Origin of the sequence: Micromonospora saelicesensis, assembly GCF_900091575.1 — a bacterium.
GTDB classification, from domain to species: Bacteria; Actinomycetota; Actinomycetes; order Mycobacteriales; family Micromonosporaceae; genus Micromonospora; species Micromonospora saelicesensis.
The window spans coordinates 971,859-1,140,740 of sequence record NZ_FMCR01000002.1 but is presented as its reverse complement, the minus strand read 5'-3'; the positions used below and the strand labels follow the sequence as shown (position 1 = coordinate 1,140,740).

General features: G+C 69.7%; 161 protein-coding genes (1 of these 161 cut by a window edge). 85 read left to right on the top strand and 76 right to left on the bottom strand.

The window, feature by feature from the left end; all coding sequences use genetic code 11:
* Both GA0070561_RS13045 and GA0070561_RS13040 read right to left on the bottom strand, forming a co-directional pair.
* The coding region (locus GA0070561_RS13045) for a glutamine synthetase beta-grasp domain-containing protein (protein ID WP_208603752.1) at positions 1-665 on the bottom strand (665 nt) is incomplete at its 3' end.
* Between the two features lie 189 nt (positions 666-854).
* Positions 855-1,703 carry a right-handed parallel beta-helix repeat-containing protein gene (locus tag GA0070561_RS13040; protein WP_244166188.1) on the bottom strand — a complete coding sequence of 283 codons (849 nt, stop codon included), beginning with the start codon at positions 1,701-1,703 and terminating at the stop codon, positions 855-857.
* Positions 1,704-1,880: 177 nt separating this feature from the next.
* On the opposite strand from GA0070561_RS13040, the gene GA0070561_RS13035 reads away from it, so the two are divergent.
* The 6 genes from GA0070561_RS13035 to GA0070561_RS13010 all read left to right on the top strand — a co-directional run bounded on the left by GA0070561_RS13035 (position 1,881) and on the right by GA0070561_RS13010 (position 6,418).
* Positions 1,881-2,642, top strand: coding sequence for a cyclase family protein (locus tag GA0070561_RS13035; protein ID WP_091400013.1), 762 nt, complete (start codon positions 1,881-1,883; stop codon positions 2,640-2,642).
* A gap of 12 nt (positions 2,643-2,654) precedes the next feature.
* A complete protein-coding gene (locus GA0070561_RS13030) occupies positions 2,655-4,301 on the top strand; it encodes a thiamine pyrophosphate-binding protein (protein WP_091400011.1) in 1,647 nt (548 codons plus the stop codon).
* 108 nt (positions 4,302-4,409) lie between these two features.
* Positions 4,410-4,793: a VOC family protein gene (locus GA0070561_RS13025; RefSeq protein ID WP_091400264.1), complete on the top strand. Its 384-nt coding sequence runs from the start codon at positions 4,410-4,412 to the stop codon at positions 4,791-4,793.
* 302 nt (positions 4,794-5,095) lie between these two features.
* Complete coding sequence (locus GA0070561_RS13020; RefSeq protein WP_091400009.1) at positions 5,096-5,809, top strand: GAF and ANTAR domain-containing protein; 714 nt, start codon at positions 5,096-5,098, stop codon at positions 5,807-5,809.
* 120 nt (positions 5,810-5,929) lie between these two features.
* Complete coding sequence (locus GA0070561_RS13015; RefSeq protein WP_091400262.1) at positions 5,930-6,112, top strand: ribonuclease; 183 nt, start codon at positions 5,930-5,932, stop codon at positions 6,110-6,112.
* A 69-nt stretch (positions 6,113-6,181) separates the two neighbouring features.
* Positions 6,182-6,418, top strand: a complete 237-nt coding sequence (locus tag GA0070561_RS13010) for a hypothetical protein (RefSeq protein WP_091400008.1) — start codon at positions 6,182-6,184, stop codon at positions 6,416-6,418.
* A gap of 164 nt (positions 6,419-6,582) precedes the next feature.
* Here GA0070561_RS13010 and GA0070561_RS13005 read toward each other — a convergent pair whose 3' ends face one another.
* The 5 genes from GA0070561_RS13005 to GA0070561_RS12985 form a co-directional block, all read right to left on the bottom strand.
* Positions 6,583-6,990, bottom strand: a complete 408-nt coding sequence (locus GA0070561_RS13005) for a four-helix bundle copper-binding protein (RefSeq protein ID WP_091400006.1) — start codon at positions 6,988-6,990, stop codon at positions 6,583-6,585.
* 125 nt (positions 6,991-7,115) lie between these two features.
* Positions 7,116-7,574 carry a hypothetical protein gene (locus GA0070561_RS13000; protein ID WP_091400004.1) on the bottom strand — a complete coding sequence of 153 codons (459 nt, stop codon included), beginning with the start codon at positions 7,572-7,574 and terminating at the stop codon, positions 7,116-7,118.
* A 3-nt stretch (positions 7,575-7,577) separates the two neighbouring features.
* Positions 7,578-10,013, bottom strand: coding sequence for a molybdopterin oxidoreductase family protein (locus GA0070561_RS12995; protein WP_091400002.1), 2,436 nt, complete (start codon positions 10,011-10,013; stop codon positions 7,578-7,580).
* A complete protein-coding gene (locus GA0070561_RS12990; RefSeq protein WP_091400000.1) occupies positions 9,982-10,539 on the bottom strand; it encodes an HPP family protein in 558 nt (185 codons plus the stop codon). The genes GA0070561_RS12995 and GA0070561_RS12990 overlap by 32 nt, the downstream gene beginning before the upstream one ends.
* An 82-nt stretch (positions 10,540-10,621) precedes the next feature.
* Positions 10,622-12,448 carry a thiamine pyrophosphate-requiring protein gene (locus GA0070561_RS12985; protein ID WP_091399998.1) on the bottom strand — a complete coding sequence of 609 codons (1,827 nt, stop codon included), beginning with the start codon at positions 12,446-12,448 and terminating at the stop codon, positions 10,622-10,624.
* A gap of 317 nt (positions 12,449-12,765) precedes the next feature.
* Between GA0070561_RS12985 and GA0070561_RS12980 the strand changes: the two genes are divergently transcribed.
* The 3 genes from GA0070561_RS12980 (at position 12,766) to GA0070561_RS12970 (ending at position 15,324) form a co-directional block, all read left to right on the top strand.
* Positions 12,766-13,086 carry an STAS domain-containing protein gene (locus GA0070561_RS12980; protein WP_167362389.1) on the top strand — a complete coding sequence of 107 codons (321 nt, stop codon included), beginning with the start codon at positions 12,766-12,768 and terminating at the stop codon, positions 13,084-13,086.
* A 175-nt stretch (positions 13,087-13,261) separates the two neighbouring features.
* Positions 13,262-14,068, top strand: coding sequence for an alpha/beta fold hydrolase (locus tag GA0070561_RS12975; RefSeq protein WP_091400260.1), 807 nt, complete (start codon positions 13,262-13,264; stop codon positions 14,066-14,068).
* Entirely contained in the window at positions 14,065-15,324 is a 1,260-nt protein-coding gene (locus GA0070561_RS12970) for a PP2C family protein-serine/threonine phosphatase (protein ID WP_091399995.1), read from the top strand. The genes GA0070561_RS12975 and GA0070561_RS12970 overlap by 4 nt, the downstream gene beginning before the upstream one ends.
* Before the next feature lie 78 nt (positions 15,325-15,402).
* On the opposite strand, the gene GA0070561_RS12965 is transcribed toward GA0070561_RS12970, so the two are convergent.
* The 9 genes from GA0070561_RS12965 to GA0070561_RS12925 all read right to left on the bottom strand — a co-directional run bounded on the left by GA0070561_RS12965 (position 15,403) and on the right by GA0070561_RS12925 (position 23,713).
* Entirely contained in the window at positions 15,403-16,740 is a 1,338-nt protein-coding gene (locus tag GA0070561_RS12965; RefSeq protein WP_244166186.1) for a ricin-type beta-trefoil lectin domain protein, read from the bottom strand.
* A 68-nt stretch (positions 16,741-16,808) separates the two neighbouring features.
* On the bottom strand, positions 16,809-18,158 hold the full coding sequence (locus GA0070561_RS12960; protein ID WP_091399992.1) for an RICIN domain-containing protein: 1,350 nt from the start codon (positions 18,156-18,158) through the stop codon (positions 16,809-16,811).
* 370 nt (positions 18,159-18,528) lie between these two features.
* Positions 18,529-19,113, bottom strand: a complete 585-nt coding sequence (locus GA0070561_RS12955; protein WP_373861521.1) for a DM13 domain-containing protein — start codon at positions 19,111-19,113, stop codon at positions 18,529-18,531.
* A 66-nt stretch (positions 19,114-19,179) separates the two neighbouring features.
* The gene (locus GA0070561_RS12950) at positions 19,180-20,019 is read right to left on the bottom strand and encodes an S-methyl-5'-thioadenosine phosphorylase (protein WP_244166184.1); all 840 of its coding nucleotides are present in this window, start codon (positions 20,017-20,019) and stop codon (positions 19,180-19,182) included.
* Between the two features lie 44 nt (positions 20,020-20,063).
* Positions 20,064-20,489 carry a hypothetical protein gene (locus GA0070561_RS12945; RefSeq protein ID WP_091399990.1) on the bottom strand — a complete coding sequence of 142 codons (426 nt, stop codon included), beginning with the start codon at positions 20,487-20,489 and terminating at the stop codon, positions 20,064-20,066.
* On the bottom strand, positions 20,486-21,652 hold the full coding sequence (locus GA0070561_RS12940) for a molybdopterin-dependent oxidoreductase (RefSeq protein WP_091399988.1): 1,167 nt from the start codon (positions 21,650-21,652) through the stop codon (positions 20,486-20,488). The genes GA0070561_RS12945 and GA0070561_RS12940 overlap by 4 nt, the downstream gene beginning before the upstream one ends.
* Positions 21,649-22,362 (bottom strand): class I SAM-dependent methyltransferase, encoded by a 714-nt coding sequence (locus GA0070561_RS12935; RefSeq protein WP_425255894.1) that lies wholly within the window; start codon positions 22,360-22,362, stop codon positions 21,649-21,651. The genes GA0070561_RS12940 and GA0070561_RS12935 overlap by 4 nt, the downstream gene beginning before the upstream one ends.
* Positions 22,359-23,039, bottom strand: coding sequence for a TIGR04282 family arsenosugar biosynthesis glycosyltransferase (locus GA0070561_RS12930; protein ID WP_091399986.1), 681 nt, complete (start codon positions 23,037-23,039; stop codon positions 22,359-22,361). The genes GA0070561_RS12935 and GA0070561_RS12930 overlap by 4 nt, the downstream gene beginning before the upstream one ends.
* Positions 23,036-23,713 carry a glycosyltransferase family 2 protein gene (locus GA0070561_RS12925; protein WP_091399984.1) on the bottom strand — a complete coding sequence of 226 codons (678 nt, stop codon included), beginning with the start codon at positions 23,711-23,713 and terminating at the stop codon, positions 23,036-23,038. The genes GA0070561_RS12930 and GA0070561_RS12925 overlap by 4 nt, the downstream gene beginning before the upstream one ends.
* 463 nt (positions 23,714-24,176) lie before the next feature.
* Between GA0070561_RS12925 and GA0070561_RS34235 the strand changes: the two genes are divergently transcribed.
* Positions 24,177-24,722, top strand: a complete 546-nt coding sequence (locus GA0070561_RS34235; RefSeq protein ID WP_244166183.1) for a hypothetical protein — start codon at positions 24,177-24,179, stop codon at positions 24,720-24,722.
* Between the two features lie 78 nt (positions 24,723-24,800).
* Here the strand turns inward: GA0070561_RS34235 and GA0070561_RS33930 are convergent, their stop codons facing one another.
* Positions 24,801-25,745 carry a CU044_5270 family protein gene (locus GA0070561_RS33930; RefSeq protein ID WP_208603750.1) on the bottom strand — a complete coding sequence of 315 codons (945 nt, stop codon included), beginning with the start codon at positions 25,743-25,745 and terminating at the stop codon, positions 24,801-24,803.
* Positions 25,742-26,341, bottom strand: coding sequence for an RNA polymerase sigma factor (locus tag GA0070561_RS12910; protein WP_091399980.1), 600 nt, complete (start codon positions 26,339-26,341; stop codon positions 25,742-25,744). Before GA0070561_RS12910 ends, GA0070561_RS33930 begins: the two co-directional genes overlap by 4 nt.
* A gap of 470 nt (positions 26,342-26,811) precedes the next feature.
* Here GA0070561_RS12910 and GA0070561_RS12905 point away from each other — a divergent pair, with 470 nt between their 5' ends.
* Entirely contained in the window at positions 26,812-28,176 is a 1,365-nt protein-coding gene (locus tag GA0070561_RS12905; protein ID WP_091399978.1) for a hypothetical protein, read from the top strand.
* On the opposite strand, the gene GA0070561_RS12900 is transcribed toward GA0070561_RS12905, so the two are convergent.
* Positions 28,148-29,227: an NAD-dependent epimerase/dehydratase family protein gene (locus GA0070561_RS12900; protein ID WP_091399976.1), complete on the bottom strand. Its 1,080-nt coding sequence runs from the start codon at positions 29,225-29,227 to the stop codon at positions 28,148-28,150. The genes GA0070561_RS12905 and GA0070561_RS12900 overlap by 29 nt on opposite strands.
* A gap of 160 nt (positions 29,228-29,387) precedes the next feature.
* Between GA0070561_RS12900 and GA0070561_RS12895 the strand changes: the two genes are divergently transcribed.
* Both GA0070561_RS12895 and GA0070561_RS12890 read left to right on the top strand, forming a co-directional pair.
* Entirely contained in the window at positions 29,388-30,083 is a 696-nt protein-coding gene (locus tag GA0070561_RS12895; RefSeq protein WP_091399974.1) for a response regulator transcription factor, read from the top strand.
* A complete protein-coding gene (locus tag GA0070561_RS12890) occupies positions 30,076-31,092 on the top strand; it encodes a sensor histidine kinase (protein ID WP_091399972.1) in 1,017 nt (338 codons plus the stop codon). Before GA0070561_RS12895 ends, GA0070561_RS12890 begins: the two co-directional genes overlap by 8 nt.
* A gap of 75 nt (positions 31,093-31,167) precedes the next feature.
* On the opposite strand, the gene GA0070561_RS12885 is transcribed toward GA0070561_RS12890, so the two are convergent.
* Positions 31,168-31,635: a VOC family protein gene (locus GA0070561_RS12885; protein ID WP_091399971.1), complete on the bottom strand. Its 468-nt coding sequence runs from the start codon at positions 31,633-31,635 to the stop codon at positions 31,168-31,170.
* Between the two features lie 111 nt (positions 31,636-31,746).
* Between GA0070561_RS12885 and GA0070561_RS12880 the strand changes: the two genes are divergently transcribed.
* From GA0070561_RS12880 to GA0070561_RS12845, 8 genes are all read left to right on the top strand, one after another.
* Entirely contained in the window at positions 31,747-32,730 is a 984-nt protein-coding gene (locus GA0070561_RS12880) for a helix-turn-helix transcriptional regulator (protein WP_091399969.1), read from the top strand.
* Between the two features lie 58 nt (positions 32,731-32,788).
* Positions 32,789-33,256, top strand: coding sequence for an SAM-dependent methyltransferase (locus GA0070561_RS12875; protein WP_091399967.1), 468 nt, complete (start codon positions 32,789-32,791; stop codon positions 33,254-33,256).
* Positions 33,257-33,445: 189 nt separating this feature from the next.
* A complete protein-coding gene (locus tag GA0070561_RS12870; protein ID WP_091399965.1) occupies positions 33,446-33,868 on the top strand; it encodes a YbaB/EbfC family nucleoid-associated protein in 423 nt (140 codons plus the stop codon).
* On the top strand, positions 33,865-34,188 hold the full coding sequence (locus GA0070561_RS12865; RefSeq protein WP_091399963.1) for a hypothetical protein: 324 nt from the start codon (positions 33,865-33,867) through the stop codon (positions 34,186-34,188). Before GA0070561_RS12870 ends, GA0070561_RS12865 begins: the two co-directional genes overlap by 4 nt.
* Positions 34,189-34,192: 4 nt before the next feature.
* A complete protein-coding gene (locus GA0070561_RS12860) occupies positions 34,193-34,687 on the top strand; it encodes a WXG100-like domain-containing protein (RefSeq protein ID WP_091399960.1) in 495 nt (164 codons plus the stop codon).
* Positions 34,680-35,210, top strand: coding sequence for an endonuclease (locus GA0070561_RS12855; RefSeq protein WP_091399958.1), 531 nt, complete (start codon positions 34,680-34,682; stop codon positions 35,208-35,210). Before GA0070561_RS12860 ends, GA0070561_RS12855 begins: the two co-directional genes overlap by 8 nt.
* Positions 35,211-35,218: 8 nt before the next feature.
* Positions 35,219-35,749 (top strand): SUKH-4 family immunity protein, encoded by a 531-nt coding sequence (locus GA0070561_RS12850; protein ID WP_244166181.1) that lies wholly within the window; start codon positions 35,219-35,221, stop codon positions 35,747-35,749.
* Positions 35,746-36,285 (top strand): SUKH-4 family immunity protein, encoded by a 540-nt coding sequence (locus tag GA0070561_RS12845; RefSeq protein WP_091399954.1) that lies wholly within the window; start codon positions 35,746-35,748, stop codon positions 36,283-36,285. The genes GA0070561_RS12850 and GA0070561_RS12845 overlap by 4 nt, the downstream gene beginning before the upstream one ends.
* A 59-nt stretch (positions 36,286-36,344) precedes the next feature.
* Here the strand turns inward: GA0070561_RS12845 and GA0070561_RS12840 are convergent, their stop codons facing one another.
* Positions 36,345-36,947 (bottom strand): GNAT family N-acetyltransferase, encoded by a 603-nt coding sequence (locus GA0070561_RS12840; protein ID WP_091399952.1) that lies wholly within the window; start codon positions 36,945-36,947, stop codon positions 36,345-36,347.
* 75 nt (positions 36,948-37,022) lie between these two features.
* Positions 37,023-38,045, bottom strand: coding sequence for an NADPH:quinone reductase (locus GA0070561_RS12835; protein ID WP_091399950.1), 1,023 nt, complete (start codon positions 38,043-38,045; stop codon positions 37,023-37,025).
* 98 nt (positions 38,046-38,143) lie between these two features.
* Here GA0070561_RS12835 and GA0070561_RS12830 point away from each other — a divergent pair, with 98 nt between their 5' ends.
* Positions 38,144-38,497 (top strand): ArsR/SmtB family transcription factor, encoded by a 354-nt coding sequence (locus GA0070561_RS12830; protein ID WP_244166179.1) that lies wholly within the window; start codon positions 38,144-38,146, stop codon positions 38,495-38,497.
* A 200-nt stretch (positions 38,498-38,697) separates the two neighbouring features.
* On the opposite strand, the gene GA0070561_RS12825 is transcribed toward GA0070561_RS12830, so the two are convergent.
* The 3 genes from GA0070561_RS12825 to GA0070561_RS12815 all read right to left on the bottom strand — a co-directional run bounded on the left by GA0070561_RS12825 (position 38,698) and on the right by GA0070561_RS12815 (position 40,429).
* Positions 38,698-39,222, bottom strand: a complete 525-nt coding sequence (locus GA0070561_RS12825) for a polyketide cyclase (protein ID WP_244166178.1) — start codon at positions 39,220-39,222, stop codon at positions 38,698-38,700.
* A 105-nt stretch (positions 39,223-39,327) separates the two neighbouring features.
* On the bottom strand, positions 39,328-39,858 hold the full coding sequence (locus GA0070561_RS12820) for a GNAT family N-acetyltransferase (RefSeq protein ID WP_091399946.1): 531 nt from the start codon (positions 39,856-39,858) through the stop codon (positions 39,328-39,330).
* 43 nt (positions 39,859-39,901) lie between these two features.
* Complete coding sequence (locus GA0070561_RS12815; RefSeq protein ID WP_091399944.1) at positions 39,902-40,429, bottom strand: MarR family winged helix-turn-helix transcriptional regulator; 528 nt, start codon at positions 40,427-40,429, stop codon at positions 39,902-39,904.
* Between the two features lie 72 nt (positions 40,430-40,501).
* Here GA0070561_RS12815 and GA0070561_RS12810 point away from each other — a divergent pair, with 72 nt between their 5' ends.
* From GA0070561_RS12810 to GA0070561_RS12800, 3 genes are all read left to right on the top strand, one after another.
* Complete coding sequence (locus GA0070561_RS12810) at positions 40,502-41,095, top strand: mycothiol-dependent nitroreductase Rv2466c family protein (protein ID WP_425255893.1); 594 nt, start codon at positions 40,502-40,504, stop codon at positions 41,093-41,095.
* A gap of 152 nt (positions 41,096-41,247) precedes the next feature.
* The gene (locus tag GA0070561_RS12805; RefSeq protein WP_091399941.1) at positions 41,248-42,123 is read left to right on the top strand and encodes an endonuclease/exonuclease/phosphatase family protein; all 876 of its coding nucleotides are present in this window, start codon (positions 41,248-41,250) and stop codon (positions 42,121-42,123) included.
* Positions 42,124-42,231: 108 nt separating this feature from the next.
* Positions 42,232-42,636 (top strand): hypothetical protein, encoded by a 405-nt coding sequence (locus GA0070561_RS12800; protein ID WP_091399939.1) that lies wholly within the window; start codon positions 42,232-42,234, stop codon positions 42,634-42,636.
* A 46-nt stretch (positions 42,637-42,682) separates the two neighbouring features.
* Here the strand turns inward: GA0070561_RS12800 and GA0070561_RS12795 are convergent, their stop codons facing one another.
* Entirely contained in the window at positions 42,683-43,276 is a 594-nt protein-coding gene (locus GA0070561_RS12795) for a GNAT family N-acetyltransferase (protein WP_091399937.1), read from the bottom strand.
* Between the two features lie 61 nt (positions 43,277-43,337).
* Here GA0070561_RS12795 and GA0070561_RS12790 point away from each other — a divergent pair, with 61 nt between their 5' ends.
* On the top strand, positions 43,338-44,063 hold the full coding sequence (locus GA0070561_RS12790) for an ATP-grasp domain-containing protein (RefSeq protein WP_091399935.1): 726 nt from the start codon (positions 43,338-43,340) through the stop codon (positions 44,061-44,063).
* Here GA0070561_RS12790 and GA0070561_RS12785 read toward each other — a convergent pair.
* The gene (locus tag GA0070561_RS12785; RefSeq protein WP_091399933.1) at positions 44,040-44,225 is read right to left on the bottom strand and encodes an adenylyltransferase/cytidyltransferase family protein; all 186 of its coding nucleotides are present in this window, start codon (positions 44,223-44,225) and stop codon (positions 44,040-44,042) included. The genes GA0070561_RS12790 and GA0070561_RS12785 overlap by 24 nt on opposite strands.
* A complete protein-coding gene (locus GA0070561_RS12780) occupies positions 44,222-44,755 on the bottom strand; it encodes a DUF6817 domain-containing protein (RefSeq protein WP_091399931.1) in 534 nt (177 codons plus the stop codon). The genes GA0070561_RS12785 and GA0070561_RS12780 overlap by 4 nt, the downstream gene beginning before the upstream one ends.
* A gap of 159 nt (positions 44,756-44,914) precedes the next feature.
* Between GA0070561_RS12780 and GA0070561_RS12775 the strand changes: the two genes are divergently transcribed.
* From GA0070561_RS12775 to GA0070561_RS12740, 8 genes are all read left to right on the top strand, one after another.
* On the top strand, positions 44,915-45,499 hold the full coding sequence (locus tag GA0070561_RS12775) for an NADAR family protein (RefSeq protein WP_091399929.1): 585 nt from the start codon (positions 44,915-44,917) through the stop codon (positions 45,497-45,499).
* Positions 45,496-46,023: an HAD domain-containing protein gene (locus GA0070561_RS12770; RefSeq protein ID WP_244166177.1), complete on the top strand. Its 528-nt coding sequence runs from the start codon at positions 45,496-45,498 to the stop codon at positions 46,021-46,023. The genes GA0070561_RS12775 and GA0070561_RS12770 overlap by 4 nt, the downstream gene beginning before the upstream one ends.
* A 312-nt stretch (positions 46,024-46,335) precedes the next feature.
* A complete protein-coding gene (locus tag GA0070561_RS12765) occupies positions 46,336-47,712 on the top strand; it encodes a family 43 glycosylhydrolase (RefSeq protein WP_208603749.1) in 1,377 nt (458 codons plus the stop codon).
* 33 nt (positions 47,713-47,745) lie between these two features.
* On the top strand, positions 47,746-49,185 hold the full coding sequence (locus GA0070561_RS12760) for a glycoside hydrolase family 43 protein (RefSeq protein ID WP_091399928.1): 1,440 nt from the start codon (positions 47,746-47,748) through the stop codon (positions 49,183-49,185).
* Between the two features lie 29 nt (positions 49,186-49,214).
* Positions 49,215-50,690: an RICIN domain-containing protein gene (locus GA0070561_RS12755; protein WP_244166175.1), complete on the top strand. Its 1,476-nt coding sequence runs from the start codon at positions 49,215-49,217 to the stop codon at positions 50,688-50,690.
* 125 nt (positions 50,691-50,815) lie between these two features.
* Positions 50,816-51,109 (top strand): hypothetical protein, encoded by a 294-nt coding sequence (locus GA0070561_RS34230; RefSeq protein ID WP_244166174.1) that lies wholly within the window; start codon positions 50,816-50,818, stop codon positions 51,107-51,109.
* Positions 51,110-51,963: 854 nt separating this feature from the next.
* Entirely contained in the window at positions 51,964-52,674 is a 711-nt protein-coding gene (locus tag GA0070561_RS12745; protein WP_091399926.1) for a ThuA domain-containing protein, read from the top strand.
* The gene (locus GA0070561_RS12740) at positions 52,644-53,759 is read left to right on the top strand and encodes a Gfo/Idh/MocA family protein (protein ID WP_091399924.1); all 1,116 of its coding nucleotides are present in this window, start codon (positions 52,644-52,646) and stop codon (positions 53,757-53,759) included. Before GA0070561_RS12745 ends, GA0070561_RS12740 begins: the two co-directional genes overlap by 31 nt.
* A gap of 28 nt (positions 53,760-53,787) precedes the next feature.
* Here the strand turns inward: GA0070561_RS12740 and GA0070561_RS12735 are convergent, their stop codons facing one another.
* From GA0070561_RS12735 to GA0070561_RS12725, 3 genes are all read right to left on the bottom strand, one after another.
* Entirely contained in the window at positions 53,788-55,287 is a 1,500-nt protein-coding gene (locus tag GA0070561_RS12735) for an FAD-dependent monooxygenase (protein WP_091399922.1), read from the bottom strand.
* 140 nt (positions 55,288-55,427) lie between these two features.
* Positions 55,428-56,048, bottom strand: coding sequence for a TetR/AcrR family transcriptional regulator (locus GA0070561_RS12730; RefSeq protein WP_091399920.1), 621 nt, complete (start codon positions 56,046-56,048; stop codon positions 55,428-55,430).
* Positions 56,049-56,144: 96 nt separating this feature from the next.
* Positions 56,145-57,086 carry a phosphotransferase gene (locus tag GA0070561_RS12725; RefSeq protein ID WP_091399918.1) on the bottom strand — a complete coding sequence of 314 codons (942 nt, stop codon included), beginning with the start codon at positions 57,084-57,086 and terminating at the stop codon, positions 56,145-56,147.
* 140 nt (positions 57,087-57,226) lie between these two features.
* Between GA0070561_RS12725 and GA0070561_RS12720 the strand changes: the two genes are divergently transcribed.
* Together GA0070561_RS12720 and GA0070561_RS12715 are read left to right on the top strand one after the other, a co-directional pair.
* Positions 57,227-57,586, top strand: coding sequence for a DNA polymerase ligase N-terminal domain-containing protein (locus GA0070561_RS12720; RefSeq protein ID WP_091399917.1), 360 nt, complete (start codon positions 57,227-57,229; stop codon positions 57,584-57,586).
* Positions 57,587-57,645: 59 nt separating this feature from the next.
* Positions 57,646-58,380, top strand: a complete 735-nt coding sequence (locus tag GA0070561_RS12715) for a VOC family protein (protein ID WP_091399915.1) — start codon at positions 57,646-57,648, stop codon at positions 58,378-58,380.
* Between the two features lie 33 nt (positions 58,381-58,413).
* Here GA0070561_RS12715 and GA0070561_RS12710 read toward each other — a convergent pair whose 3' ends face one another.
* On the bottom strand, positions 58,414-60,486 hold the full coding sequence (locus GA0070561_RS12710; protein ID WP_091399914.1) for an amylo-alpha-1,6-glucosidase: 2,073 nt from the start codon (positions 60,484-60,486) through the stop codon (positions 58,414-58,416).
* 206 nt (positions 60,487-60,692) lie between these two features.
* On the opposite strand from GA0070561_RS12710, the gene GA0070561_RS34705 reads away from it, so the two are divergent.
* The gene (locus GA0070561_RS34705; RefSeq protein WP_425255892.1) at positions 60,693-61,298 is read left to right on the top strand and encodes a TraR/DksA family transcriptional regulator; all 606 of its coding nucleotides are present in this window, start codon (positions 60,693-60,695) and stop codon (positions 61,296-61,298) included.
* 74 nt (positions 61,299-61,372) lie between these two features.
* Here the strand turns inward: GA0070561_RS34705 and GA0070561_RS12700 are convergent, their stop codons facing one another.
* The 3 genes from GA0070561_RS12700 to GA0070561_RS12690 all read right to left on the bottom strand — a co-directional run bounded on the left by GA0070561_RS12700 (position 61,373) and on the right by GA0070561_RS12690 (position 63,935).
* Positions 61,373-62,038 carry a DUF2306 domain-containing protein gene (locus GA0070561_RS12700; RefSeq protein WP_091399910.1) on the bottom strand — a complete coding sequence of 222 codons (666 nt, stop codon included), beginning with the start codon at positions 62,036-62,038 and terminating at the stop codon, positions 61,373-61,375.
* 98 nt (positions 62,039-62,136) lie between these two features.
* Positions 62,137-62,799 (bottom strand): response regulator, encoded by a 663-nt coding sequence (locus GA0070561_RS12695; RefSeq protein WP_091399909.1) that lies wholly within the window; start codon positions 62,797-62,799, stop codon positions 62,137-62,139.
* Positions 62,796-63,935, bottom strand: a complete 1,140-nt coding sequence (locus tag GA0070561_RS12690) for a sensor histidine kinase (protein ID WP_091399907.1) — start codon at positions 63,933-63,935, stop codon at positions 62,796-62,798. Before GA0070561_RS12690 ends, GA0070561_RS12695 begins: the two co-directional genes overlap by 4 nt.
* A 159-nt stretch (positions 63,936-64,094) precedes the next feature.
* Here GA0070561_RS12690 and GA0070561_RS12685 point away from each other — a divergent pair, with 159 nt between their 5' ends.
* Positions 64,095-65,360 (top strand): prolyl oligopeptidase family serine peptidase, encoded by a 1,266-nt coding sequence (locus tag GA0070561_RS12685; protein ID WP_091399905.1) that lies wholly within the window; start codon positions 64,095-64,097, stop codon positions 65,358-65,360.
* Between the two features lie 70 nt (positions 65,361-65,430).
* On the opposite strand, the gene xynC is transcribed toward GA0070561_RS12685, so the two are convergent.
* The 4 genes from xynC to GA0070561_RS12665 form a co-directional block, all read right to left on the bottom strand.
* Positions 65,431-67,098, bottom strand: a complete 1,668-nt coding sequence (gene xynC, locus GA0070561_RS34700) for a glucuronoarabinoxylan endo-1,4-beta-xylanase XynC (RefSeq protein ID WP_482194119.1) — start codon at positions 67,096-67,098, stop codon at positions 65,431-65,433.
* A gap of 251 nt (positions 67,099-67,349) precedes the next feature.
* Positions 67,350-67,874, bottom strand: coding sequence for a hypothetical protein (locus GA0070561_RS12675; RefSeq protein WP_091399901.1), 525 nt, complete (start codon positions 67,872-67,874; stop codon positions 67,350-67,352).
* 114 nt (positions 67,875-67,988) lie between these two features.
* Complete coding sequence (locus GA0070561_RS12670) at positions 67,989-69,635, bottom strand: RICIN domain-containing protein (RefSeq protein ID WP_091399899.1); 1,647 nt, start codon at positions 69,633-69,635, stop codon at positions 67,989-67,991.
* Between the two features lie 63 nt (positions 69,636-69,698).
* Positions 69,699-71,108, bottom strand: a complete 1,410-nt coding sequence (locus tag GA0070561_RS12665; RefSeq protein WP_244166173.1) for a family 43 glycosylhydrolase — start codon at positions 71,106-71,108, stop codon at positions 69,699-69,701.
* A 363-nt stretch (positions 71,109-71,471) separates the two neighbouring features.
* On the opposite strand from GA0070561_RS12665, the gene GA0070561_RS12660 reads away from it, so the two are divergent.
* The gene (locus tag GA0070561_RS12660; RefSeq protein ID WP_091399895.1) at positions 71,472-71,906 is read left to right on the top strand and encodes a glutaredoxin domain-containing protein; all 435 of its coding nucleotides are present in this window, start codon (positions 71,472-71,474) and stop codon (positions 71,904-71,906) included.
* A gap of 13 nt (positions 71,907-71,919) precedes the next feature.
* Here GA0070561_RS12660 and GA0070561_RS12655 read toward each other — a convergent pair whose 3' ends face one another.
* Positions 71,920-73,107 (bottom strand): metal-dependent hydrolase family protein, encoded by a 1,188-nt coding sequence (locus GA0070561_RS12655; RefSeq protein ID WP_091400244.1) that lies wholly within the window; start codon positions 73,105-73,107, stop codon positions 71,920-71,922.
* Positions 73,108-73,493: 386 nt separating this feature from the next.
* Here GA0070561_RS12655 and GA0070561_RS12650 point away from each other — a divergent pair, with 386 nt between their 5' ends.
* Positions 73,494-74,384 carry a DUF1963 domain-containing protein gene (locus tag GA0070561_RS12650; protein WP_091399893.1) on the top strand — a complete coding sequence of 297 codons (891 nt, stop codon included), beginning with the start codon at positions 73,494-73,496 and terminating at the stop codon, positions 74,382-74,384.
* Between the two features lie 105 nt (positions 74,385-74,489).
* Positions 74,490-75,443 (top strand): cyclase family protein, encoded by a 954-nt coding sequence (locus GA0070561_RS12645; RefSeq protein ID WP_244166172.1) that lies wholly within the window; start codon positions 74,490-74,492, stop codon positions 75,441-75,443.
* Here GA0070561_RS12645 and GA0070561_RS12640 read toward each other — a convergent pair.
* The 5 genes from GA0070561_RS12640 to GA0070561_RS12620 form a co-directional block, all read right to left on the bottom strand.
* Positions 75,421-76,272, bottom strand: coding sequence for a CPCC family cysteine-rich protein (locus GA0070561_RS12640; RefSeq protein WP_091399889.1), 852 nt, complete (start codon positions 76,270-76,272; stop codon positions 75,421-75,423). The two genes, GA0070561_RS12645 and GA0070561_RS12640, sit on opposite strands and share 23 nt — an antisense overlap.
* 98 nt (positions 76,273-76,370) lie before the next feature.
* Complete coding sequence (locus tag GA0070561_RS12635) at positions 76,371-77,318, bottom strand: hypothetical protein (protein ID WP_091399887.1); 948 nt, start codon at positions 77,316-77,318, stop codon at positions 76,371-76,373.
* 47 nt (positions 77,319-77,365) lie between these two features.
* Entirely contained in the window at positions 77,366-77,905 is a 540-nt protein-coding gene (locus tag GA0070561_RS12630; protein WP_141710368.1) for a hypothetical protein, read from the bottom strand.
* Positions 77,902-78,429, bottom strand: a complete 528-nt coding sequence (locus tag GA0070561_RS12625) for a hypothetical protein (RefSeq protein WP_091399882.1) — start codon at positions 78,427-78,429, stop codon at positions 77,902-77,904. The genes GA0070561_RS12630 and GA0070561_RS12625 overlap by 4 nt, the downstream gene beginning before the upstream one ends.
* Complete coding sequence (locus tag GA0070561_RS12620) at positions 78,416-79,444, bottom strand: hypothetical protein (RefSeq protein WP_141710367.1); 1,029 nt, start codon at positions 79,442-79,444, stop codon at positions 78,416-78,418. Before GA0070561_RS12620 ends, GA0070561_RS12625 begins: the two co-directional genes overlap by 14 nt.
* A 232-nt stretch (positions 79,445-79,676) precedes the next feature.
* Between GA0070561_RS12620 and GA0070561_RS12615 the strand changes: the two genes are divergently transcribed.
* Positions 79,677-82,157 carry a M14 family zinc carboxypeptidase gene (locus GA0070561_RS12615; RefSeq protein ID WP_091399878.1) on the top strand — a complete coding sequence of 827 codons (2,481 nt, stop codon included), beginning with the start codon at positions 79,677-79,679 and terminating at the stop codon, positions 82,155-82,157.
* 81 nt (positions 82,158-82,238) lie between these two features.
* Here GA0070561_RS12615 and GA0070561_RS12610 read toward each other — a convergent pair whose 3' ends face one another.
* A complete protein-coding gene (locus GA0070561_RS12610) occupies positions 82,239-82,706 on the bottom strand; it encodes a cupin domain-containing protein (protein ID WP_091399875.1) in 468 nt (155 codons plus the stop codon).
* Between the two features lie 116 nt (positions 82,707-82,822).
* Between GA0070561_RS12610 and GA0070561_RS12605 the strand changes: the two genes are divergently transcribed.
* Positions 82,823-83,293: an RrF2 family transcriptional regulator gene (locus GA0070561_RS12605; protein WP_091399873.1), complete on the top strand. Its 471-nt coding sequence runs from the start codon at positions 82,823-82,825 to the stop codon at positions 83,291-83,293.
* Positions 83,294-83,312: 19 nt separating this feature from the next.
* On the opposite strand, the gene GA0070561_RS34610 is transcribed toward GA0070561_RS12605, so the two are convergent.
* From GA0070561_RS34610 to GA0070561_RS12580, 5 genes are all read right to left on the bottom strand, one after another.
* Positions 83,313-85,442: a ThuA domain-containing protein gene (locus GA0070561_RS34610; protein WP_091399871.1), complete on the bottom strand. Its 2,130-nt coding sequence runs from the start codon at positions 85,440-85,442 to the stop codon at positions 83,313-83,315.
* A 189-nt stretch (positions 85,443-85,631) separates the two neighbouring features.
* The gene (locus GA0070561_RS12595) at positions 85,632-85,985 is read right to left on the bottom strand and encodes a VOC family protein (protein WP_091399869.1); all 354 of its coding nucleotides are present in this window, start codon (positions 85,983-85,985) and stop codon (positions 85,632-85,634) included.
* Between the two features lie 186 nt (positions 85,986-86,171).
* Complete coding sequence (locus GA0070561_RS12590) at positions 86,172-87,386, bottom strand: RNA polymerase sigma factor (RefSeq protein ID WP_091399867.1); 1,215 nt, start codon at positions 87,384-87,386, stop codon at positions 86,172-86,174.
* Positions 87,386-87,772, bottom strand: a complete 387-nt coding sequence (locus GA0070561_RS12585) for a YciI family protein (protein ID WP_091399865.1) — start codon at positions 87,770-87,772, stop codon at positions 87,386-87,388. The genes GA0070561_RS12590 and GA0070561_RS12585 overlap by 1 nt, the downstream gene beginning before the upstream one ends.
* Positions 87,773-87,885: 113 nt before the next feature.
* Entirely contained in the window at positions 87,886-88,485 is a 600-nt protein-coding gene (locus tag GA0070561_RS12580; protein ID WP_091399863.1) for a hypothetical protein, read from the bottom strand.
* Between the two features lie 411 nt (positions 88,486-88,896).
* On the opposite strand from GA0070561_RS12580, the gene GA0070561_RS12575 reads away from it, so the two are divergent.
* From GA0070561_RS12575 to GA0070561_RS12545, 8 genes are all read left to right on the top strand, one after another.
* Positions 88,897-90,111, top strand: a complete 1,215-nt coding sequence (locus tag GA0070561_RS12575) for a cellulose-binding domain-containing protein (protein ID WP_091399861.1) — start codon at positions 88,897-88,899, stop codon at positions 90,109-90,111.
* A 201-nt stretch (positions 90,112-90,312) separates the two neighbouring features.
* The gene (locus GA0070561_RS12570) at positions 90,313-91,317 is read left to right on the top strand and encodes an ABC transporter substrate-binding protein (RefSeq protein WP_167362387.1); all 1,005 of its coding nucleotides are present in this window, start codon (positions 90,313-90,315) and stop codon (positions 91,315-91,317) included.
* The gene (locus tag GA0070561_RS12565) at positions 91,314-92,102 is read left to right on the top strand and encodes a class I SAM-dependent methyltransferase (protein ID WP_091399856.1); all 789 of its coding nucleotides are present in this window, start codon (positions 91,314-91,316) and stop codon (positions 92,100-92,102) included. The genes GA0070561_RS12570 and GA0070561_RS12565 overlap by 4 nt, the downstream gene beginning before the upstream one ends.
* A 110-nt stretch (positions 92,103-92,212) precedes the next feature.
* Positions 92,213-93,202: a FecCD family ABC transporter permease gene (locus tag GA0070561_RS12560; protein ID WP_244166171.1), complete on the top strand. Its 990-nt coding sequence runs from the start codon at positions 92,213-92,215 to the stop codon at positions 93,200-93,202.
* Positions 93,199-94,032, top strand: coding sequence for an ABC transporter ATP-binding protein (locus GA0070561_RS12555; RefSeq protein ID WP_244166170.1), 834 nt, complete (start codon positions 93,199-93,201; stop codon positions 94,030-94,032). The genes GA0070561_RS12560 and GA0070561_RS12555 overlap by 4 nt, the downstream gene beginning before the upstream one ends.
* A gap of 171 nt (positions 94,033-94,203) precedes the next feature.
* Positions 94,204-94,845 (top strand): GNAT family N-acetyltransferase, encoded by a 642-nt coding sequence (locus tag GA0070561_RS12550; RefSeq protein ID WP_091399852.1) that lies wholly within the window; start codon positions 94,204-94,206, stop codon positions 94,843-94,845.
* Positions 94,846-94,977: 132 nt separating this feature from the next.
* The gene (locus tag GA0070561_RS33580; RefSeq protein ID WP_167362386.1) at positions 94,978-95,124 is read left to right on the top strand and encodes a hypothetical protein; all 147 of its coding nucleotides are present in this window, start codon (positions 94,978-94,980) and stop codon (positions 95,122-95,124) included.
* A 180-nt stretch (positions 95,125-95,304) separates the two neighbouring features.
* Complete coding sequence (locus GA0070561_RS12545; protein ID WP_091400240.1) at positions 95,305-97,338, top strand: hypothetical protein; 2,034 nt, start codon at positions 95,305-95,307, stop codon at positions 97,336-97,338.
* Between the two features lie 72 nt (positions 97,339-97,410).
* Here GA0070561_RS12545 and GA0070561_RS12540 read toward each other — a convergent pair whose 3' ends face one another.
* On the bottom strand, positions 97,411-97,827 hold the full coding sequence (locus tag GA0070561_RS12540) for a hypothetical protein (RefSeq protein WP_091399850.1): 417 nt from the start codon (positions 97,825-97,827) through the stop codon (positions 97,411-97,413).
* A gap of 137 nt (positions 97,828-97,964) precedes the next feature.
* Here GA0070561_RS12540 and GA0070561_RS12535 point away from each other — a divergent pair, with 137 nt between their 5' ends.
* The 4 genes from GA0070561_RS12535 to GA0070561_RS12520 all read left to right on the top strand — a co-directional run bounded on the left by GA0070561_RS12535 (position 97,965) and on the right by GA0070561_RS12520 (position 101,913).
* Positions 97,965-98,993 (top strand): NBR1-Ig-like domain-containing protein, encoded by a 1,029-nt coding sequence (locus tag GA0070561_RS12535; protein ID WP_091399848.1) that lies wholly within the window; start codon positions 97,965-97,967, stop codon positions 98,991-98,993.
* Positions 98,994-99,336: 343 nt separating this feature from the next.
* Positions 99,337-100,065 (top strand): peptidoglycan-binding domain-containing protein, encoded by a 729-nt coding sequence (locus GA0070561_RS12530; RefSeq protein WP_244166169.1) that lies wholly within the window; start codon positions 99,337-99,339, stop codon positions 100,063-100,065.
* Positions 100,066-100,098: 33 nt separating this feature from the next.
* Complete coding sequence (locus GA0070561_RS12525) at positions 100,099-100,983, top strand: peptidase inhibitor family I36 protein (RefSeq protein ID WP_091399844.1); 885 nt, start codon at positions 100,099-100,101, stop codon at positions 100,981-100,983.
* Between the two features lie 6 nt (positions 100,984-100,989).
* Complete coding sequence (locus tag GA0070561_RS12520; protein ID WP_091399842.1) at positions 100,990-101,913, top strand: peptidase inhibitor family I36 protein; 924 nt, start codon at positions 100,990-100,992, stop codon at positions 101,911-101,913.
* A gap of 69 nt (positions 101,914-101,982) precedes the next feature.
* Here the strand turns inward: GA0070561_RS12520 and GA0070561_RS12515 are convergent, their stop codons facing one another.
* The 3 genes from GA0070561_RS12515 to GA0070561_RS12505 are packed head-to-tail and all read right to left on the bottom strand — an operon-like array spanning position 101,983 to position 107,654.
* The gene (locus GA0070561_RS12515; protein ID WP_091399839.1) at positions 101,983-104,856 is read right to left on the bottom strand and encodes an FAD-binding and (Fe-S)-binding domain-containing protein; all 2,874 of its coding nucleotides are present in this window, start codon (positions 104,854-104,856) and stop codon (positions 101,983-101,985) included.
* Positions 104,857-104,880: 24 nt separating this feature from the next.
* Positions 104,881-106,077, bottom strand: a complete 1,197-nt coding sequence (locus GA0070561_RS12510; RefSeq protein WP_091400238.1) for an anhydro-N-acetylmuramic acid kinase — start codon at positions 106,075-106,077, stop codon at positions 104,881-104,883.
* 11 nt (positions 106,078-106,088) lie between these two features.
* Positions 106,089-107,654: a sodium:solute symporter gene (locus GA0070561_RS12505; protein ID WP_091399836.1), complete on the bottom strand. Its 1,566-nt coding sequence runs from the start codon at positions 107,652-107,654 to the stop codon at positions 106,089-106,091.
* 195 nt (positions 107,655-107,849) lie between these two features.
* Between GA0070561_RS12505 and murQ the strand changes: the two genes are divergently transcribed.
* A complete protein-coding gene (gene murQ / locus GA0070561_RS12500) occupies positions 107,850-108,743 on the top strand; it encodes an N-acetylmuramic acid 6-phosphate etherase (protein WP_091399834.1) in 894 nt (297 codons plus the stop codon).
* 231 nt (positions 108,744-108,974) lie between these two features.
* On the opposite strand, the gene GA0070561_RS33575 is transcribed toward murQ, so the two are convergent.
* The 4 genes from GA0070561_RS33575 to GA0070561_RS12485 form a co-directional block, all read right to left on the bottom strand.
* Complete coding sequence (locus tag GA0070561_RS33575; protein ID WP_167362385.1) at positions 108,975-109,151, bottom strand: hypothetical protein; 177 nt, start codon at positions 109,149-109,151, stop codon at positions 108,975-108,977.
* 121 nt (positions 109,152-109,272) lie between these two features.
* Entirely contained in the window at positions 109,273-110,049 is a 777-nt protein-coding gene (locus tag GA0070561_RS12495) for a hypothetical protein (protein ID WP_091399832.1), read from the bottom strand.
* A 227-nt stretch (positions 110,050-110,276) separates the two neighbouring features.
* Entirely contained in the window at positions 110,277-111,515 is a 1,239-nt protein-coding gene (locus GA0070561_RS12490; RefSeq protein ID WP_091399830.1) for an MFS transporter, read from the bottom strand.
* A gap of 75 nt (positions 111,516-111,590) precedes the next feature.
* On the bottom strand, positions 111,591-112,256 hold the full coding sequence (locus GA0070561_RS12485; RefSeq protein WP_091400236.1) for a DNA alkylation repair protein: 666 nt from the start codon (positions 112,254-112,256) through the stop codon (positions 111,591-111,593).
* 111 nt (positions 112,257-112,367) lie between these two features.
* Here GA0070561_RS12485 and GA0070561_RS12480 point away from each other — a divergent pair, with 111 nt between their 5' ends.
* Complete coding sequence (locus tag GA0070561_RS12480) at positions 112,368-113,081, top strand: alpha/beta fold hydrolase (protein ID WP_091399828.1); 714 nt, start codon at positions 112,368-112,370, stop codon at positions 113,079-113,081.
* A 66-nt stretch (positions 113,082-113,147) separates the two neighbouring features.
* On the opposite strand, the gene GA0070561_RS12475 is transcribed toward GA0070561_RS12480, so the two are convergent.
* Positions 113,148-114,911, bottom strand: a complete 1,764-nt coding sequence (locus GA0070561_RS12475) for an alpha/beta hydrolase-fold protein (protein WP_167362384.1) — start codon at positions 114,909-114,911, stop codon at positions 113,148-113,150.
* 346 nt (positions 114,912-115,257) lie between these two features.
* On the opposite strand from GA0070561_RS12475, the gene GA0070561_RS12470 reads away from it, so the two are divergent.
* Positions 115,258-115,650: a YybH family protein gene (locus GA0070561_RS12470; protein ID WP_091400235.1), complete on the top strand. Its 393-nt coding sequence runs from the start codon at positions 115,258-115,260 to the stop codon at positions 115,648-115,650.
* 120 nt (positions 115,651-115,770) lie between these two features.
* On the opposite strand, the gene GA0070561_RS12465 is transcribed toward GA0070561_RS12470, so the two are convergent.
* Both GA0070561_RS12465 and GA0070561_RS12460 read right to left on the bottom strand, forming a co-directional pair.
* A complete protein-coding gene (locus GA0070561_RS12465) occupies positions 115,771-117,336 on the bottom strand; it encodes an alpha/beta hydrolase (RefSeq protein ID WP_167362383.1) in 1,566 nt (521 codons plus the stop codon).
* 69 nt (positions 117,337-117,405) lie between these two features.
* Positions 117,406-120,234: an AfsR/SARP family transcriptional regulator gene (locus GA0070561_RS12460; protein WP_167362382.1), complete on the bottom strand. Its 2,829-nt coding sequence runs from the start codon at positions 120,232-120,234 to the stop codon at positions 117,406-117,408.
* 184 nt (positions 120,235-120,418) lie between these two features.
* Here GA0070561_RS12460 and wrbA point away from each other — a divergent pair, with 184 nt between their 5' ends.
* The gene (wrbA, locus tag GA0070561_RS12455; protein ID WP_091399821.1) at positions 120,419-121,027 is read left to right on the top strand and encodes an NAD(P)H:quinone oxidoreductase; all 609 of its coding nucleotides are present in this window, start codon (positions 120,419-120,421) and stop codon (positions 121,025-121,027) included.
* 92 nt (positions 121,028-121,119) lie between these two features.
* Here the strand turns inward: wrbA and GA0070561_RS12450 are convergent, their stop codons facing one another.
* The gene (locus tag GA0070561_RS12450; protein ID WP_091399819.1) at positions 121,120-121,722 is read right to left on the bottom strand and encodes a class I SAM-dependent methyltransferase; all 603 of its coding nucleotides are present in this window, start codon (positions 121,720-121,722) and stop codon (positions 121,120-121,122) included.
* A 185-nt stretch (positions 121,723-121,907) separates the two neighbouring features.
* Here GA0070561_RS12450 and GA0070561_RS12445 point away from each other — a divergent pair, with 185 nt between their 5' ends.
* From GA0070561_RS12445 to GA0070561_RS12430, 4 genes are all read left to right on the top strand, one after another.
* Positions 121,908-122,555 carry a hypothetical protein gene (locus tag GA0070561_RS12445; protein WP_141710366.1) on the top strand — a complete coding sequence of 216 codons (648 nt, stop codon included), beginning with the start codon at positions 121,908-121,910 and terminating at the stop codon, positions 122,553-122,555.
* A gap of 76 nt (positions 122,556-122,631) precedes the next feature.
* Positions 122,632-123,468 carry an alpha/beta fold hydrolase gene (locus GA0070561_RS12440; RefSeq protein ID WP_091399816.1) on the top strand — a complete coding sequence of 279 codons (837 nt, stop codon included), beginning with the start codon at positions 122,632-122,634 and terminating at the stop codon, positions 123,466-123,468.
* Positions 123,461-124,051: a TetR/AcrR family transcriptional regulator gene (locus tag GA0070561_RS12435; protein WP_091399814.1), complete on the top strand. Its 591-nt coding sequence runs from the start codon at positions 123,461-123,463 to the stop codon at positions 124,049-124,051. Before GA0070561_RS12440 ends, GA0070561_RS12435 begins: the two co-directional genes overlap by 8 nt.
* A 116-nt stretch (positions 124,052-124,167) precedes the next feature.
* A complete protein-coding gene (locus tag GA0070561_RS12430) occupies positions 124,168-124,482 on the top strand; it encodes a chorismate mutase (RefSeq protein ID WP_091399812.1) in 315 nt (104 codons plus the stop codon).
* Positions 124,483-124,501: 19 nt separating this feature from the next.
* Here the strand turns inward: GA0070561_RS12430 and GA0070561_RS12425 are convergent, their stop codons facing one another.
* Complete coding sequence (locus GA0070561_RS12425; RefSeq protein ID WP_091399810.1) at positions 124,502-125,344, bottom strand: IclR family transcriptional regulator; 843 nt, start codon at positions 125,342-125,344, stop codon at positions 124,502-124,504.
* A gap of 111 nt (positions 125,345-125,455) precedes the next feature.
* Between GA0070561_RS12425 and GA0070561_RS12420 the strand changes: the two genes are divergently transcribed.
* The 7 genes from GA0070561_RS12420 (at position 125,456) to GA0070561_RS12390 (ending at position 134,367) form a co-directional block, all read left to right on the top strand.
* A complete protein-coding gene (locus tag GA0070561_RS12420; protein ID WP_167362381.1) occupies positions 125,456-126,703 on the top strand; it encodes an ABC transporter substrate-binding protein in 1,248 nt (415 codons plus the stop codon).
* A 76-nt stretch (positions 126,704-126,779) separates the two neighbouring features.
* Positions 126,780-127,733 (top strand): carbohydrate ABC transporter permease, encoded by a 954-nt coding sequence (locus GA0070561_RS12415; protein WP_091399807.1) that lies wholly within the window; start codon positions 126,780-126,782, stop codon positions 127,731-127,733.
* On the top strand, positions 127,730-128,560 hold the full coding sequence (locus GA0070561_RS12410; RefSeq protein ID WP_091399805.1) for a carbohydrate ABC transporter permease: 831 nt from the start codon (positions 127,730-127,732) through the stop codon (positions 128,558-128,560). The genes GA0070561_RS12415 and GA0070561_RS12410 overlap by 4 nt, the downstream gene beginning before the upstream one ends.
* A gap of 8 nt (positions 128,561-128,568) precedes the next feature.
* Positions 128,569-129,750 carry a mandelate racemase/muconate lactonizing enzyme family protein gene (locus GA0070561_RS12405; protein WP_091399803.1) on the top strand — a complete coding sequence of 394 codons (1,182 nt, stop codon included), beginning with the start codon at positions 128,569-128,571 and terminating at the stop codon, positions 129,748-129,750.
* Positions 129,747-130,955: a fumarylacetoacetate hydrolase family protein gene (locus GA0070561_RS12400; protein WP_091399802.1), complete on the top strand. Its 1,209-nt coding sequence runs from the start codon at positions 129,747-129,749 to the stop codon at positions 130,953-130,955. Before GA0070561_RS12405 ends, GA0070561_RS12400 begins: the two co-directional genes overlap by 4 nt.
* Positions 130,952-132,469 carry an aldehyde dehydrogenase family protein gene (locus GA0070561_RS12395; protein ID WP_091399800.1) on the top strand — a complete coding sequence of 506 codons (1,518 nt, stop codon included), beginning with the start codon at positions 130,952-130,954 and terminating at the stop codon, positions 132,467-132,469. Before GA0070561_RS12400 ends, GA0070561_RS12395 begins: the two co-directional genes overlap by 4 nt.
* Positions 132,470-132,819: 350 nt before the next feature.
* A complete protein-coding gene (locus GA0070561_RS12390; protein WP_167362380.1) occupies positions 132,820-134,367 on the top strand; it encodes an alpha/beta hydrolase-fold protein in 1,548 nt (515 codons plus the stop codon).
* A gap of 109 nt (positions 134,368-134,476) precedes the next feature.
* Here the strand turns inward: GA0070561_RS12390 and arfA are convergent, their stop codons facing one another.
* Positions 134,477-136,000 (bottom strand): arabinosylfuranosidase ArfA, encoded by a 1,524-nt coding sequence (arfA, locus tag GA0070561_RS12385; protein WP_091399796.1) that lies wholly within the window; start codon positions 135,998-136,000, stop codon positions 134,477-134,479.
* Between the two features lie 383 nt (positions 136,001-136,383).
* Between arfA and GA0070561_RS12380 the strand changes: the two genes are divergently transcribed.
* The 8 genes from GA0070561_RS12380 (at position 136,384) to GA0070561_RS12345 (ending at position 148,682) form a co-directional block, all read left to right on the top strand.
* Positions 136,384-138,756 (top strand): glycoside hydrolase family 3 N-terminal domain-containing protein, encoded by a 2,373-nt coding sequence (locus tag GA0070561_RS12380; protein WP_091399794.1) that lies wholly within the window; start codon positions 136,384-136,386, stop codon positions 138,754-138,756.
* A 290-nt stretch (positions 138,757-139,046) separates the two neighbouring features.
* The gene (locus GA0070561_RS12375) at positions 139,047-140,069 is read left to right on the top strand and encodes a LacI family DNA-binding transcriptional regulator (protein WP_091399792.1); all 1,023 of its coding nucleotides are present in this window, start codon (positions 139,047-139,049) and stop codon (positions 140,067-140,069) included.
* Positions 140,070-140,240: 171 nt separating this feature from the next.
* A complete protein-coding gene (locus tag GA0070561_RS12370; protein ID WP_091399790.1) occupies positions 140,241-142,424 on the top strand; it encodes an alpha/beta hydrolase-fold protein in 2,184 nt (727 codons plus the stop codon).
* 104 nt (positions 142,425-142,528) lie between these two features.
* Positions 142,529-143,869: an ABC transporter substrate-binding protein gene (locus tag GA0070561_RS12365; RefSeq protein ID WP_091399789.1), complete on the top strand. Its 1,341-nt coding sequence runs from the start codon at positions 142,529-142,531 to the stop codon at positions 143,867-143,869.
* Between the two features lie 72 nt (positions 143,870-143,941).
* Positions 143,942-144,883, top strand: coding sequence for a carbohydrate ABC transporter permease (locus GA0070561_RS12360; protein WP_091399787.1), 942 nt, complete (start codon positions 143,942-143,944; stop codon positions 144,881-144,883).
* Entirely contained in the window at positions 144,884-145,768 is an 885-nt protein-coding gene (locus tag GA0070561_RS12355) for a carbohydrate ABC transporter permease (RefSeq protein WP_091399786.1), read from the top strand.
* A gap of 87 nt (positions 145,769-145,855) precedes the next feature.
* Entirely contained in the window at positions 145,856-147,583 is a 1,728-nt protein-coding gene (locus GA0070561_RS12350; protein ID WP_091400233.1) for an IlvD/Edd family dehydratase, read from the top strand.
* A 112-nt stretch (positions 147,584-147,695) separates the two neighbouring features.
* A complete protein-coding gene (locus tag GA0070561_RS12345; RefSeq protein WP_091400230.1) occupies positions 147,696-148,682 on the top strand; it encodes a LacI family DNA-binding transcriptional regulator in 987 nt (328 codons plus the stop codon).
* A 100-nt stretch (positions 148,683-148,782) separates the two neighbouring features.
* Here the strand turns inward: GA0070561_RS12345 and GA0070561_RS12340 are convergent, their stop codons facing one another.
* From GA0070561_RS12340 to GA0070561_RS34695, 3 genes are all read right to left on the bottom strand, one after another.
* Positions 148,783-150,480 (bottom strand): cellulose binding domain-containing protein, encoded by a 1,698-nt coding sequence (locus GA0070561_RS12340; RefSeq protein ID WP_091399784.1) that lies wholly within the window; start codon positions 150,478-150,480, stop codon positions 148,783-148,785.
* A gap of 177 nt (positions 150,481-150,657) precedes the next feature.
* A complete protein-coding gene (locus GA0070561_RS12335) occupies positions 150,658-151,593 on the bottom strand; it encodes a hypothetical protein (protein WP_141710365.1) in 936 nt (311 codons plus the stop codon).
* Positions 151,594-151,707: 114 nt separating this feature from the next.
* Positions 151,708-152,223: a DivIVA domain-containing protein gene (locus GA0070561_RS34695; RefSeq protein WP_091399781.1), complete on the bottom strand. Its 516-nt coding sequence runs from the start codon at positions 152,221-152,223 to the stop codon at positions 151,708-151,710.
* A gap of 135 nt (positions 152,224-152,358) precedes the next feature.
* Here GA0070561_RS34695 and GA0070561_RS12325 point away from each other — a divergent pair, with 135 nt between their 5' ends.
* Positions 152,359-153,261: an SAM-dependent methyltransferase gene (locus GA0070561_RS12325; protein WP_244166167.1), complete on the top strand. Its 903-nt coding sequence runs from the start codon at positions 152,359-152,361 to the stop codon at positions 153,259-153,261.
* 63 nt (positions 153,262-153,324) lie between these two features.
* Here the strand turns inward: GA0070561_RS12325 and GA0070561_RS12320 are convergent, their stop codons facing one another.
* Entirely contained in the window at positions 153,325-153,849 is a 525-nt protein-coding gene (locus tag GA0070561_RS12320; RefSeq protein WP_091399779.1) for a MarR family winged helix-turn-helix transcriptional regulator, read from the bottom strand.
* A gap of 144 nt (positions 153,850-153,993) precedes the next feature.
* Here GA0070561_RS12320 and GA0070561_RS12315 point away from each other — a divergent pair, with 144 nt between their 5' ends.
* Complete coding sequence (locus GA0070561_RS12315) at positions 153,994-156,273, top strand: LLM class flavin-dependent oxidoreductase (RefSeq protein WP_091399777.1); 2,280 nt, start codon at positions 153,994-153,996, stop codon at positions 156,271-156,273.
* On the opposite strand, the gene GA0070561_RS12310 is transcribed toward GA0070561_RS12315, so the two are convergent.
* Genes GA0070561_RS12310 through GA0070561_RS12295 form a run of 4 tightly spaced genes read right to left on the bottom strand, consistent with a single transcriptional unit; the run spans position 156,270 to position 161,529 of the window.
* Positions 156,270-156,980 carry a DNA alkylation repair protein gene (locus GA0070561_RS12310; protein ID WP_091399775.1) on the bottom strand — a complete coding sequence of 237 codons (711 nt, stop codon included), beginning with the start codon at positions 156,978-156,980 and terminating at the stop codon, positions 156,270-156,272. The genes GA0070561_RS12315 and GA0070561_RS12310 overlap by 4 nt on opposite strands.
* Before the next feature lie 21 nt (positions 156,981-157,001).
* Positions 157,002-157,994, bottom strand: a complete 993-nt coding sequence (locus GA0070561_RS12305) for an alpha/beta hydrolase (protein ID WP_091399773.1) — start codon at positions 157,992-157,994, stop codon at positions 157,002-157,004.
* Positions 157,995-158,009: 15 nt separating this feature from the next.
* Positions 158,010-160,067 carry an N-acetylmuramoyl-L-alanine amidase gene (locus tag GA0070561_RS12300; protein ID WP_091399772.1) on the bottom strand — a complete coding sequence of 686 codons (2,058 nt, stop codon included), beginning with the start codon at positions 160,065-160,067 and terminating at the stop codon, positions 158,010-158,012.
* Between the two features lie 19 nt (positions 160,068-160,086).
* Complete coding sequence (locus GA0070561_RS12295; protein WP_091399770.1) at positions 160,087-161,529, bottom strand: FG-GAP repeat domain-containing protein; 1,443 nt, start codon at positions 161,527-161,529, stop codon at positions 160,087-160,089.
* Between the two features lie 246 nt (positions 161,530-161,775).
* Between GA0070561_RS12295 and GA0070561_RS12290 the strand changes: the two genes are divergently transcribed.
* Together GA0070561_RS12290 and GA0070561_RS12285 are read left to right on the top strand one after the other, a co-directional pair.
* The gene (locus GA0070561_RS12290) at positions 161,776-162,903 is read left to right on the top strand and encodes a DUF4185 domain-containing protein (protein ID WP_091399768.1); all 1,128 of its coding nucleotides are present in this window, start codon (positions 161,776-161,778) and stop codon (positions 162,901-162,903) included.
* A 236-nt stretch (positions 162,904-163,139) separates the two neighbouring features.
* Positions 163,140-163,853, top strand: coding sequence for a GAF and ANTAR domain-containing protein (locus GA0070561_RS12285; protein WP_091399766.1), 714 nt, complete (start codon positions 163,140-163,142; stop codon positions 163,851-163,853).
* Positions 163,854-163,956: 103 nt separating this feature from the next.
* Here the strand turns inward: GA0070561_RS12285 and GA0070561_RS12280 are convergent, their stop codons facing one another.
* Both GA0070561_RS12280 and GA0070561_RS12275 read right to left on the bottom strand, forming a co-directional pair.
* The gene (locus GA0070561_RS12280) at positions 163,957-164,538 is read right to left on the bottom strand and encodes a hemerythrin domain-containing protein (protein ID WP_091399764.1); all 582 of its coding nucleotides are present in this window, start codon (positions 164,536-164,538) and stop codon (positions 163,957-163,959) included.
* Positions 164,531-165,745 (bottom strand): hypothetical protein, encoded by a 1,215-nt coding sequence (locus GA0070561_RS12275; RefSeq protein WP_091399762.1) that lies wholly within the window; start codon positions 165,743-165,745, stop codon positions 164,531-164,533. The genes GA0070561_RS12280 and GA0070561_RS12275 overlap by 8 nt, the downstream gene beginning before the upstream one ends.
* 256 nt (positions 165,746-166,001) lie before the next feature.
* Between GA0070561_RS12275 and GA0070561_RS12270 the strand changes: the two genes are divergently transcribed.
* Together GA0070561_RS12270 and GA0070561_RS12265 are read left to right on the top strand one after the other, a co-directional pair.
* Positions 166,002-166,535, top strand: coding sequence for a hypothetical protein (locus GA0070561_RS12270; protein ID WP_091399759.1), 534 nt, complete (start codon positions 166,002-166,004; stop codon positions 166,533-166,535).
* Between the two features lie 63 nt (positions 166,536-166,598).
* Positions 166,599-167,483, top strand: a complete 885-nt coding sequence (locus GA0070561_RS12265) for a pyridoxal-phosphate dependent enzyme (protein WP_091399757.1) — start codon at positions 166,599-166,601, stop codon at positions 167,481-167,483.
* 77 nt (positions 167,484-167,560) lie between these two features.
* Here the strand turns inward: GA0070561_RS12265 and GA0070561_RS12260 are convergent, their stop codons facing one another.
* Positions 167,561-168,406: an NAD(P)H-binding protein gene (locus GA0070561_RS12260; RefSeq protein ID WP_208603747.1), complete on the bottom strand. Its 846-nt coding sequence runs from the start codon at positions 168,404-168,406 to the stop codon at positions 167,561-167,563.
* Between the two features lie 85 nt (positions 168,407-168,491).
* Here GA0070561_RS12260 and GA0070561_RS12255 point away from each other — a divergent pair, with 85 nt between their 5' ends.
* Positions 168,492-168,882 carry the 5' portion of a MarR family winged helix-turn-helix transcriptional regulator gene (locus GA0070561_RS12255; protein WP_244166166.1) on the top strand. 89 nt of this gene lie beyond the right edge of the window, so 391 of the gene's 480 nt are visible here — the first part of the coding sequence; the start codon lies at positions 168,492-168,494; the stop codon falls past the right edge of the window.

Below are 168,882 nucleotides of genomic sequence, written 5' to 3'. Positions count from 1 at the left end.
GACTGGCCGGCGGTGCCGACCTCGTGGTGTGAGCGTTCGACGTTGAAGCCGGTGTCGACGAGGCGGCGCACGATCGAGTCACGCAGGTCGGCGTAGTGGTCGACCGGGGGGACGGGGAAGTAGCCGCCCTTGTACGCGGTCTTGTAGCCGCGGTTGCCGCCGGGCTCTTCGCGGCCGGTGTTCCAGGCGCCCTCGATCGAGTCGATGTAGTAGAACGACTGGTGCGCCGAGGTTTCGTGGCGGATCGAGTCGAAGATGTAGAACTCCGCCTCGGCGCCGAAGTAGGCGGTGTCGGCGATGCCGCTGGCGGCGAGGTACGCCTCGGCCTTCTTCGCCACGTTGCGCGGGTCGCGGCTGTAGGCCTCGCGGGTGAACGGGTCGTGGATGAAGAAGTTCAGCGCGAGCGTCTTCTGCGCGCGGAACGGGTCGATGAACGCGGTGGCGACATCCGGGAGCAGGAGCATGTCCGACTCGTGGATCGCCTGGAAACCGCGGATCGACGAACCGTCGAACGCGAGGCCGTCGGTGAAGAGGTCGTCGTTGACGGACTCGACCGGCAGATTGAAGTGCTGCATCACGCCGGGCAGGTCACAGAAACGAACGTCGACGAACTTCACGTCCTCGTTCTTGAGGTATCGCAGCAGTTCCTCGGGATTGGCGAACATCAGTCCCCCGAAAGGCGTGATCCGATCATGGCCTGGTGCGGTGGGCGTGCCCGACCCGGTCGGCACACCCCGCCTCGACCGTAAACGGCGGCGGCGGCGCGCGCCGCCGTTTGTTCGGCTTGCCCGTTGGCGTCCCGTCAGCGGGATTCGGCGGCCTTGTTCAGGGTGCCGCCCGGGCCGATCTTCAGATCACTGGTCTCCGTGGTTGCCCTCCCAGTGGCCACCCCCTGGGGGAGTGTCGGTCTGGATGGCGAACCGGTTGCCGTCGAGGTCGTTCTCCACGACGCGGCAGTTGACGCAGTCACCCCGATCGGTGATCAGGATTCCGTGGGTCTGGGTGTGGGACCTGGTGTCGCGGATCAGGTTGCCCCGGATGGTGACCGAGTCGGCGGCGGCATTGATCATGATGCCGGCCCGGCTGGTGGGAGCGGCCGGCAGTTCGTACGGTGTTCCGGGCGGCGGTGTGTCGGCGCTCCAACTGTTGGCGCTGCCAGGGCGGATCGGGGTGAGGGTGAGGGTGGTGGCGTCGTTGGCGGCCACGACGGCGTACCGGTGGTCGACGCGGAGCACCTTGCCGCGGTGGCCGTCGGCAGGCCAGCTCGCACGCTGGTCGACCAGGGTGTTCTGGCTGTAGCGGACCGATTCGCCACCTCCCTCGGCGGCCTCGGCGCACTGGCGACCGTTGTTACGGATCCGATTGTTGATGATGACGGCGTCGGTCAGTGGGCGGTCGAAGCGGATCCCGTCGAGACTGTTGCCCCAGATGTCGTTGCTTTCGATGACGATCTCCTCGGCGGCGGCCTGATCGCCGGCACCGAGGTCCTGGTGGTGGTAGCCGTAGCGGCCGTTACCGGTGATCCGGTTGCCCCGCAAGAACCGCACCGCGTCGGGCCCACGGAGCGCCAGTCCGCGCTGACCCAGCACTCGGGCCTGCACGGCGCATCCGCCTCCACGTCTCAACAGCCCGGGCAGCCAGGCGTAGCCGTTGAGCACCGCCCCGAGGGTGTCGTCCAGGTGTGGTCCGCGCTGGTCGGTCATGAGCGGGCAGTGCCCACAAAGCCCGGCGCGAAACCCCGCCCGACCGACGCGATGGCCCATCGCCGGGCGACGATTAGCGGCAGAGCTGCGGGCGCCATGTCGCCGCGGAGGGCAACGCGCCAAGTGGCACCGTTCCGACGATCCACCGTGGAGGAAAGGCCGGTGTACCGTCGCCGCATGACGGTGCTGCAGGAGTTTGTCGCCGCTCTTTCCAGCGGCCGGATCCAGGTTGTCGACCTCACCGCTCCGCTCTCGGACCAGACCCCGATCCTGGGTCTGCCCGAGCAGTTCGGCCAGACCTGGCCGTTCCAGCTCAGCGAGATCAGCCGGTACGACGACCGGGGTCCGGCCTGGTACTGGAACAACTTCTCCACCGGCGAGCACACCGGCACCCACTTCGACGCCCCGGTGCACTGGGTCACCGGTCAACAGGGTGCCGACGTGTCGCAGGTCCCGGTGAGTCAGCTGATCGCCCCGGCGGTGGTGATCGACCACGCCGCCGACGTCGCCGACAACAGTGACTTCCTGCTGGAGGTCGAGCACGTCAAGGCATGGGAGGCGGAACATGGCGCCCTGCCCACCGGTGGCTGGCTGCTCTACCGCACCGGTTGGGACGCGTACGGCGACGACCCGGAGCGGTACGCCAACGCCGGGCGCACCCCGGGCATCTCCGTGGAGTGCGCCCGCTGGCTGGCCGAGGAGTCGCCGATCCAGGGCGTCGGGGTGGAGACGGTCGGGACCGACGCGGGGGCCGCGCACTCGTTCGACCCGCCGTTCCCGTGCCACTCGTTCCTGCTCGGCCAGGACAAGTACGGCCTGACCCAGCTCCGTAACCTGGCGCAGTTGCCGGCGACCGGCGCGGTGGTGATCGCCGGGCCGCTGCCGATCGTCTCCGGGTCCGGCAGCCCGTGCCGGGTCCTCGCGCTCGTCGAACGGTAGGCCGGGCCACCGATGCGGGTAGCCGAGGTGGTCGGGCGGGTCCTGTACGGACACGGCGCGCGGCACGTCTTCGGGGTGGTCGGCAGTGGCAACTTCCATGTCACGAACGCGCTCGTCGCGGCCGGCGCCCGGTTCGTGGCGGCGGCCCACGAGGGCGGCGCGGCGAGCATGGCCGACGGGTACGCCCGCACCGCCGGGACGGTGGGCCTGCTCTCGGTGCACCAGGGTCCGGGCGTCACCAACGCGCTGACCGGCCTCACCGAGGCCGCTAAGAGCCGTACCCCGATGGTGGTCCTGGCCCCGGAGGCGACCGCGCCGCGGTCGAACTTCTTCATCGACCTGCCGGCGCTCGCCGCCGCGGTCGGGGCCGACTTTTACCGGGTACGCGCGACGCACGCGGCCGAGGACACGGGCGCGGCGTACCGTGCCGCCGCCCGGGGCGCGACGGTGGTGCTGGGCCTCCCGTTGGAGGTGCAGCAAGCGGTGATCGAAGCGTGGTCCGGCCCGGTCCCGGCGGTCGCGCCAACCCCGGTCACCGCCCCGCAGGTCAAGCCGTTGCTGGCCGCGCTCCAGGCCGCCCGTCGACCGGTCTTCATCGCCGGTCGGGGCGCCCGGTCGGCCCGGGAACCGCTGACCCGGCTCGCCGACGCGTGCGGCGCGCTGCTCGCGGTCTCGGCCGCAGCGAAGGGACTGTTCGCCGGGAACCCGTGGAACCTCGACGTGGCCGGTGGCTTCGCCACCCCGCTCACCGCCGAGCTGATCGGCGCCGCGGATCTGGTCGTCGCGTGGGGCAGCACGTTGAACATGTGGACCACCCGGCACGGCGAACTGATCCCGCCCTCCGCCGTCGTCGTCCAGGTGGACCACGACCCGGCCGCGTTCGGAGTGAACCGCCCGGTCGACCTGACGGTGGCCGGTGAGGTGACGGCGGTCGCCGAGGCGGTGCTCGCTCGGCTGGGCGTCGGCTCCACCGGGCCTGTGGGCGCCGGGACCGGCGGGTGGCGTACGCCGGAGCTGGCACAGCGGATCCGCGACCACGGCCGGTGGCGGTCGGTTCCATACCAGGATGAGGGCGGCGGTGCCTCGGCGACGATCGACCCGAGGACGCTCTCGACCGCCCTGGACGACCTGCTGCCGGCCGACCGGACGGTGGTGGTCGACTCGGGCAACTTCATGGGCTACCCGTCGATGTGGCTCGACGTACCGGACGTGGCCGGGTTCTGTTTCACCCAGGCGTTCCAGTCGGTCGGGCTCGGTCTGGCCAGTGCGCTCGGCGCGGCGGTCGCCCGCCCGGACCGGCTCACCGTCGCCGCGGTCGGCGACGGCGGCTTCGTCATGTCCGCGACCGAACTGGTCACCGCCGTCCGGCTGGCGCTACCCCTGCTCGTGGTGATCTACGACGACGCGGCGTACGGGGCCGAGGTGCACCACTTCGGCCCGGACGGGTACCCGCTGGAGACGGTCACCTTCCCCGAGACCGACCTGGCCGCGATCGCCCGTGGTTACGGCTGCGACGGATTGACCGTCCGGACCGTCGACGATCTCGAACCGGTACGCCGCTGGCTCGCTGGTCCCCGTACCCGGCCGCTGGTGATCGACGCCAAGGTCAGCGCCGCGCGCGGCTCCTGGTGGTTGGAGGAGGCGTTCCGTGGCCACTGAGCCACCACCGCCGTGCCTGAGGCAGGGCCCCAGCGCTCCCGGGCGTCAGCCGGGGAACGCCCGATCAGGTCGATGACAGGAGTGTCACAGCTGACGTACGTTGGCGCGGTGGCCACTCATTGGACCCTGGGATGCGATGCCGACGATCCCCAGCGGATCGCTGCCTTCTGGGCGTTGGCCCTCGGCTATGTCAAGGAGCCCGGGTTCGACGAGCCCGACAACGCGTCCATCGTCGATCCGGACGGCAGGGGTCCTGCCATCAGCTTCCTCAAGGTCCCTGAGGGAAAGTCCGCCAAGAACCGGATGCACATCGACATCCGGGTGGCAGGCCCAGGCTCCGGGGACATGGCCGAGCGCGTCCGGTTGATCCGGCAGAAGGTGCCCGAACTGGTTGCCGCCGGCGCGACTGTGGTCCGCGAGGAGTGGTACGGCGATGTCCTCGGGCACGTCGTCATGCATGACCCCGAGGGCAACGAGTTCTGCGTCGCTTGATGCCACGATCAGGGCCGATGTCGAAGCGGGAGATTGAGCGACTACCGTCCAGCGGTTTCGGAGGTGCGCTCCACCATGGCTTGAGCGACCTCGCGGACGGTGCGGTTGGTCGGACGTGGATGACCGCCGACATTCCGGTATGGGTAGGCTGGAGACCTGTGGCGCGGCGCCTTCGATGGGCGTCGTCGAGACCAGCGTCAAGAAGCGGCGCGGATCCCGGACTCCGCCTGCGGAGTCCTGCAGCGATCCGCGCAACCCACCCCAGGCACCTGGTGGTACGCGCCCTCGTTAAGGACGCTTTGATGACGCACGTCGACCCCATGGACCCGCACGAGGCGTTCGCCGAGCTCGGCCGTATTCGACTCGCCGACGTTGACCTCGACGCCCTGCTGGACAAGATCGCGCAGCTGGCCAAGCGCACGATCCCCGGGGCCAGTGAGGTCAGTGTCACCCTGCTGCACGGCAACAAGCCGCAGACCGCCGCGTTCACTGGCGCCCTCGCCCTCGCCCTCGACGAGAAGCAGTACGAACGTGGCTACGGCCCGTGCCTGCAGGCCGCCGAGAGCATCTCCAGCCTGATCGTGCCGGACACCGGCACCGAGCAGCGGTGGCCCGGCTGGGCCGAGACCGCCGCCCAGGCCGGCGCGCACAGCTCCCTGACGGTCGGGCTGCCTGTGCACGAGCACGTCACCGGTGCGCTGAACATCTACGCCACCACACCGGACGCCTTCGACGACGACGCGATCGCCATCGCTCAGACGTTCGCCGGGTTCGCCGCCGTCGGCCTGGCCAACGCCCACCTGTACGAAACCCAGGCCACCCTGGCCGGGCACATGCAGAAGGCGATGGAGAACCGCGCCGTCATCGAACAGGCCAAAGGCATCATCATGGGCGAGCGTCGTTGCACCCCCGAGCAGGCCTTCGCCATCCTGAGCAAAATGTCGCAGGACAGCAACCGCAAGGTGCGCGACGTCGCCTCGGCGATGGTCGAGCACGCACGCCGCCTACAGCCGTAGCAGACCGTTGACGCTGCATTCGATACGTGGGGCCCACCGTCCGGGAGGCCAGCGGGCTTCAACCAACAGCAGCACCGGCGGGACCGTTTGCTGGTGGAGCCGGAGGGTAGGTGGGAATTCATGACTACGCCTGAGCAGAGTCAGCAGGAGAGAGCCCTCGAGACCGGCGCGGTGTATCAGGACGCCGAGGGGCGCCGAACGACGGATCCCGGCTCCGGGGCCGCGCACGCCGACAGCGAGGCCGACCGCAACGCGGAGCACCTGAAGCGGGGCGAGGTCGGGCCGCGCGTCCCGGAGGAGTAGCGGGCCCAGGTGTGTGGAAGCCACCCGGGGTTAGCGGTAGAGGCGAGTAAAACCCCCGAGGAGGACGAGATGACCGATCCCAGGTACGTACCGGTCGGACTGGCCGCCGCCGGACGGCTGATCGACGACGACGGCGCGGACGCCGGTCCCGCCGGGGAGATCGTCGGCGCGGACGACGCGAAGGCGGACGCCGCCCGGACCGGTGCCGACGTGGACCTGTCCCACGCGGCCCGTGACGGCGACGGCACCCCGACCGGCGCGGCGGATGCCGAAGCCGACCGCGACAGAGCCGCCGGCGGCGAGTGACCCGACGAGGCGCCAGTTGGCCCGCCCCGCCGCCTCTCGGCGGCGGGGCGGCTCGCGTTCCAGACCGATCAACCGGCGTGGGTACCGGCTGACTGCCCGCACCGGCCGCAGCGCGTCGAGGTGCTGCGGCAACCCCCGGGTTGCCGGCACCCCCTGCCTGTTGCTCAGCTCATGGTGGCCAGCAGGTCCCGGCAGGCCCGCTCGCACGCCCGACACGCCTCGGCGCAGACCCGGCAGTGTTCGTGCTTGTCGGCGTGAGCGGCGCACTCGTCCCCACACGACTTGCAGGCGGTGGCGCACGCCTCCAGCAGACTGCGGCTGATGTTCGCGTCGTAGCCGGTGTGTCGGGACAGCACCCGAGCGGTGGTGGTGCAGATGTCGGCGCAGTCCAGGTTCGTGCGAATGCACTTGGTCAGCTCGGCAACCATGTCCTCGCTCAGGCAGGCGTCCGCGCACGCGGTGCAGGCCTGGGCGCAGTCGTTGAGCGCGTCGATCGCCGCAGCCAGTTTCGCGCGGTCCAGGTTGATCGATCTGGGGTACGTCTCCAGCATTGCCATGGTGGTGTTCGGCATCAGGAATTCCTCCCTTTCGGTTCCTGATGCCCTACCCGAGGAGCCCCGGGGCACACCGGGTGGACGCCGGCGGCCCGACCGGAGGACCGGCGGACCGAAGCGGCCGCCCGCCCCGGTCGGCGCCGTCAGTCGGCGACGACGAGCGCCTGGGGCGCGGCGGCCTTCATCCGGGTACGCAGCCACTTGAGCTGGATCGCCGTTTCTCCCTCGCAGCGTCGTACGACCGCGAGCAGTTCTTTGTCGCGGGCACCGTAGGCGGCCTGGCCGACGACCGTCCAGGTGATGTCGCACTCGGCGGCCATCAGGTAGAGGTCCTGGAGGTCCCGCAGGAGGCCGATGCCGCCGGTGCGGGTGCCGGTGAACAGTTGTGAGTGCAGCCGGTCGGGTTCGTCGGGGGCGTCCTCGGAGTAGCGGGCCACGAACGGATGCAGCTGTTCAGCGTGTGCGTCGCAGCGCTTCGCCTGCTGCTGGCAGAGGTGCTCGATGTCCGGTTCCTCGGCGTGCGCGTCGGCGACCTGCCGGAACGCGTCGGCCAGGTTGACCTGCGCGCGGTGCAGGAGACCGAGGTAGTGGGCGAGGTGCACGGCTCACTCCTTCCCGCTGGTGGCCTCGGCCGCCGGCCCACCAACGGTGGGCGGCACGTCAGCGTCCGCTGGTGGTGCGCTGCCGCCGACGGTCGGTGCCGGCGAGGGTACGCCCCGCCCGTCGGCGAGTTTCGCCACCGCGACGGCAGCGACCTTGAAGAGGGGCTGCTTGGACACCGGATCCCAGGCGGTGATGGTCAGCTCGTTCGCCGCCCGCGGGGTGCGGTCGGTGGGGTCCTGGTCGAAGTAGCCGTAGTGGAACGGCAGGAAGACCACGCCGGGGCGAATGCCGCAGAGCCGGGCGCGGGCCTGGATGGCGCCGCGGGCCGAGGAGACGCCGACCAGATCGCCTTCGACGATGCCGAACCGGGCCGCGTCGGCGGGGTTCAGCTCCACCCACACGTCCGGTGCCGCCTGGTTGAGTTGTGGGGCACGGCCGGTCTTGGTGCGGGTGTGGAACTGGTAGACGGTGCGGCCGGTGGTGAGGAGCAGCGGATGCTGGTCGTCGGGCACCTCGGGTGAGGGTTGGTAGTCGACGGTGTGCAGGAACGCGCGCCCCTTCGGTTCCTTGGCCCGGTATTCCGCCTCGGTGAACTCCGCGCCGGTGGCCAGGTCATGACCGTACGTCTCGCAGTAGTCGGGGTCGGTGTGGAAATGTCCGTCGGTGTAGAGGCGCTCGGTGCCGTCGGGATGTTCGTCGGTGCAGGGCCACTGGATGCCGGAGCCGCCGCGCAGCTTCTCGTAGGTGATGCCGGTGTAGTCGCACGGCCGGCCCCGCGAACACTCCTTCCACGCCTCGAACACCTCCTCCGGCCCGCTCCAGTCGATCAGCGGCTGGCCGTCGCGGTCGCGGAAGTCCATCCGGCGGGCGTAGTCGAGGAAGATGTCCAGGTCCGGGCGAGCCTCCCCGGGCGGGTCGACGGCCTTGTCGGAGATGTGCACGGTCCGGTCGACGCTGGTGAACGTGCCGGTCTTCTCGCCCCAGGTGGCGGCGGGCAGCACGACGTCGGCCAGCTCGGCGGTCTCGGTGAGGAAGAGGTCCTGGACCACCACGAACAGCTCCGGCCGGGTCAGGATCTGCCGGATCCGGTGCAGCTCCGGCAGTGAGACGGCCGGGTTGGTGGCGGAGATCCAGAGCAGTTTGATCGAGCCCTGCTCGGCGTACCGGAAGATCTGCATGGCGTGCGTCGGCGGCGCCCAGTGCGGAATGGTGTCCACGTCCACGTTCCACAGCCGGGCCAACTCCTCGACGTGCCGCTGGTTGTCCCAGTTGCGCAGGCCGGGCAGGTCGCCGTCGGCGCCGGTCTCCCGGGTGTTCTGGGCGGTGGGCTGGCCGTTCATCTGGTAGATCCCGGCGCCCGGCCGTCCGATCATGCCGCGAACCAGGTGCAGGTTGTTGACGCCGCAGGCGGCGGCGGTCGCCTGGTTCGACTGGTAGAAGCCCTGCAACACTGTCGACAGCAACCGCTGAGAGGCGCCGAGCAGTTCTGCGGCGCGCTCCACATCGGCGGCCGGTACGTCGCAGATGTCGGCGACCCGCGACGGCGGGTAGCCGTCGACGATCCGGCACAGCTCGTCGAAACCCAGCATGTGCGCCTCGACGTAGTCGTGGTCGTACCAGCCGCGCCGGATGATCTCCCGAAGCAGGCCGTTCATCAGGGCCACGTTCGTGCCGTTGCGCACCGCCAGGTGCAGATCGGCCTCCCGGGCGACCGGGGTGGCGCGCGGGTCCACCGCCAGCATCGCCGGCGGGTTGGGGCCACGGCGTCGGTCCAGCATCCGCATCCACAGCACCGTCTGCGTCTCGGCGACGTTGTGACCCCACAGCGCGATCGCGTCGCAGTGGTCCACGTCGGTGTACGAGCCGGGCTGCCCGTCGGTGCCGAAGCTCGCCTTCATCGCCGCCGCCGCGGTGGCCGTGCACAACCGGGTGTTGCCGTCCATGTGCGGGGTGCCCAGTCCGGCCTTACCGATCACACCAAGCGTGTAGTACTCCTCCAGGAACAGTTGCCCGCTGGTGTAGAAGCCGAAGTGCCCCCACCCACCCGGCCCGTCGAGGAGCTCCTTCGACCGGGCCACGATTCGACCCATCGCCGTGTCCCAGTCCGTCTCGACCAGGCGATCGCCGTCTCGGACCAGCGGTCGGGTCAACCGGTCCGGGCTGTGGTTGGCCTGCCAGCCGTACAGGTCCTTCGGGTCGACCCGACCCCGGTTGATCCGGTCCACAGCCCGCCCGCGCACCCCGACGATCCGCCCCTCGGCGACGCCGATGTCCAGCGCGTCGCCGTTGGAGTGCAGCACCGACGCCGACTGCACCCACCGGTCCACGTCGGCGTCGCTCCGGCCGTCGGCGAGGTACCGGTCCACCCGCACCGGCCACTGCTGTCCCGGCCCGTACGGGGTCCGCTCACCCCACGGGTCGGCGATCCGGTCCACCACGATGTCCTCCTTCCGGTGACGGCGCGGGCGCCGCCCACAGCGGCATCGGTCGGCCCGACACCCGTCCGTACAGCCAGTCGACGACCGTGACCAGCACCACCGCACCGGCCACGACGAGCAACTGCGTCGGGGTACGGAGCAGGCCCAGGCTCACGATCAGTGTCGTCGCACCCGCCGGGGCGTGCGACGCCTTCAGCAAGACCAGCAACGATGCGGTCACCGCCAGCGACCCGGCCACCGCCACGATCCTCAACCCGGTCACTCCCTCCTGGAGCGCCGAGGGTTCGTCGGCAAGCCCGCAGGCCACCAGGAACAGGTACCCGGCCAGCAGGGCCACCCCGTGCCCGATGAACGTGTTGCGCGGAGAGGACTCGGGCGATTCCGGCTTCTCCAGTTGCAACATCACCGCCGGCCCCAGACTGGGGAACAGCCAGGGCTGATGCGTGACGAGGGCGACCAGCCCGGTGAGCACCACCGCCAGCGCGCCGCCCGCGAAGGCGTGCGCGGAGCGCCCAGCTCGGCCCATCACGTTCCCCCTGTCGCTCGTGCCGCTCCGCGTCTGCTCAGGGATACTTCTCCCGAATCTTGTTCGTCATGCCTGCCTGGTCTCACCGCGGGTCGTCGAAGCCTTCGGTGGCCCGTTCCCGGCGCAGATGCGCCAGCGCCCGCCGGCCCAGCTCGGTGTCCTCCCGACCGAGCGCCTCGTACATGGTGGCGACCTTCTCGTAGGGCTGCGCGGGCGGCAGCAGCGGGATCGCGGGGTCCACGATCGCTTCGATCAGCGTCGGCCGGTCCGCCGACAGGGCCTCGTCCCAGGCGGTGTCGACCTCGGTCGGGGTGGTGACCCGAACGCCGCGCAGACCCAGCAACTCGGCCCAGCGGGCGTACGGCGCGTCGGGCAGGCGCTGGGAGTCGACGAAGCGGGGATCGCCCTCCATCTCCCGCTGCTCCCAGCTCACCTCGGCCAGGTCGCGGTTGTGCAGCACCAGCACCACGAACCGGGGGTCCGCCCAGTCCCGCCAGCGGTGCGCCACCGTGAGCAACTCGGCCAGCCCGTTCATCTGCATCGCACCGTCCCCGGCCAGCGCCACCACCGGCCGGTGCGGGGTGGCGAGCTTCGCGGCCAGCCCGTACGGCAGCGCCGAACCCATCGAGGCCAGGGTGCTGGACAGGTGCGCGTCCACACCGACGGGCAACCGCAGGTGTCGGGCGTACCAGTAGGTCACCGACCCGACATCCACCGCCACCTGCGCGTCCGCGGGTAGCCGGTCGGTGAGAGCGTGCAGGACGTACTGCGGGTTCACCGGCTCTGCCGTGGCCGTCGCCCGCTCCCGGGCGATGTCTCGCCAGCGGGTGACCTCGCCCTCGACGCGCTGACGCCAACTCCGGTCGGACCGCGCGGTGAGCAGCGGCAGCAGCGCCCGGATGGTCTCGGCGGCGTCGCCGAGCAGCGGCACCTCCACGGGGTAGCGCATCCCCAGGCGTCGACCGTCGATGTCGATCTGCACCGCCCGGGCCTGCCCCGGTGCCGGGTAGAACTCCGACCAGGGATCGTTGCTGCCGACGATCAGCAGGGTGTCGCACTCGTTCATCAGCATGCTGCTGGCGGTGCTGCCCAGGTGGCCCATCACGCCGGTGTGAAAGGGCAGCGCCTCGTCCAGCACCGGCTTGCCCAGCAGCGACGCCGTCACGCCGGCGCCGAGGGCCTCGGCCAGCTCGACCACCTCGCCGGCGGCGGCTCGGGCACCCTGCCCCACCAGGATCGCCACCCGCTCCCCGGCGTCGAGCAGGTCCGCGGCTGCCCGCAGATCACCGGCGCGGGGCCGCAGCTCGGGCACCGGCAACCCGGGGTTGGTCACCATGATCCCGTGCTCCTGTGCGCCGAGGTCCGGGGCCGGGGCGGTCTGCACGTCGTGCGGCAGGATCACACAGGTCGGGCTGCGGGTCGCCAGGGCGGTGCGGATCGCCCGATCGAGCAGCATCGGCAGCTGCTCCGGGGTGTACGCGGTCTGCACGAACTGTGCGCACACATCGCCGTAGAGGCGTACCAGGTCGATTTCCTGCTGGTAGCCGCTGCCCAGCACGGACGTCACCTGCTGGCCGACCAGGGCGAGTACCGGCTGAGAGTCCAGCCGGGCGTCGTAGAGGCCGTTGAGCAGATGTACCGCGCCCGGTCCCTGGGTCGACAGGCACACCCCCAGCCCGCCGGTGTACTTGGCGTGCCCGCAGGCCATGAACGCCGCCGTCTCCTCGTGCCGGGCCTGCACGAACTCCGGCCGACCGGACCGACGCAGGGCCCCCATCACCCCGTCGATACCGTCCCCGGAGTAGCCGAAGACCCGGTCCACGCCCCAGTCGGCCAACCGAGCCACCACCAGGTCCGCCACCGTCGCGTCCGCCACCGTCGCCTCCTCGCCTCGACCGCCCTTCAGCATGTGCCCTACCCCTGGCCGGCGGACCAAACCGGACGAGCGGCACCTCTTCGGGGATTCTCGCCAGCACTGCCGGATCGAGGCTCGTCCACCGCGCGAATGGTGTCAGCGGCCAAATCGTGGGTAGGGTGGTCCGTGGGTCAAGACATGCGCCCAGGTCCGCCGCCCGCGCCTCGTCGCTGCGGGAGGGTCCGACTCACCGATGCACCAGATCGGGAGGCGCCATGTCCATCCTCGAACAACCCACTCGGCGGTACGCACAGCCCCCTCGGCCGCACGCACAACCCACTCGGCCGCACGCGCAACCCGCCAAACCGATCATGACGCTCGACCTGCACAATGATCGGCATGCGCCACTGATCGTCGTTTCCGGCGAGGTCGACATGAGCACCGCTCATCTCATCAGTGAGCTGGCCGAACACGTGATCACCCGGCGACCCGCACGTCTGGTGCTCGATCTCTCCGGGGTGACCTTCTTCAGCGCCCACGGCATCAGCGCCCTGCTGCGAACACAGCGCGCGGCGGAGTCCGCCGAGGTCACGTTGGCTCTGCGCGCCGCCGCTCCGTGCGTCACCTACCTGCTGGCGGTGACCAGCGCCGGGATAAACCTGGATATCCCGGTGGCCAACGCGAGTCGGTGATCCCATTCGGCTGGGAAGCGCCGACCGGAGGAGGTCGATGCCGCCCCGGCGGTCGCCGTCGACCAGGTTCTCCGCCGTCAGGCGCTCGCGGGTGCCCGGCGGTCGTTCTTGCGACGACGTTCGCCCAGGTGAACCAACATTTGGTACGGGGATGGGGGTGATGGAAGATAGGCGAATGCTTGTGCGGAATCGCAACAACGTGGTGGTGACCGGTCGTGAGGGCGGCCCTACCGTTGTGCTCGCGCACGGCTTTGGCTGCGATCAGCAGATGTGGCGCCATGTGGCCGCCGAAATCGGACAATGGGCCCGGCTGGTGTTGTTTGATCACGTCGGATCAGGCCAGGCTGATCCGACGGCCTGGGACGCTGACCGGTACGCCTCCCTGGACGGCTACGCCGACGACGTGCTGAGTATCTGCCAGGACCTCGACCTCCAGCAGCCGATCTTCGTGGGGCATTCGGTCAGTTCGAGCATCGGGGTCCTCGCGGCGAACCGGGAGCCGGACCGCTTCTCCGCGCTTGTCCTGGTCACCCCCTCACCGTGCTACATCGATGACGAAAACTACCGAGGCGGTTTCACTCGCGACGACATCGACGACCTGCTCGGTTCACTCGAGAGCAACTACCTCGGCTGGTCGTCGAGCATGGCACCTCTGATCATGGGCAACCCGGAGCGCCCGGAGCTGGGTGAAGAGCTGACGGCGAGCTTCTGCCGGACGGATCCCGCGATGGCGCAGGTGTTCGCCCGTGCGACGTTCCTGTCCGACAACCGGGCGGATCTCGCCGCGGTGAGGGTTCCCACGTTGATCCTGCAATGTGCTCAGGACGCCATTGCGCCGCCCGAAGTCGGCGCGTTCGTGCATGCACAGATCGCCGGAAGTCGGCTCGTCACCTTGGACGCGACCGGGCATTGCCCGCAGTTGAGCGCGCCGGAAGCCACGGCTGCGGCGATCACGTCGTTTGTCAGGGCCGCCTACCGATGACCGCCACTGCGGGGCATGACCCTCACGGCCAAGGTCCAGGCGATCACAGGAGTGCCCGGCCGAGTGAGGCCGGGTTCCCTGCCCTGCTGGAAGACAACCTCGAAGACCTGTACGAGAACGCGCCCTGCGGGTACCTGTCCACCCTCCTGGACGGCACCATCGCCAAAATCAACGGCACCCTGCTGGCCTGGCTCGGCTACCGCCGCGAGGAACTCGTCGGTCGGCGCCGCTTCAGCGATCTCCTCACCGGTGGCGGGCGGATCTACCATGAGACCCACTTCGCGCCGATGCTGGCCATGCAGGGCGAGATCGGCGGTGTGTCCCTCGAACTTCGCACCAGGGACGGCTCCCGGATACCGGTCCTCGTCACGTCGATCGTCAAGGCCGGCAGCGAGGGGCAACCCCAACTCATCCGGACAGCGATCTTCGACGCCAAGATGCGCCGTGCCTACGAACGAGAGCTGCTCGATGCCCGCAAGGCCGCAGAACGCGAGGACGAACGGCTACGGCATCTCGTCGGCAAGCTACAGCGCAGTCTCCTTCCCGCCGTGCTGCAGACTCCGCCCGGACTGGACAGCGCCGCGTACTACCGGGCGGCCTCCACCGACCAGGTGGGCGGCGACTTCTACGACCTCTTCCCCCTCGTCGACGGCCGCTGGGGGTTCTTCCTGGGCGACGTCAGCGGCAAGGGCGTCGAAGCGGCTGCCGTCACCGCCCTGGCCCGCTACACGTTGCGGGCCGCGACCGTCTACAACCCCGACCCCGCTGCCGCGCTGCACAACCTCAACACCGTGCTCTGGCAGGAATACCGCGAGGACGCCCGCTACTGCACCGTCGTGTTCGGCATCCTCACCTCCACGACCGCCGTCGGCGGCTTCACCGCGATCATCGCCAGCGGTGGGCACCCGGAGCCACTGCTGCTGCGGGCCGATGGCTCGATCCACTACCACCCCACGAAGGGCCGCATCGTGGGGGCCTTCCCGAACTCCCGATACACCAACACCACTGTGGTGGTGAACCCTGGCGACACGTTGCTCCTCTACAGCGACGGACTCACCGAGGCGCGTCCCGTCGGCAGTGAGACCGCCGACGGCCGGTACGGAGCGGCAGCCCTCGCCCGATTTGCCCGCTCTCTCGCGCCCGCGCCCGCAGCCGCCGCCGTCGCCGCCATCATCGACTTACTCGATACCTTCGGCACCGGACTCACCGACGACACCGCTGTCCTGGCCATCGGCGCACCACCTCACCGATACTGACCGCACGGTGGTGGCTCCACTGCCAGACGCACGCGCCGCCCGGGAAACGACCCGAGCGGCGCGTTGTCTGGTGCGGTACTAGGCGCGCCTGGCCCACTGCTGGTTTGCGCCGCCGTGGCAGGCCCAGAGGTGGAGTTGCGTCCCATTGGCCGTGCCGGATGCGACGGCGTCGAGGCACAGCCCCGATTGGGCGCCGGTGATGGTGCCGTTGGAGTTCAGGTTCCACTGTTGGTTGGCCTGGCCGTTGCAGTCCCAGATGAGGACCGCCGTGCCGTTGCTGCTGCCCGCCCCACTGGCGTCCAGGCACTTGTTGCCGTAGACGGTCAGGGTGCGGTTGGCGGTGTGGGTCCAGCGCTGGTTGGTGCCACCGTGACAGTCCCACAGCTGCGGGCGGGTGCCGTTGGTGGTGCTGGAGTTGGGGATGTCGATGCACCGTCCGGACTGGCTCCCTGCGATCAGCACGTTCTGCTGGCCGGGAGGCGGGGTCGTCGGCGGGGGAGTGGTGGGCGGCACGTCCGAGCCGAACTGGGTGAAGAACCGCCACACCTCCTGCTTGACCCAGCTCCGCGCGCCGCTCTCACAGCCGGCGCACCCGTCCACCGGACCCTGCTGGTGCCCGCCGTCGAACGCGGCCCAGAGCACCGGGTAGCCGGGCTGGCAGGAGTACGCGGTGGTGATGTGGGTCAGGCTGCCTGCCCTCGGCTCGGGCGGGCTCTGCGCGGCGCATCCGTTGTTGCGGACGAACCTGTCGCGCAGCGACCGTCCGCTGGGGATGTTGTCGTTGATGCCGTGAATCCCCAGGTACGCCACGGGCTGGGTGCCGCCGCTGCATCCGCTGATCGCCCCCGGGGCCGCGATTGCCGCGACCGCACGGAACACCGTCGGCCGGGAACACGCCAACGAGTAGCTCATCGCGCCGCCGTAGCTGAACCCGACCGAGAAACGTTGGGTGGTGTCGACGCAGAGAGCGTTGTCGATCACGCGGATCATGTCGTCGGTGAAGGTGACGTCCTCACCGTTGGAGTTGCCCCAGCCGTTGTTGAGGCCCTGCGGGGCGACGAAGATGGTGCTGTTGTTCGCCTGCGACTGCATGCCGTAGTAGGCCCACGCGGCTCCGTCGGAGCCGCCGCCCGCGACCTGGCTGGCGGTGCCGCCCAACCAGTGGAACCCGAAGGCCAGCCGGTGGGCGTAGGTGTTGTTGTAGTTGTCCGGCAGCCGAAGGATGAAGCTGCGGCTCTTGCCGCTGCTCTGGATGGTGTGGGTGCCGCTGTTCAGTCCAGGCGCCTTGCCGCAGCCGGCAGTGGTGGCCGCCGCCGCCGGCGCGACGGTCGTGAGGACGTACATTCCGACGGCGATCAGGACCAGCACCGCCATGGCTGCCCCCAGCCAGGGGGTGGAGAGTCTGCGAAGTGGCACGGTTGAGCCTCCTTGTGGGTGGTGGAACATCCGTTGGACCGGTCCCCTCTCCGGGAACCTCGTCGGGCTCAGCTCCGGCTCCATCGTTGGTTGGCCGCGCCGGTGCAGTCCCAGATCTGGACGCGCGTGCCGTTGGCCGTGCCGTTGCCGACCATGTCCAGGCACCGGCCCGAACCAACTCCGGTGATCGAGCCGTCGGTGTTGAGCCGCCACTTCTGGTTGGACTGGCCGTTGCAGTCCCAGATGATCACCGAGCTCCCGTTCGCGGTGCCGGCGCCGTTGACGTCGAGGCACTTGCCGCCGAAGACGCGCAGCTCCTGGGCGGCGGTCGAGGTCCAGTTCTGATTGCTCTGACCGTGGCAGTCCCAGATGATCGCCGTCGCGCCGTTGGTCTGCGAGGCGCCGTTGACGTCGAGGCACCGCCCGGAGGACGTGCTGCGCAGGGCCGACGTGCCGCTCGGTGGCGGGGTGGTCGGTGGCGGCGTCGTCGGGTCGGTGCCACCGAACTGGGTGAAGAACCTCCACACCTCGCCCTTGGTCCAGGTCCTGGCGCCGCTGTCCCCGCCGCCGTCCACCGGGCCGGGGGTGTGCCCGCCGTCGAAGGCGGCCCAGACCACCGGATAGCCGGACCGGCAGCCGGAGTAGGTGGTGGTGATGTGGGTCAGGCTGCCCGCCCTCGGTTCGGGTGGGCTCTGTGCGGTGCACCCGTTGTTCCGCACGAACGTGTCGCGCAGAGATCGTCCGGCGGAGACGTTGAGCACCGCGTCCCCGATGCCATGGATCCCCATGTACGCGACCGGCTGGGTGCCGCCGCTGCATCCACTGAGCTGCCCACCGGAGTAGACCGCGACAGCGCGGAAGACGCCTGGCCGGGAACAGGCCAGCGAGTAGCTCATGCCGCCGCCGTAGCTGAACCCGAGCGCGAAGCGTTGCGTGGTCTCGACGCAGAGATCTGCCTCGATCACCCTGATCATGTCGTCGACGAAGGTGACGTCCTGGCCGCCGGGGTTGGCCCAGCCGTTGCCGTTGCCCTGGGGGGCGACGAAAATGGTGCTGTTGTTCGCCTGCTGCCGCAGCCCGTAGTAGGACCAGGCCGCGCCGTCGGACCCACCGCCGTCGACGTCGTTGGCGGTGCCGCCGTTCCAGTGGAATCCGAAGATCAACCGGTAGGCGTGGTTCCTGTCGTAGTTGTCAGGAATCCTCAGGATGAAACTACGGTTCTGGCCGCTGCTCTGGATGGACCGTTGGCCGCTGGTCAACGTGGGCGCCTTGCCGCACCCGGCGGTCGCTGCGGCCGCTCCGATGTTCGCGGCCGACGCGGTGGTGATCGAACCACCGGCCAGTGCCCCCGCGCTCACGGTCACGACGACGGCCGCCGCCGTCGCAAGCAGTCCAAGGATGGGTCTACGTCTTGTCATGAAGGGGCTCCCGCCACTCGGCACGAACTGGTTGAAATGGGTCCACGGCAACCCGCACGCCGCCGCGACGCGCCGCTGCGGGTCACTCCGATCGACCACGTTCGCCGCGGACGAACCCCAGAAGACGCGATGTGCCGACGGCGCCCGGCCGGCTCATCGACACAGGTTTCCGCCACTGGTCTCGTCGCCCACGCAGGACCAGTCGGTCGTTGAATCGATGGTGGCCACACCGTGCGCCCGAACACCACGTGACCGTTCGACCGACGGTGCCGGAGCACCTGACTCGGCGTCGAATCGATTCGCTTCGACGCTAGATCGCGCAGTGAAAGATGTCAATGCCGTGTCCGGCGGGTTGCGACGGGTGGGCCGGTCAGGCCCTCGTGAGATCTGCCGCGCCGAAGGAGACCGCGAACCGCTTGCACCAGATGGAGACGCTGCGGAAGTCGCCTGGCTCCACCGACGCCGGTAGCTCGTACACCTGGTTGCCCTTGTTGCCCTTGAGCTTCGCCAGCTCGACCCACTCGCCGTCGTCGAACACCCGCCAGCCGGCGGTGCCCCGGATCACCGGTTGGTCGGTCAGCCACACCCGCAGGTCCGGACCGTTCGACGTGTTCAGGTCTCGGATGACGAGCTGGTGGCGCCCGTCGGCGAGCCGGTGGATCTCGGCAGTGCCGGTCGTCCGGTGCTCATGGGTGACGAACTCGCCGGCGGTCAGGATCTCGTTCGCGGCTGGGGTTGCTGCCGGGGTCGCGGGGGCCGGCGTCGAGGACTCCGGGGTCGCGGACGCCGGGATTGGCGCGGCCGATGTCGTCGCTACGCGGGGAATCGCCTCGTCGACGTAGGTGTCGGTGAACAGCTTCCACGGCTGGAACCAGTAGAGGCCCAGCATCGCCACGACGACAGCGACTGCGAGACCGGCTCGGACCACCGGCGACCGGAACACCCGTTTTCTCACCCCCGCAGCGTACGGCCGTAGCCGCCGTCGAACTGTTCGCGAACCCTTTCGGAACTCTTACGACAGTCACCGTTCGGTATCTGTCAGCGCCTGTCCGCACGGGCAGTCTCCCTGGTCCTCCGGCAACGTCTTCACCGCGTCGCCGAGCAGGAGCCGCAGGCGATCGATGTTGCGGGCGAAGACCGTGAACACCTCCTGCTGGGTCACACCCTGACCGACCTCGACGCCCGAGTCGAGGTCGGTCACCAGGGACAGCGCGGTGTAACACAGTGCCAGTTCGCGGGCCAACACCGCCTCCGGGTGGCCGGTCATGCCGACGACCGACCAGCCCTGCCGGCCGTACCACAGCGATTCGGCGCGGGTGGAGAATCGGGGCCCTTCGATGACGACCATGGTTCCGCCGTCGACCGGCTGCCAACCGGCCGCCTGGGCGGCGTCGAGGACAGTGGCCCGTCCGACCGGACAGTAGGGGTCCGCGAAGGGCACGTGAACGACCTGTGAGGGTTTCCCGTCCGCGCGTGGCTGCCCGTCGTAGTAGGTCTGCTCCCGGCCGCTGGTCCGGTCGACCAGTTGGTCCGGCACGACGAGGGTCCCCGGGCCCAGATCCGGGCGCAGGCCGCCCACGGCGCCCGGTGCGAGCACCTGACGGACGCCGAGTGCGCGCAGCGCCCACAGGTTGGCCCGGTAGTTGATGCGGTGTGGGGGGAGGGTGTGTCGACGTCCGTGCCGGGGGAGGAACACCACCGGGCGCCCGGCGACACTCCCGACGGACAGCGCGTCGCTCGGCGGTCCGTACGGTGTGTCGACGGTTTCCTCGGCGACGTCGTCGAGGAACTCGTAGAACCCCGAACCGCCGATAACGGCGATCGGCGGGCGATCGGTCGTGCTGATGTCTTCTGCTGACACGGGTACCCCTCCTGGGCGAACGGTGAAGAACGGGTGGGGTCGACTCAGGGACGGTCGGTCCGTCGGTCCGCGACGCGTCGGTCGACAGTGGCGGCGACGACCAGGACGACAGCGATCGCGGCCCAGATGACGGCCAGCCCGACAGCGAGCCCCAGCGGGTAGTCGCGGTCCGGTAGACCCGGGTTCGGAGGCGCCGAGGGTGGTCGCCACAGCAGGGGCACCGCGATCAGCAGCAACGTGGCGCTGGCCATCAGACCCGCGACGATCCAGGCCCGACGGAACCGGTTCGTCACCAGTCGACCCAGCGCCAACCCGACCAGTCCGACCAGCGGTGCCACCAGAACGTCGTGCAGCACCGGGCCGCCGATCAACCACGGCATTGCGGTGCCGAGCTGGGGGAGGAGCAACGAACCGCCGTACGCGGTGGCCGCGGCACCGACCACGAACAGGAGCAGCCGGACAGCTCTCACCGCAGCACCTCCAGCCGGGCCACCCACTTGGTCTGCAGGACGCCCGGCCGGCTCGGCGCGATGAGTCGACAGGGGTAACCGTGGTCGGGCGACAGCTGCTCGCCGTTGATCCGCAGGGCGAGCAGGGTCAGCGGATCGCGGGCATGGACCGCAGGAAGGGTGCTCGCCGCGTACAGGCCGTCGGTTTCCAGTGAGGTGACCCGAACCGGTCGGCCGGTCGGTGCGCCTGCCCGGCGGAGCAGTGCAACGACGGGCACGCCGGTCCAGTGGGCCGAGGCGCTCCAGCCCTCCACACAGGCGATCGGCAGTTCTGCCGTGCGTTGCGGCAGGGCCGCCAGGTCGGCCAGGGACAGGCTGTCCCGCCCGCCCGGCCAGACGATTTCCAGTCGCCAGTCCGGGGGAACGGCGATGCGCGCGGCAGCCGCCGTACGGTTGATCGGTACGCCCTGCGGCCCGGACGCGGAGCGCCACGCCAGCGGCGACACCCGACGTAGCCACGGCACTGTGACCCCGGCGGTGGCCAGCACGGCGATGCCGGCGACGCCCGCCGAGGTACGCAGGAACGCCCGTCGCTCGGACGAGTCCCGATCGTCAACCCCCGGTGTCGCGGCCTGCACCGCTCTCCTGCGTCGCAGTGGCGTGCTCAGCGCCGCGCGAGCGACCGGGAGCTTCACCGCGACGTGCAGCAGCATCGCCCCGACCACCAGCCAGGCGACCGCGTAGTGCGCCGTCGGGAAGAAGAACCCCCACGGGTACGACTGGGCGACGTTGAACAGGCCCGTGACCAGTTCGAAGAACGCGGCACAGACCAGCACCAGGACGGAGATCCGTTCGAGGGCGTGGGCGGACAACCGGATCGGCTGACGTACTGGCGGGCGGACGAACAGCCGGGGGTAGACGCTCCACAGCTTGGCCAGCAGCAACGGGATCGCCGCGACACCGGAGAGCACGTGAACGCCCTGGGTGACCCGGTACAGGTTGACCGGTCGGGTCGGCCAGGTGAACCAGCCCGGCGGGTGCTGGATGTAGTGACTGAGCAGCCCGGTGCCGAAACACAGCCCGAACGCCACCCCGAGCCAGAGGCCGAGCCGGGCGGTGACCAGCGGTGAGTGCGAGGGCGCGGTGAAGTCCTCGGGGGCGGGGACGCGTGGCCGGCGGATCATGAGCGTGCCAACTCGGCGAACCAGCGTGGACCGAATCGGAAGCGGTCAACGACCCGCAGGCCGGCAGCGGTGGCGGCACGGGCCACCGCCTCCGCCCCGACCCGCGCCCATCGGAACGCCGGCCCGCGCAGTTCCCGATCGCCGGACGATCCGGACAGGACGTACGCCTGCCCCTGCCACAGCCCGGCACCCGGGGGTTCCACCTCGACCACCAGCGTTCCGTCGGCCGCGATCAGGGTGCCGCACCGGCGCAGCAGGTGGACCGGGTCGCCACCGATGCCGATGTTGCCGTCGATGAGCAGGGCGTGTGCCCACCTACCCTCGCCGGGAAGGGGTTCGAAGACGTCGCGACGTAGAGCCACCACACCCCGGCCCTGGGTCAGACGTACCGCCTCGGCGGAGATGTCCACCCCCAGTGCGACGAGGCCGCGCTGGGCGAGTGCTCTGGTCAGCCGGCCGGGGCCGCAGCCGAGATCGATCGTGGGCCCCGTACAGCGTGCGGCGACGGACTCGATTTCCGGCTCGGGCGGGCCGTGCCAGCGCCGCACCGGCAACAGGTCACGTCGCCCGTCGGCGTGCACCAGCCAATGCTCGGGTTGGGTGGCGGGCCTCGGGGCGACCGGCGTGCCGTAGGCGTCCTGGTCGGCGGACCACCCGCCGAGTCTGCCCAGCACCACGCCGAAACCGTCGAGACTGATCGTCGAATTCACCGGGGGCGTCCGCTCAGCAGATGGCCGCCCACCGACGCGACGGCGTCCGCGAACCGGGTGCCGGGTAGGTCAGCCGCGACCGCCAGCGCCGACGACCAGTCGTCGACATCCCGCAGCACGGGCAGGATCGCCGGTTGTACGCCGTGCCCACGCAGTGCGGCGAGGGTGCGGCGCCCGGTGTCATCGGTCGACATGGGTACGTCGCGTAGCGCGCTCGTGTGCCTCGGATCGCGTAACCCGAGTGCCCACCAGCCGCCGTCCAGCGCCGGTCCGAACACCGCCTCGTGTTCGGCGAGCCGCTCCAGCGCCGCGGTGAGCAGGGTCGGCTGGATCTGCGGGGTGTCCATGCCGATCTGCAGCACCGGCCGGCCGGGAAATGCCACAGCGGTGTCGGCGTGGGCGTTCGCGAGGCGGTCGGCGAACGTGCCGCCGCGCTGCGGAAGCAGGTGCCAGCCCGCCAACGCGGCGGTCAGCTCAGCGCCGAACTCGGCATCGGCGAACCGACCGGTATGGGCCAGCACGGGAATGGTCGAGGCGGTGGCGCGCACCGCCGCGAGGGTGTCCAACAGCGACGCCGCCGCTATCCGGGCCGCCTGGGTGGGATCGGCGGGCGGGCAGAGGCGCGTCTTGGCCTGCCCGGGGACCGGTGCCTTCGCGACCAGCAACAGAACGTTCACCGGACACCACCCGCGTCGGCGCGCAGCACTCCGGCGAAGTCCCGGGTCGCTCGCAGCGTGCCCCGGACCGACCCGGAGACCTTCGAAACGGTGCCGGCGGCCCGGGGTGCGTACGCGACGTCCAGTTCGAGGATCCGCCAGCCAGCCCCGGCCGCTCGCAGCAGCAACTCCAGGGGGTAGCCGAACGCGCGGTCGTTGACGCCGAGGCCCAGCAGCGCCGCCCGGCGGGCCACCCGGATCGGGCTGATGTCGTACACCGGCACGCCGCGCCGCCGCAGCAGGGCCGCGACCAGCGCGTTCCCGGCGCGGGCATGCCACGGCCAGGCATCCGCCGAGACCGGGCGACGCCGCCCAACGGCGAGATCGGCCCGCCCGTCGAGCACCGCCGAGACGAGCCTTGGCAACTCGGCCGGGTCGAACGAGCCGTCCGCGTCGAGCACGCAGACCAGATCCGCCTCCGCCGCCAGCAGGCCGGCGTGCACGGCCGCGCCGTACCCGCGTCGCGGCTCGTGGACGACCCGGGCTCCGTGCTCGGCCGCGACGGCCGGCGAACCGTCGGTGGAGCCGTTGTCGACCACGATGGCGCGGTAGCCGGGTGGCAGTCCGCTCAGTACGGCAGGCAGTGCGGCCGCCTCGTCCAGACACGGCAGCACCACGTCGATCGTTGTGTGCATACCGGCGACGCTAGGCCCGCCACCGGCCGTCCGGACCGCGGTTCCTCCTTACGAATCGCTTACACGGCGGCAACGGCAACGGCAGCTCCGCAGCCGTTTCGACACCTACCAGAACGCACACCACTCCGCTCCGGCAGCAGGTCGCAGTGACCGGTCACGCTGGATAGAGGCAGGCAACGCGAAAGGGCCCCGTGGACGTCCACGGGGCCCCTCGACGGAAGTGAGGCGCCTACCGCGCGCCGCGGTCGCGGATACCGACGACTGGTGATCGCTTTGTAGAGGGCCCGGCCGCTGCGGTCACGTGTTCATGACGGCGCACGGCTATGGAGAGGTAGTCCGGGACGACCGCCGACCATCGTCACTGTCGGTAAGCGGGGCAGCGCGTTAGGTCATATGGATGTACGTTGACCTCGTCGGGGATCATGCAACTTCCACGGGAGGAATTGTGCTACGTAAGTTAGGCATGGCCGTAATCCTGGCACTGACCACCGCGCTGGCCGCGCTGTCGACCCCCGGTGCTGCGTCTGCCAGCGACATGGCATCGGGGGCTTCCGGCAACCACGTGGCATCCGCCAGCGACAAGGGCCCGGTGGTGCCGGGCGGGGGCGTCACCTATTGGGTAGAGAAGAATCCACCCCTTCCTTCGAAGAGGGCGCTCAAGCTCGCCGCCGAGATGGAAAAGTCGGTGAATCCGCTGGCAAGCGGAGGTGGCTGTGAAAACACCGCGGGTTTGGGCGTCTGCGTCAGCTGGACCAACAGCCAGCTGAAGGGTGACTTCTACGTCAACTCCTGGAACGGCGTGGGGTATTACGGCACCGCACGCGTTTTCATCGCTTACAAGAGCCAGACCATCTACAAGTACACGATCGTGACGGACCACACCGGCCACTACCCGATCGCTACCCACCCCACGTCCGGCTCCGGACTCGGCTACACGATCGTTGACACCTACAGCCAGAGCGGCTCGCTGCTTGGGGGCGGCATCAGCAAGTTTCAGTACTTCCCGTAAAGAACTGAGGTGAGCAGGGGGGTGGCCATTGCCCCGGCGGCCACCCCCCTGCTCGCTGTCGATCTTTGGCCTGCGGCGTTACGACATCTGACCGGCGCGGTCGACGACACTCACACTCAAGATCACCTCGCGTCGAGACTGCTGGACGGCGTTCTCGGTCTTCGGTACGACCTGCCAGCCACGGAACTGGTAAGTCTTCGGCTCGAAGATCAGGTCGTACCGGTCGATGTCCCCGGCGAGGGACACTGCCATGCCGGAGCGGCCCGCAGCGTCTGTCATGGTTTGTGAGGCTATTACCCCCGGGATTTTCGTGGCCGCCTCGTAGAGTGCTGCTCGTGACTGTGCGGGCAGGTACCCCTGCCGAATCAACGCTCCGACGTTGGCGAACGTCTCTTCATCACTTTGTGTGGAGCTGCCGCTCATCCGCTGCAGGTAGTTCAGCATCTTCGTGGCATCGGTCGGCAAGCCCTGGAGGTACGCCGGCGCTGGTGTGCACGGCCGGGTGGAGTTCAACAGGCTGCCGTCCGGCGCCCACTCCGCGGCCTGTCCGTTCTTGCATCCAGGGATCACCGTGGACGGCTGCCCTCCGGCGGGTGGGTCGCTGACTCGAATCAGGCTGTCGTGGGTGCCGTCGACGGACATCCAAGCGTGGGTGAGTGTCGTCGCAGGCTGGCCCTGCGCGCCGGCGGGTGCGAAGCCTTTCGTCGTGGTCAGGATGAACTGCTCGGCGCGCGGGGCGGGAGTCTGGTCGGCGCGAGCGGCATCTGCGGCTCGCTGAAGGATCTCCGCCGCTTGAGCACTGGCAGCAGTGGGTTCTCCGCCGATGCTGATCACCGAGGTGATCAGCAAAGCGAGGACGCCGGTCGTGGCCGCGGCACCGGCCGTGGCGATTCTGCGGAATCGCCACCGCGCCGGTCCCGCTGATCCAGCAATCATGCTGCTGACCTTCCCTCGCAGATACGGCGGCGGATCCGCTGGTTGCAACAGGTTCCTGACCTGGTCGATCAACTGGCGGTCGTTCACATCGTCTCCTCTACCGCCCGTGTCGGGTCGTTGCCCCCGAGCGCGCTACTGACTTTGCGTCGGGCGCGGTTGAGCCGTGACCTCACCGTTCCCACTGGAATGCCGATGGCTTGGGCAGTCTCCTCGTAGCTGAGCCCACCCCACGCGATGAGCAACAGGACGTCACGATCTCTGGCTGCTAGATCGGATAGCGCCCGGGCCAACGGTGCCCGCAGCGCATGAGCCGCCGCGCCGGCTACCGCCCGCTCTGCCGGATCGGGTGCGACTTCGCCCGGGTCGCATCGAGCCATGGCGCGGTAGTGCGCCCGTTCTCGGCGCCGGTAGTGGGAGATCTCCTTGGTGAGGATCCCGAACAGCCACGGTCGGGCGTCCACCCGAGACGTGTCGTAGCGGTGACGGCGCCGGAACGCGACCAGGAAAGTCTCAGACACCATGTCGTCAACTGCATCAGCTCCCACGCGGCCACGGGCGTACCGGTACAGGGCAGGCGCGTGCCGGTCATAGAGAACCGTGAACAGTCGGTGATTCACCAAGGAGGCATGCACGTACCACGCATCAGACTCCTGGTCGACGACGAGTTGCTGCTCAGCCAGCATCTATCGCAACCCGATCGGCTTGTCTCATCTCAGCCCGCTTCCAGACGTATTGCTCTCTTACCCATGTGTCGCCATCTCGGCCCCATCGAGTTCACGCCGGCAGGTGGATCGCCGCCACCAACCATCGAGCATGCGGTGCAGGCGAAGGTCAAAGCCACGCCGAAGCCCTGTACTACAGACCACTACGATCGTGGTAGTGCCCCCTTGCCCGCGCTCAACTTCGCGGGGCTGCGGGTGCGGGGTCGGCTTCGGACGGGAGCACCTGGGGGTTCAAGGACGAGCAGCAACCGTACGAACCTTCCCTCGCGATATTGGTCCAGGAGGACCGGCCAGCGTGAGGGCGCTAACTCAAGACTTTTGACGGCCTGTGTTCGGTCCCGTGAAGGTCCAGGTCAGTTCTTACGACTCGCTGACGTCTCCCCGTCTGGCCGTCGAATGCCTGGTGGGAGGTCGTATCGTCGGCCGTCACCATGACCATGATGACCCGGCCGGGACGAACCCGGTCCGCCGACCTGATCGTCCTCGGCGCCGAGGTGGCAGTGCTCGCCGTCGCCGTCGCCGTCGGCGCCCTGCTCAACCATCAGGGCGTACGGCTGCACGCCGACGCGGCGCCGCTCTACGCGAGTTGGCAGCCCCATCTGGGGCCCGGCACCCCCGCCGCGCTTCTCGTCGCGGCGCTGTTCGTCTGGCGGGGCGTGCGCTGGGGGACCGACACGCCGTGGCCGCGGCTGCTCGCGGTCGGCTACCTCGCCTCGCTGCTCTGGACGCTGTCGCTGGCCCTGGTGGACGGCTGGTCCACGGGGTTGACCGAGCGGCTCACAGTGCAGGCCGAGTACCTGCACGAGGTGCCCCGGGTGACGGACGTCGGCATCATGCTGTCCGGCTTCGCCGACCGGATTCTCGACTTCCAGCCCGATTCGTGGTCCACCCACGCTGCCGCTCACCCACCGGGAGCGTTGCTGTTCTTCGTCTGGCTGGAGCGGATCGGCCTGGGCGGCGGTACCGCCGCCGGGCTCGCCTGCGTGCTGCTCGGTGCCACGGTGTCGGTGTCGGTTCCGGTGACGTTGCGGGCACTCGGCGCCGAGGACGCGGCCCGGGCGGTGTGGCCGTTCCTGGTGCTCCTCCCGGGGGCGGTCTGGGTGGGCGCGTCCGCGGACGGGATCTTCGCCGCGGTGGTCGCGGCCGGGCTGGCGCTGCTGGTGGTGGGTGGTCGACCGGGGGCCGCACTGGGCGGGTTGCTACTCGGCTTCGCGCTCTACCTGTCGTACGGGTTCGTCCTGGTCGGGTTGCTCGCGGTGACCGTGGTGCTGCTCCGGGCGCGGGATCGCCTCGGCGTGCTCCTGGTCGCGGCGACGGCGGTCGCGGCCGTCGTCGCCGCGTTCACAGTCGCCGGCTTCTGGTGGCTGGACGGCTACCACCTGGTGGCGCGTCGCTACTACCAGGGCTGGGCGGCGGAACGTCCGTACGGTTACTGGGTCTGGGCGAATCTCGCCGCCCTGCTGCTCTCGGCCGGCCCGGTGGTCGGGCCGGCGCTGCGGCGGGCGCTGTCCGCCGTGTCGATCCGAGCACCGCACCCACCGCTCGCGACGGCCCTCCGGCAGCGGATCGCCAGCGCCGGACCCACCGTGTGGTTGCCCGTCGCGGCGACGGTGGCGGTACTCGCGGCGGACCTGTCCGGGCTCAGCAAGGCCGAGGTCGAGCGGATCTGGCTACCGTTCGCCGTCTGGCTGCTGGTCGCCACCGCGCACCTGCCCCACGGTCACCGACGATGGTGGTTGGCCGCCCAGGCCGCCACGGCTCTCGCCGTCAACCACCTACTGTGGACGGTGTCGTGACCGATGCCGGATCCCGCATCACCGCTGTGGTGAAGCCGGCGATGCCAGCGGCGAAGCCGACTCGGGCGGTGAAACCGAGCACCCGGGCGGCGCGCGCCGGATCGGCCACGACATGCCGTACGTCCGCCGCCCGCCCGCCTCCGACCGTGATCGGCGGTGGCCCGCCCATCGCCGACGCCAGCTCGTGAGCCAACTCGCCGACGGTGTGCGGTTCGCCCGAGCAGACGTTGATCGGGGTCAGGGGATCCGGTGCCGGTGTCGTGAGGGCCAGCAGGTTGGCCGCGGCCACGTCGGTCACGTGCACGAAGTCGCGCCGTTGCCGGCCGTCCTCCAGCACCCGGGGCGGTCGTCCGGCGGCCAGGGCCGACCGGAAGATCGACGCGACCCCCGAATACGGGGTGTCGCGGGGCATTCGCGGACCGTAGACGTTGTGATAGCGCAGGGCCCAGACCGATCCGCCGGTCTGTCGGGCCCAGGCACCGGCGAGGTGTTCCTGGGCCAACTTGGTGGCGGCGTACGTGCTGTGCGGCTCCAGCGGCGCGTCCTCGGGCACGAGACCGGGGGAGAGCGCCTGGTCGCAGCGAGGGCAGGTCGGCTCGTACTGGCCCTCGGCGAGGTCGGCGACCCGGCGGTCGGCAGGCCTGACGATCCCGTGGGTGGGGCAGTGATAGCGGCCCTCGCCGTAGACCACCATCGAGCTGGCCAGCACCAGTCGGCGCACCCCGGCGGCGTGCATCGCCGCGAGGAGGGTGGCAGTGCCGAGGTCGTTGTGCGCGGCGTACCGGGGGGCGTCGGCCGGGTCGATGCCGTGGCCGACCATGGCTGCCTGATGGCAGACCGCGTCGACCCCGGTCAGTAGCCGGGTCAGCAGTTCGCCGTCGCGTACGTCGCCGACCACCAGGTCGTGCCGCTCGGTCCACTGCGGCGCCGTCGCACCGTGCGCCTCGGGCAGGAGCGCGTCCACGGCCACCACCTCGTGCCCGTCGTCGGTGAGCAGGTCGGCGACGTGTGAGCCGATGAAGCCGGCCGCACCGGTGACAAGGATCCGCATTCCGGTCACCGTATGACCTCGCGTACGACCGAGCGGGTTTCCGCGTGCAGCCGTAAGAACCTCGCAAGGTTTGCTGGTGCGGGCGGAGTTCGCTGGGTGGCTACGCTGGGCCGATGGACATCTGGGGGGAGACGTTGACGGGGCGGAACGGGGAAGGTCGGTGACACAGCGTGTGCTGGTGGTCGACGACGACCAGACCGTGAGCGACGTCATCCGTCGTTACCTCGAGAACGACGGCTTCCAGGTGAGCCTCGCGGCGGACGGTGCGGCGGCACTGGCGGCCGTGGAGCGGCAGGCGCCACACCTGGTCGTGCTCGACCTGATGCTGCCGCTGATAAGCGGTCTGGAGGTGTGCCGGGCGCTGCGGGTACGGCCGGACGGCGTACCGATCGTCATGCTCACCGCGCGCGGTGACGAGTCCGACCGGATCCTCGGGCTGCAACTCGGCGCGGACGACTACCTGACCAAGCCCTTCTCACCCCGGGAACTGGTGCTGCGGGTCCGTTCGGTGCTGCGTCGCGCCGGCGGTGGGACGCCACCCGAGCGGCCGGAGGCGCTCACCGACGGCAACCTGGTGGTGCACACGGCCTCCCGCACCGCCCGCCTCGCCGGTGCCGAACTGGCCCTGACGTTGCGCGAATTCGACCTGCTCGTCCACCTCATGCGGCATCCGTCCCGGGTCTTCGGCCGGGCCGAACTTCTTGAGCAGGTCTGGGGCTGGAACTTCGGGGACCACTCGACCGTGACCGTGCACGTACGCCGGCTGCGAGAGAAGATCGAGGCCAACCCGGCCGATCCGCAGCGGATCGTGACCGTCTGGGGCGTCGGCTACCGCTACGAGTCGGCCCATGCGTGACGTACTCCTGATCTTCGCGATCGCCCTCGGTGCGGCACTCGGCATCGGGCTCGCTGGTGCGGTGCTGCTCCGCGCGCTTCGACGCAGCTCGATCACCGTGCACCTCAACGTGCTGCTCACCACGACTGTGGTCGCCGTCGCCGTCGGGGTGATGGCGGTCGCGGAAGCGATGTTCCTCTCCGCGCACGACCTTGAGGTGGTCCTGATCACCGTCGCGGCGGCGGCGGTGGTCAGCCTCGCCGTTGGCGGGCACTTCGGCCGGCGACTGGCCCGCGCCGCCGTCTGGCGCGACCAGGCCCGGGAGCGGGAACGGCAACTGGAGAAGGGCCGGCGCGACCTGGTCGCCTGGGTCTCCCACGACCTGCGGACCCCGCTCGCCGGGCTGAGGGCCATGGCGGAGGCGCTGGAGGACCGGGTGGTGCGTGATCCGGACACGGTCGACGAGTACCACCGGCGCATCCGACTGGAGACCGACCGGATGACCCGACTCGTCGACGACCTGTTCGAGCTGTCCCGGATCAACGCGGGAGCGTTGCGGTTGTCGTTGACGGCGGTGCCGCTCGGAGAGGTGGTCTCGGACGCGCTGGCCAGCACCATCCCGTTGGCCGACGCCCGCCGGATCAAGTTGATCGCCAGCGAGTCGGGGTGGCCGACGGTCGCCGCGAGCGAACCGGAGTTGGCCCGGGTCGTGGCGAACCTCCTGCTCAACGCGGTCCGCTACACCCCGGCCGACGGCACCGTACGCATCGAAGCCGGCCGGGAGGACGATCACGCCTGGCTGTCGGTTGCCGACACCTGTGGCGGCATTCCCCCGGCCGATCTTCCCCGGGTCTTCGACATCGCGTTCCGTGGCGAGCCGGCCCGCACGCCCGGCCCCGGTGACGGTGGGGCGTCCGGAGGGCTCGGCCTGGCCATTGTTCATGGCCTGGTGGAGGCGCACGGCGGTCGGGTCGAGGTGCGCAACACCTCCGACGGCTGCCAGTTCATGGTCCGCCTGGCGACCGCCTGAGGGAACGAACGCTCGGAGTGGCGGGATGGGGCCGTCGGGTTGCGACGGCCCCATCCCGTTGGCTGAGGGCGAGGATCAGGCGTCGGCGTGCTGGGCGGCGACGTCGAGGATCCAGGTGATGCCGAAGCGGTCGGTCAGCATCCCGAACGCCGGTGCCCACTGCGCCGGGCCGTACGCCTCGACGACAGTGGCGCCATCGGCCAGCTTCTCCCACAGCGCGCCGACCTCTTCGACACTCTCGCCGCGGACGGACAGGAAGAACGGCTCGCTGGTCAGCGTCATGCCGTTCTCACGGCGCGTGGAGGGCAACGGGGCGATCCCGGCTCCGGCCCGGCTGGGCACGTCGTAAGCCATGACGCGGAATCCGTCGTCGGTGGCGACCTGGCCCCAAACGGTCTTGCCGGCGTCGGGCAGCTCCTTCGGCATCCCGAAATCGCCGTACGTGATCACCATGATCTCGCCGCCGAACACCGAGTGGTAGAACTCCAGCGCCTCCCGGGCGTTGCCCCGGAAGTTGAGGTGGGTGGTCGTGGTGATGCTCATCGAGACTCCTGGTGAAGTTTGTTTCCGGCAACGGTGTCCGGCCGGCGTCAGCACCAAGGGTTGACGACGTAGGTGACAGGATGTGTCACCTACTGCGAATAGATTCCATTCATGCCGAAGACCTCGGGTCGACTGTTGGCCCTGTTGTCGCTCCTTCAAGCGCGCCGCGACTGGCCGGGCACGGTCCTGGCCGAGCGGCTCGACATCAGCCTGCGGACGGTGCGCCGCGACGTCGACCGGCTGCGCGAACTCGGCTACCCGATCGCGGCCGTGAAGGGTCCCGACGGTGGCTACCGGCTCAGCGCCGGCACCGAACTACCGCCTCTGCTCTTCGACGACGAGCAGGCCGTCGCCCTCACCCTCGCGCTGCAGATTGCCGCCACCACCCTGGGCGACGGCACCGGCGAAGCGGCAGCACGCGCATTGACCACGATCCGGCAGGTCATGCCGTCCCGGCTCCGGCACCGCGTCAACGCCCTCCAGGTCACCGCCGTCGAACGGCCCGTCACCCGACCGGGCGGCCCGATCGACGACGACGTGCTCCTGGCGATCAGTTCCGCCGTGCAAGCTCACGAGACCCTCCGCTTCGGCTACGGCCCCGAGGCTGTGGACAAACCCCCGCGCCGCGTCGAGCCGCACCACCTCGTCACCTGGGACGGACGCTGGTACCTCGTCGCGTGGGACCTCGACCGGTCAGCCTGGCGTACCTTCCGCGCCGACCGGATCACCCTGCGCATCCCGAACGGACCCCGCTTCACGCCGAGGGAACTGCCCGGCGACGACGTGGCCACCTTTGTCACCGGCAGGTTCCGCGGTGCCGACGACGGCGTCGTCGCCTGGCCCTGCCAGGGCACCGCGATCCTCGACCTGCCGGCCGCCACAGTGGCCCTCTACAGCCGCGACGGGACCGTCGAGGACCTTGGTTCGGGCCGCTGCCGGCTCACTCTCGGCTCCTGGTCCTGGCCCAGCCTGGCCGCTGCCATGGCCCGGTTCGACACCGAGATCGACGTTGTCGGCCCCACCGAGCTTGTCGACGCCTTCGGCCACCTGGCCCGCCGCTTCGCCAGGACCGCCGCCAGCGCAACCCTGGCCTGACTCCTTGATCGGGTGCTCGTGCATGCCGCCGGTCGCGTGCGGCAACTAGCCTCACGTCATGCTCAGCTTCGAGATCACCCCGATCGGTACGGTCCGGAATGACAGGACCGATGTCCAGCACACGGACAACTGGGGTGCCGTCCGCAGCACGATCACCATCGACGAGCGCTTCGGTGATTTGTGCCTCCAGGGCCTGGAGGGCTTCTCCCATGTGGAAGTCCTCTTTGTCTTCGACCAGTTCCCAGCACACGGTGATCACCGCGAACCCCGTCCCTACCGTGGTCGCTCCGACCTCCCGCCCGTTGGTGTATTCGCCGGCCGCGGCCCTCGCAGACCAAACCGCATCGGAGTGACGTGCTGCGCCATCGAATCCGTCCACGGCCGCGAATTGACGGTGGTGGGTCTCGACGCGGTCTCGGGCACCCCGGTTGTCGACCTGAAGCCGACGATGGTGGAGTTCGTCCCGGTGAACGTCGAGCAGCCGGAATGGGTCAGCCGCGTGATGTCGGAGTACTTCCAGCCTTGAGCGGTACTTAGCCGCTGCCAGGTGCGCCGGTCGAGGGACCTGCGTCGGGCGTACCCCCGTTGCGTGCAGCTTCGTCGATGGGCCGCACCCGTCGACGGGCGTCGATGGAACGTCCACCTCGCGGGTTCACACGGTTTGCCGGATCTGACTACGCTTCCCACTGTCTCGGAGGCGATCGATGGAGGGCGCATGTCGGTGAATGAGCCGACGAGCGGAGAGTTCGCTCGCATGCTGGACGCGACGGTTGGTGCGTTGCGCGCCGCCGGCGCTGCGCCGGAGGACGAGGAGGCCGCGCGGCTGCGTCGGGTCGGTGAGTCCGCCGAGGGGCAGGTCCGTGCCGAGTTCGGCGCCGATGGCCGGCTGGAGTCGCTGACGCTGGACCCACGGATGATGCGGCTCGGCGCGGTCGAGGTCTGCGACCACGTGATCGCGGCCGTGAACGCGGCGATCGACTCGATGCGCGGCGGCGGCCCGGCGGTGGCCTCCGGCGACCTCTCACAGCTCACCGAGCAGCTGGAGCAGGTTCGTGACACGGCCGTGCCGCGGCTCGGTGCGTTCCTGCAGGCGCTCACGGACGCGCAGGAGCGAATGGCCCGAGGAGGTTCCCGGTGAACGGCTTCGAGGTCGAGCCCGCGCTGCTGCGTTCCGGCGGCGATGAGGTCATCGGCGCCGCCGAACGCTTCATCGGGCAGTTGGAGAGCTTCGAGGCCAAGATGCAGGGGTACGGCGAGCCGTGGGGTGCCGACGACATCGGCTCGCTGATCGGCATCGCGTACACGGAGGCGTCCACCTGGGTTCTGGACTGCATCGGCGTGGCCGCCGAGGAGATCGGCTCGGCCGGCAGCGACCTGACGAAGATGGCCGACAACTTCGAGCTGGTCGAGGACGCCGCCGCGGGCGCGCTGCGGGACATCCAGGGAATGCTGGGGTGACGGCATGGGACTCCAACTCCCAGGTGAACTGATCACGGCACTCGGCTGGATCGGCTACAGCTGGCCCGAGGCCGACGAGGAAAAGCTGTTCGAGATGGGCCAGGCCTGGCTGGACTTCTCCGGCACGGTCGCCGACGCCTCCGGGGAGGCCGGTTCGGCTGCGGCGGCGATCTGGTCGCAGCACCAGGGCGAGTCGATGCAGGCGTTCCAGAAGTGGTGGGCCAACCCGGAGAGCGGTCCCGGAACGCTGCCGGACTACTCCCAGGCCGCGATGCTGATCGGGACGGGGCTGATCATCGCCGCTGCGATCGTGCTCGCGCTGAAGATCCAAGTGATCGTGCAGCTCGCGATCCTCGCCTTCGCGGTGGCTCAGGCGATCGCCACCGCCGTCGTCACGTTCGGCGCGTCGCTGGCCGAGGTCCCGATCTTCCAGATGATTACGCGAGAGATCGTCGGTCTGCTGATCGACCAGGTGATCCAGGAGCTCCTCGATGCCTAGCCGGGCGCCGAAGAGCTCGAAGAAGCGCGGTGGCGCGGGTAAGCCGAAGGTCGGCAAGGGCGTCCGCGCGGCGGTGAAGAAGGCCGCCGCCAAGCCGGTGGTGCGCAACAACGACCTGCCCGAGGTCACGATCAAGGTGCAGCGCAAGTCGTTCCACGCGCGCGGACAGTTCGACCGCAAGATGAACGCGCTGAAGAAGCTCAGCGACGAGGGCAAGCTGTTCAAACAGGCGAACCCGGTCGCTCGGGACAAGAAGATCACGGCCGACTACAAGAAGCGCATCCGGCAGAAGATCTTCGACAAGTACTGGCCCCACGACAAGAAGATGGCGAACGCCCTCGCCGCCCGACTCCGTAAGCAGCAGCCCGACCATGTGTGGGAGCTGCAACTCGGCGGCGCCGACGACGTTAGTAATCTGAAGCTCTTGGACGGTAGAACAAACTGGGATGTCGGCGGGCAAATCTGGCGTCAGATCATGAACCTGCCCGATGGCACACCGATCCGAATAGAGGTAGTGGATTGAATCCCGAGTTGCGGGAGCTCATCGTGGAGCTGCGTACCGACCTGGAAGCGGACCAGCCGGCGACGCTGGCGTGGGCACAGATCAACGAGGGCGCTCCGGCCGACCAGATCCCCGCCGAGCTGCCGCAGCCGGTCCGGGAGTTACTGGAGACCGCCAACGGCATCCTGGCCGGCGCGTTCGACCTGCCCGCAGTCGCGGACCTCGACGACATCCAGTACTACCTCGAGCAGATGCCCGAGTTCACCGGCGTCGCCGACGAACCCGCCGAGTGGCTGGTCATCGGCACGCTGAACGACGAGCCGCTGCTGATCCGACGCGACACCGGCGCGGTCTGGTACTTCCCGGCGGAGACCACCGACGAGTGGTTCATGCGTGAGATGTTCCTCGACGTCGCGCCGGACCTCGACTCGTTCCTCGGCTACTACGTCTTCGGCGCCGGGTACGGCGAAGTCGCCTTCGACGACGACGAGTGGTGGCGCTTCCTCGACGAGCACGGTCTCACCACGCCCGGTGACGATGACGAGGAGGCGGACGATTGACCGCGACACATGAGGAGCTCACGGCGCTCTGGGGTGCCGATGGGATGATCTACTTCCCGGTCGACCGGTTCGACGACGTCCTCGGCCCGCTGACGCCAGAGGTCTTCCCGCCGTTCGGGGCCATCCCGGTCGACGTGCCGATCCTGTTCACCATCGACGTCGACGTCCCCGGCATGGAGTTGTTCTCCAAGCTGAAGATCGAGATCGGCGAGGCCAGCCCGCGCATCCACATCGTCCTCGGCAGCTCACCCGAGGACCCGCAGTTGCTCTTCTGCCTCGACGCGCTGACCGGCGGCGTCGTGTTGCTGGATCTGGAGACCCCCAACTTCGAGACGGTCAACGCGACCTTCGCCGCGTTCGTCGAGTTCCTCTACCGGCTCGGGCAGCTCATCGCCACGGACCCGGGCGGTCGGGCCCGCGCCGCCCGCGCCGCCTCGATCCGCGAGGAACTGATGGGCGTCGACTCGTCCGCGTTCGCCGACCCGAAGTCCTGGTGGAGCATGGCCTTCGACCAACTGGAGTCCACCAGCGGCTAGCCTCGTCGCGGCCGGCCCGGCCGGGACAGCGCGAGCGCCGTCGACGATGCGCTGGTGGTTCACCGTGCCCGCGGCACCGGTGCGGACGCGATCGGCTGCTCCGACGGTGCTGCCTCTCCATGCCATGCGTCGGCGAGGAGGGCGTAGGTGTAGCCGTCCACCCAGCCCAGTTCGGCGTGCCAGGAATCGCCGACGCCGTGCTGCTCACGACGCATGCCGACCTTCTCGAGGATTCGCACCGAGGCGAGGTTGTCCGCGAAGCATCCGGCGGTGATTCTCCGAATGCCCAGCCGCTCGAATGCGTGCGCCACCACGGCGGTGACCGCCTCGGTCGCGTACCCATGTCCGCCGTAGGCGGGATCGAAGATGTAGCCGAGCTCGGCCTCGGTCCGTGGTGGCATGCCGGGTTGACCCATGCCGTCGACGACGTCGAGCGAGACGGTTCCGATCACCACGCCGTCGAGCGTGGCCGCCATGCTGTGGTCGTCAGGGTCTGCGGCCGCGCGTCGCCATGCCGCGCGGAAGGACGCACTGTCGACCTGCGTACGGAGTAGCCAGCGCGTGACCTGCGGCAGATTGCGGTACTCCAGGATCCGGTCGACGTCCTCGTCCCGCACTGGGCGAAGCTCGAGGCGTTCAGTGCGTACGGTGGTGTTCTCCATGAGGCGGGACGCTAGTGGACGCAGCCCGGCGAGACGCCCGATTATTGGTCCGCCCGACCCGACACATGGCGCACTTCAGGGCATGACGTCCACCAGTACCTTGCCGATCGCGCCAGCTTCTACCGCTCGGTGAGCGTCGGCGGTGCGCCGCAGTGGAAAGCGGAGCAGTGGCAGGCCGTGTGCCTCGCCGACCGGTAGGGCGCCGTCACGGATCGCGGCGGTGACGTCCTCGACGGCTGTGGCACGCGCCTGCGGCCCAGCCGTGTAGAGCACCAGGAACTGCAAGCGCGTGTTGAGCACCATGTGCTGACCCACGTTCAGCTCGACCGGATGTCCGCCCTCGTTGGCGTACGTCGCGATCGTGCCGCGGGTACGCAGCACGGCCAGGTCCAGAGCCAGGTTCGCGCCCAACGCCACCTCGGCGACGACGTCGACGCCGTCAGGGGCGATCGCACGGATGGCGGCGGCGGCTTGATCGCCCTCGCGATAGTTGACGGTGTGGTGGGCTCCGGCTGCGGTGGCCAGCGCCGCCTTCTCCGGGCCGCTGACCGTGGCGATCACGGTGGCGCCGGCCCATCGGGCGAGCTGGATCACTGCGTGCCCGACCGCGCCGGCCCCGCCGGCGGCGAGCACAACCCTGCCGTCGAGCGCCCCGGGGCGTAGGCGGCGTGGCCCGTCCTCGGCGACGGTGAGTGCGCGGTGTGCGGTGAGCGCGGGGACGCCGAGCGACGCGCCGACGTCGAAGCCGGCCTCGTCTGGCAGCGGCACCGCTTGATCGGCGGGTACGACGGTGAACTCGGCGGCGGTGCCGGTGGGCCGTCCGGCGGCGGCCATGAACAGCCACACACGCTGACCGACCCGGCCGGGGTCAACCCCTTCACCGACGGCGTCGACGACACCGGCGCCGTCGAGGTGCGGGGTGATTTCGGGGAAGAGCTTGCGGTGGGCAACGCCGGTGCGGGCCTGCCAGTCGGTCGGGTTGACCCCGGACACGGCAACCCTGACGCGCACCTCGCCGGGTTCGGGCGTGGGCCGGTCACGCTCGACGAACTGGAGAACGTCGGGGCCGCCGTGGTCGCGGTAGATGATTGCTTTCATGATCCGTCCAATGTTCGATCTGCGTCGTACCGTTCGACCTGCATCGAACAGTACGACGAAAGTCGAACTTTCCGCAAGATCTGGCTAGGCTTCATCTCGTGACCGAGGTGATCGAACCCGCCATCGAGACCGTGACGATCGATGTCGTGCTCAGCGCGCTCGCCGACCCGGTGCGGCTCACGCTCGTGCGTGCCCTCGACGAGGCTGGTGACTGGACGTGTGGCAGTGATGTCCTCAAGGAGACCGGCGTCACCATCGGCAAGTCGACGGTGTCGCACCACATCAAGGTGCTGCGCGATGCAGGCCTGATCCGCACGCGAGTCGACGGCATCCGCCGGCTGGTCACCCTCCGCTACGACGACGTGGAACAACGCTTTCCCGGGCTGCTGACCATGCTCCGCGAGGCTGCCCCTGCCCGCGCCGCCGCGCAGGCAACCACCTCATCCCCATGACGCAAACGAGCGCGAGTGTCACGAGGCGTCTTCTCGGGTCGCCGTAGACTTGGCTGCAACTGCTCCAGGAGGCGACGAGCCATCCGATGGCATCGCCTCAGGTCCAGGCCGATGCCCGCGACTTCCTGACGTACCAGGCCACACGTTCCTAGTGGCAGCACCGGCCTTCCGGTCAGCTCAACGAGGATTCATTCCAGGGCTCAATGACTCTGCCAGTCGCGCTCGGCGAGCTTCTTCAGGTTGAACAGCTGTCGTCGAGCCATGATCAGGTCGCCGACGGACAGCCCCGGTGCGGCCCAGCGGGTCGTCTGCATGACGACCTTGAGCAGCAAGCGCGTCGTGCCGTGCTCCTGAGGCACGAGGATGTAGGACATGAAGGCGCCCATGATGGTGCTCGTCAGTTGTCTGCCGGGGTCGACCGAGACGATCCTGCCCAACTTTCGTCCGCCAGCGGTCGTGAACGACTCTCCGACCTGGGGCTCGGGTAGGCCCTCCAGTTGTTGAGGTGAGCGGCGGCCGAGGTTGTCGATCCAGTCGTACGAGTACGGGGCAAGCCTCAGTTGGGCTACCCACGGCCACACCGCTGCGGCGGGCACCTCGATCCGCACTCCCCGCCACGCCTGGAGTGTGGGTGCGACGACGAAGTCGTCGCAGGGATAGGTACGCAAGGTCTCGCTGGTGGTCACGCCCCACCGGTCACCGATCACGCATCCATCGTCCGCCATGCGGCGGCCTTGGAGCGGCAGGCCGACCGGCTTCCGGCGAGCATTGTCGGGCGTCCTGGAGCCGGTCGTGTGAGACGAGTGGGGAGACTGACCCAGGAGTGGGGCTCAGTCGACCCGCTGGGCCAGCACCTGCCCCGGCCAGGTCCCGGCCAGGAAGGTTTCGGTGGGAGTGAACCCGTGGCGCTCGTAGTACGCCACCAACTCGCCACCGCTGCCCGCCCAGCAGTCGACCCGTAGCAACCGCACGCCGGCTCGCCGGGTTTCCTCGACGGCGTGTGCCAACAGGGCCGACCCGAGTTTCTGGCCGGCGAATCGTCGGTCGGAGACCAGGAGGCGGACGAACCGCTCGGGTTCTTCCGCAGGCGCGATCGGTGCCCGCGGATCGGGCCCGGAACCCAACACCAGGGCTGCGGCCGGCGTCCCGTCCACTTCCGCGATGAACGGAAGGTTCTCAGTCAGGTACCGATCGACCTGTGCGGCCCTTTCGGGTTTTTCCGAGAACGGCGTCGTGCCCCACTGCTCGGTGTTGCCGCGGTCGTTCATCCAGACCACCGCGGAGTCGAGCATGTGCAGTACGGCGGGTGCGTCGGCCGCGCCACCGCGTCTGATGCGTACGCCGCGGGTGGTGTCGTCCATGCCCGAATGGTAATCCGAGGCTCGGCCGATCATGCCCGGGGCATCACCCGTCGTGGCCCCCGCCCTCGGGTTCAAAATCTCCGGAGGCCAGGGTCCGATTCATCGCCGCCAGTAGGCGCTCAAGTGTTCTGCGGTCGCTGTCGGTCAGGCCACGAAGGATGGCCGCCTCGTTGGCCAGATGTTCCTCGATGAGCCGGTCGGTCAACGCCACGCCGGTCGACGTCAGCCCGACCACCCTGCCGCGCGCGTCGGCTGCGGAGACCGAGCGTGACACGAGGCCGCGGGCGATCAGCCGGTCCACCCGCTTGGTCACCGCTCCCGTGGTCACGAGCATCCGTTGGCTCAGCTGGCCCGCCGTGAGCGTGTAGGGCTCGCCCTCGCGGCGCAGCGCCGCGAGCACGTCGAAGTCGCCGTTGCCGAGGTCCGCCGCGGCGAACGGTGGCCGCAGGGCCACATCGAGTACGGCGGCCAACTGTTGGATGCGACCGATGATCAGCAACGGGGTGGGGTCGAGGTCTGGTCGCTCGCGACCCCACTGGCCAACGATGTCGGCGATCCGGTCGTCATCCACTGTTGCATCTTACCTTCCGGGGAAGATAAGTTGTCTTCCGTGGAAGACAATTCGCCTCGAACGTCAGCTCCGGTGGTCACGGCGTACGTGGATCCGTCCTGCCCGTTCGCCTGGATCACCTCCCGCTGGCTCATGGAGGTCGCGACGATGCGGCCGCTCACTCTGCGGTTCGAGGTGATGAGCCTCGCGGTGATCAACGAGCATCGTGACCTGGAGCCCTGGTACCGCGAATTCAACAACCGGGCGTGGGGGCCGGCCAGGGTGTGTGTGGCGGCCACCGCGCAACACGGCTCCGCCGCCCTCGCACGGCTGTACCCGGCGCTCGGCCGCCGGATCCACGACGCCGGCGACAAGGACTTCGACACCGTCGTCCCGCTGGCCCTGGCCGAGGCCGGTCTTCCCGCCGACCTGGCCGACGCGGCCCACCGCAGCGACCTCGACCCGCAGATGCGGGCGAGCACCGCCCACGCACAGCAACTGGTGGGCGAGGACCTCGGCACCCCGACGGTCATCGTCGACGACGTGGCCTTCTTCGGCCCCGTGCTGACCTCGGTCCCTCGTGGAGAGGAGGCCGTCCGCGTCTTCGACGGCGCTCGTCTGCTCGCCGGCTGCCGGGCTTTCTCCGAGCTCAAGCGCGCCCGGTCCGACGGCCTCACCTTCGCGTAGCTCCACCACCGCCGCTGGGGGAGCTGGTTACCCCCGCACTGGTCGACCCAGGTCTGTCGATGTTTCGTCACCGGACGTTCGGCGTCGCCTCGACTCGTATCGATAGTGTCCGTTGGCCGGCCACCGCCGGCGGTCCAGGCGGAGGGAAAACGATGCGCAGCACAACGGACTGGTCGGCCCGCGCCCTGGGCGCTCTCGCGGGCGCGGTCGCGCTGGTGGCGGCCCTGCTGCCGGCGGCCCCGGCGGCCGCCGCGAGCGTCGGCTTCAAGGCGGCCACGCTGAACATCTACTACGGGCTGAGCCAGGCCGACTTCGCGCACGACCTGAACCTGATCGCGTCCAAGGCTGACCTCGTCGGTCTCAACGAGGTCGGTGCCCGCAAGACGTTCCTGGCGAGCTGGGCCGCCGACAACGGCTGGTGGTTGTACGCGCCAGGCGGCACCAACCAGGCCGGCGAGGCGTTGATCGCCAAGAAGAGCATGTTCGACGTACTCGACAAGGGCTCGATCTTCGTCTGTGACACCAACGGTCCGGGCGAGGTGCCGCCCGCGCGGTACAACAACTGGGTCAAGTACCGGCACAAGGCCAGTGGCCGCAACGTGACCCACATCAACGCCCACGCGGTGGCCAGCATCGAAACCGCTGGCCGGCCGGAGGACCTGCCGCGCACCAGGTGCGCCGAGGCGCAGTTCCAGGGTCTCAAGGAACTGGCGGTCGACAAGCAGGACGAGGGCCAGGTCATCGTGAGCGGAGACCTCAACGTCGACTTCACCGCCGACCGGAGCTACGGGTACGCGAAGTTCCCGTGGCAGGTCTTCGAGGCCAACGAGCTGCCGAATCTGCGCTCCAACTACAACCTGTACGGCGAGAAGGGCACCGGAACGCACGGCAACCGGCACATCGACTACATCTACTTCTGGAAGCGGCTGCCCGAGTACCAGCTGATGTGGATGACCGACTACGACGTCGTCGGTGGCACCAGGTCCGACCACAACGGCGTCGTCTCCACCTTCTCCATCCAGAGCTGACGCGCCCGCCCTCCGCCGGGTACGGGTCCTGCGCCCGCTCCCGACTGAGGCGTTCCGTGCTGCCGGGGCAGATGCGAACCGGGTGGCACGGCAGACGACAATGCGAGCGTGACCGACACCGTTCCGGCTTCGCTGCCTGCTGTGATCGAACTCGTCGATGAGTACATGTACCGCGTGCTGAAGGGCGCAGAGGATTCGGTGCTGGTGATCGGGGAGCTGATGGGCGCACTGACCGAGCCGAATGCCGAGGTCAGCGAGGTCAGCGAGGGGAGCGTCGGCAGGCTCTACCCCCTGTTCGGGGACCTGTCGGACATCGTCGACGGCTTCCCGTTCGACTACGGCGACGGCACCGAGATGATCGCCCAACGGGAGATCCGCGACGCTGCCTGGGACTGGCTGACCACGGCGCGTAACGCCGACGGGTTGAAGGCCTACGTCGACCGCTGGATCGCGAGAAGCGCAGCCTTACCGACCATCGAGGACGGGCGGCCGTTCCGCGACATCGCAAGATAGTGGGGTGGCGGCGGGTTCGCATCGAGCGTGTGCGGGCCGGCGCCCATCATCGGCGCTCGGGGTGTCCCCGGTGCTCCGCCCACTCGGGCGCGAGGATCGACATCACCGTGGCGTCAACCCAGTCGTCGCCGTCGCGCAGGACCTGCCGCAGCACACCCTCGGCAACGAAGCCGACCTTCTCGTACACCCGCCGGGCCCGGGGGTTGAAGGCGAACACCTCCAGCGAGATGCGGTGCAGGCCGAGCCTCTCGAAACCGTGGGCGACGATCAGGCGTACCGCGTCGGTGCCCAAGCCACGGTCGCGGCCGGCGGCGGCGAGCAGCGTGCGGAAGTTGCAGTTCCGGTTGGCGGGATCCCAGTCGTTGAGGACCACCTCGCCGACGCAGGCCCCGGTGGCGCGGTCCACGACCGCCAGGTCGAGTCGGTCGGTCTGCGCGTTGCGGCTGCCGTACCAGGAACGCATCCGCTCCTCGCCGGGAGCGTCGTCGGCCGGACTGCCGGTCAGCCGGGCCACCTCGGGATCGGCCACCGCCGCGCGGAACGTGTCCAGGTCGTCGTCGACGAAGGGCCGCAGGATCACCCGCTCACCGGTGAGGGTGGGTTTGATCGAGAAGTCGGGGGTCGCCTGGTCGCTGGGCATCGACTGATCGTCGGCGTGACCCCGGCGACAGGCAACCGGTTTCCGGGGGCAGGATACGGGTGTGATCCTGATCGTTCCCGCGAACCCGCTGCGTCCACGCCGCCCGGACGAGCACTTCGTGGCCGAGGCTGAAGCGGCCCGTGCTGCGGGATTCCAGGTGGCGGTGGTCGACCACGACGCGTTGGCGCGGGGCGGTGACGTACGTCGGGCGGTGGCGTCGGTCTCGGGGACCGGTGCGGCGGTCTATCGCGGTTGGATGCTGCGCAGCGAGCGGTACGCGGCGTTCGCCGAGGCTCTCGCCGAGCGCGGTGTGGTGTTGAGAACCACTGCTGAGCAGTATCGGCGGGCACATGAGCTGCCCGGCTGGTACGCGGCGCTGGCGGCGGTCACTCCCGCGTCGGTGTGGAGCCGGGGCTCGGATCAGGCAGATCTTGACCAGGCGCGGGTCGCGCTCGGGGCGGGACCGGCGCTACTGCGGGACTACACCAAGTCGATGAAGCACTACTGGGACGACGCTGCCTTCATCCCCGAGCTCGACGACGCGGTGGCCGTCTGGACAGTGGCGAGCCGGTTTTTGGAATTGCGTGAGGACGACTTCGTGGGCGGGTTCGTGCTGCGTCGCTTCGAGCGGTTCACCTCCGCCGAGGTACGCACCTGGTGGGTCAACGGCGACTGCGTCCTGATCGGCCCTCATCCGGACAGCCCGAACGAGCGCCCTTCGGTCGAGGTCGACCTGGAGTCGCTCGCGCCGATGATCGCCGCCCTACTCGGCCCGCCACGCCCGTAGCGTGCGCACGTCGAAGAGAGCGCGTGCCCGGCTGACCACATTCACATGCCCCGGAGTGAAGGGATCGAAGCTGCCGGGGTAGACGGCTCGCGCCCGTACGCGGCCGGAGGTCCGTGCGGTCGGACGTGACGATTCGGGTGTCGCTGCACGTTCGGGTGTCACTGCCGCAGGACCCGCTGCGCATCGCTGATGACCTGCTCCGAGGCGATCGGGGCCCACGACGCGAACAGCGCCCGGAAGTACGCCCCGTGCCGGTCCGCCACCGAAGGATCGTGCTCGATGACGTCCAGCTCGTTGACGATGCTCAGGTCCACGAGCGACCGAAGTTGAGTCTCACCAGGCCTCCGCACCCGACGTGCGAAGCGGTCGAACACCTCGCCGGTCCTCGCCAGCTCCTGCCAGCTGCGTCCACGGTCGCAGGCGCCGTACAGGTAGACGAGCTCCTCGGCGTCGGCGCCGACGAGATCCCGCAGCACTGCACGATCGGCCCGATCAACCAGGGTGACGTCGAAGCCGTCGGTTCCGTAGACGGCGTGGGTGAGGCCCGCTGCTTGCACGTCACGGGCGCAGCCGAGCACGGCGAGTCGTTCGCTGACTCGACAGAGGTGGACGTACAGGTTGCCTCCGGGATGGGCGATCTGCTCAGCTCCCTGCCGGCGGAGCCAGACCCGCACGCCGTCGTCGATGGTCATGGTCCGACTGTAGGTATCGGCCGTCGGGTTCGATGGCCGCCGGACGTGGGCAATATGTCACAGCGCTGTGGGCATGCCTGGCGTCGCGACGGCCGCGAGCACGTCGTCGCGGTCGAAAATGCGGGGTACGCGCAACGCTGGTGCCGCACACTCGCCATCATGCTGGCATCGGTTCGGAGCGTCGCGGATCTGGCCGCTGCGCAGGCGCAGGGTCAGCAGGTCAAATTCCTGTTCTTCTGGGGGCACCAGCCCGAACGTGACGGTGGTGTCGGCGCAGGCTGCCTGAGTCAGTGGTGGCCGGCGCCGTTCACCGCCGACGACATGCGGTTCGCCACTGCGGAGCACTACATGATGTGGCGCAAGGCCACCCTGTTCGGCGACCGCGCGATGGCGGAACAGATCCTCGCCGCGCCGCATCCCCACGCCGCGAAGGTGCTGGGGGGACGCGTCGCGGGTTTCGATCAGCAGACCTGGAGTGAACACCGCTTCGCGATAGTGGTGGCCGGCAACCTCGCGAAATTCGATCAGCACCCCGCGCTCCGGGCGTTTCTGCTGGCCACCGGGCAGCGAGTCCTGGTGGAGGCCAGCCCGGTCGACCGGATCTGGGGCATCGGCCTGAACCGCGACGATCCGGCTGCTGGCGACCCCGCCTGGTGGCGAGGGCTCAACCTGCTGGGCTTCGCGCTCATGCAGGTGCGCGAGGTGCTTGAGGATCAAGGTCGGCAGGGGACGGTTCCGGCGTGATTCCCGGCTTCGCCGGACGTCCGGTCATCTTCCTCGATGTGGACGGACCGCTGATCCCGTTCAAGGCCCGACCGGTTGGCCAGAGACGTCCGTCGGGCGGCAGCGCCAAGCGGCAGACGGACAAGCTTGGCAACCCCCTCCTTGATCGCCTCAATCCGGACGACGGTCGTCGGTTGCTCGCCCTGGGCTGTCAGTTGGTCTGGGCAACGACGTGGATGGCTGAGGCGAACGAGATCGTCTCCCCCCGGCTCGGTCTTCCGGACCTGCCCGTCGTCGATTGGCCCGACGACGACGAGGAGACGGGGCGTGGCCTGCACTGGAAGACCCCGTTCCTGACCCAGTGGGCAGCAGGAGGACCCTTCGTGTGGCTTGACGACGAGATCACCGACGCCGACCGCCGATGGGTGAGGGCTCGCCACCCGGGGCGGGCGCTGCTGTATCGCGTTGACCCGTACACGGGCCTGACCGAGGCGGACTTCGCCGTCGTCCATCGATGGCTTCAGGAGGGTGAGGGCACGGTCTGACCGGGACTGTGGATGACGGGTGGCGTGACCGGGCTCGCGGGGGAGCGGCAGCGGTCGATCCCTTGACACTCGTAGATGCGATCGCTAACACTTGTCCGCAACGCGAACTTAACGAGCCGAACACATTGTGTCTGTGGTCGTGTGACGCGCCAGAGGCACCGCATGCGAACACTCCACCCCGTCGCTAGGGCCGCTCAAGCCTGAGCCCAGATACCGCCTGCTCTTGTTAACGCTAACATAGATGATCTTACGAGAGGGGTCGGGACGGTGATTCTGTCGGGAGCATCGACCAAGCGTCCACGTGCCCTCCTCGTGCTCTCCGCCGTGGCCGCCGCGGCTGTCGTGGCGGTGGCCGACGGGCCGGCGCATGCCGCCACGCTGCCGACCGGCGCGGTCTCGCTGGAGGCGGTCAACCAGGCCGGGCGGTACGTGCGGCACATCGACTATCTCGGTCAACTCGACCCGGTGACCTCCAGTAGCGGCAACCAGACCAAGCTCGATGCCACCTTCACCGTGGTCAACGGCCTGGCATCGCCGACCTGCTACTCGTTGCAGACCAGGACCGGCATGTTCCTGCGGCACCGCGACTACCGGCTCCGGGTCGACCCGAACACCGGTGACGCGGCGTTCCGGGCCGACGCCACCTTCTGTGCCGTGGACGGCTCGGTCAGCGGATCGGTGGCACTCGTCTCGTACAACTATCCGAACCGGCGCATCCGGCACCGCGACTTCGCGCTCTGGCTCGACGCCTACCAGGACACGGCCGCGTTCCGGGCGGACAGCTCCTTCCGCCTCGTCGCGCCCTGGGCCCCCAGGACCACCAAGGGGCCGGTGATCCCGGGTCTCTTCGCCGACCCGCACCTCGCCGTGTTCAACGGCCGCTACTACCTGTACCCGACCACCGACGGCTACGCGAGTTGGGCCGGCACCTACTACAAGGCGTTCTCCTCGACCGACCTGGTCAACTGGACCGACCACGGCGTGATCCTCGACCACGGTCCGGACGTCTCCTGGGCGGACAACTCGGCGTGGGCGCCGGCGGTGGCCAGCGCCAACGGCCGCTACTACCTGTACTTCAGCGGCGGCGCGGTCAGCGGCAACACAGCCAAACAGCTGGGCGTGGCGGTGGCCGACAGCCCTGTTGGACCGTTCCGTGACGCGCTTGGCCGGCCGCTGATCCGCAGCGACCAGTTCTCCGGCGGGCAGGCGATCGACCCCATGGTGTTCACCGACGACGACGGCCAGTCGTACCTGTACTGGGGGCAGGGCGTCGCGCGGGCGGTGCGGTTGAACGCCGACATGGTCTCCTTCGACGCGGCGCAGGCGCGGGTCGTCACCCCGTCGGGCTACAACGAGGCGCCGTTCGTGTTCAAGCGCAACGGTCTGTACTACTTCATGTGGTCGGAGAACGACACGCGCAGCGAGGACTACCGGGTCGCCTACGCCACCGGCTCCTCACCCCTCGGGCCGTGGGCAAGGCGCGGGGTGGTGCTGCAGAAGCGACTCGACGTCGGCATCAAGGGCACCGGTCACCACTCTGTGGTCCGGGCACCCGGCAGCGACACCTGGTACATCGCCTACCACCGCTTCGCCGTGCCGACCGGCAACGGCACCAACCGCGAGACCGCCATCGACCGGATGGAGTTCAACACCGACGGCACCATCCGGCCCGTCGTACCGACGCTCTAGCTGACTGCTAGCCCCTGCGCGAAGGAGAGACAGATGTCGAGAGTCCTCGCCCGGCTCTGCGCGGTTGCGGTGGCCGCGAGCCTGTTGTTCACCACCTGGTCGGCGGCGACACCGAAGGAGGCGGCCGCGCTCGACCCGACCGTCGGCTACCTGATGGCGCACTTCACCGGCGAGTCGTCGACCGACCAGCAGATCTACTTCGCCCACAGCACCGACGGCCTACGCTGGACCGACCTCAACAACGGTGGGCTCGTGCTGCGGTCCACCGTCGGCACCCGCGGCGTCCGCGACCCCGCCCTGGTGCGCTCACCGGCCGGCGACCGGTACTGGATCATCGCCACCGACCTGTGCATCGGCTGCGGTCAGGACTGGTCGACCGCGATCAACAACGGCAGCCGCAACCTCGTCGTGTGGGAGTCCACCGACCTGGTCAACTGGTCGGCGCCGTGGCTGCTGAACGTCGCCGGCGCAATTCCAGACGGACGCAACGCCTGGGCGCCGGAGGCGATCTGGAACCCGGCCACCGGCGACTACGTCCTCTACTGGGCGACGAACGTCCCACTCAACGACGCGACCAAACACCGCATCTACTCCGCGCGCACGGCGAACTTCCGCAGCGTCACCACACCGCAGGTCTACATCAACCGACCCGGTAACCAGGAGATCATCGACACCCAGATCGTCGAGGTGCCGGCCGGCGTCGGCGCCTACCGCTACGTCCGGGCCTCCCGGGACGGCCAGATCGCCATCGAAGGCAGCAACTCCATCCTCGGCACCTGGACCAGCCTCGGCAACCTCTCCGGTATCGGGCTGACCGGTGCCCAGGTCGAGGGCCCGATGTGGATGAAGTACAACAACCGTAACGAATGGGTTCTCTACCTGGACCAGTACGCCAGCGGGCGCGGCTACCTGCCGGTCCTGACCACCGATCCGTCGAGCCCGGGCAGCTACCGACTGCCGGCGTCCGGCTCGTACACGATGGGCGGCACCAAGAAACGGCACGGTTCGATCCTCAACCTGACCGCTGCCGAACAGAACCGGGTGCTCACCCGCTGGCCCGCCACCGCGGTCAACCGGATCCAGTCGTACAACTTCCAGGACCGGTACGTGCGGCACTACGACTACGACGTCCGCATCGACCCGAACGTCAGCCCTGCCCAGGACGGCCAGTGGCGGCTGGTGCCCGGCCTGGTCGGCTCCGGCACCGTCTCCATTCAGTCGGTCAACTTCCCGGGCCACTACCTGCGCCACTACGGATACGACTTCCGGCTGGAAGCCAACGACGGCACCGCCACCTTCGCCGCCGACGCCACCTTCCGGCAGGTCGCCGGCCTCGCCAACTCGTCGTGGACGTCGTTCCAGTCCTACAGCCACCCGGACCGCTACGTCCGGCACTACAGCTACCTGCTCCGACTCGACCCGGTGTCCGACGCGCAGAGCCGTGCCGACGCCACCTTCCGCGTGACCAGCTGAACCTGGTCCCTCTTCAAGGAGTTCCGACTGTGGCACTACATCGACGGGTGCTCTGCGCCCTGGTGGCCGCGTTGACGGCGATGGTTGGCGTCGTCGCCGTCGCGTCGTCGCCGGCCACCGCCGCCACCAACCAGTTCCGCGGCATGAACTGGGCCATGTTGGGTGACAACTTCAAGACCAGCCCGCTCGTCGTGCAGGGCCTGAGCATGTCCGACAGCAACGCCACCGTGCGGGCCAAGGCCAACGCCCTGTACGACGACATGGCGTCCACCATGGGGGTCAACACCATCCGACTGCCCATCAACACCCACACGGTGGGGACGGCCTGGTGGGAGGCGTACCGGGGCGCCATCGACGCAGCCACCGCCCGCGGCTTCAAGGTCATCCTCGCCTACTGGGAGGACGGCGCCGCCTCCGGCGGCAGGATCACGAACCTCGCCGCGTGGAACGCGATGTGGTCCACAGTGACCAACACGTACGGCACGAACACCAACGTCTACTTCGAGCCGATGAACGAGCCGCACGGCTACAGCTCGGCGGAGTGGCGCAACGTCGCGGCCAACTGGCTCAGCTACCACTACTCGGCGGCGCCCGGCCGGGTGCTGATCGGCGGCACGGGCTTCAGCCAGGACCTGCGCGACATCTGCAACGACAGCCGCTTCAACTCGACGCTGCTGTCCTTCCACTACTACGCCTTCTTCTACGGCGCGATGACCTACGACGCCTTCCGCAGCCACATCCAGACCCGCCTCGGCAACTGCGCCTCCCGCGCGGTCGCGACCGAGTTCGGCGCGCCGATGAACGACGGCCGCAACTACGCCGACGCGGGCAGCACCGACAACTTCGTGCGCTACATCCGGGCCATGGCCCAGGTCATGCGGGACAACCAGATGGGCGGCACCTACTGGCCCGCCCTCGGCGGCAAGACCGGCACCATCGGCTACGACTGGTACTCGATGTTCGCCCTCAGCGGCAGCGGCACCGACCTCAACCTGACCGTCCGCAACACCTCCGGCGCGGACCGGATCCGGTACGCGTGGGGCGACGCCATCGGCGGCGATCCGACGACGCCCCCGCCGTCCACGGGAACGTACTACCGGATCAACGTGCGGCACAGCGGCAAGGCCATGGACGTCCAGCAACCGAACACCGACAATGGCGCCCGCGTCGGCCAGTACACGTACGCCGGTGGTGCGTGGCAGCAGTGGCAGTTCCAGGACGCCGGCAGCGGCTACTGGCGCATCGTCAGCCGGCACAGCGGAAAGTGCCTCGACGTGGTGAGCGCGTCGACCGCCGACGGCGCCGAGCTCGTCCAGTACACCTGCGGCACCGGCACCAACCAGCAGTTCCAGATGGTCGCCAACGGCGGTTACTTCCAGCTCCGGGCACGACACAGCAACAAGTGCGTGGACGTGCCGGCCGCGGCGACCGCGGACGGAGTGGTCCTCAAGCAGTATTCGTGCAACTCCGGCACCAACCAGCAATGGTCCCGCACCACCGTCTGACGGTCGTTCCGACGTAACGACCGATCCACGGCGGCCTTCCCGAGCCGGACAACGACGGGTTGCGTGTCGGCAATCCGTCGTTGTCCGGGCGGTGGGCCGCTCCGTGGCGTCGCGACTACGGACCGATGCCCAGCGGTGACGTACATCAGACCGGACCTCTCCGGGCTCGACGCCCCCGACGGTGTCACGCCCGCCGCTGGTGGACGCATCTCACCCGGCTCGACGGCAGACTGCTCAGCGGCAACTACCCGTTCGTGGCGGAGCCGGTCGACCCGTTCGAGGTCGAGTCGCTGGAGTTCCTCGAACCCGACCACCCGGTGTACGCGCTGCGTCCGGCCGACCCGCTGGAGATCGTCTGGGGTTTCTACTCACCACGCGCATCGTTCGCCTACCCGGGCGGCGAGTCGGTACTCGACTGAGCCCGTTACCTCTGGAGGTCTGCAAGACGATCGGCGGCGTCGCGATCGGCGAGCCGGCGAGACCGTTGGACGTCTGCGCAGCTCAGCCCGCGATTCGACGGTGCGCCGCAGGGGGGCCGCAGGGGGGCCGTACCGATCTGACGGGGAGTGCGTCGCCCACTTCGGCCGGGCTGGCTTGCAATCTGTCATGGTGTGCTCACGGTGCGTGCCGAGGTGATGGCCGGCTGGCGGCAGGACTGGTCCGGCTCGAGCGGGGGAGCAATCAGCTGGGCCTGGCGTTGCGCTACCGTCAAGGCGCGCACCTCGGCGTCGATCAGTCCGCGTCCGCCGGCCGTCGACGGCCCGCAGGGCCCCACCAAATCCAAGGAGAACCCGATGCCGGAGCCTGAACCCGCCCAAGACGACCCCGCGGTGGCTGCCGACACCTCAACGCCGGCCGAGACCGAGACCGAGACCGAGCAGCCTGCCGTTCCCGCGAATCGGGCTGCCCGACGCGCGAAGGGCAAGGTCGCCTCACCTCAACCGCATGGAAAGGGTCAGCACCTCGGCGGCCGGGGCTCGGTCCAGAGCCCTCGCCAGTATGGTAACCGCCGTAGCGGTTGATCAGCAGATCCCGCTGCGACGCTCGCGATCTCGACCCGGCCGGCCCGGAACCTCTGCGCCGTTTCAGCACCTGCGTTCTTGCTGCGGCGTGAGCCGACCGTGCACAGTGGAATCCGGAAGCCGGCGTACGTCGGCTTTGTCGGGGCAACCACGGGTACGGTTTCGGTGCTCGACACGTACCGGCATCGGCGGCACGTCGTCGGGGCGGGAGCGGCCAGCCCGGTGGCGACGGACCGTGGGAGGGAGCGACGGTGGCGCAGCGGAGAGCATTGGTGGTTCGGGGCGGTTGGGAGGGACACCAGCCGGTCAAGGCGACGGAGTTGTTCCTCCCCTTCCTCGAACGTAGCGGCTACGCCGTACGGGTCGAGGAGTCGACGGAGATCTACGCCGACGCCGCCGAGATGGCCGAGACCGACCTCGTCGTGCAGTGCATGACCATGTCGCAGATCACCGCGGACCAGGTGGCGGGCCTCAGCGCGGCGGTCATCGCCGGCACGGGCTTCACCGGCTGGCACGGCGGCATCGTGGACTCGTTCCGTGCGTCATCGGAATACCTGCACCTGGTGGGCGGCCAGTTCGCGACCCATCCGGGCTTGGAGCCGTGTGAGCGTCACGGTGGCCCGGAGGACAACTTCCTGCCGCACACGGTGCGCGTCACCGACCTCGGCCGGGAGCACCCGATCACTGCGGGCATCGAGGACTTCGACCTGGTCACCGAACAGTACTGGGTGCTGCACGATGACCTGATCGACGTGCTGGCCGTGACCACCCACCCGACGCAGGCGTGGCATCCGTGGCATCGACCGGTCACCTCACCGGCGATCTGGACCCGGCAGTGGGGTGCCGGGCGCATCGTCGTGACGACCCCGGGGCACAGCCTCGACGTGCTGGAGCACGCGGACGTCCGTACCGTGATCGAGAGGGGGATGGTGTGGGCGACCCGCACCGCGTCGGCGTCGTAGGTCTCGGGGTCATCTCCCGCGCGTACCTGGACACACTCGCGGACCACCCTGAGGTCAACATCGTCGCGGTGGCCGACCTCGACGCCTCCCGGTCGGCCGAGGTCGCGGCCACCATTCCCGGAGCCGAGGCGATGAGCGTCGAGCGCCTGCTCGGCCGCCCGGACGTGCAGACGGTGCTCAACCTCACCATCCCCGCGGCGCATGCCGACATCTCGCTGGCCACGATCGACGCCGGCAAGAACGTGTACGTGGAAAAGCCGCTCGCCGTGACGTTTTCGGACGGCCGCTCGATCATCGATCGGGCCGCGTCGGCCGGCGTCCGCGTCGGGTGCGCACCGGACACCGTCCTGGGTACGGGTACGCAGACAGCGCGGGCGGCGATCGACGGCGGGCTCATCGGCCGCCCGATATCCGCGTCGGCCGTCATGGTCACTCCGGGACACGAACGCTGGCATCCCAACCCCGACTTCTACTACGCCCCAGGCGGCGGCCCGATGCTGGACATGGGGCCGTACTACATCTCGGCGCTCATCCACCTGCTCGGGCCGGTCCGGGCGGTGACCGGAGCCGCCAGCCGCCTACGCGCCGAGCGCGTCATCGGCTCGGGCCCCCGCACCGGCCAGCGGATCCCGGTGGGTGTGGACACCCACCTCACCGGCGTACTCGAGCACGCCAACGGCGCGCTCTCCACCATCACGACCAGCTTCGACGGCGTCAGGACGACGGCCGCGCCGATCGAGGTGCACGGGGAGACCGGCACGCTCGCCGTACCCGATCCGAACTACTTCGACGGTGAGGTCCGCCTCTTCCCGCTCGGCGGCACCGAATGGCGCGCTCTCGAACCGCAGGCTGGTTACGCCAAGGCTTCCCGGGGCATCGGTCTGATCGATCTTGTCAGGGCCGACGATCAGCGTCCCCCGCGCGCTGACGGCGACGTCGCACTGCACGTACTCGAAACCATGACCAGCCTGCTCCGGTCGGCGGCGGCAGGCCAGCGGATCGAGCTGACGACGGTGGCGGAGCGGCCCGTGCCGGTTCCGCTCACTCCGCTCGAGGACTGGAAGGCGTACGCCAAGACACGCTGAAGAGGGCCAGCCCGGAATGGGTTCGTGGTCATCGCGGACGGCCGAAGTGATGGGTGAGCGAGGCGCGCAGCGTGGCGGCGTCCCCGGCGGACCAGGCGATGAAGCAGTCGGGGCGTACGAGCAACGCGGCCGCTGTCGTGCCCTCCAGTGAGCCGGTGACCACGTCGACCCGGTCTCGCCATGGTGCGGCGATCCCGGCGTAGGCACCGGTGGAGTCCAGCAGCAGCGGCCGGGCGGTGCGGGTCAGCTCGGCGAGGCGTGTCGCGCCGTGGTCGGTGTGCACGACCAGGTCGGGCGCGCAGCGGCCGGCCAGAGGGTCGGCCGGATCGGCGGGGTAGCGGATGTCCGCACCGGACATCAGCGCCGCGATGTGCCCGGTCACCTCCGGCTTGCGCAGCAGTTCGGCGAAGAGTTCCCGCAATCCGCTGATCTCGTCGCCAGGGCCGATGAGCGCCGACTGCGCCTGGGTGGACATGACGACCCGTTCGGCGACGGGGCGACGCTCACTTTCGTAGGTGTCGAGCAGGCCCTTCGGTGCCCAGCCGCGCACCGTGGCGGCGAGCTTCCAACCCAGGTTGACCGCGTCCTGTAGGCCCAGATTGAGGCCGGGGCCGCCCATCGCGGGGTGCACGTGCGCGGCGTCGCCAACCAGCAGCACCCGGTCGGCGCGGTAGCGGGCGGCGATGCGGGTGTTGCGGCCGGTCAAGCGCCGCAGCAGGCCGGGGCCGTCAGGCGCGCCAAGGGGGATGTCGGCACCGAGCACCCGGGCGACGCTGGCGCGGAGTTCCGCCAGGCTCATCGGGGTCTCGTCGTTCGCTGGCGGGTCGGCCCACTCCGTCGTGCTCAGGATCGCCGGGCGGCCGGGAAACGGGGCCCAGGCGATCAGGCCACGCGCTGTGCGGGTGTGCTGGAAAGGCGGGACGACACCGTAGCCAGGGACGCGCAGGCCCCCCGTCTCAGGGTCGAGGGACGACGCAGGCACGGTCACCGTGGCGGTGCGGGAGATCGACCGGTCGTTGGTGACACCGGGGAAGTCGATACCGGCGAGGCGGCGCACCACGCTGCGGCCGCCGTCGGCGCCAACGACGAAACGACTGGTGAGCTGCGTACCGTCGGCGAGGTGGACCTCGACCGCGTCGGGGCGTTGGCGGAGGTCGACGACCTCGTGGCCGCGGCGCAGGTCGACTCCGAGCTCGGCGGCTCGGACGGCGAGACCGGCCTCGAGCTGAGCCTGCGGCACTCCGAGCACGTAGTGCGGGTTCTCCGCGAGCATCGTGAGATCCAACGGGAACGCGCCGAAGGTGAAGGCCGGTTGAGGGGTCGGCGGGGTGCTCTCACCGCTGAGCCGCGCGTAGAGGCCGCGCCGGTCGAGCAGGCGGACGACCTGTCCCACGAGGCCGTTGGCGCGAGGCTCGCCGGTGGGCGCGGCGTGGCGTTCGAGGACGACGGGGTGCACGCCGGCGAGGGCCAGCTCGCAGGCGAGCATGAGGCCGTTGGGGCCGGCTCCGACGATGACGACATCGATCATGATCGTGATCCCTTCGGGGTGCGCGTCATCGCCACGGCAGGCGCGGCACGTGGCCGGCCCGCCGCGGGAGTGGGACGCGGCTGGAGACGTGGGTGAGGTGGTGACGTGGGTGGGGTGGTGCCCTGCGAGGGGGCGGAGCTTCAGCGGGGTGGGGCCGGGAGGCCGGCGGCGACCTGGGTGAAGGCGTCGGTGATGAGGCGTTCGATCGGGGCGGGTGGGTCGGCGCTGTCGAGATAGTGCTGCATGGCGACGACGACGGCGGCGCTGGCGGCGGCCGCGACGAGCCTCGGGTACATGTCGGTGGCGAGGTCGGTGCCGGTGCGCTCGGCGACCGCGGCGGCAAGCTCGGCCTCGGCGAGGGCGGTGGCGCGCAGCCGCTCGCCCTGTAGCGCGGGCTCGGCGAGCATGGTGCGTACGCCGGCAACCCACCGGGCGTGGTCGGGGGAGGGCATCGCCTCGACCTCGGGGCCGCGCGTGAACTGATCCAGCGCGGCCTGGGTGAGCGCCACCCAGAGCGGCTCGTCGGCGGGACGTTCGCGCAGCGCGGCGGCGGTGCGCAGGCTGCGGTCGAGGTGGCGGGAGGCGATCGCCTCGGCCTTGCTGGAGAAGTAGTTGTTGAAGGTACGCGGGGAGACGCCGGCAGCCTCGGCGATGTCCTCGACGCGGACGTTGTCGTAGCCACGCTCCGCGGTGAGGTGGATCGCAGCCCAACCGAGCGCCGCCCGCGTCTCGGCCTTCTTGCGCTCCCGCAGTCCCGTCATGCCACCACGCTAGCACTAATTGCGTGACACGCAAATATGCGTGCCACGCAAAATCTTTCCCCCGCAGCGTGTGGCAGCCCATCCCGCCCCGACACGTCACACACTGTCCGGTACGCCGTTTCCAACCCACCGCCGGACCTGATCGGCGGCTTGGTCGGCCACGGCATGCCCCAGAGGGCGAGTCAGCAGGTCACTCAACGCGAACATGTCAAGGATTCGCCCCACATAGGTCCAGTTCTGCACCAGGGGCAGGTCTGCGGGCTGCTGCTCGGCGAAGCCCGCCTGGAAGCCGTCCAAGAATCCGGCGGGGTAGTCAGCGCCGAACCGGGCCATGTTCGCAGCGTCGCCATACGGGCAACCGGAATAACTGAACTCCCAGTCGAGCAGCGCATCCACTCGCCAACCGCCGCCCACACGGGAGACCAGGATGTTCTTCGGGTTGATGTCGGCATGTACGAGCCGAGTCTGACCGTCGATGCCTTCCAGCGCCGTCGCGTGGGCCGCGCACAACATCACCCAGGCACGACGCGTCTCGCCGTCGAGCCGGCCGTCGGGAACCGCAGCCATACACACCTCGGCGACCTCGACCAACTGCTGCGACCAGGGACGCTCCTCCTTGACGGTGAGCTCCCCGTCCACGAAGAAACCTCGTCGGTCGAACGTCGCACCAGCGACTCGCGCGACGGCCCGTCCGACCTCGGCCCCCAGCTCACCCGCCTCCAACCGCCCAAGATCGCCCCTAGCGAGCACACCACTCAGCAAGACGCCGTCCACATACTCGATGACCATCGCGGGGCGCACTCGCCCGTCTCCGGCGGGCATGACCAACAAGACGTCCGGGACCGGCGCATACCGGCGGGCGACGTCCATGACCCCCGCCTCAACCGTCGGGTCGGTTCCTCCGAACCGGGCAACGACCCGACGGTCAGCAAGCGTGAGAAGGCAGGTCTCGTGAGAGAAACCGCCCGCCAACACCGATGTCGTCACGACCCTGCTACCCAGAGCCGCCGCGATCCCCTCAACTTCCTCGATCCGCATCGACCCAGTCAATCAAGACACCACGACACCACGACACCCTCGGCGCTCATCCATCTGCTCAGCACTGGCAGGCGTGCCAGGCTTCCGTGAGGTGGTCGGGTTGACAGGCGGAAGGGCCGGCCGGCACCGAGAATAGGAAGGTGGCACCCGCCTTCGTCCTGCACCACCACCGTAAACCGCGACCGCACTTCGACCTGCGGCTCGAAGAGGACGGCGTGCTGCGCTCGTGGGCGGTGCCCCGCGGTCTGCCGGACAGTCCCAGCGACAACCGGCTCGCGATCGCCGTGCCCGACCACGACCTCGATCACCTCACCTACGAGGACGTCGACAAGTCGATCGCCGACATCGGCACCTGGGAGGAGCACGATCGCACCGACCGGCGGATGCTGTTCACACTGCACGGCCGCGCCGGCCGCCGGCGATACGCGCTCATCCGCACCGGCGAGGGTTGGCTGCTGCACCTGACAAAAGAGCAGCCTCCGGACGACACCCGGCGGTAACGCGGGTGGACGGCGATGACGGTCAGCGAGACGCGGGCACAAGCCCTAGCATCGCCGGCATGGCGACACGGCTTGTGCAGATCAACATGAAGGCTCGGGACGACTCCGCGTTGGGCGGGTTCTGGGCGCAGGCGCTCGGTTGGGAGGTCTCCAGCGAGGGACCCGGCGTGACCAACCTCGAACCCGAGGGCTTCGTCTACCCCGACCCCGTCGCTGTCTGCATCGACCTCGTCGTCTCCCAGGAGGCCAAGACGGTGAAGAACCGGGTGCACGTGGACCTCGCCACCACCTCGGCGGCCCACCAGGCGCAGGTGGTCGCACGCCTGAAGGATCTCGGCGCAACACCTGCCGACGTGGGCCAGGGCGACGTGCCGTGGACGGTCATGGCCGACCCGGAGGGCAACGAGTTCTGTGTGCTGGACCCCCGACCGCTCTACCGGGACACCGGACCGATCGCCGCCGTGGTGGTCGACTGCGCGGACCCGCGCGCGATGGCCCGGTTCTGGAGCGAGGCCACGGACTGGACAATGCACGAGGTGACCGACCAGATTGCGCGACTGCGCTCCGCGAAAGGCGTCGGCCCCTATCTGGAGTTCGTCCGTACACCTGACGTGAAGAGCGGATGGAACCGCGTCCACCTCGACGTCCGCCCGTACCCCGGTGACGACCCGGAGGCCGAGGCGGCCCGGCTGCGGAGTCTCGGCGCGACCCCCATCGACCTGGGCCAGGACGTCCCGTGGAGGGTGCTCGCCGACCCGGAGGGCAACGAGTTCTGCCTCCTCACCCCGAGCTGACCGTCTGTCGGGCGCCGTGGACGGTGACCCCGGTCAGCCGGATGGTCCCCAGCGCCTCGGGAACGTGGGGATCGGTGGCGAGGATCCCGTCGTTCGCATCGAGCCCGAGCATGGTCCGCAGGAACAGCAGGGGAGCGCCGCTGGCCCAGGCCTGGGGATTGCAGGCGGTGGGGTACGGCACGGGTCGTCGGCCGAGCGAACGGTCGTACCCGGAGATGGCCTCGGGCAGGCGGTGCCCGAAGTGGGCGGCGGCCTCCAGCATCGCCATCGCGATGCGGTTCGCGGCGTCGCGGTGACCGTACCGGGCGAGCCCGGCGGCGATGATCGAGTTGTCGTGTGGCCAAACGTCCCGAGGTGGTAGCCGATGGGGTTGTAACCCACGTCCTCGGTGGAGAGGGTCCGGACACCCCAGCCGGAGAACATCTGGTCGGACATCAACTGCCGGGCCACCGCGGCGGCACGGTCCGGCGGGACGATGCCACTCCACAGCAGGTGGCCCATGTTCGAGGTCATCGAGTCGATGGGGCGCTTGTCGGCGTCGAGGCCGATCGCGTAGTAGCCGCCGCGGGCAGGCAGCCAGTAGTCGCGGTTGAAGCGTTCGCGCAGCTCGGTGGCCTCGGTACGCAGCCGTCGCGCCAATGCGCGGTCGGCCCACGGGCCGTCGGCGAGTTGTGCGCCGCGCAGCTTCGCGTCATAGGTGTAGCCCTGGATCTCACAGGTCGCGACCGGCAGGGTGGGAAGGCTGCTGTCGGCGAACTGGACCCCGTCCGGTGAGTCGCGCCAGCAGTGGTTGCGCATACCTTCGGGGGAGCGGGTGGCGTACTCGACGTAGCCGTCGCCGTCGCGGTCTCCGAAGTTGTCGATCCACCGCAGAGCGGCGTCGGCGTTCGGCCGCAACCGCTGGACCAGCGCGTCGTCGCCCGTCCACCGCCAGTACTCGGAGAGCAGGATGAGCCACAGCTGGGTGGTGTCGGCCGCGCCGAAGCACGGGCCGTAAGGCATGATGCCGAGCTGCGTCAGCTCACCGGAACGGAACTCGTGGAGTATCTTTCCCGGTTCCTCGTCGCTGAAGTCGTCGACGGCGCTGCCCTGGTGCGCGGCGAGAGTGACCAGCGCGCCCCGGGCGACGTCAGGTCCGCAGCTGACGCTCTGGTAGGCGGTGATCAGAGTGTCCCGCCCGAAGACCGCCAGGAACCAGGGCATGCCGGCCGCCAGCAGAACGACCTGCTCACCCCGAATCTCCTTGGCGATCCGCATCGACACCAGATCGCTGGCCGACTTGTGGTACACGTCGCGCAACAGGTCTGATTCAGCGCTCAGGTGTGGCTTGTTGGCCCTCCACCGCCAGGCTGCGTCGTCGGCGCCCGGTTCCTGCTCTTCGCCGAAGGTGCGGCTGGCCGGCTGGTAGTCAGTGCCCCCGCAGTTCAGCAGCACCCGCAGCTCACAACCCCAGGTCTGACCTCGCCCCAGGTGCACGTCCCAGACCAGTGCGTCGCCCTCGACCCGATCGGCACGCGGCTCGGCCTCCACTGTGGTGACGGCCGACCAGTGCGAATTCTGGTAGGAGAAACGCAGCGCCGAGCCGTCCGACCGGTGGGTCCGCCGGATGTCGGCCAGCCTGCTCCGTCCCGTTCCCTTGATCTCGAACAGATCAGCGAAGTCCGCGCCGACATCCAACCGCAGACGCACGGAGATCGGCTCGGCACCAAAATATTGCACAGTGATCCGCTCGCACATGCCGTCGCCGACGAATCGTTCCCGTCGCACGCCGACCCGGTTCGCCGCCAGGCCCTCGACCTCTGGATTCGCGAGAAAGAAGGCCGCCGAGTACGGATCGACGGGGTTCGCGCTGAGGACGAGCGGAGCCTTCCCGTCGAGGGTCAACTCCCAACGGCTGAGGTAGCGGGTGTCGTCGTGCACCAGACCAGCGATGGAGTCGGCCGGCACGTCCCCGGCCGGGTTGGACAACATGAAGGTCCGGCCTTCGAATATGCCGACAGCGTCCGAACCCAACTCCGGCGGCATGTCGCGGTTGGCGCCACCGTGAGCCTTGTCGGGTTGTTGCGTCGTCGACGGGGACCCGGACGGTGTCGACTGAGAAAGCATGGCATTCTCTCCCCCCGGTAGGCAGGGTAAAAACCCCGCCACGCACCGCAGTCTAGGACTCGAAAAGATGACCTCGCTGCGATATCGAAGGGCGCCCACCGGGTTCGGGCAACGGCCCTATTGCGGCCAAAAGTGGCAGTTCGTGGCTGGAACGAGGCCCCGCCGCGAACGTTGGCATTAGGGCAACGCCGCTCTATGGTGGGGGCATGCCGCCGGTGACCTTCCGTTCGCCCGCCGCCACCGAGGTGGCGGTGGGCGGTGCTGTGCGCGTGCCGACGGCGACCCGTCCCAAGGCCGACATGCGGGTGCCGGTTGTCCGCGCGCCGCACACCGCGCCGACGCGCACAGCGTCGAGCCCGATGCGAACCGGCCGAGGCCCACCTGCGGAGTCGTTGCATACCCAGAACGACCGCCAGGGCGAAGCTATCCAGCTTCGGCCCTTTTTGTTTTCCCCACCCGTTCCCCTTGAAAGGCAGATCATGAGCGTCGATCATCGTCCTACTCTCGACCAGAGTTGGCTGGCTGACCTACGAGCGTCCCTGGCGGACGACTTCGCCACCCAGACGGCTCGGCTGCGGGAACTGACCGAGCTCAACGCGGACACCGGCGACCCCGGCGAGGCCCACAACCAGGCCGCGCTGCTGCTGGCCACCCGCCAGAACATCGAGCAGATCACCGGTGCGCTGAACCGGATCAGCGACGGCACCTACGGTGCCTGCCAGAGGTGCGGCCGGAGCATCCCGGCCGAGCGGCTCGAGATTCTCCCGCACGCTCGCTTCTGCGTGCCGTGCCAGGAGAAGCAGAGCAGGTGACGCCCGGGTGTGGCTGCCGTACCGCCGGCCACGGCAGCCACACCGTCAGGTACGTGAGGGGCCAGCGGGCCCCCTCAGCCTTTCTGCCGCTCGGGCTCAGCTCGGCGGAGGGCCGCCGCGGTGACGACCGGAGCGGGACGCCGCAGGTACCACTCGGCCACCGCAAGGTTGATCAGCCAGCCGGCGGCCACCAGGCCGGCCCGGATGTTGCCGTCGGGCTGTTCACCGGTCGCGATGAGGTACGGCGCGTGGGTGAACGCCTGGGTGCCGGCGCCGAGGCCGATCGCGTAACCGCGCGCCATCCACCGGCGGTGCTGGGCGATGTCCCGGCGTAGCACGGCGGCGAGACCGAGCAGGATCGCGCCGGCCATGGCCGAGCCGAAGACGAGTCGCATGCCGGCGAGCACGTCGTTGTCATGGGCCGGCAGGTCGTACGCGACGGCCATCCACAGGCCGGTGAAGGCGACCGTCAGTCCGCAGGGGACGAGCGCGCGGCCGGCACGGCGGTGCCAAGAGTGACGGCGCAGACGGGGCACGAACTGGAACGCGCCGAGGATCGTGTAGACCACCGCGCCGACGATGTGCAGCACCACCGGCAGCGGATCGGCGACGAAGCGGGCGTTGGCCGGGGTGATCTCCGGTCCGCTGCCCAGCTCGGTGAGGCGTCCCGCGCCGGCGAGCATCGGTATCAGGCCCAGCAGGATCAACGCGGCCGGTAGCCGCCACTCGCGCATCGTCATGCCACCGATGGTGGTCGCCGCACCCGCCCCCGCTCATCGGCACAAGGGCCGCGATCGGGTCGGCCCATGGTCGGACGCCGTCGTCGTACTTCCGCCGGTCACCAGTGCCGTCGGCGGCGGTTGGTCTCGTACGCCCACATCGCCAACTCGACCCTGTTACGCACTCCCAGCTTGGTCATCAGGCTGGTGACGTGCGACTTGACAGTGCTCAAGGTGATGTAGAGCTCGTCGGCGATCTCCTGGTTGGTGCGTCCCCGCGCGACGGCGACCAGGACCTGCTCCTCCCGGTCGGTGAGCGCCTCGATGGGCTGCGTGCGCGGTGCGGCCGGATCCGTGTCGGCGAACGCCTTCAGCAGCCGCGTGGTGACGCTCGGCGCGATCAGCGCGTCCCCGTTGGCGGCGGCGTGCACGGCCTGGCTGAGCAGGTCAGGGCCAGCCTCCTTGAGCAGGAAGCCGCGGGCGCCGGCCCGCAGCGCCGCGTACACGTACTCGTCGAGGTCGAAGGTCGTGATGACGACCACCGCGAGCGGCTCCGCGACGGTTGGCCCGGCGAGCGCCCGGGTGGCCTCGATGCCGTCCATGCCCGGCATCCGAATGTCGAACAGACACACGTCGGGGCGGAGTCGCCGGGCGAGTTCGACCGCCTGGCGGCCGTCGCCGGCACCACCGACGACCTCGATGCCGGGCTGCGTGTTCAGGATGATGGTGAGGCCGGTACGGACGATCTCCTGGTCGTCCGCCACGAGCACGCGAACCGTCACGCGCCGACCCCCTCGCGCGGAAGAACGGCTGTGACGGTCCATCCGCGGTCGGGATCGGGGCCGGCCTCGCAGGTGCCGCCGAGCAGGTCGGCGCGCTCCTTCATTCCGACCAGGCCGAAACCGGGCGGGCCGGTCGGACGGGCGGCGCCGGCCTCGCCATCGTCGCTGACACGCAGGCGCACGGACGTGTCGTCGGCCGCGACGCTGACCTCGATGCGGGTGGCGTGGCGGGCGTGGCGACGGGCGTTGGTGACCGACTCCTGGGCGAGGCGGTAGAGCGCGGAGCCGACAGTGGGCGGAAGGTCGCCGAGGTCGCCGCGCAGCTCCACGTCCACGGCGGGCCCGGTGCGGAACTGGCCGGCGAGCCGCCCGATGTCGGCGACCTGCGGGTTGGGCGCCAGGTCGGCGGGCTCGTTGCGGCGCAGGACGCGGACCATCGCGCGCATCTCGGCCAGCGCACGGGACGCCTCGGCCTCGATGGTGTGCAGCGCCTCGACGGCGGCACCCGGCTGGGTCGCCGACGCGGCGATGCCGGCCTGGGCGCGGATCGCCATCGCCGACACGTGGTGGGCCACCGTGTCGTGCAGGTCGCGGGCGAGGCGTTCACGCTCCAACAGCTTCACCCGATCGAGCTCGCGCAGCCGGGAGGCGGCGCGGAAGCGGATGGCGACACCCAGCGTGGCGGCGGCGAACATCACCGCGAAGCCGGCGACCAGTTCACCGCCGTCGACCGAGCCGACCAGGCCGGCGGCGGTCACCTTGGCCACCACGAAGAATGAACCGAGCACTGCTTCGCGGCCGGAGCCCCAGCGGAACAGCGCGTAGACCAGGAGGACCAGGAAGCTCGCCGTGAACAGCTGGCAGGGATCGCCGGGCAGCACGAACGGGGCGACCGTCGTGCAGCCGAACGCGATCACCACCATCGCGAGCGGCGCCGTACGCCGCCACAGGAGCGTGGGCAGCAGCGCGAGCGCGACGGCGATGCAGCCCACCCGCCAGGGCAGATCGGGTCGGAAGGTTCCTTCCACCACGATCGCCAGCGCGAGGGCGGCGATCACCGCCCAGTCGCGCCACGTCCGCGACGGGGCGGAGGAGACACGCGGCTCGGTCAACACCGCGTGCAGGCGAGGGTGCATGGGACTCATCGTACGAACGGTGGTGCGACTCCAGATCGTCCCAAAGTACGACCGGTGGCTACCGGGTGGCCGTGCCGGCACCGGTTGCCAGCGGATCTCCGCGGCGTTACGTTGAGGTGCCATCGATGAGCTTCTACATCGCAAGGTACGGGGGCCCGCATGTCCACGTCTGTCACTCGCCGCACCGTCCTGGCCGGTGGGGCCGGTGCCGCCATCGGCCTGGCCCTGCCCGGCGTCGCCGCCCACGCCGGTGGACACCATCCCACCAACGTGAGCTTCACCCTCGACGCGAGAACGCTCGACGGCGGTGAGCAGGTCACCTCGGTCACCCTCGACACCCGCCGGCTCGGGCCGATCGACCCGGCCGGGCTGACCCCCGGCACGTTCACCGTGCACGCCAAGGCCACCAGCCCGATCCCGATCGCTCCCGGCGATCAGATCTTCAGCGAGTACGACCTGGACCGCACGGTGACCACGGCCCGGCTCGACCGCCACGGCAACATCGTGCTGGAGTTGAGCCACGCCGAGGGCCAACCCGGTGGTGGGACCCTCGGCTACATCCTGAGCAGGGGCCGCAACGTCCGGCTGGACCTCGTCTACACCATCACCCAGAACACCCCGATCGTCCGGCGGCACGGCTCGCCGGTCACCATCAGCCGCTTCGTGCAGGCAGGGCTGTCGAACCCCGAGGTGGACGCCTTCAGCTACCACGTCTCGGGCTCGGGTATGAAGTACCGGCTGTACTCGCCCGACCACTCGCCCCGGCACGACCGACGGCCGTTGATCGTCTGGCTGCACGGTGGCGGCGAGGGTGCCTCGCTGCCGGACGGCTACTACGACAACGAGACCACGCTGCGCGCCAACCGGGGAGCGCTCGGCTTCGCCACCCCGCAGGCCCAGCGGATCTTCTCCGGCGCGTACGTCGTCGCTCCGCAGAGCACCTCCTACTGGATGGAGGACGGCCCCCGGTTCGCTCCGCTGATCCGCGAGATCGTTCAGGACCTCGTACGCCGCAAGCGTGTCGACCCGGACCGGATCTACGTGGTCGGTTGCAGCAACGGAGGCTACATGTCCCTGGAGATGACCTCGACCTACCCCGACCTGTTCGCCGCCTCGGTGCCGATCTGCGGTGTCGTTGAGCCGCTCAGCGGGGAGGGCCCGCCGCTGATCACCGACGCGGAGTTGGCGAGCATTCGGACCCCGACCTGGCTGGTCACCTCGCGCGACGACGACACCGTGCCACCCGAGACCAACACGATCCACGCCCACGACCTCATCCCGGGATCACTGATCAGCCTGTACGACCACGTCGTCTGGAACGGCTACCAGTTCCCCGGTCACTGGTCCTGGATCTACGTGGCCCGCAACGACCCGAGCCTCAACGGCACCCACATCTGGCAGTGGATGGCCCGCCGCCGTCGGTGATCTGCCGGCCGGCGAGGCGGAGGTTCGGCTCCGGGTCGGCCCTGCGAGGTCGACCCGGAGCCGTGGACGTTCAGCTGACCCGGGTCAGGCGCCAGTTGTTCCTGGTGCTGCCGTTGTCGGCGTACTGGACGGCCTGGGCGCCCCAGGTGCTGGACCCGTTGAGGATGGCGAGCACCTTGCCGCTGTTGGCGTTACGGATCCGGTAGGAGCCGTCACTGTTGGCCACCAGAGTCCAGCGATGGTCTGCGGTGCCGTTGTCGCTCCACTGCATGACGCGGGCGTTGTCGGCGGTCGACATGTTCTCGACGCCGAGGACCTTGCCGCTGTTGACGTTGCGGAACCGGAACGCGTTGCCGTCGGTGACCCGGACCCAGTTGTGGTCGGCGGTGCCGCTGTCACCCCACACCACGGCCAGACCGCCATCGGCGGTGGACATGTTCTGTACGCCGAGAACCAGGCCGGTGTCGACGTTGACCAACTTGTAGGTGTCCCCGGGGCTGGTGGCGCTCACGCTGGTCACGAAGGTCATCACGCTTCGGGCGGGAAGCGTGACGGTGAGCGAGCCGTTCGACATGCTGAGCGCGCCCTGGGGCGCGACGGTCCTGCTCCCGTCGGTCAGCCAGTTCGAGACACTGCCGGACGCGGTGGCGTTGGACAGCGTGAACTGCTGGCTCACCGACGAGGTGTTCTTGTTGATCGCGACGATGACGACGGTGTCGCCACCCCGGTACGCCGAGACGTAGACGTTCGACGCGGGGTTCGCCGTCGCGTCGATCCGTACGTACCCGGGGCGGACGAACCTGGCGAAGTGCGCCATCATGGCACCGCGCTTGCTGATCTGGCCGTCCTCCCGCATGGGACCGTAACTGCGCCGGAGATACCACCAGACGTACGCCTGGAACTCCGCGTCCACCATGGCGCGGTGGACGTGTTCCCCCACGTCGAGCGCCTCGGGCCAGGCGTCACCCGAATTGGTGTTGCTGTTGGGGTAGTAGACCTCGGTCATCCAGAGTTCCTTGCCCGCGCCCTTCTGCTTGAAGAGGGGGTAGGGGAAGTTCGCGTACGACGTGCCGTAGAGGTGTGCACCGATGATGTCCACGTTGGCGAGCGCCGCGGAGTCGTTGAGGATCGGGTCCGAGACGGACTTCACGTACTGGAAGGACTCCGGCGCGATGACCCTGGTGCTGATCGAGCCGGCGTTCTCCCGCAGGAACCGGAGCATCTCCGCGGACGTCCACCACGTCCACTCGGCCGCGTAGTCCGGCTCGTTCTGCACCGATATGCCGTACAGGTTCACCCCGTTGTTGCGCATGTGGGTGGTGAAGTCGTTCAGGTGCGTGGCGTAGGCGCCGTACGAGCTGTATCGGAGCCGCCTCGCGTTGGTCTGGTTGCCGCGGGTGAAGGTCTCGATCATGCTGGCCGGCGGGTTCCACGGCGAGGCGAACACGGTGGCCCCGAGCGCGACAGCGCGCTGCGCCGTCGCCAGGTCACGGCTCCAGTCCGCCTGGTTCTCGTTGACGGGGATCCTCAGCAGGGAGAACCCCAGCCGACCCTCGCCGGTGCCGAACGCCGTGTCCCGCTGGGCGGCTGTCAGGTCGCCGATCCAGGCCGCGTGGGCCATGGCACCGAAACCGCGGATCGTCTGCCGCGTTGCCGAGGGGTTGATGCTCGCCGGTGCGGCAACGGCTTCGGTGGCCCCCACGACCGTCGCGACCGCTGCGACCGGTACGGCCCCCATCGTCGTCAGGACGGTGCGCCGGGTCAGCAGTTTCCGTTCGCCGGTCACCTGCTCATTCTGATCTTGCGTCATGTCTTGTCCTCCTGGTGGTGGTGGTACGCGCCCTCTCGGTCCCGTCGGCCCGGTCGGCACCGGTCTGCTGCGCTGTCACGGGGTTGACCGTGCTCCCGACGATCTCTCCGGCTCTGATTGATCGTCATAACTGTTAACGCTAACAGACTTGTTTCGCCTCTGGCATCGGCTGGCGTGGATCACTGCTTGCGGCGTAGCTCCCGCAACACGCCGTGCCTGCGTACCGCCCAGGCGAGGCGCCGGACGCTCGGGTGCCGCACGAACAGCACCGCCGCCCGGCGGATCAGACCGAACCGGTCGTCGCTCAGCTGATTCTCGATCGCCTGCCAGATCAGCTCGCGCACCTTGGCGCTGGCCAGCACCGCCCGCACCTCACGCCGCACCACAGGATCTTCGGCCGCCGACGCGATGGCGGCAGCCTGATTCGGCCGGTCCGCCAGCGGCTCCACCGCGGCCGCGACGAGCGGTTTGCGCACCTCGTCGCGCTCCAGCAGCAGCAACACCGCTTCCCGAATCTCGACCGTGTCCAGGGCGGACCGCAGCAGGCTCAGCAGGCTGCGCTCCACCTCGTGGTCATGGTCCGGAACGGACAGCGTCGCCAGCAGCCCCGCAATCTCCTCGAGATCGACGACCTGTCGCACCCCGGAACGGAACTCCGGCAGCTCCCACGCGACCTGTAGAGCCTTGACGAGGTTGCGGTTCATGGGCCAACCGCTACCCGGAAGCGCCAGCCGACGAAACCCGCGACCGGTCCGGGCGACGCACCACGATCCGACTGAGAGCGGCCGCCCAGGTTCGGCGCGGCCGCTCTCACCGGGTCAACACCAGGTCAGGGTCGAGTTGACTCGGGTGACGTTGCTGATCGTGTTGTTCGCCCCACCGCAGGGGCTCTGGGTGATGTTGGTGCCGCTGACGGTCAGATTCTGGAACCGGATGCCAGAGGAGATCGGGAACTCGCTCCGGGCCGCGATCCGCACCTCGCCGCCGCCCGTCACCGTCCCGGACACCCCGGCGATGGTGACGTTGGAGCAGTTCTCCACCAGGATCGCGTTGTTGCCCGTGTTCGAGATCGTCACCCGGTCGATGACCGCGCCGCCCGACTCGGACACGCAGAAGATCCCCCGGCCACCGCCGGACGCGAGCACGGTTCCGACCCGGATGTTGGTCGGGTACGAGTTGCCCACGCGGCCGTTGCGGTTGGCCATCCGGAACGCCGCGTACCCGGTTCCGGCCCCGGCACCCTGCGCGTCGACGGTGCCCACCGTGGCGTTGATCGTGTCATTGAGCAGCAGGCCGGAGTCCCGGGTGTTCCGGGCCGTGACCGTGCCGATCGTCAGACCGTCCACGCCGTACGTCTCCACCCCGTGGGTGCCGGTCCCCGACACGTACACGTTGTCGATGCGGACGTTGCGCACCTTGACCGCTCGATCTCCACCATGGTTGTCGATGCGTACGCCCAAGCCGGCGGAGAGCCGCATGTCGATCTGCCCGAGAGTCAGGTTGTTCACGTTGCGCATGAAGATCCCGTACAACGGCGAGCCGGTCAGCGTGAGGTTCTGCACCTCGACGTCCGTGGTTCCCCGCGAGTACACCGGCGCCTGGTCACCCGAGCCCGACCCGGTCACGTTGATCGTGCCGCACACGGCCAGTGTCGTGTACGACGGCAGCGACAACCGCGAGCCCGCGCTCATCGAGCCGGAGCCGCGAACCACCACCCGCTGCTTCGACGTGCGACCCGCAGAGAGCGAGTTGACCGCCGCCTGCATCGCCGACAGCATGTCCGCGCCCGAGTAGACCGTCGACGAGCCATTGCGGGCCGTCCAGGTGCTCCCGCTCAGTACGGCCTCGGCGTTGCTCGACCCGCTGCCACAACTGGTGCCTCCGCCGCCTACCGCTACCAACTGCCACTGCTGGTTCGGGCCGTTGAGGTCGGCGTACTGACTGATCCGGCCCCCGTCGGCCGTGGACCGCTCCCAGACCTCCAGTGCCTTGGCCGAGTGGCGGTTGATCAGCCGGACGTAGCCGCCGTCGGAGTCGAGGACCTGGAACTGCTGGTTGGTGCCGTTGGCATCGGACCACTGGCGGTACTCGGCGCCGTCGGCGGTGTTCCACTCCCACAGGTCGACGACCTTGCCGCTGTGCCGGGCCTTGAGGCGGTAGTAGCCGCTGCCGGAGGAGACGAACTGGAACTGCTGCCACGCGCCGTCGTTACGGGACCACTGCTGGATCACCGCGCCGTCTGCCGTCGAGGTGTCCCGGACGTCGAGGACCTTGCCGCTGTTGCGGTTGACCAGGACGTAGTAGGCGTTAGTGTCGATGCTCGCCGCCGCTGCCGGCGGCGCGCCGACCAGAGCGGCACCGGCCGCGCCGACCAGCGCGGTGATCATGGCGAACACCAGGCCCGTACGCCGGCCGCGACGGATCGTCCCGGCGCCGGACGGTCTTCTGGTGATGGTGAAGGGCATCGCTCCTCCTGGCTGGAATGGGCTCCGGGGCGGACCTGGACGGGTATCGACGACCGCGGGCACCTACTCGAGGTGGAAGGTGGCCGAGGCGCGCTCGGCGCTCGAACTGACCGCCTCGATGTAGAGCAGTCCGTCGCGGTGGCGCACGTGGCGGCCCGGGAAGTTCTGCGACTCCAGCGAGATCCCGGCGCTGTCGGCGAGGCCGGCCTGACGACGGAAGCTCGCGTCGCCGCCGAACAGCGCCGAGCCGTCGTTCTTCTCCACGTACAGGGCGTAGCCCCGGTGGCGTAGGTAGTAACCGGGGAAGTTGGTCGACTCCAGCGACACCGATCCGCCGCCGGCGAGGCCGGTGACGATGCGGAACTGGGAGTCGGCCAGGTTGGTCACGTTCGGCTCGATCCGGGCCCGGTAGTCGTAGTGCCGGATGAAGCTGCTGGCCTGGTCATGGGACCGCAGCCGCACCGGTGTGGCCCCGTCGGGCACCGGGATGCCGAAGTTCGGGGTGCCGTCGGCGTTCCAGTACACCTTCTGTAGCCGGGTGCGTCGGTTCGGGTCGTTGAGCGGATCGCCGGTGATGTCGCGGTAGTTCCGGTCGTGGTAGACGAGGATGTCGCTCTGCCCGTCCTCGGAGACGGTGAACGAGTTGTGGCCGGGGCCGTACTGGCCGGTGGCCGCGTTGCTGGCGAACACCGGGTTGGGGCTCTTGCTCCAGGAGGCGGCGTCGAGCAGGTTCGCGCTGGCGGAGGCGCTCAGCATCCCGAGGCAGTAGTTGGCGTCCGTGGCGCTGGCCGAGTAGGTCAGGAAGATCCGGCCGTTTCGTTGGATCACCGCCGGTCCCTCGGCAACCCGGTAACCGCGGGTCTCCCAGTCGTACGTCGGCACGACGAGTCGGGTCACGGTGCCGGTGATCTGCCACGGGTTGGCACCCATCCGGGCGAGGTAGACGTTGGAGTTGTTTCCGATCGACGGCTCCTGCTGTGCCCAGGTCAGATAGCGCACCCCGTTGGCGACGAAGGTCGAGGCGTCCAGGCTGAAGGTGTCCCAGGGTGTGGTGATCCGGCCGCGTTCGGTCCACGAACCGGTCAGCGGATTCGCGTTGGCGTTCTCCAACACGTACATCCGGATCCGCCACACGTCGTCGGTCCGGCCCGCGGCGAAGTAGACGTACCACCGGTTGTTGATGAAGTGGATCTCCGGCGCCCAGATGTGGGCGCCCATCTCTCCGCTGGTGTGGCGGCTCCAGATCGTCGTCTCCGCAGCCGTTGCCAACCCTTGCAGGGTGGTCGCCCGGCGCAGCACGATCCGGTCGTACTGCGGCACGGTCGCGGTCAGGTAGTAGTAGCCGTCGGTGTGCCGGAAGATGTGCGGGTCGGCCCGCTGGTTCACCAACGGGTTGGTGTAGTTGACGGCCGGCGCGGCGTGCGCCGGCGCGGCCACGGGCAGGCCGGCCGACACGGCCAGTACCACCAGCACCGCGGCCAGAGTCGACCGTAGACGCCGAGAGACACCGTGGCCGGCAGGCCCCCGGCGGACGGCCCGACGGGTGTTCGGGTCGGTTCGAGGGAATGGCAGCGGCATGTGTCCTCCGCGGGATTGGGACGGTCATTGACCAGCACCTGTAGCACCGCGGCGATGCCGTGGCCGGTCCGGTCGACGCCACGCGGCGACGTCGGGCAGGGCCGGGGGAGAGGCGCGAAGGGCTGGGAATGTGACGGTGGCGTTGCTACCAGGTGGCGGAGTTCATGTTGGCGTTAACATCGATACATGTCAAGGCGTGATGGCCGCCGACCTGGCCGCAACAGTGGCCATCGCGTACCGGGAGGTAGGGTCCTCGGCGTGCTGCGACGGTGGGTTCTGGCGATCCTGATGGCGACGTGCGGCGTGCTGGTGGCTGCGGCACAACTGGCCGACGGTCTGCCCGTCGTCGGCGGCGTCGAGTTGTTGGTCTTCCTGGCGTTGGCGCTGCTGCTGTCGCCGTGGGCCTTTCCCCGCTCGGTGGGCGCCGCCGAGGCCCAACGGGCCAGCGCGGTCGACGGCCGGCCGATCGTGTACTGGCGTCCCGGCTGTCACTACTGCCTGCGGCTCCGGTTCTCCCTCGGCCGGCTCGCCCGGCGGGCGCACTGGGTGGACATCTGGCGCGACCCGGCCGCGGCCGCCGCCGTCCGGGCGGTGGCCGGCGGCAACGAGACAGTGCCCACCGTCGTGCTCGGCGATCAGGCTGTCGTGAACCCCGACCGGGCCTGGGTCCGCGAGCAGCTCCGCTCGTCCTGAATCCGCGACACCCTTATCTCACGAGGTCACCGGCGAGGTACACCGCGAGCGGGCGGCGCAGCACAGTGATGTCGCTCGTCGGGTCGCCGTCCACGATCAACAGGTCGGCCTCGAACCCGGGGCGGACCCGGCCCTTGCGTTGCCCCAGGCCACACACCTCGGCGCCGACCGAGGTGGCCGCGGCGAGGGCGACGGTGGCGGGAATGCCGCAGGCCACGTACTCGACGAGCGTCTCGGGCAGGATCCCGTGCGGCTTCGCGGGGCCGAGGCCCGCGTCCGAACCGGCCACCAGGCGGACCCCGGCCCGGTGCAGGGTGGCAACGCCGTCGCGCAGCGCGGCCTCGCTGAGCCCGGCCCGCGCCGCCATCTCCACCACCTCCGGTGGCGTGACCACGGCCGGGTCGGTGCCGAGCGTGGCACAGACCGCCACCCCGGACGCGGCCAGTCGGTCCGCGAGCTCAGCGGGAACACGGGCGCCGGCCGCGGTGACGCAGGTGCAGTGCTCGATGCCGTCCACACCGACGCGCAGCGCCTGCTCGACCGCGCTGAGCGCGTGCGCGTGCGCGGTCACCGGCAGGCCCAGATCGTGGGCCCGCGTCAGTGCGCCGGTCAGCTCCTCGTCGGTGAACTGCGGCTTCGTGGTGTCGGTGCCCGGCGTGAACACCCCGCCGCTGGCCATGACCTTCACCAGATCGGCACCGGCCGCCGCCCGCAGACGTACGGCCTCGCGGACGCCGTCGACACCGCTCGCCTCACCCCCCAACGACCAGCAGTGCCCGCCGACGCTGGTCAGCGGTGCGCCCGCCCCCACCACCGTCGGAAGGTCGTCCCGCACCCGCCGACCCCGCCAACGCAGCACCGCGTCACGCCGGTCGCCCAGGTCCCGGACCGTCGTGACGCCGGCCGCCAGGTGCGTACGTAGCGACGCCTCGACGACCGCGTCGAGGTCCGACTCCAGACGATCGGCGAGCCGGCCGAGCGCGTCGGGCCCGGCGTCGGCGCACAGGTGCACGTGCGCGTCGACCAGACCGGGCAGCAGCGTGCCGTTCGGCTCGTGGCGCACCGGCCAGCCGTCCGGCGCCTCGGCGCTACCCCGCTGCACCTCGGCGATGCGCCCCTCGTCGAGCAGGACCAGCACCCCACCGTCCACGAGCCGTTCGCCGTCGAACATCCGGGCCACCCGGACAGCATGCTTCGTCATCGTCACCCCAACCCGCCCCGCTCGGACACTGCCGTCACCACCGACGCCCGCGATGCGCCTGTCCGCTGGCGGCCACCGGTGATGGCCTGACCATCGCACCGCCAAGGGCGCACGGCCTCCCTCACCGGAGCGATATGCATCCCCCTGCCGGGTCGGCACCTGTTGGGACAGCCGGGGCATCACCCGCCGCAGTGGCGTTTTCGCCAACATCTGTGGGGGATACGACGCCGCCCGACTTCTCGCACTGGACGGGCGACGACAGGAGGACGCTCCAACACCCTGAGCTGCGCGTCGGGCCGGCCGGGCAACGGCGGTGATGCCGGCAGGGCGAGCCATCCGGCCGCCCGGCGTTCTCGCGTCGTACCTCGATGGCATCATGCGGGGCCATGGATCATCAAGGGCAGCTCCGCCGTGCCGCGCTCGCGTTGGGCATTCCGGACGACGAGATCAACAGGTTCACCGACCACCTGCGTCTGTCGGTCCGGTTGGGCGGGGGTTCCGGCGGTGCCCCGGTCGGGCAGTGCGGTGGGTTGCCCCGACTGCCGGTGGGCGCCGACTGGCCGACCGCCGGAGCCAGTCCGTTGCCGTTCATCTTCTCCGTCGACTGTGCGGCGCTGCCGAGAGTCGAGGGCTTCGGCCTGCCGGTGGACGGCTCGCTGCTCTTCTTCCTGGCCCATGAGGAGGACCACCTGGCCGGTGGCACCGGAGACCGGAGGTACGCGCGGGTCGTGTACGTACCGGGGGACACCGATACCGAGGTGGCGGAAGAACCCAGCATCCCGAACTTCGTCGGCGAGCAGTACGACCTCCACGCCAGGCTCGGCGTGGAGCTGCCCCCTTGGATCGCGAAGAAGGACGACGACGAGGACGACGAGGACGAGGACGACCTGTCGCCGTTCCGGCAACAGTTGGCCCGTGACCTGGAGCGCGATCTGCCTCATCTGGATGAGCTCCGTGCGCTGGCCGATGACCTCTGGCCGCCCGATGAAGGGCTTGCCAGCGCCGATATCGGCGGATACGCCGACGACGAGGTGATCAGGAGTATCGCGGAGCAGACCCTGGCCGGGCGGGAGAAGGCCGGCGAGATCGTCGTCCCGGTGACGCAGTGGTATACCCACCTGGAGAAGGAGGAGCACCGGCTGACGAACGAGTGGGTGTCGCTCGCCCGTTTTTCCCTCGCCGACGAGTTCTACTACGGCAGCTTCGTCATCCGCCACGACGACCTCGCCGCCGGTCGACTGGACGAGGCGCTCTCCGTGACCGAGTTCAGTGAGTAGAACACCAGCGCGGCCGCGCTGCCGGCGGTCCTCCGCCGATCAAGCGGCGGGCTACCCTGACCTGCGGTGCGTCGAAACCGCATGACACGAGGAGTCGATGCTGACATGACGGCAGGGCGACCGATGCCGACGCAGGACGAGGTGCTCGGGTACTTCGACACGCTGTCCAACTGGGGGCGGTGGGGCGACGACGACGAGCGCGGCACGCTGAACCACATCACCGACGACGTCCGGTTGGCGGCAGCGCGGGCCGTGCGGCACGGCAGGAGCGTGTCCTGCGCGTGGGAGGTCTCCGCACCGGCAGACATGGAGCGGTCGACGACGACGTGCCCGTGCACCGCCGACATGCCGGGCGCGGAGAACATGCCGCCCGCCTTCCACGCCGACCGGCGCTGGGGCTTCTCGTCCGAGCGGCTCGGCATCTCGTTTCACGGCAACACCCTCACCCACCTCGACTCGCCGTGCCACATCTACTGGGACGGCACGATGTACAACGGGCGGTCGCACTCGTTGGTCGATGCCGCGACGGGCTCGGCGTGGGCGGCCGTCACGGCGGCCGCGAACGGGATCGTCACGCGTGGTGTCCTGCTCGACGTCGCGGCGGCCCGGGGTGTGCCGTGGCTGGAGCCGGGGCAGGGCGTGTTTCCCCACGATCTCGAGGAGGCCGAGCGTCGCCAGGATGTGCGGGTGCGACCCGGCGATGCGGTACTCCTGCGGACCGGCTACGGGCGCTTCCGGCACGAGAACGGTGCGGCCAGCGGCTTCACGCAGGCCGGCTGGCACGCGTCCTGCCTGCCCTGGCTGCACGAACGGGGGGTGGCGCTGATCGGCGCCGACACCCCCCAGGACGTTCAGCCGTCCGGGTACGACGACGTGTTGATGCCGGTCCACGCCGTGAGCCTGGTCGCGATGGGTCTGTGGATGCTCGACAACTGCGACCTGGAGGCCTGCGCGACGACGGCTACCGAACTCGGCCAGTGGGACTTTCAGCTGGCGGTCGCACCCGTTCGCTTCTCCGGCACGTCCGGCAGCCCGGTCAACCCGATCGCCACGTTCTGAACTCGGGTGCTGCGTCTGTCGACGCATCGACGTTGTCGGACCATCGTGTGAAGATCGAAGCGGTGATGTAGTAGCCGCCTTGGCTGTTCCTGGTCGCCACGTGGAGATCCACCGAGGTCGGCGTGACCTGCAGCAGGTGGGCGTCCCAGTCCTGGTAGCGAAGGTCCCGCAGCCACACTTCTTCAAGCTCCGCTGCGACCTGCTGTGGCGTTGCGGCTTGTTCGGCGAGGCAGTGGGCGGTCAGTTGACGGGCAGGGTCAGCGCTGCTGGACACTGTCACCTGCCGGATCGATCGGCAGCGCCAGAGGTAGTGGTCGAAGTCGACCTCCATGCCGGAGAGGTTGTCAGGATCGGCAGGCGGCGTCGCGTCGGCGACAGCAAGCACGGCAGCGACGAACTCGGTGACCCGACTGTCGGCGTCGTCGCCGTAGGTGAGGGCACTGGGTGTGACGTCCTCCCACCAGGCTCTCGAGGTGCGGCGCCGCCACCAGTTCAGGATCGTCCGATCGTCGGGCCAGGGGGCGAGGCTTCCGCCGCGTGGCTCGAACCGGTCGCGGCGATCATCGATGCGCCGCCAGAGGGGATCCTGCTCGAAATCGGCTACGTCGGCGCGGGTCTGCGTGCGGCTGGAATCAGCGCTGGACGAGGGCGGAATGAAGCTTCGCTGGGCATCGAACAACGAGCGATCGTTTGCGCCGACCGCCTGATACGGCCAGCGGAGTTGGTAGACGTCGTCCTCCCACCCGCACACGGGGCAGATCTCATGAGATCCCGGTGGTTCCGACAGGGTGCGATATCCGCAGCACACACAGGGGTAGGCGGGCTCCATGCCGCCAAGCGTGCACTGGGAATCTCGTCGAGTCTCGCGCTTTTTGGGGCGCCGGCTGCGCGGACCTGCCGCTGCGAAGCGGTCAGCGGTTGGTGGACTCAGGTCAGCTCCAGGACGGGTCGGGTCAGGATCTCTTCGGCGTACCCGTCGTCAGAGGCGAGCCACTGGCCGAAATCCTTGTCCCGGTAGGCGGTGGCGAGGGCGAGCCACCCCAGGAAGAAACCGCTGCCTCCGCAGGTGGTGCTGCCGCCATCGCCGCCGCACACGATGGTGCGCTCGGTGGTCGCCTCGTGCTTGTACGGATCCTGCCCGATCGCCAACCCCCACAGGTTGGTCTCGTGGTGCATTCCGGTCTTGTAGTCGTACGGGTAACCGTCGTTGGGGCAGTCATCACCCCAGCGGAACAGAGTCGTCGCCCCCGCGCCACATGCCCACTCCCACTCATCCGCAGTCGTCGTCCGCAGGCCGCCGCTCGCGAGCTGGGCCATCGCCTCGTCATGGGACACGTCAGTGGTCGCTCGGGCCTTCGCCACCTGCCCGGTCTGGTCGAACTCGACGGTCAGCCCACCCGCAGACCGGAACTGGCTCACCCCGTCGAGCTGAGCTCCCTGCGACGCGATGAGTTTGAGCACCCGGGGGTCGTCCGGCGCCAGCGAGACCTGGCAGGGATCGAACGCTTCAACAGCGACCAGCATTGCTGGCAACTCCACGGTGCGCACCGGTGAGGTCATCGCGTCGACGTACTCGGCCAACGGTGGAAGGCCGTACTCCTCAGCGCTGTCGGCGTAGCTGGCCAGCTGGTCCGACGTGGGCCGGAAACGAGCCGCGTCGTGGCCGAGCATCGGTCGGCCGCCGGGCACCAGAGCGAACCGCATCCCGTCCCGCTCGAACAGCGCCACCCGGTGCGACCGCCCCGCGTACACCCTGTCCTGGAGGCCGACCGGCACGGTCAGACCGTGCCGGTCGGCGATCTCCTCGGCGAGCCGGTGGGCAGCGCCATCGGAGAGGTCGTTCCACTGGGCACAAGTGAGATCGGCGTACGACACCGCGCAAGGATAGGACCGGACGTGCTGCTCCCGCAGGCGCGGAGACGTCACGTGCCAAACGCGTAACCGCCGGGTCGGACCGGGTAGCGGGAAAGGTCGTACGGGGCGGTGTCGATGCAGTACCGCTTGGCGGGTCTCGTCGGATCGCCGCCGGCCTGGAGCGTCTCGATCTGGTCGGCTCGTCCCGGACCACCCTCAATGATCTTGATGACGAAGACGTGGTTGACCATTGGGCTTCCGCCGTCCGGGACCACAGCGGTTACCAGTGCGGTGTCGCCCACCACGCTGACGCATGTCACCTCGGCCTGCCCCTCGCTCACCACGTGTCCGTCGGGCAGCGCGTGCCGGAAGCGGAACACACCGTGGCCTGTCCCGTGGCGGTCGACCCAGCCCAGGACGTCGAACCGGATCTGATGACCGAGTGTCCCGGGCTCGTCGTAGACGAAGCCACCGACGCCGGCGATCCACGCACCCGGCGTGGCGGGTACCTCCGGTGGGTCCTGGTCGTCGGCCTGCGCCGACACCGGGGCACCGACGGCCGCCACGGCCCCGGCGAGCATGGCGACAAGTAACGTGCGGATTCTCATGGCTTCTCCAGTCTTCGAACGATGGCTGCGCGCCGGCGGTAGTCGGCGGCCACGGCGATGACGAGCGGGCCCCACGCGAGCATCGGGGCGTAGTAACGGAACACCTCCCAGCCAGGAGCCGGGTGCACCGGTTCGTCGTCGCCGATGCCTACCCAAACGCTCTGCACAAGGTGGAACCTCTGGTTCAGGAGGAAGTACACGCAGATGGCGACGAGCGACCAGCCGCCGATCAGCGCGACGCGCACTACCGGACGCGCCGGGATCCGACGGCCGCCGATGCGGGGCACCCGGTGCGGGACTCGCTGTCCCCACCGGTGCACCAGCCCGAGTGTCAACAGTGCCAGTCCCATCGACAGGGCGGACAGGAAGACCATGTACCACTGGGTGACGGCATCGTCGGTGAACACCAACGACAGTCGCCAGGCCGCGGACGGCAGGACGCAGAGGGGGACGGCGTAGGCGGCCCAGACCGCCCAGGGCGGCGGGGTGGCTGTCGAGACGCGGGCAGAGTCAGCGTGGTTCATGGACGCTCCGATCCTGGGAGGCGGTCATGGCGGCGTGGGTCGAGGTGGTGAGGGCGTAGCCAGTGGTGGTGACTGCCAACGACACTCCCCAGCCGAGGAAGACCAGCAGCGTGGCGGTGACGGCCCATCCGTCCCACACGTCGGACCAGTGCGTTTCACCGGTGAGCAGTCGGCCGACGAGCACCGCGATGCTCAGCACGCCGTAGGTGACCAGCGTGAGTGCGACCACGCCGGCCGGGAGCACCGCCAGCCGTCGGGGGACCTGTCGACCGTTCAGTCCCGGCACCCAGCGCGGAAACTGCTGCCCCCACCGCTGTACCAGCCCGAGAACGAGCAGGCCGGCGAGCGGCGGGACGAGCGTGATCGCCACCCCCGTCGGTGTGGAGAGGTCCCGTTCGATGTCGTTCAGTTCCCGCTCGGAGATGCCGATCGGAACGCCGAGCACCCACAACCCGTGGGGCACGGCCCAGCCGACCACGGGCAGCGCGACGGCGACGTACGCCCAGCGGCGCGTCCACAGCGGCACCGGCCGGTAGCCGACGGCGGCCGGTCCGCGCCGGGGCCCGGATGCGTTCGCGAGCCCGGCGAACAGGACGCCACCGGCCACCAGCACGAGCCGGGCTCCGAGGTCACGCCAGTCCGAGGGCCGCCCCGCCAGCGCTGCCGGGATCTCGAAGACCAGGTGCAGCGGGAACGCGGCCACGAGGAGCAGCGCGGCCGCGGCCCAGCTACCGACGGTCGCCCAGGTGCCGGCAAACCGGACCGTGCACCCGAGCATCACCGCGAGGGCGACGCCGACTCCCACCGCGCCCCACCCCGACCAGAACGGCAACGCCACGACCTGGTCCGCACCACACCCGCCCGCCGGATCGACCAGATCGGTGCGATCGCAGGCGGTGTACCCCCACCGACCACCGGCGATCCAGTACAGCCGCTGAGCCACAGCAGCGACGACGAACACGGCACACGCCAGCGCCCACGCTCTGGCGCGGTTCGGTATCTCAACGACAGCCATGGACCTACGATCGCTGGCTGCGTATCAGCTCTCCTCCCCGGCAGATGGGGAAGCGCTCCCTCTGCCGGGGGACCTGCCGTCCGGGGTACGGACGCGGGCGGTGCGGGGCCGGCGACGGTCGCCTCAAGGAATGCTCAAATTCGATCGACGTGAGCCACTGGAGCTGCGAACCCACATACGCTCACCGGACCGGTCCGCCGGCAATCACCCGTCGTAGGCAGAAGGAGGGGGAATGCGGCGATCACAACGGCGCATCGCGCTGCTCGCGCTGTCCACCCTGGTGGGTAGCATCCTCGTGACGACCGGCCCTGCGGGCGCGGATCCCACGGGGCCGTCAGCCGCCACCAGCCGATCCCAGCTTGAGGATCGTGAGTCGGTACGCCTCGTGCACATCAGGCTGACCGGTGCCGACATGCTGGACAAGGTGGCCGCAGCCGGCTTCGACCTCGAACACGGCCTCCGGCGCGTGCCGAACGGCATCGAGGGCGAAGCGGTGGTGACCGCCGAGCAGGTCACCGAACTCACGGCGATGGGCGTCGAGCTGCTCGGCGACGACGCGGGCTTCGCCTGGAGCAACGAGGCCGACGGTGGCATTGGCATCGGCGCGGCCAGCGCGCGGGCGGCCCAGCCGGCGAACCACGACGCGACGGTACGCGTGGTCCGCGCCGACTGGTTCACCACAAAGGGTCAGGGCTTCCTCTACGTCGAGGCGCGGACCACCGAGGGGCAGCAGGCGGACCCCATCGTCGGGATGCAGTTGGAGAACGACTCGGGGAAGGGCACGCCGTTCGGCTTCGCCCGGACGATGAGCCGGTTCGTCGACTCGGGGCAGTACATGTTCCACCGGAATCTCTTCAAGCTCGACGTACGCCCCAACAAGATCAAGCTGACGAGTTCCACCGGTGGCGTCGCGACCGGTGTCGTCTCCAACTGGCTCGAGGACGCCCCGCCGCCGCTGACGGCGAACCCGTCCTACAAGTCCGACTTCGTGGACGGCTACCGGCACCCGCAGCAGCTCTACAGCCGTGCCAAGGAGATCGCCCGCCAGTACCCGGACATCGCCGAGATCGTCTACCTGCCGAACGAGACGAACGGGTACCAACGCAAGGCGCAGGCCCAGATCGGCGGTACGGGGCAGGCTGCGGTGGTCGTCACCTCTGCGGCGTGGGGTCACCAGGGCGGCAACAACATCACAGTGGACTTCGTGGACCGGCCCGACGCGAACCTTCCGCTCGCGGTGGAGGTCACCGGCAAGGCGGTTCGTGTCCTGCTCGCCACGGACGCCTCGGGTGCGCCGACGAGCACGGCCGCCGAGGTGGCCGAGGCGCTGCGGGGCCGCTCCGCGGGGCTCATCGACCGGGCGCACCCGTACCGCACCAACGAGGGCACCGGCATCGTCGCTCCGACGGCCGGCCCGGTCGCGCTGACCGACTTCCTCGACCAGAAGCGCGTCGGAGCGCCGGAGGGCGAGGTGCCGCGCGGCCCCGCGACGATCCCGGTCCTGCGGATCGGCAAGCACCGTGACGGTAAGAAGCCTGGTGTCCTCATCCAGGCGCAGGACCACGCCCGCGAGTGGGTGCCGGCGACGACCAGCCTGGAGTCGGCCGAACGTCTGGTGCACAACTACCGGTCCGACCGGGAGACGAAGAAGATCGTCGAGAACACCGACGTCTTCTTCATCCTGTCCAACAACCCCGACGGGGCGAACTACAGCTTCTACAACTTCGCCTCGCAGCGTAAGAACATGACGAACCACTGCCCGGACGCGAGCGCCGATCCGGGGCAGCGGAACTCCTGGGGCGTCGACCTGAACCGGAACTACCGGGTCGGGTCGGGCCACGACGGCTACGCGGGAGGGTCGACCAACTGCGTCAGTGGCACCTACCAGGGGCCGGGAGAGCTGTCCGAGCCCGAGTCGAAGAACATCATCTGGCTGGTCGAGAAGTACAAGAACATCAAGTTCATGATGTCGGTGCACTCCAACGGCGGCCAGCTCTTCTGGCAGCCCGGCGCCTACATCGCGGACGGCCGGATCACCACGCCGCGTCCGCCGCTGGGTGACGAGGCGTTCTACTGGCAGTCCGCCGCCCGGATCCTGTCGCAGGTCAAGGCGCACCGGGAAACTGTCGTCACGCCGGAGAACGTCGGCGGCTCGTCCGACGTCCTCTACTCCTCGGCGGGCAACGTACGTGAGGACCTGTACCACACCTACGGCATCTACGCGTTCGGCTGGGAGGTCGGGGGCTCGGTCTACAACCCGGCCACCGGCGACTGGCAGGGCGGCTCGTTCCAGCCGGAGTGGGACGGGAACCCCGAGCTTGTCAGTGGCCACGCCGAGACGATGGAGTACGCCAACGGGATCATGGAGATGTTCCGGGTCGCGGCCGACTGGGGCAGGGACAAGGAGGACCCGACGTCCCAGCTGGTTCCGGGCGCCGGGCGCTACTCCGGGCCTGTCGACGTGCGCTTCGAGACCAGCGAGCCGGCCACCATCTACTACACGACCGACGGCAGCCGGCCCACGCTCGAGTCGCCCCGCTACGCGGCGACCGAGTTCCGTGAGCCGGGGCAGGTGTTCCACGTGACCGAGACGACGACGTTCAACTGGTTCTCGGTCGACAGCGCCGGCAACATCGAGAAGAACTACGACCCGACGAAGAACGACAAGCGCAACAACTACCGCACCGCGACGATCAGGATCGCCAAGAGGTAGCGCCGGTCCGACAGTCGCTGCCCCGTCGGTGCGGTCCATCCGCGCCGACGGGGCAACTTCTGCACGTAAGGGTCGCGTCGGTCAGCCTCGTCGGCCGGCCCACAACGGGCTGTCCACGTAGTGGTTGTCGTAGCGGTCCTGGGTCTCGCCGACGTCCTGCCAGGTGGCTTCGCCCCGGTGCACCTTGTCGAGCAGTCGGTAGTAGTCGAACCGGGGCTTGCCGGGGGTGATCACGACGAGGAAGTCGGCGTCCCTGCCGTCGGCGGGGGCGAAGGCGTGCGGGGTGTTCGGCGGGACGAAGAGCGCGTCTCCCTTGTGCAGTGTGTGCACCTCGTCGTCGACGAGCATCTCGAGGGCGCCGTCGAGCATGAAGAACAGCTCACCGGAGTGGGTGTGCAGGTGTGGCGGAGCACCGTCGGTGCCGTGCTTGAGCAGTGTGCGGTTGCTGGTCAGGGCGCCGCCGGTGTGCTCGGGGTCGAGGAGCAGCGTGATCACGCTGGCCGGATCGCTGTCGAGAACCTCGGCCTGGGCTGCGCGTACCAAAGTCATTGTCGGCTCCTTCGTCGTCCGTCGATTCCTAGACACTAAGTGTCCAGAATCAGCCTACGCCAGCGATCATGGCGTGCGTCACAAATTCTGGACAGGTAGAGTCCAGGATTATGCGGATGAGTCAGGGCGTCGAATGGGCCCTCCACACGTGCCTCAACCTGAGCTGGCTGGACGCCCCGGTGCCGACCGGCACCCTCGCCGCCTTCTACGAGCTGCCACCGGCGTATCTGAACAAGCAGCTCCAAGCCCTGGCCCGGGCCGGGATCCTCACGTCGACCTCGGGGCCGCGCGGCGGCTTCCAACTGGCACGGACCCCGGCGGCGATCTCTCTCCTGGACATCGTGGCCGCCATCGAGGGCCCGGAGGAGCTGTTCCAGTGCGACCAGATCCTCCGCAAGGGCCCGGGCGAGCACGCGGGCGTCGACTATCGACAGTCCTGCGCGTTCGCCCAGGCCATGCGCGGCGCCGACCTGGCCTGGCGGCGGGAGCTGGCCGGTAAGACCGTTGCCGACGTCCGGGCCGACGTCGAGCGCGGGCACCCCGAAGCACCAGCCAACACCCGGGCCAGGATCGTGGAACTGCGCTAGGGCGTTGCCCGGCCCGCGGTCAGCGGCCGTGCACCTCCAGCTCCCACAGCGAGTAGCCGTACGCGGGCAGGGCCCGCTGGGTGCCCTGGACGCGCAGGTAGCGACCGGTGGCCGAGATGGCGATGTCGTCCACACCGCCGTCGCCAGTGGTCGTGGTGTGCACCGGCGACCAGGTGATGTTGTCCGGGGAGACCTGGATCTGGTACGCCCGCGCGTACGCCGCCTCCCAGGTCAGCCGGACCCGGTCGAGGGTGCGGGACGCGCCGAGGTCCACCGAGATCCACTGCGGGTCGGCGTACGCGCTGCCCCAGCGGGTCGTCGTGTTGCCGTCCACGGCGTTGGCCGCCGTGTGCGCGCTGCCCGGCTCCACGGTGGACGCGGTGACCGGCTTGCCCCGGGAGAGCAGGGTGCCACCGGCGGCGGTGCCGTAGACGTTGAGGTCCCACAGCGAGTAGCCCCACTGGGTGGCGCGCTGGGTGCCGTACACCCGCAGGTAACGGCCGGTGCCGGTGACCGTGAGGTCGTCGACGCCGCCGTCTCCGGCGGTCGTGGTGTGCACCGGCGACCAGGTGATGTTGTCCGGTGACACCTGGACCTGGTACGCCCGCGCGTGGGCCGTCTCCCAGGCCAACCGCACCCGGTTGATCGCGTACGCGGCCCCCAGGTCGACGGTGATCCACTGCGGGTCGGCGTACGCGCTGCCCCAGCGGGTCGTCGTGTTGCCGTCCACGGCGTTGGCCGCCGCGTGCGTACTGCCCGGCTCGACGCTGGACGCTGTCACCGGCCGGCCCTGGGCCAGGTCGGTGGCGGGTGGCTCACTCGGACCGTCGGTCCTGATCCGCACGTTGCGGTAGTTGATGTCCATGCCGGCGCCGTCGTTCTGCAACCCGATGTAGCCGTTGGCGATGGCCCGGCTGCTGACGTAATCGTTGATCTTGACGCCGTTGAGCCAGATCTCGACCCGCTGGCCGTGCACGCCGATCTCGTAGGTGTTCCAGGAGCCGGGTGGGTTGAGCGCCGCCGCACGGGCGGCCTGGTTGGGTGCCTGGAAGCTGTAGACGCTGCCGGTGGTGCGCGTCGGGTCGCCGTCGGTGGCGTCGATCTGGATCTCGTGACCGGCGGCGACCGGGGCCCACGGGTCGCCCTGCGGATCGGGGAAGCCGATGAAGACCCCGCCGTTGTCGTCGCCCGGCATCATCCAGTCGACCTTGAGCGAGTAGTTGGCGAAGGTGCGCACCGGGTACCAGAGCAACCCCATGCCACCGTTCGACGTGAGGGTCCCGTCGGCCAGTGTGAACCCGCCCGGCCCCGCCTGCCGCCACTGCCCGAGGCTGGCCTGGGTGCCGTCGAACAGCGGGGTGTAGCCGGGCTCCGGCCGGCAGTCGGCCGCCACCGCCCCGGCCGCCACCTGGATGCCGCCCAGCAGCATGCGGGTGAAGTTCGGGTCGGCGTAGCTCTGCTCGGTGTGGCCGAGGCCGGTGTACCAGGAGCGCCCGCCGCCATAGCTGTGGCACCAGGTGATCGGGTGGTCACCACCCATCGACCCACCGGTGTACGACGACTCGTCGAGGTTGGCCAGCACCTTGACCGTCGAGCGGGGGTTGGTCCGGTAGTTGTACCACTCGTCGGTGCGGGTCCAGGTCGACGGCAGGTGCGCGGTCGAGGCGTTGGCCCGATCCTCGACCCGCACTGTCGCCTGCTGGGTGGCCGGGTGCGAGGCGAAGTACCCGCCGACGAGCCCGCCGTACCACTGCCAGTCGTACTCGGTGTCGGCGGCGGCGTGCACTCCGACGAAGCCGCCGCCGGCGGCCACGTACGCCTCGAAGGCGCCCTGCTGGCCGGCGTTGAGCACGTCGCCGGTGGTGCTGAGGAAGACCACCGCCTGGTACTGGGCGAGGTTGGCAGTGGTGAAGGTCGCCGCGTCCTCGGTGGCGGTGACGGTGAAGCCGTTCGCCGCGCCGAGCTGCTGGATGGCGGCGATGCCGTTGGGGATGGAGGAGTGCCGGAAGCCGGCGGTCTTGGAGAAGACCAGGACCTTGCCCAACGGTGCGGCCTCGGCCGGGGACGAGGTGACCGCCGCCGCACCGGCGGCGAGGGTGAGTCCGGTGACGACGGCGGCGGCGAGCGTGCTGATGGCGCGTCTACGCATGCGGGGCTCCTTGTGGGGAAGTGCCCGGTGTGCCCACGTCCGCCGAAACGAGGGCGATGTCGAGACGACGCGGAGCGGTGCCACCGTGCCGGGTTGACGGCAACCGGATGAACATCGATCCACATCGTTGATGTGCAGTTAACATCGGGCGTCTGTGAGGGTCAATCCCTCGGGATTGTCGGCACCGTCTCAGGAGCGGTGGGCCGCCACGTTGATGACGTTGCCGTCCGGGGCGCGGACGAAGAACCTGCGCACGCCCCACGGCTCGGTGGTCAACGGATGCACGATCTCGTAGCCGAGCCGCTGTGCCTCGGCATAGGCGCCGTCCACGTCATCTACCTGCACGCTGATGACCGAGTCCTCGGGTGCGGTCGCGTCGCCGGAGACGAGCTGCACGGCCACGTCGGGGTCGGGCGAGGTGTAGCGGGCCACCCAACCCAGGTTGAATGCCTCGGTGCTCAAACCGAGAAAGTCGGTGTAGAAGCCCTTCGCGGCGCCGACGTCAGCCACCGGAAGGTTGGGCAGAATGCGGATGACACGCATGGGACCTCCAGCTCAGGCGATTGGACCCTCCTGATTATCCGGACGGGTGCTGGCAGCGCAGACCGGCGGCACGCACGGCGCGTCCGCCATCGACCGGCACATCGAGCAGGCGAGAAGGCAGATCTGAGCCTGCGACCACGGGGCGGGCGAGCGGCCTTCGGGGTTCGGTCGGCGGTGCCGGAGCAGTCAGTTCAGCGCGGCCGCCTTGCCGAGCAGCACCGAGCGTTCGCGCTGATTGGCGCAGAGCCGGGCGGCCAGCTCCAGCTCGGCGCGCGCCTCCGGAAGCCGGCCGAGGCGGGTCAGCAGCTCGCCGCGTACCGTCGAAACGAGGTGTGACCCGGGGAGCCGGTTGGAGGCGATCAGCTCGTCCACGATGGCCAGGGCCGGCGCCGGACCCGAGGCCATGGCGACGGCGACGGCCCGGTTGAGTTCGACCACCGGCGAGGGCGCGACCCGGCCGAGCGTCTCGTAGAGCCGGACGATCCGGGCCCAGTCGGTCTCCTCGACCGAGGCTGCCGACGCGTGCGTGGCCGCGATGGTGGCCTGTAGACCGTAGGGGCCGAGGCCGCGCTGCGATGCCCTGGCCAGCGCGGCCAGCCCACGGCGGATCGCCGGGAAGTCCCACAACCGGCGGTCCTGGTCCTCAAGGAGGATCGGGGTGCCGTCCGGGCCGGTCCGGGCCGGGAAGCGCGCGGCCGTCAGCTCGCACAGGGCGAGCAGGCCGTGCACCTCCGGCTCGTCCGGCTGTAGCGCGGCGAGTGTGCGGGCCAGCCGGATCGCCTCGTACGCCACATCGGGGCGCAGCAGCCGGTCGCCCGACGTGGCCGTCGACCCCTCCGTGAAGATCACGTAGAGGACGCTGAGCACGCCGCCCAGCCGCTCCCGGCGCTCGCCGGCCGGCGGCAGCTCGAACGGCACCCCGGCCGCCGCGATCGCCTTCTTGCCCCGGGTGATGCGGGCCTGCACGGTCGGCACCGACACCAGGAACGCACGGGCGATCTCCTCGGTGGACAGCCCGCCGACCACCCGCAGGGTCAACGCCACCCGCGCCTCGCGGGAGAGCAGCGGGTGGCAGCTGACGAACATCAGCGCCAGCACATCGTCGTCGATCCGGTCGGGGTCGATCTCCTGAGCGAGCGCGGGATCGGCCGCCAACAGTGCGTATCGCTCCTGGAGGGCGACCCGGCGGCGGATGGCGTCGATCGCCCGCCGCCGGGCCGTGGCCATCAGCCACCCGGCCGGATTGGCCGGAGAGGCACGCTGCCAGGACACCAGCGCCTCGGCCACCGCCTCCTGGGCGGCGTCCTCGGCCAGCCCGAAGTCACCGGTGAACCGGGTCAGCGCGGCCACGATCCGCGCCGACTCGACCCGCCAGACGGCCTCGACGTCGGCCGTACCCATCAGACCTGGCCGTTGCTTTCGCCACCCTGCGGGACCTCGTCGGCCTCGGCCACCCGCCGGACCTCGATCTTGGACCCGCGGACCGCCGGGACCCGCCTGGCCCACTCGACCGCCTCCTGTTTCGTGGCGACGTCGAGCAGGAAGTAGCCTCCGAACAACTCCCTGGTCTCGCCGTACGGACCGTCGGTGACCACCGGTGCCTCGCCACCGAAGTCGACAACGACGCCCTGGCGCGGATCGTCCAGCCCTTCGGCCGCGACGAGAACGTCGGCCTTCATCATGTCCTCGATGAACTGGCGGGTGGTGGCCATCATCTCGTCGATGTTGGCCATCATGGCTGCGTTCGTCTCATCGGTGCCCCGCATGATCAACATGTATTTCGACATCGCGTTCTCCTCATCCGACGGGGCCGTCTCCCCGGCTCCAGCATCCCCACGTCGAACGGGCGGCCCGCGGATCGACACGGGCCCCGGAACATTCTTTCCCTGTCGCGGCGTGGTCAGGGTCGCTTGCCCTCAGGCGGCGCCGTCATTTCGGCGTGCCGCACTGTCAAGTTGCCGCGAGTCACAGTGGCGAACGCAGCCGGCGCAAGGCACGTACCGATTCGGGCCGGGCCCCATTGGCCTGCCTCGTCCTGGTCCATGCTGGCTGACCAGGTGAAGCCGACCCGGTCGCCGCCGCGCCCGCCGTCCTGCACGCTGAATCCGACCCGCTTGCCGACGAAATCAATGGCCATGTCGTCGGCGCGGGTGACGATGCCGGTCAGTGTGGCATGACCCGGGCTGGTGATCATGCAGTCCACCGATGCCTCCCACCGCACGGTGATGTTGGCTGCGGCCAGCCAGTGCGCGACTCGCACTGTCCCCGTCGCGTCCGCAGGGGTGCCGTTCTCCCCTTTCGGAATCGGCAGCGGCCGGCTGTACGGCGCCGACCGGGCGTCGAATGCGAACGATTGCACGTCGTCGTCCTGCCCGAACGGCAGCACGAACTCCGCCGATCCGGTCACCCGCGCCGGTCGGTGCTCTGCCGCCCCGGCCGGCGTCGCCGCTGCAACTGCCATGGTCACTGCGGCGATGCCCCACCCGAGTGTTCTGCGCATGGTCGTCCTCCTCATCCGGCCGCGAACACCGCGGCCCTGCGATGCCTCCAGACTCGACGAGGTGGGAGCAGGAGTGATCCCCTTCGAGGGGGGAACCGCTCCCTCGCACCTGGGATACCGGGCCTCGCTTCCGGGAGGGCGCGCCAGGCGCGGGGCCATCCGCGCGGGGGAGTGCCACGACGCTTGATTCAATAGGCAATCGTCAATAGATTGAGGGTGGGCGCCGCCGGGGTCCGGGGGACCGGGCCGTCGGCGGCTGACAGGTCCGCCCCCGAGCCGGGCATTTCGGTCGTACGCGACCGGTCGCTGTGGCGCACCGCCGCGCCACATCCAGGGCACGTTGCACGCCGCGTCCGTCCAGGACGCGCCGCCGTGCCGCCTCCGCTCAGCTCGATGGCAGAAGGACCCTTCATGAAGATCTTCCGTGCCCGCCCCGCCGCGACCCTGGTGGTCGTCGCCGCGCTGGCCGCCGCCGCGACCACAACCGGAGCGGCAGTGCTCAGCGGCCCGGCCGCAGCCGCCCAGGGTTGCCGGGTCGACTACACGCCCAATCAGTGGCCCGGCGGATTCACCGCCACCGTCAAGGTCTCCCCGGGGGACGCGGCCGTCTCCAGTTGGACCGTCACCTGGACGTACGCCGGGGACGAGCGGGTCACCAGCGGCTGGAACGCCACGGTCAGCCAGTCCGGATCGACGGTGACCGCCCGCAACGCGTCGTACAACGGCAGCATCCCGGCCGGCGGCTCCACCGAGTTCGGGTTGCAGGGCACGTACGGCTCCAGCGGTGGCGCGCCGACCGGGTTCAGCCTGAACGGCGTGCCGTGCAACGGCGCCCCGCCGCCGCCGACGACCCCGCCGCCAACGACGTCTCCGCCGACCACGCCTCCGCCAACGACGCCTCCGCCGACCACCCCGCCGCCCACCACCGAACCGCCGGCCGGGTGCGCCGGCGCGGTGCTCTGCGACGGTTTCGAGGGCCAGACCGGTTCGACGCCGTCCGGTGACTGGGCCGTGGTGAGCCCGGACTGTTCCGGCGCCGGTACCGCCACCATCGACACGGCGACCACGCACAGCGGCAGCCGGTCGGTCCGGATCAACGGCGCCGCCGGGTACTGCAACCACGTCTTCATCAGGTCCACGAAGAACCTCGGCAGCCTGGGCAACGTGCGGTACGGCCGGATCTGGGTCCGGCACACCACCGCCCAGCCCACCGAACACACCACGATGATGGCGATGGCCGACGCGGCCGACGGCAACAAGGACCTGCGGTTGGGTGGCCAGAACGGCGCCCTGCAGTGGAACCGCGCCTCCGACGACGCGACCCTGCCCGAGCAGAGCCCGGCCGGGGTGGCGCAGAGCCTGCCGTTACCCACCAACCGGTGGACCTGCGTCGAGTTCATGGTGGACGGCGCGGCCGGTCAGCTGCGTACCTGGGTGGACGGCACCGCCATCCCCGGGCTGACCGCGGACGGCGCACCGACGCACGACATCGACGGCCAGTGGTACAACCGCACGTGGCGGCCGCAGCTCACCGACCTGAAGCTGGGTTGGGAGAGCTACGGCGGCGGAGCCGACACCCTCTGGTACGACGACGTCGCGCTGGGGTCCAGCCGGATCGGCTGCTGACCCTTCGGGGTCGTGGACGGGCCCGTCAGCGCCGCCCGCAATGGTGATGAATGCGTCGAGGGTGTGACCCGGAATCTGGGTCACACCCTCGACCGCATCGGCGTGAGTGGGCGGCGGGAACGTGGGCCGGCGTCCACCGCCGGGTGGCGTACCGCACCCCGCCTGCCAGGCCGCGCAGGCGCTGTTGATATGTTCACGGCCATGAAAACCGTTTTCATTAAGGCGGGCTTGTGTCTGGTGCTGGCCGCAGCCGGCTGCTCCGATGGCGGAGCAACCGAGCCGGCCGCGCAGAGCCACCTGGCCACCCCGGTCCACCTGACCAACTGCGGACTGCCGGTCAGCGTCACCGCGCCACCCCAGCGAGCGATCGCACTGGAACAGAACGCCACCGAGATCATGCTCAGCCTCGGTCTCGCCGATCGGATGGTCGGCACCAGCTACCAGACCGACCCGGTGCTGCCCGACCTGCGCCCCGCGTACGAGAAGGTGCCGGTGCTGGCCAAGCTCTACCCCTCACGAGAGGCGGTCCGGGCGGCAGCCCCGGACTTCGTCTACTCGACCTACACCTCCGCGTACTCGCCGGACGCCGCGGGCTCGCGCGCTGACCTGGCCACGCTCGGCGTACCGGCGTACCTCTCCGAGTTCGCCTGCGAGAAGCCGGCGGACGCGACCCAGACGGTCACCTTCGACGGGATCTTCGACGAGATCCGCGACATCGCCGGCGTCTTCGGCGTCCCGGAGCGGGCCGACAAGCTGATCCGCGACCAGCAGAGTCGGTTGGACGCTGCCCGAGGTGCGGCGCCGACGACCGCGTCGAGCGCGGGCCCGTCACTCCTCTGGTACTACTCCGGAACGAGCACCCCGTACGTGGCCGGGCACGGCGGGGTTCCGGACGCGATCAGCTCGCTGCTGGGCGCGCGCAACACGTTCACCGATGCCAGCCAGAAGTGGCCGGCCGGCAACTGGGAGGAGATCGCCAAACGCAACCCGGAGGTGATCGTGTTGGCCGATCTGACCCGGGGTGGCGACGGCGACAGCGCCCAATCGAAGATCGACTTCCTGCGCCGCAACCCGGTGACGTCGAAGTTGGACGCGGTGGTCGCCGGGCGGTTCGTCACAGTGCCCGGCTCGTCGATGGATCCGTCGATCCGCAGCGTTCAGGCGGCGGAACTGGTCGGTGCCAACCTGCACGGGACCGCCCGATGACCCCGCCGGCCGGCGCCGAGGTCGCCGCGCTGGACCAGGCGGCCGCCCGCCGCCTGCTCGAACTCTGGAACGACCAGCAGTCCGCCTATGTCGCCCACCGCGACCTGCGCTTCGACGCGATGGCCGACGTGCTGCGGCTGCACTGCCCGGACGACCCCGCGATCCTCGATCTGGCCTGCGGTCCCGGTGCGATCAGCGACCGGATGCTGGCCCAATTCCCCCGCGCCACCGCCGTCGCGGTCGACTACGACCCGATCCTGCTGGAGGTCGCGCGGCGCGCCCTGGACCGGTACACCGCACGGGTCGAGGTCCACGACGTCGACCTGGTGGCCGACGGCTGGGAGGAGGTGCTGACCGGACGGCGGGTCGACGCCGTGCTCTCCTCAACGGCACTGCACTGGCTCGCGCCGGAGCAACTGCTGCGGGTCTACACCACCGCGGCGCGGTTGCTGCCCGCCGGTGGTGTGCTGCTCAACGCCGACCACCTCCGCTACGACGAATCGGCGCCCACCCTCCGCGACATCGCCGGTCGGCACGACGCACAGGTGCAGCAGCAGACATTCGCTGCCGGAGCGCTCACCTACTCCGCCTGGTACGCCGAGGCGGCCCGACACCCGGAACTGGCCGGCCTGGCAGCCCAGCGGGAACGGCGGTTCGCCGACCGACCGCCGCAGGCCCCAGCGTCACTGGAGTTCCACCTGGCTGCCCTTCGCGCGGCCGGGTTCGCCGAGGTCGGCACCGTCTGGCAGTACCTGGACGACTACGTGGTGTTCGCCCGCCGATGAACCCGCGAGTCGCACGATCCCTCGTCTCGGCGAGCGGCCCGCCCGGGTCGACGCGACGGGACTCGCCACCTGCTACCGGCATCTCGAGGAACGGTCGGTACGTCCTTCCGTTGGCCCTGCTCCTGCTGCTGGTCACCATCGCGGCGGCGGTCAGCGTGGGCTCGGCCGACCTGCCGGTCGACAGCGTTCTGCGTGCGGTGGCCGACCATGTGGGCTTCCCGGTCCAGCCCCTACCGGCGTTGCCGGACAGCATCGTGTGGGACCTCCGGTTGCCCCGGGTGCTGTTGGCCGCGTTGGTCGGTGCCGGTCTGGCGGTGTGCGGGGCGGTGCTACAGGCACTCACGCGTAACCCGCTGGCCGACCCGTTCCTGCTCGGTGTCTCGTCCGGCGCCTCCACCGGCGCGGTGGCGGTGCTGGTACTCGGCATTCGGATCGGCGCCGGCCCGGTCGACCTGACCACCGGCGCGTTCGTCGGCAGCATGGCCGCGTTCGGCGCGGTGCTGCTGCTGGCCGGCCGGCGGGCCGGCGAGCCGACCCGGATCGTTCTCGCCGGGGTGGCCGTCTCGCAGCTCTTCAGCGCGGTGACCAGCCTGATCGTGATCTCCGACGCGCACACCCAGGACACCCGTAGCGTGACGTTCTGGCTGCTCGGTTCGCTGACGGCGGCCTCCTGGCCGTCGGTGACGCTGAGCGCCGTGGTTGTCGGCGTCGGCCTGCTGGTCTGTTGGGCCAGTGCGTCGGCGCTGGACGCGTTCGCGTTCGGCACCGATACCGCCCGCTCGCTCGGCTTCTCTCCCGGGCGCACCCGGGTGCTGCTGTTCACCGTCACCGCGCTGATGGCAGCCGCGCTGGTCGCGGCGAGCGGTGCCATCGGTTTCGTCGGGTTGACCGTGCCACACGCCGTACGGTTCCTGTTCGGCTCCGGGCATCGCATGTTGCTGCCCGCCTGCGCGGTGATCGGCGCGACCTTCCTGATCTGGGCGGACACCGTGGCGCGGACGGTCTTCTCGCCACAGGAGCTGCCGGTGGGCGTGCTCACCGCGCTGCTCGGGGTGCCGGTGTTCGCGCTGGTCATGCGACGCCGGACGGGTACGCCGTGATCGCGCCGGACACCGCCGGCCGGGGAGTGGGCGGTGACCCTGTCCCGGCGGGAGCGTTGCCGGCGCGGCTGGACGCGGACGGGATCGGGTGGGGCGTGGCCGGCGTACGGATCCTGGCCGGGGTGGCGCTCACCGCCGAACCGGGCGCCACGGTCGGCCTGCTCGGGCCGAACGGCTCCGGCAAGTCGAGCCTGCTGCGGCTGCTGGCCGGGCTGGCGCGGCCGGAGTCCGGGCGGGTGCTGCTCGACGACGTCGCGGTGGACGCGATACCCCGGCGTGCGCTGGCGCGGCGGATCGCGGTTGTCACCCAACAGGTGGCCACCGACGTGGAGATGTCCGCACTGGAGGTGGTTCTGCTGGGCCGGACCCCGTACCGGCCACGCCTTGCCGGGGTCGGCGCCGCGGATCTGGAGCTGGCGCGGCGCGCGCTCGCCGAGGCCGGCCTGGCCGGGTTCGAGCAGCGGCGCTGGTCCAGCCTCTCCGGTGGTGAGCGGCAGCGGGTGGACCTGGCCCGCGCTCTGGTGCAGGAACCGGATCTGCTGCTGCTCGACGAGCCGACCAACCACCTGGACATCCGGCATCAGCTGGATTTGCTGCGGTTCCTCGCCGAGTCGGCGAGCACCGTCGTGGTGACCCTGCACGACCTCAATCTGGCCGCGCAGTACTGCGACCGGTTGGTGCTTCTGTACGGCGGGCGGGTGGTCGCGGCGGGTACGCCCGTCGAGGTTCTCACCACCAGTCGGATCGAGCAGGTCTACCAGGTGCGTACGGACGTCGACATCGCCGCTGACGGCCGGCCCCGGATCTGGTACCGCAGCCACGCGACGTAGGCGCGGACGGAGCTGACGAAGCGCGGGCCGAGACACCAGGGCACTCGGTTGCGTACTCCATGCGCGAGGATGTCTGAACACTGTCTGGTCCGCGCGGTGGCAAGGGGCGGGAGCGCATTGCCGCGTCCGCCCTCGGCAGCCGCGCGGTCGGGGAACGGGGGAGAGGCGACCATGGACCGCACGTTGGCCGACATCCTGGACGCGGCGGCGCACGGGCGCTTTCCGCCACCGGACGGCGGGACCACAGTGGTGCCACAACCGAGTCGCCGTGACGCCGGAGTCATCGCCTTCACCGGGCACTCGGTGGTGTTCACCGACGAAGACCCCCAGTGGGTACGCCGTACGCTGGCCAACCTCGACTGCGACTCCCTGGCGGCCACGATGAATCCGCGTTTCCTGGGTGCGCTGCTCGACCGCACCCGGCGCTCCATGGACACGATCGACCTGCTGACAGTGGCGAGTTGCCTTGACGGGCCACCTCCGTTGCAGCTGGCTGAGCTGGCGGACGCCGATCATCCTCGCGAGGTCAGGTCGCGTCGGCGTCGTGACGACATCAGCGTCTGGGCCGCCGAGGGTGGGGTGGTCGTGCTCGGCCGAGGGGTGGCCGGCCGTTGGGAGGCGGCGATAGAGGTCGACGACGAGCGTCGCCATCGAGGTCTGGGGCGGGCGTTGGCGACGGCCGCCCGCCATCTGGTGCCCGACGGCCAGCCGATCTGGGCCCAGCAGGCCGCCGGTAACGCGCGCAGCGTGCGCGCCTTCCAGGCGGCGGGTTTCCGACCGGTGGGCGCCGAAGCGCTTCTTCTCCAGACGTAGGCACTCCACCGGGGGAGCCGCACGTGCCACTGTGGGCCGAACCGTGATCGGCAGGAGGGTTTCCGAGATCACGCCCGGGGGCATCCCGCGGATGACGTCAGTCGCCCGCTACCCCTGATCGAGGAGAGCACCATGTCGGTCCAGGCATTTCTCTACATCGTCGCCGTCATCCTGATCGTGCTCGCTGCTCTGCCGCTGCCCACGAGGGGTGTCTCGCTCGCGCTTCTGGGTGCCGCCTGCGCCCTGCTCGCGTACGCCTGGCCGGTGATCACCGACTGACCTTTCCGTGAGTCGTCGTCATTGCGGCCGGTGGCCGGCAGCCAGAGCGTGATCGGCTGCCAGCCACCGGCCGCGAGTCTGTTGCCCTCACGAGGTCGGGGTGCGCTTGCTGAGTTTCTTTCACAAGCGTAGGAAGAACACCACCCATCGATCCGCCGTCCAGCGTCGAAGGAGATGCGTGTGACCACCTCCAGAGGGCTCCGTCTGGCCGTGTCCGTGCTGGTGACAGCAGGCGCTGTCCTGCTCGGCACGGCGGCGCCTGCCGCACCGCCGACGACTCCCGCACCGACCGGGCACCCGTCCTGCGACCCGATCGACCCGACCGCCTGCCTGCTGCCGTTCCCGAACGACCACTTCACAGTGCCGGACCGGAGCAGCCCCACCGGCAAGCGGGTACGGTTCGCCGCCGCCGCGATGCCCGCCAACGTGCAGGGAACCCCGATCGACCCGACGGAGTGGAACCGGCAGGACGGGTTCAGTCCGGGCTCACCGATCCTGGTGCGCGTACCCGGCCTCGACGCCACGGCGAGCGGGATCGCGCCGGTCACCGACATCGGCCGCTCGCTGGCGCCGAACGCGCCGATCGTGCTGCTCAACACCCGGACCGGTGAGCGCACGCCGTACTGGGCCGAGTTGGACGCGCACGCCGCCGGCCAGCCCGACAGGCAGCTGCTGATCATCCGGCCGGCGGTGGCGCTGGACGAGGGCGCCCGCTACGTCGTCGGGCTGCGCGGTCTGCGGGACGGCAACGGGGCGTTGATTCCGGCGCCGAAGGCGTTCACGGCGTACCTGACCGGTGCCGGCCTCAAGCAACGGGACGCTCGGGGGCCGCAGCTGAGGCGGATCGTCGCCGACCTGAGCCGGACCGGCGTCAAGCGGCACAGCCTCTACCTGGCCTGGGACTTCACAATCGCCAGCCGGCACGGGCTGACCGGGCGGATGTTGGCGGTCCGGGACGACGCGTTCGCCGACCTCGGCCGGGCCGCGCCACCCGTCACCGTCACCCAGGTGACCGACTATTCACCGGAGCAGGATCCGCTGATCGCCCGGCAGATCACCGGCACCATCGGCGTACCGTCCTATCTGACCGGCGACGGCGGGCCCGGCTCGCGCCTGCACTACGGGCCGGCCGGCGGAACCGGGACGCCGCCCACGCCGAACGCCCTGCCCACGCCGTCCGGCGCGACGGTGGCGGCGGACTTCGTCTGCAACATCCCGCGCAGCGCCTCGGCCGCGCGGCCGGCCCACCTCTCGCTCTACGGCCACGGACTGCTCGGCCGACCGACCGAGATCAACGCCGGCAACGTCAGGACGATGTCGAACACCCACAACTTCACCTTCTGTGCGACCAGTTGGATCGGCATGGCCGCCGCCGACGTTCCCTTTGTGGCCAACGCCTTCACCGACCTCAGTGTCTTCCCCGCGGTGGCGGACCGGTTGCAGCAGAGCTTCCTGAACTTCCTCTTCCTGGGTCGCGCGATGATCCACCCGGCTGGGTTCGCCGCCCACCCGGCGTTCCGGGACGCCACCGCCCGGCCGCTGATCAATCGCTTCGGCGGGTTGCACTACGACGGCAACAGTCAGGGCGGCATCAACGGAGGTGCCCTCACCGCCATCGCCCAGGACTGGACCCGGTCGGTGCTCGGCGTACCGGCGATGAACTACTCCACGCTGCTGCAACGCAGCGTGGACTTCGCACCGTTCCAGGCCGTGCTGGACGGCTCCTACCCGGACACTGTCGACCAGCAACTGGTCCTCGCGCTGCTGCAGATGTTGTGGGACCGGTCCGAGGCCAACGGGTACGCCCAGCACATGACCGACCGGCCACTACCGCGCACCCCGGCGCACCAGGTGCTGATGCACGTGGCCTTCGGCGACCAGCAGGTCTCGCCGGCCGCGGCGGAGGTGCAGGCACGCACCATCGGCGCGCGCCTGCACACCCCCGCGCTCGCCGACGGCTGGTCACTGGACGTGCGGCCGTACTGGGGCATCGCGCCGATCCGCCGCTACCCGTACACCGGCTCGGCGATCGTGATCTGGAACAGCGGCACGGCCTACGCGCCACCGCCGACCAATCTCGCCCCGGCCGGCCCGGAGTACGGCGACGATCCGCACGAGTTCCCCCGCGCCCAGGCCGGAGCCCAGAAACAGAAAGCGGTCTTCCTGCTCACCGGCAAGGTCGTCGACGTTTGCGGGCGGACACCCTGCCCCTGACGCGAGAATCGGGACGAAGCGGGGCGCTGGCCGTGCCAGCGCCCCGCCGGGGAAAACGTCGGCCCTGCCGCGTCAGCAGCGCACCTCGGTCTCCTTCTGCGCCACGTCCGAGATGCCACCGAGGGCCCGGGTGCACACCGACAGTGTGTTGGCGCCCAGGGACCAGACCTCCGGACCACTGGAACACTGCAGGTCGCGCAGCGTGCTTCCGGTAACGATGGAGGTGCAGACCTGGTACGAGCCGTGGCTGGCCCGGTACTGCTGCCACACGTACGTGTAGGCGTAGTTCTTGCCGCAGCCCTTGTACTGCTTGACCGATGCCGCGGTCTGACCGCCGACGGTGACGTACGCGGTGGCGCCGATCTGCACCGAGTCGGTGCAGCGCGGGTTGGTCTCGGCATGCGCGGGTGCGGCGAACGCCAGCGTCGCGGGCACAGCCAGACCGGCGGCCGCGAGGATGCGTACGCCACGGCGGGAAAGGTTCTTCATCGGTGACCTCCTTCAATGCACCGGAACCCTGGAGCCCGGTGTCGTCGATGCACCACATTGATGGCGGCCGAGGCCCGTTCGGTACCCTCTGACACGCTCTGACAACGCCTGACAACGTCGTCTGACATGGGGGAGTGATGAAGGACCAGCGTGCCGCCGCTCAGTCGATTCAGGACAGACAGGCCGCCGAGAGGTTCGCCGAACAGCTCCGGGCCCTGCGGACCGCCGCCGGTGACCCGTCGTTCCGCAAGATGGCTGGGCGGTCGGGTCGGATCTCGCACACCACGCTGCACGAGGCCGCCGCCGGGACCAGGTTCCCATCCTGGGAGACCGTGCGGGAGTTCGTCCGAGCCTGCGAGGCGGACGAGGTGCAGTGGCGGCGTCGCTGGGAGGACGCGCAGGGCCCCGGCACGGTCCACGGCATCGCGGATGGCGATGCCGTGCCGGTCGGTACCGATTCCCCGACCGACGCCGACATCCCGATCACCACGGGTGGAATGGAGCCCGACACCGGGACCGACGCCCCGGAGACCCACGGGCCCGTCGTGTCCGTCGTCGCCGTGCCGTCGCCGGAGGAGCGGGACGCGCTGCGGAGCACTGACCATCCGCCGGCTGACGAGGACGTCGCGGGTGCACGGCGGCCGCGGCTGCCATGGCTCGCCGCAGCCGCGGTGCTCCTGGTGGTGGCGATGGTCGCTGTCCTGGGCGTCGTCGTCCGCGGCCGGTCGTCACGGGACGACTCCGGCGCGGTGGCGGCGTCGTCCGCGCCGTCGGTGTCGCCGTCGGCCTCAGCGTTCTCGGACTCGCTGATCCCCGGCGACTCCAGCAAGTTCATCTCCGACGTCACCATCCCCGACGGCACCCGGGTGCGGGTGAACTCCCAGTTCGTCAAGGTGTGGGCCCTCAAGAACGTGGGGAAGGTCGCCTGGCACAACCGCTTCCTCGCCCGCACCAACCCCACCGCCGATGCCGACGGCTGCCAGGTGCCGGACCGCGTGGCGATCGGTGACACACCTCCCGACGAGCAGGTGATGATCAGTGTCGAGGTCACTGCGCCGAGCCGTCCCGGGAAGTGCTGGGTGAGCTGGAAGATGGTCGACGAGAACGGGCAGGAGTTCTTTCCCACCCGCCGGCCGGTGTACTTCATGGTCACCGTCACCGCCTGAGCGTGCTCCCCGGTCGCCCTGGCCGGTGTAAGAGTGGCGATCGCTCGGTGTCATTGCCGGGTGCCACCGAAGCTGACAACAGTACATCCATCGAGGTCAGTGATGGCCTGACGGATCTGACAGGACAGTAGGGGTACCGAACAGCAGGCCGCTTCTCGCAAGGTGATGTCCGTTCCGAACGACTCACCAACTGCGAGGAGGATCGACCTTGCGCCGTCCCTGGTTATCCGTCGGGCTCGCCGCTCTCTGCGTGGCCGTCGGGGTTCCGGCCCACGCGTGGGCCGCGACATCCGGCGCCACAGCGCAGCGAACCGTCACCACGGCAGCGCGGCCGGTCGTGGACATGGAGGCCACCGTCCTGGCCGCCCAGATCGACCCCCGCCGGGCCGACAACACCCTGACGCCGGGCGCGAAGAACTCGGTACTCGCCGTCGAACAGGCACTCCAGGCGCAGGGTCTGCTGAACGCCCAGTGGGTCGACGGTTACTTCGGCACCGTGACGGTCTCGGCGTACGCGGCGTACCAACGCTCGCTCGGCTACACCGGGCTGGCCGCGAACGGGCTGCCCGGCACGACGTCGCTGACGAAGCTCGGGCTGAACCGCTACACGGTCGGCAACACGATCGGCCCGGGCGCGAAGGTCTCGCGTGACGGGTACGTCGTCAACGCCCGTACGCAGGCCATGTTGGCCGAGGCGCAGCGTCTGCTCGGTTACACCCTGGTGCTCGACCAGGGCTCGTACAACCCCGGCGGCGACCCCACCTCTGCCGGTACGCACGACGGCGGGGGTGTGGTGGACATCGCGGTCACCGGCATGACCGCCGCCAAGCGCACCGCCGTCACCCGGGCCCTGCGTCAGGTCGGCTTCGCGGCCTGGGTCCGCAACCCGAATCAGGGCGACTGGCCGTGGCACATCCACGCCACGGCGATCAACGACACGGACCTGTCCAGTCAGGCGCAGCACCAGGTCGGTGACTACTACCTCGGCATGAACGGCCTGGCCAACCAGGGACCGGACGACGGCCCCCGAATCCCGATCAAGACCTGGGAGCAGTACCAGCGCGGGCAGTGACCCGCACCCCTTCACCGTTTCTGAAAGGACACCATGAACATCCGTAAGAGCCTCGCCGCCGTCGGCGTCGCGCTGGCCGCGACCACCTCGATCCTCAGCGCCGCATCGCCCGCGTCGGCCGCGGCCCGAGACGGGGTCTGCGACAGCGGCGAATTCTGCTACTACTACAACAGCGACAACGCGGGATCGATCTCGGACTTCACCGGTTCGCTCGACGACTACGGCACCGAGCAGCCCTCGTGCTACGACTTCAAGGGCGCTGGCGCTGGCAAGGGCCTGTGCATCAAGAACGAGGCCGCCTCGGTCTGGAACCGCAGCACCAAGACCGTACGCGTCTACTACAACAGCGGCTACGCCGGTTCTTACCAGGACTTCGCGGCCGGCGCCAAGGGCAATCTCAACGCCACGCTGAAGAACAACAACGCCTCGCACCAGTTCTCGCCGTCGACCCGCACGAACCTGTCGTACGCCCTGTACCAGGCCAGCGGCGGCACTGTCACGTGCGCTTTCGACGGTTACACCACGACGCCCGGCCGGCACGAGGGCATCGACATCGCCCGCAGCGTCGGCTCGGACGTACGCGCCCTGGTCTCCGGAACGGTCATCTACGTCGCGCGGGGCGCCACCGGCAGCGGCGGCCTGTCCACGATCTCCGTCTACAACTCCTCACTCAACAAGTCGGTGATCTACCTGCACACCGCGCCGAGATCCGGGGTGAGCGTGGGCGACGCCATCAGCAAGGGCGAGATCATCGGCGATGAGTCGTGGCACGGGGTGTCCTCCAGCTCGGGCGCACACACCCACGTCGAGGTCCGGGCCGGCCGGCAGACCCACGCGGCCGTCAGCGTTGGCGACCCCACCCTGGACAACGCCGACCCGACCGCGTTCTGGAACTCCCAGGGCTACAACGAGAAGTAGGACGCCATGAACATCCGCAAGGGCCTCGCCATCGTCGGCGCCGTCCTCGCCATGTCCACCTCCATCCTGAGTGTCGCGTCGCCGGCAGCGGCGGCCGAACGGGACGGAACCTGCGACAGCGGCGAGTTCTGCTACTACTACAACAGCAACCAGGCCGGCTCGGTCTCCGACTTCACCGACTCACTGGACGACTACGGTACGACCCAACCGACCTGCTACGACTTCAAGGGCACGGGCAGCGGCAAGGGCCTGTGCGTGAAGAACAACGCCGCGTCGGTGTGGAACCGCACCGGCAAGACTGTGCGGGTCTACTTCAACAGCAACTTCGCCGGTGCGACCCAGGACTTCGCGGCCGGAGTGAAGGGCAACCTCAACGCCACGCTGAAGAACAACAACGCCTCGCACGAGTTGGTGAGCGGGCCGACGGGCTGTAGCACCGACGGCACCAACAGCAAGCTGCCGAGCACCATCCTCGTCTACCGGGTCAGTCTCGGCCGCGTCGACCGGGTCGACTTCAAGACGTACGTCAAGAACGTCCTCCCGAACGAGTGGGTGACGAGCTGGCCGGCCGCCTCGCTGGATGCCGGTGCGATGGCCGTCAAGAGCTACGGCTGGTACTGGGCGCTGCACTCGACCCGGAAGACGTCCGGCGGACAGTGCTACGACGTTCGAGACGACACCGGCGACCAGGTCTACCGGCCGTCGTCGGCAGTCTCGTCCACGTCCGCCGCGGTGGACCGGACGTGGTCGGCCCGGATGACCCGCAGCGGCAACATCCTGCGGGCGCACTACTGCGCGACGACGACCGCGTGCGGTGGCTGGGTGGACGGGGACTGGATGTCGCAGTACGGCTCGCGTGACCTCGCCAACGAGGGCAGGAACTACCAGGCGATCCTGCGCTACTACTACCGCGACATCGCGCTCTCCTGAGGTACCGCACCAACCGCGCCGCCCGTCGCAGCTCTGCGGCGGGCGGCGCGCTCATGGGTACGGCACCGGCTACGCCGGCGGCTCGACCGCCTCGACGAGCACCTCGAGCACATGCCGGTACGGCTGGCCGGTGGCCCGGCTCATGCCCATCTCACAGGTGCGGTTGCAGGAGGCGTACGCGTCGTGGTCGCGCTGATTGATCTCGGCGGCCTGCACCGCGGTGGCGCCGGCCGTGACCTCGGGGTGCAGCAGCCCCCGGTCACCGGCGAAGGCGCAGCACCCCCAACTGTCCGGCACGGTGACGGTGTCGGCGACCGCCCCGGCCACCGCGCGCAGGTCGTCGATGCCGCCCAGGTGCACTGTGGAGCAGGTGGGGTGCAGCGCCAGCGAGCCCAGTCGCCGGGGCTGCGGCAGCGCCGGCAGAAGGTGCTCGGCGGTGAAGGTCACGCTGTCGACGAAGCGCAGCGCGCCGTACCGCGCCCGGTCCTCCTCGGCCAGCGCGGCGGTCAGCTGCGTCAGCCCGTGCGTGCACGATGACGCGTCGCACACGACCGGCAGGCGACCCTCGTCGCTGGCCACCCAGAGCGCGGCCAGCGTCCGCTCGGCCATCTCACGGTGACCGGCGGGGTAACCCTTGGACTGCCACGGGGTTCCGCAGCACAGGCCCGCCGTGCCGATCGGTACGACGAGCGGCACCCCCGCCAGTTCGCAGAGGCGCAGGAACGCCGCAGCCGAACCGCCGGACGAGCCGTCCTCGGGTGCGAAGAGGCTGCCGACGCAGGCCGCGAAGAACACCGCCCGGGCGTCCGGCGCGCTGCGCGGGGCGGGGCGGGGCGCGCCGGCGCGCGGCATGTCGTCGCTCCACAGCGGCACGAGTTCGGTGGCGCCGAACCCACGGATCACCCCGGTGGCGGCGCGGGTCACCGGCGTCGGCACGGCGTGTGCGGCGGTCAGCCCCACCCGGACACCCGTCACGGCGCCCTTCCAGTGCCGCGCGGCAGTGCGGGCGGTGCGCTGGGCGCGAGGGCTGTGCCGCTCGGCGCGCAGCCGTTTCATCGCCGCCCCGGTGTCGATGCCGACCGGGCAGGCGGTGACGCAGAGGCTGTCCGCGGCGCAACTGTCCACCGCGGCGTACTCGTAGTCGGCGGTCAACTCCCGCCGGCGCTCCTCGTCGCCGGCGGCGGTGGCGAGGGCGATCTGCCGTTGCAGCACGATGCGCTGCCGGGGCGTGGTGGTGACGTCGGCCGTGGGGCAGACCGGCTCGCAGTAACCGCACTCGACGCAGGCGTCCAGCTCGGGGTCGACCGTCGGGACGGCCTTGAGCTGCCGCAGGTGCACGGTCGGGTCGTCGTTGAGCAGCACACCGGGGTTGAGCAGCCCGCTCGGGTCGCACAACCGCTTGAGTTCGCGCATCACGTCGTACAGTTCGTCGCCGTACTGCCGGCGGACGAAGGGTGCCATGGCCCGACCGGTGCCGTGCTCCGCCTTGAGTGTCCCGCCCTCGGCCAGCACCAGGTCGACCATGTCGTCGGTGAACCGGGCGTAGCGGTCGATCTCGGCCGGGGTGTCGAAGGACTGGGTCAGCATGAAGTGCAGGTTGCCGTCCCGGGCGTGTCCGAAGATCACCGCGTCCGGGTAGCCGTGCCGGTCGAACAGGCGGATCAGCCCGTCGCAGGTGCCGGTCAGGCGCGGCATCGGCACCGCGACGTCCTCCAGCAGGGCCGTGGTACCGGGCGGGCGGGCCCCGGCGACGGCGGTGTAGAGGCCCTTGCGCAAATGCCAGAGGTTGGCCCGTTCGCGCGGGTCGCGGGTCAGCTCGGTGCCGGTGACGGCCCGCAGCCGGTCGAGTACGGGCCGGGCGTCGGCCAGCGTCGCGGCCAACTGCTCCGCGCTGTCCTCGGCGAACTCCACCAGCAGCGCGGCGTGGCCGATGACAGTCAGCCCGCGCAGGGCCGGGCTCGCACCCGGGTCGCGCTGACTGACCCGCAGCGCGGCCGCGTCGAGCAGTTCGGCGGTACGGGCGCCAGCGGCGAGCAGAGCCGGCAGCGCGTCGGTGGCATCGGTGAGACCGGGCAGGATCAGCAGGCCGGTGGCGGCGTGGTCGTGGATCTCGACGGTACGGAAGACTGCCTCGGCCACGAAGCCGAGCGTGCCCTCGCTGCCGATCATCAGGTGGGCGAGCATCTCGACCGGGGTGCTGTGGTCGAGCAGCGAGTTCAGCCCGTACCCCATGGTGTTCTTCATCGCGAACAGCCGCTCGATGGTGGCGCGCGAACCCGGCGTCGATCGCACCCGGTCGCGCAGGCGCAGCAGCCCGGCGTGCAGCTCGGGCTCGTCGGCCCGCAGCCGGTCGTCGGCGTCGCGGGCGCCGGAGTCGACGACGGTGCCGGACGGGAGCACGAAGCGCAGCGACTCCATGGTCCGGTACGCGTTGTCGGTGGTGCCGCAGGTCATCCCGCTGGAATTGTTGGCCACCATGCCGCCCACCGTGCAGGCGGCCTCGCTGGCCGGGTCCGGGCCGAGCCGGCGTCGGTAGCGGGCCAGCCGGGCGTTGGCCTGCCGGATGGTCAGGCCCGGCTGGAGCCGGATGCGGCGGCCGTCGTCGAGGACCTCGGCGTGCCGCCAGTCGGTGCGGACGTCGACCAGCACGCCCGCGCCGCCGGCCTGGCCGGCGAGGCTGGTGCCGCCGCCGCGCAGGGTCAGCGGCACACCGGCCTCGCGGGCGCCGGCCATCAGCGCCCCCACCTCGGCGGCCGAGGCGGCGCGAACCACGGCCTGCGGCTCGAACAGGTACGGCGAGGCGTCGTGCGCCGCCGCCAGCCTTCGGGGCAGCTCGGCGCTGGCCCGGCTCGGATCATCGAGGCGCGAACGCAGCAGCTCGGCGACGGCGCGGGCGCGAGCGCCGGCCGCGGTCGGCGGCGGTACGGGAACGACGGGTCTCATCGGCGGATCCTCCCGGGAGCGGGGTCAGTCGGCCACCGGCGGCACGGCGGGACGGCCGGCGATCAGCAGTCGGCGGGGAGCGGTGCTGGCCGGAGCCGGCAGCCGCAGCGGCTGCCGGCCGGGGGTGATGCTGCCGAGCACGGAGGCGTGTCGCGCGCCGGTGCCCGAGGGCAGGGTGCCCGGCAGTCCGTGCACTGTCAGGTAGCCCAGCAGCGCGAAGGCCAGCGCCTCCTTGGCGTCCGACGCGATGCCCAGGTCGTCGCTGGAGGACAGCTGGACGCCGGGCAGCTCGTCGGCGATCATGCGCATCAGCGTCGGGTTGTGTGCGCCGCCGCCGGAGACGACGAGCCTGGTGACGCCGTGGTCGCGGCAGGCGCCGGCCACCGTGACAGCCGTCAGCCGGGTGAGCGTGGCCAACACGTCCTGCGGGTCCGGTGTGGGCGCGTCGTCGAGGGCGGCGAGCAGGTAGGGCAGATGGAAGAGCTCCTTCCCGGTGCTCTTCGGGCCGGACAGCCGGTAGTACGGCTCGTCGAGCAGCCGCCGCAGCAGCTCCGGATTCACCTGCCCGGCGGCCGCCCCGCGCCCGTCCCGGTCGTACTCCTCGGTGCCCCCGCTGAAGTGGCGCGCGGCGACGTCGAGGAGCGCGTTCGCCGGACCGGTGTCGAAGGCGAGCGGGTCCGCGTCGGGAGCGACGACGGTGATGTTGGCGATGCCGCCCAGGTTCAGCGCGGCCGGGACGCCGGGCAGGCCACCCAGCAGCAGCGCGTCGAAGAGGGCGACCAGGGGAGCGCCCTGACCGCCGGCGGCCACGTCGCGGCTGCGGAGGTCGGCCACGACCGGAAGGCCGGTGGCCTCCGCGATCCAGGCCGGCTGACCCAGCTGGAGAGTGCCCCGAACCGTGCCCGCCTCGACCCAGTGGTGCATGGTCTGCCCGTGCGAGACCACCAGGTCGGCATCGCCGTCGCACAGCTGGGCGAGGGCCCGCACGCCGGCCTCGGCGAAGGCCTGGCCGACGCCGGTGTCCAGCACGCAGATCGCCTCGGTGGTGGTCGCCGCGGGCGGCAGGGCCGCGGCGATCTGCGTGCGCAACTCGTCGGAGTACGGGTGGCTCAGCCGGCCCAGCGGTCGCATCCGCACTGTGTCGCCGCTCAGCTCGAACTCGGCCGCGGCGGCTTCGATGCCGTCGTAGGAGGTTCCGGACATCAGGCCGATCACGCGCATCACGTCCTCCTTCACGCCCGCCCGGCGGGCGCCGCCGCCGCGTCGTCGTCGACCTCGTCGGTACGTCCATGGTCGTACGGAGTATCCGGGGCCGGGTGGAACCGGCTGGACACCGCGCCGACGACCAGGGTGATCAGGACGCCGATCGGAACCAGCCACTGCGCGGCGATGGCGGTGGCGGTGGTCGTCCCGGCCGTCGTCACATCGATCTTGACGTAGCGGACGATGTAGGTCATCACCGCCACGGTGACCAGGAAGGCGATCACCGCGTCGACCTGGTTGGCCCGCTTGACGAGACGGCCGAGCAGGAAGGCACCGAGCAACGCCCCGTAGGTGTAGCCGGCGATGGTCAAACCGGTCAGGTAGACGTTTCCGGTGCTGGAGCTGAACGCGCAGGCGAAGATCGCCATCAGCACCGCCCAGACCAGGGTCATCACCCGGGCGAGTCGAAGCATCGCGTCGTCGGACGGGACCTTGCGGAAGAAGCTGTGGATGAAGTCGGCGACGGTGGAGTTCGACATCGAGTTCAGCGCCGAGGACAAAGAGCCCATCGCGGCGCCGAGGATGCCGGCCACCAGCAGACCCGAGATGCCCACCGGCAGGGCGTGCAGGATGAAGCTCGGGTAGAGGTTGTCGCTGCTCGCCAGGCCGAGTTCCTTGAAGGTCTGACCCTTGTTGTACGACCACAGCAGCGCGCCCACCAGGGAGAACGCCGCGAACTGGATCACCACGAAGATGCCCGAGGAGATCATCGCCTTCTGCCCCTCGCGCAGCGTGCGGGTGGACAGGATGCGCTGCACGATCAGCTGGTCCGACCCGTGGCTGGCCATCGCGAAGATCGCGCCACCGATGATCGCGGTCGGCAGGGCGAACGGGCTGGTGAGCACGTGCGAGAGAGCGAAGTTGGTGTCGAAGAGCTGGAACTTGCCGGCGTCCAGCGCCTGCGAGTAGCCGTCGAAGCCGACGGTGTGGCTGAGCACCGCGATGGCCAGGATCGCCCCGCCCAGGTACAGCCCCATCTGGATGGCGTCGGTCCAGATGACCGCCTTGATGCCACCGAGGTAGGTGTAGACCACAGTGATGAGCGTCAGGACGATGATGATGGCCTGGTAGCCGACATTCAGCCCGAACTCGTCGAGAAGAAGCTTGATGGGGATGGCCGAGGCGAACAGCCGCACACCCTCGGCGAGCAGGCGGGTGAAGACGAACGTCACCGACGCCAGGCCCTGAAGTTTCAGGCCGAACCGCTCACCGAGGTACTGGTAGGCGCTGACGAACCCACCCCGCTTGTAGAGCGGGATGAGCACCGCGGCCACGACGACCCGACCGATGACATAACCCAGGGCCAACTCGACGTTGCCGAAGCCCTGACCGCTGTAAGCGCCGCCGGGAACACTGATCACGGTCAGGACGCTGGTCTCGGTGGCGACCACGGAGAACGAGACGGTCCACCAGGGCAGTCGACCCTCGCCCACGAAGTAGTCCTTGGCGGACTTCTGTTTACCGGACAGGCGTAGTCCGACGTAGGCGATCACCACGAGGTACAGCACGATCACAACGAGGTCGAGTTGACGCACGGCTCGCTCCCTACCAGCGGTTGTCAATAAGTGACGTTAGCCGAGAGTAACGCGAAACTTTTTGCCACCGCCCGTCCGGGCTGGTTACGCTGTGGTTTCAGCCTGCTGATACGGGGACTGTTCGCAGCTGCGCCCTCGGCCTGGCCTCTCCCCGCTGGCCGGCGACTGCACACCAGCGAGAGGAACGAGCACCCCGTGGACCTCAGCACCCTCGGCACCGAGACCCGCAACGACAAGACCGGCGACCTCGACCGGATGTCTCCCACCGAGTTGCTTCTCGCGATGAACGACGAGGACCGGACGGTCGCCGACGCCGTCCGCCGGGCCGTACCGGACATCGCCGCCGCCGTCGACGTCATCGTGGCGTCGCTCCGTCAGGGCGGACGGCTGATCTACCTCGGCGCCGGCACCAGCGGCCGGATCGGCATGCTCGACGCCGTCGAGATCCCACCCACCTTCGGTACGACGCCCGAGCGGGTCATCGGTCTGCTCGCCGGCGGGGCACGAGCCTTCGGTGTCGCCGTCGAGGGCGCGGAGGACGACCCGACCCGCGCCGTCGCCGACCTCGACGCCGTCGGCCTGACCGCCCGCGACACGGTGGTCGGTCTCGCCGCTAGCGGCCGTACCCCGTACGTGGTGGGTGGGTTGGATCACGCCCGCGCGCTCGGCGCGGCGACCGTCTCGGTGGCCTGCAACACCGACGCGGTGACCAGCCGGCACGCCGACGTCGCCATCGAGGTGCCCACCGGTCCCGAGGTGCTCACCGGCTCCACCCGGCTCAAGGCCGGCACCGCCGAGAAGCTGGTCTGCAACATGCTCTCGACTGCCACGATGGCCCGGCTCGGCAAGGTCTACGGCAATCTGATGGTGGACATGAACGCCACAAACGAGAAGCTCGTCGACCGGGCGCGGCGGATCGTCGCCGAGGCCGCCGACACCGACCTCGACACGGCGGCGCGGGCGCTCGCGGCGGCGCACGGGCACGCCAAGACGGCCATCGTGCTGCTGCTGGCGAACTGCACCGCCGAGGAGGCCGCGGCCCGGCTGCGCGCCGCCGACGACGACGTCCGGGCGGCCGTCGCGGCCTGACCCAGGGGTTCAGCGCGTTGGGCGCAGCCGGCGGTCGGCGGTGACCGTTGGTCACCTCGGTCGGAGCGGATGCCGTATTGAGCGATATACCTGAGAGTCATATATATGCCTCTGAGGTATATCGCTTCACAGCACATCGACATGGCGATCCAGCCAATGCGCACGCAGCCGGCCAGTTGCCGGCGCGCGACCGAAGCGCCCCGTCCATTGCGGACGGGGCGCTTCGTGGTGTCAGTCGAGCTGTGTGTCCGGAACCGTTCGGTCCTCGTCCGCGACGCCGTCGGAGGAGTTGGCCAGCTCGATCCGGGGGGACCGATCCGGCGGGAGGTGGGCGAAGTCGGCGATGACGACGACATCCACCTCTCCGTCGATCATCATCTGCTCGACGGTCTCCCACGAGGCCCGCATGATTCCTGTGAATCGGTATGAGTGTCGGCGAAGGTGGCTGAGACACCTCGCGACGGCGGGCTCCGACGGCTCGATGTGGGCGGGGATCCAGATAACGGCGATTTCCATGAACCTCTCCTGATCAACGTCGTGGACGCGAGTGGGTGATCAGGAGTTGTCGGGGCGGGGGAGGACCCCGCTCGACGGGACGGCTGGTAGCGCGCCTGTCGACGGCGGTGACGGTAAGCCCTGGGCGCAGCGGCGGGGTGGGCGGCGATGCTGCGGCTGTTGACGTGGGTGGATCAGCGCCGCCGGTGCCGACGCCGGTCGGTGTGGACGCCAGCGCCAGCACAAAGGCCGGTGGCCCCGGTGCGGGACGGGCGGGCGGGTTCGGCCGCTGTCCGGTGACGGCGGTCGTCGTCGCCCGCGCCTGCTCCGACGCCCGGCCATCGGACGTGCCGCGAGCGCCGCTTCGGGTCACCGTCGCCGGTGTGCGCGTCGACGGTGCCGGCTGCGAGGTCGCCTGTGCTACCGGGGAAGCCGAGGCGGATGGTGCCCCTGTTGCCTCCAGCGACGACGAGGGGGTGCCGGCCGGCCGACTTGGCCGGGCGGTGGAGGGCTTGGCCGACGGCGTCGGCAGCGGAACGGCCGACGGCAGGTGCAACGGATCCGTCGACGGTAGCGGCACGGGCAGGGGCAGGGGGACGACTGCGGTCGGCAGGGGTAGGGGGACGGTCGGCTGCACCGCGACCGCGTCGGCCACCGAAACCTTGATGGCCTCCGGCGAGGTGGCGACCTCCACCAGCGGGAGCCGCGACGGCGATGGGGTGTCGGCGTGGGCGGGGTCGGCACCCAGAGCCGCGCCGAGCGCCACCGCGCCGAGCGCCACCGCGCCGAGCGCCACCGCGCCGAGCGCCACCGGGGGGAGGCTGTGCCTCAGCCGCATCAGACGGAGGCCGCCGGCAGCGGTGTCGCCAGCCCTGCCCGGTCCGGCTCACCGGTCCGGTGCCGCCGGCCGAGCAGTCGCCCCTCGCACCCTGCCGTTCCCTCCATGCGCGGGTTCTTGCCCCGGCAGATCGAGGGCTACACCTTCCGTCGATATCCCGACAGAGCAATGTGGACAGACCGGGACCGCACCCGGCCGGGTCACACCCGAGCTTCGGTGGGTGTCGGCGCGGGGTCGAGCGGCAGGTCACGCAGCCGGCGGATCGGCGTCGACAGGTAGATGATCGGGGACAGCACGGTGAGCGCCCCGAAGATCAACAGGGTGGTGCGGGCGCCGAGTGGCCCGGCCAGGATGCCGGCGAGCAGTCCGCCGACCGGAATGGCGCCCCAGGAGACGAACTTGACCGTGGCGATCACCCGGGACAGCAGTTCCGGCGGGCTGGCGAGCATCCGGTAGGTGCGGGTGGTCACGCTGAGCACCACAGTGGAGCTGGCGAAGATGAGGTTTCCGACGGCGAAGGCCAGGAACGCGGTGGTGCCGGTGCCCAGCGGGATGATGAGCGCGCCGGCCACACCGACGAAGGCCGCGATGATCAGGCCGCGTGCGGTGCCGAACCGATCGGTGAAGCGGGTCGTCAACGCCGCGCCGATGAGCGCGCCGAGGCCGTCGGCGGCGATCAACAGCCCGACCAGGAGCGGCGATGCGTGCAGCTCACGCATCAGGTAGAACGGGAACAGGGCGAGCATGGCGCCGTTGACGAAGTTCGTCGCGGTGGCGTCCCACATGGCCGGTCCGATGATCGGATGCCGGAGCACGAAGTGCCAGCCCTCGCGGATCATCGTGATCATCGGCGGCCGCTCGGCCGGTCGCTGCACCCGCCGGGCCGGCAGGGTGCGCAGCAACGTGGCGGAGAGCAGGTAGCTGACGGCGTCCACGAACAGCGTCGGCACCGCGCCCAGCAACTGCACCGCGAGACCGCCCAGGGATGGCCCGCCCAGGGCGGTGGCGGCGTGCGTGCCGGAGGTGAGGCTGTTGCGAGCCTGCAACTGCGCGGCCGGCACGATCTCCGGCAGGAAGGTCTGGTTCGCCACGTCGAACAGCACGTTGGCGAAGCTCACCACCAGGGCGACCGCGATCAACTGGGCCACCGTCAGCATGTCGAACCACCAGGCCAGCGGGACCGACGCGATGGCGAGGGCCCGGACCAGATCCAGGGCGACCTGCATGCCGCGTAGGGGGAGGCGCTGCACGATCACGCCCGCCGGCAGGCTGATCAGAAGGTACGCCAGATAGCTCGCCGCCGTGATCAGACCCATCTCGAAGGCCGACGCGTGGAGCACGGTCAACGCGGTCAGCGGTAGGGCCAGCGTGCCGACCGCCGAGCCGAGTTGGCTGGTCGTGCCGGCGACCCACCACCGCCAGAATGCAGTAAGTCTCATAATGGAACTCACTATAGGGGCGCGCGGGAGACGACGTCGACCCCGCCGATGCGGGATCGACCGACAGTTCGCTGCCTATCGCGCTCGGCGCACCATCTCGCTGATCCAGGTGGGAGCGAACGGGGACGTACAGCCGGGGGAGGTGGGGTAGTCCTTGAGCACCTGGAGGCGTTCGCCGATGTCGATCGCCCGGGTGCGGTGCTCGGCGTGCTCGATGCCGATCTGCGCCAGGCAGTGGTTCATCGCCCACTGCAGGCGATCCGGCGCGTCCTTCATCTCGGTCTCGATCACATCGAGCAGTCCCGGGAGATCGAGGCTCTCGGGCTTCTTCGTCACGCGTTCGGTGGTCAGTGCCCAGCCGGCACTCGCGACCGCGGGATCAGCGTCGGTGAACCAGGCCAGCCGCAGCTCTTCCGAGTGCGGGCTCTTCTTCACCACGTAGTTCACGAGCCAGTCGTGCACCTTCGGGGTGCGCGCCTCGCGCACCATGACGTCCAACTCGTCCCGATCGAACGCCCGGGGACGGCAGATCAGGACCGCCAGCAGCCGCGCCGAGGCATCGCCCGTCGACCAGAGCTGGCGCGCGAGGTCGTGCTGCGTCTTCAGCCGCTTCGCGAGCGCCCGAAGCGCGCCGAGGTGCACACCATGATCGTCACCGTGTCTGGCGTTCACCTCCCGTGCCTTCGGGTCCTCCAACTCGGCCAGCTCAGCCATCACGTCGGTCACCGTCGTCGTATCCATCGCAGCCTCCTGCCACATCGGGACCGGACGTTTCACACTCGCGTAACGGGTATCCAGGCGTACCAGTGCGACCGGCGGTGAACAGCTTCACGGAGTGAGGGGGCACCTATCATGCCTGATCCACAGCCCACCATCGTGCTCGTGCACGGCGCGTTCGCCGAGTCGGCGAGCTGGAACGGTGTGCTCGAGCGGCTGAGCGGCGCGTACGACTCAGTGGCCGTCGCGAACCCGCTGCGGAGCCTCGCCGGCGACGCCGCGTACGTGCGGGATGTGGTCCGCAGCATCGGTGGTCCGGTCGTCCTCGTCGGCCACTCGTACGGTGGCATGGTGATCACGCAGGCCGCAGCCGGCGACACCTCGGTGCGCGCCCTTGTTTACGTCAACGCCTTCGCCCCGGACACCGGCGAGTCGGCGATGACGCTGTCCGCGAAGTTCCCCGGCAGCACGCTCGCCGACACGCTGGTGCAGTACCCGTTGTCGACCGGCGGCAACGAGGTGGCGATCGGCCAGGACCAGTATCACGCGCAGTTCTGCGCGGACTCGTCGGACGACGTGGCCGCGCTGATGGCCCGGACCCAGCGGCCGATCACCGAACAGGGCCTAGGCGACAAGCTCACCGGCGACCCCGCCTGGCGATCGCTGGCCAGCTGGTTCGTGTTCGGGGACGCGGACAAGAACATCCCTCCCGACGCGCACCGCTTCATGGCCGAGCGGGCCAACCCCCGGGGGCAGCGCGAGCTCGTCGGCGGCTCGCACGCGATGGTGGTGGCCCGGCCGGGCGAGGTCGCCGAGACGATCATCGAGGCGGTTCGGGGCGTGAGCTGACGGTCCGGACGGACTGCTGGCGGTGGGCCGACGACGAGATGTCGCCGGCCCACCCCTGCCTGGTGGCTAGCGAACCCGCAGCTGCTGGTGGACCGCAGCGGTGGGGGCGTGGACCCTGTCACCCGAGTAGGCGACGTGCACCGGGTACGCCCCGCCGGGCAGCCCGTCGGTCGGCAGCTCGACGACGGCCGAGCCATCGCGCAGCGGAACCACCCGGGTGGTGCCGCCGAAGGTGACGGCGACCTCGCCGGTCACCGTGGCAGCTTTCCGGTGCGGATGCTGCGCCCGCACGTCGACGGTCAGCGTGAACGTGTCACCAGGGACGACCGAGGCGGGCGTGGCCTTCGTCCTCACCGCGACCCGTGCCGGACCCGGAGGCGTCAGGGTGACCTGGGCCGAGCGTGACTTGGTCGGGTCGACCACCGACGTCGCCACGACGGTGAGCGACGACGCGGTATCCGTGGCGGCGACCGAGAGCAGACCCTCCGCGGAGATGGTGGTGCCCGTAGAGGTCGCACCCTGAACCGACCACGTCACCGCCGGGCTCAGACCCTCGTTGGTCGTCACCTGGGCGGTGAACTGCCTTTCCCAGTTCCATCCCTTCGTCAGGTCCACCGTCGCCGGCGTCACCGACACGGAGTCGACCCCCGACCACAGGTGATCCCGGGCGAAGATCGTGAACAGCTGGCCCGCCGTCATGCCGTCGTGCGCGCCCGGGACCTGGGTCGTCGCGGCGGCGTACCCCCGGGCCCGGAAGTTGTCCGCGATGGCGTTCTGGGCGTTGAGGTTGCCCTCGAATACGCCGTTGCCGAGGAAGACGGTGAGGTCGTCGTCCCCGACCGCGTTCGCGATGGTGTCGTAGTCCTGGGTGGTGAGCGACGGGTTGCCGGAGAAGTGTCCGTAGAACGCGAAGGTGGTCGGATAGTTCCTGATGACGACGCCGCCCGTCATCCCGCCGTACGAGAACCCGGCGTAGGCCCGCCCGGAGCGCTCGGTCGAGACGTTGTAGCTGCTCTCGATGAGGGGCAGGATCGTCTGGACCAGGTTGTTGGCCGCGTTGGTCTGGTTGTAGGACGCGAAGCCGAGGCTGGTGCCCGTGAAGTGGTTGCCCATGGTGACGACCACCGTCGGCTCGATCTCGCCCCTGGCCGTCATGTTGTCCAGGATGTTCGGGACGTTCGCGGGGACCATGAAGTCGGTCTCGTCGCCGAAGATGCCGTGGGCGAGATACGCGACCTTGTACGGCTCCGCGCGGTTGGCGTCGTAGTTGGCCGGCAGGTAGACGCCGAGGTAGTGCCCGCTGTCGCCCAGGATCGTGGTGTACGGGACGTACTGGACGGTTCCTCGCTTCGCGCGGTCGGCCACCGGCAACTCGTAGTCCGCACGCGCCTTCAGCACCGGGTCGTTCTGCTTCTTGGCGTACGGCACGTGCACGGCATCGAGCACGTCGTTGTTCCTGACCCGGAACGAGGCCTCGCCCGGCGGGCGAGGGTTCGTAGAGGCGGGGTCCCAGATGCGCTTGTTCTCCCAGCCCTGGGTCGGGTCCCAGACCCGATACCAGTAGCTGAGACCTCCGGCGTGCAGGGGGACCGAGACCGACCAGTTCCCCTTCGGGTCCCGGGTCATGTCCCGCAGGAACTCGGTGCCGCCCGCGTGGTAGCGCCCCGGCTGCCACTCTTCCGGCTGGTAGCGCGTGGTGCCGGTGTCGACGTCGAGCAGGGTCAGGTCCCCGGCGAGGCGGACCTGGGTGGCGTGGGGATTGCGGTAGACGAACGTGACTGTGTATCCGGTCGGTGACGTGCGGTCCGCCTTGACCGTCGCACCCGGCACGGGCGCGGGCCTGCCGGCGGCGGCAGCCGGGGCGGGGACGACGGCCCCCGCACCGAGTGCCGTGAACGCGAGAATCGAGATCGCAAGCCGGAGCCTGCGTCTTCCGGTCGTTTCCCTCATGCGCGAAGACTCCTTTGTGGTGGTCGCTCGTCGCGGTCTGGTCCGGTGGTGGGAGTTGAGGGCTTCGATGGCAGCTAAATCGAATTAGCATCGGGAGTGTGGCTTGGTGCCCCTTTCGATGTCAAGGGTGTCCAGGGCCGAGGCCGACCAGTGCCTCGACGGGTGCACCACCCGCGGCCTGCGGGTTTTCCCAGCTGACCGCCGCTCGGATGGCAGGGTGAGGGCCATGGACAGGAAGCACGTCGAGGATTGGCTTGCCACCTACGAGCGGCTCTGGCGGGCCCCGGGCACGGACGCGTTGGTCACGCTCTTCACCGAGGACGCGAGCTATCAGCAGGGGCCGTACTGGACGCCCGTCGTCGGCCTGCCGGCCATCGCTCGGATGTGGGAGAAGCAGCGCAAGGGCCCCGACGAGGTGTTCCAGCTGACCACGGAGATCGTCGCGGTCGAGGGTGACACCGCCGTGTCGCGTCAGGAGGTCCGCTACGGCGACCCGGTCGACCAGGAGTACCGCGACCTGTGGGTCATGCGGTTCGCCGACGACGGACGGTGCCGCTCATTCGAGGAGTGGCCGTTCTGGCCGGGGCAGCAGCCCGCCGAGCCGTCCGACGGCTCCTGACCTGAGACGGTTGCGGTGGCGACGCCCCAGCCACCGGGGTAGGAGACCTGACCGACACGCCGTCGGATGGGTCGCACCACCTACCGTGAGCTGGGGCGTCACCGTGACGATGTCGACCCGTCAGACCGGGGCGGCCGGGCAGCTCGCTCCGGTCGGCGGTGTGGTTCTGGTGATGAGGTACCGGTCCACCTGACGACGGGTGCACTCGGTCCGTGGGTAGCTGGCGTGACCCGACCCCTCGTAGGTGACGAGGTGGCCCCGGCTGCCGAGCTGGCGCACCACCCGCTGCGCCCCGTCGTACGGGGTGGCCGGGTCGTACCGCCCGTTGAGCACCAGCAGCGGCGCGCTCGTCCGGACCCGCAGCTGATGTTGTGGGTTGGTCGCCGTCCAGCCCAGGCAGATCGCGCCGAAGCGGACGGCCAACGGGGAGGCCCGCAGGTGCGGTGCCGCGGCCCGGGACAGTTCGAGATACCGGTTCCAGTCGGCGAACCCGTCGATCGGCAGCGACCAGTCCTGGCAGAACGCCGGTAACGCGTACTCGGTCAGGTCGTTGTCGCCGTCGACCGGCACCATCGGGGACGCGAGTGAGGCGGGCTCGCCACGGTCCAGCGCGAGCAGCATGTTCGCGAGATCGGCCCAGGTCGCGTCGAAGAAGTTGACGAAGGTCGCGAACCCGAGCAAGAACCAGGTCAGCGGGGTGCCGGTGGCCGTGTCGACAAGCGTGCCGGCATCGGCACGGCGCATCAGTTGGTCGTAGAGCGCCGGCACGTCACGTCCGTGCAGCGCGCAACCAGAGTTCCGCTCGCACCAGGTCACGAACTCGTGGAACAGGGCCTCGTTACTGGCCGCCCCGCTGCGGAAGTACTCCCGGACCCCCTGGCTGTGGTCCATCACGCTGTCCATGACCAGTGCGCGGACGCGGTCGGGAAACAGTTCGGCGTAGGACTGCCCGATCAGCGTGCCGTAGGACCACTGATAGAAGCTCAGCTGTCGCTCACCGAGCGCGGCCCGGATGGCGTCCGTATCGCGCGCGACGCTCACACTGTCCAGGTGGTCGAACAGTGGGCCACTGTGAGCGCGGCAGTCGTCGCGCAACTGGCGGTTGTAGGTACGGAGTCGCTCGAACTCCGCCGCGTTGGCGGGCGTCAGGGAGGGGTGCTGGCCGAGCAGCTCCGATGAGCAGCGCACCGGTGCGCTACGGACCGTGCCCCGGGGATCGAAGCCGACGATGTCGAAGCGGCGCAGCACGTCCGGCCCGAGCTGGCTGGCGGCCGTCAACGCCACGTCCACCCCGGACAGGCCGGGACCGCCGGGGTTGAAGACCAGGACACCGATGCGGGCAGCCGGATCGGTGGCGGGTCGCCGGGCCAGGGCCAGCGGAAAGGTCTCCCCGCCCGGACGGGCCCAGTCCACCGGCAGGCGCAGGGTGCCGCACCGCGTACCCGGATCGTCGGGCTGTTCCGGGCACGCCTGCCAGTCGATCCGACCGTTCCAACCGCCGGTCGTGTCCGCGGCGACGGGCCCGGCGCCGCCGGCCGTCGCCGTGGTGCCCGCGAGCGACGGAGGGGCGTTGAGCGAGACGGCGACGAGGACCGCGACGACGGCCGAGAGGCTACCGAGGAGCCGCCGGCGTCGACGGGCGACCCCGCGGGGATGCCGGAAGGTGGTTCTCTTCGTGGTCAACATTCGTCCAGCCTGCCGACGCCCGGTCCACGTCGGATCCATGCCGGTCCGCGGACGGTCGGTGCAGGGCATTCACCGGTACGCCTCAAGCCGCTCGGACAGCACCGTGGCCTGCGGATGACCGACCCGGTCGAGGATCGCCAACGCCTGCCGCCACAGGTCGACCGAGGTGTCGTGGTCGCCCACCGCCTGATGGGTGTCGCCGAGGCGGACGAGTGTGTCCGCCCTTCCGCACGGGTCCTGGACGTCGGAATAGAGCGCCAGAGCGCGCCGGTAGCAGTCCGCCGCGGTCGGATGCTTCCCGAGGCCGTGATAGGCGAATCCGAGACTGTCCCAGGTGTGGGCCGCGCCGAGCCGGTCCTCGGCCTCCTCGTAGAGCGCCAGCGCCTGCTCGCAGTAGGCGATGGCGCGGGCGTGCTCGTCCAGCCGTGCGTGGCTCCAGCCGAGAGCGTTGAGCGCCGCCGCCTCGCCGAGCCGATCGTCGGTGCTGCTGGCCAACGCCAGTGCCTCCCTGGCATGAGGCAGTGCCGCCCCGGCGTCGCCCTCGATGTCGGAGAGCCAGGCGAGGTGCAGGTGTGCGCTGGCCTGCCCCGGGCGGTCGCCGGCCTGCTCGTAGCGTGCCATCGCGCGCCGGAGGTGATGGTGGGCCGCACCGAACCGGCGGTGCTGGATGTGGGCCAGCGCAAGGTCCCGGTGGGCCAACGCCTCGGCCCGTGGATCACCGCGGCGCTGCGCGACAGTGACCGCGATGGCCTGTACGGCGGCCAGGTCGTGCCACTGTGAGAGCCGGCTGAGCAGGGGAGTGAGGGCCTGGGCGAGGTCCCCGGCGTGGGCGTCTGAACCGTGCGTGACCGCGTCGTCGACGGCGGCCAGCAGCACCCGCTGTTCGATGGTGAACCAGGCCAGCGCGGCCCGGTGGTCGGCGAACGCCGACGGTGACGCGTCGGTGGGCGGGTGCGGCGGATCGAGCGGCTGCCAACCGGGGTCGACCAGTCGCGCCGCGTCCCGGGCGACCCGCAGGTAGTGGTCGAGCACTCGCCTGCGGACGGCGCTACGGTCGGCCGGACGGTCGAGCGCGTACGTCAGCTCTTCCCCGTAGGCGCGGAGCAGATCGTGACAGCGGAAGCGGTTGGGGGACTGCTCGGCCAGCAGGTTCGCCCGGGTCAACTCGTCGAGCGCCGGCCGGATCAGGTGCGGCGGGGCCCCGGCGAGGCTGGCCGCCGCCGCCGCGCTGACGTCGGCGGCGGGGTGCAGGCTGATCTGCCGGAACAGTCGGGCCGCGTCCGCGCTGAGCAGTCGGTACGACCAGGAGAGCACGGTACGCACGTCGGTGGCGGCATCGTCGGTGGCCAGGGCGGCGAGCCCGCCCCGGCTCGCCGCGAGATCGTCGGCGATGGCCTGGAGCGGAAACGTGGGCCGGGCGGCGGCTCGCGCGGCCACGATGGACAGGGCCAGGGGCAATCGTGCGGTACGTCTGATCAGCTCGTCCACCGCTGCCGGCTCGGCGGCGGCCCGCTGCGTACCCAGTCGGCGGACGAGCAGGTGGCGGGCTTCGTCGTCGCTGGGCAGGTCCAGCGCGAGGGGATGGGCGCCATCGGTGGCGACCAGGCCGGGCAGGGTGTGGCGACTCGTCACGAGCACACCGCAGCGTGTCGACCCCGGCAGCAGCGGCCGCACCTGTTCCGCGTCGCGGGCGTTGTCGAGCAGCACGAGCAGCCGTCGGTCCGCGGTCAGGCTGCGGTACAGGGCGAACTGGGCCGCCGGCTCCGCGGGGATCTCCAGGGGTTTCACACCCAGGGCGGGCAGGAGCGAGCGTACGACGACGGCCGAGGGTGACGCCTCCTGCGTCGCGGTGCCGAATCCACCCAGGTCGACGTGGAGCTGCCCGTCGGGGAAGTGATGGAGGTTGTCGTGCGCCCAGCGCAGTGCCAGCCAGCTCTTTCCGACGCCGCCCGTACCGGTGATGACGACGGTGCTGCCCGAGCGGGAGTCGCCGAGCAGCAGCGTGGTGAGCCGGGCCAGCTCCGCGGCCCGGCCGGTGAACAACGTCGGTGGGGCCGGCAGCTGCCGGGGGACGATCCGCGGCGCGGTTCTTTCCGGTGGCCGCGGATCGGATGTCAGCAGCTCCCGCTCCGCCCGCAGGATGCGGGTGTGCAGGTGTTGGAGGTCGGGGCCGGGCTCGACTCCCACCTCCTCGGCGAGGAGGTGGCGGAGCTGCCGGTACGTCGCCAGCGCGTCGGCACGCCGGCCGGTCCGCGCAAGGGCCACCATCAGTTGCCCCCATGGGCGCTCGCGCAGCGGATCGTCGTTGACCTGGCTCCGCAGCGGTTCGATCAGCTCGTGATGCCGTCCGGCGCGCAGCTGGAGGTCTGCGACCTCTTCCGCCAGGCTCGACCGCTGCTCCTGGAGCCGCGCTCGGACGGAGAGCAACACCCCCCAGCCGGGGAGGCCTGCGAACGGCTCCCCACGCCAGAGTGCCAACGCGGCCTCGAACGACTCCTGGGCGGCTGACCAGTGACAGTGCCGCAGCGCGGAATACCCGCGCTGGGCCAGGTCGTCGAAGGCCACGCTGTCCACCGTCAGCCCGTCCAGGGCGAGGCGGTAGCCGGTGGGCCCGGCGAGGATGGCGGGGTCGGGGAAGCCGGGGGAGCGCAGCGCCCGGCGCAACGCCCAGACATAGGTCTTCACGTTGCCGGCTGCCGTCTTCGGTGGGCGCCCCTGCCACAGCTCGTCGACGAGTTGGTCGATGGACCACCCGGTGCCCGGCTGTGACATCAGCACGGCCAGGAGGCGCACCTGCATCGGCGTGCCGAGGGCCAGCCGTTCCCCGTAGGCCGACCGCACCTCGACCGGCCCGAGCAGTTGGTACCGCGCCGCCGGTGGCGCCCCAGCGGGGTCCATCGCCTCATCGTAGGGGGCCGAACCATTCCGTCTCATCGGCTGGACGGCCGCGGCCCGCGCCCGTGCCTTGGTGTGCTCCGTCACTCGGGTGGGCATGGTCAGGACGTTGGGGTGCCGCGAGGTGGCTGCTACAGTCGTGATTGTTGCGGCCGCAAATTTATCAGCGGCAACTACTTTGGGAAGGATGCCTCCGATGACCAAGCTCTCCGTCATCTACTACTCGTCCACCGGTACCCTCCACGCCATGGCCAAGCGCCTCGCCGAGGCCGGCGAGAAGGCGGGCGCCGAGGTGCGGCTGCGTCAGGTTCCGGAGCTCGCCCCGGCCGAGGCCATCGCCTCCAATGCCGCCTGGAGCCAGCACTTCGACGCCACGAAGAACGAGCCGAAGGCGACCGCCGACGACGTCGTCTGGGCGGACGCGGTGCTGTTCGGCACGCCCACCCGTTACGGCAACGTGGCCAGCCAGCTCAAGCAGTTCATCGACACCCTCGGCCCGCAGTGGGCGCAGGGCCTGCTCGCCGACAAGGTGTACGCCGGCTTCACCGCATCCATGACCGCGCACGGCGGCCAGGAGTCGACCCTTCTGGCGCTCTACAACACCGTCCACCACTTCGGCGGTCTGGTCGTAGCCCCGGGCTACACCGACCCGCTGAAGTTCGCCGACGGCAACCCGTACGGCGTCTCGCACGTCACCGGCGGAAGCAACGACGCCCCGCTGGGCGATGCCCAGTTCGCTGCCCTCGACCACATGGCCGAGCGGGTCGTCAAGATCGCCGGGAAGCTCAGCGCCTGAGCGCGCTGGCGCCGTAGCGCACACCCGCCTCGACGCGGGTGCCCAGCTGGCCGAGGGCCGGTCTCCCGATGGGAGGCCGGCCCTCGGCGTCCTCACACCGCGACCGCCGCGATGGCGGCAAGCGGCCGATGCTCGTCGGTGCCGGGCCGCCGGAGACGTTCCACCTCTCGGAAACCGGCCCGGCCGAGTCGTTCGGAGACCTCGTCGACCGGCCACCGGTAGGCGGTCAGGACCTTGTGGTCGAAGGCGCCGACGTCCTCGGCGTCGAAGACGCCCAGGACCAACCGCCCGGCCGGGACCAGGACCCGTCGGAACTCCTTGAGCATGCCGTCGAACTCCGGCGGCGGAAGATGGATCAACGAGTACCAGGCCAGGATGCCGTCGATGGAGTCCTCGGCGACGTCGAGGCGTTCCATCGAACCGAGGTGGAACTCGACGCCCGGGTGGGACGCCCGCGCATGCGCGATGAACTCGGGGACGAGGTCGATCCCCATCGCGTCGACGCCTAGCTCACGAAGGTAGCCGGTGAGGTGGCCAGGCCCGCACCCCAGATCGAGCACCCGGCCGGGCCGGCTGCCCAGGTGTCGTCCGATGAGGGCGAGGTCGTCGGCGTCCACATGCTGTTTCGTGCCGAACAGCTCGATGTAGAGCTCCGCGACGGACGCGTAAGCCTGCCGTACCGTGTCCGTTTCCATCGCGGCACTATACGGGTCACCAGACCTTGCGCAAGCGGCCTACCGTGATGGCCATGACACGTCGAGCCACACTGGCCGGCATTTCTGCGGGCCTTCTCCTGCTGGGTTGCTCGGTTGGCGCGCCGACGAAGAGCGAACCCAAACCTGAATCCGCCCCGGTGTCGGCCGCCAGCGCCGATGCCACCATGACAGCCGAAGCGATCGGCCTGCTGCGTGGCGGCACAGCGTTCGTCAATCAGACGAGTTATCGCAGCGACGTCGACATCGCCAGCCAGATCACGTCGCTGTCGCACACCGACAACGTCCACAAGCGCCTGACCGCCAAGGTCACCGCGCCGGGTGGCGTCATCGAGATCCGGATGATCGACGACGAGGTCTACATGAAGACCAGTCTGTTCCGCGGTGTCGGCGACGGATGGACGGTCCTCGACCCGGCCCGGGTGCCGTCGGACTTCGCCCTGAGCTTCGCACCGGGCAAGAACGACTCCGGCGGCTCCGGCCGCCTCATCGACGCGATCGTCACCGCACGAGTGGACGGTCCGGAGATCTCCGGGACGATCGACGCGACCCGGATTGCCGCCGGTAACGGGATCAGCTTCCGCCCCGGCCCCGGTGGCGTCTTTCCGGACAGCGCGCGCAGGCACGCGTTCCGGGCATCGCTGGACACCGAGGGTCGGCTGGTCAGCTTCCTGATGCCGGAGGCCAGCGGGCTGCCGAACGCGTCCCTGCGCTACAGCGATTTCGGTACGACCGTCACTGTCGCTCGCCCGCCCGGAGCGATCGCCGCCCCCGATGCCCTCTATCCCCAGCTCGGCCTGGGCGGAGGGGAGTAGCGGCGAGCGGCGTTTGCCCTCTGCGGCTAATGCGGTTAGCCTTTAGCTAATCACGTTAGCTTCAGTGGAGGGCGTCATGACCGAATACCTGGACATTTCCGGCAACACCATCGCCTACGACGTCACCGGGCAGGGCCCACTGGTCGTCCTGGCACACGGCATGGGCGACAGTCGGCACTCGTACCGCTTCGTCGCTCCGGCCCTGGCCGCGGCCGGATACCGGGTCGCCAACGTCGACATCCGTGGCTGCGGCGACTCCAGCCTCGGCTGGGGCGGCTACAGCCGCACCGACATCGCGGGTGATCTCGTCGCCGTCGTGCGCCACCTGGGCGGACCGGCCGTGCTGATCGGCCAGTCGATCAGCGGCGGTGCCGCGACCATCGCGGCCGCCACCGCGCCCGACCTGATCACCGGCGTCATCGAGCTGGCGCCGTTCACCCGCGCGCAGTCCTTCGACCTCGGCGGGTTGGTGCGGGTGAAGCGCTTCCGGGCCGGCTACCTCCAACTGGCGCAGGTACTCATCCGGGGCAGCCTGGCGAACTGGAAGAAGTACCTGGACGTGGCGATCCCCACCAAGCCCGCCGACTGGCACATTGAGCTGGCGCGCATCGAGGCCAAGCTGAGTGAGCCCGGCCGGATGAAGGTCCTCCAGTCCATGGCCAGGACCACCCCGGCCGACGCCGGTCGGCAACTGTCCAACGTCACCTGCCCGGTCCTGGTGATCCAGGGCAGCGCCGATCCCGACTGGGCCGACCCGCGGGCCGAGGGCGAGCGCATCCTCGCCGACCTGCCGCGTGGGCTCGGCGAGCTGGCTGTCATCGAGGGCGCCGGCCACTACCCGCACGCCCAGACGCCCGACGAGGTCCTCGCCCTGGCCCTGCCCTTCCTCGCCCGGACGCTCACCAATGCCTAAGGCCCGGCTCACCCCCGCATCGGTCACCGAAGCCGCGGCCGCGCTGGTCGACGAGGTCGGCTTCGACAACCTCAGCATGGGTCTGCTCGCCGAACGGCTCGGGGTCAAGACCCCCTCGCTCTACAAGCACGTCACCAGCCAGGCCGAGCTGGCGCACCGGATCGCCGTCCTGGCGATGACCGAGGCCGGCGATGTCATCCGCGACGCCATTCAGGGCCGGTCCGGCAGCGATGCCCTCGCCGCGGGCGCCCAGGCGATGCGGACGTACGTGCGGGAACACCCCGGCCGGTACGCGGCCGCCAACGCCACCCGCCCGACCGGCCCCGACGACCCGTTCATCCCGGCCAGCGAGCGGGTGCTCGCCTCGTGGGCGGCCATGCTGAGCGGGTACGACCTGGATCCCGGCCAGGAGATCCACGCCATGCGGACGCTGCGCAGCGTCCTGCACGGCTTCGCCACCCTGGAGGCGGCCGGTGGGTTCCAGATCGACGCGTCCGTCGACGAGAGCTTCACCTGGCTGATCAACTTCATCGATCAGGGCCTTCGCGCCGGCGTCGCCAGCGGCAGCGACGTCGCCCGCTGACACCGGGTCGCCTCGACCCGTACCGGCCGCCTCGCCGTGTGGTGCCCACCCCTGGCCGGGAGTGGTTGGGCCCGGCAGGGCTCGCAATACTTCGATTTCGTGCGACGATTTCTGGCGTGGCAGAGACTGCGGTGACGTTGACCGAGATCCGCGCTGGAATCGACGCACTGGATCGGGACCTGGTCGGCCTGCTCGCCCGGCGGGAGGCGCTGGTCCGGCAGGCGGCCCCGCTCAAGAGCGACGGCCAGGCGGTCCGCGCGCCGGACCGGGTGGCGCAGGTGGTGGCCCGGGTCCGCACCTTGGCCAGCGAGGCCGGCGCCGACCCGGATCTGATCGAGCGGATCTACCGGGGCATGATCCAGGCCTTCATCGACATGGAGACCGACGAGCATCACCGCATTACCGGCAGGTCGGCGCCGAGAACGCGGTGATCGCCCGGGACGTGCGCGCTCAGGTGGCGGAGCGGCTCTCCCCGTCCGGGCTCGCCAAGGCGGGCGGCGCGTAGCCGAGCTCGTACGAGATCTTGTTGGCGGTCTCCAGGAGCAGCGGAAGGTTGCTCTTGAGCTGGTCGAGGCTTGCGATGACCTCGATCGCCGTGATCGAGGCGGCGGCGATGACCTGCCCCCGCGAATCCCTGATCGGCGCGGCCACGCACATCACGTACGCGTCGTGCTCGCCGTTGTCCACGGCCCAGCCGCAGTCGTGGATGCGGGCAAGTTCGGCTTCCAGGGCGTCGTGGTCGGTGAAGGTGGTGTCGGTGAATTTCTCGAAGACGACGTGGGAGAGAAGACGGTCGCGTTCCTGCCGGGGAAGGTACGCCAGGATCGTCTTGCCCACAGCGCTCGCGTAGATGGACACCGCGCGTCCGACCCGCGAGGGCAGCTTGACGGCGTCGAACGCCGGGCTGTCCACCTTGTCGATATAGATGATCTCGTCGCCGGTCAGTTGCGCCAGGTGTACGGTGTGGCCGGTCGCGCGTTGCAGCGCACGCAGGTGTGCGGCCGCGGGCTGGCGGAGGTCCATCGAGCCGAGCGCGAGCTCGGACAGCTCGATCAGGCCGCTGCCGAGCACGTAGGTGCCCGCGCCGGTGCGGCGGACGAAGCGCGCGGACTCCAGTGTCTGCAGGATGCGCAGGGCTGTGGACTTGTGGACGCCGAGCACGTCCGCAGCCTCCGTGAGGGACAGCGGGTGCTCCGCGGATCGACGGATGAGGTCGATCGCGCGGCGGATTGATTGCGCCAAGGCCGTGTCTCCCCTCGCGCGACGGGCAGCGCCGCCGCTGTCATTGCACATTATGCAATATAGATGACGCGATGCGCAATCGCCACTTGACACCGTTGCACATGGCGCTACGATCGTTGCAATTTAATCGGTTCGATGCCAACACGTAACAGTGGAGTAACGATGGGTAATAAGCGCGCTCATTTCGGCATCGCCAGGGCGACATGTGCCCTCGGCCTGGTCGCCACCCTCCTGACCGGTTGCGGCTCGGACGGCGATTCCGGCGACGGCGTCACCAAACTGACCTTCGCCGCCTCGACCTTCGGCGACCCGGGTCGCGGGCCGCTGTTGACGAAGTGGCTCGACGAGTTCAACCAGAGCCAGACCAAGGTCCAGGTGTCCGCCGCCGCGGTGCCGTACCCGACCTTCGGCCAGACCGTGCTCACGCAGATGGGCAGCGGCAAGGGCCCCGACCTGGTCCGCTTCGACATGCCCGAGTTCGAGGCGGCCTCGGACGCCGGCCTCATCGCGCCGCTGGACAAGGTGATCGACGCCGGCAAGTACGACCTGCTCAAGCAGCCGGACCAGTTCATGGTCCACGACGGTGTCCGGCACGGCGTCATCTTCGAGGCGTCGAACTACGCGATGTTCTACAACGCGGACCTGATCCCGACGCCGCCGACCACCTACGAGCAGTTCACCTCCACCGCGAAGTCGCTGACCAAGGGTGACGTCTTCGGCCTGGCGTTCCGTCAGACGGAGGCCGAGGAGGCCGGTGTCTGGCAGGACATCTTCAACTACGTCTACGGCTTCGGCGGGGCGTGGTCCGACGGCAAGAACCTGACGATCAACTCGCCGGAGAACCTCAAGGGCCTGCAGGCGTTCAAGGACCTGTACGACGCGAACGTGATCCCGCGCGGAGCGGACGCGGCCACCTTCCGGCGGATGTTCGCCGAGGGCAAGGTCGGGATGGAGCTCAACAACGGCGGCTACGTGACCGCCACCCGCGGCCAGAACGCCAAGCTGAACTTCAACGTCGCGCCCATCCCGTTCCCGGTCCGCAAGCAGGGCGCGATCCTCGCACCGATCGTGATCAACGAGGCGAGCGAGGGCAAGGACGAGGCCGGCACCTTCATCAAGTGGGCGCTGGAGCCGCAGAACCAGGTCAAGCTGCAGGAGATCCTCGGCGCGAGCAGCGTGGCCACCACCACGCAGCGCAGCGCGGAGGCGCTCAAGGCGACCCCGTTCCTCCCCGTCTTCGACGGACTCACCGAGACCAGCCTGCCGCAGATCGTGCTGGGGTTCGAGGCCAAGACGCCGGACATCCGCAAGGTGGTCGTGCAGAACGTGGTCGCGGCACTTCAGGGCAAGGCCGACCTCAAGTCGGCACTGGATCGTGCCCAGCAGCAGGCGAGCGAACTGGTCCGCTGACCGCTCGACACGGCGACGCTGCCGGCGCAACGATCCGTGCGCCGGCAGCGTCCTTCCCCCAGAAGGATCGAACCCGATGACTGTGGTCGAGCAGACCGGAGCACCGAAGACAACAACCCCAGGCCGGCCCCGGCGTCGGCCCAGCCCGCTGGGTAGCAAGTGGACGCCGTACCTCTTCCTGGCACCCGCCGCCCTGTTCATCCTCGTCTTCCAGGCGGTACCCCTCGTCCAGGAGGTGTACCTCAGCTTCACCAGGACGAGGCTGCTCAACCCCACCCGCAGCGAGTGGGTCGGGCTCGACAACTTCAACCGGATCTTCGGCGACCCCGAGTTCCACCGCACCCTGCTGATCACCTTCGTCTACGTGATCACCTGTGTGATCGTCGCGATCGGCGCCGGACTCGCCGTCGCGCTCCTGCTCAACAAGAAATTCCGCGGCCGGGGCATGGCGCGGGCGCTGGTGACCGTCCCCTGGGCCGCTCCGGGCATCGCGGTCGCGCTCATCGCCACCTGGATGCTCAACGCGCAGTACGGCATCGTGAACCGTGTCCTCGACGCGGTCGGGCTCGGCGTCCCGGGTGGCGCCATCCTGGACAGCTCGCGCTACGCGCTCCCGGCGGTGCTCGCCACCACCATCTGGCAGCTGTTCCCGTTCACCTCCGTGGTGCTGCTCTCCGCCCTGCAGTCCGTTCCGCAGGACCTCAACGAGGCCGCGACAGTGGACGGCGCCGGACGATGGGCCACCTTCCGCGCTGTCACCTGGCAGGTCATCAAGCCGACCGTGGGCCTGCTGGCCCTGCTGATGACGATCTGGTCGCTGCGGCGGTTCGAGCTGATCTGGCTGATGACCAAGGGCGGACCGGTCGGTGCCACCGAGACGCTCGTCATCGACCTCTACTCGCAGGCGTTCGACTCGAAGGAACTCGGATCGGCGGCGGCCATCGGAATGGTCGGCGTCGTCATCTCGCTCATCGTCATCATCGGCAGCCGCCTGGTCGCCCGTGCCGTGGAGAAGGGGGACGTCCGATGAGGCGCTTCCGATTCGGTGTCACCGCACGGATCGTCGCCGTGCTCGTCGTGCTGGGCGTCGCGGTGTTCCCGCTGTACTGGATGTTCGTCACGGCACTGTCCAGCAACAGCGACCTCTTCGCCGATCAGCCCCGGCTCACACCCGACCTCGGCCAGTTCGGGGTCTTCGTGGACGCGCTCGCCGAGGGCAAGGCGGCCGGGTGGCTGCTGAACAGCCTGATCATCGCCGTCGGCACGATGGTGCTCTCCGTCGGCCTGGGCATCCCGCTCGGTTACGCGCTGTCCCGGTTCTCGTTCTGGGGCAAGGCCGTGCTGACCGTCGTGCTGCTGTTCACGCAGATGCTTCCCGAGGCGCTCATGGTCGTCCCGCTGTTCGCGCTGTTCCGCCGCTTCGAACTGCTCGACTCGCTGACCGGCCTCGTCCTGGTGAACTCCGCCTTCGTCCTACCGATCGTCGCGCTGATCCTCAAGGGCGCCATCGACGGCATCCCGAAGGAGTTGGAGGAGGCCGCGCGCGCCGACGGCGCCCGGCCCTTCACCACACTGACCCGCATCAACGTGCCGCTCATCGCGCCGTCGATCGCGGCCACCGCTGTCATCGCCTTCTTCCACGCCTGGAACGAGTACGTGTTCGCGGTGACGTTCATCTTCAACCCCGACCTTCAGCCCGCCTCCGTCGGCATCGCGAACTTCATCGGCGAACTGGGTACACCGATCCAGACGGTGATGGCTGTCGCCTTCCTGTTCACGCTGCCCGCCGTCGCCTTCTACCTGTTGGTGCAGAAGTACGTGGTGTCCGGCATGACCGCCGGTGCGGTGAAGGGTTGAGCCGAAAGATGAAGATCGTCTCTGTCGACACACTGGTCGTCGACTTCTACCGTACGAACCTCGTCATCGTGCGGGTCCACACCGACGAGGGGATCATCGGGCTCGGTGAGGCCACCCTGGAGGGCAAGGAACGTGCCGTCCAGGGCGCCATCGCCGAGCTGGCCGAGGCGGTGGTGGGCCTGGATCCCACCAGCATCTCCAAGATCCTCTACGAGACCGCGCGGGACTGGTACTGGCGCGGCGGGCCGGTGATCATGACGGCGTTGAGCTCGCTGGAGATGGCCCTCTGGGACATCTCGGCGCGCGAGCTCGGCGTACCGGTCTCCCGGCTTCTCGGTGGCGCGACCCGAGACCGGGTCCGCGCGTACGCCAATGGTTGGTTCTCGGGTGCCGTCACGCCGGAGGACTACGCGGCCGCCGCGCGCCGGACTGTGGAGTCGGGCTTCCGGGGCCTCAAGTGGGACCCGTTCGAGAACTACGACCTGACCATCACCACCGCCCAGTTGGACCGGGTGCTGGCCCAGATCGACGCCGTCCGCCAGGCGGTGGGCCGCGAGGTGGAGCTGTTCGTCGAGGGGCACGGCCGCTTCGACGTCCGCCACGCCATCAAGGTCGCCAAAGAGATCGCCCAGTTCGACCCGGTGTGGTTCGAGGAGCCCTGCCCACCGGACAACCTCGATGCGCTCGTCGACATCCGTCGCGCGTCGCCGGTGCCGATCGCCGCGGGGGAGCGGTGGTACGGACGGCAGGGCTTCGCGCCGGCGCTGGCCCGCCAGGCGGTCGACTTCGTCCAGCCCGACGTGACGCACGCCGGTGGGATCGCCGAGCTGGCCTTCATCTCCACGCTCGCCGCGACCAGCTACGTGGGCTTCGCGCCGCACAACCCGAGTGGTCCACTCAGCACCGCCGCGACGCTGCAACTCGGGGCGACGTTGCCCAACTTCCGGTACCTGGAGATCATGGCGACCGACGTGCCCTGGCGTCCCGAGATCACCAACGAGCGGCTGGTGCTGACCGACGACGGCGACATCCTCATCCCGACCGGGATCGGCCTGGGCATCGAGGTGGATCTCACCGCGATCGAGCAGCATCCGTTCACACCGCACCCGCTGCGGATGTTCCAGGACGCCGTCTTCGACATCCGTCCCCGCGACGAGCGGTCCTTCTTCAACCTGGAGAGCGACTCATGACGCTGCCACGGCCCCGGGGGTCGGCCGCGGCCGCGGACTGGGTCGGTACCGCCGCCGAAGCGTTGCCCGACGATGCCGACAGCGTCCTCATCGGCCGGATCTGGGACCCGTCCGGCGACGGCCCCTCACCGGTGACCGTCCGCGACGGCGAGGTCATCGACATCAGCCACCGGTTCCCGACCGTCCGCGACATCTGCGAGCTGCCCGATCCCGCCGCGACGGTGGCCGGGCTCGACGGGCCGAGGGTGGGCGGCTTCGGGGAGATACTGGCCAACACGGGGGCCGCGACCCGGGACCGTGACCGGCCCTGGTTGCTCGCCCCGGTCGACCTCCAGGCGCTCAAGGCCGCGGGCGTGACCTTCCCGATCTCCATGATCGAGCGGGTGATCGAGGAACGGGCGCGGGGAGACCTTGCGCTGGCAGCGGACATCCGGCACCGCATGCTCGCCGACGTCGGTGTCGACCTGCACAGCCTGGAGCCGGGCTCGCCGGAGGCGGATCGGCTCAAGAGTCTGCTGGTCGCCGAGGGCATGTGGAGCCAGTACCTGGAGGTGGGCATCGGCCCGGACGCCGAGATCTTCACCAAGGGACAGATCCTCTCCGCCGTCGGCACCGCCGTTCCGGTCGGCGTGCTCGCCGCGTCGACCTGGAACAACCCGGAACCCGAGGTCACGCTCATCGTCCAGTCCAGTGGCCGGATCGTCGGCGCCACCCTCGGCAACGACGTGAACCTGCGCGACATCGAGGGCCGCTCGGCGCTCCTGCTTCCCCTGGCGAAGGACAACAACGCCTCCTGCGCCCTCGGCCCCCTGATCCGGCTCTTCGACGACCGGTTCGACATGGATCGGGTACGCGAACTCGAGGTGCGCCTGGAGGTTCGCGGCGAGGACGGTTTCCACCTGGAGGCGGTCTCGGAGATGACCCAGATGTCGCGTGATCCCGAGGAGCTGGTCCGGCAGCTGATCGGGCCGCACCACCACTATCCCGACGGCGCCGCCCTGATGCTCGGCACCATGTTCGCGCCCATCCAGGACCGGGACCGCCCCGGTGAGGGCTTCACCCACAAGGTCGACGACGTGGTACGGATCAGCTGCCCGGCGCTCGGCACCCTGGTCAACCGGGTGCGGCACGCGGAGGAGTGCGAGCCCTGGCACTTCGGCGTCCGCGATCTCATGGGCAATCTGGTAAGGAGAGGACTGCTGTGAACGTGGTCATCACTGTCGATCCGCGCGACGGTCAGCGTCGCGCGACGGAGCTCACCGAGACCGACGAGTCCCGGCTGGAGGTGATCGCCGGTCAGACGTCCCCCGCGGCGCAGTGGCTGGCCGCGCGGGGGAGGCTCGGCCGCGCGGAGTTGCTGGACGCGATCGCCGCGTCGCTGGAGTCCCGTCGGGTGGATCTGGTCGCCGCCGCCGAGGCGGAGACCGGGCTGAGCCACGCGCGACTCGACCAGGAACTCACCCGGGCGGCGCTGCAGTTCCGGATGTTCGGCGAGGTGCTGCGCGACGGAGCGTACGTCGAGGCGACCATCGACCACGCCGCCGACACACCGCTCGGACGTGGCCCGGACCTGCGGCGGATGCTCGTACCCCTCGGGCCGGTCGCCGTCTTCGGGGCGAGCAACTTCCCGTTCGCCTTCTCGGTCGCTGGCGGTGACACGGCCGCCGCGCTCGCCGCCGGGTGCCCGACGATCCTGAAGGCCCACCCGTCGCACCCGCTGACCTCACACGCCTCCGCCGCCGCGATCGAGTCGGCCGTCCGCGACCTCGGCGGGCCCGAGGGTGTCGTCGCGACCGTGTACGGGGAGCAGGCCGGTCGCGCGCTGGTGCGTCATCCGGCGATCCGCGCGGCCGCCCTGACCGGCTCGGTCAACGCCGCCCGCGCCATCCAGGCGGCCATCGACGAACGACCCGACCCCATTCCCCTGTACGCCGAACTGAGCAGCGTGAACCCGATCGTCGTCCTGCCCGACGCGGCCGCCGCCCGAGCAGACCAGATCGCCGAGGGGTTGTTCGGCTCCTTCACGAACTCGGGCGGTCAGTTGTGCACCAAGCCCGGCCTGGCGTTCGTTCCGTCAGATCCGGGTGGTGACGGCCTGGTCGACGCGCTGCGGGCGAGAGTCGACGCGTCGGGCGGAACGGTCCTGCTCAACGAGCGCATCCGGGACGCGTACGAGAACCAGTCCACCGAGTTCGAGCGGGCCGGCGCCCGGGTGTCGGCGCGGCCGAAGGTCGAACCCGGCGCGGGCTTCACAGTGGCACCGACCCTCCTGGAGGTCGGCCTCGCCGGCCTGACCGCCGAGATCGCCGAGGAGTGCTTCGGCCCGCTCCTGATCGTGGTCCGCTACGACGACGCCGCCGACCTCGACGCCGCGCTGGCCACCGTCCCGCCGTCGCTGACCGGCTCGCTTCATCGCGGACCGGGCGACGACGCCGACGTCGTACGCCGACTGGTCGACGTGCTCGCCGCCCGCGCGGGTCGCATCGTCTTCGACGGCTATCCCACCGGTGTCCGGGTGTCGTGGGCCCAGCACCACGGTGGACCGTGGCCGTCGACAAACGCCGTGCACACGTCGGTGGGCGCCACGTCGATCCGACGGTTCCTCCGCCCGCTGGCGTGGCAGGACGCCCCGGTCTGGGTCCTCCCCGAAGAGTTGCGCGACGAGTACACCGCCATCTCCCGGCGAGTCGACGGGAGGTTGCAGCCAGCGGTCGAATAACCGCGTCTGCCGGTCTCTTCCGGGCGCGTTTCCGGGCCACCTGCGACTGGCGCGCGAATTCCTTGACGAAACTGACCCGACAGAGAATTCGCGCGCCAGTTGTCCTGGTGCCGCTGAAGCGCGCCTGAATTGTTTGGACGCGATTCTCCGCTCTGATTTCCGTCTTGACCGTCAATGCAATTCATGGTTCCGTTTTCGACAGGGAACGATGTTAGCGCTCGCATGGCTGCATCGCTCGTTACTGGTATCCCTTCACCTCACCATCGAATGGTCGGTCGGCCGCTCGGTGCGGTCTGACCACACGCCGAAGAGGGAGCAGGAACATGCCCGTCGCACCTCCCCGTCCCCCGATGCCGGCACCGACACGCCGGCTGATGCTCGCGCTGCTCGCCGCCGTCACCGTGACGGCCGGAACGCTCGCCGCCCCGGCGGCCTCGGCGGCACCGCCGGCGCCGCTGGGCCCGACCGTCACCCGCACCGACAAGCCCCCGACCGGGTACACCGTCACCTTCCGGTACCGGGCGCCCGAGGACGTCCAGCAGGTCCACGTCTACGGCGACTGGTTCTACTCCCGACCCGAGAACATCGCCTGCCAGGACTGCGGTGACGCGCGGCCGCCCGCCGAGTGGCAACCCGGCGACGTCGCGGCCACCCCGTGGCACATCCAGGCCATGCGGAAGGGCCCCGACGGGGTCTGGACCTTCACCACCCCGCTGCCGGCGGGCACCTTCCGCTACGCGTTCACGCACGACTGCGCCAACGAACTCGCGACCGGCTGTGCCCTGCACGACGACCCGGCCAACCGGTGGCAGATCCAGCCGCAGTACCCGGGAGCGCCTGGCGCGGTACGCAGCACGATCTACGTCCCGGCCAGTAGGAAGTTCCCGACGTACGACACCGGTTACCAGGCGCCGGTCGCCAAGGTCGGCCGGCTGGAGTCGCGGCGATACACCTCGCCGCTGTCGACCAACCCGGCGGGAGTCCACGACATCGTCGTCTACCTGCCGCACGGCTACGACCCCAACCGGGCCACGCCGTACCCGACCCTCTACCTGAGCCACGGCAGCGGCGACCACTCGACCGCCTGGACGATGCAGGGCGTGGCCCACCTCATCCTGGAGAACGCCATCAAGGACCGGGCGGCCCAGCCCATGGTGATCGTGTCCACCGACTTCAACGGCCTCCCCGGTGGCAACGAGGGCTACGTCAACGAACTGCGGAACAACATCTTCCCGTTCGTCGAGCAGAACTACCGCGTCTCGACCCGGGCGCAGGACCGCGCGTTCGCCGGCTTCTCCGCAGGTGGCAGTCGGGCGTACACGATCATGTACAACCACACCGACCTGTTCGGCTACCACGCGGCCTGGAGCGCGGGCGGCCCGGCAGCCACCCAGGCCCAGGTCGACAGCATGAAGTCGGTGGCCGGCGGCATCATGATCGGCACCGGGCTGCAGGACCGGCTGGGCAACATCGCCGAGAACTCGCAGCGCAACGCCGCCGCCCTGCGGGCCGCCGGCGTCGAACTGGACGAGTACAACGTGCCGGGCGTGCACACCTGGCACGTGTGGCGTCCGCTGCTGAACCACTACCTGCGCACCCTGACGTTCCGGGCCACCACCACCGATCTCGACGTCACCACGTCACCGGCGGGCCTGTCGCACCACACGAAGGTCAGCGCCACCGCGACGGTCGGCACGGTCAGCACCAGCACGTCGGTACCCTCCGGCACCGTCGACTTCTACGCGGGTGACACGCACCTCGGGTCGGCCCCGGTGCACCACGGTGTCGCCCGGCTGAAGAAGACCGTCCACGGTGAGCTGAACGCGCCGGTCGTCGCCCGCTATCGGGGCGACAAGCTGTTCAACGACTCCCGGAGCGATCCGGTCGACGCCCGGTAGTCCCAGGCTGGACCCCGTACTCCCTGTGGTGGGGAAGCCCCGGCCGCGCGCACCTGGTGAAGCCAGGGTGTGCGCGGCCGGGGCACGTCCGGGACCGTTCGTCAGCCGATCACGGGGTCGTGTCGGTGGCGCGCAGGCGCAGCATGGTCCAGGACGCCGGCGGAAGAGTGAGCTGGACGCTGGCGTCGGCGCCGCGTGCCGTGCCATTGGGGCGTGGCGCGGCGTGGTCCGGACCGTCGGCCGTGTTCTTGGCGTGCAGGTCGGTGCCGCCGACGGTGACGCACTCGATGATGTCGCCGACCTGGGCGCCAGCGACGTCGATGGTCACCTCGGCCGGGGTTTCGAGGGCGCGGTTGACGAGGAAGACGGTCATCTCCCCGGCGTTGTCGTCCCAGGTGGAGACCGCGTCGACCGCGTCGATCTCACCGTAGCGGTCGGTGGTCGTCGTGCTGCCCTCGCGCAGCACGTCCAACACGGTGCCCTGAGCGTGCCGGGCGGTGCGGGCGAAGGGGTGGAAGATGGTCTGCCGCCAGGCCGAACCGCCCACCTCGGTCATGATCGGTGCGATGACGTTGACCAGTTGGGCCTGGCAGGCCGCGCTCACCCGGTCGCTGTGCCGCAGCAGGCTGATGAGCAGGCTGCCGACGACGACCGCGTCGGCCACGCTGTAGTGGTCCTCCAGCAGCGGCGGCGCGACCGGCCAGTCCTCGCCGCTCGGCGGCGTGGACGGGGCGGCGGACTGGTACCAGACGTTCCACTCGTCGAACGCGATCATGATCTTCTTGGTCGACCGACGGATCGCTCCGACCGAGTCGGCGATGGCGGTGACGGCGTCGATGTACCTGTCCATGTCCTCGGCCGAGGCGAGGAAGCTGGCCAGGTCGTCGTCGACCGGCTGGTAGTACGCGTGCAGCGAGATCAGGTCCACGTCGTCGTACGCCTCGGTCAGCACGTCGCGCTCCCAGCTGCCGAAGGTCGGCATACCGAGGTGGGAGGAGCCGCAGGCGACGAGCTCGAGATCGGGATCGAAGCGGCGCATGGCCTTCGCTGTCTGCGCCGCGAGTCGCCCGTACTCGGTCGCGCTGCGCTGACCCACCTGCCACGGGCCGTCCATCTCGTTGCCCAGGCACCACAGCTTGATCCCGTACGGATCGACAGCGCCGTTGTCGCGGCGCTGGTCGGCGAGGTGGCTTCCACCGCGGTGATTGGCGTACTCGAGCAGGTCGACAGCCTCGGCGGTGCCACGGGTGCCGAGGTTGACCGCCATGATCGGATCCACACCGGCCTTGCCGACCCACCGCATGAACTCGTCGAGCCCGAACTCGTTGGTTTCCAGGCTGTGCCAGGCGAGGTCGAGCCTCGCCGGTCGTTTGTCGACCGGGCCGACGCCGTCCTCCCAGCGGTAGGAGGAGACGAAGTTGCCGCCGGGATAGCGGACCGTGGTGACGCCCAGCTCGCGCACCAGCTCAAGGACGTCGCCCCGGAAGCCGTCGGCGTCGGCCGTCGGGTGCCCCGGCTCGTAGATTCCGTTGTAGACGCAGCGACCCAGGTGCTCCACGAACGAGCCGAAGAGCCGACGCGGCACCGGCGCGACGCGTCGGCGGGGGTCCACTGTCAGACGGGCCGTGTGCACGCCGTTCTCGGGCGCGCTGTCGAGGTGGGTGTTCAGGGCTGGCTCCCTTCGTGCAGGTCCGACGCCGGCGGCACTGCCCGGGCGCCGGGACCGAGGGGTGGTGGAGGCACTGTGAGCTCTGGACAACGTGATCGTCTTCGATTACGTTCTCGATCTATGTAAACGTTACCGATTACGTTTACGTAAGGGAACATGGCGCCTGGATCAATGTCCCGCTGGCACGGCCCCGGCCATGCCGCCCCAGCTGACCGGGTGTCCGGCTCCCGCCCGCCTCGCCGCCACCGCTTCCCGGCCGTCGTCCGCAGCTCACGTCGCCAGGTGCCGGCGGTGTGGTGACCGACGAGGCCGAAAGACCAGCTTGTCGCGGTGAATGGGGTGACCGGGTGACCACTGTTGAGCCGGAGATCGAGGCGACCTACACGGATGCGGCAGCGCCCGTCGACGAACGGGTGTCGGATCTGCTGGCCCGGATGACCCGCGAGGAGAAGCTCGCGCAACTGGGCAGCACGTGGGCGTTCACACTGCTGGAGGGCGGACGGTTCGCGGCCGAGCGGGCCCGGCCGATCCTGCGACACGGCCTGGGGCACGTGACCCGCGTCGCGGGCGCGACCAGCCTGAAGGCAGCGCAGGTGGCGCGGGCCGCCAACGCGATCCAGCGTTTCCTGGTCAGCGAGACCCGGCTGGGGATCCCGGCGATCGTGCACGAGGAGGTCTGCTCGGGGGTCATGGCCCGCGAGGCGACCATCTTCCCGCAGGCGATCGGCGTCGCGAGCACCTGGGCGCCGGAGCTGAACCGGCAGCTGGCGGACGCCGTTCGCGCACAGATGCGCGCCATGGGAAGCCACCAGGGGCTCTCGCCGGTGCTGGACGTGGTGCGTGACCCACGGTGGGGCCGGACCGAGGAGACCTACGGCGAGGACCCGTACCTGGTGTCCCGGATGGGGGTGGCGTTCGTCCGGGGCCTTCAGGGCGCCGACCTGACCGACGGCGTCCTCGCCACCGCCAAGCACTTCGTCGGCTACGGGGCGTCCGAGGGTGGGCTGAACTGGGCGCCGGCCCACCTGCCGCCGCGTCTGCTACGCGAGGTGTACCTGTATCCGTTCGAGGCCGCGGTCCGCGACGGCGGTCTCCAGTCGGTGATGGCCGGTTACCACGAGCTCGACGGCGTCCCGTGCCATGCCAACCGTGAACTCCTCGCCGACGTCCTGCGTGGGCAGTGGGGCTTCACGGGCAGCGTGGTCTCGGACTACTTCGCCGTCAACGACCTCCACTCGTACCACCACTTCGCGCAGGACAAGCAGCAGGCCGCGACGGTGGGCCTCGGCGCGGGAGTGGACGTCGAGCTTCCGGCGACGGACGCGTACGCGGACGCCCTCACCCGCGCCCTGGACGCCGGCGAGGTCAGCGAGGCCCGGCTCGACGAGGCGGTCGCACGGGTCCTTCGGCACAAGGTCGAACTCGGGCTCTTCGAGAACCCGTACGTCGACGAGGACGCGGCCGCGACGTCGGCGAACGCCGAGCGGCACCGGAACGTGGCGCTGGAGATCGCCCGCCGCAGCCTCGTCCTGCTCAAGAACGACGGCGTGCTGCCGCTGCTCGCGGGAACCGGAACTGTCGCTCTCATCGGTCCGAACGCCGACGACGCCCGGCACCTGCTCGGTGACTACTCGTTCGCGGCCCACATCGAGGCGTTGATCGCGGCGCGCAAGCGGCGCGGCCTGCTCGGCGAAATGATGACGATCCCGGACGATCTGGAGATCGACGAGAGTACCGACGGTGTGCCGACTGTGCGGGACGAACTCGCGGCGAGGCTGGGCGACCGGCTGCGCTTTGCCCTGGGCTGCGACGTGCTCGACCCGTCGACCGAGGGGTTCGCCGAGGCGGTCGCGGCCGCCGCGGCGGCCGACGTCGCGGTGCTGGTCCTGGGGGACCGCTCGGGGCTGACGCCCGGGGCCACCACTGGTGAGTCGCGGGACCGGTCCAGTCTGGACCTGCCGGGCGTGCAGGAAGAGCTGGTCCGTGCCGTCGTCGCCACCGGCACACCCGTCGTGGCGGTGCTCGTCGCCGGCCGACCGGTGGGCAGCGACTTCCTGCACGAGGAGTGCGCTGCGGTGCTGATGGCCTGGTTGCCGGGGGAGACCGGGGCGCAGGCGATCGCCGAGGTGCTCCTCGGTGAGGTCAACCCGAGCGGAAAGCTGCCGATCTCGTACCCCCGCGGCGTGGGCCAGATCCCCGTCTTCTACGGCCACAAGGTGTCCGGCGGGCGGTCGCACTGGCACGGCGACTACGTGGATTCGCCGGTCGCGCCGCGATACGTCTTCGGCCACGGCCTCGGGTACACCTCGTTCGTGGTCGAGGACGCCACTGTGGGAAGCGCCGAGGTCCGCGCCGGGGACAGCGTCGGTGTCGAGGTCACGGTCACCAACACCGGACACCGAGCGGGGGAGCAGGTCGTGCAGCTCTACGTCCGCGACCCACAGGCCACGATCACCCGGCCGGTGCTGGAGCTGAAGGCCTTCGCCCGCGTCGAGGCCGCCGCCGGCCAGCGGGTGGCGGTGCGGTTCGCGCTCCCCACCGGCCAGCTCGGTTTCTACGACCGGAGCATGACCTACGCGGTGGAGGCCGGGCAGATCGAGGTGTACGTCGGCTTCTCGGCTGCCGACCACACCCATGCCGGCACTTTCGTCATCAGTGCGGACCCGGACCGGCCGCCGTCGAAGGTCTTTACCGGGACCGCCGAAGTTCGGCAGCTGTGAGCGTTCACTCCGGGTCGGGGAATGGTTCTTGACGGAGCGTGCCGTCCTGTTGCCAACGGGTGGCACCGACGCGGAAATCGGGTCCCACTTCGACCCCGGCGGAAGATGGCGATTGCGTTATTCGCAACGGCGCCCGAGGGTCAATCGCGCCCTTGCTGCCGTCCGGATAGGACGTTCTTGTTGGGCAGTCGGGTAAGGACCAAGAGGTCTTGTGTTCGTAATCGTTCTCAGTTACGTTGGCAACATCCTGGAAACGTAACCGATAACGATTGCAGTCCAGAGAGAGCGGCATGATTGAAGTCAATGCGCCGGTGACAATGAGTGATGTCGCCCGAGCTGCTGGCGTTTCCACCGCCACCGTCTCGCGCGTCGTCAACGGGCATTACGGCGTCAGCGCCCGCACAGTCGCTCAGGTGCGCTCCGCCATCGAGCAGCTCGGCTACGAGTCGAGCCTGGTGGCCACCAGCCTTCGGCGCAGCCGCACCAACGTCTTGGGCCTCGTGGCGCACAGCTTCCAGTCGTACACGGCGGAAGTGCTCAAGGGCGTGATGAAGGCGCTGAGCCGCTCGGGCTTCGATCTGATCATCTACGCCAACAGCGACCTCTACGGGTCGTATTCGGAGGGTTGGGAGCAGCGGCACCTGACCCGCCTGTCGGGCACCCTCACCGACGGGTGCATCGTCGTCACGCCCTGGGGTGATTTCCGGACCCGGACGCCGGTCGTGGCCATCGACCCGGTGCGGGGCTCGACGGCGCCCTCGGTGATTTCCGACAACCTCACGGGCGCCACCACCGCTGTCGAGCACCTGCTCGGCCTGGGCCATCGACGCATCGGGTTCATCGCCGGCCGCGACAGCCTGGCCTCGGCCTGGTCGCGGGAGGAGGGCTACCGGGCCGCACTGACCGCCGCCGGGGTTCCGGTCGACCCGACGCTGATCGGCCGGGGAGATTTCAACCCCGAGTCGGCAACTCCGCTGGCGCGGGTCCTGCTGCAACGACCGGACCCGCCATCGGCGATCTTCGCGGCGAGCGACGGGATGGCCCTCAAGGTCCTGGAGGTCGCCAGGGAACTGGGGTTCTCCGTGCCGGGGGACCTGTCCGTCGTGGGGTTCGACAACATCCCCGAGTCGGCGTTGACCCAGCCCGGTCTGACCACTGTGGACCAGTCGATGTATCAGCTCGGGTACGAAGCCGCGCGGATGCTGAAGTCACTGGTGACCGGCGAGTGGGACGAGCCGAGCCAGATCGTGCTCCCGACCAGCCTCGTCGTGCGCGACTCGACCGCACCACCGAAGAGTGCGGCACGACCATGACATCAACCCATGGGTGCACGAGCCTGATCGCTTCCGACGAAGCGGTCAGGTCAGGTGTGCCCGGGGCAGCAGCCTGAAGGAGGTGCACGCAGCACACACGGCCAGATCCACCGTTGAGTTGAGCCGGTCAGTCGGGTCGCATCCGCTGCCGGCACATGAAAGGAGTGGAGTGTGACTACCGAACAGTATCATGGGCGCTTACGCCGTCTGGGCGTACGCCGGCGGCTCTCGGCGGCGTTCACCGCCGGGGTCATCGCCACCGCGGCGGTGCTCATCGCGCCGCAACCAGCCGCGGCGGACACGCCGTGGCTGAACGTCTCCGCGGACCGCTACGCCACCTTCGCCGTCCCGGCGGCGTACGTGCAGGAGAACCTGGGCACCGTCTCGCAGGTCGTCGTCGAGGGAAACTTCGGTCCGTCGGCCAGTTGGGCGGAGTTCGGTCTGACCCGTCGGGGTGACGTGTGGTCGGGTGTTCTCGGCGCGTTGGAGCCCGGGCTGTACAACTACCAGCTCACGGCCGACGACACCAAAACCATCAAGGACCCGACGAACAGCACCGGTGTCGCGTCCAACCCGCTCCTGAGCACCTTCCTCGTTGCGGGTGACTCGGCGCGGTGGCTGCTCGACGCGCCAGCCGGCACCGGCGGAAAGATCGAGACGCTGGCCTATCGGACCAGGAACGCGCAGCGCTCCGCCCTGGTCTGGACGCCGCCGGGTTACGCGGCCAAGGGCCCGAAGGGATACCCGGCGCTCTTCCTGCAGTCGGGTGACGGTGTGGCCGCCACCGACTGGCTCGACCTCGGCCGATCCAAGCAGATCCTCGACAACCTCTCGGCTGCCGGCGCCATGAGCCCGATGGTGGTGGTGATCAACAACGCCAACGCCTCGGACGACAAGGAGTTGAAGGACCTCCGGAAGGCGGTCACCGACAACTACCGGGTCCTTCGCGATCCGGCGCACCAGGCGATCGCGGGTGTGTCCGACGGCGGCACGCAGGCGTTGCAGGCAGCGCTCACCAGGCCGGGTCAGTTCGGTTACGTCGGTTGGTTCTCGGGCACGTCGGCTCCGGAGATCGACCGGAAGGACGCCAAGGCGATCAACCGCGGCGTCAAGCTGCTCCGCCTGTACACGGGCAACGTCACCGATCCCGCGTACAACACCACCTACCGGCTGACGAAGGCGTTGGCCCGCGCTGACGTCCGGTTCGAGTTCGACGGGGTCAACCCGGATGGCGGCGCCACCTGGACCACCTGGCAGGAGAACCTCGTCGACTTCGTGCCGCGGTTGTTCCGGCACGTGGCCGACCACGGGCCGAGCCCCGGTCACCAGCCGCTCAAGCGGGAGTTCACCCCGCCGCCGGCCGGCACCACCCCGACGCCCTTCGTCAGCGAGGGCGGGTTCGTCACCTTCGAGACCACCACGGACTTCACTGACGCTCAGCACGTCACGGTCTGGGCGAACGTTGCGCCGGGCGGCAGCTGGTTGCGACTGCCACTGACCCGCGACGGCGACCGGTGGCGGGCGACCGTGGGCCCGCTGAAGCCCTGGTTCTACTACTACCGGCTGATCGTGGACCGGGTCGCGGTCAAGGACACCTCGAACCCGACGACTGTCACCACCGAACCGATGTGGAGCACCTTCTTCATCCCCGGGCCGGGTGCCCGACTGCTGTCGGACGTACCCGCCGGTCGTGGCGGGAAGGTCGAGAGCATGACCTACACCAGCACGGTGGCCGGCCAGGACCGGACCGCACTGGTCTGGACCCCACCCGGGTACGACCCGAACCGGACGCAGCCGTACCCCGTCCTCTACCTCCAGCACGGCGGCGGCCAGAACTACACGGACTGGGTCGAGATGGGCCGCGCCAAGCAGATCCTCGACAATCAGTTCCTCGACGGCGACCTCACGCCGATGGTCGTCGTGATGGGCAACGGCAACTCGTCGAACTTCAACAGCGAGTTGCGGGAGAACATCGTTCCGACGGCCCGTGCCCGCTACAACATCTCCAGCGATCCGTCGCAGCAGGCCCTCGCCGGCCTGTCGATGGGTGGCGGGCAGGCGTTCGGGGTGCTGAAGGCCTACCCGGGCGAGTTCGCCTACGTCGCCGCGTTCTCGGCCGGTTTCGGCAGCGGCACCGGCGTCGACGTGGCGGCGATCAACAACGGCACCAAGATGCTGCGCCTCTACGTCGGTGACCAGACCGACTTCGTCTACCCGAGCTTCATGGCATCGCTGACCACGTTGGACAACCTCGGTATCCGCTACGAGTTCGACGGGGTCACCCCCGGGCCGCACGGCTGGGACGTGTGGCAGAAGAACCTCATCGACCTGGCGCCCCGTCTGTTCAAGCGCTAGGAGCCTTCGCCGGCGACGCCACCGGGAGCAGGGCTTCCTGCTCCCGGTGGCGCCCGCCAGCGCATGGATGCAGTGCACCGCCATCGCCGAAGGGAACCATCTCAATGAAGAGAAGACGAATACTCGCCACGGTAGCCATGCTCGCGGCGGGGACCGGCCTCGTCGCCTGCTCCTCCGACGAGGGCGGCAGCGACGCGAGCAATTGCACGAACACCATCACCAAGCAGAACGTGCCGGTCGTGACGATGTGGGGCTGGTACCCCAACACCCAACTGGTCGTCGACAACTTCAACAAGCAGCACGACGACGTGCAGGTCTGCTGGACCAACGTCGGCCAGGGCAGCGACGAGTACGACAAGTTCCAGACCGCCATCTCGGCGGGCACCGGCGCACCTGACGTGATCATGGTCGAGGCGGACCGGATCCCGACCTTCCAGATCCAGGGCGCGCTGGTCGACATCAAGCAGTACGGCTTCGACGCGGTCAAGGCCAACTACAGCGAGGGCGCCTGGAAGGACGTGTCGGTCGGCGACAAGGTCTACGGCGTCCCCGTCGACGGCGGCCCGGTGGCGATGATCTACCGGAAGGACATCTTCGACAAGTACAAGATCACGCCGCCGAAGACCTGGGCCGAGTACGAGCAGGCCGCCCAGAAGGTCAAGGACGCCGGCGGCCCGCTGTTCGGGGACCTCGGCGCGAACGTCCCGGCGCTCACCATGGCGCTGCAGATCCAGAAGGGCGCCTCGCCCTTCACCTATGACCCGGCGCAGCCGAAGGCGATCGGGGTGAAGCTCAACGACCAGGCGTCCAAGGACGTGCTGGACTACTGGGGTGGCCTCGCCAAGAAGGGCCTGGTCGGTACGCAGAACCAGTTCACCCCGGAGTACATCTCCGGCGTCATCAATGGCAACTACGCGACGTACATCTCGGCGGCGTGGGCGCCCGGCTACCTCACCGGCGCGGGTGTCGGTAAGGGTCAGGACACCGGCAAGTTCGCGGTCGCGCCGCTGCCGCAGTGGGATCCGGCCAACCCGGTGCAGGTCAACTGGGGTGGGTCGGCCTTCTCGGTGACCAAGCAGGCGAAGAAGCCGGAGCTGGCCGCGAAGGTCGCCTACGGGCTCTACGCCGACAAGGAGTCGCTCACTGACGGCTGGACCAACCAGATCATCTTCCCGCTGAACCTCACGGCTCTCAAGGACCCGGCGCTCGTCGACCTGAAGGTGGCGTTCTTCAACGGTCAGCAGGCGAACAAGGAGGTCTACCTTCCCGCCGCCGAGGCCTACAAGGGCGTCGCGTACGCCCCGTTCGGTCAGTACTACCTCGACGCCATGGAGAAACAGGTCAGCGAGATCATCAAGGGCTCCGTCACCGGTTCGCAGGCTGCCGACCGGCTCCAGGAGGACGTGGCGAAGTACGCCAAGGAACAAGGCTTCACCGTTCAGTGACCGGATGGGTGGGCCGCGCCGGCACTGGCCGGCCCACCCGCCCCCCTCAGCGTCCACGTCCCGGAGACCAAGATGACATCCCTGACCGAGAAGCGAGCGCCGCGTACTCAGCCTGAGACGCGCAAGATCCGTGGCAAGGTGCACCTCCGCGAACACCTGATGGGGTGGCTCTTCGTCGGGCCGTTCGGGATCGTGTTCCTGGCGTTCCTCATCGCACCGCTGGCGTACGCGCTGTACCTCAGTCTCTTTCAGAAGAAGCTGATCGGCGGCACCAGCTTCGTTCTCTTCGACAACTACGTGAAGGCGTTCACCGACCCGAGCTTCCTGTCCGGGGCGTGGTTCGTCATCCGCTTCTCGCTCGTGTCGATCCCGCTGCAGATCGTCCTCGCGCTCGCGTTGGCCCTCATCCTGGACTCGGTGACCACCCTGTTCGCTCGCTTCTCCCGCCTCATGATCTTTCTGCCGTACGCGATCCCCACCGTCATCGGGGCCGTGATGTGGGGGTTCCTCTACAGCCGGGGCTTCGGCCCGCTCACCGACATCTTCGGGCTGTTCGGCGCCACCGCACCCGACTTCCTGAGCAGTGACCTCATTTTCTACGGGCTGCTCAACGTCGTCACCTGGCAGTGGGCCGGCTACTACATGATCATCCTGTACGCGGCGTTGCAGGGCGTCGACCCGACGCTCTACGAGGCGGCCCGGATGGATGGCGCCGGGCGGTGGCAGATCGCGACGCGGATCAAGATCCCGCTGATCGCGCCCGCCCTGATCCTCATTCTGGTCTTCTCGCTCATCGGCACCCTGCAGTTCTTCAACGAACCGCAGATCCTGCGATACCTCGCCGCGGGCGCGATCGGCTCGGACTTCACCCCGAACATGTACGCGTACCAACAGGCGTTCTCGCTCGCCAACTTCAACTACGGGTCGGCGATCTCCTTCGCCCTCGGCGGGCTCGTGTTCATCTGCGTGTACGCCTTCCTGTTCTTCACCCGCAAGCGGAGGAGCTTCCTGTAGATGATCGACCACACCAGCGTCCGCGCCGGCGCCCGCCGACCGCAGCGCTACCTCCCCCTGCAGATCCTCCTCGGCTTCCTGGTGATCTACTTCCTCGTACCGTTCTGGTGGGTCATCGTCAACAGCTCCAAGGACGCGCCGGGCCTGTTCGGCGGCGGCAACACCCTCTGGTTCACCGACCAGATCGACTACCTCGGTAACCTGCGGCAGCTCTTCACCTACGACGGTGGCATCTACCTGCGGTGGATCCTCAACTCCACGCTGTACGCCATCGCCGGCGGAGTCGGCGCCACCGTCCTGGCGGTCATGGCCGGCTACGGTTTCGCCAAGTACCGGTTCGCCGCCCGACGCTTCAGTTTCGCCGTCGTGCTCGGCGCGCTGATGGTGCCCGCCACCGCCCTGGTCATCCCGACCTTCATCATGTTCTCCCGGCTCGGCCTGACGAACACGGTCTGGGCGGTGATCCTCCCGTCGCTGCTCAACCCGTTCGGCGTCTACCTGATGCACGTGTACGCGCGCGACGCGGTGCCCGACGAACTCCTGGACGCGGCGCGGGTCGACGGCGCGGGGGAGATACGGACGTTCATTCAGATCGCCCTTCCGCTGATGCGTCCCGCGGTGGTCACCGTGCTGCTCCTGTCGGCCGTGGCGTCCTGGAACAACTACTTCCTGCCGCTGGCCATGCTCTCCGACAACCGGCTCTTTCCGGTCACCGTCGGTCTTGGTCTCTGGCAGGGAATCGCGTCCGCGAACAACGCGGGAACCACCTCGCTGTGGAGCCTCATCATCCTGGGCTCCCTGGTGTCCGTGATCCCACTGATCATCGCGTTCTTCAGCCTGCAACGACACTGGCGCGGCGGACTCTCCGTCGGAGGTCTGCGGTAGGCCGCGCCGACGCCGCCAGCCAATTCACCACACGCGCATTGATCGCCGCGCAGGACGCGGCCGGACGGATGACAGAGAGGTGTGCTGATGTCGACGACGAATCGACCGCTGCGCAGCGGGGAGTGGTTCGGTGCGGAAGGCCGCAACGGGTTCATCCATCGGTCCTGGATGCGCAACCAGGGGTTCGCGGACGACGTCTTCGACGGTCGCCCGGTGATCGGCATCGCCACCACCTGGTCGGAGCTGACACCCTGCAACGCCCACCTGCGCGACCTCGCCGAGTCGGTGAAGCGGGGCGTGTGGGAGAGCGGGGGCCTGCCGCTGGAGTTCCCGGCGATGAGCCTGGGCGAGCCGCTGATGCGACCCACGACAATGCTCTACCGCAACCTGCTGGCGATGGAGCTGGAGGAGTCGGTCCGCGCCAACCCGCTCGACGGGGTGGTCCTGCTCTCCGGCTGTGACAAGACCACCCCCGGCCTGCTGATGGGAGCGGCGAGCGTCGACCTGCCGACACTGATGCTGACCGGCGGCCCGATGCTCAACGGCAAGTTCCGCGGCCAGGACATCGGCTCGGGCACCGTCGTCTGGCGCTTCACCGAGGAGATGCGGGCCGGTCGGATGACCGCGGCCGACTGCTCCGAGGCGGAGGTCGGCATGTCCCGCAGCCGAGGCCACTGCATGACCATGGGTACCGCCTCCACGATGGCCTGTGTGACCGAGGCGCTGGGCGTGCAGCTTCCGGGGGCGGCCGCCGTGCCGGCGGTCGACTCCCGGCGGTACGCGCTCGCACACGCCGCCGGACGCCGGATCGTCGCCATGGTCGAACAGGACCAACGGTTGTCCTCGGTGCTCACCAGGCAGGCGTTCGAGAACGCCGTCCGGGTCAACGCCGCCATCGGCGGCTCCACCAACGCGGTCGTACACCTGCTCGCGATCGCCGGACGCCTCGGTGTCCCCCTGTCGCTGGAGGACTTCGACACCCTCACCGCCGACGTGCCCATGCTCGTCAACCTCATGCCGTCCGGGAAGTACCTGATGGAGGACTTCGCCTACGCGGGTGGCCTTCCGGTGGTGATGAAGGAACTCGCACCGCTGCTGCACATGGACCACATCACCGTCGGCGGTCGGAGCGTGGCGGAGAACGTCGACGGCGCCCAGTGCTGGAACCGGGACGTCATCGGCACCCTGGAGGAGCCGTTCCAGCCCGCCGGCTCGGGCACCGTGGTGCTGCGCGGCTCGCTCGCGCCGTCCGGAGCGGTGTTGAAGGTCTCCGCCGCCTCCGCCCACCTCCTCACGCACACCGGTCCGGCGCTCGTCTTCGACCGGATCGAGGAGTACGTCGTCGCCGCCGACGACCCGGACCTCGACGTCACGCCCGACACGGTGATCGTCGTCCGCAACGCCGGACCACGGGGCTACCCCGGCTTCCCGGAGGTGGGCAACGTGCCCATGCCACGACGGTTGCTCGCCGAGGGCATCACGGACATGGTGCGGGTCTCCGACGCTCGGATGAGCGGCACCGGCTACGGCACCTGCATCCTGCACGTGGCACCGGAGGCGTCAGTGGGTGGCCCTCTCGCGCTGGTGCGCACCGGCGACCTGGTCTCCGTCGACGTCTCGACGCGCCGGCTGGACCTCCTGGTCGACGACGTGGAACTGGCCCAACGCCGCACCGCCTGGCAGCCTCCGCAGCCGGTGGCCGACCGGGGTTGGGTACGGCTCTACAGCGAGCACGTCCTCCAGGCGGACAGCGGTGCGGACCTCGACTTTCTGGTCGGTGGCAGCGGCAGCGCGGTGCCTCGTCACTCACACTGACGGCCACGATCGGACGAGGCCCACGAGGAACTGATTCCATGGAAGAACGGACGGCCCGCCAGTGCGAGTTCACGCAAAGGCCGCTGTGACAGCGGCCGACCGGCCCCCGGTCATGGCCGACGTCGCTCGCCTGGCGGGCGTGTCACACCAGACGGTGTCCCGGGTCATCAACGGGGCGCCCAGCATCAGGCGCGAGACGCGGGAGCGGGTCCTCGAGGCGATCCGACGGCTCGACTACCGCCCCAACACGGCCGCCCGCGCGCTGGTGCGCGGACGGTCCGGGATGATCGGCATCATCGGCACGGCCAGGACGCTGTTCGGTCCGACGAGCATCCACCGCAGCGTCGAGGATGCCGCCCGCGCGGCCGGCTACTTCGCGACCTCGGTGAGCCTCTCCGAGGTGACGGTACGGGCGCTCAGCGACGCCACCGAACACCTCATGCGCGTCGGCGTGGAGGGCGTCGTGATGATCGCCGGCAACGACGAGGCCCTCGAGGTGGTGCGGATGACGCGCTCGGGTGTCCCCTTCGTCGTCGTGGAGGGCGATCTGTCCAGGGCCAGCGTGACCGTCGGCGTCGACCAGGTGCTCGGCGCCCGGATGGCCACCGAGCACCTCCTCGACCTCGGGCACCGGGAGATCGTGCACGTGAGCGGTCCGCTCAACTGGGCGGAGGCCCGCGCTCGCCTCGAAGGTTGGCGTCAGGCGATGAGTTCCGCGGGCCTACGCCCGCCGGAGCCGGTCGAGGGGGACTGGAGAGCGCACAGCGGCTACGCCGCCGGGCTGCGAATCGGTGCGATGCGCGCAACCACTGCGGTGTTCGCCGCCAATGACCAGATGGCCATCGGTGTACTGCGCGCGTTGCACGAGCGTGGGCGGCGGGTGCCACACGACGTCTCCGTCGTCGGATTCGACGACGTGCCCGAGGCGCCCTACCTCATCCCGCCGTTGACGACGATCCAGCAGGATTTCGACGCGGTCGGTCGGCGGGCCATCACCGCCGTCACCCAGGCCATCGACGACACGGTGCCGCAGCGTCTGCCGCTGGTCGTGCCCAAGCTCGTGGTGCGGCAGAGCACGGCGCCGCCGACCGCTACCTGAACAGCCGACGATCTGGACCGGCTGCCCGCCGACGGGCGGGAGCCCCAGCGTGTGGCCGGGGCTCCCGCGACGTCGATGGTGCTCGTGGCGAACGAGGTGTTCAGAGGGTGAAGACGAGCGTGGAGATGCTGCGGGCGCCGACGTTGATGGTGGCCTGGCCGCCGTTCACGCTGGTCGGCTGGCTGGCCGCGTTGGCGTTCTGCGAGGTGAGGTAGTGCTCGGCCCGACTGACGTTCTGCGGGGCCTGGATCACGGCGTTGTTGACCGCGCTGTTCGAGCGGTTGAGGATCACCAGGGTGATCTTCCCGTCCCCCTGGTAGGCCGTCACCTCCAGCGGTGAGGCCTTCGAACTCTTCGTCAGGGCGACGCGCTGGTAGCCGGGGCGGACGTACTTCGCGTACTGCGAGAAGGCGTACCCGCGCTTGAGCGGAGCGCCCGCGACGGTGCCGAACGCCGACTCGCCGTCACCGATGAAGGAGTAGTAGCGCTTGCCGTACCACCAGATGTAGGCGTTCCAGTTGGCCTCCATCGACTTGTGCACGGTGCGCATGATGTCGTCGAGGGTCTCGTTCCAGACCGCCGCGTTGGCGGGGTTGCCCCAGATGTTGGAGCCGCCACCGTCGGCGGCGTGCAGGTTCCACTCGGTCATCCACACCGGCTTGTTGTGCTGCTCCGCCAGCGAGTACGGCCGCAGTCGGCCCGACTCCTCGGTGCCGTACAGGTGCCCGCCGACGTAGCCGATGTTGTTGCGGGCGGTCGCGTCGTTGAGGGTCGGATCGGTGTAGCCGTAGTTCATGTTGACCGCCTCGGCCACCATCAGCTTGGTGTTCTGCACCTTGGTGCCCTGGTCGCGGACGAAGGTGCGCAGCTCGGTGCCGCTCCAGTCCATCGAGTCGTAGTCCGGGTGCCAGTCCGGCTCGTTCTGCACCGACGTGACATCGATGGGTACGCCCTGGCCACGCATGTACTGCACGTAGCTGTTCAGGTGGTTGGCGTAGTCGTCGTAGTAGTCGGTCTTCAGCTTGCCGCCGTTGACCCGGCTGTTGTTGGTCTTCCACGCCGCCGGCGCGGTCCAGGGCGAGGCGAGGATCTTCACGTTGGACCCGTACGACTTCGCCGTCTTCAACGAGTTCACGTGTGTCGCCCACTCGCTGGATTCCGGCGACAGGCCGGTCCGCACGATGGAGAGTCCCAACTGGTTGGCACCCATCCCGACCAGCGTCTGGGTGTCCGTCGTCGACCAGGCGCTACCCCAGATCGACTGCGCGGCCCCGAAGCCGTCGACCGTCTGGTACCTGGTCGCGCTGTTCACCGTGATGTCCGCCGGCCCGTTCGGCGGCGGGGTGGTGGGCGGCGGGTCCGTCGGCGGTGGGGTTGGCTCGGTGCCACCGGTGCAGCCCACCCCGTTCAACGTGAAGGTGCTCGGATCGGGGTTGCTGCCGGTCCACGAGCCGTTGAAACCGAAGGAGACGGTCCCGTTGGTCGGGATGGCCCCGTTGTAGCTGACGTTCTTGGCGGTGACTGTGGTGCCGCTCTGCGTCAGCGTTGTGTTCCACGCCTGCGTGACGGTCTGTCCGGCGTTGTAGTTCCAGGTCAGCGTCCAACTCGTCACCGCGTCACCGAGATTGGTGATGGCGACGTTGGCGCCGAAGCCGCCCTGCCACTGCGACGACACGTCGTACTTCACTGAACAGCCGGCGGCTGCGGCCCCCGCCGGGATCGCCACGGCGACCGCTGCCGACGCCAGCAGGACGGCACCGACCGACACCAGGGCGGCGTTGGTCACTCTTCTTCTCATGAAGCTCCTCCTGAAATGGTGGTGGCATTCCACGCCTCGGGAGGGCTCGTCTGCGGTCGGATTCAGCGATGGTCGGGGCGGTGAATAGTTGGGAGCGCTCCCAGGTGCCTGATCCGAGAAAGCTAATTCGTATAACGAATCCTGTCAATGCGATCGGACCTGGTGCCAACGGTGCCGTCACCGGCCGCAGGTGCCGCACTGCCGCCGATTGCGCAGGTGGTAGTCGGTGGACGCGACGAGCAGACCCAGCCCGATGACGAGGTACGCCGACATCGCCACCCACAGGAACGCGTCGGAGAACTCGCTGTGCGAGCCCGACGTCACCTGCACCATCCCCATGCCGAAGTAGGCCACGATGCCCGCTCCGAGCCCGAAGCCGGGCACCAGCAGCACCGGACGAGGAATGGTGCGCCCGGCCAGCAGCGGCACCCAACCCGGCCAGACCTCGCCCCAGTGGTACACCAGCGCCAGCGGCAACAGCACTCCGGCCAGCACCAGGCCGATCTCCAACCCGAGCAGGGAGGCGCTCTGGTCGACGCGGTCGAACCCCACCACGAACTGGGCCGCGAAGCGGGTCACGAGACCGCCCACAGCGGCCCACGCCGCCCAGCGCGCCCACCGCGCGGGCGCCGAGCGCCGCGTGCCCGGTCGGACCGTCCGGCAGCAGGCTGGGCAGTCGCCCCGGGTGCGCCGCTGATAGCGCGCGGTGGCCAGGGCGAGCAGTACCGCTCCGGTGACACAAGCCAGCCGGCTGACGAACGCCAGCGGGTCGAAGAACGGGCCTACGGTGAACAGCAGGAAACCCACCAGCTCCGGCAGCAGGATCGCGGCTGCCGCGACCAGCGCTCCGGCGACCGTCCAGGCGAGCCCCGCGAGCGCCGGCCGCCAGGTCGCCACCCGGTCCAGGGCAACCGCCAGCCCGCCGGCGGCCACGCACAACGCCACCGACCACCAGCCGGTGAAGCCGAGCAGGTCCAGCCCGAGCCGCCCGAACTCCGGAGCCTCACCGACCGTCCAGGCCAGACGCACGCCCCCGTATGCCACGGCCCAGCCGAGCACTGCGTACGTCAGGCCATGGAGGCTCCGCCCGACGATCCGTGTCGATGTCGTCATGTACCGATCCTGCCGGTGTCCCGCAGTGGGCAGGCCCCGCTGACAGGGGAAGACGCTCCCTCGCATGAGGGACGTACCGACGGTGCGGGCGGCGATCAGCGTGGGCGGCGCCCGCTATCCGGACTGGGTCGGGTCGTCGGACCCGAACAGCGCCGAGGTGGGCGGTGCCGAACGCGGATCACGGACGGTGTGAGTGATGCCGGCTGCCTGTTCGTGCGCCCGGTTCACGATCGTCTCCGCCTCCCGGCGGGCGGCGCTCACCGTCTTCTCGGCGTCGAGCTTCGCGGCGTTGAGGTGGTCGTCGGCCTGCTTCTCGGCGAGTTGGAGGATCTGCTCCACCCGGGTGCCCAGGCCGCTGAGTGTCGGCCTGTCCGGGCTCGACCGCTGCCGTTTCGCGACGCCCGCCGTGCCCGTCGCCGTTCCGTCGCCGGCCACGCCGGTCGCCTCGTCGCGGTTGGCCAGGCCGTCCTCCACCAGGTCGGACTCTGTCGTACCGATCAGGGAGAGCCCGATTCCGAGCGCGGCGACCGCGACTCCGGGCCAGACCGCGTCCGGCCCGAGGGATGAGCCGACCGCGACGCCGACGCCCAGCCCGAAGAGGACTGCTGCGGTCTTGACCGGCTTGCGCATGGGGTCCTCCTCAGGTGGTACGGGAACTGGGTCTCCCGTTCCAGCATGGCGAGCGAGTCAACCTGACTCGGTCTGGTGTGGAGTGACCGGGTGTGGTGTGAATCCTCGGCCTTCTATACCGTGGCACGGTCACGGGTGGCCACTTCCTCGACCGGGCCGTCCCGCGACGACGTCGCTTACGCGTTCGACATGGGGGGTTTCGTCGTGACCATGGAATCGCCGACGACCGGCCGGCCCGAGGCTGCTGAGGCTGACGTGCAGCAGAAGATCGACACGTCGGTGCCGCATTCGGCGCGGATCTGGAACTACTGGCTCGGTGGCAAGGACAACTTCGCTGTGGACCGCGAGGCCGGGGACCAGTATCGCCAGGTCTTCCCCGGCGTCGTCGACGTGGCCCGGGCCTCTCGGCAGTTCCTGGTTCGCTCGATCATGTTCCTCGCTGCCGACGCGGGCATCCGCCAGTTCCTCGACGTCGGCACCGGGCTGCCGACCGCCAACAACACGCACGAGGTCGCCCAACGGATCGCCCCGGACGCGCGGATCGTCTACGTCGACAGCGACCCACTGGTGCTGGTGCACGCCCGCGCGTTGCTGGTGGGCACGGCCGAGGGCAGTACCGCCTACATCGACGGCGACCTGCACGACCCGGCCGCGGTCATCGCCGAGGCCGGCAAGACGCTGGACTTCGCGCAGCCGATCGGTCTCATCCTCAGCGGCGTCATGGGTCACGTGCCCGACTACGAGGCGGCCCGTTCGATCACCCGGCAGCTGGTGGCGGCACTGCCGAGCGGCAGTTACCTCTCGCTGAACGACGGCACGAGCCTGATCAGCGCCGAGATGCAGCAGGCGCAGGACGACTACAACGACAGTGGCGCGACCCCGTACACCCTGCGCTCGCCCGACGAGATCGCCGGCTTCTTCGACGGCCTGGAGCTGGTCGAGCCCGGCGTCGTGCCGTGCCCGCAGTGGCGGCCGGACGACGCGGTCGACACGCCGGCCGACATCGACGCCTTCGGCGGGGTGGGCCGTAAGCGCTGACGCTGTCCTGCGGCGGCGGTAGCCACCAGGGTGGGTGGCTACGCCGCCGTGCGGTACGGACGGTCAGCTGGTCTGGTCGGCTGGCGGAAGGACGCTCTGCGCAGCCACGCAGGGGTCCGTGGCGGGTGCGGCGGCGTGGATCGCTTCGGCGGCCCGGCCGGCGAGGTCGCGAAAGACCTCGCGCTGCTCCTCGGGTAACCCACCCAGCACGTGGTCCTCGGCGTGGGCGACCCGCCGCTCGGCCTCGGCGAGCGTCTGGCGTCCGCGTTCGGTGGCCACGACCCGTCGGGCCCGCCGGTCCTGAGGGTCAGGCCTACGCTCGATGAGACCGGCGTTCGCCAGGTCGTCGATGACGTAGGTCAGCACGCTGCGGTCGATGGCCAGGCGAGCGGCCAGGGCACCCTGCGTGGGCACCTCTTCGTGCACGACGACGGCCAGGATGTGGTAGCCCCGGCTGCCGTGCGGCAGGTCCTTCAGCAGCTCCTCGACGCGCTCGTGCCAGCGGCGCAGCACCATGCCCAGCGACCAACCGAAGTTCGAGCCGCGCTTGCGGTCGGCCGGCAGTTCGCACGGATCGGTCACGGACATGTCCCGATGCTAGTGGCCGGTGCGTTGATCATGATCAGACATCGCGGCAGCCCAGGAATGATTGGCGGCGAAGATAGGTTGTCTGACAAACGATAGGCACAGAACATGATAGGTTGATCAAACGATCGCGTGGATGGTGAAGCAATGTCGGACTACGGGCACGAACTCCGGTTTGGGTCGTTCCTGACACCCAGCGTGCACGACCCGGATCAGGTGGTGGCGCTGGCCGAGCTGACCGAGGCTGCGGGGCTGGACCTGGTCACCTTCCAGGACCACCCGTACAACGCGGAGTTCCTCGACACCTGGACCCTGCTGAGTTGGGTCGCCGCCCGCACGGAGCGGCTCCGGATCTCCGGGAACGTCCTCAGCCTGCCGCTGCGCCCGCCGGCCGTGCTGGCCCGGGCCGCGGCGAGCCTGGACCGGTTGTCGCACGGCCGTTTCGAACTGGGCCTCGGCGCCGGCGCGTTCTGGGACGGGATCGAGGGCATGGGGGCACGTCGGCTGACCGCGGGGCAGGGAGTCGCGGCTCTGCGGGAGGCGATCGACGTCCTGCGCGGCGTCTGGGACGACACCGCCACCGGACCGCTGCGGCTGGACGGGGAGTACTACCCCGTACCCGGCATGCAGCGCGGCCCGAAGCCGGCACACGACATCGACATCTGGCTCGGGGCGTACCAGCCGAAGATGCTGGCCCTGACCGGCCAGAAGGCCAACGGCTGGCTGCCGACGCTGGAATACCTGCGATCTCCGGACCGGGTGACCGCCAACCGGCTCATCGACGAGGCGGCCATCGACGCGGGCCGCGAGCCCCGGGAGATTCGGCGGCTGCTCAACCTGTTCACTGTCGACGTCTCGTCGCGCAGCCGCGGCTTCCTCCAGGGGCCTGTCGAGCAGTGGGTCGACCAACTCCTTCCGCTGGTCCTCGAGGAGGGGTTCAGCACCTTCCTGATCGGGCGCGACGACCCACGCCTCATTCAGACCCTCGGGCAGGAGATCGCCCCCGCACTGCGGGAGGCGGTCGCCAGGGAGCGCGCCGGGGGTGAGGTCGGCACCGGGCCGGTCCGCACGACCGTCGCGCTGGCCGAGCGGCACCCCGGCCTCGACTACGACGCGCTGCCGCCGTCGCTGGCCGCCAGGTCCGTCGAGCCCGGTGACCAGGAGTACGAGCGGGTACGCCACACCTACAGCTGGCACGGCTCGCCGGCCCTGGTGATCCGTCCGCAGAACGCCGCCGAGGTGGTCGACGCCGTGTCGTACGCCCGGACGCAGGATGTCCCGCTGTCGGTGCGCAGCGGCGGGCACGGCATCAGCGGCCGGTCGACGAACGACGGGGGAGTCGTCATCGACATGTCGAGGATGAACAAGGTCGAGGTGCTCGACCGGGCGACCCGTCGGGTGCGGCTGGAGCCGGGTGCCCGGTGGGGCGACGTGGCCCAGACGCTGGGCCCGTACGGCCTGGCCATGAGCTCTGGCGACTACGGAGACGTGGGCGTCGGTGGTCTCGCCACCACCGCCGGCGTCGGATACCTGGCGCGCAGGCACGGCCTGACCATCGACCACGTCGTCGCCGCCGAGATCGTCACCGCGGACGGCCGTCTGCTCCGCGTCGACGACGCGCATCACCCCGACCTGTTCTGGGCCGTCCGCGGCGCCGGTGGAAACTTCGGTGTGGTCACCGCGCTGGAGCTGGAGGCGTACGAGGTCGACAAGGTCGTCTACGCCCAGCTCGTCGCGGACGCGACCGACACCGCCGGACTGCTGCGCTGGTGGGGTCAACTGGTCGAGGACGCGCCACGGGAGTTGACGAGCTTCCTCTCCCTCTTTCCCGGCCGCCGTGGCAACCCCCCGGCTGCCCAGGTCACCCTCGTCTACGCCGGTGACGACGTCGAGGCGGCGCAGGCCGCCCTGAGCCCGTTCCTGGAGATCGGGCCGATCCTCGACCAGCAGGCGCAGCTCGTGCCGTACCCGGCGATCGTCGTGCCGCCGGGCAACCAGCATCGGGGGCAGGGGCTGAGGGACACCCGCAGCGGTCTGTTGCACCACGTCACACCGGAGGCGGCCGACCTGATGGAAAACATGATCCATTCCGGCGATGTGATGATCATGCAGTTGCGATCCGTCGGCGGGGCGGTCAACGACGTCGCCCGCGACGCGACCGCCTACCCGCACCGGGAGCAGAACTTCTCGGTACTCGCCGCCACGGTCCCGGACCGCCGGCCCCAACTCGACAAACTGTGGACCGAGCTGTACCCGTACCTCGACGGCCTGTATCTCAGCTTCGAGAGCGACACCGATCCGGCTCGACTGCTGGATGCCTGGCCCGAGCCCACCCTCGGTCGGCTGCGCGCCATCAAGGCCAGCTACGACCCGGACAACGTCTTCAACCGGAACTTCCCCATCCCACCGGCTGAGCCGGTCGACTAGATTGCGCCGGACAGGTAGTCGCGGCGACGCTGCGGTTCGAACTTCTCGATCGCGTACCGCAGCATGACCCGTGGCATGACCCGGTAGCGGCGGGCGAGGAACTCCTCCTCCGCCGCTCTGTCCCGGTTGCCCACCTCGCGCAGCATCCAGCCCACCGCCTTGTGGACGAGGTCGTGCGGGTCGTGCAGCAGCCGGTCGCCGAGTCGGAAGGTCCACTCGAAGTCACCGGCCTTGATGAAGGCGAAGGTCGCCATGATGGCGATGCGCCGCTCCCACACGAGGCTCGACCCGGCCAACCGGTCCAGGACGCTCCGGTCCCTGTCGAGCAGCCAGGGGCCGACGATGTACGGCGCGGACGAGTCCACCAGGTCCCAGTTGTCGATGCGGTCGGTGTTGGCCAGGATGGTGTCGAAGACAAGACCCCGCTCCTGCTCGTCGCCCCTGGCGAACTTCCGCACCAGGATGAACAGCGCGGTCAACCGCTCCTCGTGCGCGCCTTCGATGAGCAGCTTCGTCGTCTCGGCCAGCGAGAGGTCGCGCCAGAACCGGGCGGCCACCGTGCGCTGGTCGGGCACGGAGACACCGAGGGCGCGGTCCCCCTCGCCGTATCCACCGGGGACCATCTGGAGGAACCGGCTCGACGCCTCGGCTCGACGGGGATCGGCGAGGCTGGCGAGTTCCCGACGCACGTCGACGCTGGTGGCCATGACCGTCGACGCTACCGGGGGTCAGCCCGCGCGGCGTAGGCGTCCGAGCATTCCGTTGAGGTCCTGGACGAACAGATCCTGGCGGAAGAAGTGCCCACCCGGCACCTCGCGCCACTCGTGCGGGATGCCGGCTCGGGCGAGTGCCCCGCGGAACTCGCGCTGACCGGCAAGTACCTGGGTCTCGTTGACGGTGTCGAACCAGTTGATCGGGTCGGGGGAGGTCCCGGCGGCCAGGAAGATCCGCTTGTTCTGGAAACTCGGAACGCGCTGGACCGGGTTGTCGGCGTTGACCCGGGCCTCATCCCAGAACGGGACCCCGTAGACGGTGCCTCCACCGAGGTCCAGCGCGGCGGAGGTGGCATTCGCCCAGTGCACGACCAGTCCGAAGTCTCGGCGGAGACTGGCCGGGCCGGAGTGCGAGCTGACCGAGCAGAAGTGGCCGTAATACTTGGCCGCGTACTTCAGCGCACCGAAGCCGCCCATCGAGAAACCGGCCACCGCACGCCCGTTGTACTCGGCGAAGGTACGGAAGTTCGCGTCGACCCACGGCAGCAGTTGGGCGATGTGGAACGTCTCCCAGTTGCGGGGCCCGACCAAGCTGGTCACCGGATTGCAGTACCAGCCGGTCGACGCGTCCGGCATGACGACGATGACCTCCCGGCCAGCGGTCAGACCGACGATGTTGTCCTGCAGGTGGAAGGTGCGGAAGTCGGCGTTGCCGCCGTGCAGCAGGTACAGCACCGGATACCGCTTGCCGCTGCTGTGGTAGCCGTCGGGCAGCAGCACGTTCACGCCCGGATCCCACTCGATGGCGTCGGTGGCGAAGCGGTAGTACTGCAGCCGGCCGCCGTTCTCGTTGCGGTCGACGATGCGCAGGCCGTACCCGTCACCGGCGGCCTGGGCGGCGGACGACCCGGCGAGGGCGCCGCCGAACAGCCCGGCGGCGACCGCCGCTGCCGAGCCACCGATCAGCCGGCGCCGACTGATCGACGAGGGCGGGGGTACGTCGAGCATTGGAGTCTCCCTGCGTCAGAAGGTGGTCTCGTTGGGCAGGCCGAAGAAGTCGTGCCATTTGGTGGCGCCGAGGAAGTTGGTGCCGGTGGAGAGGCCGACGTGGACGTCGTTGAAGCTGCCCTTGGTGAAGGCGACGATGTCGTCCTTGCCGTCGCCGTTGTAGTCGCCCAGGTAGGGGAACTCGCCGGGTAGGCAGAAGAGGTCGTTCCACTTGACTGTGGTGCCGACGAACGAGGTGCCGGTGGAGATGGCGGCGTAGACGTCGGCGTCGGCGTTGCAGGTGAAGGTGACGATGTCGTCGCGGCCGTCGCCGTTGATGTCGCCGACGCGGGGTTGTTCGGTGCCGACGGCGAACAGGTCGTGCCACGTCTGGGGCGCGCCGAATCCGCCTCCTGTGGAGAGGGAGACGATCACGTCGCTCGCCGTGAGCGGCCCCTGGGTGAAGGTGATGATGTCGTCGCGGCCGTCACCGTTGACATCACCGAGGGCAGGAAACTCGCCGGGGATGGAGAAGTAGTCGTGCCATTTGAGGCCGGGGCCGAAACCCGTGCCGGTGGAGAGCGCCACGTACACGTCGGCGTTCGTGTCGTGGGTGAACGCGATGATGTCGTCGCGGCCGTCGCCGTTGACGTCGCCGACCGCACCGACCTCCGCGCCCGGCGCGAACCAGTCATGCCACTTCAGGCCACCGCCGAAGCTGGTGCCGGTGGAGAGGGCCACGTACACGTCGGCGAGGGTGCCGTGGGTGAACGCGACGACGTCGTCCTTGCCGTCGCCGTTGACGTCGCCACTGAGCAGGGTCTCCCCGTTGAGGCCGAAGAAGTCGTTCCACTTGGCGGACGTACCGGTGAACGCGCTGCCGGTGGAGGTGGCCACGTAGACGTCGTTGAGGCTGCCCTGCGTGAAGCTCACGATGTCGTCCCGGCCGTCGCCGGTGAAGTCCGTGGGTGACCCCGCCAGATAGCGGCCCCCCGAGCCACCGGCGTTGACCAGGGAGATGTAGTAGTTCCAGTTCCAGTTCCAGTTCGGCCCGGGGTCGGTGTGGTCGTTGCCGGGCAGCTCGTTGTGTCCCTTGATCGACGCACGGGTCTTCGGCAGCCCGTACTTGTCGCAGAGGTAGCGGGTCAGCGCGGCGGACGACCGGTACATGGCGTCGGTGAACCAGGCCGGATTGTCCACGAATCCCTCGTGCTCGATGCCCACCGCGTACGGATTGGCCGAGCGTGCGTGGTACGCCGTGTCGCCCTCGCGCACCATCTGGGTGATCTCGCCGTTGCTCGATTTCACCACGTAGTGCGCGCTCACCCCCGCCGACGGGTTCTGGAACCAGCTCACCGTGCCGGCGTACGACCCCTGGGTCACGTGCACCACCACAGTGGTTATCCGCGCCGATCGGCCGGCCTGGTAGTTGCCGCCGTAGGCGGACACCCACCGGGCCGACGCGTACTCCGGCACGGCCGCCGCGACGTTCGCACCGGTGGCGCCCGCGGGGGTGACCCCCGTGTAGCGGCCGAGTTCGGGTCGGAGCGGTCGCGGCGCGACCCGTACCGGCCCGGCGGCGATTCCGGTACGCAGCAGGTCGTAGACGTGGTCGGCGTAGAGCCGGGCCGTCGACGCGTCGACGGCGGCGCTGTAGCGCGCCACCACCGGATACCAGGCGGAGAGCCGGTCGCGTGCCCCGCCGGGCAGCCCCTCGTCGTCGGCCAGGTCGCGGAGCACCGCCGCACCGCCGCGGATGTTGGCGGAGGTGACCGAGCGCAGGCGGTCGACCGGCTCGCCGGTGAGCGTGGCTGCCCGCTCCAGGCTGTGCTGGGTGGGATTGCTGACCAGGTGCATGACCCCGTACCCGTTGGCCTGACTGGGCAGGCCGCCGTGCCCGTCCAGGCGGGACTCCCCGTAGGCGACGGCGACCAGCAGGTCCCGGGGCACGTCGAACTCGGCGGCGGCCCGGGTGAAGTCGACGGTGAGCGAGCCGGGTGCCGCGGGTCCGGCCGCGTCGGCCGGCGCGACAGCGACCTGACCGGCCAGCGCCGCCGCCAGGAAGAGGGTGCACGTGCGCCTGGTCAGTCGCATGAGATCTCCAATCCGCTGATCACAGCGTCGTCTCGCCGTTGAGGCCGAAGAAGTCGTGCCATCGGGTGGCGCCGAGGAAGCCGGTGCCGGTGGAGAGCGCGACGTGGACATCGTTGGTGGCGCCCTTGGTGAAGACGATGAGGTCGTCAGTGCCGTCCCCGTTGGCGTCGCCGAGGTAGGGGAACTCGCCGGCCAGGCAGAAGAAGTCGTGCCACTTCACTGTGGTCCCGGCGAAGCCGGTGCCGGTGGAGGTGGCGACGTACACGTCGGCGTTGGGATCGCAGGTGAAGGTGACGATGTCGTCTCTGCCGTCGCCGTTGACGTCACCGACCCGGGGTAGTTCGGCGCCGACGGCGAACAGGTCGTGCCACTTCTGCGCGGCGCCGAAGGAGCTGCCGTTCGACAGGGCGACGATGACGTCGCTGGCGGTGGCGGGGCCCTGGGTGAAGGTGATGAGGTCGTCGCGCCCGTCGCCGTTGACGTCGCCGAGCGCGGGGAACTCGCCGAACGGGCTGAAGAACTCGTGCCACTTGAGGCCGGGCCCGAAGCCGGTGCCGGTGGAGAGTGCGACGTACACGTCGCCGGCGGGGTTGTGGGTGAACGCCACGATGTCGTCGCGCCCGTCGCCGTTGACGTCGCCGGCCGCGCCGATCTCCGCGCCGGGCGCGAACCAGTCGTGCCACTTGAGGCCAGCACCGAACGAGGTGCCGGTGGAGAGCGCGACGTACACGTCGCCGGTGTTGCTGTGGGCGAAGGTGATGATGTCGTCGCGGCCGTCGCCGTTGACGTCGCCGGTGGTGGCGGTCTCGCCACCGAGGGAGAAGAAGTCGTTCCACTTTGCTGAGGTGCCGGTGTAGGAGCCGCCGGTGGACGTGCCCACGTAGACGTCGGCGAGGGCGTTCTGGGTGAAGGTGACGATGTCGTCCCGGCCGTCGCCGGTCACGTCCGTGGGGGATCCACCGGCGATGGCGTGGGTGCGGGCCGCCTCGTTGAGCTGGGCCCGGGCGGTGGCGGCCGCCTGGTCGTACCGGTCGGGGAAACCGGACCGTTGGACGCACTGGGCGACCTGGCCCGCGCTGTACCCCGGGTTGTTGCGGTCGCAGACGATCGCCCGGGTGACGTACTGGGTGCTGGCGTAGACCGGGTCCATGATCTGCTCCGGAGTGCCCCATCCGTAGTCCCAGCGCTGTTGGAACACCCCGAGCGACGACTTGTCGCCACACGGCAGGTTGTTCATGTGTGACTCGACCCAGCCCGCCTCGAAGGCGGACAGCGTCACCTTGTCGTTGGCGTTGTAGGCCCGGGCGACCCGGTAGACGACCAGGGTCACCGCCGGGTCGCGGTTGGCGGGGATGGAGGGGCAGGCCAGGGTGCCGACCGGGTCCGCGTGCGCCGGCGAGGCCGGGACCGTCGTGCCGGCGACGCCGAGGGCCATCAGCAGGGCCAGGAGAGTACGTCTCACGCTGCTCCTCGTCGGGTCGGGACGGGTCGACTGATGGCGTCACGAGACCGCCACCGACCGGGGACCGATTGCTGAGAGTTTCTTCAGGGCGCTGATGGCTGTCAATGTTCTATGAAGAATTCCTTCAATGCATCGTTCAAGGCGGGCAGGTATTGACAGCGGTTGTCGTCGGCGGGTTTACTCGCCCGCAACCGCTGTCCAATCACCGCGGCAGGGCCATGACGAGTGCGACAGGAGAGGGCAGCCATGGGCGTAGGTCGTCGCTCGTTGCTCGGCCGTGCCGCCGCGATCGGGGCCGCCAGCGCGGTCGGTTCCGTCGGCGCGATCCTGACCACTGCCGCTGCGGCCCGAGCGGCGGTCTGGAAGAAGCGGCTGACCGGTGCGGACCTGGACACCAGTAGCCGATGGCGGGTGGCCGGCACCGATCTGGGCATCCCCTACGTGCTGGAGAACGGATCGATCGGCTACCTCTTCGGCGACACCTTCGACACGCCGTGGCCCGAGGGCCCGCCCCTGCCGAACGACTGGCGGTCGCCGGTCATGTTGCGCTCCGCCGTCCACCCCGGCGCGCCCGGCGGAATCGTCTTCGACAGCGCCGCACGCGTCGTCGGCAACGGACGGGCACCGGAGCTGATGCACAACGGCCACCACGGCATCGGCATCGACGGTCTTCCCGAGGTGACCGTCATCCCCAACGACGGCATCAGCTTTCCGGAGACCGGTCGGCAGCTCATCTCCTACATGAGCATCGAGAACTGGAACTCCGCCGGCCCGGCCGGGCCGCAGTGGAAGTCCCGCTACGCGGGGCTGGCCTACTCCGACAACGGCAACGACTTCATCCGTACACCGCTGAAGTGGTGGAACAGTCCGGACAACAAGGACCCGTTCCAGATGTGGACCATGCAGCGCGACGGCGAGTACGTCTACGTCTTCTCGGTCCGGTCGGGGCGGCAGGACGGTCCGATGATGCTGCGACGCGTCCGGTGGGACCGGCTGTTCTACCCCGAGTCGTACGAGGGCTGGGGCTGGAATGGCGCCAACTGGGGCTGGGGGAGACCCTGCACACCCATCCTCACCGGCCGCTTCGGCGAGCCATCGGTGCGCCGGTTGGCCGACGGGACCTGGGTGATGTCCTACCTCAACTGCCAGAACGGATGTCTGGTCACCCGTACCGCGTCCGGACCCGACCGGGCCTGGACGGGGGAGAAGATTCAGCTGACGGGCTGGCAGGAGCCCGCGCTCTACGGTGGGTTCATCCATCCCTGGTCCAGCCGGAACGCCGACGACCTGCACCTGATGGTCTCCAAGTGGACCCGCACCCCGGACGGCCGCAGCACCGCCTACCACGTCAGCCAGTTCACCGGCTCGGTGTGACCGGCCACTGACCGACCGTCGTCGTGGCCCGACATTCGCGACCCCGACCCGCTGGAGCTGATCTGCGCAAACGCGGGCCGCGATGTCCTCAGCAGGGGTGTGAGTGGGTGACTCAGGGGGTAGGAGCACGGTTGCTGACGACCGCCCCGGGGCGGGGCTGCCGAGCATCCGACGTGATGCCGGCCGTGCCGGAATCCTCCATTCCGGCGGACGCCGATCAAGGAGGGCGTACTGCGATGACGCAGCCGACGATGGATCCCACCGACGCGTTGGCCGAGCTGGGCCGGGTCAGACTCGACGAAGTCAGCCTCGACGACATGCTTGGCCGGATCGCCGAACTCGCCAAGGGGAGCATTCCCGGGACGAGAGAGGTGACTGTCACTCTGGTGCGGGGTCGGGTCGGCTGGACCGGGGCGTTCACCGGCGAGCTGGCCCGTGAGCTGGACGAGTGGCAGTACCAGCAGCACCGGGGCCCCTGCCTGGATGCCTCCGCCAGCGGTGACACCATCTCCGTGCCGGACATGGCCACCGAAGAACGCTGGCCGGCATGGGCGGAGCGGGCTCGCGACGCCGGGGTGAAGAGTTCCCTCTCCATCGGGCTTCCCATCCAGGGGTCGGTGGTCGGTGCGCTCAACGTCTACAGCGATTCGCTGAACGCGTTCGATCCGTCCTCGATCGCCAGCGCGGAGGGCTTCGCCGCGTACGCGGCGGTGGCACTGGCCAACGCGCACCTGTACGAGAACGCCGCCACGCTGGCCGCGCAGATGCAGGAGGCGATGCGGAATCGGGCGGTGATCGAGCAGGCCAAAGGGATCATCATGGGGAGCCGACGGTGCTCGTCGGAGGAGGCGTTCGCGCTGCTGTCGAAGATCTCCCAGGACACCAACCGGAAGGTGCGCGAGGTCGCGGAGGCCCTGGTCGCCCAGGCGGTGGGAAAGACTCAGGGGTGAGTGCAGCCCTGACTGCGCTGCTACGCCGACCGGGCCGCCCGCACGAGGCGGGCGACCCTGTCGACAGATCGCGCGGAACGGGTCACCGCCCGGCTGATTCCGGTCAGCTCTCCGAAGGCTTGCGCACCGCGTCGCGTACCCGGTCGATGACCGCCAGCACCGGCCCGGCGGCCAGGTTGCCCTTCGCGGACTGGGCGCTGGGATGTGGCCGCGTCGGCGCGGACGCCTCCGCCGCCCGGACGGCCGTGGCGAGGCTGCGAAGCCGGTCGACCGGAACGTGCTGACGGAGCTGGGGGAACTCGTAGCGCTCCTCGTGCCGGGCGTGCAGGAGCACGGCGTCGCGCAGCAGGACGATGCCGGTGTCGAAGCCGTCGGCGTCCACGCCACCCTTGATCAAGGTTTGCAGGGTCTCCTTCGCCTGCCGCTCCTCGTCGAGCCGGTCGTCGACCATCGCGTCACCACCCCCACCGGGCAGCGTCCGGGCGAGCGGGTGGACGACCTCCTCCTCGGCGGTCTCGTGCGCGGCGAGGAGCTTGACGAGATCGTCGAAGGCGTCGCGCCGGGTGTCGCCGGTGCCGCCGATGACCAGCAGGAAGAGCTGCTCGATCTGGGCGTGCTGGGCGAGCAGAAGGTCGACCACATCCTCCTCGGGACCGGGGGTGGCCGGGGTGTCGGTGTCAGGCATGGCTGCCTCCTTCGGCGCGAAGCGTCTCGATCGGGTGCGGGCCCTCGGTCTCGATGCGGTACTCGTCGCCGAAGCGGTCCCGGTGCATGTCGATGACCTGTTCGCTCGGCGGCTGCTGGCCGTCGTGCAGTTGTTGCTGCATCCACTCGAAGCGCTCGTGGGCCTCGCGGACGTAGCCCTCGCCGAGCTTCGTCACGTCGATCTGGGTGGCCAGCAGGTGGCGCAGGTAGTCCTTGTTGGGCTCGAAGGTCAGCGGCTCGGGAAGGCCGACACTGCCGACGACCTCCTCCGGCTCCCGGCCGTCGTGCCGACGCAGCAGGTCGGCGGCCTGCTGGAGGTGGGCCAGCTCCATCTGCAGGTGCAGCTCCCAGACCGCCTTGATCCGGGGGTCGCTCTCCTGCTGCAGGAAGGAGTAGTAGAGCCAGCACTCGTTGTACTCGTGGGTGAGCAGCCGCTCCCACCAGTTCTCACCCGGGTCCAGCAGCGACTCGTAGTGGGTGACGTGCTCCTGCTCGATCATGCTGATTTCCTGGTAGAGCTGGCGCGCGATCGGTTCCATGTACTGCGGGCCGACGTTCATGTAGTAGAACATCACCTGCTGCTCGGCTGACAGGATCGTCAACGCGTGCAGCTTCGAGCGTGGGTCCACCGAGTTGCGGTCGTACGGGGTGCGGACCTCGTCGAAGGGATGCCGGTGCTCCTGGACCGTCGGTCGGCCGGGCATGACCTCGGTGAGCCCGTCGACGATTTTCTCCGCCTTGCGTCGCTCGACCATCTCGTAGAGGTTGGCGTAGCGGTACAGGTGGTCGAAGTCCTCCAGCACACCGAACTCGTACGCCTGCTTGAGGTAGGGGTCGGGTTCGTGCCGGGCGACCCAGGCGGTGAGGTCGACGGCCACCTGCTCGTAACCGAGCGTCGTCTCCAGCACGCTGGCGACGCCGGGGAGCAGCCAGTTCACCACCCGCTGTTGCTGGTTCTCCAGGTACCGGACGTAGGCGAGCTGCCGGCGGACCTCCTGGTCTGGGCAGTTCCGGGCGAACTGGTGCTGGAAGTTGATCGCCTCGATCTCGATGCCGTTCATCGTGATGATCCGGCATCGGGTGTACGGGTCCACCGCCTCCGGGTCGATCGGATCGACGTTCAGTTCACGCCAGTTGCGGATCTGGTTTTCGAGAGGGATTCCTTTGTGGTCGAGCGGATTGAACATGCCTCTCCTTCATGGGGGGGAGGGTGGCCGTGCCGCCTGGGGTTGAGCGGCGACGGAGGGGCCGAAGGGCTGCGTGTCTGCGCCCCGCCGCGGGGACGTTGCGGAGCCACGGCAGGACGGACCACTGGAGGGCACATGTCTTGACCCGATTGGGCCGGTACCCGCCGCGAACGGTGGCAAACCAGGCAGTCGTCCGGAATGAGGTCCGGTGACGACTCGCGGGTGTGGGTGCCTGATCGCTGGGTAGGGCTGAACCATGCTGAAGCGAGCGGTGTGGCAGGGACTGGTGGCGGGCCTGGCCGGGGCGGCGGTGATGACGGCCGCCGAGAAGATCGAACAGCGGGTGACCGATCGGCCCGACTCCTACGTGCCCGCCCGGGTTCTGGCCAGGCTGACCGGCCTGCCGGAGTCGTCCGGGCAGCAGCCCCGGTGGCAGAACCTGGCGATGCACTACGGCCAGGGCGCACTGCTCGGCGTGCTGCGCAGCGTCATGGCGCAGGCCGGGCTGCGCGGCGCCTGGGCCTCGACGATGTTCACGGCGGTGCGCCTGACCAACGACCAGATCCTGGAGAACGCCACCGGCGTGGGGGCGCCTCCGCTGACCTGGCCCCGCCCCGAACTCGCCATCGACGTGTTGCACAAGTCCATCTACGCGTTCGCCACCGGAGCGGTGGCCGACGTGCTCGCCGCCCGCGACGGAGCGGGCCCCGGGCAGCGGCACGCGGCGCTCCGTCCCGGTCGCCACGCGGACGTCGGTCCGCTGCCCCGGGCGGCAGCACGTCGGGCATAGCTGCGCAGGCGCGCCCACGGCCAGGAAGCTGCGCGCGCGGCCGGGGAGTGTTTAGCTGCACGGATGATCACACCCGTACCCCTCGGTACCTGGCCGACGCCGTTGGAGGCCGCGCCCCGGCTCGCCGCCCGGCTGGGGCTGGCCGAGCTCTGGTTCAAGCGTGACGATCTCACCGGCCTCGGCGGGGGCGGCAACAAGATCCGCAAGCTCCAGTACACCTGCGCGCAGGCGATCGCCGACGGCGCCACCACTGTCATCACCTCGGGGGCGCCGCAGAGCAACCACGCCCGGCTCACCGCGGCCGCGGCCGCGCGGCTCGGCCTCTCCTGTGTGCTGGTGCTCGCCGGCTCGGCCCCGGAGCGTCGGCGAGGCAACCTGCTGCTCGACGGGCTCGCCGGCGCGGAGATCGTCTGGAGCGGAGAGCGTCCGCTCGCCGAGGTGGTGACGGCCGAAGCGGAGCGACGATCGGCGTACGTCATCCCGTTCGGCGGCACCGCTCCCGCGTCGATCCAGGGCTATGTGGACTGCGGTCGGGAACTGCGGGCCCAGTTGCCGGACGCCGACGGGGTCGAGGTGGTGGCGGCGCTCGGTTCCGGCGGGACGATGGCCGGCCTGGTGCGGGAGTTGGGCGTGCAGCGGGTGATCGGCGTGGATGTCGGTGCCGTGCCGGACCCACGGGCGACCGTCGCGGGGCTGCTCGTCGGCGAGGTGGAGCCGGACGCGCTGCGGATCGACGGCACCCAGGTGGGCGCGGGGTACCGCACGCTCACCGACGCCGTCCGGGCGGCGCTGGAGGTGACCGCGCGTACGGAGGGGGTCTTCCTGGACCCGACGTACACCGGTCGGGCGATGGCGGCGCTGCTGGCTGGCAGCTTCCCGCACGGCGACCGGGTCGTCTTTCTGCACAGCGGCGGGCTGCCGGGACTCTTCGGCCACCCCGAGCTGTAGGGGCGCCGGCCGGGCGCGCACGGCGGTGCCCTCCGGCGGAGTCGTGTCGGAGGGCACCGCGCCGAGCTGTCGACGGATCAGACGCCGGCAAAGTGCTCGCGGTGATCGCGTACGAACTCGGCGAAGGTCCGCGGCTGCCGGCCGACGATCCGCTCGACGTGGTCGTTGGTGAAGTCGCCCCACCCGGAGCCGTAGGCGACCCGGTACTCGGCGAGGACCTCGGCCGACCACTGGTCGAGGCCGGCCTGGAGCAGGCCGTCGCGTGCCTGCTCCGGGCTCTGCGGCACGTAGCGCACCGGCTGGCCGAGGGTACGGGCGATCTCGTCGGCCGCCTGGTCGAGCGTGATGCTCTCCGGGCCGGTGGGGGTGTAGATCCTGCCCTGGTGCTGCTGTGGCGCGGCGAGGATTGCTGCCCCTGCGGCGGCGATGTCCCGGGCGTCGATCAGGCCGACCCGCGCGTCGCCGAAGAGACCGTAGAGGTGCTCGCCGGCCTTGGCACCGAGCAGGTTCTGCATGAAGTGACTCGGTCGCAGGATGGTCCAGGGGATACCGGACTCCTGTAGCTCCGCGTCGGAGAGCGCGTGCAGGCGGCCGTTGCGGGTGGGCGCGTCGTGCGCGGCGCCGATCGCGGAGAGCCGGACGATGTGCCGTACGCCGGCCTGCCGGGCGGCCCACACCGCGTTCATGCTCTGGCTCGGTGCCAGTGGACCCATCGGCATCAGCAGCCAGAGCGTCGTCACACCCTCGAACGCCGGGGTCAGCGTGGTGGGGCGGTCCAGGTCGCCGACGACGTACTCGACCCCGTCGAGCCTTGGCGTGCGCGAGGCGTCCCGGACGAGGGCGCGCAGCGGCTGCCTGCCGGCCAGTTCCCGCAGCACCTCCCGCGACACGGTGCCGTTTGCCCCTGTTATCAGAATGGTCATGGTCATCCTCCCGGTCCGGCGGACCGTGGTCGGACCACGGTCGCCGCCAGCGACGATATAGTCCATAAGCTGTACAGTCCAATGATTGGACCAAATTATGAAGCGCAGCACACTGAAGGAGCAGGACCCCGACCTCGGGATCCTGGCCGTGCAGCTCTCCGCGCGTGTCCAGCGGGAGATCTTCCGACGCTCGGCGGAGCAGGGGTTCGACGACGTCCGGCCGCGCCACGGCGCGGTCCTCGCGTACCTGGACGCCGAGGGCACCCGCCCCGGCGAGCTGGCCCGGCTGGCCGGCCGCAACAAGCAGACGATGGGCGCGATCCTCGACGAGCTGGAACGGCTGGGCTACGTCCGGCGCATGCCCGACCCGGCCGACCGCCGGGCAAAGCTGATCGTGCCGACGGATCGGGGTCTCAGCTTCATTGCGGCCTCCGACGGCTTCGTGCACCTGATCGAGCAGAAACTCGCCGACACAC

What these genes read in the sequence shown, in the direction of transcription:
- GA0070561_RS12535 (WP_091399848.1), top strand. Translation starts at nt 97,965, where the DNA reads ATGAAGGACCAGCGTGCCGCCGCTCAGTCGATTCAGGACAGACAGGCC.
- GA0070561_RS12855 (WP_091399958.1), top strand. Translation starts at nt 34,680, where the DNA reads ATGCCTAGCCGGGCGCCGAAGAGCTCGAAGAAGCGCGGTGGCGCGGGT.
- GA0070561_RS12470 (WP_091400235.1), top strand. Translation starts at nt 115,258, where the DNA reads ATGGACAGGAAGCACGTCGAGGATTGGCTTGCCACCTACGAGCGGCTC.
- GA0070561_RS12450 (WP_091399819.1), bottom strand. Translation starts at nt 121,722, where the DNA reads ATGGAAACGGACACGGTACGGCAGGCTTACGCGTCCGTCGCGGAGCTC.
- GA0070561_RS12960 (WP_091399992.1), bottom strand. Translation starts at nt 18,158, where the DNA reads ATGACAAGACGTAGACCCATCCTTGGACTGCTTGCGACGGCGGCGGCC.
- GA0070561_RS12975 (WP_091400260.1), top strand. Translation starts at nt 13,262, where the DNA reads ATGCTTGTGCGGAATCGCAACAACGTGGTGGTGACCGGTCGTGAGGGC.
- GA0070561_RS12710 (WP_091399914.1), bottom strand. Translation starts at nt 60,486, where the DNA reads ATGCTTTCTCAGTCGACACCGTCCGGGTCCCCGTCGACGACGCAACAA.
- GA0070561_RS33580 (WP_167362386.1), top strand. Translation starts at nt 94,978, where the DNA reads ATGTCGGTCCAGGCATTTCTCTACATCGTCGCCGTCATCCTGATCGTG.
- GA0070561_RS12685 (WP_091399905.1), top strand. Translation starts at nt 64,095, where the DNA reads ATGTCCACGTCTGTCACTCGCCGCACCGTCCTGGCCGGTGGGGCCGGT.
- GA0070561_RS34610 (WP_091399871.1), bottom strand. Translation starts at nt 85,442, where the DNA reads ATGCGTAGACGCGCCATCAGCACGCTCGCCGCCGCCGTCGTCACCGGA.
- GA0070561_RS12375 (WP_091399792.1), top strand. Translation starts at nt 139,047, where the DNA reads ATGATTGAAGTCAATGCGCCGGTGACAATGAGTGATGTCGCCCGAGCT.
- GA0070561_RS12360 (WP_091399787.1), top strand. Translation starts at nt 143,942, where the DNA reads ATGACATCCCTGACCGAGAAGCGAGCGCCGCGTACTCAGCCTGAGACG.
- GA0070561_RS12415 (WP_091399807.1), top strand. Translation starts at nt 126,780, where the DNA reads ATGACTGTGGTCGAGCAGACCGGAGCACCGAAGACAACAACCCCAGGC.
- GA0070561_RS34235 (WP_244166183.1), top strand. Translation starts at nt 24,177, where the DNA reads ATGGCCGTAATCCTGGCACTGACCACCGCGCTGGCCGCGCTGTCGACC.
- GA0070561_RS12775 (WP_091399929.1), top strand. Translation starts at nt 44,915, where the DNA reads ATGCTGGCATCGGTTCGGAGCGTCGCGGATCTGGCCGCTGCGCAGGCG.
- GA0070561_RS12350 (WP_091400233.1), top strand. Translation starts at nt 145,856, where the DNA reads ATGTCGACGACGAATCGACCGCTGCGCAGCGGGGAGTGGTTCGGTGCG.
- GA0070561_RS12460 (WP_167362382.1), bottom strand. Translation starts at nt 120,234, where the DNA reads ATGGACCCCGCTGGGGCGCCACCGGCGGCGCGGTACCAACTGCTCGGG.
- GA0070561_RS12640 (WP_091399889.1), bottom strand. Translation starts at nt 76,272, where the DNA reads ATGGAGCCCGCCTACCCCTGTGTGTGCTGCGGATATCGCACCCTGTCG.
- GA0070561_RS12610 (WP_091399875.1), bottom strand. Translation starts at nt 82,706, where the DNA reads ATGACTTTGGTACGCGCAGCCCAGGCCGAGGTTCTCGACAGCGATCCG.
- GA0070561_RS12400 (WP_091399802.1), top strand. Translation starts at nt 129,747, where the DNA reads ATGACGCTGCCACGGCCCCGGGGGTCGGCCGCGGCCGCGGACTGGGTC.
- GA0070561_RS12410 (WP_091399805.1), top strand. Translation starts at nt 127,730, where the DNA reads ATGAGGCGCTTCCGATTCGGTGTCACCGCACGGATCGTCGCCGTGCTC.
- GA0070561_RS12445 (WP_141710366.1), top strand. Translation starts at nt 121,908, where the DNA reads ATGACAGCCGAAGCGATCGGCCTGCTGCGTGGCGGCACAGCGTTCGTC.
- GA0070561_RS12300 (WP_091399772.1), bottom strand. Translation starts at nt 160,067, where the DNA reads ATGCGACTGACCAGGCGCACGTGCACCCTCTTCCTGGCGGCGGCGCTG.
- GA0070561_RS13005 (WP_091400006.1), bottom strand. Translation starts at nt 6,990, where the DNA reads ATGCCGAACACCACCATGGCAATGCTGGAGACGTACCCCAGATCGATC.
- GA0070561_RS12440 (WP_091399816.1), top strand. Translation starts at nt 122,632, where the DNA reads ATGACCGAATACCTGGACATTTCCGGCAACACCATCGCCTACGACGTC.
- GA0070561_RS12835 (WP_091399950.1), bottom strand. Translation starts at nt 38,045, where the DNA reads ATGAAAGCAATCATCTACCGCGACCACGGCGGCCCCGACGTTCTCCAG.
- GA0070561_RS12570 (WP_167362387.1), top strand. Translation starts at nt 90,313, where the DNA reads ATGAAAACCGTTTTCATTAAGGCGGGCTTGTGTCTGGTGCTGGCCGCA.
- GA0070561_RS34695 (WP_091399781.1), bottom strand. Translation starts at nt 152,223, where the DNA reads ATGCGCAAGCCGGTCAAGACCGCAGCAGTCCTCTTCGGGCTGGGCGTC.
- GA0070561_RS12780 (WP_091399931.1), bottom strand. Translation starts at nt 44,755, where the DNA reads ATGACCATCGACGACGGCGTGCGGGTCTGGCTCCGCCGGCAGGGAGCT.
- GA0070561_RS12615 (WP_091399878.1), top strand. Translation starts at nt 79,677, where the DNA reads ATGCGGCGATCACAACGGCGCATCGCGCTGCTCGCGCTGTCCACCCTG.
- GA0070561_RS12550 (WP_091399852.1), top strand. Translation starts at nt 94,204, where the DNA reads ATGGACCGCACGTTGGCCGACATCCTGGACGCGGCGGCGCACGGGCGC.
- GA0070561_RS12575 (WP_091399861.1), top strand. Translation starts at nt 88,897, where the DNA reads ATGAAGATCTTCCGTGCCCGCCCCGCCGCGACCCTGGTGGTCGTCGCC.
- GA0070561_RS12625 (WP_091399882.1), bottom strand. Translation starts at nt 78,429, where the DNA reads ATGAACCACGCTGACTCTGCCCGCGTCTCGACAGCCACCCCGCCGCCC.
- GA0070561_RS12670 (WP_091399899.1), bottom strand. Translation starts at nt 69,635, where the DNA reads ATGCCCTTCACCATCACCAGAAGACCGTCCGGCGCCGGGACGATCCGT.
- GA0070561_RS12565 (WP_091399856.1), top strand. Translation starts at nt 91,314, where the DNA reads ATGACCCCGCCGGCCGGCGCCGAGGTCGCCGCGCTGGACCAGGCGGCC.
- GA0070561_RS13040 (WP_244166188.1), bottom strand. Translation starts at nt 1,703, where the DNA reads ATGACCGACCAGCGCGGACCACACCTGGACGACACCCTCGGGGCGGTG.
- GA0070561_RS12435 (WP_091399814.1), top strand. Translation starts at nt 123,461, where the DNA reads ATGCCTAAGGCCCGGCTCACCCCCGCATCGGTCACCGAAGCCGCGGCC.
- GA0070561_RS12875 (WP_091399967.1), top strand. Translation starts at nt 32,789, where the DNA reads ATGCTCAGCTTCGAGATCACCCCGATCGGTACGGTCCGGAATGACAGG.
- GA0070561_RS12355 (WP_091399786.1), top strand. Translation starts at nt 144,884, where the DNA reads ATGATCGACCACACCAGCGTCCGCGCCGGCGCCCGCCGACCGCAGCGC.
- GA0070561_RS12645 (WP_244166172.1), top strand. Translation starts at nt 74,490, where the DNA reads ATGACGGCAGGGCGACCGATGCCGACGCAGGACGAGGTGCTCGGGTAC.
- GA0070561_RS12880 (WP_091399969.1), top strand. Translation starts at nt 31,747, where the DNA reads ATGCCGAAGACCTCGGGTCGACTGTTGGCCCTGTTGTCGCTCCTTCAA.
- GA0070561_RS12580 (WP_091399863.1), bottom strand. Translation starts at nt 88,485, where the DNA reads ATGCGCAGAACACTCGGGTGGGGCATCGCCGCAGTGACCATGGCAGTT.
- GA0070561_RS12690 (WP_091399907.1), bottom strand. Translation starts at nt 63,935, where the DNA reads ATGCACCCTCGCCTGCACGCGGTGTTGACCGAGCCGCGTGTCTCCTCC.
- GA0070561_RS12990 (WP_091400000.1), bottom strand. Translation starts at nt 10,539, where the DNA reads ATGGGCCGAGCTGGGCGCTCCGCGCACGCCTTCGCGGGCGGCGCGCTG.
- GA0070561_RS12320 (WP_091399779.1), bottom strand. Translation starts at nt 153,849, where the DNA reads ATGTCCGTGACCGATCCGTGCGAACTGCCGGCCGACCGCAAGCGCGGC.
- GA0070561_RS12890 (WP_091399972.1), top strand. Translation starts at nt 30,076, where the DNA reads ATGCGTGACGTACTCCTGATCTTCGCGATCGCCCTCGGTGCGGCACTC.
- GA0070561_RS34230 (WP_244166174.1), top strand. Translation starts at nt 50,816, where the DNA reads ATGCCCAGCGGTGACGTACATCAGACCGGACCTCTCCGGGCTCGACGC.
- GA0070561_RS12405 (WP_091399803.1), top strand. Translation starts at nt 128,569, where the DNA reads ATGAAGATCGTCTCTGTCGACACACTGGTCGTCGACTTCTACCGTACG.
- GA0070561_RS33575 (WP_167362385.1), bottom strand. Translation starts at nt 109,151, where the DNA reads ATGCGGGCCTCGTGGGAGACCGTCGAGCAGATGATGATCGACGGAGAG.
- GA0070561_RS12985 (WP_091399998.1), bottom strand. Translation starts at nt 12,448, where the DNA reads ATGCTGAAGGGCGGTCGAGGCGAGGAGGCGACGGTGGCGGACGCGACG.
- GA0070561_RS12305 (WP_091399773.1), bottom strand. Translation starts at nt 157,994, where the DNA reads ATGCTCGACGTACCCCCGCCCTCGTCGATCAGTCGGCGCCGGCTGATC.
- GA0070561_RS12925 (WP_091399984.1), bottom strand. Translation starts at nt 23,713, where the DNA reads ATGCACACAACGATCGACGTGGTGCTGCCGTGTCTGGACGAGGCGGCC.
- GA0070561_RS12700 (WP_091399910.1), bottom strand. Translation starts at nt 62,038, where the DNA reads ATGACGATGCGCGAGTGGCGGCTACCGGCCGCGTTGATCCTGCTGGGC.
- GA0070561_RS13020 (WP_091400009.1), top strand. Translation starts at nt 5,096, where the DNA reads ATGACGCACGTCGACCCCATGGACCCGCACGAGGCGTTCGCCGAGCTC.
- GA0070561_RS12910 (WP_091399980.1), bottom strand. Translation starts at nt 26,341, where the DNA reads ATGCTGGCTGAGCAGCAACTCGTCGTCGACCAGGAGTCTGATGCGTGG.
- GA0070561_RS12730 (WP_091399920.1), bottom strand. Translation starts at nt 56,048, where the DNA reads ATGACGGGACTGCGGGAGCGCAAGAAGGCCGAGACGCGGGCGGCGCTC.
- GA0070561_RS12805 (WP_091399941.1), top strand. Translation starts at nt 41,248, where the DNA reads ATGCGCAGCACAACGGACTGGTCGGCCCGCGCCCTGGGCGCTCTCGCG.
- GA0070561_RS12655 (WP_091400244.1), bottom strand. Translation starts at nt 73,107, where the DNA reads ATGACGAAGCATGCTGTCCGGGTGGCCCGGATGTTCGACGGCGAACGG.
- GA0070561_RS12525 (WP_091399844.1), top strand. Translation starts at nt 100,099, where the DNA reads ATGAACATCCGTAAGAGCCTCGCCGCCGTCGGCGTCGCGCTGGCCGCG.
- GA0070561_RS12620 (WP_141710367.1), bottom strand. Translation starts at nt 79,444, where the DNA reads ATGGCTGTCGTTGAGATACCGAACCGCGCCAGAGCGTGGGCGCTGGCG.
- GA0070561_RS13010 (WP_091400008.1), top strand. Translation starts at nt 6,182, where the DNA reads ATGACCGATCCCAGGTACGTACCGGTCGGACTGGCCGCCGCCGGACGG.
- GA0070561_RS12870 (WP_091399965.1), top strand. Translation starts at nt 33,446, where the DNA reads ATGTCGGTGAATGAGCCGACGAGCGGAGAGTTCGCTCGCATGCTGGAC.
- GA0070561_RS12605 (WP_091399873.1), top strand. Translation starts at nt 82,823, where the DNA reads ATGAGTCAGGGCGTCGAATGGGCCCTCCACACGTGCCTCAACCTGAGC.
- GA0070561_RS12630 (WP_141710368.1), bottom strand. Translation starts at nt 77,905, where the DNA reads ATGAGAATCCGCACGTTACTTGTCGCCATGCTCGCCGGGGCCGTGGCG.
- GA0070561_RS12820 (WP_091399946.1), bottom strand. Translation starts at nt 39,858, where the DNA reads ATGGACGACACCACCCGCGGCGTACGCATCAGACGCGGTGGCGCGGCC.
- wrbA (WP_091399821.1), top strand. Translation starts at nt 120,419, where the DNA reads ATGCCTCCGATGACCAAGCTCTCCGTCATCTACTACTCGTCCACCGGT.
- GA0070561_RS12335 (WP_141710365.1), bottom strand. Translation starts at nt 151,593, where the DNA reads ATGACGACATCGACACGGATCGTCGGGCGGAGCCTCCATGGCCTGACG.
- GA0070561_RS12860 (WP_091399960.1), top strand. Translation starts at nt 34,193, where the DNA reads ATGGGACTCCAACTCCCAGGTGAACTGATCACGGCACTCGGCTGGATC.
- GA0070561_RS12970 (WP_091399995.1), top strand. Translation starts at nt 14,065, where the DNA reads ATGACCGCCACTGCGGGGCATGACCCTCACGGCCAAGGTCCAGGCGAT.
- GA0070561_RS12480 (WP_091399828.1), top strand. Translation starts at nt 112,368, where the DNA reads ATGCCTGATCCACAGCCCACCATCGTGCTCGTGCACGGCGCGTTCGCC.
- GA0070561_RS12290 (WP_091399768.1), top strand. Translation starts at nt 161,776, where the DNA reads ATGGGCGTAGGTCGTCGCTCGTTGCTCGGCCGTGCCGCCGCGATCGGG.
- GA0070561_RS12795 (WP_091399937.1), bottom strand. Translation starts at nt 43,276, where the DNA reads ATGCCCAGCGACCAGGCGACCCCCGACTTCTCGATCAAACCCACCCTC.
- GA0070561_RS13035 (WP_091400013.1), top strand. Translation starts at nt 1,881, where the DNA reads ATGACGGTGCTGCAGGAGTTTGTCGCCGCTCTTTCCAGCGGCCGGATC.
- GA0070561_RS12260 (WP_208603747.1), bottom strand. Translation starts at nt 168,406, where the DNA reads ATGACCATTCTGATAACAGGGGCAAACGGCACCGTGTCGCGGGAGGTG.
- GA0070561_RS34705 (WP_425255892.1), top strand. Translation starts at nt 60,693, where the DNA reads ATGCCGCCGGTGACCTTCCGTTCGCCCGCCGCCACCGAGGTGGCGGTG.
- GA0070561_RS13015 (WP_091400262.1), top strand. Translation starts at nt 5,930, where the DNA reads ATGACTACGCCTGAGCAGAGTCAGCAGGAGAGAGCCCTCGAGACCGGC.
- GA0070561_RS12760 (WP_091399928.1), top strand. Translation starts at nt 47,746, where the DNA reads ATGTCGAGAGTCCTCGCCCGGCTCTGCGCGGTTGCGGTGGCCGCGAGC.
- xynC (WP_482194119.1), bottom strand. Translation starts at nt 67,098, where the DNA reads ATGGGGGCCGTACCGGTCGCAGCGGTCGCGACGGTCGTGGGGGCCACC.
- GA0070561_RS12315 (WP_091399777.1), top strand. Translation starts at nt 153,994, where the DNA reads ATGTCGGACTACGGGCACGAACTCCGGTTTGGGTCGTTCCTGACACCC.
- GA0070561_RS12540 (WP_091399850.1), bottom strand. Translation starts at nt 97,827, where the DNA reads ATGAAGAACCTTTCCCGCCGTGGCGTACGCATCCTCGCGGCCGCCGGT.
- GA0070561_RS12905 (WP_091399978.1), top strand. Translation starts at nt 26,812, where the DNA reads ATGACCATGATGACCCGGCCGGGACGAACCCGGTCCGCCGACCTGATC.
- GA0070561_RS12510 (WP_091400238.1), bottom strand. Translation starts at nt 106,077, where the DNA reads ATGCGCGTGATCGGCCTGATGTCCGGAACCTCCTACGACGGCATCGAA.
- GA0070561_RS12285 (WP_091399766.1), top strand. Translation starts at nt 163,140, where the DNA reads ATGACGCAGCCGACGATGGATCCCACCGACGCGTTGGCCGAGCTGGGC.
- GA0070561_RS12675 (WP_091399901.1), bottom strand. Translation starts at nt 67,874, where the DNA reads ATGAACCGCAACCTCGTCAAGGCTCTACAGGTCGCGTGGGAGCTGCCG.
- GA0070561_RS12715 (WP_091399915.1), top strand. Translation starts at nt 57,646, where the DNA reads ATGGCGACACGGCTTGTGCAGATCAACATGAAGGCTCGGGACGACTCC.
- GA0070561_RS13030 (WP_091400011.1), top strand. Translation starts at nt 2,655, where the DNA reads ATGCGGGTAGCCGAGGTGGTCGGGCGGGTCCTGTACGGACACGGCGCG.
- GA0070561_RS12275 (WP_091399762.1), bottom strand. Translation starts at nt 165,745, where the DNA reads ATGTTCAATCCGCTCGACCACAAAGGAATCCCTCTCGAAAACCAGATC.
- GA0070561_RS12840 (WP_091399952.1), bottom strand. Translation starts at nt 36,947, where the DNA reads ATGGAGAACACCACCGTACGCACTGAACGCCTCGAGCTTCGCCCAGTG.
- GA0070561_RS12980 (WP_167362389.1), top strand. Translation starts at nt 12,766, where the DNA reads ATGACGCTCGACCTGCACAATGATCGGCATGCGCCACTGATCGTCGTT.
- GA0070561_RS12425 (WP_091399810.1), bottom strand. Translation starts at nt 125,344, where the DNA reads ATGTGCAATGACAGCGGCGGCGCTGCCCGTCGCGCGAGGGGAGACACG.
- GA0070561_RS12280 (WP_091399764.1), bottom strand. Translation starts at nt 164,538, where the DNA reads ATGCCTGACACCGACACCCCGGCCACCCCCGGTCCCGAGGAGGATGTG.
- GA0070561_RS12725 (WP_091399918.1), bottom strand. Translation starts at nt 57,086, where the DNA reads ATGCGGATCGAGGAAGTTGAGGGGATCGCGGCGGCTCTGGGTAGCAGG.
- GA0070561_RS12735 (WP_091399922.1), bottom strand. Translation starts at nt 55,287, where the DNA reads ATGATCGATGTCGTCATCGTCGGAGCCGGCCCCAACGGCCTCATGCTC.
- GA0070561_RS12345 (WP_091400230.1), top strand. Translation starts at nt 147,696, where the DNA reads ATGGCCGACGTCGCTCGCCTGGCGGGCGTGTCACACCAGACGGTGTCC.
- GA0070561_RS12520 (WP_091399842.1), top strand. Translation starts at nt 100,990, where the DNA reads ATGAACATCCGCAAGGGCCTCGCCATCGTCGGCGCCGTCCTCGCCATG.
- GA0070561_RS12265 (WP_091399757.1), top strand. Translation starts at nt 166,599, where the DNA reads ATGATCACACCCGTACCCCTCGGTACCTGGCCGACGCCGTTGGAGGCC.
- GA0070561_RS12885 (WP_091399971.1), bottom strand. Translation starts at nt 31,635, where the DNA reads ATGAGCATCACCACGACCACCCACCTCAACTTCCGGGGCAACGCCCGG.
- GA0070561_RS12485 (WP_091400236.1), bottom strand. Translation starts at nt 112,256, where the DNA reads ATGGATACGACGACGGTGACCGACGTGATGGCTGAGCTGGCCGAGTTG.
- GA0070561_RS12420 (WP_167362381.1), top strand. Translation starts at nt 125,456, where the DNA reads ATGGGTAATAAGCGCGCTCATTTCGGCATCGCCAGGGCGACATGTGCC.
- GA0070561_RS12390 (WP_167362380.1), top strand. Translation starts at nt 132,820, where the DNA reads ATGCCGGCACCGACACGCCGGCTGATGCTCGCGCTGCTCGCCGCCGTC.
- GA0070561_RS12590 (WP_091399867.1), bottom strand. Translation starts at nt 87,386, where the DNA reads ATGGGTACGGCCGACGTCGAGGCCGTCTGGCGGGTCGAGTCGGCGCGG.
- GA0070561_RS12270 (WP_091399759.1), top strand. Translation starts at nt 166,002, where the DNA reads ATGCTGAAGCGAGCGGTGTGGCAGGGACTGGTGGCGGGCCTGGCCGGG.
- GA0070561_RS12825 (WP_244166178.1), bottom strand. Translation starts at nt 39,222, where the DNA reads ATGGCGGACGATGGATGCGTGATCGGTGACCGGTGGGGCGTGACCACC.
- GA0070561_RS12365 (WP_091399789.1), top strand. Translation starts at nt 142,529, where the DNA reads ATGAAGAGAAGACGAATACTCGCCACGGTAGCCATGCTCGCGGCGGGG.
- GA0070561_RS12490 (WP_091399830.1), bottom strand. Translation starts at nt 111,515, where the DNA reads ATGAGACTTACTGCATTCTGGCGGTGGTGGGTCGCCGGCACGACCAGC.
- GA0070561_RS12465 (WP_167362383.1), bottom strand. Translation starts at nt 117,336, where the DNA reads ATGTTGACCACGAAGAGAACCACCTTCCGGCATCCCCGCGGGGTCGCC.
- GA0070561_RS12940 (WP_091399988.1), bottom strand. Translation starts at nt 21,652, where the DNA reads ATGATCCGCCGGCCACGCGTCCCCGCCCCCGAGGACTTCACCGCGCCC.
- GA0070561_RS12585 (WP_091399865.1), bottom strand. Translation starts at nt 87,772, where the DNA reads ATGTCGAAATACATGTTGATCATGCGGGGCACCGATGAGACGAACGCA.
- GA0070561_RS12650 (WP_091399893.1), top strand. Translation starts at nt 73,494, where the DNA reads ATGGATCATCAAGGGCAGCTCCGCCGTGCCGCGCTCGCGTTGGGCATT.
- GA0070561_RS12310 (WP_091399775.1), bottom strand. Translation starts at nt 156,980, where the DNA reads ATGGCCACCAGCGTCGACGTGCGTCGGGAACTCGCCAGCCTCGCCGAT.
- GA0070561_RS12595 (WP_091399869.1), bottom strand. Translation starts at nt 85,985, where the DNA reads ATGCGTGTCATCCGCATTCTGCCCAACCTTCCGGTGGCTGACGTCGGC.
- GA0070561_RS12900 (WP_091399976.1), bottom strand. Translation starts at nt 29,227, where the DNA reads ATGCGGATCCTTGTCACCGGTGCGGCCGGCTTCATCGGCTCACACGTC.
- GA0070561_RS12530 (WP_244166169.1), top strand. Translation starts at nt 99,337, where the DNA reads ATGGAGGCCACCGTCCTGGCCGCCCAGATCGACCCCCGCCGGGCCGAC.
- GA0070561_RS12340 (WP_091399784.1), bottom strand. Translation starts at nt 150,480, where the DNA reads ATGAGAAGAAGAGTGACCAACGCCGCCCTGGTGTCGGTCGGTGCCGTC.
- GA0070561_RS12515 (WP_091399839.1), bottom strand. Translation starts at nt 104,856, where the DNA reads ATGAGACCCGTCGTTCCCGTACCGCCGCCGACCGCGGCCGGCGCTCGC.